The sequence below is a fragment of the Legionella hackeliae genome, from assembly GCF_000953655.1.
Taxonomy (GTDB): Bacteria; Pseudomonadota; Gammaproteobacteria; order Legionellales; family Legionellaceae; genus Tatlockia; species Tatlockia hackeliae.
In genome coordinates this window covers 1,257,403-1,488,088 of record NZ_LN681225.1, presented here as the reverse complement: position 1 = coordinate 1,488,088, position 230,686 = coordinate 1,257,403, and the positions used below count along the sequence as shown (strand labels likewise).

Here is a 230,686-nt window from a genome sequence, read left to right as displayed (position 1 = left end):
GTAGTTTGTATTTCACCAGTTGCTGTCGCTAATCGGCCTAGCTTGGTAACAGTCGCATTATGACGGGCATCTAATTCTTCAGCTTTTTTATCCTGCTGTTCTAATCTCTTATATAATTCAGCATTTTCAGCTTTCAACGCTTCGATTTCATTTTGTCTAGCTTTCAATTGTTCTTGAAGAGCTTGTGAAAGTTTTTGCAATTCCTGCAAAAATTGATTGATCGAGTCTGCTTGTTCAACGTTTTTCGCTGCAATTGTCGCCAATTGCTTTTCTTTTAATTCAACATCCCTTGTTAATTGTTTAACCATTTCTTCTAACTTGGAAATGGATGCCAAACGTACTGAAACTTGTTCAGCTTCGTTATCCAAGGCCTTAAATTTTTCGAGAGTCTGTTGAATACCTTTTTGAATTTTTTCTAATTTGTCACTTAATTCAGTAAGTGGACTAGGTTTATCATTATCTAACTCACTCTCAATTGCCTGATGTATATTCGATAATTTTCTAAGTTCCTCGTAAATATCTTCTAATGCAACTTTAAATTGGAACTTCGAAGAATTAACTATTCTATTGGCATCACTAATAAGACGTTGACAGTATTTTCGATGAATTTCAGATAAGTCATCAAGCTTACTTATCTCCTCCAGAACAGAAATAACGCCAGGAAGTCCGTTACCACTATTAATCAAGGCTTCCAAAGTATCATCATAACAGGAAGGATCTAAAAAATCTGATAAAGGCTTCAGTGTTTTAAATTGCTCGTACTCCTTTTGCTGTAATAAGAGTTCAACGTCTTTATTATTACTAACAAACGAATCACTAGGTGCTCGCAATACTGGAAGCTGTTTTAGATGATAAAAAAGATTAAGCTGCAACTGTTTCGCTTTGTCACTTAGGGGCACTTCTATTACGCTTTTGCCAAATAACCCAATAAACTCGTCTTTGGTAACAGGTATATGTTCTCTGCCTGCCCTTTCATCCATAGTTTTAAGTGCTTTATTAAGAGCAGATATTGTGATGCGAAAATCCAAAACATCGTTATAAAAAGATAGTTGCTCGAGTAGTTCTCCCTTTGATGGCAATACCGGTACTTTTCTTAATTCATTAAATAATTTTTCTTCTTCTTCACCAAGAGGTTCAATATCTTTTCTAAGTAATAAGGCCGCATACATCCAACCAAAAATTGGAGTATCTGGTGTATCTAATACAACACAAGGGATAATCTGTTCAGCTAGACTTATATTTCGTTTTACGCTAGCGATGTTCATAAAATATTCTAAATTACCTTCTTGAAGTAATAAGTAAAATATCGATGAGCTATAGGGCAGAATAGAATGGGGAGGATTAAAAGCTCTAAAATAGCTTTTGTTTCCGAAAAGAAAGCTAGCTAGTAATCGAAGAGGAGTAATCTCCTCCTGCCTTATACTTCCAACTTTAGCTTTGATATGTTTGTATTCCTGAGATTGGACGAGGTACCTCGCGATATCAGGACGATTAACTAGAAATGCAAAATGGACGGGGGTGAGAAGTAATCTATGAGTTGACCAGTAAGGAAACCGTATATTATCAACCGGGTTGCCTTCTTTAAAAGTACTGGCATTGAATTCACTTGCTAATAACGAGGGAGTTTGACTAAGTAGAGTTTTTACGGTGCTCAGATTTCCATCTACAATGGCTTGCAATAATGTTTCTAGCTCAGGCAACAGAGGCATAGTGGGCATAGTTTACCTTTCCAAAGGGGTACACTAGCAAATTTTAATCAATTTGCCTTAAGGTTTTATTAATAGAGGTAGCTTAACATGCGGCAACTTTCTCAGGGGGAAATAACGAAATACATATCGCAATAACGGGGTGTAAGCCTGCAATAATGAAAACTGCGCTCTAAGGACGCGGTTCAGTGGTGATAAAAAAACGTTGCGAGCAACGCGAAGCAATCCAGATATTTAATCAAGTACAGATATGGAATGCTTCACACCGTTCGCAAAGACCCCAAAATTACTACGCTGATTAAGCTTAGCAATAACGCATATCGCGCTTTGCAATAGCAAAGTTGAATAGATGGTAATCTAGATTTCCATTAAATCCTTTTCTTTAGTAGCCAATACTGCATCAATCTCAGCAATATACTTATCAGTTAATTTTTGAATCACTTCACTTGCACGACGCTCATCATCTTCAGAGATTTCCTTCGCTTTTACTAATTCTTTAAGATGATTATTGGCATCACGACGAATATTTCGAATAGCAACCCGTCCTTGTTCGCCTTCACCTCTAACTACTTTAGTCATTTCTTTACGACGTTCTTCGGTTAAAGGGGGCATAGGAACACGAATAGCATTTCCGGCAGTTGCAGGATTTAAGCCCAAATCTGAAGTCAGGATAGCTTTTTCAACAGCAGCAACCATCGACTTTTCCCATGGAGTAACTAACAAAGTACGCGAATCACTCACTGTGACATTCGCCACTTGATTTAGTGGAGTAGAATTGCCGTAATAATCAACATGGACGTGATCCAGGAGACTAGCATGAGCACGACCAGTCCGAATTTTAGTTAAATCATGCTGTAGCGTTTCAACAGATTTTTTCATACGCTTTTCAGCGTCTTGCTTGATATCATTGATCATGGTTTGCTCCTACTATGGTTCCAACCCTTTCACCGAGAACAATTTTCATAAGCGCATTTGGTGCTGCCATATCAAATACCTGAAGAGGCATTCCGTGATCCTGGCACAGACAAATGGCTGTAGAATCCATTACTTCTAAACCTTCTCTTAATACTTGCTTGTAAGTTAAATAATCATAACGAACAGCATCAGGATTTTTAAGAGGGTCTGCTGAATAAATTCCATCAACTTTTGTAGCTTTTAATACTACATCAGCTCCCACTTCGATTGCTCTTAAACAAGCGGCAGAATCGGTAGTAAAGAACGGATTTCCAGTACCTGCTGCAAAAATAACAACATGACCATTACGTAAATGAGTAATAGCTTTACGGCGATGATAGGGGTCTACAATTCCTAAAATTGGAATTGCAGACATGATTCGTGCTGGCAAATCAATGCGCTCTAAGGCATCACGCAAGGCTAAAGCATTCATTACCGTCGCAAGCATACCCATGTGATCACCGGTAACACGACCAAGACCCGCTTGTGATAAAGCTTTACCACGAAATAAATTACCGCCGCCGATGACAATCCCTACTTCAACTCCCATATGGATTAACTCGTCGACTTCTTTAGCCATGCGATCAAGGATTGATGGGTCAATACCAAACTGGGCTTTTCCCATCAACGCTTCACCACTATACTTTAGCAGTATGCGCTTATATTTTAATTGCGATTGATTAGAATTCATCATTAATCACGAACCTGAGCCATTACTTCTTCAACGAAATTATCTTCTTTTTTCTCGATACCTTCACCCACTTCAAAGCGTGTAAAGGACACCACTTCAGCATTTTTCTCTTTCAGCAACTGACCTACTTTCTTGTTAGGATCTTTAACATAAGGTTGCCCTAAGAGGCTGACTTCATCAACAAACTTGTTGATACGGCCTTCAATCATTTTATCAATGATTTCTTGTGGTTTACCGCTTTCACGAGCTTGAGCAGTGAAGATTTCTCGCTCATTCTCAATGGCTTCAGCAGAAACCTGATCGCGGTTAACAACCATAGGACGGCTAGCAGCGATATGCATAGCGATATCTTTTGCAAGCGCTTCGTCACCATTTTTCATATTGACGACAACACCAATACGGCTACCGTGCAGATAATGACCAACAACGCCATCAGAAGATATTCTTTCAAGACGACGTAATTTAATGTTTTCACCAATTTTAGAAACAAGCTCTTGTCTTGCTTGTTCAACTGTTATATTGCTGCCCATTAACGTTTGATTTGATAATTCTTCAACATTCGCAGCTGAAGAAGCCAATGCTGTTTCGCCCGCTTTGGTAGCAAAATTAGTAAAGTTCTCATCACGAGCCACGAAATCAGTTTCACTATTAATTTCAAGTATTACTGCAGAGCGACCATCCGCTGAACGAGCAACGACAATAACACCTTCTGCTGCAACGCGATCAGCTTTTTTGTCTGCCTTTGCTTGGCCTGCTTTACGCATTTCAATAATAGCTTGCTCGATATCACCATTAGTTGCGATCAGGAATTTTTTGCATTCCATCATTCCAGCACCTGTTCGCTCCCTTAACTCCATCACTAATGAAGCACTAATTGACATGTTCCACCCTCCACATAACAAAAAGGGGGTACGTTAATAAATTAACGCCCCCCTCCTTTTTAAAAGTTAATTATTCATCTGCAGTTTTTTCTGCTTCTTTTTTATTTGCAGGAACTTCAACGAATTCAGCATCTGATGCAACGCCACCAACTGTGTTGCCTTGTTTGGCATCAATAATGGCATCAGCTATGCAGCGAACATAGATATCAACTGCACGCATAGAGTCATCGTTACCTGGAATTACGTAATCAATGTTATCTGGGCTATTGTTAGTATCCACAATACCAATAACAGGGATTTTTAAGCGACGAGCTTCTTCTACAGCAATGTGTTCAAAACCAACATCAACTACAAAAAGCGCATCAGGCAAACCGCCCATGTCTTCAATACCGCCCAAGCCGCGCTCAAGTTTTTCCAGTTCGCGAGTGAGCATCAATGCTTCTTTTTTTATCATCAAGCTGAATGCGCCTTTATCACGCATTTCTTTCAATTCTTTCAGACGGAAAATAGATTGACGTACTGTTTTCCAGTTGGTCAACATGCCACCCAACCAACGGTGATCAACATAAGGCATACCACAACGCTTCGCGTGTTCACGGATGCTGTCTTGGGCTGCTCTTTTGGTACCTACAAATAGAATTTTAGCTCTATTGGATGCTAAACGACCGACGTAATTCACTACATCATTCAGCATTGGTAAAGTTTTTTCTAAATTGATAATGTGAATTTTATTTCTTGAACCAAAAATATAATCTCTCATTTTTGGGTTCCAAAAACGGGTTCTATGCCCAAAATGAGCTCCCGCTTCAAGTAATTCACGCATACTAACATTCATAAATATATCTCCAGGGTTAAGCCTCCACGTCTCCCATACGGTACCCACAATGGGACCCCACCGTATGTGACGAAACGTGTGTGTCGTTAAAAAGCGCGGTATTTATACCACACTGGAGCGAAATCATCAACGTTGTTGACTTCAATTCAATATTTTTTATTATATATTATGCTTTCAAGGACAAATTTGAAATCAGCGTCTATAATCGTTGCTGGAAGTCTAATTATAACTTTAACTAAGGATAGTAAAATGAAAAAGATATCGCTAGTTGCTCTAGTATTATCATTCGTTCTGGGACAAACTGCATTTGCGGCTGCTACCAGTGAAAACTCTAACTCTTCTTCTACACCTACATCTTCAATGTCTTCTGACAAATCTTGTTCATGTCCTGAAAAACGTATGCAAGAAATGATGAGTTCTTTGAATCTTAACTCTGATCAGCAAGCAAAAATCAAATCGATCAAAGATCAACTGAAGCAAACTCAACAAGCAAATTGGGATCAAATGAAATCCATACGTACTCAAATGCATGATCTAGTAACCTCTGATACTATGGACAATTCAAAATTAGACAGCTTAGTTAGCCAAAAGAAAGAGCTTATGGCACAAATGATGAAAGCTAAGATTGTCGCTAAGCAACAAATTTACAGTGTTCTTAATGCTGATCAAAAAACACAATTTAAGCAAATGATGAAGCAAATGGAACAAAAACGCATGAATCATCAATGCTAATTTTTTAAGCCCCCTTTCGGGGGCTATCATCATCCTTCTTAAATCACTAGATTCTTAATATCGCCACAATAAGTCAGTATTTAATAAAAAAATTATTTTCCTTTATAATTAATAGAATGCTTGTCATTATATTCGACGAGAAGAATGCTTATGCTACTATTATAATTTTGCGGATTAAACCATGGCTGTGACGATAAAAACTCCTGAAGAAATAGAAAAAATGCGTGTTGCTGGCAAGCTTGCTGCTGACGTGCTTGAAATGATTGGACCCTATGTCAAAGAAGGTGTTACTACTGATGAATTAAATACAATCTGTCATGATTATATTGTTAACGAGCAACAGGCTATCCCTGCACCTTTAAACTATAATGGCTTTCCAAAATCAATTTGCACATCGATTAATCATGTAGTTTGTCATGGCATCCCTAGCAAAAAAGCATTAAAAGACGGTGATATAATCAACATCGATGTCACAGTCATTAAGGATAGCTACCATGGTGATACCAGTAAAATGTTTTTTATCGGCGCACCATCCGTTAAAGCAAAACACGTCGTTCAAATCGCCCACGAATGTTTATTTATTGGCATTAATATGGTGAGACCAGGTGTACGCTTGGGCGACATAGGCCATGCGATACAGCAACATGCAGAAAAAAATCGCTGTTCTGTAGTTCGTGAATACTGCGGGCATGGTATTGGTCGTATTTTTCATGAAGATCCACAAGTTCTTCATTACGGTGTTCCCGGAACTGGCGAGATGTTAAGACCAGGCATGACTTTTACCATCGAACCAATGATTAATATTGGTAAGCACCATACTCGCTTATTACCTGATAACTGGACTGTAGTTACCAAGGATCATAGTCTTTCAGCCCAATGGGAACATACTTTATTGGTGACTGATGATGGGGTTGAAATTTTAACCTTACGCAATGAAGAACAATAAACTTATAGTTAAACAATCAATAAAACAGTTCAAGGATGAACTGTGCAAAGAATTTTATCAAAAAGCCAACATCACTACCATTACCAATAAGTTAGTCAATTTTATTGATGAGGTTTTACTCACTTTATTCCATCAGCACCAATTGGATAAAGATAACAATTTTTGTCTCTTAGCCTTGGGTGGCTATGGCAGGCGAGAATTGCAATTGTATTCAGATATTGACTTGTTACTGCTTCATACAGAAGAAATTTCAAAAGTACAGTCACAACGTGCACAAGCTTTTATACAAGACTGCTGGGACATTGGGTTGGATGTTAGTCATCAAATCACTACCGTTGATGCATGTGCTGAACTTGCCAGTAACGATTTGAGTGTTATTTCAAGCATCCTTGACATGCATTTGATTGCTGGTCGCAGTAATTTAATGGAAGAGTTACTCTACAAAACCCATCCGCTACACATGTGGCCCAGTAATAGCTATTTTTTTGCCAAAAAAAGAGAACAGGACCAACGTTATACGAAATATGGTGAAACGGCATACAATCTTGAACCTAATGTAAAAAATGGTCCCGGAGGATTAAGAGATATTCATATCTTGTTGAACATTTGTAAACGCCATTTTGGTATCAACAAGTTTGCCGAAGTAATTGATAGTGGCTTTATCACTGATAAGGAATATGAAGAGCTCATCTTGTGCCAACATTTCTTATGGAAAGTCCGCTTTGCTTTACATATTTTTGCGGGCAAACAAGAAGAGCGTTTACTGTTCGATCATCAAATCAAATTAGCCAGTTTATTTGGTTTTACAGATCAAGAGCATTCATTAGCCATTGAACAGTTCATGAAAACTTATTTCAAAATCATCAAGCGAATCCGTGAACTTAATGAAATGCTATTACAATGGTTTGCAGAAGCCATTGTTTATCACGAAAAACAACGAATAACTCCTTTAGATAGCTATTTTCAACTCGCTAATGATTACATCGAGGTAAAGAATCCTCAAGTATTCAGACAGCGACCCTTAGCGTTACTTGAGCTATTTTTATGGATAACAAAACGTCCTAATATTGTCGGGGTTCGAGCAAGCACTATTCGTTTAATTCGTGAAAACCTTTATGCATTTAATAATAAATTTCGCTTATCAAACGAAGCGACAACCTGTTTTTTAGCTATCTTTAAAATCGCTGAAGATCCTTATGAATCACTCCATCATATGAATCGATATGGGATTCTGGGTCATTATCTGGATTGTTTTGCTGCGGTTACTGGACAAATGCAATATGATTTATTTCATGTCTATACAGTTGATCAGCACACTCTTTTTGTTATTCGCAATCTCGCTCGCTTCTTAAAGCCTGAGTATGCCGAACAATTTCCTTTAGCCGCGCAATTAATGCCAACCATTAAGCAACGCGAAATTCTATACCTTGCAGCGCTTTTTCACGATATTGCTAAAGGACGAGGTGGCGATCATTCAGAACTGGGTGCTGAAGAAGCGAATCATTTTGCTCTTCGTCATCATTTAAATGATAACGAACGCAAGTTACTGGTGTGGCTGGTTCGAAATCACTTACTGATGTCGCAAACAGCACAACGCCAGGATATTTATGATCCTAAAACAATTGAGCAATTTTGTAATCATCTGCCTCAAGCTGAGTACCTGGATTACCTCTATCTACTAACCGTCGCTGACATTTGCGCGACCAATCAAAAACTTTGGAACACTTGGCGTGATTCTCTATTAAAAGAACTTTATCGGGCAGCCCATTTAGCCCTGCAAGAAAAAGATTTACTTGATGAGACCGCAGTAATTGACTCCCGCAAAGCTAAAGCAATAAAGCTTTTGCTCAAAAACGGTATAAATCAGGAAAGTATTGAAACATTATGGTCTAATTTCAAAAGAAAATATTTTTTACATCAGCCTGCAGAGGTCATAGCGAAGCATACAAAAGCTATTATCAACTGTAAAAAATATCCCTTAGTGCTTATTATGCCCCATCATAGTCAGGGGGGAACGGAAGTTTTTATTTATATGCCTCACCGCGATGAGCGCTTTACAATTACGACCACCGTGTTAAGTAATCATTATGCAACCATTCAAGAAGCAGCTATTTTAACCTGTGATAACAATTTTGATTTAGATACCTACATTATTCTGGATGAGCAACATCAAGCTTTTTTTGATAAAAACCAGATTAATGCGATTCAAAATGCATTAGCAGAACAACTTGCCAATAAAGAAGAATTACCAACAATCATAAAACGCAGAATTTCGCGGACTCAAGCTCATTTTAATTTAAAACCACAAATTAGCTTTAGTGAAGATAGCAGACTCCATCATACCAGTTTATTTTTAATCACAACCGATAGACCAGGTCTGCTTGCTACTATAAGCCGTATCTTTTTCACTCAAAATATTAGTTTGCATAATGCCAAAATTGCTACGTTTGGTGAACGGGTTGAGGATATGTTTTTTATCACCACCAAAGCAGGAAGCCCTCTCAACAAGGAAGAAAAAGAACGACTAAAGCATGCCTTAACGCGCGAACTCTATAATGAAAATTTTTAATCTCGTTTTACTTTAAAAAAATCTGTCAATAACTGAACACAATCGTCCAACATTATTCCCTCATCAATAATCACTTGATGATTCAAAGGATAACCTTGTAATAAATTGTAGACAGACCCTGCAGCACCTGCTTTAAAGTCACGAGCTGCAAAAACAAGTCGCTTTATCCGGGCATGCACAAGAGCCCCAGCGCACATTGCACATGGCTCTAACGTTACATAAAGAGTTGTATTCAAGAGGCGATAATTGTGTAATTGTATCGCTGCATTACGAATAGCGATAAGTTCTGCATGTGCACAGGGATCGTTTCTTTGCAAAACTTGATTAAAGCCACTTCCAATAGGCTGATTATTGTCATCAATCAACACAGCACCAACAGGAACTTCTCCTTGTTCTTTGGCTTTTAGAGCTAATTTGTAAGCCTCAGCCATCCAAAAAGAATCATTTATTCCCATTCAATTGTCGCTGGTGGTTTACCTGAGATATCGTAAGTTACTCGTGATACACCAGCAACTTCATTAATAATACGATTGGAAACGCTTCCTAAGAAATCCCAAGGTAGTTGTGCCCAATGCGCCGTCATAAAATCCACTGTTTCTACAGCACGAAGACAGATTACATAGTCATAACGTCGTCCGTCGCCCATCACGCCAACACTTTTGACTGGCAAAAAAACTGCAAACGCCTGACTAACCTTGTGATAAAGGCCACTCTCTTTTAGTTCCTCAATAAAAATAGCGTCTGCCTGACGTAATATATTGGCATACTCTTTTTTTACTTCCCCAAGGATACGTACCCCTAAACCGGGGCCTGGGAATGGATGGCGATAAACCATTTCATAAGGTAAACCTAATTCAAGACCTATTTTGCGCACCTCGTCTTTAAATAGCTCCCGAATTGGTTCTAAAAGTTTTAAGTTGAGTGTTTCAGGTAGCCCACCGACATTATGATGTGACTTAATGACCATTGAAGCACCATTAGTTTTTGTGGCCGCAGATTCAATCACATCAGGATAAATTGTACCTTGTGCTAACCATTTGACATTCGTCAAACGTTGGGCTTCTTCGTCAAATATTTCGATAAACGTATGACCAATAATTTTTCGCTTTTTCTCAGGGCAATCTATCCCCTTTAACGCATTTAAAAATTTTTCTTCAGCATCCACGGCAATAATTTTTATGCCCAAATGTTCACCGAACATGGTCATCACTTGTTCTTTTTCGTTAAGTCGTAGAAGTCCTGTATCAACAAATACACAAATTAATTGGTCGCCAATAGCCTTATGGAGCAAAGCGGCCACGACTGAAGAATCTACCCCACCAGAAAGCCCGAGAACAACTTGATCATTACCGACTTGTTGTCGAACTGTGCGAATTGCTTCATCAATAATGTTATCCGCTGTCCAATTGATTTCAGCTTGACATATTTCAATGACAAATCGTTGTAAAATTCGTAAACCTTGTAACGTATGGGTTACTTCAGGATGAAATTGCAGACCATACCAGTGCTTTGACTTGTGGGCCATACCAGCAATAGGGGCATTGCGAGTCTCACAAATCACCTCAAAATCAGGAGGCAATTCAGTAACCTTATCGCCATGGCTCATCCATACATCTAATAAGGCGACGCCCTCTTCTGTAGTGCGATCTTCAATATTTTCCAATAAAGGAGTATGACCATGCAGCCTTAGTTCCGCATAACCAAATTCACGAAGATTAGACGATTGTACTTGCCCGCCTAATTGGACAGCCATGGTTTGCATCCCATAGCAAATCCCTAAAATAGGCAATCCTGAAGTGAACAGCCATTCAGGCGCACGAGGATTCGTCTCTAGAGTCACTGTAGAGGGACCGCCAGATAAAATGACCCCACAGGGCATCAATGCTTCAAGTGAGGCTACATCGAGATTATAAGGGTGAATTTCACAATAAACCCCCATTTCCCGTACTCTTCTTGCAATTAACTGTGTATATTGTGAACCGAAATCAAGAATAATGAGGGGCTTTTGTTTAATATTTCTCATAATTAATTGTCATCAATTTGATAATTGGGAGCTTGTTTAGTGATACTTACATCATGGACATGCGATTCTCGCATTCCAGCATTGGTAACTTGAACAAATTTTGCGTTATCGTGGAGCATTTCTATCGTTTTACATCCTGTATATCCCATGCAAGAACGCAAACCACCCATCAATTGATGAATAATAGTCTGCACAGGTCCCTTATAAGGTACTCGACCTTCTATTCCTTCAGGCACTAATTTATCACTACCCTGGCTAGCATCCTGAAAATAGCGATCACTTGAACCTTGTGCTTGTGACATTGCTCCGATTGAGCCCATACCGCGATAGCTTTTGTAAGTTCGTCCTTGGTAGAGTTCAATTTCTCCTGGCGATTCTTCAGTACCCGCAAACATACCGCCTAACATCACTGTATCAGCACCCGCAGCAAGAGCTTTGCAAACATCGCCAGAAAAACGGATACCTCCATCAGCAATGACAGGCACTCGGCCTTTGAGACCACCTGCAACATTAGCAATGGCCGTGATTTGTGGGACACCAACACCCGTTACAATACGTGTAGTACAAATAGACCCTGGGCCAATCCCCACTTTGACAGCATCAGCACCAGCTTCCACTAAATCCAGCGCTGCCTCAGCAGTTGCAATATTACCTCCAATAATCTGAACATCGGGAAAGTGCTTTTTTATCCACGCAACACGTTTAAGTACCCCCTGAGAGTGTCCGTGGGCCGTATCTACTACGAGTACATCAGCTCCAGCTTCGACTAAAGCTTCAACCCGCTCATCAGTTCCTTCACCCACACCAACAGCTGCTCCTACACGTAACTGCTCGGAACTATCTTTACAAGCAAAAGGATTTTCCTTCGCCTTTTGAATATCTTTAACAGTAATTAAGCCTTTTAAATTAAATTTATCGTTAACAACGAGTAACTTTTCAATGCGGTGTTTGTGTAATAGGCTGCGAACTTCTTCTCTGCCAGCCCCTTCTTTTACTGTCACAAGGCGCTCTTTAGGAGTCATCACGGAGCTAACCGGTAAGGAAAGATTGGTCTCAAATCGAATATCTCGACTTGTAACGATCCCAACTAATAACTCTCCCTCAACCACCGGCATACCTGAAAAATTATGCCTTGCCATAACATCAAGCAATTCTTTAACCGTAATATGTGGGGAAACGGAAATAGGATCTTTCACCATGCCGCTTTCAAATTTTTTAACCTTGCGAACTTCTTCTGCCTGAGCAAAAGCACTCATATTTTTATGAATGATACCCATTCCACCTTCTTGAGCTAAAGCGATTGCCAAACGAGCCTCGGTTACCGTATCCATAGCAGCAGAGAGAATAGGAATATTTAAATCGATTGCACGAGTCAGGCGGGTTATCAGGGAAACTTCTTTAGGCAAAACGGTGGAGTGGGCAGGAATCAACAATACATCATCAAAGGTCAATGCTTGTTGGACAATAGAAAGCGACATTACCTCACTCCTAGAAATTTACTTAACCGACCATTATACAAATATTATAGAAAATCGCAAACATTTCGTATAAAAATTAACTATTCACATCTTTTAAAAAGTCTTTTAAAAAAACAGTTAATTCGATTAGCTCGTGATAATTGTTTTTGGATGAAATGTTCAGTAGCAACTGCGTCTTTCGAATCATCCTGCAACCAATACATCAGCGTTGTCAGATAGATTGTTGTCAAACCGCTTTCCTCAACGGCACGGTGCATGTAAGTTGCCGAGCGCTGGGCCGCTTCACGCCACCACTGGACTGTTCTACTAATACGTAATAGCAATAAGCATTGCGTATGGATATGGCCTGGCTCCAGTTGTGAATAAATTATTTCCTTTGCAACTTGCCGATATTTTTGAATATATTGAAACCATGCTACCAAAAGATGAGACAGACGCTCTTCGGACGATAATCTCATCATTCCTTGCTGATTAGTCTGCATTATCATCGCCTTATCCGCTCGCTCAAAGAAAGCATTTACCAAGTCATTCTTTTCACGAAAATTACTCTGAATCTCTGTTAAATCAATATTTAAATGCGAAGCGATATCAAATAATCTTATATTTTCCCAAGAACTCTTTTCAGCAAGATACAGTGCAGCATCAACAATTTTTTCAGCCAATAAATGCGAGGATTCCATGTCCAAATTCCTTTAATTTCTCCATGCTTATAATAACTATATTCTATAAGACTGATTAATTCCGGGTATTTCATAACAATTTAAACGGCAAAGTTACGATTTATTCCGGTAATATTTCTAAGAAAACAGTCTTGTTATCTCATGAATTAGTTTTCATAAAATTTATCGGACTATTCAAAAAATTATATTTTCTTTATGAAAGAGGTTTTTTATTTTTTATAATCTAAATTCATGATGGATAAATGCTGTCTGTTTTTTTTAATTTTAAGCCTCGAAAATATTATTGAGTAAAATTTTGTTTTTTTTATCCAAAACTTGAATAAATAGATTTCCCCTACTACGCTAAAAATGAAACATCATCACCTTTCTGCCTAATAATGAAACTACGTGAATAATATTAATAACTTAGCTACGCAAGGATGCTATCATGAAAAAAATAGTGTTTTTGTTGTTAATTGTCGGTGCATCAGCACTGATTTCTGCGTGTGGTTGCTGTGGTACAAGTTCTTGTGGTGGTTGCGGAAGTTATACTGTAGCTTGCTGCGGCTCCAACGGATGGTATTAAGACTAAGCTTCTTCGAGAAGATTAACTGATAAACCGGATTATGGATACTCATAATCCGGTACTATTCTACCTAAAATAGCCTTTTCTTACTCTTGGAAAAAAAAACCAAAGTGTTGTGCTATTGAGATTAAATCTCCCCATTTTTATTACCCACAAAACTGAAATTGCGAAAGTTAAATTATGAATGAAAAATATAATTTTCTTTAAGCTTGAATTGAATAAACAATAGCGTGTAAACTGGGCTAAAATGTTTAACTTAAGATTACAGGAAGGTTTAACGTTGGCTAAAATTATTGTTGTCACATCAGGTAAGGGTGGTGTGGGCAAAACCACAACTTCAGCAGCAATTTCTTCAGGCTTAGCTATGCGTGGTCACAAGACTGTCGTTATTGATTTTGATATAGGTCTGCGAAATCTTGATATTATCATGGGATGTGAGCGCCGAGTTGTCTATGATTTTATACATGTCATCAATGGCGAAGCTAATTTAAATCAGGCTCTCATTAAGGACAAACGCTTACCTGATCTATGCATCCTGCCTGCATCTCAAACACGCGATAAAGACGCCCTTACACTTGAGGGTGTTGAGAGAATTTTAAATGACTTAGCCAATGAATTTGAATACATCGTCTGTGATTCACCAGCCGGAATTGAGACTGGTGCTTTGATGGCAATGTATTTCGCTGATCATGCTATTGTTGTAACCAATCCTGAAGTTTCTTCGGTACGTGATTCCGACAGAATTTTGGGCATTTTAGCGAGCAAAACAAAGCGCGCTGTTGAAAATCTAGCTCCAGTTCAAGAACATCTGCTATTAACCCGATACGATCCCGATCGAGTTGAAAAAGGCGATATGTTATCTGTAGAAGATGTAAAAGAAATTCTTGCGATTCCTCTAATTGGCGTTATCCCTGAATCTAAGGCAGTACTTAAAGCTTCAAATACGGGAACCCCAGTAACTCTTGATGAAACTAGTGATGCAGGCATTGCTTACCAAGATGCTATAGCTCGATTCTTAGGAGAAAGCCGCCCTATGCGTTTTGTTAGTGCCGAACGCAAAGGCTTATTACGCCGCTTGTTCAGCAAAAACAAGGAGGACATTCCAGCATGAGTCTATTTAGCTATTTAAGAAAACGTAATAGTACAGCCTCGGTTGCAAAAGAACGTTTACAAATTATTATTTCTCACGAGCGTTCTCAACGGAATACTCCGGACTATTTGCCTAAACTTCAAGAAGAGATTTTGGCTGTCATCGCAAAGTACATTCGTATTAGCCGTGATCAAGTGAGTGTTAATCTCGAGCGTTTAGGTGACAGCGCTGTCCTTGAGCTCAATGTCACTATGCCCGATGAGGCTCTTGAAGAAGGTTAAATTGTTACTTCCTTGCTATATAGTATTAATAACACAATTAGCGAGATAGAAAGAGCAATTAAAGGCCTTTTTAAAAGTCTATACGCAGCCTGAGTGATTCCATTGTGAGCCATTACTCTCAAAATACTAAGTTTTTCATGGTATGTTTCTTTGAGCAATTTTCCAGTTGAGTCTTTAAGATGTCCATCAATACTGAATCGATATTCATTATTTGACTCAAAATACTCATCACCATAGTCAACCAGTAATTGTTCCCCTTTTGCGATATTTCTTATCGCGCTATAGGCCACTAATTCAATACCATAAAAAAGGTATCGTTTACTCTTAAGATTTGCACCTAATAACCTGGAATCAGGATTTGATACTCTAGAATCTGCCGGTGCGTGGTTTACAAATCGACCGATATTGCTGTAATAGTGTGCATCGGTCCCCATACCCAGTGCATCTGATCGAGAGTTAAAATAATATCGTTTAATGTCCGGATTATGTTTTTTTATACCCAGATACAAACACACATCTTCATCCTTTTGTATAGCCTCTCTTGCATACACACCGAAACCGATGTAGTGGTTTATATTGCGTAACTCGTATTTGTCAAAAGAATCATTTTTAGTTAGAAGAAGATAACCATGCTTATCAAATTCAAATAGTTGATCCCCATTAACTTCTGCAGGGAGAGTCTCTAAAGAAATTGTTCCTTCAATAATTAATTGGTCTATAAAATGGAATGAGGAATTGGAAGATTGACTGATTAATCCATCAAGCTGATTCGCTGTGATAAAGTTTTTTGCTCTCTTATAATGATCGAGAGAAAAAGGAATTTGATAACTGCTTTTTAATAAAAAAAATTTTGGTGATGGTGTGATAACAAATTGGCAATTTTGAGGATGATTAGCTTGAAGCAATGTGGCATAAATCATTTTCGCCGTATTAAGCATGTCATCGAGATTGTCATAAGTGTAATCATACCGAGTTGTTTTGGACTTAAGCACAGAACAGGTTAATAAAGGATGCCGAAAATCCACTTTCTGCAAACGTGTGAAATTACATTCTTCCTTGTCATCAAGGAGCCAAACTTTTGAGCCAATATCTAAAACTGCCTTTCTACAAGAGGACTGGTTATTTTGATTAGTAAGGGTAATTTTTACCATATTGTCTTAGTGTCCTCTACCTGCCTACTTATCTTATCTGTTTACCTACGTGCCTCGGGTTGTCACTGAGAAACCAACTCATAAAAAAATCCCATTAATACAACTTATTATCTTTAAAATTATGAGGGAGATATCCCAGGGGTTGTCCTATCCAGGAAGATGATGTTGAATTAAGTAGAAATTTTTTTAGTTAAACGTTAGATACTTATAGAAATAACATTTAAATCTAAACCTTCACTGGATGCCTCGGACAAGCCGAGGCACGTAGGCAGTTGAGCAATAGACTTTACTCCGGATGAATGATTAAATTAACTCTGCTTTTAAATCATCACTGGGAGTAATTTCTTTTTTCTTGGCTCCTTTTGTCATAGAAGAATCAGCAGAAGGTCTTCGCAGCTCATCATCGCTAAAATCATCAACAGCAATAATTTCTTGTCGTTTTATTTCAGCATTTCTCATCCGTGAAGCTTCTTCGGTCGTCAATATCTCTTTTTGTTCAGCTTCATTAATAAGTTCAAGTAAGGTTAAGGAATTCAGCTTGCCCTCTTTAACAGCACGGCCTATTTTCTTCTCGAGCTCTTCAACATCACAGATCATATGAAACGTCTCTTCCAAACGACCTAAAGGACAATTAGGAATTGCCTCTCTAAATACAAATCGTGTCAGACGAGTTCTCGTTTCGTTAGGCTGGGTCAGAATCTGGGCCAGTTTGTGATCTAATCTATCTGAAGGATTATGTCGTTGATTGCCAAAAGGCTGTAAAATTATCTTCAATACGATTCGCGCCCAACGAGCTGGGAAATTAGAAATCACATCACGTATCGCTACCTCACACTCGTGGAGTAAATGCTGGCAGCACCAATCAACTAAAGGTAAATCAGCAACTGGCTCACCATCATCATGAAAACGTTTTAAAACAGCAGAAGCCAAATACAAATTGCTAAGAACATCCCCTAAACGAGCAGACATTCTTTCTTTTCGTTTAAGTTCACCCCCTAGTGTTGCCATAGCAAAATCAGATAAAAATGCCAGATTGGCACTATAACGATGAACTAACTGGTAGTAACGTCTAACGTGGCTTTTTGGTGTAAACACAAAATGTGCGTCAGTGATAGCAAAAAGAAGTGATTTAGTGAGATTTGCCAATACAAAACCAGCATGCCCCCAAAAGGCTTCATCAAATGCTTTGAGATCATTTTTGCGAACACTTTCCAGCTCTTTAAATACATAAGGATGGCAACGAATTGCACCTTGTCCATAAATAATCAAACTACGCGTTAAAATATTAGCCCCTTCAACAGTAATACCAATAGGGAGGTTCTGATAACCACGACCAAGGTAATTATTGGGTCCTAAGCAAATGCCTTTACCACCATGAATATCCATGGCATCAATCGCTAATTGACGTCCTCTTTCAGTGGTATGATATTTCAATATTGCGCCCGCTACGGATGGCTTGGCACCTTGATCAATCGCTGCAGCTGCCATTGTCAGCCCGGCATCAATCATGTAGGTACTTCCCGCTATTCGTGCCAAGGGTTCTTCAATACCTTCAAAATTAGCAATCGATGTATTAAATTGTTTGCGTACTCTTGCATAAGCCCCACTCGCCAGAGCAGCTGCTTGTGAACCACCAGTTGCACTTGATGGAAGCGAAATAGCTCGACCAGCACTTAAGCACTCCATGAGCATACGCCATCCGGAGCCAGCCATCGCAGAACCACCAATTAAATAATCCATAGGTACAAAAACATCTTTTCCTTGAGTGGGACCATTTAAGAAACCAGTATTCAAAGGGAAATGACGACGTCCTTTAATCACACCTGGAGTATTAGCAGGAATTAATGCACAAGTAATCCCTACATCGTGTCCTTTGCCCAAAAGATTTTCTGGGTCAAACAGACGAAACGCTAATCCAATTACTGTGGCTACGGGACATAACGTGATATAGCGTTTATTCCAGGTTAAACGTACACCAAGCACTTCCTTACCGTTAAATTCCTGACGGCATACGACTCCTTTGTCTGGAATTGATGCAGCATCAGAGCCGGCATTAGGCCCTGTTAAAGCAAAGCAAGGAACCTCTCTTCCATCAGCCAAACGGGGTAAGTAGTAATCCTTTTGTTCTTTAGTACCGTATTTTAATAACAACTCAGCAGGGCCTAATGAATTTGGTACAGAGACAGTGCTACCGACTGTCACAGAACGTCCATACAGTTTTGCAAGAATCGAAAATTGAGCTGTCGCTGAAAATTCAAGACCACCATACTGCTTAGGAATAATCATTCCCAAAAAACCTTTTTCTTTAATAAATTGCCACATTTCTGGAGGCATATCGGTACGTATGTGAGTAATATCCCAGTCATCGATCATACGGCAGAGTTCATTAACAGGACCGTCAATAAATGCCTGCTCTTCTGCTGTGAGTTTCACCGTAGGTGTTTCAAGAAGATGATTAAAATCAGGGGCGCCACTAAATAAATCCCCTTCCCAACTAACCGTTCCGGCCTCAAGTGCTTCGCGTTCTGTAGAAGACATGGCTGGCATGGTTTTACTAATAGTTCCGAATAATCGGCGCGATAATAAATTTCTACGTAAAGGTTTGATAGAGCCGAATATTAGCGCAGCAAATATTGTCCATACGACAATATGGCCAATAACACCTGGAGAACCATATTTTGTCACTAATAATGCAAATATGGCATAACTAATAGCCCATACAACGAGAGAGGCTTGTTTAGTTAGTAATAAAATAGCCGCGCCTACCACTGCAAGTATGATCAGACTATGCAACACTATTTTCTCCTTTTAGTAAAAATTATTCCGGGATTTTTTGATGAAACGTTTCTTAGAATAGACTTAGAATCTTAAGATTTTCAAGCGATTCAAGGAAAGTTGTCATCCTTTCAGTATAGCATTAAGCACAGTAAAAATTTGGTGTGCTATTTGTTCCGGCATTTCCATTGGAAGCATGTGCGTGCCGCTCATTTTTACACTTGATATATTGTAGTGCTTCTTCATGTAGCGAATATCAAGACGATCTACTACTGTACTTTTATCTCCATATATTAATGTCGCTGGAACCGTTAATTTGCCTTCGTATTCATGCAGGGTATGCGGTATTGTGCGATAGATTAGATATTCTATATGGCGATCAAATTCCAGTATATATCCCTCTTTAGTTTTTCTTAATCCATGCTCAATATAATCCTGTAAACACGCAGGCGCAAATGTTTTAAATAGATCTCGACTTTTAAGATATTCAATAATTTGTTCTTCACTCTGCCAATGCTCTCTCCTACCGCGAGTTCTAAATGCTGGCGTGACTCTATCAATAATTCCTAAAGCTTTCGCGAGGCGCACTATACTTGATTTAAAGCGTCCTAAAAGTGGTGAGTCAATCATCACAACTGCTTTAAATAAAGATGGTTTTTCAATCGCTGCGAGCAAACTTAGAACACCACCTAATGAATGGCCTACCGCAATAACTGGCGTTGTTGATTGTTGCTCTACACTGGCAATTACCTCATCAACAAGGAGATGCCAGTTTTCAGTAACTGGGAATAAGGGATTGTGCCCAATTTTGTCGATGTAGCAATAATCATATTGTGTTTCTAATGCCTGTAATAATTGCAGATAGCAGCGTGAAGGAAATCCATTTCCATGGGCGAAATGGATTAGCTCCCTCACGAAATCACCAGTTTTTGACTTTCACGTTTTAGAGCAATAACCGCAAAACTAAAATAAAACGCTAAAAGGATAATTAGCACCAAACCAAATCCAGGGAAAAGCCAATCAAGTGTCAAACCTACTAGTAGAAAAAATATTTGCGGAGTTGCACTCACTGCCAGTAAACGACAGGTTTGTTTATAGCTAATAGTTATATGAAAAAATAATCGTGCTAGAAATTGCCCCATCAATGAAAATACTAATAGAAAAACTAAATAAATAGCGAAGAAAATTAACGCCACAGTGGGATAAATAATTAATTGGGACACCCATTTTATTTTAGATAAACCGGAAGACTCCACCCAGGTTTTACCATCAAATATCTGATTAATATTTTCATTAAGCGGCTGAACATAGACAGGGTCTTTTTCTTTAGTGGGCTGTTTTGTGAAAAAGAATTGCGGTGAAGGCACCCGGTAAAAAAACTTATCTTTGGTTATTAGGGCGGCCAAATGCGGGAAAGTATTATCAATACTCTTTACTGTACCTGTCGTATCAACAATAGCAACCACTTGTCCTGCTTTATTTTTTATCAGATAAGGCATCGGTTTATCAAATGAAACGATTCCATTTTGAATATAAATCGGAGGCAGTTGTTTGATAGGCTCAACGAGTTGTTGTTCAAAAAAAACACTGAAGTCAGCCACAACTCGCAGAGCAAAAGGAAGTGTGAATATAAACATGACCAATAGCAAATAAAATAGGCCAAATCCTTTCCATCGCTTACCCACATCGACATATAAACGTCGACTAAAGAAAGAGAGTACTATTGCTTGAAAATAATTATAAAAAGGAGTGTCAATTTTTCTTAAGACTTTTTTTCCCTCAGTCATGCCACCCTCCAAGTCGTAATCCAGTTTTTTGATGGAATAGATTAGCTTTATTTACAGTAAGTTCCAAGGCAAACTGATTATCAATAATCTCAATATCGGCAGGAACTCGCACTGAAAATTTGGCTTTACCACAAACAGTAATTGCTTGTATTAGTTTATCAGCACCCATGTCATCAACAAACTCAAGTTTGACAGGTAAAACTGATGATTTATTTTTATCAGAGACTCGCAAATGCTCTGGACGAATTCCAATAACAACCTCAGTACCGCAAGCGATAGACTCTTTTAAAGGCGGTAAAGGAAATTCCAAACCTAACTCCGTTGTAATTTTTTGACTGGTAAGATTAATTTTTGCAGGTAGAAAGTTGATGGGATAATGACCCGTAAAACTGGCAACAAAGAGCGATGCGGGCTGATTATAAAGAGCATGAGGCGTACCAATTTGCTCTACTTTACCACTATTTAATATCAATACTCTTGAGGCCATTGTCATTGCCTCTGTCTGATCATGGGTCACGTATAAACTGGTTGTATTCAACTGTTGATGCAATTTTTTAATTTCATAACGCATTTCCGTACGTAATTTTGCATCAAGGTTTGAAAGGGGTTCATCAAATAGAAACACTGCAGGCGAACGTACAATCGCTCTTCCCATTGCAACGCGCTGCCGCTGTCCTCCTGATAAAGCATTAGGTTTTCGCTCTAAGTAATCCGATAACTGCAACATGGCAGCGACTTCATGCACACGCTGCTGAATCAATTTAGTTTTTACTCCCCGCATCTTAAGACCATAAGCCATGTTATCGAAAACAGTCATATGGGGATAAAGGGCATAGGTTTGAAAAACCATAGCCATATCACGTTTTGCTGGTGGAATTTGATTAACACACTGATTATTAATTAAAATTGTTCCACTTGTTACCATGTCTAACCCGGCAACAAGACGCAACAGAGTTGACTTCCCGCACCCTGAAGGACCAACCACAGCAACGAATTCGCCTTGTTCAATGTTAAGACTAATTCTGTCGAGAATCGGTTGCTGGCCAAAGAGCTTAGTTACATCAATTAAATTGACTGTGGACATTAATGTATTAACCCCTTTTCAAACCAACGTTGCATAATTAGCACAACTAAACAAGGTGGTACCAACGCAATTAAAGCAATTGCCATGATAAAATGCCATTGAGGAATTTGATCAGCCACACCTGCTAAATATCGGATTCCCATGACAATAGTTGCCATACTGCTATCTGTAGTAATGACTAGTGGCCAAAGATACTGATTCCATCCATACACGAAAAGAATAATAAATAATGCCGCAATTTGCGTTTTGGATAAAGGCAACAGAATGTCTCGGAAAAAACGCAGAGGTCCTGCCCCATCAATTTTTGCCGCATCGACGAGTTCTTTCGGAACTGTTTTAAAAAATTGGCGGAACAAAAAAGTGGCTGTAGCAGACGCCATCAATGGAAAACTTAAACCTGCGAAACTATTTAACCATCCAAGAGAGGCAACCACCTGAAAAGTGGGAACGATTCTAATCTCAACGGGTAACATCATTGTTGAAAAAATTAATGCAAAAAAAAGACTCTTTAGAGGAAAATCAAAATAAACCAGTGCAAAAGCAGACAATAAAGCCAAGATTATTTTGCCTCCGGCAATAAGCGTTGCCATCATAAAACTATTGACCAACATTTGCCAAATAGGTTGTCCACCTGTTGCCGCCACTCCCTCAGTCAACACCGTTTTAATATTGTGAAAGAAAGAAGTACCCGGCCATATTGGTAACGGAGATTGCATCATCGCAATGCCTTCATGGCTTGCAGCAACTAATGCTAAATACAAGGGTATAAATAGCAGTAAAACAAAGCCACTTAATAGAAGATGACTTGCTATTCGTTTTAAAATTTTCATTCGTAATGCACCTTTTTTTCAAGGTAGCGAAATTGAACTAAGGTGAGCACAATAACCATTAACATTAGCATAACTGATTGCGCTGATGAACTTCCAGGGTCCAATCCTACAAAACCATCTTTATAAACTTTATAAATTAAGGTTGTAGTACTGCTATTAGGTCCGCCGTTTGTCATAACATCAATGATGCCAAAGGTATCAAAAAATGCGTAGATTAAATTCATGATTAGTAAAAAAAAGCTTGTGGGTGATAACAGCGGAAAAATAATTTGCCAAAATCTCCTCCAGGCTGAAGCGCCATCAATAATTGCCGCATCAATCAAGGAAGTGGGTATCGCTTTAAGTGCTGCAAAGAAAAATAAAAAATTATAACTCAATTGTTGCCAACTTGCTGCTAATATCACAACAAGCAAGGCCTGTTTCGCATTGGTCAGATAATTAAAATGAATACCCAAATGCTGTAATCCATCCGATACCCAACCTATTGTGGGCTGACATAGAAAACGCCACAAGATTGCAGCAATAGCGGGAGCAACAGCATACGGCCAGAGAAATAATGTTTTATAAAATCCCTGACTTTTTTGACGGGCATGTACTAAAGCTGCCAGGAGTAGTCCTAACCCCATCGTTATCAAGGTCACAAAAAATGCAATGATAAAAGTGACATACAAAGCCTGGAGATAACCTGGATCTTTCAATAGATCGATAAAATTAGTTAAACCTGCAAACCGACTGTGTATACCAAAAGCATCACTAAAAAAAAACGCTTGAATAAACGCACTTAGTGCAGGCCAAATAAAGAATAATAAGGTTACTAGCAATTGAGGAAAGACAAGAATTAATGCTAGTTTTTTATATTGCGTATATTTAGCCATTAAACCCATTAAGTAACCGTGTTGTCTGGCAGTATATAACGAACCGTTTTCAATTGGCGAGTTTTATAGACAGAATAATCACTGCTATCTTTCGCATAACAGGAGTAAATTATTCGACTATCACTTGGAAGAAACTTAACGTAAGATATTATGAAATGAACAATTTTTGCTGACAAACTCTATGCGCTGTATTCAAATTGACAACCCTGGACCACAAAGCCATTTAGTGATCAATGAACGCCCTCTTCCTCTCTGTCAAAGAGATGAGATTCTCATCAAAGTAAAAGCAACCGCAATTAATCGTGCAGATTTGTTGCAACGTCAAGGTAAATACTCGCCTCCCCAGGGAGAGTCTGATATTTTAGGATTGGAAGTAGCTGGTGACGTTGTGCAAATAGGTATGGATGTGACACGTTTTAAAGTAGGCGATCGCGTTTATGGGCTTGTTGGGAGTGGTGGTTATGCTGAGTATTGTTGTGTTAATCAACAACTTGCAGAGCACATACCTGCTCATTGGGATTACAGCCTTGCGGCAGCATTACCAGAATCGCTAATGACAGTTCATGCGACTGTTTTCTTATTGGGCCAATTAAAACAAGAACAGACGTTATTGATTCATGCAGCAGGAAGTGGAATAACATCCCTTGCCATTCAAATGGCTAAGTTGCAAGGCGCTAAAGTGTTTAGCACGGCCAGTAGTGAAGAAAAAATTCTTAAAGCAAAAAAAATAGCCTCTATCTCTCTGATTAATTACAAACAAGAGGATTTTGAAAGTGTCCTGGGCGAGCGCTCAGTTGATGTCATCGTTGATTTTATTGGTGGCACCTATTTTCCTAAACATCTGAAACTGTTAAAAACAGAGGGCAAACTTATTCAAATCGCTTGCATGCAGGGATATCAAGCTGAGGCCAATCTCTTGCTTATCATGCAAAAAAGATTACAGATTAATGGCTTTGTTTTACGACCACAATCACTTGCTGAAAAAGCAAATTTGTGGAAATTAGCCCAACATCAATGGGGAACCGCCTTATTGAATCAACATATCATGCCAGTCATTGACTCTGAGTTTGCCTTTGAGGATATTGAACAAGCCCACTTACGAATGCAGAATAATGAACATTTTGGGAAAATTGTAATAAAAGTGTGCTAGATATTATTTTAGTCAGACTTAGTCGGATCCATCGACCCGACTTTTTACGTTTAAACCTACAATTCAAGCTTAGTCGCAGGCTCTTCAACAGGATTGTCACAGCGTTTTACTGGCTGTTTAAATGATCCACATTTACTTGGCACGCCGTCTGTATTTGCAGCAGTAGTACGCCAATTAGGAACTTGATCTAAAACATTCGAATCGCATTGATTTTCAGTTGACCTAAGAACCGGCTCTTGAAATAGAGTAAAAATAAGGCCTATTGTTCCTTGCACACCATTATTAAAATTAAACTCTGTAGGATGAGAGTTTTCTTGGCCATTAACAAAAGTTTTCCATCTGCATATCGTCAAAACTTCATTCATTAAATACTCAATAATCGACATTGTAATTGTTTTGCCAAAACATGCCCTAGCCCCACTACCAAAAGTTGCCAAGGGGTTAAGTTGATCATAATATTTTTTATTTTCCTCGGGATTAAACTCATTCGCAAACGGTCCCCATTCCTGCTCATCGCGGTTAGCTCTCCACGTGGTATAGTGAAGTTTGTCGCCAGCCTTGATGTAAATTTTTTCACCTTTATATTCAATTACGAAATCGTCTAATGCATCTCCTGGTTGGGCATATATTGTTGTGTATAATCGTCCTATTTCTGTAATGTAGGTTTTAAGCTCTTCCCCCGCTAATTTTTTTTGCAGGTATTTCTCACGTATCTTGTCATTACCAAATTCAACAAAAATATGATCCAGATACTTTTTAATATTGTCACCCCCTGCAAAAAGGAGTGATACAATAATTTGCCTCAAGATCTCAGGGGTTGCCTCATTGACATAATTGGCACGCAGATAACCTTGCTTCTCTTTCATAATTCTTTCGATAAAAGGGTCCATGCGCTTATTTGCCTCTTTACGCAAAGCCTCTATATCTGTGTAAGGATTGACCATACCTTTAAAAGCCATGTCAGAGACTATTTCGATTTCTTGAGATAGCTTATTTATCCAGTCATTTTCCCACGTTGCCTCAGGGTAAAAACCTCTTAAAAAGATTTTCAGTGCATAAAAGCGAAAATCAAGATGACAGGGCTCCTTTTGCTTTGATTCTGCAGCAGCACGTATCGTAGAAATTAATTCCTGCGTTTCTTCTCGAATTACATTAATAAATCGTGTTTTATAGTCATTTCCGGCGTATAAACTGTCACTTTTATTGTTTAGGCGAATGGTTAATGCTGCAGTCATTTCCTGAAGAAAAAGTTTATGTACATCACTTTCAGCACTTAAAATCCCCATACCAATTGCATCAAGAACGGAGCTAAACGCTCGGCCACCACTGATCCTAGGTACATCAGGATGCTCTTCATAATAAGAAGGTCTTGTTGTTTCAACACGTGGTATTTTACGAAGCTCTTGCAAAATTACAGGATTTGCAATACCCACCACGCGATCGTAAATTTGTGAACTAGATGGCGACAAAATAGGCTCGATTACAACCTTAGATTGGGTAGGTGGGATTTGGCTGTAGTCGTTATCCAACATTTTATGAAAAGCATTAGGATCTTTTGCTGCACCGTAGTTAACGAGCAGTCGATATAGATTTCCCGTTCCTTTTGCATAATCAACTATTTTTATAACAGGTTGTTTTATAGTCTCTACTAAGTTACCGAAAAATCCCCTTCGGTTAACTGTAATAGTAACTGGATTAGCCTTGTTGCCGTTGGACATATTTTTATCCTTACAAAATTTACGAAACAATCCTCATTAATTACCATTTTCACTCATTAGAAATTGGCAATAAATTTCGTGCACAATTTTCTCACAGAGCGCTCGAACTCAGCAATATTTTTATTTGATTAGGATAAAACAATGTATGTCCGAGCGCTTGATCCAACATAGCAAATGGATGCCTCGTACAAGCCGAGGCACGTTGACGGGGAGAAACATATACTACATGCCTCCGATTGTACCTTAGGTATGCTCTAGATAATAAATGTTCTTATAGTACTGCAACTTATCGTGTTCTGTATTTGTGAGTGCCTTCTACGTGCCTCGGCTTGTCCGAGGCATCCAGGAGATCGGTATACAATCGAACGTTATGATGTCTGGCTAGTTCCCTGATTAGCTACCAACGCACTTCTTTTTAACGTTCGCTGTAGTAGTTGGGTATATATTGGTTTATTACCTGCCAATTGCACGATGGTAGTCGAGGTCAAACAACTCACCATGAGAGGCAAAATTAAAGAATAATTCTGGGTCATTTCTACGACAAGAATAATACCCGTGATTGGTGCTCGGACTGCCGCAGAAAATAAGGCCCCCATACCAGCGACAGCAAACATTCCTGGCTGAATAGTATTATCATGGATCACCAATTGCAGAATATATGCCACCGCCAATCCTAATAAGGTACCCAACGCAAGCATTGGTGCAAAAATTCCTCCGGGCACGCTTGAAGAATAACAAATCATTGTTGTAGCAAATCGAACCAATATTAACAACGTTAGAACCATAAAAGGAGGCGACATAGTCAGAGAGCGCTCAATAATCTCATACCCCCCACCGACCGTTTCGGGAAAGTTTTGCGCTAAAAACCCTACCAATACGCCAATTAGCAATATATAAAGGACTCTTGTTTTAGCAGTTAGTTTGTCTGTGGCCTCTAAAGTTGCCATTAAAATTTTATTAAAAATAAGTCCCACAAAACCAATCAAAATCCCAAAAATAAAAAACAACCAAAGGGATTGTAGACTCGGTAATGAAAAAACTGACATAGGGATTGCAGGTTGCGGACCTATAATGAAATGCAAAGTAACAGTAGCCATCGTGCAACAAATAGCGACTGTCTTGAAATTCGTAAATGAAAAATTAAATTGACGCCGCATTTCCTCCAACACAAAAAGAACGCCAGCCAGGGGAGCATTAAACGCTGAAGCGAGACCCGCAGCAGCACCAGCAGCAATTAAGGCATCACAACGTTTGGTCGGTAGACGCAGTAATTCGCCCAACATCTCCCCTAGATTACCTCCCATTTGGATAGTAGGACCTTCACGCCCTACCACTAATTTAGCGGTGATGGCCAAGACACCACCAATAAACTTCACAGGTAGTAATCGTCTCCAAAAAATAGGACGCTCATGCAAAAGAGTCCCTTCAATTTCCTGCACTCCACTACCTGATGCCTCCGGAGCAAATCCTCTGACTAAACCCCAGGCAATAAAAATCAAGGTTGTTGAAATGGCAATAGACAATAAGGTCCTGGTTACATCAGAATGAGCATAATTCTGCAGGATATAGGCGACTAGCAAATACCCATACTGAATGGCTATCTGAAAAAAAGAACCCACTATTCCTGTCAGAATACCAAGAATAATAGCAATGAAATAAAGTGTTAAAATTTTATTGCGCATTGGCAGCGATCATTCCCATTAGATTATTAATTATTTTTATTCCTGCTTGATTAGGCATAGAAAGAATAGTCTCAGGATGAAATTGCACTGCCTGGATAGGTAATGAGCGATGAGCGATCGCCATAACGATCCCATCTTTAGTAGCAGCAGTTACATCAAGTTCTTCAGGCATTTGCTCTAATCGTGCATAAAGGGAATGATATCGTCCAGCAATAAACGAAGACCCCAATCCAGCGAAAAGACCTGAATTATTTTTAACCTCAATCTCAGATGCCTTTCCATGCATAGGATAACTTAAGACATCAAGCTTACCGCCAAAGTACTCAACAATCCCTTGCAATCCTAAACAAACACCGAATAAAGGTAACTTATTCTTAAGCACGGCATCAATGGTTCTTGCAACTTTAAAATCATCAGGCCTTCCTGGACCTGGTGATAAAAGCACTAAATCAAAATGCCCCTCTTCTAAATAATTAAGAACATACTCATTGCGTACTGTAGTTACTTCAGCCCCTGTCTGGCGTATATAGTTTGCCAAAGTATGAACAAAGGAATCCTGGTGATCCACCAATAGAACTTTCTTACCATGACCATTAAACGATGCTACTGCTGGGGATGCTACTTTAACCTCAGGTTTTTTTAGCATATCCAGAAATGCGGATGCTTTTAATCGTGTTTCTTGTTCCTCAGCTTGTGGCTCTGAATCAAAAAGTAACGTTGCACCAACCCGTATTTCGGCAATTCCTTGCTGGATGCGCATGGTTCGTAAAACAAGCCCTGTATTTAAATTGCCATTAAAACCAAACCATCCTACTGCTCCCGCATACCAGCGTCTGGGAGATTTTTCATGTTTTTCAATAAAGTTCATGGCCCACAATTTGGGAGCCCCAGTCACAGTAACTACCCACATATGCGTCAAAAAAGCATCTACCGCATCAAACCCCTCTCGCAAAACCCCTTCCACATGATCGACTGTATGGATTAATCGAGAATACATTTCAATTTGTCGTCGTCCTAAAACCCGCACACTTCCTGCTTCACAAATTCTCGACTTATCGTTTCTGTCAACATCAGTACACATAGTCAATTCAGATGCTTCTTTTTCTGAATCGAGAAGGAGCTGAATATTATAAGCATCTTCCATCGCATCAGCACCGCGTTTGATGGTGCCGGAAATAGGACATGTTTCTACACGTTTACCTTGTACGCGAACATACATTTCAGGAGACGCTCCCACCAAGTATTCATCGTCTCCTAGATTAATAAAAAACCCATACGGCGAGGGATTGATGCGACGCATACGACTAAACATGGCTGACGGTTGTTCAGGACAATGTGCATAAAATGTCTGACTGGGCACAACTTCAAAAAGATCGCCACAAGCAAAGCGTTCTTTGGCAATTTCGACTAGTTTTGCATACTCCCCAGGCGCATGATCACAATCTTTCGATGGTTTAAATTCCGGCTTATAACCTTTAAATTCACCTTCTCTTGGTAATGCCTGAGTGGATTTACCTTGAAACTGGAAATTATACCGTCGAATAAAAGCCTCTTCTTTACGATGGTTGACGACATAAATCTCATCAGGAAGATATAACACCATTTCTCGCTGTTCAGGCATGCGCGTCTTGCATTGCTCCAGAGTTTCAAATTGAAAAATTAAATCGTAACCAAATGCCCCATAAAACCCAAGATAAGGTTCATCTGATTTGAAGAAAGCTAATAATTTTCGCAGCACAGTAAACACGGAGGGTTGACGACTACGCTCTTCTTCACTAAATATTTTTTGACTGGGTTTAATTTCGATATTACAAGAAACTTGCGATTTTTCAGTGATAGATAACTCTTCACAAATTGATAATGCTGGCAAAATAATTCCAAGAAGCACTTCTCCACGCTTGTTTAAAGCCTGAAGTTGAATAGTTTGTTTTTTACAGATAATTGCTAAAGGAGGATTGTAAAAACCAATATCCCAACAAGTGTAACGGCCTGGATATTCAAAACTTGATGCAAACAACGCCCCTCTTTGGGTATCAAGACGCTCAAGAAGAGGTTCAATAGCATTTTCATAAGCTAAATTATGTTGTTCATACTCAATATAAACTCCACCAGCGGTTTTTACTTGCTCTAGCATAATAGACTCATTGGGAAAACATGTTAACCATTCTACTGTAAAACATAGGCTCTGCAAGGCATGTCTTTATTCTTTTGAACATCTACCGGATAGGCACGTAAAAGGAAAAATTAGAATCAAGTCGGGTCAAGTGGATAATCCAGGACATATCTATGTCTTGTTTGGCTATCTAAATATGAAGCCCTCTACTGTCCGCTTGCCTCAGCTTGTCCGAGACTCCAGGAAAATGCTGATATTTTGCTTTTATCAATTACAAAAAAAATGTATCTTAAAGCCCTATGAAGCTCGTTGTGGAAAAAAAATGGCAATTACCCAAGAAGATTTAGGCTCAATTAAGCAACTTGCCTATTTGGATGATGAAGTTAGTGAGCATACGAAGCTGGCGGAAGAAATTAATGCCATCATGGATTTTGTTGAACAGTTAAAGCAAGTAGATACTACAGGTATTGCTCCCCTTTTCCATCCATTTGATTTGCACCAACGTTTGCGAGATGATGAAGTCAAAGAACCAGATTGCATTCAGCAATTAGCCGCAATAGCGCCAGTTTTTGAAGACAATCTCTATCTCGTACCCAAAGTTATCGATTCCGGACAATAATGTTATGCATCACTGTTCTATAAAAGAATTGGCATACGGTTTACGTCAAGGCGAATTCTCAAGTGTTGAGCTCACTCAACATTTCTTGCATCGTATCGAACAACATAGCAACCTCAATGCATTTATACATGTTAATGAAAACTCTGCTTTAAATTTTGCAGCCCAAGCTGACAAGTTACTACGCGAAGGTCATGCTAAACCGCTGACTGGCATACCCATGGCCCATAAAGATCTTTTTTGTACTCTCGAATTACCGACCACCTGCGGCTCAAAAATGCTGGCTAATTATCAGTCGCCCTATCAAGCGACCATCGTTAAACGCTTGGCAGAAGAAGGTGTTGTTGTTGTGGGTAAAACAAATATGGATGAATTTGCCATGGGTTCTGCCAATGAAAATAGTTATTTTGGCCCCGTGCAAAATCCTTGGGATCTCAGTCGAGTTCCTGGCGGCTCCTCCGGAGGATCTGCTGCTGCCATAGCTGCGAGTCTGATTCCCTTTGCCACAGGTTCTGATACTGGAGGTTCTATTAGACAACCCGCAGCTTTTTGCGGTATTTCGGGTATTAAACCCACTTATGGCCTGATATCAAGATTTGGCATGGTGGCTTTCGCCTCCAGCCTTGATCAAGCCGGACCCTTGGCGCATAGCGCGGAAGATCTAGCCATTATTTTACAAGCAATGGCAGGATTTGATAGTAGGGATTCTACTTCTGTTAACCAACCTTTACCTGATTATTCACAAAGCCTTTCTAAGTCTATAAGGGGATTAAAAATTGGTTTACCTTCTTGTTTTTTTCAGAAAGAGGTTAACGTAGATATTCAGCAGGCAATAAAAACTGCCGTAAAAGTCTTTCAGCAAGAAGGCGCTGAAATTATTGAACTTGACCTGTCACTGCAACCTCTGTGGGTACCCTGCTATTACGTAATCGCCTGTGCTGAAGCATCATCAAATCTGTCTCGCTATGATGGCATACGCTTTGGTCATCGAAGTACCAAAGCATCAACCTTACATGAGCTTATTGTTAATTCACGCAGTGAAGGCTTTGGTGAAGAAGTTAAACGTCGAATTTTAACAGGCACCCACGTGCTTTCATCCGGTTATTTTGATGCTTATTACTTACAAGCTTTGAAAATAAGACGATTAATTCAGCTTGAATTGCAAAATACCTTAAACCAAGTTGATATCATTTTAGGACCCACCACACCAACTTGTGCATTTAAAATTGGTGAAAAAGTGGATGATCCTATACAAAATTACCTAGCTGATGTTTTCACCGTTGCGGTTAATCTGGCAGGATTGCCTGCTCTCTCAATTCCCGCAGGATTTAGCGAAGGCTTGCCTATTGGAATGCAGTTAATCGGTAATTATTTTGAGGAAGCCAAGCTTCTTAATGCAGCCTATTATTTTCAGCAATGCACTGACTGGCACCAAGCCAGACCAACCTATAAAGGGTGATTTTATGGCATGGGATACTGTTATAGGTCTTGAAGTTCACGCACAACTAAAAACCAAATCCAAATTATTTTCTGCAACAGCAACAACGTTTGGTGCTCCTCCTAACTCGCAAACCAGTTTTATTGATGCGGGACTGCCAGGAGTTTTGCCTGTCCTTAATAAGGAAGCCGTTCGTATGGCCATTCAATTTGGTCTAGCGATTCATGCTCAAATTAATAATCACTCTTATTTTGAGCGTAAGAATTATTTTTATCCTGACCTGCCTAAGGGTTATCAAATAAGCCAGTATCAGGCCCCTATTGTTTCCAATGGATATCTACTAATTGACTCAGGTGACAATCCAGAAAAAAAAGTCTCCATCGTTAGAGCTCATCTGGAGGAGGATGCAGGCAAATCATTGCATGACGTTCATACAGATTACAGCGGAATCGATTTAAACCGTGCAGGAACACCTCTACTTGAAATTGTCACAGCACCTTGTCTTTTTTCAGCACAAGAGGCTATTGCCTATTTAAAGAAATTACATCAGCTGGTTCGTTTCTTAGGTATTTGTGATGGCAATATGCAAGAAGGCTCTTTTCGTTGTGATGTCAATATTTCACTTAAACCCCAAGGCACTGAACAACTTGGCATCAGAACCGAACTTAAAAATTTAAATTCCTTTCGATTTATTGAAAAAGCAATTGCTTATGAACAAGCACGCCATCAGGATCTATTAGAAAATGGTCAATTAATTCACCAGGAAACAAGACTATACAATCCTGACACCAACACCACACACCCATTACGAAGCAAAGAAAACGAGAATGACTATCGTTACTTACCGGACCCTGATTTATTACCCATTCACATTGATGACACCGATCTAAAGAAGATTAGAGAATCAATGCCTGTTTTACCTGAAGAAATTAAGCAAATTTATTTAAAAAACAATCTACTGAATCAGGAGGACATTCACTTTATATTAGCCTCTCCTGCAAACTATGATTTCTTTCAGGCTGTGAAAGCAAGTTGCATTGCTGATGACAAGATGATCATTAATTGGCTAAAAGGAACGCATGCAGCTGCACTAAATGAAGCCAATCTTGACTTTGAACACTCCCCTATCTCCGCATCATCTATTGCGGTATTGCTTAATAACCTCTCTAAGCAAACCATTTCGGCCAAAATAGCGAAAGAAATTTTTGCGCGTTTATGGGCTGGTGAAACGAATGTGGATGAAATAATAACCAGAGAAGGTTACGCTCAAGGCGTAGATAAAAATCAACTCGAAGAAATAATTAAAAGGATAATTCAACAGTATCCGCAACAAACAGCAGACTATCGAGCAGGTAAAGATAAACTCCTTGCATTCTTTGTCGGCCAAATCATGAAGGAAACTAAAGGACAGGCAAAGCCTGGAGAGATAAATCATTTATTGAAAAAATATCTCGACCAATAATGGCTAACCTCACTTTGACGCGTGGTTATTATTCGTCTTTGCGAGCTACAGGAAGCATGTATTGGGTTCTACAATGAGCGTCGATATCATTGCTTAACTACATCCCAATGACAGAGATTACATCCCTTTAGAAATGGTGGTCGGGACTCATGGCCCGACCTATCCTGCTAGTATGGTTTTACAATAACAGTTGTACCAATATCAATAAAGTCTTGGCTTAACCATTTAGCCGCACCGGGTAGAACACGGATACATCCATGACTTGCGTTCCAGTTGGGCACTTCGTAGGCCGCATGAATGGAGTAACCTCCATTAAAATGCATACAGTAAGGCATTTTAGCACCACCCCCAGTTTCAATAGGATAAATACTGGAAGTACATTCCGGACCTTTTTTCGAATAAACACGGAAAGTACCGGTCACTGTACGACAGCCCCTACCCGTGTCTTCGCAGAAATCCTTACCACCTGAAGCACTACCGGTTTTAATACGGTTACCTTGAGCATCATACGCTGCCCAAGCAGTTGCTTTCGGGTCAAAAATAAAGACTTTTCTACCCGTTGCAGGTCTTTTCTCAGGGAAGTAACTACTACCTTTATGATCTGACGCCATACTCATAGTATAGTGGGTATAGCCTGCATCATCTACGACCGAATCCCTGCCTACAGACGCACAACCGACCGTCAACACACACAGTGGTCCAATGAGAAGTTGTTTTTTCATTGGTTAACCCTCCCTCTTTTTTTTTATGTTATCGGGTGGGTTGTGAATAAATTTAGCTTTTTTTATAAAATTTTTTAACTATTTGTTTTTTTTATATACTTTGAGTTCGGAAATAAACCCTTTTTTTAGATCAGAAGGAAGCATAGCGACAATTGCTAAAAAAAGTTGTTCATCGGAACATTCAAAGCACCCTCCACGAGGAGGCATTGCATTGAATCCCTCTTCTGTGTGTTGAAATAAGCGCTTTGCTCCTTGGTTAAATCGAATCTTCCAATCCTGTTGTTGACCAATTCGCGGTGCACCAATGGCTATCATCGGCTTTACAGCATGACAATTCGCACAAAAATGGTCCACTATCTGCTCCCCTTCATCGGGCTTACTATGAATTGATTTCAGAAAGTCTTGAGGGTGATGAGTTGCCGCCTGTGTAGGCACGAAAAAAAGACACGCCAATAAAATAACAATCAATCTAGAAATAAAATACATCCTTTCTCCAAATTGGCCTACATTTTGCATGACCACAATGTTTTGATTTAGAGACTACGATAATGAAATGCTTTATGCTAGGTTTTTTACTTTTTTTTACAAACCATGTTTTGCGTGCACAAGACATTGCTCAATCACTTGATCTACTTAAAGAAAAAATTGAAAATCATGTGCTTGCCTCTTTAGCAACCCAAAAAAATAGTAAAATCAGGGTAGAAGTCGACAAAATTGATTCAAGATTGAAATTAAAACCTTGTCAGGACAATCATCTTGAAGTGTTTAATCCTTACCAGATCCCCCTAATACGGGTCAATACCATGGGTATTAAATGTCAAGAGCCAGAAAATAGATGGACATTATTCGTACCTATAAAAATTACTGTTCAAAAACCTGTGCTAGTCGCAAAACATCCTCTCAATAAAGGATCACTAATTAATGAGGAGGATTTGGAAATTCAAGAAATAGATATTAGTCAATTAAAACAAGGCTATTTTGATAAAACTGAAACCGTTGTAAATCAAGCCTGTAAAACAAATATTGCTCAAGGTAGCGTCATTACTCCCCAACTTTTACAAGCAGAATCCTTAGTCCATAAAGGAGAACAAGTCGCTATTCAAGCGATAACTGACAACTTTAGTGTAAGTATGGAAGGCATTGCCATGAATGAGGGTGCTGCAGGTGATGTTATTCGCGTCAAAAATCTTTCCTCCAAGAAGATTATTGAAGCGCAAGTTAGTGCTAGAGGACAAGTTAGAGTTTCTCTTTAAGAGGATGACTTCAATTTTAAAGTGTGATATAGATAAAAAAGACTGAAATTATTCTAAAGATTTCATCAACAGGAGCCGATAACAATTATGAGCGCAATTGAGAGCAATGTTATGGTAAATTCAATTAATGACTCTAATCCGTACAAAATACTAGACACTGAGAGTCGACTACAACGCACTCAACCTGCTAGTACTAAAGATTCTCATCAGGATGAGAGTAATCAGGTTAATTTAAGTTCTGCTTCTCAGCAGCTAACCCTACTAAAAGAATTTATTCTAAATGCCCCAGAAGTTGATGAAGAGCGCATCGAACAGATTAAAGACGAACTTGCCAATGGTCGTTATCAAATCAATAGCAAGCAAATTGCCGCTAACATGTTTCGCGACATTGAGCTAGCGTAAAAATTTTTACGGCAAAATAATATAAAGGATTTATGAATGACCGATGCCAAACCAGCGACTCTAATCCACATTTTAGAGCAAGAAATAAATTTTATTGAAAAACTGATTACCCTGCTTACTGAAGAAAAAAATGCGTTGATAGCACGTCAATTTGAAATGCTTGAATCCTTCGCGACTCAAAAACAAGAACTGTCTAATCAGCTGGAACAAACGACAAAACAGCGAGTAGATTTATTAGGACTAGACTTGCAAACGAAGCCTGCCAAGAAGGCATTGGAGGATTTTTTAATGCATTGTTCTATTCAAGAAACTGAGAAGATCAACAGTTTAAACAAAATACTAGCTGAAAAATTGATTCTTTGCCGAGAGTTAAATACGGTTAATGGACAAGTAATCACTAGTAATATTAATACCCGTCAGGAAATTATTAATGCGCTTACAGGACAATCGGCAGAGAGTACAGCTAGTATTTACACAGCAACTGGCAACTTAAAAATATCGAATGATCCGAACAGCCACCAAAAAGCATAACTAAAGAACAAATAATTTTTTTTTTGAGAACCATAGGCAATTATTGACCAAAAATACTATTTATGTGACCATGCTCTGATCATCAAAAAGGCAGAGTATCTATGTCAAAAAATACACTTTTCAACTTCATTGATTTGCTTTTCTCAGCGAACCTACCAATACCTCAATGCAAACAAGTAGAATTGGATCGCAATAAAGAGGATAGCAAATATTATCGTCTCGAATTAGACCATAATCAACCCGTAATCCTAGGTAAGGGGATTGAAAAATACACCTTAACTCAGCACCATATCAGTATTTATGAAACTGAAAACAGTAGTAATCCCCAGTTAAGCCAATATCATTACACCGCTTATTTTTCTGATGCTAACGGCAAAAATTTTCGTCTTCATGTGTACTTTAATGCAAATGACGAACTCACAATGAAAGCGGTTTTTTCCAGAGAAGATAAAGAAGGCTTCACACCAATTGAGGCAGAAAAACTTGAGAGCGAATTTATTAATTTAGCTACAACAAATGTACAACCCATAATAGCTGAACTACGAAAAAGACATTGTGAAAAAATTAAAGAATTAGAAGAACGCTACTCTAAGCTTCAACAAGAAGCAGCAATGCTCTTTCAAAAGAAAGATGAAAACAAGAAAGCATATCTTGACAAATTAAATAGCCTTTGTGACACGTTGGAATATTTAATTCCTTTAGTTAAACATGGCAACTATAAGAGTATTTTACGCTTCTATTTAAGTCTTAAAAGATCAATTGATTCTGCACCAGCAGAGATCGAATCCCTTAGGGATACAAGTATTGACGAGCAATCCACAGACCTATTGTCATCGACAACAGAACATGAGAGTGAAGAAACAAAAACTGAGAGGACTCAAGACAATGATACAGCGTCTGAAAATACGAATGTGCTTACTACCCATCAAATTCGCAAAGTAAAAAAACAGCATGGTGCCCACGAAACACTAAATAAACTAAACTCCCAGCTCTCATCATTGAAAGAACTAGATAGAGTTTCACAAGCTAATGGCATCGAAGAGCTCCTTTTAAATATTGAAAATTTTTCTTTAAAATACGAACAAAATACAGATTTCGATTTAACAATAATTTCAGAACTGCAAAACTTACATTTGCAGGTGCGGTCACTGGGAGAAAAAATTCTGCCCGCACTACTTTTGGAAAACCAGCTAGACCTAGCCCAAAAATTAGTTTCCTGGCACCATTTACTTGATGAAAAATACATTCTTCTTGCACTCCAAAAAGGGAACAGTGCGCTTTTAGACTTTGTTTTAACTTATGGTGATTTTAATCTTAACTACCCCATTACCTTTAAAGGTCAAAAATATTCCTCACCCGTTCATTTTTGTTTTGAAAGACATGATAAACAATTTCCAATGACTGATTGTTTATCAGTTCTATTAAAACATGGCGCTTCAGTTTGTGTACCTGATAACAAGACAGGATTGCCTCTAGCCTATTTTGTGATGTCTGCTACAGATCATCCTTTTAAACAGGCGTTTTTAGCAAATAGAGATAGGACACTTGATTCAATTCAATTTTTAAAAGAGTATCGCCTTTTGCTCAAAAATTATTTAAATCAAACTCTTTTAAAACCAATAAATGAAAGCATTAGTGATGAAATTGATTATTGTAGCTCCCGCATATCCGCTTTAGGACTACCTGTGTTAAATACTCCCAGCACAAGAATTTTGCAGAAAAAAGCAGATGACTTTGTTGAAAAGCACCTTAGTCATGCAATAAAACGACTAAGTACTGACGCTGAAATAAAGCTTTTAATCGAGCACCTCGATGAAGCCAACAGAGAATTGTTAAAGCTCACAGGAACAAGTAGCTACCGACACGCACAAATTCGAACGGGTCAAACAATTGTTTCTCTTGAAAAAATCATCAAAAGTTTAGATATTAAATTTGACGATATTGATATGCTAAAAAAAGCCACGGTTCAAATGCTGGAAGGCTCATTAGAACTTGTCAACAAAAGAATTCAGTACCATTATAAAGAACAGGAACTTCGGGGTATACGCTCAAAAAATGGACAAATAAGCAGAACACAAAAAAAGCAGGCACAAAAACTAGACAAGCTTCGTCAAGAAATTAGTGAGCTTGAAAAAAAATATGACTTGGGACAACGAGTAAAGTCATTAAGCAAATTACAAGGAATGAAGGAGCAATTTGAAAATATAACTCAAATGCATCAAGAGTTTTTCAAAAATATTAATAATATAACGTCTCTTTTATCCTCTTTACAGGAAAATCTGCAGGAGATGGAGAAAGTTGATCTAAAGAGCGAAAACGAAGATTCACTCAGCCAAGAAGGAACTCTCACATCCACCAAAAAACTTTCTGAACTAATCACAAAGTTTTCTACAGTTTTTAATTTTCAGAATAGCATCACGAATCCATCAACTAAAGAAAATACTTCTTCAACACAGATAAGAAGCGATTTTTAACGCAATTGCAATAAGCTATGTAGCCTCTGTCTTATGAAGGAAAGCAGGAGCTACATAGATTGACGCACTTGAATTTATCTAATCTAACGTGCTTGCATACGTAATGCTCCATCAAGACGAATAATTTCACCATTGATAAAAGTATTTTCAATAATATGCAGCACTAACGCAGAAAACTCCTCAGGTTTTCCCAGTCGTCTGGGGAAAGTCACTGTTGCCGCCAAACTGTCTTGCACGTCTTTAGGCATGTTTAATAACATGGGTGTTGCTATGAGTCCGGGGGCCACTGTATTTACGCGAATAGCAAATTGCGCCAATTCACGGGCAGCGGGCAGGGTCATGGCAACAACTCCTCCTTTTGACGCACTATAGGCCATTTGCCCAATTTGTCCTTCAAAAGCAGCAATTGATGCAGTATTGATAATAACGCCTCGCTCTTGTGATTTGCTTTCCACTTCCAAATGAGTCATCGCTTCAGCAACCACACGCATCACGTTAAAAGTGCCAATTAAGTTAACATCAATCACCCGCTTAAAATCAGATAATGGCATGGCGCCTTCTTTGCCAACCATGCGTTTGGCAGGAGCAATACCAGCGCAATTAATGCAAATTCTAGGTCGGCCAATTTTAGCAATCGTTTGCTGCATAGCTTGTTCTACATCCTTTTCAGAGCTCACATCACAGCTTAACGCCAAGGCAATATTCTCAGGTTGATTGTCAATTTGTTTATCCCAAACCACAACCTTGGCTCCATGCTCACTTAGCAATTGCGCACATGCCCTTCCCATTCCAGAGGCTCCACCAGTGATAATAGCGATTTGATTATCCAGATTCATTGACTACTCCTTTTAATAGCTACATTAAGTAGGCTTTACTCAATGCTTTAAATTCAGCTGTCCCGGCCTGTCCTACCCATTCAAAAAATACCATTTCAGCGGTGATCAATTGAATGCCTGCCTGTTTCATCCGTTTAAGCCCATACTTATAATCTATTTCTGAGCGACTGCTGACAGCATCAACAACCACAAACACGCTATAGCCAGCCTCCTGTAAATCAATTGCTGTTTGTAAAACACAAACATGAGTTTCGATGCCTATCAGAACCATTTGTTTCTTTTCTACAGATTCAAGATTTTTCTTAAAAGACGGCTCACGAAAGCAAGAAAAATGGACTTTTTCGCTACATTGACAGTGTGAAACTAAGGATTTTAAAGGTTCGATTGTTCCTCCCAAACCTTTTGGGTACTGTTCGCTGACTAATAAAGGTACTTTCAATTCGGTTGCCAAACGTATCAACCAGGCACATCTGTCTAATAATCTTGCAGGCTCTTTAACGTGAGGGGTCAATTTTTCCTGAACATCGATAAGCAACAAACAAGACTGCTCTCTCTTCAATAACATCCCTTTCTCCAAAATCAAAAACATCATCTCAACCTAAATGATTCCTACTGTCAAATTATATTGACAGTTAAGAGAGCGATCGTTACAATGTGTTAATGTTCTACTACGTTAATACGTTACCATGAAATCACATCCACACAAACAACATTCAATTCATCAACTTATGCATGCGATTAGTCTGATTAAAAATAAAGATGAGGCGCTGGATTTTTTTACTGACCTATGTACACCTGCAGAGATTGAAGCCATGGCCGATCGCTGGGAAGTTGTCCCTTTACTACGTAAAAATATCCCCTATCGGACTATCCATGAACAAACTGGAGTCAGTGTAACAACAATTACACGCGTCGCACGCTGCCTCACGCTAGGTAGTGGTGGTTATCAATTAATTGCAGAACGATTGGAGCAGTCGTGAAAAAACGCTTACGTTTGGCTTTACAGAAAAAAGGCCGTTTAGCAGAAGAATCACTCACTTTATTAAAACGCTGTGGTTTAATATTTAGACTTAAAGAAAATGCTTTACTAACCCATGTTGAAAATTTTCCTATAGATTTACTGTTTGTTCGTGATGATGACATTCCTACCTTAATTTTCGATCAACTTTGTGATGGAGGAATCGTTGGCGAAAATGTCTTGTTTGAGGCAGCGCTTGCTGCTGATGGACGTTATGACGTTGTTTTGCCTCTTGGCAGTTGCCGTTGTCGCCTATCCATAGCAGTTCCCGAAGCATTTGAATACGAGGGACCTGGAAGTCTTGAAGGAAAACGAATAGCCACCAGCTATCCTCACCTGCTCAATCAGTATCTGGAAGAACACAAAATTTGTGCAGAAAATCTTGTCCTGTCAGGGTCGGTAGAAGTAGCTCCCCGAATGGGCATGGCAGATGTTATCTGTGATTTAGTGTCGAGCGGGCAAACATTGGAAGACAATAAACTAATTGAGGTCGACACGATTCTAGCCAGTCAAGCGACTTTTATACGAACTACCCTTTCTCCCGAACCACCTATCCAAGAGTTGTTTATGACTCTTAAACGTCGCATTCAAGCTGTACAACAAGCTATGGAGCGGAAATACATTCTTTTCCACGCGCCCAAATTTGCATTGGAACGGATTTGTGAACAACTACCAGGCGCAGAATCACCCACGATTTTGCCTTTACCCGCAAGTCCTGACAAGGTAGCCGTTCATGTTGTATCGAGTGAAGGTGTATTTTGGAATACCCTTGAAACAATTCAAGCCTTAGGCGCAAGTTCAATTTTAGTCTTGCCCATTGAAAAAATGTTGGAGTGATGTGCATGTTAACTAGTTATTTCTGGGAAAATATTTCAATTGACGAACAAAAAAAAGTCTTGGCAAGACCTAAACAAAATAAAACGTTCCAAAAGCAAGTAGCCGAGATTATTGCAACTGTACAAACCGAGGGGGATGCAGCTTTATATGCTTTAACCCGTGCCTTTGATGGCATTGATTTGCCCTCACTACAGGTTCCCTCTGAACTTATTTGTAATGCTAAAATTAATGCTTCTGCATTGGATGCTCTTTCGATGGCGATAACAATAATTACCGCGTATCACCAAAGCCTGCTGCCAGAATTCAAATCATTCAATACTATTGAAGGAGTGACTATTGAACGGGTTTATCGCCCTATTACTAAAGTCGGATTATATGTGCCAGGCGGAAATAAGACACCACTAGTATCTTCACTTCTCATGCAGGCTATTCCTGCCAAGGTAGCTGGTTGTCCAATTAAAATTTTATGCACACCGCCTAATCCTAACGGACAACTTGATCCTCACCTATTGGTCGCAGCTCGGCTTTGTCAAATAGAAACTATTTATCAAATTGGCGGTGCGCAAGCGATTGCGGCAATGGCCTATGGCACAGAGTCAATAACCAAAGTTGATAAACTATTTGGACCAGGAAATAGTTTTGTTACTGAAGCTAAAAGTCAGGTGGCAAGCGACCCTCTTGGTGCTGCAATTGATATGCCTGCAGGTCCCTCAGAGGTGATGATTGCAGCAGATGAAAAAGCAAATCCTCTCTTTGTTGCAGCGGATCTACTTGCCCAAGCCGAACACGGTGTAGATTCACAAGTTCTTTTAATTTGCGAAAGCGAGGAATTCGCTAATCAGGTTAAGAAAGCCATTACTGAACAACTTGCGACTTTATCCAGAAAAGCAATTATTGAGCAAGCTTTAGACCATAGTAGAATTTTGATATGTCGAGATCCTTTTGAGCAAATCACTATTATCAATAATTATGCACCAGAACATTTAATTCTTAATCGAATTGATGCGACATCCTGGTTGCCTCATATCCAGGCAGCAGGCACTATTTTCTTAGGACCATGGGCTGCGGAAACACTTGGTGATTATGCGACAGGCAGTAATCATGTGTTACCTACTAACGGCTATGCAAGAAATCATAGCGGACTTAGCACTATGGATTTTTTGAAAACATTAAGTGTGCAGCATATCAATCCTCAGGGACTAATGAATTTAAGCAATACAGCACAGACTTTAGCGTTCATTGAAGGATTAGATGCTCATGCGAATGCCATTAAACTTCGTATGGAAGTTTTGGAAGGCTGTGAATAATCAATAAAAATGGAGAATTTAGACATGTCTGTTTTAGATTTAATACGTCCTGATTTACGGGATATCAAACCTTATATACCGACTGGCGATGAATTAGGCGTACGTTTACATGCCAATGAACTCCCGTGGTCGCCTATAACCTTTAATCAGATACCTTTAAACCACTACCCTAAAGCATTACAACAGCAACAAGTGCAAGAACTTATGGCTGACTATTTCACCGTAAAATCCCAGGAACTTGTACTAACACGTGGTAGTGACGATGGCATTGATTTAATCATGCGTCTATTTTTGCGTGCTGGAACAGACAGCATTTTACAATGTCCCCCTACCTTCCCAATGTATGCCTTTTATGCACGACTACAACAAGCTCAGGTACTTAACTGTCCGTTAGAAAGTGAGAATAATTTTCAACTTTCAACAGAAAAACTTATCGATACATGGCAACCTAATTGTAAGTTAATCATGGTATGTCGACCCAATAATCCCACAGGAAGCATGCTTGGGCTGCAGAAAATAGCCGGTTTATGTGATTACTTCACGAATAAGGCAGTCATTGTGGTTGATGAAGCTTATATTGATTTTTCGGAAACAGAAAGTGCAGCTACCCTGCTTTCTTCTTTTGATAATTTAATCATTCTTCGCACGCTGTCAAAAGCATGTGGATTAGCAGGCCTTCGTCTTGGTGCTGTCATCGCACAACCCCAGCTTATACAAGCCATACGAAATTCAATGCCTCCCTATACACTTTCAAGTGCCGTAATAGCCTTGGCAAAAAACGCTTTAGCAAATAAAGAATGGTTTGCCACCAATATTCAATATATTTTAAATGCACGCAAATCGCTGATTACAAAACTTCAACAATCGCCCTGGATAGAAACCATTTATCCAAGTCATACCAACTTCATTTTAGTCGCCAGTTCGCATGCGCAATCTTTAAGTGAGTGGTTTGCAAAACATGATATTGCCGTACGCCATTTTGCCCATCGCCCTTTGGAGCACATGATGAGAATTACTGTGGGTGATGAGAGACAAAATGAACGATTGCTAGACACCTTAAATTCATTTAAGCCCTAACAGGAAAAAGTAATGCAAAAAGTTTTATTTATTGATAGAGATGGTACCTTGGTTGAAGAACCTGATGATTTTCAGGTTGATGATCTGGCAAAAATTAAGTTGTGCAAACATGTAATCCCTAATTTACTGGCTTTAAATAAGGCAGGTTTTAGATTGGTTATGGTAAGCAATCAAGATGGCTTAGGTACTGATAGCTTTCCGCAAGAAACTTTCCAACGTTGTCATAAATATATACTTCATTTGTTTGCATCGCAGGGTATTTATTTTAGCGATATCTTTATTTGCCCTCATCGATCCATGGATAATTGTCTATGCCGTAAACCAAAAGCAGGACTATTACTTGATTTTTTAAAGGATACACTCATTGATCGTAACAATTGCTGGGTTATTGGCGACAGAGACACAGATAGACAACTTGCAGACAATATAGGGGTCTCTTTTCTGCCTGTGAACAATGAACACGGGTGGGACAAAATAGCACAAACTATATTAAGTCAGAAACGTTCAGGTTTGATTCGTCGCATCACGAAAGAAACAGAAATCGAAGTCAAGCTGACACTCGACAATAATGCCTGTACAAAAATCGATACCCCCATTGGTTTTTTTAGTCATATGTTAGAGCAAATTGCCAAGCATGGTGGTTTTGGTTTAGAGATACAGGCCAAGGGTGACACTCAAGTTGATGAACATCATCTTATTGAAGATACAGCTTTAGCCTTAGGTGAAACCTTTAAACAGGCTTTAGGTGATAAATGGGGAATCGCCCGCTACGGTTTTACCTTGCCAATGGACGAAGCATTAGCCACGATCGCCCTTGATCTTTGCGGTCGTAGTTATTGCGTTTTTGAAGGTAATTTTACGCGTGAATTTGTAGGTGATATGCCCACGGAAATGGTCCCGCATTTCTTTCAGTCTCTTGCCAGTGCTCTTGGGGCGACAATTCATGTCACAGTTAACGGTAAAAATCATCATCACATGATTGAAGCCTGCTTTAAAGCTTTAGGACGCGCCCTACGTCAAGCGTGCGCACAATGTGATGGGGATCTACCGTCAACCAAGGGGATATTATGATTGCTGTAATTGATGTAACCGGAAATAACTTAACGTCACTAACCAATGCAATTAAGCAACTAGGTTATCCCTATATTCTTACTCACGATAGTACTCAAATCAAAGAAGCGAGTCATGTTATTTTGCCTGGCGTGGGTGCCGCCGCGACAGCAATGGCAGCGTTAAAACACCATCAATTGATCGATACCTTACTTAAGCTGTCACAACCCTTATTAGGAATTTGTCTTGGCATGCAATTACTCATGGATTACAGTGAAGAAGAAAACATTTCTTGTTTAAAACGCATTCCTGGCTGTGTCAAACGCTTAACACCTAATGAAAATCATCCAGTTCCCCATATGGGTTGGAATCAATTAATTTGGAAAAAAAACTCCCCCCTCGCTCAGGGATTATCAGCTAAAGATTATGTTTATTTTGTTCATAGCTATGCTCTGCTGGATGCAGAAAACGCAGTAGCTCGTTGTCAATATAATCAGGAATTCACAGCCATCGTTCAGTATCAAAATGTATACGGCATGCAATTTCATCCTGAAAAATCAGCAACAGTGGGCTTAACACTACTCAATAATTTTCTACAGTTGGAGAGTCTATGCTAATCATTCCAGCCATCGATTTAAAAGAAGGTCAATGTGTGCGATTACGACAAGGGCAATTTAATCTGGTTTCAATTTACCAAGACTCACCTGCTTTACTTGCTCAACGTTATGCCGCTGAGGGAGCTTCACGGTTACATATTGTCGATCTGGACGGTGCTCAAGTCGGACAGATTCAACAACTTCCATTAATCCAAACCATGAAAATACCAAATATGTCTATCCAACTCGGTGGTGGTATTCGTAGTCTTGCGAGCGCTAAGGCCTGTCTTGATGCTGGCATTAACAAACTTGTCATAAGCAGCATTGCAGTAACAAATCCTGACTTAACATCACAAATCATTAAACAGGCAAACGCTGAGAGCATTGTTTTGGCATTGGATGTCAATATTCAACAAGGAGTTCCAAGACCGGCAATTCACGGTTGGCAAACTACTACTCAAAACAATTTGTGGCAAATTGTTAGTTATTATCAATTATTGGGAATTCGTGAAATTTTATGCACGGACATTGCCCAGGATGGAATGATGTCTGGACCTAATTTCAAGCTCTACGAAGAAGCAATCAGACGTTTCCCAAACATTGCCTGGCAAGCTTCAGGAGGTATACGTCACGAAGATGATTTAAATCTACTTAGCTCACTTGGTGTTTCAGGGGCGATTCTCGGCCGTATGCTTTATGAAACCGATTTTGATTTGGGCCGTTATTTAAAGGAGAGTGCGGATGTTAGCTAAACGTATCATTCCTTGTCTTGATGTACGCGATAATCAAGTCGTTAAAGGTATTCAATTTCGTAATCACCGTGTTATTGGCGATATCTTAAGCCTTGCCAACATCTATTCTCAGGAAGGTGCAGACGAGTTAGTTTTTTATGATATTACCGCAAGCAGCGATGGACGCTCTGTCTCAAGGGAGTGGATCAATCAAGTAGCTACTAAAATCAATATTCCATTTACGGTAGCCGGTGGAATCCGTAATGTCGATACAGCGAAAGCAATTTTGCACGCAGGTGCTGATAAATTGTCGCTCAATAGCCCCGCTCTTGAAACACCTGATTTAATTAATCAATTAAGTCGTATTTTTGGGAGCCAGTGCGTCGTCATAGGCATTGATAGCCAATGGATTGATAATGACTTTTATGTCTATAAATACACTGGCGATGAAACTAAAAGTAAAAATTCTCAACGAAAAACATTGGACTGGGTTAAAGAAGTTCAAGACAGAGGTGCAGGAGAAATTGTCCTTAACTGCATGCAGGCTGATGGGGTGCGAAATGGTTACGACCTTGAGCAACTACAGCTTATCCGCTCCATTACCAAGGTTCCTTTGATTGCCTCGGGAGGAGCAGGAAAATTGAATGATTTTGTTGAGGTATTTCAGCAGGCCAATGTTGATGGAGCATTAGCTGCAAGTGTTTTCCATGACAAAATTGTAAGTATCAATGAAGTCAAATGTGCCCTTGCAGAAAACAAGATAGAGGTAAGGTTATGAACCTGCAACTTAATGATTTAAATTGGAAAAAAATGGATGGGCTTTTACCAGCAATCATTCAAGATAATCGAACCGGCAAAGTACTTATGCTTGGATATATGAATGAAGAAGCATTAGCTATCACTTTAGAAACAAAACAAGTTACTTTTTTTAGTCGCAGCAAACAACGATTATGGCGCAAAGGTGAAACCTCACATAACACCATGCAAGTCGATTTTATTGCCGCAGACTGTGATGGCGATAGCTTGTTGGTACAAGTAACTCCTGCAGGTCCTGCATGTCACTTAGGGTTAGCCAGCTGTTTTCAACCTATCGAATCACAATTTAATTTCTTACATGAGCTCATCCAATTGATAGCTCAACGCTCAAAAAATAGTAATCCCAGTAGTTATACGACCCAATTATTAACCTCAGGGGTTGCCCGTTGCGCACAAAAAGTTGGTGAAGAAGCCGTTGAAACTGTAATTGCAGCGGTGGGAAATCAACAGGAAGAACTCATTAGTGAGGCTTCTGATTTATTATTTCATTTATTAGTCTTACTCCAAGCGTGTGAAATTAGTTTTTATGATTTGATCACATGCTTACAACAACGTCATCGCAAATAGCATTTACGTGCCTTCTATTACTATGGCCCTCTTTTTCAGGGGCCTACGTGCCTCGGGTTGTCCTAGGTATCCAAGAAGTAGAATGAGAAAACCAAGGCGTAGCAAAAACGTTATTCCAATTAAGAATATCTCTCCCCCCAAAATTTCGTTTTCAATATAAGCTCTATTTGATTAAAGTTTGACCACTTAGGCAACTGGAGTTACAAATGCAAGAGAAAACTGAATTGAAGCGTGAAGCAATCCCTACTTTATTCCATCGTGTTTGGGCAGGTGGGCAAATTCAAACCGACGATCTTAAGTCTATCATCAATTTGTCAAGAGCAAGTCGCTCTTCAGGTTTTAAAACCATCCTATGGACTGACGATGAAAAGCATATTCAAAAAGAGTTTGATCAGATGATTCTCAACGAAGGTAGTGGTGATATCCATGCCTCTCTTAAAAGCCTTAATGTCGAAGTACGAAATATTCATACCTTGCTTGAAAAATTAAAAACCAACCCTATTTTTTCTAGCAAGGAAACCAACGACTTAATTATCAACATACTACGAGAGGCGATTGGTCATCGAAATTTAGCCTCCGTCAGCGATTTGATACGCTATTGTGTTCTCTATTACGAAGGCGGTTATTATCTTGATACCGATCTGCGGCCTATTATTACTAGCGATACAAAATTTCAGGCAGATACCCCAGTACTCGGTTTTATTGGAAATTTTCATCCACAATTGACTGCTTATCAAACCTTTTTAAAAAGTATGGGTTTACCCTATAAAAAAGAATATACGATGTATGGTAATAACGATGTTTTAGGAGTAATTCCGCAACATCCTATTTTACGCGTAGCAATTAAAAAAATCCTAGCGGCTTACACTAAACTTGATTTAGAGCCAATATTCCTAAAAGAGTTAAGCGTTGGAAAAATTGAAAAAACAAATAAGCTTAAATTAAACTTGTTTGAAAAGGAGTTTATAAATGCATTATCCGATGAAAAAAATAAAGTGCTTAAAGCCAAATTTATTAATTCGATATTGGATATCAGTTTTAATTTGCGCTTGTTAAACAATACTAAAGCACAAACACCAGCACAGCAAGATGCTATTAATCAGAAGAAAGTAGCACTCATAAAATCCTCAGAACAACTGATTCAAGAAACCAGTAGCGCACTAAGTTTAGAGCTTAAAAAATATTCAGTTGGAACTTCTACGAATATATTTACCGCTCTCTTTAAAAGAAAAGAAAAACAAACAGTGGTAACAAAAGCAAATGAATTAATCCTCACATATATTAATTTAGAAATTCAACAACATCAGGAACAATACGGTTTGGGATATGAAAAAGCCACCGAAATGGATGCAAAACGATACCCCAGAGCAGGAACGAACGATAAATACAATAAAAGACTTGCTCATACTGTAAAAGCATCAATTTACTCAGTTTATGATGCAATCACTGAATTTCTATATTATAACGACAAAAAAGATAGCTCTGTTTTTAATGCCGAGGAAATGAAACGATTTCCTAGCGAGACATTCACAGCCTCTAATTTTTTAGAAAATGCTCGAACTATCTCTGTCGCAGCTTCCGTTGACGATTGGACTGTAACAACTATGGCAGGATGTCAGATTGAAATGAATTGCGCAGGTTCGTGGGTAAAAGGACAAGGGAAAAAAGTTTCCTTCGATGACAGTGTATTACCATCCAGGACAAAACATTCCTTTTTTGATGTATCAGTTAGCAAAGCAGCAGCAACAAATAGCCTAGTTGACGCAGCAGTGACAACCGGGTTTACCTTCTAAACACAGAATGTTTGCTTAAACAACTATCAAGACTACGTCTCGCTTATCCCATTTTGTTCATGCCCATAATTTTATAAGTAGGCATGAACAAAATGCTTTCATTCTCTGACTGTATTCCAATTAAGAATATCATTCTCCCAAAGTTTCGTTTTCAAAATAAATACCATTTGATTAATATTTATACATACACAGTGATCGGAGTTATCTATGAAAGAGCATACTGAATTTAAATTAGAACCTATTCCTTCTTTATTCCACTATGTTTGGGTAGGTGGACAAATTCAAGCAGATGATCTTAAGTCTATCATTAATTTGTCAAGAGCAAGTCGTTCATCAGGGTTTAAAACTATTCTATGGACGGACGATGAAAAACATATTCAAAAAGGATTTGATGAGATGACTCTCGAAGAAGGTAGTGGCGATATTCATGCCTCTCTTAAAAGTTTTAATGTCGAAGTGCGAAATATTCATACCTTGCTTGAAAACTTAAAAAACAAACCTATCTTTTCTAACAAAGAAACCAATGACTTAATTATCAACATACTACGAGAGGCGATCGGCCATCGAAATTTAGCCTCCGTCAGCGATTTGATACGTTATTGTGCTCTTTATTATGAAGGTGGTTATTACCTAGATACTGATTTGCGACCTAATATTACCAAGGATACAAAATTTAAGGCCGATACCCCTGAACTCGGTTTTGTGGGAAAATTTTCTGCAGTTTTAGATTACTATCAAGCTCTTTTACGAAGGCTAGGTGAACCTTATAAACAAATTTATGAGGTTGCAGGAAATAACGATGCTCTTGGTGTAATTCCACAGCATCCTATTTTACGCACAACAATTCAAAAAGCCTTAGCCACTTATGCCAAGTTCGATTCAGAACTAACACTCTTCACTGACTTCGACTTTAGTGTTGACAAGATTGAAGCAAACAATTTCACTTTAAGTGCATTTGATAAAGATTTCCTAAACACATTATCCGAGGAAAAAAATAAAGCACTTGCGGCCAAGTTTATGAATTCAATATTGGATATTAGTTTTAATTTGCGCTTGTTAAACAACCCCAAAGCACAAATACCAGCCCAGCAAGATGCTATAAATCAGAAGAAAGCAGCTCTCATAAAATCCTCAGAGCAGCTGATTCAAGAAACCAGTCGTGCACTAGGCTTAGACCCTAAAAACTATTCAGTTGCAGCCTCTAAGAATATCTTTGTAGCTCTCTTTCAAAAGTTAGTGGCATGGATAAATAATGTAACTGTGTTAACAAAATCAAATGAAATGCTTCTCAAGCATATTAATTTGACAGTCAAACAACATCAAAAACAATATGGGTTTGGATATGAAAAATCCACCCAGATGGACGCAAAACGATACCCTTTTCAGGTAGGGTCAGTCGATAAAAGCAACAAAAGAAGACCTCTTACAATAAGGGCAGCAATTTACTCGCTTTGCGATGCAATCGCTGAGTTTCTAACCTATAACGACAGAAAAGATAGCTCGTCTCTTACTGCTGAAGAAATGACAAAATTCCCTGTTGAAAAACTCACTGCCTCCAACCTCAAAGAGAACGTTTGTAAACTGTCGTCTTTAGCAGATAATATGGAAATAACCCTGGCTGGATGCCCAATAGCGTTTCATTATGCAAATTCATGGATAAGGAGTAGAGAAAAGAAACACGTTTCATACGATGATAGTGAATTACCATCCAAGACAAAACATGCATTTTTTAATGCAACTGTCAATAAAGTATCTAAAGAAGAAGTTAGAGAGAAGACAGAACAAACACAGGAAGTCACTCTAACATCAACAGTGGGAGCATAGCCACAGGCAAAGGATGGTTTTATCAGGAACTTTTTGATAAAGGCCATCTATGCTACTATGGTTCAGTTATTACACCCTAATAAATAACATGCCATCCAGTAATCAGACACTTACTACCACTATCAGCAATTTACCGTTTGAGGTAATTTGTTATTTAGCGTTTAATTTTCTTGATTTTAAAACAGCTTTTTATTTTATTAACTGGGAAATTTCAAACCGCCGACCTCCTGGAGCGGATAAAAAATCCAACATCAGTCTTTTCTATCAGAATTATCATTTGAAAGAACTTTTTTTCAAGAACATGTCTCATATCACCATTCATGCCAATGAAAACTCAAGTATCTATCTCTCTAATCAGAATGAAATCTATGTGTGGGGACGATACCTACACTCTTCAAAAAACTTCAATCCACGAAAACTTTCTTTACCGCCTAATACTGTTAACAATTTTTCAGTCTTTGGCACTATTCCTATTGTTAAAATTGCTGTAAGTGATCACCACATTCTGCTATTGAGCCTTACTGGAAAAGTTTATCTATGCGAAGTCAACTCAGAGACAGAATTATCTTCAATGAACACAGGCGATTTTACGCCACAGCGTATAAAAATACCTTTGGATAAAAAAATTACTGATGTGGCTTTGTGCAGCACCCACGCTTTATGCTTAACATCTGAAGGTAATGTTTATAAATGGGAAATACCTGCTCATCCCAAAAAGACAGAACCATCGTTTGAATTGATGGAAAAAATTAAACACGAAGTGATTACCAATATTTATGTACGCCCTTATCACTCCATGTGTATAACAGATAAAGGGGCAGTCTATAGCTTCGGCTACAATCCTAACGCAAAGTCAATGTCTCCCCTTACGATACAACCACCCCCCATCTTATTAATGCCTTAAGTCATACAAAAATTGTCTCGATAGCTTTAGGTGTCTGGCATACTCTTTTCTTAACAGATAAAGGGCAAGTGTACGGGTGCGGAGCAAATACAAAGGGAGAGCTAGGTCACAGAATAAAAATAAAAGAAATTGGTGTAAAACCTGTCTTACTTACTGCTGTAGGACATTTGCCGATTGCGAAAATTGCAGCGGGTGATGGCTTCTCCATTTTCCAAACAACAAAAGGTAAACTCTATACCATGGGTTTTAATTATCAGGAACAATTGGGCATCGACAGAAAAAAAACTAAAGGTTTGTTAATTAAATCACCGACCTTAGTGATTTCATTGCAAGAGGAGACTATCGTCGATATCACGGCTGGTAATCATCATACGCTCTGTCTATCGGATAAAGGAACTCTCTACAGTTTTGGAGGCAATAAGAAAGGTCAATTAGGCTATAAAGTGAAAGAAGCATGGCCGCAAGAAATACATTTTACAGAGCCTGCAAGAGCTGAGCAGGCTCAAGAGCAGAAACAGAAGCCTCTTTGAATACCTAGAAGTTCTTTGTGTAGATTCAACCAAACCTATAGCGTAAACCAATCGTTCCTTCATTGGAATTTAAATCGCTATGATAATTACCCTTAGGATTGTTGAAGGTAATTAGCATATGATTAATCCCATCATTGCTATCATCGTAAAAATTATGCGCATACTGAAATTGCACAGCCCAATGATCATTCATGGCGATATCCAATCCTGCACCTAATTGGCCGATGGTTTGTGAATCACTTGAGCTGACATTTTGCAATAACATAGTGCCACTATTGTATATGCCACCGGAAATAAAACTAACGTTGCGCTTAATCCTTACCATTTCCCAGCCGCCAAGACCATAAACCAACCAATTATTGTGGACAACCCCTAATTTTAATCGGCCACCATAGGCATTATTTTGCTTCACACGCCAATAAATATTACTATTTGACCACTCAAATGAAGGCTTTGCAAATTCGGCAATGGCTTCTGCAGCAATATAAAGGGGACTATTAAATTGATACCCATAGCCCAAGTAAACTGTACCTAAAAAATGATTATCACTTTCGGAGGCGCTGAGATTGTAACGATAGGCTGTAGCAACTTTAGAGGGATCAAAAACCATGCTTTGATCAGTATCAAAATTAATTAAGCCTAATCCACCCCCTAAATAAAAACCACTAAAATAGTCGCCTGAATTATTGGCGTGAAGCACCATACTTAAAAAGGACGCGCCAATAAAAAAACACAGCTTTTTCATATTTTATATCCTTATTTTCTTAAGCCATTAGTGGAGCTTCGCCTACAAGACAAGTCACCCCTACTCGACTAAAAGCATTGATAACATCCTGATGAGGATAACCGCGGTTATAAGCTGCTTGAATAACGCCACAAGCAGCATAGTCAAAGGTCGAGGCAGGAATCCAGTAATGCATATTGGCATCAAACATGATGCGAAACGCTTTCTCTACTGTCCAACCAGGTGTTGTACTTAACAAATAGAATGCTTTATTAAAAACACCACTTGAATAATGAACATCCATGCCACGGACAAAATTCGCAGCATTTCCAATGGAATGACCATCCAGTGGAGGATTATTCATGTAACGAGATGCTTTTTTAATTTTGCTAATATCTAAACCAATAGTCCAATCTTTGCCATTCCAAATCCAGGGATAACGTTTTCTCAAATAACTTTTAAGAGCAAACTCTCCCATGTCCGAAAACGATTCATTGATTCCACCCGATTGATTCTCGTAAATTAAATTAGAAAAATAACCCGTCACCAAATGAGCAAATTCATGCCCAGATGTCCCTATATCACTATAAGGAGCATTCTCTGAACTGCCATTACCAAACGTTAATTGCTGTGGGCCTGCAACTCCTGATTCACGCATACAAGATGTTGAGCAAGCTTCTGCATTATCAAAATCATCTAAATGTACATACACTCGAATAGGTAAGTTGGAACCTATGGGAGCGCTAGATCCATATTGCACTCGATACATATCAAATGTTTGCTGAATAAAATAAGTAACGTCGTTGATAGGCGACAATCCATCATTAACAGGAGCAAATCCACCATCATTTAAATTTAGATAGTTAGGCGATGAACAAGCATAGCTAAAGGGTAATAATTGATATTTTTGAGCATTCGCATAGGAAATAGGTAACGTAAAGGGCAAATTTGGTTGTGCTTGATTTTCCAAACTAACCACCTGGAACAAAGGATTATTAATCGTACAAGTTCCTGTTCTGTAAACTACATTCAATTTTCCTAATGCATTTAAGCCAGCAAAATAAGTTCCAAACTGATAACGTCCAGGTCGATAGGATAAATTACTAAAAGTTACTCCACCCTGTCCTTGTCCTATTTCAGCCTTTTCATGACCATTCCAGAACCGCAAAGTTTTACCCGTATTGGCATTAATGATGAAATGTGGGAATGAACGTCCTTCTTGGGTTTCAGCCCAATAAGAAATTAAATATGCTAGTACTGCTTTGCTTGATTTAGATTTCAAATAAACAATTTTTTTGATAACTGGTTCTTTATTGCCAGGGATCTTTGAAAATGCAATTTGTTTAGCGTCTTCGGCTGAGAGCTTAGTATCAAGCGTTTTAATATCCTCTTCGATATGGGCTATAACTTGTCCTGTTAGCGTTATTGAGTTATTCCCTAAGTGATAAATCAACTGAGCACCCCATACAGGTACTCCCAGAAAATATTGGTCATATCGCACATGGCTTATTTGATTGTCATCGACGCGCCCCTGCACAAAACGCAATGTATTTTTTGCATGATTCACTGTATTTTGCGGCAACCGTAGCGTGGGCGGTGCATTCTCATTGAGAACCCCAAATTGGGAAAGAAATGATGGCTCCTCCCCTTTTTTTACCCATAATACTTCAAGTGTTGCAGCTTGAAGTGAAAGAGCCCATACTAAGCATGCTGTTACCTTCAAGCCAAATGATAGACTCATCCGTTGAAACGTCATCTGAAAAAACTCCTTTTTATCGTTGCATTCGATTAAAAATCCTTTTTCATCATGCTAAAAGAGCTACTACTGTTCAAGAGTTATTTTGAAGCGAATACCTCACATTTTTCAAACGATTGCCAATAGGACGGCAGTCAAATAATTACCTTCAGGAAAAGCAGGCAGTGTAGGATGACAACTTGCAGGGCCGAAGATACCGAGAACACGCGCATTTTTACCAACCGCTGCAGCTTGACTGGTTACTAATGCAGAAAACTCCTCTGTCGATAATGCTGAAGAGCAATTACAAGTCAACAGCAATGTCCCTGAACGCATGGCTTTGAATACTTCACGATGTAAAAATCGGTAATAATTTTTTGCTCGCTGCAAATGTTGTTGCGAAGGAACTAATTTGGGTGGATCAAGGATAACTACATCATAATCGCCAGCACATCCCAAGTAATCCCGAGCATCTGCTTCGATGAAATCAATTGTTTTAATATGGTTTAGTTCAGCGTTTTGTCTGGCTTGTAAAATTGCTTGCCCTGAGCTATCTATCGCAGTGACTTTGCTGGCCCCTGCTTTTGCGGCATGAAGTGCAAATCCACCTGTGTAACAATAAAGATCGAGAACTCTTTTTCCCTTGGACAAAGCAGCGATACGCTTATGATTGTCACGTTGATCAAGAAATAAGCCTGTTTTTTGCGCTTGAGAGAAATCGATCTGATAAATGACGCCTTCTTCTAATACCTGGGTATTAGAAGACGTTGTTTCTTCACTCGTCTGTTTCCAACCATCTTGAGCAAGTGGTTTGGTTTGTGCCAACCAAATAACTTCGCCAGGTAATTGTTCACTGATGCACTTTGAAATAATCTCTTTATTGGCTTCGACCCAATAGGCTGAACTGGCTACTACCGTCATTTGGTTGAAGCGGTCAATCGTGAGCCCCGACAATCCATCGGCTTCACTGTTTAATAAACGATAAGCATTAGTATGTTCATTGGGAAGATTTAATTGTTTTCGAATGGCTAACGCCTGCGCTAATCGGTATTTAATGATTGAGGTTAATGACGTGGTGTCTATTTTTTCCCCATTTAAGGCTAATACTCGAACCCGATACAGTGAATGCTCATTATAAACCCCCGCCCCTAATAGCTCTCCTTCTGCACTAAACACATCGACTAATTGGCCGGTAATCAATTTGCCATTTGTTTTGGCAATAGCTTTTGGAAAAATCCAGGGATGTCCTCTTTTTATAGCGTTTTGCTTTGCTTTATTTAAATAAATCGCACTCGTCATAAACTATTTCCCAAATGCTAAAAGTCGGCTAATCTACACTACTGTCCTTCGAAGCTGCAAGGTGATTTCGGAATGTTTAAGAATTTTATAAAGTTATCCACTACTAGTCTATTAGCTTTTTGCTGTTTTTCCTCCAGTTTGACTTGGGCTGGCGGTCCATGGTTTACAGGCCCCTTATTAGCCCCAGCAGGTCATACGATTCCCCGTGGACACACTAACCTTGAGGTTTATGGTTTCTATACTGATAACGAAGGCATATATACACGACACTGGAAACTTATTCATACACCTCGCAGTGAAAGTATTGTGGGTAACCCCATCTTTAGCCATGGTTTAACTGACAAGCTGGATATCCAATATGGTATTCCCTATGTTTACAATAAAAACCAAGGAGCGAGTGCTCAAGGCCTGGGAGACACTTCTGTCGCCTTAGGCTATCAATTGCTTGAACAAAAAGGTTCATCCTGGAGACCTGATTTACGCGTGACAGTACAAGAAATTATTCCTACCGGAAAATTTGAAACTTTAAACCCATTAAATAACGGTGCAGATGCAACCGGTTTGGGTAGTTATCAAACAGGTATTGCTTTTAATTTTCAACACTTACGACAAATTGGCGAAACACATTATCTACGTACACGCTTAAGTTTAAACTATCTTCATGCCTACGATGTTGATATTGAAGGGGCGAGCAGTTTTGGTGGAACAACTCAAACGCTGGGGACGATTAATCCTGGCTCATTGTTCACTGCTGATTTGGCTGCTGAATTTACGCTAACCCAAAACTGGGTTGCTGTCATGGAAGGTTATTATGCATCTCGTGCCGCGACCAGATTCAGAGGTTTTATCGGTAATGATGCACAAGGAAATCCTGCGAGTATTGGCCACGGAGATATCGAAGAAATAACCTTGTCTCCTGCTATTGAATACAATTTTTCGCCCAATATTGGCATCATCGCAGGCCCCTGGTTTACAGTATCAGGCCGAGAGACCACAAAATTTATTTCTTATGTTGCAGCGATAAACGCTTATTGGTAAATGATAATCACTGTCCTCGGCCTTCTATTGCCGAGGATTTGAGTTTCCTAAATTGCTTTGTATCAGCAACAATAGTTTAGTTTTGTAGAAAAAAAACATACGTTATGTTTAACTAACACAATGTATAGATTGCTTTTGAGTTTCTCCTATGAAACCAATAAATTTAGAAGTCTATCTGAAACAAATCAAAGTAAATCAAAAAGCGTTGTCAACTTTATCTGCAACAGAGAAGCGGGCCTACCTATGGGAGGTCTACTCCTGCCACATTATGCGATATCCTTACACTAATTTTGAATTAAGAAAAATCGCCAGCCAACATCCCATTCAACGACGACCATTATCTTTTTTTAGCTATGAAAATTTATTATCTCCAAAACAGGGGGGGTATTGTTTTCAATCTGCTGCTTTGCTTGCAGATGCTTTATCGCAATTAGGCTATGAGGTTTCCTTTTGTGAAGCCCGAATCCTTTTAGGAGCAGAAGTTAATGCCAAGGAGATATTAGAACTACCTCCCACACATTTGGTTTTAGTTGTCACCATTGAAAACAAAAAATTTCTTTTAGACCCTGGTTTAGGATCATCTGCTCCAAGATATCCCATTCTTATAACAGGTTCTGATGAGATTATTCAGCAAGATGGCGATCAATTTAAACTTCATTTCACTCAAAATTTATACATTCTCGAACGAAAATCAAGCCAAGGTTGGTTTCGATTAACCCAATCTGATTTAGTACCACTAGATCAAAAGAAGGCTCAATTTAACTTGCTTAAGCTAGCTTTTCATCCAAATGACATTCCCATTCGTGATTTAAAAACTGTTGTAGGAATAATTACTAAAAGTGGTCGTAAATCATTAATTTGGGATATTCATTCGAATGAACTTAAATATACTGAACAAGACGGTGATAAACACCAACAAGAAATATTAAGTAGCTTCGAGGAAGGATATAATAAACTCGTTAAAGAATTTAACATTCACCATATTTCAGCAGAAATGCTAGAAGTCTGTTGCTCGAAAATACATCAACCATCACCTATTGAACCCTGGACAGTTGATTTTCCTCTTGATGAATCTGAGTTGGAACGAATGGAATTGAATTTAAGCGTTTAGCTCTGAGTAAATTTAGCTGGATGCCTCGGACAAGCCGAGGCAGGTAGGCTATTGAGCCTCAAACTAGCCAATGGAAACTTATTGCATTTCGTTTTGGATTCCTTCGCGTTGCTCGCAAAGACAGCTAATAACTTACTCATTCTACCTTCACGTATCTTTGTGGCTCCCCGTACCCTTGTATCTCCTCACACCCTTAATTCCTGCTCACTCCTGTGCCTCCTCACAGCCCTAGGCCCCCTCCCTTATGCCCCTCCCTTATGCCCCTCCCTTATGCCCCTCCCTTATGCCCCTCCCTTATGCTCCTCCCTTGTGTCTCCTCCCTTATGTCTCCTCCCTTATGTCTCCTCACTTGTGTCTTCTCCGTTGTGTCCCCTTCCTTGTGTCCCCTTCCTTGTGTCTCCTCCCTTATGTCTCCTCCCTTATGTCTCCTCACTTGTGTCTTCTCCGTTGTGTCCCCTTCCTTGTGTCCCCTTCCTTGTGTCTCCTTCCTTATGTCTCCTTCCTTATGTCTCCTTCCTTGTGTCTCCTTCCTTGTGTCTCCTTCCTTGTGTCTCCTTCCTTGTGTCTCCTTCCTTGTGTCTCCTTCCTTGTGTCTCCTTCCTTGTGTCTCCTTCCTTGTGTCTCCTTCCTTGTGTCTCCTTCCTTGTGTCTCCTTCCTTGTGTCTCCTTCCTTGTGTCTCCTTCCTTGTGTCTCCTTCCTTGTGTCTCCTTCCTTGTGTCTCCTTCCTTGTGTCTCCTTCCTTGTGTCTCCTTCCTTGTGTCTCCTTCCTTGTGTCTCCTTCCTTGTGTCTCCTTTCTTGTGTCCTCACACCTTGCGTCTCCTCACGTCTTGCGTCTTGCATCTCCTCACGTCTTGCGTCTCCCATGGCCTACCTGCCTCGGCTTGTCCGAGGCATCCAGAAAGTGCTTCATCAACTGCAAAAATTTTACTCATAGACCACCTGCATTTCCCCAAATAATCCCCTAACAATTGGTAATTTTAAGAATCGCTCCATCTTCAGAAACATGCTAGCATCAGCATTTTTAGAATGAGGAAGTAGCATGTGGTTTAATAATGTACTTGTTTACCAGTATGAATTTAAAGACTCCGTGGATTTGACAGCAGCATTAGCAGAAGACACGCTAAAACCTTGTCCTGCACATGCCCGATTTATTTATGGCTGGTTACCCGCCTATAAGGATGAACTTATTCAAGAGGTGGCTGGTTGCTCTCTTATCTGTCTAGGAAAAGAGGAAAGAATTCTACCTCGCGGTGTTATTAAACGCTTACTGGCAGAGCGTATACAAGCACTAGAAACGCAACAGCAACGCACCATTAAACGGGCTGAACGTTCACAGCTTGCTGAAGACTTGGAGTTTGAATTATTACCCAAATCATTTTGCGTACAAAAACAATTATTCGCTTTATTAGATACAACGACCAATCGTTTAATTGTAAATACCGCCAGCAATAATCAAGCGGCCCAACTCACTTCACTGTTGAGAAAATCAGTCCCTGGTATACATATTGAACCTCTGGCATCCCAGGAAAATTTAGCCATGCGCTTTGCGCAGTGGATTAGCGATCCTGCTCTTTTACCCCCGAATTTTCAGTTAGCCTCTGATTGTTTATTGTTTTCTCTGGATGATGAAAAAAAACGGGTAAATTGCAAAGGCTACGAATTACCTGCAGAAGAAATTTTAACGTTGCTCTCTCAAGGATTAGCAGCTGCTGAAATCTCATTAATTTGGAATGAACGCATTCAATTTACTTTGACGCATGATTTAACCTTCAAAAGGCTAAAAAGTCTTGATTATTTGATTGATGAATTTGAAGAAATACATCAGTTAGAGGAAGAGTATCAACAACGAGATGCAGCATTGACATTATTAAATGGTGAACTCAAAGCTTTAATTAATGAAGTGTTGTCTGGATTAAATATGCCCGTTCCAGAAAAAACCACGCAAGAAAAAACAATATCAGAAGAAGAAGCCTGCCCAGTTTAATGGGCAAGCTTCTTTTTGCTTAAGCTACAATGTTTGGAGGCTGCTTATGGTAAGTTGCCATGTAAACTGCCAATGCATCATCAGCAGCTTTCTTAAGTCCAAGCGCTTTATTTGAATAATAAATTATTGCTAAAGCCTCTTGTGCATTGGGAGCTTGCGGATAGTTTTTAACTAAATAACTTGCACGCTCAGCCGCCGCAACATACATTTTTCGCTTGTAGTAGTATTTAGAAGTATTCAACTCACGCTGAGCAAACATATTTCTTAAATAAATCATACGCTGCAATGCATTTGCCTTGTAATGACTATCGGGGAATTTTTGCACCAAGGTCGCAAAATCTGAATAAGCCTGAGTTTGAGTACCAGGATCCCGCCAAGACTCATCCACAGGTAATTTATTAGAGAATGCGCCACGGGGCTGTTGGAAATTCGCAAGTCCTTTCATGTAATAAGCATAATCAACACTTTTAGAGCGAGGATAAAGATGAATGAAACGCTCTGCAGTAGCAGCCGCAGACGGGAAATCATCTTTTTTATAGTAAGCATAAATCAAATCCAATTGCGCTTTTTCAGCATAATCGCTAAAAGGATACATTGATTCCATTGCTTCAAGACGTTTTGTTGCACTTTCATACTGCCCTTTAGCAATTGCTTTATCCGCCTCAGTCAATAATTGTTTGGCTGTCATTCCCTGGTAGGGATTATAATCATCATCGTCTTTCTTCCACCATTTTGAACAGGCGGTTAAAGATAATAATAAACTAATGAGAAGCAGCGCTTGAATTCGTTTCATATAAACACCTATAGTCATGAACGCTATCGTTGAGCCTTCATCAATCTCATGTTTTACCTTAATAGTTACTGCCAAACTTCTGAACCACTGATGGCATGTAAACCAATCAAGAATTACATCATTTTTAATTGAGAACAGCTTAATTGTAAACGGGCACATTATACCCATCCTTCATGATTTTGCGAACTTAAAACAATAAAATGATTATTAAAAGATTAATTTAAAAATTATTTGCATTGCAGACACGGTTGATATATATTTCGCCCTATCGGAGAGGTGGCTGAGCGGTCGAAAGCGGCGGTCTTGAAAACCGTTGAAGGGCAACCTTCCCAGGGTTCGAATCCCTGCCTCTCCGCCAAGTCTAAAGCCCTTGTCTTTCATATTTCTTCAATCTTAAACACTTGTTTATAATAAAAGTGATTTCCTTTTTAATAGGTACTACAGCAAAAAATCGCAATCTCAAAAAAAATAAAGAAAATAATTCAGATTGAGGAATTAGATAAGGCTTCTGGTGGTCTTTATGAACCCGATCCGAGTAAGCAGATAAAAAAATAAGTCGAGCTTATTGATAATTGGTCTAGTTTTTACAACCTCTTTACTGCATGCCTTATTCCCCCTTTTTATACCTTGTTTATTCGCAGTATCCAATATTTGAGAGAGAAGATTTGTGCTTGATTCACTATCTTTCTGGATGTCTCGGACAAGCCGAGTCACTTAGGCATGAGATGAATTCGTGAGCATGAGATAAACTCGTAAACGTGGGTAATGAGTGATTTATAACTTGTATTTGCGAGCAGTGCGAAGCAATTCAAAATGATCTTCAAATAAGCTTACATCTCCAGTCCAATTCGCTTATATCCTACGTACTTCGGCTTGTCCGAAGCATCCAGTGAATGTTCAAAGCCAATCCTATGCTAATGACTTATCCAGAAAAATTTACTCCTGTTGCAGTTTCTGGATGCCTCGGACAAGCCGAGACACTTAGGCATGAGATGGGTTCGTGAACATGAGATAAACTCGTAAACGTGGGTAATAAGTGATTTATAACTTGTCTTTGCGAGCAGTGCGAAGCAATTCAAAATGATCTTCAAATAAGCTTACATCTCCAGTCCAATTCGCTTATATCCTACGTGCTTCGGCTTGTCCGAAGCATCCAGTGAATGTTCAAAGCCAATCCTATGCTAATGACTTATCCAGAAAAATTTACTCCTGTGCAGTTTCTGGATGCCTCGGACAAGCCGAGGCACGTAGGCATGAGATAACACGCGAGCATGAGATTGGCTCACGAGCATGAGATAACACGCGAGCATGAGATTGTCACACGAGCATGAAGATAGGCTCGTAAGGGTGGTGTAATTAGTGATTTATACTTGTCACACAATCTCTTTAACCACTTTATCAATGGCCATCAAGCTTTCCAGCAAAGGCTTCATTTTATCGAGTGGCCAACTATTTGGGCCATCACTTAATGCCTCATCAGGATTAGGATGTGTCTCCATAAAAATGCCAGAAATGCCTGCAGCAACAGCTGCTCTTGCCAGGACAGGAACAAACTCTCTTTGTCCTCCAGAAACCCCGTTATTTCCACCTGGCAACTGCACGGAATGAGTCGCATCATAAACTACAGGACAATTTGTATCGCGCATTATTTGCAAAGAGCGCATATCGGATACTAAATTGTTATAGCCGAAGCTCACCCCTCTTTCACAGACCATGATCTGATCATTACCACTGGCTTTTGCCTTAGCAACAACATGTTTCATTTCCCAGGGTGAAAGAAATTGTCCCTTTTTAATGTTGACTGGTTTATTCATTGCAGACACTTTTTGAATAAAATTAGTCTGACGGCATAAAAAAGCGGGGGTTTGTAACACATCAACAACACTGGCTACTTCAAACAGAGGTGTGTCTTCATGCACATCGGTTAATACCGGCACGCCAATCTGTTCTTTCACCTTTTCTAAAATCATCAAACCTTTTTCAAAACCTGGACCTCGATAACTGTTGAGTGATGAGCGGTTTGCCTTATCAAAAGAAGATTTATAGATAAAAGGCAACTTCAATTGAGCACACAATTCTTTAAGATAGCCTGCCGTCTCTAGAGCCAGTGACTCACTTTCAATGACACAGGGGCCTGCTATTAAAAACAAAGGAGCTGAGATTCCTACTTCAAAACCACATAACTTCATACTGTCTCCTTTTGTTGATGATTTTTACGCGCTGCAAGTACGAATTGCTCAAATAATGGGTGTCCATCACGTGGGGTTGACGTGAATTCAGGATGAAATTGGCAAGCAACAAACCATGGATGATCTTCAAGTTCAATCATCTCAACTAGACTACCATCTGCTGAATGCCCTGAGATAACCAGCCCATGTTGCACTAAAGAATCTACGAACTGATTATTAACTTCATAACGATGCCGGTGTCGCTCAATAATTTGCGGTCTTTTATACACTTTATAAGCCAGAGAGTTTGTATCTAAATGACAAGATTGTGCACCTAAGCGCATTGTGCCGCCTAAATCCGAATTTTCATCACGTAGATTAATTTTACCGTCTGCTTCCATCCACTCACTGATAAGACCAATGACGGGATAAGGTGTAGTTTTATCAAATTCAGTCGAATTAGCACCTTTAAGTCCCGCTACATTTCGCGCAAACTCAATCACAGCTGTTTGCATACCTAAACAAATACCAAGGAAAGGAACTTTCTGCTCACGAGCATGTTGTATGGCTTGAATTTTACCTTCAATACCCCGCTCGCCAAACCCGCCAGGAATTAATAGTGCATCCACTGTAGAGAGAATTTCCACGCCATGTTTTTCGATAAGCTCAGCATCTATATATACAATTTCAACTTTCGTCTGTGTATGAATACCCGCATGAATTAACGCTTCGTTGATAGATTTGTAAGCGTCATTCAATTCTGTGTACTTACCTACCATACCTACCTTTACAGTCATTGTCTGAATTTTTTGGTCAGCAACTACCTTCTGCCATTCAGTCAAATCTGCAGGTCTTACATCTAAACCTAACTTCTTAACAACGATTTCATCCAAACCTTGTTCATGCAGAATCATTGGAATTTGATAAATACTTTCTGCGTCTTGTAAGGAAATAACTCCTTCTTTTTCAACGTTTGTGAACAAAGCAATCTTCGCTCTATCATTCATAGACAGTGGCTTTTCCGAACGACAAATTAAAACATCGGGTTGTATACCGATTGATCGTAATTCTTTTACAGAGTGTTGCGTAGGCTTTGTCTTGGTTTCTCCTGATGTTGGAATATAAGGGACTAACGTTAAATGAATAAACAAAGCCCGCTGTGCACCTAATTCAATACGCATCTGCCGAATAGCTTCCAGGAAAGGAAGAGACTCAATATCTCCAACAGTGCCACCGATCTCAATCATTGCAACATCAAAATTATCAGCGCCTTGTTTAATGGAGCGTTTAATTTCATTGGTAATATGAGGAATAACTTGTACAGTTCCTCCGAGATAATCGCCACGGCGCTCTTTTTTGATAACCGTTTCATAGATTTTTCCGGAGGTAAAATTATTACGTTTCGTCATTGTAGTACGCACAAAACGCTCATAATGACCTAAGTCGAGATCAGTTTCTGCACCATCCTGGGTTACAAAGACTTCGCCATGTTGAAAAGGGCTCATTGTTCCTGGATCAACATTAATATAAGGATCGAGTTTAATTAAAGTAACGCTTAAACCACGTGCTTCAAGAATCGCTGCGAGAGAGGCAGAGGCTATACCCTTCCCAAGAGAAGAAACTACCCCACCGGTGATGAAAATATAATTTGTCATGATGACCCCGTTCGGAATGCTACACACCCATAAAAGGCGGAACAATAATTTTGCATATAAACGGGGTTTTATTTTAACAAAAGACGAGCAGAATTAATATATTATTTCCATAAAGATTTAGTTTTTTATTTATATTGTGCAAATTTACACCAATAGAACATCCAGTTTTCATTCTATTCTTCGATCACAATTTATAAAGTTGCTCTAATTGTTGCCTTATTTGATACATTTCAATAGCACAATCAGCAGCATCACGTCCCTTATGCCCATGACTACCACCGAGTCTATCCCAAGCTTGTTCTTCATTTTCGGTAGTTAGTATGCCAAAAATAACAGGAATATTATGATCAAGAGCAACGCGCTGACAGCCATTGCTAACTTGCTCACACACATAATCATAATGACTGGTATCGCCTCTGATTACAGCGCCTTGAGCAATAATAACTTTAACGTCTCCACTTAAAGCCACTTGCTTGACAATTAGAGGGATCTCAACAGCCCCTGGAACCTCAATTACTGTAATATCCTGAGACGTAAACCCACGTTCTTTTAAACGCTCAATTGCTCCTTTTTGCAATTCTTGTGTCACAGCGTCATTAAAACGACTTACTACAATGGCAATAGGAAACGAATGTACAACTTCATTGGGACTAACTTTAATGTGCTTCATTGCTTACCTCTAATCAATAGCTAACAAATGTCCTAACTTCTGCTTTTTTGTTTTCAGATACGCACTGTTTTCACTGGTAGGATGTACTGTTAATGGAACACGCTCAGTGATTGTGATCCCATATTTTTCAATGGACTCTACTTTTTTGGGATTATTCGTTAATAATCGAGCTGCTTCTACCCCAAAGTGCTTTAAAATTTGAAAAGCTACAGCATACTCACGGCTATCTGCTGGAAAGCCAAGTTTAATGTTTGCCTCGACAGTATCATAACCTTGTTCCTGTAGAGCGTAAGCTTTTAATTTATTCGCAAGCCCAATACCACGTCCTTCTTGACGCATATAAATCAAGATACCCCCTTCTTTTGCTATTAAGTGCAGAGACTGTTTTAACTGTGCACCACAGTCACATTTGCAGGAGCCAAAAACATCCCCAGTGATACATTCAGAATGAATACGCACTAAAGGGACTTGATTTGGGATTTTAGGCGCTTTAACTAAAGCGAAGTGTTCACATTTATCAAGTGAATTTTCAAAGGCAGTCATTGAAAAATCGCCATAATCATTTAGAGGCAATCTGGTTGTTGCAATCCCTTCAACTAATTTTTCATGACGAATGCGATACTCAATTAGGTCTTTTATCGTAACCATAGGAATATCATGTTCTTTTGAAAAACGTGCTAAATCATCGCGGCGACTCATCGTACCATCGTCATTAATGATTTCACAGATAACAGCAGCAGGAGTAAGGCCCGCAAGAATAGCTAAATCGACACTCCCTTCTGTTTGTCCTGCTCTCTCCAGAACCCCACGCGGCTTGGCACATAATGGGAATACATGTCCTGGAGAAATTAAATCCTGAGGATTCGATGTGGGATCAATGGCAACTCGAATAGTGTGGGCTCTGTCTTTCGCTGAAATGCCTGTTGAAACACCATGTGCTGCTTCAATTGAAACAGTAAACGCTGTGCCATAAGGGGAGCGATTATTAGTTGCCATAGAAGGCAACTGTAATTTACTGATGAGAGCTTGCGCCATTGGTAAGCAAATAAGCCCTCGTCCAAATCGGGCCATGAAATTAATGGCTTCTGGTGTGACATGCTCAGCCGCGATTACCAGATCACCTTCATTTTCCCGGTTTTCATCATCCATCAAAATGATCATGCGACCGTCTTTTAATGTTTCAATTGCCTGCTCAATGGTTGCGAAAGGACTTGTCATACTTCAACCTCTTTTTTCAATTGCCCCGCAATCTTGAGCTGGTGTGCTACGATCCGAGTCAAATAATCAAATTCTACATTTAATCGCTGCCCAGTTTTTAATTGGCCAAACGTTGTTTTTGCTAGCGTATGAGGTACTAGCATCAGCTCGATGCCATCTTCTACAACAGTATTAATGGTAAGACTAACACCATCTAACGTGATGCTGCCCTTGGGCAAAAGGTACATGCTAGCACAAACTGCAAAATCCCCTATTGTTATTTTTAGAAACTCACCGATTGGTTCTATTGTTTTCAGAGCAGCCGTTGTATCAACATGACCACTGACATAATGGCCTCCAAAACGAGCAGAAGCCGACATAGCACGCTCCAGATTAACCCAATCTCCCACCTGTAATTGCTCCAAAGTCGTTAGGGCCAATGTTTCTGGAGACACATCAAAAGCCAGATAAGCTTCTTCTTGCTCAGGTATTAGAGTTAAACACACACCATTTACCGCAATACTCTCCCCAATCTGCAAATTTGCAAAAGAAGATTTAATAAGAAGGCGATTTGCCACTTCATTTTGTATGTTGGCGATAACTTCACCACATTCTTCAATTAATCCTGTGAACATGAATTCTCCTGCCAATCAAGACATGCGATGACATTGTCAGCCTTCACCTGCCATGAAACAGTTCTCTCTTTGGTGAATATAGCACCATGAAATGCCGACGTAGTATTTTCACCTAATACAGTTGGAACAAGATATAAATAAGTTCTTTGCACTAAATTTTCTTGATGAAGCGCTGAAAATAAAATCCCTCCTGCTTCGACCCACACATCATGAAAACCTAATTGGCCAAGATGACTTAGCACACTAGACAAATCAAGCTGTTCATTTTTAGCAGGTATTGCGTGGTAGCTACAATTTTGCAGAGGCTCTTTTACAGAGTAATGTTCGTGATAATAAATATGACAATGTTTTGCAGTTTTAAAGACGTTTTCTTTACCTGTAAGTCTTAAGTGGCTATCAAGAACGGCCACTGTTTTGCTAATCACTTGATGGTTTAAACGTACGTTAAGCAGCGGATTATCATTAAGAATCGTGTTTGCTGTCGTAAGAATTATATCGGAGTATAAACGTTTTTGATGAGTAAATTCACTACAGCACGCATTGGATAGTTGGCAACGAGCACCATTTACCCCTGCAATCTTGCCATCGAGTGATTGTGCAATTTTTGCGGTAACCCATGGCTTCTTTGTTGCTGTCCAGTAACAATAGCTTTGGTAAAAATGATGGACTTCCTCTAGCGGGAAATGGATCACTTTAATACCTGCTTTCTGTAAAAGTTCTGGTGTATTGTTGGCAGCTACCACAGGATTAGGGTCAGCAAACGCATACACGACCTGCGAAATCTTGTGGTGAATAATGGCAGCAACACAGGGAGGCGTTCTACCCCAGTGATTACAGGGTTCTAAAGTCACATAGAGTGTGACATCACTTAAACCCTTTGGTATTTGCTCCAATACTAACTGTTCCGCATGAGGGTTTCCAGCCCCCGGATGCCAAGCACGGGCGATAATCTCCCCGTTGTGCACTGCAACTGCACCAACGCTTGGGTTTGGCGCACAAGTACCCCGTCCGAGCCAGGCTTGTTCGAGGGCAGCCAGCATAAAGTAGTTGTGCATAGTAAAATCAATAATTAAAAATCAGGTTATGTTAACAAATTATTCAATTTTTGAGTAGTCCAAGATTGTAATGTCTTTCACATTTACGTTCTTTAATTAGCAAGTCTAATTAAGGATTGCTGAACCTTGTTGTTTCTATGATATACTAACCAATCATTGTGTATTAAAGTATCAATACCAAGCGCCTTTTTAACCTCAGAATAGGCAATCTTATGAATCTATTGCACTGTTTTAAACGATCCGTTTTAAAGCGCTGTATGTCTTTTATAGCCTCTATCCTGCTGTTACAAAGCCTTTCCATTCATGTTTATGCCCTCTCTCCATACTCAACACGAGAACTTGATGAATTGGAAAAGGAGTTTATTCAACTGATAAACCAATCGGATAGCATTGAGCGTAACCCTTTGGCTAATCAGTATATTAATCATTTAGGAAAAAAGCTTGCTCATTTTGCACATATCCCGACTCCTTATTTTTTTATAGTAAAATCCAATGAAATCAACGCGTTTGCAGGTCCCGGGGGCTACATTGGTATTAATACTCAATTGATTTTAGCCACGAAAAATGAGAGTGAGCTGGCTGCCGTAATGGCGCACGAAATTGCTCACGTACGCCTGCATCATCTTTATCAAATGATTCAGCATGAAAAACAAATGCGCATTCCAATGTTGGCTTCGATGCTAGCATCTATCGCTCTTGGTGTAGTCAATCCAACATTAGGAAGTGGCGCCATGATGGCTTCTTTAGGCGGCTTTGCCCAAGACAATATTAATTTCACAAGAGCCAATGAAAAAGAGGCTGACCGCATTGGAATTGATATGCTGATTAAAGCAGGATTTGATCCTCGCGGCATGGCCAGTTTCTTTAAAAAAATGCAAGAAACTTCACGTTATTACTACACCGCAAATGTTCCAGCCATTTTAAGAACCCACCCCATGGATGAGGATCGAATTGCGGAAGCAGAAAACCGTAGCGAACGTATAGCAATAAAAAATGCTTCAGACTCGCTGGATTATCGTCTTTTTAAAGAGTTAGTTCGTGTCTCTGTCGCTAGTAATAATAAGCAATTATTGGATTATTACCATTATGAGTGCCATAAGAAAAATAGTGGTGCAGCTTGTCAATATGGCAATGTATTAGCGCTTCTGAATATCAATCAATTTCAACAAGCCGAAACTCACTTAACGCCCCTATTGCATCAGGATCCTGACAATCTTTTTTATCAAATTGCAATGGCCCAATCTGAAACAGGAAATAAGCAATTTGAGGCAGCGCTTAAAAGATTAAGTGATTTACAAGCCAACTATCCTGAAAACTATGCAGCACTCATGGCTAATGCTCAGGGTTTATTATCAGCAGGTAAAACAGAACAAGCAGCCAGTGTTTTATTAAAAGGCTCAAGAGTGTTTAAACAGGATTTACCCTTATGCGAAGCGCTCGCTCAAGCTCAAGCTGCTTCTCATCGTAAAGATTATGCCTATTTTACAGAAGCTCGTTGTCAACTTTTACAAGGTCGCAAAAGAGATGCTATGCGCCAATTGAAACAGGCGAAATTACTTGCGAAGAAAGATCAGTACCTGCAAGCACGAATTTCAGCCATGATGGAAGAAGTTAAGTTTCTATCTGAAGATTAAAATTTGTAGAGAACAGATTGTAATTGACCATCTACTGGATGCCTCGGACAAGCCGAGGCACGTAGAAAAAGGCCCTCAGGAAACCACCTAGGCTCTCGCCTTGTCCAAAGCCAACATTGGGACTATGGCGGGTGGAAAAAATATCTGAGACCCCAGCCTAGGTCCCTCGGCTTGTCTAAATCCAACATTGGGACCATGGCAGGTGGAAAAAATCTCTGAGACCCCAGCCTAGGTCCCTCGGTTTGTCTAAATCCAACATTGGGACCATGGCAGGTGGAAAAAATCTCTGAGACCCCAGCCTACGTGCCTCGGCTTGTCCGAGGCATCCAGAAATGCTAAGTTAAACACAGATTTTTCGTATAAATTGTTCCATACAAATTTCTTTGCCCTCTATACGCGAACCTACATTCTTAAATTTGAACCCCAAACCACCCGCCTGTATCACCACCAGCCCAACATTCTATATTCTTGCAACTTGAAATTTTCTCTGAGCACAGCTGTTTAAACTGACTCATTGCACTGATATCTTGATTAGCAAAACCGTCAGGTTGACAGATTCGTCCTTGATACTGACCTTTTACACGAACTTGTCCCAAGACATAAATAGTTGGAGAAACAGGATAAACGCCCTTGGTATGCGAATAACAAGCAATGTAACAGCCTGGTGCACTTGTGTAGCTATTGTCGGTGGGTAAAGATGCCGGTGTTGTACCTGGGTATGGGTGATTCACTACCCCGTAATTATTCATAATATACACTGGAAATGGTGAAGGTAATAATTGCTCATTGGGATTAACACTGGTAACTGGAACTTCCGTTAGGTTATTTGACGAAGCAAAAGAAATCATAGAAAAGCACATCAAAATAGGTACAATAATCTTCATGATTTGCTCCATTTAAAAAGTGCTTTTTTATTATAGCTCTTTTAAATCGATGAAATTTTAATCTAACTTGTAAATTCTGTTACTATACTCGACTTTAAACTATGAAATCGCTCATGCTTACTAAAACCGAGCTTATCATCGAGAACACTAAAAAATGGCTTAATTCATTTGTTATTGAACTTAACTTATGCCCTTTTGCCAGAAAAGAAGTGAAACGAAAAAGTTTACGATTTGTTGTGAGTAATGCCCTGACTAGTGAAAGTGCGCTCAATGACTGCATTTCCGAAATTCAATTGCTCGATCAAAATCCAGCAGTTGAGACCACTTTGTTAATTTTTTCTTCTTTCCTGGACGACTTCTTTGATTATCTTGATTTTGTAGATTTGTGCGAAAACACAATGCATATAAAAGGTTATGAGGGCATTTACCAAGTAGCCAGTTTTCATCCCCATTATAGCTTTGCTAATGAGGGTGTGAATGATGTCTCAAATTATACTAACCGCTCTCCTTATCCGATGGTCCATTTACTGCGTGAGAAAAGCCTCGATGAGGCTATAAAACGTTATGGGGATACAAAGGATATTCCTCAAAAAAATATCGAGACTTTGCGCAAGCTTGGATTAGAGAATGTTAAGGAAATTTTAAAGCAATGTAGTCTTTAGACAATCTGCAAATAATCACTCAACGAATAAGGAATTTCAATGGGGAAAACTGTAAAAAAACACTTTGAATGGGTAGTAACTCGTTTAAAAGATAACTCCTGGAATAAATGGGATGTATCAAAATTTATTTCAGAAAAATCGCAATATATGCATTGTAATTATCGCCTACAGCACAGTCATTCTATTCATGACTTTTGTTATGAGCTAAATAAAATACTGGATAAGCATTTATATCCGAACGATTTCATGTTTAAGCTCCTCATTAAAGAATTTGGCAAAGTCAATTTGCAATATGCTCTTCAATTAAACCAAATCGCCATCGATCATAATTTAGATACTCCGTACACCTATTTTTCCATTCTGGGGTTGATTCTAAGAAAGCCCATTCCTGATACAAATTTAGCCATGGAACTTTATAATCAAGCTAAAGAACGAAACAAACTCAGTGCTTTTGTTTTTGCTAGAACTTGTGAAATTCTTAGCAAAAGTTCTTATCCAGATGGACAATTAGTTGTGCGCTTGTTTAATGAAGCTGAGGACCTAAACATGGCTGATTGCTATATATTTAGCTCCACACTTCTTGCCGTGAGTAGAACATCTGAACCCCAAACTGAGGTAATTATAGATCTGCTTACCAAAGCTGAATATTATGGGTGGGATAACGATATTAATTGCTGTTGTGCCTTAAATGGAATTGCTCGCAGTAACAAGCCTGATTTACCCTACATGATGAGAATCTTAGAGAAACTACAAAGTCGGGAAGAAGACTGCTCATTGGCTTATATATCTATCATTGATGCCCTTGTAAAGCAGAAACAATTAAAAGAAGCGGAAACCTTATTTACAACGGCTGTCAACGACGGTTCATTAAAATTTCCAACAGCACGTAAGCGAGGTGGACAATGGATTGTCAATTTACATGGTTACTCTTATGGAACCGCGTATATTGGTTTAAGTAAACTTTTAACCGAATTTCCATCCCATAGATTATCTATTATTTGTGGTCAAAACTCACATCTAAAATTATATAAAAATAATGCAGAGTCTGTAGTACGACTAGCAGTAATAAGAGCTCTTTCAGAAAAAGAACGTGCCTACACCCCTCGAAAAGGAAATATTGGTATATTTGATATTGAACCACTTAAAGCACGCGTACAGTATTCAATTCAGCCTAAAAAAACTTATCCTAAACGATTTTTTGTAAAAATTGATTCTACCAAGTCTGTAAAGCAAACAGAATCAGAGACGTGTAAGTTGAGCGGTTTGATTCAACAACTCTAATATTGTCGAAGCATGAGAGCTCGACCAATTCAAGGTATTTATTTTACTTTAATTTCTGGAAGCATTTTTTCAATTTTAGAAACTTCTTGAGCTGTTTTAGGCGCAAAAAAAGCGTAGCGGCCGGTAAATGCCTCATTAACAACCAAAGCTGCTCCATAAAAGATCCCAAGACCCAAAATTCCTAAAACAACATTACCAAGAATTTGCATAAAAAGACCTCCTTCCTTTCGATGTTTTTCTAAAGGAGAGCGATGTTTTTTAATCGCTTCAAGACTGTCTTTACTAAATGATTCATACGCTTCTTTACGATCATCACTTACAATAAAGGTGGTGAATGCTCGGTGAAGACTCGAATGTAAATCCCTCGCAGCATCAGCTGCCAATGAATAATCTAGAGATTGTTTTCTTTTATCATTAAGCTCTTTTGCTTTTGTTTCCAATTGCTTAAGCTGACTATAAAATGCTCGAAGCTCTTCATTGTCTAAAAGTGTGGGGTCAATGTCATCCTTCATACTTGAAGATGAAACATCAGCTGCCTCTTGTATTTGCGGCTCGAGAGGATCTGGAAATAACAATGGATCATACTGCCCGTTATTTGAATTTTCACGAATGCTTGCGACAGCTTCAGTAGAATCAGTTTTCCTCATCGTGCTTGACCTTAATTCTTGGGCAGCAACATCTGAAGCTACAGGCAGAGTATTCCCAGTCTCCTGTGCATTAACAGTAGTGCCTTCAAGAGCATGCTGCTCCTCTTTTTTTGAGAGCAATCTTTCCAAAAAAGCAGGGACTTTTTGGACTAATGCTTGCAAAGGATTTGCACCAAGATTATATGCAGGTATGATGGCTTCAAGTAAAAAACTGTCCTCGTAAAGTCCTTTTTGTCCACTTAGCCACTTATCACGATTTTTAGTATAAGACTCATGTTGTGATTTGTAATGTTGTAATAGCTCACTGCTTTTATGAGTAGCCAATAACCAATAATGAGCGGCACCCGCATCAATCGCTAACTCAAAAATGGGGTTCTCACGATCACAAACTACGTTTGAACCATCAAGGCGACTATAAATAGCGTAGGGTATCTCCATGCCAGAGTCGAAATCGGCATAATTCATTTTTGTACCGGCTTGACTTAATTTACTACAATATTTTTGATACCCTATTTTGATCCAATACTCTTTAATAAACTCCTCATCTTTGTCGATAAGATCCTGACAAAAAAAATCCTGATTGCTAGAATAAATAATATTTTCTTCTTCACTTTGTTCTCTAAAAGACTTCTCGAAATACACCTCAGTCAATAGGTTACAGTTCAACAATTTTTGGACATCACTTACTAGAGCCACTAGACTTTCTTCTACTTTTAAAATCTTGAGTTTTGATCCTACTGTTTGAAGTAAAGTACTAACCTCACCCAGGATATTTTGTGATTCTTCTAAGGAATTTTCAGGTGGTTGGTTCGTATATTCTTTAAGGATTTGAATAGACTTTAAAATTAATATAATGGTCTTAGAAAGAGTTTCATTCGCCTCTTTAGCTTCCTCTATTGTTTCCAGCATCTCACTTAGCGTGTTGCAATAGTTTAATGCCCCTTCGAGGTTAATTCGAGCACGATTAGAGGGCGCTTTTGCATCCTGGTACAAGGCTTCCTTGTAATCTTTTACAATTCGCAAAAAAGTTATAATACGAAGATCATGGTCAGACTGTGGTTTTCCTGTGAAGTGAAAGCGAGCATCACGACTTCTTTCATTTCGAAATAATTGTGCAAAAAACCAACTACGTAACAAAACCCCCAAAATTAATGTCTTTTCAAACAGATACTTTTCTGAAGCTGCAGTAAGTTCGGCGCGTGGAATTTCATTTTTTAAGTGACATTTTAACTCTTTAATCTCAGGAGCATCGAACTCATTTGTATCAAATAAATCTTTGGGGAAAGCCTCATTGTTGCCTAATAAATGCAATGCATAGGCATGAAAAAAGCAATTATCAAGTGCTGGTGATACATCAATACCATTACCAATACGCTGCTTCCTTTCATCTAATAACAATTCTGCAGCTTTCTCTGAACTTAGCATTACTTTTCTCAAAAAAGACCTATACATCAATCATAACAAGCTATCATTAACTAAACATTAAATTTTATTAACTCTTAGACATCTTGATAACAAATAAATTCAATTGCTAATAATGTGCCCGATTACTACTAAGTATTGACTAAACTAGAGAATGTCAATATTATGACTTAATGGTAATATTTTTTACTTGAGAAGTATAATATGTCCAGTGTAAATAAATTTTCATTCGTCGCCCTCTTTCTTACTCTCCTCCTCCGCTGAGGCGGATATTCATTTAATTAAAAAAGTCACTTGCCCCTTCTAAATTAAATTGAGATTTAGCGGGTATCTTTAATTTGTTAATGAAGTCATGATTATGAATAAATCAATCACTCGAGTAGCAGCCTGGGGAATCTGGATAATTGCTTCCCTGTTTTATGCCTATCAATACATTTTAAGAGTAATGCCCAATATTATGCTCGACAATTTTGTCCAGCAGTTTCATATTGATACAGCCGTTTTTGGCCAATTTTCAGGAGTTTATTATATTGGATATTCCTTAATGCACCTGCCCATCGGCATCATGCTTGACCGATTTGGGCCCAGAAAAGTAATGACGAGCTGTATTCTATTAACCGTCATTGGATTATTACCCATTATTTTTGCCGAACATTGGGTCTATCCCCTGATTGGCCGCGCCCTGATTGGAATGGGTTCTTCGGCAGCCATCTTAGGTACTTTCAAGATTATCCGCATGGGTTTTAAAGAGGAATATTTTACGCGCATGTTAAGCTTTGCGGTGACCATTGGCTTAATTGGTGCTATTTATGGAGGCGGACCAGTAAGTTATTTGACAGCAACATTAGGCTATAAGACTGTCGTAGAAATTTTTGCCTTTTTTGGCATTTTGCTAGCGGCCCTAACCTATTTTATCGTTCCTGAAATTGATAAGCCTTCCTATACCTCAAGTATATTGGCAGACGTTAAGCAGGTTATTACAAACCGTCAAATTATTGCCTTATGTTTATTGGCAGGATTAATGGTGGGCCCTTTAGAAGGCTTTGCCGATGTCTGGGGTTCTGCTTTTATTAGACAGGTTTATGGATATAACCGCTCTCTCGCTAGTTACTTACCGTCTATGATCTTTATTGGAATGTGTTTTGGTGCCCCTGTTCTTAGTTATATTGCAGAAAAATCCCGTAACTATTTGGCAGTGATTATTGGAGCTGGCTTTTTAATGATGATGATTTTTGTCGCATTAATTTCGCAGCAAATGAATAGAGAAACCATGGCTTTAGGCTTTATAGTGGTCGGCGTATGCTCAGCCTATCAAATTTTAGCGATTTATAAAGCCTCAACTTATGTGCCAGAACAAATGGCAGGGATAACAACGGCCATTGCTAATATGATTATTATGAGTTTTGGTTATGCATTCCATACCACCATTGGTGTAATAATCAATAGTTTCGGCGGAATTAATGTTTCTTCAGCGTTTATTTATGGCCTAGGTGTAATACCCATCACGTTGAGTATTGCAGTGATTGGATTTTTCATTCTTTTTTATCAGGAGCGTGGAAAAATACTTCCTGTATCATCAACCTGTTAAGAATATTGTTCAGCAAAGGGACAAAGCAGCCTTTTGCTTTGTCCCCACAGAGATCCTATCAAGAAATGCTAAGCCCTGATACAAAATTATCAACCGCTTTCTTCTCTTCTTTTGATGAATTAAATAAGCCATAAGCCGCGAGACCACCACTAAAGAGTCCCAAGCTTGCGCTCGCAGCAACGGTAGCCTTGGCAAATGCAGCACCACCAACGATACCCGTGAAGAATGCACCAGGTCCGGACCATACACCCGCAGCAAATCCAATTCCAAAACCAATTGCTCCAACAATTACAGTAACTAAAGCAACTGCAGCCAGTATTAACACACTATTTAGAATATGGGGGTGTTTCCCTTCTAAAATTTGATGGCAATTTTGGCTAAATGCTTGAATTGCTTGGGCCTGCCCTGAAGTGTCCTCTTGCGCCAATTTAGTTTGTAAGCTATTGATTTCTGCAGATATGGCATTAAATTTCTTGTAAGGCAAATTTCGGATTGCGCCTTTTAAATTTACTACCGCCATTTGCCAGGGTGAGAAATTAGCATCGAAAAACTCTTCGTCCTCTGCCGCCTCTGAGGCAGCTTCTTGCTCAAGCGCATTTAAAGATAGAACAAATTTACTAATATCATCTTGATTTGAAATAGCGAAAGCTTTCTTCGTATATACCTTCTCACCAGATAACGTCTCTCTTATATCGCAAAGCTTTTCTTGGGGGTTCCCCTTGTAGTCCTTGTCTGGGATACCCACCAAAACTACATCAGAGAAATTGCTGTCCCTTTTAAACAATTGGATTTGGGCAATTATCTCCTGATAATTCACATCCGCTTCTGATAATTCAAGGCAGAAAAAACCTACCTGGTCCGGACAAAAAATATTCCACATACATTTAAAACGTGGATCGGGATTCATAAAAGTTATTGAGAGGCCCTGTACCGTTGTAGTATATACTGCGCGTTCGTCGAAATTTACAACGCCAGGTTGAATATTGAAGTGATTTTGTATTGAATGGATGAGTTTAGTCCCAGCCTTTTCTGAACCAAAAAAAATAACAGCCATAATTTCCCTGAACCATTAATGAAATCGGATTATACTTTTTTAAGCTTAAGAGAAGATTAATTGATCTAATTTTAGCTGGAACAAAAAGATTGGTTTTATTCTGAACCACGGATTATTATACTTTATAAGCACTTCCCAGGTTCAATATTGATGAAAACTCTATTTCATTTGGCATTCCCAGTGCATGATTTCACGTTGGCAAAAACTTTTTATCATGACCAATTGGGGTTCAAGTTAGGTCGAGAGTCAGAGCGTGCCTTAATTTTTCAGTTTGGTGCCGGACAAATTGTCGCCCATAAAGTTGAGAACATTCTCCCTGAGCAAAAAGGAATTTATCCTCGCCATTTTGGCTTAATTTTTCTTGAAAAAATGGAATTTGATCAATTTATTGCACGGATTAACGCGAAAAAAATAACTTATGAAATAGCCCCTAAAGTACGTTTCGCGGATACAAAAATTGAACATCATTCCTTTTTCTTAAAAGATCCTAGCAATAATTTACTTGAGTTTAAGTACTATACGCATCATTCTGCCATCTTTGATGAAATTAACTATAAACAAGTTGGCGAAACGAGCAGGATTTGACAAATGACAAGGTAAAAACTAAGCTCTTATTGTGCACTGCAACATAAAAAGGAGGGCATCATGCATCAGGATTATATGGAAAACTGGAAAGATACTTTTAATCAACTTCAAAAACCATTTCGAGAAATGATGGAGTTGAACGTTAAAACGTTACAGAAGATGTCTTATGTTAAACCTGAGGAGCTTTCTCGCATTAAAAAACCAGAAGATATTCTCGAAAAAAATGTTCATGTTTTTATTCAAAATGGCCATAAAGCGTTAGATTATATGCAACAAGCGTTTGGCATTTTTGAAAAACATTTATTAACTGCGGCAAGAGATATCAACGAGAAACGTCATGGAAATCGATATTATCACTCATAAACGCTGTCATTATTGGCTAAAACGGGCTTTAAAGCCCGTTTCTTTTTGAGGCTAGCCTTTTATTGTACAAGTAGTCGGTCCATTATCTAACTGAAGCTGATTTCCACCAGAATCTGTCATAAATTGTCCTTCATAGCTGTTCTTGTGTTTCTTATCTTGAGCTGAAATAAAAATACGTAATCGGGATGAATCCTCCTCATCCATCGCAATAAGCAGCAGATTTCCCTCTCTCATACTAAACACACTAGTTTTCAAAGGATATGAAAAATCCACACTCGGTAATTCTCCTGCTTTTTGCGGCATTACGAATGAAATAGATTCTTTTAAACCCTGCAGGGAACAAACAATCCTCTTTTGTTCTGCATGGGTGAGTGTTATTTGAAGAAAAAAGAAGAGTAATATTTTTAAAATTTTCATTGGCATCCCTGCTAATTTTTAGTAATCCAGCCTACAAATCCATCGGTTTGAATGCAAGTTATGAAAATTTATTAACTAAGTATCACATAAATTACTCAAAGTGAACTATATTTAAATACTAGGGATATAATAATAATTTTAACTGAATACAATCAAGGAGATATCATGAAGAAAAAGCTGCTATTGATTTTAGCAGTCACTTCGACTTGTTTCTCTCTATCTACACCTTCCCTCTTACCACTAAAAGAGCCAAGTCAACAGTATAAGTCGGTGGTAGATGTATTCCACTCTATAGTTAATAATCAATACCACTATCCCAGGATGACTGCAGTTCCCTTAAGTGGCATACGTGAAATGCTGCATAAAGAGGCCCCTACTTTAAGCCTTGCCGTCATTAATAAAGTACTCACTTCTATAAAATGTACCGATGAATATAATGTTTATCACAATAACATTTTGACAGTTATTGATTATTCCTTACCTTCCAGTGAGAAGCGTTTGTGGGTTTTTGATTTAGATAAGAGGAAATTACTGTTCCACACTTACGTCTCCCATGGAATCCGCTCAGGAAGTTTGGTAACCAATTATTTTTCAAATAAACATGACAGTAAAGCAAGTAGTATTGGTGTCTACCTTACCGAAAACACTTACTATGGTCGAGATGGCTTGTCTTTGGTATTAAATGGCTTGGATAAAGGGTTTAATGACAATGCAACCAGTCGCTCGGTTGTGATGCATGGCGGATGGTATGTCGATGAGAATTTCATTAAAAAATATGGTAGAGCTGGCCGCAGCTGGGGCTGCCCTGCCTTGCCTCTTAATCTTAGCAAAGACATCATCAATACCATTAAAGATAAATCATTGTTTGTCATCTATTACCCCAATGACAACTGGTTTGGGCAATCGAAATATTTAAATTGTGATAGATATTCGGCAACTGTCGCCGATCAGACAATTGGAGATAACTTCCCTGTTGAAAATGACATGCGTGATGACATTCTCTTTGCCGACATGAATAAAAATAAATACCGCGAAGAAAGTGATCCTATTGTGGTCATGACTGCAGATAACTATGAACGCATTTTCCGTATGCCTCCACCTGTTAGTCGCATGTTAAGACGACAAATTGATAATGTGGAATACATTGCTTTGAGTGAACCAGAGTTTAGAAATATCATGATTCTTAATAATCAAGGAGTCGAGCACCAAAATATTTGGGACAATGTAACCTTTGTGGTACCCGATGTGCGAATGCAGCGAGGTTATTATATAACCCAAATGAAAATTGTCCCTTTGGGTAAAATAAAAGACGTTAAATTTGATATTGATAGCGTCAACCATCCTCAGCAAACTAAAATTTACTCAGTTCAGTTGGAGGATAAAGTTATTCAGTTAAAGTCAACGAATCAGTTTATTCGTTGGTTGGGGTTATAAGCTGCTGACAGAAACTGACAGGGAGTCTCTGGTATCCTTTGAATTTAGACATTGAATTAGAGACTCCTATGATTTTTTTAAAACCTCAATTAATCAAAATCGAAGGCTTTATCGTCAGCGGCATTCATGTTCGTACAAAAAATAGTGATGAGCTTAATCCCAAAACAGCGAAACTACCTCAACTTTGGCAGCGCTTTCATACAGAAAATATTGCAAATGTAGTGCAAAACGATCCTGATTCACAGCAATTTGGGGTATATTCTGATTATGAGTCGGATGTTTCAGGAGCTTATACATTAACTGCTGGTGTCAAAACGGATAACGTCACTCGAATACCAGGGTGCACTTCAATTTATATAGAACCTGGAAATTATCTTCTTTTTCAAAATCACGGTTCAATGCCACAAGCTATCATCGAATTATGGCAAGGAATATGGCGTTACTTTTCCTTTGAGTCTCGATTTGTACGACGCTACCTCACAGATTTTGAAGTTTATAAAAACTCTGAGGAATGTGCTGTTTATATAGGAGTTGTCGAATAGCCTAGACAATCGAGTTTAAATTCTCAATTTCCAGGGCTAAAGCAAATTGGCTAGCACAGGCTTCTAGTAATTGAATTTTTTCTGGAGAATCCAGATCTTCTCCCTTGGGCGATTGTAATCTTAAAACACCGACTACCTTCCTTATCCCTGGTAGAGGAAGATAAAGTGCTTCTGCAGTTGGAAAAGTATCAGTGCCCAAGCCTGCCCTTTGCCCTAATTCGTAAACCCATTGAATAATCTCTGACTCCTCGGCATCCAATATTGGTCTGAGTCCTTTTTTGGCATGGGCTATTAGACGTTTATTTTGGGGCAAAAAAACCGCTACCTCACTATTGAAAATTTTAGAAATATAATTAATACCGATGTTCAATAACTTATTTTTTCCACGGGTGTTCGATAATTGTTTACTTAGTTCATATAACGCCGAAGTTTGGCGTGCGTGAAGACGTGCAGCAGCCATTTGTCGCCGAGTAATAATGATTAGCTGGCTGATTACTTGGGTCACAATAAGCATCACTAGTAAAGTAAAGGAATAATTGAGGTTCGGAATGGAAAATGTGTATAAAGGGGGCGAGAAGAAATAATCATAGGCAAAAATACTTAAGACAGATCCCAAAATGGAAGGTCCAACGCGCCCAAATAATGCAATCCCAGTTACCCCTAACAGATAAACCATGATTAAATTGCTGGCACTTAATACAGGATAAAGTAAATAATTAATCATCGTTGTCAAAGTAACGATAACAAGGGAGGCAAGATAAATTACCCATGGAGAGCGCTTTTTATATTTCTTTTCTTGTTTTTTTACCTGACGATCCCCAGTCATAATATAAACATCAATTTCTTCACTATAGCGCAGAATTTCGTCGGCCAAACTACGCAAGAATAAATCACGCCAACGGGTTCGAATATGCTTCCATATCATGATTTGCGTAATATTTTGATCATGGGCAAAATCAAGTACTGTTTTTACAACATTAAAGCCAGTCAAAATTCGCGTTTCAGCACCTAACTGCTTAGCTAAACGTAAATTTTCCACAGCCTTTTGACGTTTTTCCTCTGATTGAGATCCATAAGGAATATCCACATAAATTGCAATCCACGGAGCTTGCAGATTTCGTGCAGTACGCTTGGCCGCTCGAATTAATGTTAGTGAAGAGATACCTGGCCCAACACAAACCAGTATTTTTTCCTTAGTTGGCCATATTTTTCGAATACCTAGACCTTGCCGGTATAAAAGAACCTGTGCACTAACGCATTTTGCCGCTGTTCGTAATGCTAATTCGCGCAAAGCACTTAAATTTCCTTTACGAAAAAATGATTCTGTCGCTAATTTCGCCTGTGCCGGAAAATATACTTTCCCATCCTGCAAACGTTTTAACAATTCTTCTGGAGGCAAATCAACAAGTTCGATGGTATCCGCTATCTCAATAATAGAATCAGGTATCGTTTCTTTAATGGGTGCATGAACGATTTGCGAGACATCATCATTTAAGCTCTCAATATGTTGTACATTTAACGTGGTATAAACATCAATCCCTCTATCTAGAAGTTCTTTGATATCTTGCCAACGTTTTTTATGACGTGAACCCGGGACATTGGTGTGCGCCATTTCATCAACCAATATCAATCCGGGGTAACGTTTTAAAGCACCATCCAAATCAAATTCAGACAGTTGCTTGCCATGATAATCAATTGTTTTTTTAGGTAACACGTTAAAATGGGTTAATAAAGAATTAATTTCCTGGCGACCATGGGATTCGGCAATACCAACTACAACATCTAAACCTTTATTTAATAGTTCAAGTGCATCATGCAGCATTTCATGAGTTTTACCCACACCCGGTGCTGCACCCAAATAAATTTTCAATTTACCATGTTTTTGTTGACGCTCTTCTTCTTGCACACTATGCAATAAAGCATCCGGATTAGGACGCCGCTCTACCATGAGCACTCCTTATTTATCCAACGCTAGATTCAGCTCCAGTACATTAATCCTTGGCTCCCCTAAAACAAGCATAGTACGATTCTTCACTAAACGATTAATCAATGCCTCAATGTCCGTTTCAGACTTATTCCGCGCTCTGGCCACACGGGGTACCTGATATAATGCAGCAAGAAGACTAATCTCTGGATCTAATCCACTTCCAGAAGCCGTGACCAGGTCAACAGGAATTAAACGCTCATTTGTGGGATCGTTTTCGTGCAAACGGGCAACACGCGCGTTTACAGCATTAAAAAAAGCAGGATTGGAGGGGCCTAGATTCGAACCCGATGAATTCAGAGCATTGTAAGGGTAAGGCATGGTGGCAGAAGGACGCCCCCAAAAGTATTGAGGAGCCTCAAACAACTGCCCAATTAATAGCGATCCTACCACCTTATTCTCTTGCTTTATCAGGCTGCCATTTGCCTTCCAGGGGAAGAATAATTGAGCAATACCTGTCACTGCCAGTGGATAAATCACTCCTGTCACAAGCGTGAGAATAATTAAGAGAATAGCCGCCGATTTTAATTGCTTAAAAGCTTCATTAAACATTTACCCTATCCTGTTAGGCCAAGCATTACTAAAAGTATGTCTATTATTTTAATACCGAGAAAGGGAACGACTAATCCTCCCACGCCATAAATCAATACGTTGCTTCGCAATAATCTTGCAGCTGAAACATGTCGATATCGAACACCGCGTAATGCCAGTGGTATAAGAAAAATAATAATGAGCGCATTAAAGATAACCGCTGACAATACTGCACTGTCCGGGGTTTTAAGATGCATGATATTCAATGCATCTAATGCGGGGTACGTCGTTGCAAATGCAGCGGGTAAAATTGCAAAATATTTTGCCACATCGTTTGCCATACTGAAGGTTGTAAGCGCCCCTCTTGTCATTAACAATTGCTTGCCAATTTCAACCACTTCAATCAATTTAGTGGGATTAGAATCTAAATCAACTAAATTACCCGCCTCTTTCGCTGCTTGAGTTCCTGTGTTCATGGCCACAGCAACATCGGCCTGTGCCAATGCCGGAGCATCGTTAGTGCCATCACCAGCCATTGCCACTAAATGTCCTTCTTTCTGTAGTCGACGTATTAATTTTAATTTATCTTCGGGGGTCGCATTAGCGAGGAAATCATCAACACCGGCCTCACCTGCGATAGCTGTTGCCGTAAGCGGATTATCACCCGTTACCATAATTGTCTTAATTCCCATGCGTCTTAATTGGGCAAATCTCTCACGTATCCCTCCTTTAATAATATCTTTAAGATGGATAACACCTAACACTTTCGCCCCCTCAGCAACGATAAGTGCAGTCCCTCCCTTACGTGAAATATTTTCCACATTACGGACTAGATTTTCTGAAAAACGGCCGCCCAATTGTGTAACGTATTGCTCCACCGCTTCGGCTGCCCCTTTTCGAATCTGACGGTTTGATAAATTAACCCCGCTCATCCGCGTTTGAGCTGTAAACGGGACAAACGTAGCCCCTAATTTTAAGATGTCTCTACCTCGCAACCCGTATTTCTCTTTTGCCAAAATTACAATACTTCTTCCCTCCGGCGTTTCATCTGCTAGTGAGGCCAACTGAGCTGCATCAGCCAAAGTTTCCACAGATACACCATCTTCAGGAATAAATTCTGTAGCCTGGCGATTTCCTAATGTAATGGTCCCTGTTTTATCCAAAAGTAATACGTCTATATCTCCAGCCGCTTCTACTGCTCGGCCGGATAAGGCGATAACATTGGCTTGAATCATCCTATCCATACCGGCAATGCCAATTGCAGAGAGCAATCCACCAATGCTAGTAGGCGCCAGACAAACAAAAAGTGCCACAAGCACTGTAATCGTCACTATTTTGCCACTGCCCGCCGCTGTCACGCTATAAATTGAAAAAGGTAATAACGTTGCACAAACGAGAAGAAATATTAGCGTTAGTGCTGCTAATAAAATAGTAAGTGCCAGTTCGTTTGGCGTTTTTTGTCGTTTTGCACCTTCAACTAGAGAGATCATCTTGTCTAAAAAAGTCTCACCTGGATTTGAGGTAATACGTACCACTAACCAGTCAGAAATAACCTGTGTTCCTCCGGTTACTGCACTGCGATCACCCCCGCTTTCTCGAATAACTGGGGCACTTTCGCCTGTTACGGCACTCTCATTCACAGAAGCAACACCATCAATTACTTCACCATCATTAGGAATAAGGTCTCCTGCCTCAACCAAAACCACATCACCGATACGCAAATGAGTTGATGGAATTATTGTTACCTTAGCTTCTCGTGAAGGTTTTGCTAATTTTTTTGCCTGGATATCCCGTCGAGCTTTTCGTAAAGCCTCTGCCTGGGCTTTGCCCCGACCCTCAGCCATTGCTTCAGCAAAATTTGCAAACAATAAGGTAAACCAAAGCCATAGGGTAATTGCCAAAATAAAATTCGACGGTGCCTCTCCCGGCCCTGCCAACGATTGAATGAAAAGAAAGGTCGTGAGTATCGCACCAATATAAACCGTAAACATGACTGGATTTCGTAATTGATGAAACGGTGATAGTTTTAAAAAAGCAGCATAAATTGCAGCTGTTATTATTTTAAGGCTCCAGACCGATCGCTTTTTAGTGACCATGGTTGCTCCATAGCATCAGATGCTCCACAATCGGCCCTAAAGAAAGAGCAGGGAGAAAAGATAAAGCCCCTACTATTAACGTAACTCCTATCAGTAACAAAATAAACAATGGTGTATGTGTTGCTAATGTCCCTGAAGTCACTGATATTCGTTTTTTACGCGCCAAAGAGCCAGCAATGGCAATAACAGGAATAGCGACCCAAAATCGACCTATTAGCATGCTTATGCCACCTACAATGGTATAGAATGGCGTATTTGCATTTAATCCTGCAAAAGCACTGCCGTTATTATTTGCCATTGATGTAAACGCATAAAGGATTTCTGTAAAACCATGCGCATCTGGATTGGCAATTGATTTAACACCCATTGGTGTAACCACACCAATAGCAGTAGTAATCAGAACCAGTATAGGCATCAGCAGGACAACAAACGATGCCATTTTCATTTCATAGGGCTCTATTTTTTTACCTAAATACTCAGGGGTTCGACCCACCATTAATCCGGCAACAAATACTGTAATAATAACTATCATTAGCATACCGTATAATCCGGAACCCACACCACCAAAGATTATTTCACCCAATTGCATCATCCAGACAGTAATCAATCCACCCAAAGGGGTAAAGGAATCATGCATTGCATTAACAGAACCATTTGATGCCGCAGTGGTTGCGGTCGCCCAGAGGGCAGAGCTTACAATGCCGTTGCGTATTTCTTTTCCTTCCATGTTTCCCGCAGGGTAAAGATTGTCTCCCGCGGTAGAATCAATCCCTAAGCTTGCAAAAGCAGGATTGCCCTGCTGTTCAGCAATAATTGCAATACTGGCACAAGGAATGAAAATTAGTGTCATGGCAATTAATATTGCCCACCCTTGTCTTTTATCATTTACCATCAAACCAAAGGTGTAACAAAGGGCGGCAGGAATTAATAATATGGCGAGCATTTCCAAAAAATTGGTTAGTGGGGTTGGGTTTTCAAAAGGATGCGCGGAGTTTGTATTAAAAAAACCTCCCCCGTTTGTTCCTAATTGCTTAATTGCAATTTGCGAGGCAACAGGGCCCATGGGTATCATTTGTTCTGTCAGCTGAACAATTTCATTTCTAGGCTTGCCTTGCTCATCAAGAATGGTTTTACCCAAATTATCAGTGACTGGTTTTGAATAATTTACTGCCTGTATAAGATTAACTTTTTCATAAGGCTTGAAGTTTTGAATAACGCCTTGAGAGGTTAGGATGACGGCAAATACGAATGAAAGAGGCAAAAGAATATACAAAACTCCTCTCACAGTATCGACCCAAAAATTTCCTAACCCTGTCTCTTCATGCTTTGCAATACCTCGAATTAAAGCCATTAGCAATGACATACCGGTTGCAGCAGAGATAAAATTTTGTACAGTCAACGCAAGCATTTGGGTAAAATAACTCATCGTTCCTTCACCGCTATAAGCCTGCCAGTTTGTATTGGTTGCAAAGCTTGCAGCCGTATTAAAGGCCAACTCTGGTGAAAGTCCAGGAAATTTTTGTTCATTCAATGGAAAATAAAACTGTAGACGTTGGATCAAATAAGCAACAAGCAAACCTAGCAAATTAAAAAAGAGCATCGTGAATAGATACTGTTTCCAATTCATTTGCTCTGCACAGTTTATACCGCATAATCGGTAGATTCCTCGCTCTAAGAAGCCCCCAAGTCTATTCAGGCCACAAGGTTTATCTTCATAAACTCGAGCCATATACCAACCTAGCGGTTTAACAAGTAAAAGAAGAATTACAAGATAAAGTGCCACTTGAAGAATACTTATTTCTAGCATAAGAATCCGTTTCCACTCGCTAAAACAGTTCAGGTTTAAATAAAACAATCAATAAATAGATAAGTAAGGCAAATGTGATGACTCCACCGATGACATAAAATCCCAATTGTTTACTCCTTAAACAAGGAATCGAAGAATTTGATCAGAATAAAGGATAAGCTAAAAAAAACTAATACGATAATGATTGATAGAATATCCATATCATTCAGATTCCAAGTATAATATTCAATCCTATCATAGAGTAATATTAAACAAAAATATGATTTTTATAATTGAACCTACCCAGTAAAATAGTCTATATTTTGTCCCCCGAATCATGCTACTGGCGATTAAAAAATTTCCTTAGACTATTATGAACACTTTAAAAGACATCCATATTCGTGAGCTTGTTCAAGATGATGCCGATAAATTTTTAGTAGTGATGCAAAAAAGTCAGTCATTCCATTTCCCTTACATCACTGCCCCTCAAACCAGGGAAGAATTTGAATATTATTTTCAGAAATCACAGCTTCCTGATCAACGATGTTATCTAGCGATTAATAGTTCACAAACGATTATTGGCGTATTTAACATTAGTGGTATTGTTCGAGGAGTATTTCAAAGTGCTTATCTTGGTTATTTTGCGAATGTTCAGTTTGCAAGCCAAGGAGCAATGAGTCAGGCGCTTAAATTAGTTTTAAAAGAAATCTTTCTTGAATTGAAGCTGCACCGTATTGAAGCAAATATTCAGCCTACCAATAAATCCTCTATTCGTTTGATAACAAAAAATGGTTTCCTTAAGGAAGGCTTCTCGCCTCGCTATTTAAAAATTAATGGCCAATGGTGCGACCATCTTCGTTTTGCTTTATTGTATGAAGATTGGTTGGCTAATCAATACGACTAGACATCAAAAGAAAAAAATCCCTAGTCAAGACTGTTTTTTTCTTTTTTATTTGGATAACATAGTTTTCTATTCTCTCATTGTCCCTTCCCACATCCTGTGGATATTTTTTAGTAATTAGCTTGCTTAGTTTTCTTTTTTGTGTTTTTTTTCGTAGAATATTCGTTGTAAAACATGGGAATAACCTTATTTTTCTTGCATCATCTATAAAAAAAATTATCCACATTTTCTGTGGATAACCTTGTGTATACTCTATCTAAGTGATTGTTCTAACGGCACTTAGTAAGTTGCGCAGTGATTTTACACAAAACTGCATTTATGAAACATTATATTTTGGGTACTTAGACTGTAACCAAAGTAATATAAATCCAATAACAGGCAGGATAACATCGCTCCAAAAAATTCCTCCTGCGTTACCTGGTGCAAAATTATGGGCGGTTATCATTTGATAAATGTGTCCGCCAGCAGCTCCCCATAAAAACATAGCAGGTGCAATCACTGTAGCAGCACGAAAACCAAGCTTACTCCAAAAACTAATAATTCCAATGACTGCAAACCCCAAACTGGCAAAACCAACTTCAAGTTGGAACGGACTTTGTGCCCATCCAATATATTGTGCAGTAAAATCACCAAAAAATACGTGCATTATAAAGTTATAGAAATAACTAATGCCGATATTAAATAAGAGAAAATAGGAAAAAAATATTTCAATAACCTCAGCCTTGCTTAAAGGTTTGGCTTTAAATAACAACACGAATACCGCAACTATCATGCTCAAAATAAATAGAGTCCAGGTAAAATTACTCAAAGCTAAAGTAATAATTTCTTGCATCATCTCTCCTTCCATTATTTCACAATCAAGGTTTATTATTTGACTTTCTATTTTACATTAACACAAGGTTATACTTGGTAACGCACTTTTTGCAGAATTAGATGAACTCTCAACAGTGAATAAACGATAAATGTCGTTAGAAGGTAACTTATTCTCCTCTCCCTCTCTCGATTTTTGATAATTTTCATAGAGTCGGTAACTCAAATAGGAGAAGGTCAAAGCACATGCAATAGGCCAGGAAATAGCTGCAGCTGTAATGATGAATGCGGTGGCAGTCGTATTAAAAATTAGTGTTTTCCAGAATAATTTATAGGATTCAGCACATCGGTAATTCAATGCATTGAGCATTTCATAATGATGCTCATTCGCTAAAAACTTTCCATTCGTGATTTCACGTTGAACCGCAATACTGGACTGTTTATATTTTTTGTACTCAGAAGCTGTATTATAAAGAGCATTACCAAGCATACTCAAACCCGCCAAAATACCTAAAGCAAACGGGCCAAAAAAGACAAAAGTTGAACCAAAAGCACCTATGAATAAAGTAGCAGCGACAATATTAAATTTGTAATAAGCACATTGGGCTTCCCACTCATCATTGACAATATCAATCTGCCGGTTGATGACTGCTAACTCCAGTGATGAAACTACTTCGTTCTTTTGTCGCATCAAATCATTGACGCGGTTTATATAATCTCTCCGTTCAACGGACCATCGGACAATAAATAATGCTAAATCAAATGTTAAAAACGCTAAATTAATTTGTGCGATAACCAAAGAAGACAACTGAAAAACTCGATTGTAGTTACTTAATAAGTTAACCGTACCCCAAACCATATCATTAGCCATCGAATACCCACGTTTTTCCATTTCCTGGATCAGTACTTTTTGGCTTGACAGCTCCTTATTCAAAGCAGCTTTTACGACGTGCTTTATCATGACCGTTAAATTAATCATGAAGCGCAAGGTATACAGAGCGACACTGGACACACGCAAAATTCGTTGAGGTTTATCAAGTAATCTAACAAAATCCTGCAAATTATAAGGTGATCCTATCTTTTCATTTATTGCTTCCATGAAGGCCGCAAATCCATTTTCTTGCAGATAAATAATAAGGTAACTTGCAAGAGTTCGACTGTAATTCCAATAGGAGCGATTAGTGATTAAAAAAGAGGCGTCTTCACGTAATTTTGCTGAGCTCATCACTACAGTTGCAAAATTCGAAGCCCCTTTCCTTACTTTAGACAATACTGTTAGCGGTTTAGTTTCTTCAGAGGTTGTCTCTTTAATGAACCTCTCAATTTCGTTTTTCTTTTCTAATAATGCATGTAAATCGTCTTCAACATAGTCCAGTTTATAATAATCAATCATCAAATTACATAAGCAACTGATATAGGCAACAATTTCACCTTCCTTTTTCAAGGCATGCTTATTGGCAATAAATAATTGATATAATGATGAAAACTCTGCTTTAAGTTGATTTAAATTAAAATCAGTCTCTTTAAAGGAAAGCTTAGCCGATTGGTTTGCTGACGAACTAAAAAAATTGTGTTTTATGCGGTTAATCTCGGCCATTTTAGAGTTCTACTATAGAGAGGTCATTTCCCTGCCTCATTCTATAACATGCGAACTTTTAAACCAAATTATATTAAGATCAACTAATAAGCTCAAACTGTTCGCTTTTGAGCAAAAGTGCTCATCTCAAACCATTCAAGGGGGACTTGCCAGTCAATTTCCTTAGCCAGCATTAGATCCACATTAAAAAGTATGACGATGTGTATGTGTATCGACATGTCCGTGATGGTTATCCTGTGTTGTACTATTATGGCCATGATGAGTGTGAGGTACTTGGTTTGGTTGCACAGGGACAATCACTGTGTTGTTATGGCCATGATGATTATTAGATTCCTGTAGGCCAGGAACGGGGGTAAACACAGTGCCTGTATAGCCATGGTATTGTCTAGGTTGGCCAGAGTTTTTATACATATTTTTCATCCTTAGTAGTTTAAAACCACCCTCACTATACCTTAATACTTCTCCTGGTTAAAAGAGAGAGAACGGACTTAAACAAGCAAACCTTATTTTTGCTCAATATTTACGCGCAATTTAAAAATAAAATTCTATACTTAGTAAGACATATCAATGATACAAGGAGATGTCATGAAGACACGTTCTATATCCTTTTCAAAATTATCAGGCCCATTGGCATTCGGCGCTCTTTTATTCATTGGACTATTTTATTCTTCTACAACAAATGCTGCTCAAGGATGTGGATTTGGTTACCACATGACCATGAATGGGCGATGTGTTCCGAACAATCCTGGACCAGGAGCTATACCTGCCCCCGGACGTCCGGACTGCTGGTATAATTATAAAGGTCAATTGCGTTGCTGGAGATAACAATTTCATCTTGGCGTCACACTGGCTGACGCCAGGATTACCCAACTTACTTCTAATTACTTATTTATCACTGTAACCATACTAACTCAGGGATAGAACTATGGAAACTTTACATTCAGTGGATGCTGCCAAGAAAAATGGGCTTTTTACCCCTATAAAAAAACTACTGTGCGGTGATGTTCCCCTGTGGGTTAGTTTTTGGATATTTGGCGTATTGGTTATCACATTATTCAATATTGGATTCTACTTTATAATCATTAATATGATAAATATTATTAATAAGGTAGGCACTTCTCCCGTTTACGCCATTATTGTTTTGACAACGCTTTACACTATTTTGATCTGGATAGCGATATGGAACAGCGCCTCTAAATACAAAGGAACAAAAATTTTAGCCATTTTCGCCAAAGTGGTTGTTATTTTTAGCGTATTAATCACTTTATTATTTTTATACCTTAACTCAAGCTTTAACGCACGTGGCACCACACAACAGATAAATACAATAGTGATGCTACTCAATAAAAATTTACCTGCAAAAATAGACAATCATACTGTGCTGTATAAAGTGGGTTCAGATAAAAGTAAATTATTATATTATTTCGAGCTTGTTAATTTCGATGAAAATCAAAAAAGCAATATCTTAAATAACCAAGAAGAAGCCTCCAACATGTTGGAAACGTCAATCAAAGCCAAGGTTTGCAAAAGTAGTGAATTGCAGCGATTTTCCAACCAAAACATTGAACTCGTTTATGATTATATTCTAGATGGACGCCAGTTATTTTCAATTCCTATCAATGAGAAGATTTGTAATCAAAACTAATGTGAGTAAACGCATAATTCTTGGGGAAAATAGCAATCCACTATAATTAAGACAAGTGGATTGCGTTTATAATTATCCAGCTCGTTCAAATCGGACAACTACATCGGCACTCATACCAGGCCCCACAGATAAAGTCCCTTTGGCATCACCTGCATTTCTTGAAAAATTACCTGCCAAGCTTCCATATTGGGTTTTGATGGTTACAACACCATTAGTGCAAGAGCCAGTTAATTCCTCATAAGCATGCTTAGGGCACAACGACGTCCCTGAATCTTTGTCCGCAGATACTTCAATTTTAAAATGCCCTGCACCATCAAGGGCACTAATTATTCCTGATCCATGATATTTGCATTCGCCAATCAACCAGTTATTTGCTTTTCCTCTGCCCGTCCAATGTCCTGGCACATCTGCACATACTGAGGATGAATTCGAATGAAAAATAAAATCTGCATGCGACACCGAGGCAAAGAGACCTGCGGCTATAAATCCTAATAAACGTCGTTTCATTTTTATCCTTAAATAGAAAGTGAGTAATCTTAATAGCACGCGGTAGTTCGCTTGCACTAAAATTCGAAGTTGATTATTACCCTATAACCTAGTGATTGCAATTAGAAAAAAGAGAGAAAATTTTTCATTGGATTCCACCTTTTTCTGGATATCTCGCACAAGATCAGAAATCTCTTCATAATTTGAAATCATAAAAAATTTATATGATCAAAGAGCTTATAGTATCCTGCCCCACGTGCCTCGGCTTGTCCGAGGCATCCAGTAAATCTTAAATCAGTGTTTAATGAAAATATGAATATTGTTTGCGACTTACATGAAGAGTTCACCTGGCTCAGCATTTTTCTGGATGCCTCGGACAAGCCGAGGCACCTAGATAAAAGTCGACGCAGGTAGATATAAAGCCGAGGAACAGACTGCATCGGCACTAAGTTATAAAACTCAAAAAAAAAGATTGACTCTATTCATTAACCGCACGAATATTGATGCTCCAAAATATTAGCATTCCGGGAGAAATGAATGGGCATTAAAGACACCATAAAGGATAACTACAGCTTTATCTTAAAATGTATGGCTACGATAACTGCACAGGCAATCATTACTGCGGGAATTATTGCAACATTAGCTGCAAAATCAACAGTCGTATCCGCACCCTTTCTTTTTGCGGCAGCTTCAACTACTGCTTTGGGGGCCACAGCTGTTGTAGCCTCACCACTTTTACCAATCGCAGCTATGCTACTATTGATGGGAGGAGTTGGTCTTCTATCGTTGTACTTTAATAGTTGCTGTGGTGGTGCACCAAGACATCATTATCATTCGAGAAGTAACTGGACATCATTGAACCTATTTTCTCCTCCAGTCGTGGATGTGTACTCTACTGTACCTACCGTCCCAGTGGTTATTAAATATCCCGATGTCTATCCACATCACCATCACAATAGCAACCACCACGGTCATACTGGATATAACATTTGAACCCACCTTTTTAAACTACATAATGCATAAGTAATACACATATAGGTTGGAACATTAACCCAGCCTATATAATGTCTTTTTGATAGCTCATCAAAGCAATGTTACATTCACCGATGAGGAACTAATGATTTTAAGAATAGTGACTTGGATTAGAGATTGGTGAATTAACGTCAATCAAATATTAGGTAACGTTCTCCATCGCTTGCTTTCACAATTTTCCCCTGTTGACAGGTAGCTATTAAACCCTTTGTGTAACGAAATTTCTATTGACTCGCAGTTACTTAAGTTTCACATAAGCTAACTTTGTTATGATTAGCTCACTACGTTGATTAATGGGAAAAAAATGCATTATTCAAGCAGTTGCAACACTAAAATAGAACAACAGAAATCATTCTGTATTAAATTTAAAGCTTAATTCGCTTCTATATTAATGGGAGCATTGTTGGGAGCATGACGTGCAATTTAAATTTAACTCACATCACGACAACCGACATGATTTTATATTTACCACTAAGTATTCAAAATATTCTCTTTTTTTATTATGCTGCTGCCCAACCATTTTGGAAGTGGCAGTCTAATTACAAGACATTGTTTTGACATGAGGAGCATCCTGTGCCAGCTGATAATAAAAATCTTGCATCTTTATTGGAGAATTTGATCGCTTCTCATGAAAATGAGATAAATTACACACCAGTTGAGATTGAGCTAGACCCTCAATCGGTTAAAAAAGAAGATATCGCCACCCTTTTACAATTTGTTCAAGAAAAACGCAAGCGACTCTTCATTTTTAGGCTGGCTAACGATGAATTTAATAGCAATCTCCTCGCTTTAACCGCACGTCGCTCTTTACTCAAGTACACCGCTGAAACATTATTAAACACCACGTCAGAACCAAAGATCAATCCATTAAAAGAAGCATTGAATAGCTCTTCATCTACAATCCGTGCCAACATTCAAATTCAAAAGAGTATTCATCTTCCTAAACACACTGGCGCAGTCAGCAGACCTAAAAGTGAACTTGTTGAGCAAATTAAAACTGAAATTCAGACAGTAGTTCCTGCAAAATTCCCTGAACTTCCGGCGCTTGAGCAACAACTGTCCGCGTTAGGTATAGAGAACGTAGAAGAAACAGCAGCGCAAATAATCAAAGAGCATCTCCATGCGTTTACAGACGGCATCATTCCAGGGAATTTAATTCAAGGGTTTTATATTGACAAAAATGTGCTCTGTTTCACCCACACACCACGAAGACTACCTTCTGCCTTAGCTCCTGCGCTGCATAAGCCCGCTCTATTGGCCCTACCCACTGTTGAACAGGCACGTCAGCTTTTACCCGAGGTAACTGAAACACTCTTTAAACAGCTGCTAAACAATAGCGATCATGCAATACAAAAACAGGCATTGATCACGGCAATACCCGCTCAAGCCAGAGACATATCTAATCTTCTCAGTTCAATCCAACAGGCTGAAGTAGAGTTTATTGTACCTGTTTTGGCAAAACTATTTGTTTTAGGCGGCGAAGCACATACCAAGTTATTTATAAAAATTCTGAATAATTGCTTAAGTAAAGGTATCAGTATTGAATTCCTTAAAGATCCTGTCGCTCAAGATGCATTTTTAAATCCACGCGGCATTAAAAACCTGCAAAAACTTTTACAGTTGCCTAAAGAACAAAGAGAATGGTGGAATAAGCTTGCGATTGGCCACCTTAAAAATCCTCATCACCACTTTGACTTTAATAATTTTTTCGAGGCTTATACGCAAATTTTCCTACCTCGAATTACAGAAAAAAATCTTTTGTTACCTTATCCCTGTCCCATTGAACATAATGGTCATCTCTTAATTACTTTAAATCGCGTCCTTGATGTTATTGAACGCGCACAAAATCCACAAGAACAATGCGCATCACTGCATGGTCTTAACTGGGGGCCTACAGGGGCGCATTATGCGATGACTCAGGCTCCAAAGCCTCAACGCTTTAAGCAAGTTGCTGCATGCATGCAACTTAAAGATGCTCAAGACGTAGAAGTTGATCCCGAGAAAATCTTAGCCCATCTGAGCGGTAATTCAGAAGACTTGAAGCTCTGGTTGTTTCGATATATGGGGCCACATTGGAAAGAGACGGTTCGATTAACAGATATCCGAGCTCGTTTTGCAGAAATTGAAAATCTAGATGCCTCCTGGACTGCATTACAAAAAAACCAATTCATGTTTATTCTGACCTGTACTTTCTCGCAAGAGGAAAATCTTGTTGCAGAACATTGGCAGAAAACATTGAAAAACTGCAGCAATCTATTACAGCCTTTTAGCGAAACGGAACGAAATAATGTACTAGAGGCTCTGGTTCATTGCTTTCGCTTCAAGCCTAATCCCTCGCTTCTACAAATACAAACTCTGCTATCTCAAATCGCTGAATTGAAAGTTTTATTCCCGGAAAAAAACTTTAACAATGAAATCATTATTCCTTTGGTATCTTGTTTAGAAAATGAAGGTCTTGAATTAATCAATAGATTGAAAGATCGCATTGAAAAAACAACGGAAGAAGCTAATAGAAATACAGCTTTTCTCACTGCTATAGCCTCTTTCACAACCTTATTGCAAAAAAATCGTGAAAACTTAGCACCTGATATTATCAGTTTACTTGCAGCCCTCAATGAGCCTGATTTAACTCAAGATAGCATTGAGATGCTAGAAAACTCGATCAATGTCTTAAAAACCAAAAAAGATATCACCTATTGTAATGCCCTTATAAATCTCTTAGGTCAAATCAATATTTCTAAATCCCAACCATTGCCCAACGGAGAACAAATCCGGACGTTTATCGATACTCTTGCAAATTCAAATTCGATTATCCCTGCAGAGCAAGATACGTTAGATAAACAAGAAAAATGGCTAAACAACTATATTATTGAGCAAAATTTGTTACCTGGCTGTGTCTTTGGTAAAGGGGATATTTCAAAACTTGATGATCTTATCGTAGACGCCCTGACTGACGCCGTGAAAAAAAGAAGCAGTGTACTTCGCGTTGACTCATTGAAAAATGCCTTACTGGAACATCTTAAATCGCCGATTATCCCTAAAGCATTAAAAGATCAGCTTGATGGAGGATTATTACCCTTCCTTGATGCCCTAACCGACCTTATTAACCTGCTTCAAACACCGAATCCCAAATTTACCGACATTATCGATAAATTTAGCTATTTTGAAGAAAAAAAGCCAAATCTTCTAAATTCTACTTATAGTGTTTCCATCTTGGGACAATCTAAAGGGGAATATATTTTAAGTTTTATTCTTACGGGAAAAAGAAAAAGCACAGATAATTTAACAGGTGCAGTATTTGCTAAAGCGTTAAGCACACTTCATAACACCATTGCCGGTGAAATTCATAGCTTTTTTAATGATGATAAAAATAAAAACATTGTAGCCGATTTGGATGCGCAAACCTGCCTCAACTGGTTTGCCAGATTCAATGACACCCATTCGCTGACCTTCTTGTTCAAAGAAGAGTTAGTGCAGAAAAAAGTTCTACCCGCTCTTAAAAAGACGTTACAACAATTAAATACGCAAGATTCCGAGTTTGAAAATAGTATATTGGAAACTGCAGCAACGCTTGCTGAAGATCAACCCTCTGATCAATCGTTGCAGAATTATAAAGCAACAATTGAAACAATTGTTAGTTATCTCAATTTTCTTATTGATGTTAAAGATAAAGCTTCTGAACAATTTTATACTATCTATAAAAAACTACAGACCTCCCCCCTTACTCGTCTAAATTACAGTCAAAAACAGACATTGGTTAACACCCTTCTTAAAGCTGAACCTAATCTTTTTGGTCTTTATCTTAGGACTGCTATTCAAGCATTAGAAGAAAATCCTGCTGCAGACACTGCTGCTATTGATCGTGCATTAAATGGCTTAGAAACTCTTTTTGAACTCACTAATCTTGAAGCAGACACACGAACTTTATTTTTTAAAATGAGCATGGGCCATAACTTAAAAAGCCCCAGTCCCTTTCCCCTAGCGACACTCAATGAGTTAACAAAATCTAATCTTGAGGAAGAAACAAAATCTCTAATCCTAAGGCAAATCATTCAAATTCTAAGTCGGATGACTGAAAATGATTCTCAAGATTTAGTGCAAGGTTTAATTGTTCACACACAATCTTTCCTGACAAAAAATCCTACGCATGCTTCACTTTGTATTTCTTTACTAAAGCGCATTTCTTTAGATAATCTCAGCCGAGACTTAAGTTCCTATTCAAATATTCTTAATCAATTAGCATTACTTAAAGAGGAAAACAGAGAGAGTCTTATTGTCATCCTAGAGGGCCTTGCCAGCAGCAAAAAAGATGACACTGTAAACTTACCAACTTTGCTCGATATTGCGAATGGTCTGGGGCGGCGATCTGCCAGTGACATCCGCGAGGTTATGCAATTATTTGCAACCCCGCCCTATCCGATTGCACAAACCTTAAACGCGGCTCTAGTAACGCATGGTTCTGAAAAACTTCGAGCCTACTGTTTAAGCTTTGACACCAACCCGTTTGCAAAAACAGGAGAAACTCGTCCTCTTGCTGAACATTTTGCAACAGACAGAGTTGAAGATGCATTATTGAGTTTACAAGATTTATTGCATGGTGTTGATTTGCCTCCGGCACTCAAGTTGCAGCTTGCAAGCCAGCTAAACTATATAGAAACCTTAGGCTATACAGACCCCTTAAACCCATACGACTATAGTCAACCTAAAAAATTAACCGCTAGCTCTCGTCAACAATTGCAAGAGCGAGCCTCTACCCTCCTAAATCAGTTGCGTTTAAAAGAGGTTCCTGATGAGAACATTGCAATAGTCCAAATGGAGCTTTTAGCCTATTTGCGAGAAATTTATTTTCGTACAACCGGTTTATTCCCTAACACCACTCAAATGCTTATGCTATTGCTTTCCTTGCAGTCTCCTTACGCTAATTTACTGATGCGTATTAATACTGGAGAAGGCAAAAGCTTAATTACACCAATCCTTGCAGTCTTACAATGGACACAAGGTGGTACCGTGGATACATGTACAGCAAACGGTACCTTGTTACTTAGAGATTATGAAAACAGTTGTGAACCATTTTTTAAATTTTTAGGTATTAAATCCGCACTAATTCACGCAAATAGCCAACCAAAAGAGTACCGACTAGGTGGTATTAACTGCTCAACTTTAGAAGACATGGCTCTTTTCCGCTTGGCAGCGAAGGAAACTCAACAAGAAGCATTCACTCAAAATGGTGAGCCCATACATCTTGTCCTGGATGAGTGTGATGACGCATTACTCGATCAAACCACCCTTTATAAGTTGGTTGCCGAGAATACTCAATATGAAGCTAAAGATATCCATGCACAGTGGATTTATCAACTTGCTTATCAATTTATTCATTTACCAACATTTCGTAACACAGACCCAGCCAGAGGAAAAGTTTGGGATGAAGAAGAAGATGTAGAACAATTTAGACTTTTTATCAACAAAGAAATTATCGAAAAATTTAATGGCGATGCCGAAAAGCAAAATTTTATGTTGGCAACGAGTAATGCGCAACTCAAACAATGGATTAACGCCAGTTGTAAAGCTGAGAAGCTCATTGAAGACAGACATTTTCTCATACGACCCATTAAAGAAAAAGATGAAACAGGTAATGAAATCACCAAACGATTTGTCTGTATACCGCTTGTGCGTAGCAATCCCAAAGGTGGCTGTATTTTTACTGATGGGGTTCAACAAGCAATGCAAGCCCGCTTGATTGCAGAACATCCAGATAAAGCTCGCTATGTTGTCATTGATGGTGACCCTTTTGTGCTTGCAAGCCAATCTGCTCGTGGTTTAGTTGGCTTTTATCAGGAAACAGGTGGTCGTCTTGTTGGTATATCAGGTACTCCGGGTGATCCAATTGAACTGCTCTATTTAGCAACACAACTTGGTACGCAAGCAATTAGTGTAGCACCTTACGCAGGCGATCATCGTAAAAAACATCCTCCAATCTTCACCTTCTCTCGTGACGAAACGCTTCGTGCTATGCATAAAGCAATAGATGGAATTAAACGTCCTGTTAAAAAACCTCGACTGGAATTCGACTCAGATATTCCCATCCAAACCCTGGAGGAAAGAGAAGCATTTATTCTACAGACCAAGGATGCTCTTGATAAATGGAGTCAGACGCAAACACAACCTATTCTTATCGTTTGTGATGATTTTAATGAAGCCCAAACTATTGGGAAAAGTTTTGATGCTTATCGTCGAGAGGGCTTTAAAATTCAAATTGTCACCGGAAAGGAAAGTCCAGAAGAGTTAGACCGTATTATTAAACAAGCCGGTAAAGCCAATACGATAACCATTGGTACTGCGATGTTAGCAAGAGGTATCGACATCAATCCTGGCAATCACCCTGAGGGTCTTTTTGTTATTCAAACTTGTAAAGACAGTAAGCGAAGAACCACACAAATTGCCGGACGTGCAGCGCGCAATGGCAAACCTGGTCAATGGCTTCCTGTTTATGAACTACCAGCTCCAAAATCCTGGTTTACCAAACTTATGTATTTCCTTTTTCCAAGCATCCGTCAGCTAAGGGGGGAACAAGCTATTGAAAAATTCCAGGAAGATATTCAATTACAAGACACTCTGGATAGACTTTACACACAAGGAGTCGACAGAGCTCAACAAATATTAATGCAACAAGTTTCCGCCTGGGAAAGTTGTCTCTTAGAACTTTATCCAACCGACCCTAATTTAAAGCATGAACTCTATCAATGGCGTCAGCTTCTTATAAGCGAACTTACAAACGCACAAGAAACCAGCTTAAAAGAAGATACCGTAGAAGCAAGTATTGCCCACTTTCAAAATTCCTTATGTAAAATTTGGGAAAATGTCAAGGAAGAAAAGTGGGTAGCAAAAGCGCAACATGCTGAAACAATTACAGCAAAACAACAATTAAGACTGACTTATTTAAAACAGTTAGATCTCGCAAAAGAACTTCAAATTCAAAGAGCGTTACAAGAAAAAAGCTTACCATTCAAGGAGTCTGCAACTGGTTTGATGCAACAAAATTTACAAGCAGTTATTGTTGATAAGGCGGGAGCCGTCCTGGAGTATACCAAGCCTACAGATACCGAAAAGAAAGATTTGGAATTGGCTCAAAGTAAACAGCTCCTTCCTCACCTCATTGGGGAACTATGTGCTGTTTATCCTGAAGCGGTCAGTAAACTTAATGCAACCAATAAAGCTCACTCCCCTTCTATTTTCCCAGCATTTCTAGTCTCTCTTGCTGAGAAAGTGATTAAGCAGAAAAATAAAGTTTTGCGAATTGAAGATACGAAACAGATCACGCAATCAACGATTGAATTCTTTCAAAAGAAATTGAATCAAGCCGATGCACCTGTAATTCAAGAATTACTGAAAAAAATTAAACCCTTACTTCTTGCACATAGCCATTCATTGGCATCCATGCCGTTGATCGACAAATTTAAGACACAAGGTTTAATTCTTACCTTTACGAAACTCTATAATCAAGCCGTTCTTGAACCTGATGAACATTTGGAAGCGCTAAAAACACAATATAGCGATGACATCATGAAAATGCTTGCCGAGCATCTTATTAATGAATTTGACTGGGTAAAACGTTCACCTCAACCCTGGCATGCTCGCCTAGAGTGGGATATAGCCAAAGAGGCCGCTGAAACTATTTACTCACTGGCACAGAATGTCCATAGAACACCACGAGACCCAAACACTATTCAAGCGCTTTATATTGCTTTACAACAACAGCGTACAAAATTACAGGATAAATACCTTTTTTCTCTGAGACATAGGAATCCTAACGAAGTGGTTAATACCGCATTGACTGCGATTGAGTCCCTGGTGTTTGCACCCCATTGCGATCGAGAGTTTCAAAAAAATCATCATGATGCTGTGCTATCGGCTTACCATTTAGGTCGGTTCAATACATGCCTTACAGACCTCTCAAAACAATTTGAGGGCGATACAGTTTGGGAGCTTCTTAAAACGACTCTTGATGCAACCAATCGAGGGGGTAATCAGGTTCACCTCATCGAAGAATTGTATGAGACAGTTGAACGCTTTAGATCATATCCAGATTATAAACCTTATAGAATTGCACTCGGCACCTTAAGACGCCAGCTCGCCTATTCCATTAAAGCGTTGAATAAAACCAACGGAATAAAACAAGATACCCAGGATAGTTTATTGACTCACAAAGCGTCTGAATTTGCTGCTTTATTCCATGTCAAAGCGGAACACGTGCGTATTCAAAGTGGACATGACGGAACTCAATCCTTCATTGAAGTTCAAATCGAAGGTTCTGACTTACATGAAGGTTTTAGTGGCTATCAACCCACACCATTAACTCGTCTCGAGAAAGAAAGAGCCCAACTCTATGAAGACAGAGAAAAGTTTAACGCGAATAAGGAAGCTCTTATTAATTTAACAGATAGGAAAATTGTTGAAATACTTCCTGTCGCTAAACGCCCTGAGTTTGACAAACTCTTTCAATTAAAAGAGTTGCTAAACACCAGTTGGAGTAACAATTTAAACAATCCCATTTTTAGCGATCTGCCTGCACAATCTCAAGAAATACTGGGCTGCATTCAACAACTTAAAAATTGGGATGGGGATACATCACTTCAATTAGTTAAGACTGAAAGTATTTTAGGTAAAAAATCTCCTGAACTTTTTGATAACCAGCTCGAAAAACATCTTCACTTAAAGCAAGAACTTGAACAAATCCTGAAGAGAAAAAATTCGACTCAAGTTCTGAGGGATCAGAAAGAAGAGGATATTAAAAAAGAACTAGAAAATCAGAAAAAAATAAATGACCAATTAACTGATGCTGGGTTTGGAGAGACAATCAGCTTATCCTTTCAAGCAGGCCGTATCAAACTACAGATTTTTAATCTGCAAAAGCAACTTTTTGAATTAGAACGTGATTTTAAAACGATTGTTCAAGAAGAAACACTGCAGCTCAGAGCTTTAAGGCAGTCAAGTCTAGTATGCCAATCCCAAGCAAATACAGTGATAACTAGCTTAGAAGAGAAAGCAAAAGATAGTTTAAGAAGCTACTTACAGAAGACAAGTGCTGCATTAGTGACTGCCTATGATCAAGAGCTTGATCAAATAGATGCTACCATTAAACAAATCAATGACTTGGAAAACAAAAAATCACGTTATCAAACACGTCGCTTTGCAAATTCACGCGAATTGTTGCGATATGAAGCAAGTTTAAAACAGGAAGAAGCAAGCATTCCTAAAAATGCTTCCGCAGAGACAGAACAACAAACAGCTCTAACACGATTCTTTTGGCAAACCGTTGAAAAAACATCAACTCAACTAGAAGAGCTAGTATTAAGACTACGTTGATAACCCCCAGCTGTGTTAGCTCTGCTAATACGGCTGCATTTCTAGGATCAATTGTTTTTACTCACGTTAGCAAACTCGTCGAAATACCTTGTAAAAAATATTTTCGATGATTTACAAATTTTCGAAAATAATGAATACTCACTCCATTCCAGGTTCAAAAGAAAGAGACATGACTTTACGTAAACAAACGAAATCTACCTGTGTATTGGATCAAGTTCGTTTGGATATCCTAACAGGCGTTTTTTCTCCTGGCGAAAGATTATCTATGGATGTTTTGAAAAAAAAATATAAGGTTGGCTACAGCCCTTTAAGAGAAGCTCTATGTCGTTTGACCGTGATTGGTTTTGTGAATTTTGAAGATCAATGCGGATTTTACGTTGCAAAACTGTCTCTAGAAGAATTATTTGATCTTTATAAAATCAGAGCTCACATAGAAACACTCGCGCTAACACTCTCCGTCAAACATGGAGATGATTATTGGGAAGCCAATGTCTTGGCTTGTTGGCATCGATATGCAAAATTTCTCAAACAAATTAACGAAAAGCCTTTAGAGCTCACTGCTTGGAATGAGTTTGAGAAGGAGTTTAGTTTTTCTATAACCAGTGCTTGTAAATCGGCGTGGTTACTTCGCATGCAAAGAATGCTTTACGATAATTCTTCACGTTATCGTTATCTATGTATGGCAAATAACGTTACCAATGAAAAGACTATTCTTGATTATCACGAGCAATGTAATCAACTAGTGAAAGCAGTCTTGTCTAGAAATATTGACTTGGCTATCCAGCTTTTAAATGCAAGTTGGGATTCTTCATTGAATATGATGGCAAAGAAATTAAGTGAGATGTTAATAGCTTAATAAGTCTAATTCAAGAACCAGAGCAAAAGGAATTTAGTGATGATTAAAAAGGAATATTTATTGCTGCCATCTGTACCCACCCCCAATGGCCCGCTGCATTTAGGGCATATAGGAGGTCCTTACTTAAGTGCTGATATTTTAAGTCGATATTTACGCACTCAAGGCCATTCTGCATTATTGCTTTGCGGAACAGATAGCTTTGAATCCTATGTGACAGCTCAAGCTGAAAAAGAAAACAAACCTCCGCAAACAATTTGTGACTTCTATCATCCTGCTATCGAAAATGATCTCCAGGCAATGGATATTCAAGTCGATTATTTTTTAAATCCGCTTAATGAGCAATGGTTCCCTCGTTATAAAAAATGGCATGAAAAAATCCTCCATCAATTAATGACGCGAGGTTTTACACAACTGATAACTGAGCAATTTGCGTGGAATGAACAACACCAAAGATATTTAGTCGGATGCTGGTTAGAAGGATTTTGTCCGGTTTGTAACATTGAGACAGAAAGTTATTTTTGTGAAGAATGTGGCGCTCATTATAGACCTGAGGAGGCATACCCCAAGTCCATTTCTAATAAAAAGGACGTTACCAATTTGTTTTTAAAACTTCCTTTCTTAAAAACAATTAACTTACCCGGAGTGAGCGCTACTCTTAATCAAAAATTCCTGGACTATTTAAATCAACAAAATGGCTTATTCAGATTAACAACAAATGCCGATTGGGGCTTACCCTACAATAACTCTTCCACTTTATTCAGTTATGGATTTATATTTTGTTATTTTTTATTGTTTGGTGAGTTGGCAGGGGAATTAACAGGTAAAGGAAAGAACGCATTTGCCGCTGATTCAGATATTACCACTATTGCCAGTTTTGGGCATGACAATTTCTTACCTTTTTTAAGCAGTACTCTTGGAATTAGTGCTGCCTGTGAGGGATACAAACCATTTGATTATTACTTGGTTAATTATTTCTATGCATTAGATGGCAATAAGTTTTCTACAAGCCGTCGTCATGCCATTTGGGTTGGAGAAGTAATCCATAATAAGAGGCTATCAAGCGATGTGATTCGTGCGTATTTAGCATCCATCAATGTTCGAGAGAAAACAGGAAACTTCAATTCCGCCGAATTCAATCATTATTATTCTTATTCTCTTGAGTGGATCAAGACCTATGTCTTTGATACTTTGCCTTTGTTTTCGTCAAGCAAACCGGCTGAATGCCCAGCTGATATCAAGAGCAAATTACTTCTATTTTTGGCTCGTCAGGAAAGTGCTTTAAATCCACATCAGTTTTCTCCTCACATCGCCATAAACTCATTGTCTGAATGGTTACAAGTTGGCCATGAACTCAAATCACACCCCAGTTACTTTTGGTGGTTACAAACTTTAGCCTTATTTATTTATCCCTTTATGCCACGTTTAGGTGGCGAACTTTGGCAAATTTTAGGGTATCAAGGAATTCCCCTTAAAGAACAATTATTTACACCGTCAAATGGCTTGTATCAGCAAGTGATGCCATTTAAAAAAAATTATCTGAGCAGGGAGTATAACGATGCTTTACCATTTAGCTGAGGATGTTTTTGATTTACTAGGTGTTGGCATAGGTCCATTTAATTTAAGTTTGGCAGCACTTTTAACTCCGACTAAAGAAATTAAAAGTAGTTTTTTTGATCAAAACAAATCATTTATTTGGCATCCAGGAATGTTACTTCCAGATGCTGAACTACAAGTCAGTTTTTTATATGATTTGGTAACATTAGTTGACCCCACTAACCCCTATTCATTTATTAGTTATCTTGCAAAAAATAAACGTTTATACCGATTTCTTAATGCGCAATTTAAACAAGTCCCACGAGGGGAATTTAGCGAGTACTTAAGTTGGGTAAGTCGTTCCCTACCAAATTTATTCTTTGAAGAAAAAATAGAAGATATTACATTTAATAACTCGCTATTCACAATAACAACTACACAAAGAAAAACCTATTCGCGAAATTTAGTACTTGGTAGCGGTTTAAAAGCGAAAATTCCGTCTTGTGGACAAAATCTTTTGGGTCAAGATGTCTTTCACAGTAAAGACTTTTTGTTAAATTTAAAGCATTGGCATGGTAAAAAAATTGTCGTTTTAGGAGGAGGACAAAGCGGCGCTGAGATAGTACATTATTTGCTGTCGCATAGCTCGCAATTTCCTGAAAAATTATTCTGGATAACGAAACGAAATCAATTTTCCGCGCTTGATGACTCTACTTTTTCTAATGAGTTCTTTACGCCTCAATATGCCGATTATTTTTTTAGTCTTGATGAGAAACAAAAAGCAATTCGCTTACATCAACAAATTCTAGCTAGCGATGGGATTTCTTTGCCTCTTCTAGATAAAATTTATCAAAAACTTTATAAGCTCGAATTCATAGAAGATAAAGGTCATTTTTTTAGACTCATTATTAACCATCAACTCATTAAGCTCGCCCGAGAATCCAATCATTACCATCTTGTCTTATCAGAATGTGAGGGAAATAATAAACAAATAATCAACGCCGATATTGTTATTTTTTGCACAGGTTATGAATGGGAATTTCCTGATTACCTTTCCTCATTAGCCAATAGAATCCCCTTAAAAAATGGCCAATTTTATATGCATTCTGATTTTTCAATTCAATGGGATGGTCCTAAAAAAAATCGAATTTATGCACAGAATGCCAGCCGTCAGCAGTATGGTATTGCTGAGCCTAATTTAACGCTGATGGCATGGCGCAGTGCAAAAATAATTAACAGCTTGTGCAATGCCCCAATCTATCAATTAGATGCTGAAAACACTGCACTTGATCTGCAAACTCAGGGAGGATTTAAATATGCTCTTAATGAATGGTAAATTAAACTTGGCTACAAAAGAAAAACTCAGCCATGGTGTTGAGTTGTGTGAAATTCACCTCGATGAAAACGTGCCATTTAGAGGCAGTTATTTTGCAGTTCAACCGGGTTGTCAAACACCCTTGGATGCTCATCAAGAAAAAGAAATTTGGATTATTTTAAAAGGCACGGGCATTCTCCATTGTGACAACAGAATTATTCCTGTCAATGAAAACGATATCCTCTATTTTAAGGCCCATTCAACACACCAGATATGTAACTCCGGCGCAAACAATTTACTCGTTTGTTCTATTTACTGGTGAAGGCAACAAACCCTGCAATTAAGTGCTTCCCCGTCTATTATTTAAGGACAACAGTTGCTGTAATAAAAGGGATTTTATGAAACGAATTGTTATTGTTGGTTGTGGCTTTGCTGGACCATGGACGGCATTAGGTGCAGCAAAAACTAGCCATGATTTACAAAAAGAAAGTGAACTGGAGATTGTGGTTATCAATCGGTCTCCCTTTCATGGTATTCGAGTTCGGTACTACGAAGAGGATTTATCGTCCACTCGCATCCCCCTGGATGACTTGCTGAAACCTGTTAATGTAAGCTATATCGTTGGTGAAGTTACAATCTATCCTTTTACAAACTACACAATCATCAAAAACTTTAGACTATGACCGACTCGTACTGGCTGCTGGAAGTCAAGTTTATTACCCATCGGTACCAGGACTTAACGAATATGCATTTAATATCGATAGTTTCGATGCCGCAACGAAACTTGCCGACCATCTTAAAAATATTTCGCATGACCTCTCACCTGGATGCCAAACTGTTGTGGTTGTAGGCGGTGGCTTTACAGGACTAGAAATTGCTTGCGAATTACCTGCGCGTTTACAGCGACTAATGCAACAAGCTTGGGTTCAAAATCAACAACCCGAAGTGATTATTGTTGATCACCATGCCATTGGTAGCACTTTGGGCACAAATCCTCAGCCGGCCATCAATAAAACTCTTCTGGAATTAGGAATTAAAACATACACTCAAACAGACATTGCCTCCATTCAACAAGAGTCTGTTACCTTGGATTCAGGAGAAATTATTCCTACAAATACAGTCATTTGGACCACCGGAATGCGGGCGAATCCCCTAACAAGTTTATTTCAATTGGAAAAAGATCATTTGAACCGTATCGTGGTCGACTCTTTTTTACGTATTCCTGGTGCTGAAAATTGTTTCGCCGCCGGTGATGTAGCATCAGCCCTGGTTGATACAACTAATTCCTCCGTTATGTCTTGTCAGCATGCAAGACCACAGGGGTGATTTGTAGGTTACAATGCTGTTGCTGATTTATTCGGTAAGCCATTAATCGCTTATCATCAGGAAAATTATGTCACCATATTAGATCTAGGCCCAAACAATGCACTCTACATGGAAGGTTGGGAACGCATCGTGGTCAGCGAAGGAGCAGGTGCAAAAAAAGACAAAATATCTGATTAATCATCAAAGAATTTACCCTCCACTAACAAAGAAACCCGAAGATCTCTTTGCAATGGCAACCCCTATCCTCCAGGCAGCCCCGGAGAAATATTCCGGTTAAAAATTTGAGTGCTGTAATCTATCCGTTATTTATTAAGGTATGATTGTTAACTTGACCATTTTACTGGATCCCTCGGACAAGCCGAGGCACGTAGGACAGGAGCTAGCGCGTAGAGGTTGGAGCTAGGCACGCAGACAAAAGGTAAGCTGTGTCTTCTTACGTGCCTAACTCCATCCCTACAAACCCCGACGTGCCTCGACTTGTCCGAGGCATCCAGTAAAATGAGCAAATTAATATATATATATCCATAAACAACTAATGATATTCTTGATATTGAGTCCAAAACTCGATAACTAGGAAGAAAAATGAAATCATTTTACGTCTATATCATAGCAAGTAAACGTAATGGCACCTTATACACCGGTTCAACATCTGATCTAATTAAGCGTATTTGGGAACATAAAAATCAGGTAATACCAGGATTTACAGCCAAATATAATGTACATATGTTGGTCTATTACGAAATGCATGAAACCTATGTCGAGGCTGCTTGCCGTGAGAAACGCTTTAAAAATTGGCCTAGACAATGGAAATTAAATTTGATCGAAAAAATGAATCCTGCCTGGGACGATTTATATGAAATGATTTGTTCTTAGGAAGATCTGGATGCCTCGGACAAGCCGAGGCACGTAGGTAGAAAGGTACGGTTTTTCCCAGCTAGCCCAACCTTACGTACCTTGCTTCAACCTTACGTACCTTGCTTCAACCTTACGCACCTTGCTCTAACCTCTACGTACCTAGCTCCTTTCCTACGTGCCTAGCTCCTTTCCTACGTGCCTCGGCTTGTCCGAGGCATCCAGCCTTTCGTTATATTTTGTTAAAGCTAGGCTCAGCTATTCCTTTAAAGGGAGTTTTTACTGCAAATAAGCTACCTGATAAAGGATAATTTTTTAACATACCATCATCCAACCCCATGCGTGCAGAGGTAATGTATAAGGTGGAGAGAGACGAATCACCAAAAGCTATGCTGGTGGGCCGAGGTATGGGCAATTCAATTGTCATTACCTTCTTTCCGGTTATATCATAGCGATTAACGCAATAACCATCCCACATTGCAAGCCATATAAAACCCTCTTCATCGACTGTTAAACCATCGGGTAAACCTTCTTCAGCAGGAATTTCGATAAAATTTTCTCGATTGCTAATTTCACCTGTTTGCAAATTAAAATGATAGCGATACATTGTATGAGCCATCGAATCTACGAAATACATAAATTTATTATCAGGACTAAATCCAATTCCATTCGATAGGATAAAACCCAAATCCATCGGTTTAAAGGCTAAATCCGCAGTTAATTGAAAGAGAATCCCAACGGGAGATTGCCAATCTTTTGCTGCAGTCCCAGACCAAAATCGGCCCCAACGATCGCATTTTCCATCATTAAAAATGACTGCTTGCTCTGCATAAGGATTGGCAATAGGTTCTAAATGACCCGTGTTAAAGTCTAAAAAGGCATACCCTTGCTCTGCAGTAATTAATAAAACCCCAGGCAAATATAAGGCTATACTTGTAACAATTTGATTTAGAACAACAAATTTATCTTTTTTTGTTCGCGGATTAAAACAGTGTACGGCAGGTTGCATGCAGTCTAACCAATATAAAACACCCTCTTCCTTTGACCATAAAGGACTTTCACCAAGAATAGCCTGGGAGGAATAAATTACACGGGGCTTTAAATTATTCATAATAACCAACCTAACATAGCTCAAATTGTAGTCCTACAAATAATTCAAGCTATCAGATAAGAATTAAAAAATATTAGTCAGGGTTTCAACCCCTTTTGTTGCATTGCCGGCAGTGTAAGAATGAGCACCGCTTCCTGCAAGTTTTCCTTGGTCTACAATTAGATATTCTTCGCGAATAGGTGTTTTTGCGAAATAAGCCTCCAGTATTTCTCGAACACCTGCAGCATATCGAGCCTGCGCAGAAAGTGATGTTCCAGAAATATGGGGTGTCATACCATGATGAGGCATATGTCGCCAAGGATGATCTTTGGGAGCTGGCTGAGGAAACCACACATCTCCAGCATAACCCGCTAATTGACCGGTTTCTAATGCCTTGACAACAGCATCACGATCACAAATTTTCCCACGCGCCGTATTAATGAGATAAGTACCTTTTTTCATGCTATGAATAAGGTTTTCATTAAAAAGATTTTCTGTCTCAGGATGTAGTGGACAGCATAAACATACAACATCGCATTGCGAGACCATAAACTCTACTGAATGATGATAAGTGGCATTCAGCTCATGTTCCATGGCTGCAGACAAACGATGTCTATCGGTATAATGCATTTTCACGTCAAAAGGTTTCAAACGCTTCATCGTTGCCATCCCTATTCGGCCTGCCCCAACGATTCCTACGCTCATACCTTCAACATCATAAGATCTTGAAACACAATCAGCAATATTCCATCCATCATGAACAACCCATTGATAAGAAGGGATATAGTTACGAACCAAGGTTAAAACCAGCATTACATTATGCTCAGCCACACTAATGCTATTGCAATAGGTCACTTCGGCAACAGTGATACCCTTCGACATCGCTGCTTGCAAATCGACGTGATCTGAGCCAATCCCAGCTGTGATTGCCAATTTCAAACGTTTCGCTTTAGCCATACGCTCTTCTGTGAGATAAGCAGGCCAAAATGGTTGTGAAATCACAATTTCGGCATCCATCAACTCTTGTTCAAAACATGAGTTTAACCCATCTTTGTCGGATGTAACGATAAGCGTATGTCCTTGCTGCTCTAAAAAACGGCGAAGCCCTAATTCACCCGAGACAGAACCCAATAAATGTCCAGGCGTGAAGTCAATGGCTTTAGGGGTGGGTAAGGTCTGACCATTGGGATAAAAATTAATTTTTGGAAGAGAATCTCTTGCATAAGAGGTTGGGTAACCATCCACGGGATCCTCATAAAGCACACAAAGTACTTTTGCCATACACTGTCCTTGTAATGACTGAATAAAAGGATCCCCAGATTACAATAAGAAAATTTATTAATAAAGTTTTAAGACAAGTCTTTCTTTAATCAGGACTCGGTGCATCCGGCCTCTTTCCAGGCTTTTCTCACTAGCTTTAGTAGTACCTGGCAGCAACCTTTCCCCCAATTTTCCCAACTCATCTATCTCCTTACATAAAGTTCAGAGGGGGCTAATTTAAGTCTAGTGCATACAGCTATTTTTGACTGTTAAGATTAAGTAATAAGCAGATGAGGATTAATAGGGATAAATAACCAAAGTGTGAGATAAGTCCGGATATGACCTGGCTAATCCGGACCAGGATGATTTATTACAAAATCAGAGTTTCTGCCTGTGAGAAATTATTTGTAAGCGATTTGGATTCTGAATTCTCAAGGATACCGCCAAATAGTGTGTCAGAACTGCTACCAGGTTTGGCCGTTTGCTCAAGCTCAATTAACCGCTTGAGTTCTGCCTGAAATGCTCCTTCGGAATCCAATAGCTTTTGTTCTTTTTCGGTCGGTAAAAATTTCGGGTCAACTGCACGAATTTCACGCATATTACGTAACTTACCCATATAATCCAGTCCCATACCAACAATAAAGTCTTTGCTAGACAACTCAAATAACGGGAATTCAGGTTTGTAGTCCTTTTCCCTTTTTTGTACTTTGTCTACTAAAACGATTAAAGAAATTTCTTCAGGTCCAAATGTTTTTAACAATTCTCTAACTTTGAGATAAGTTTTCCCTGTATCACATACATCATCAACTATAAATACAATACGTCCACCCAAGTGAATTTTTGGCATCGAGCCAATTATTAACTCACCAGAGCTCATTTTATTTCCATAGCTACTTGCTTGCATGGTCGTGTAATCATATTCATAACCACGTTCAATCAACGCATTTTGTAAAAGGCTTGCGAAAGGCAGTGCACCATCCATTAAACTAATTAAGACAGGGTTTGAATTGGGATATTTTTGAATAAGCTTTTCAGCAAACATCTCTGTACGCTTTTTGATAGTAGCCTCTGTAAGAGCATCTCCTCTTCCATCAAAGTGATCTTCATCAATCTCTCTAACTGGGGGGGCATTTTCCCATATTCTTTTTGCTACCGTACTTTTTAATTCCCGAATTTCCCGCAAGCTCTTAAGAATCTCTGCTTTCACAATACACCTCATGTGTTGAAATTAAAATTTGCGAGCGGATTGTCGTGTAGGTGAAGAAAAAAAGCAAGTGGAGCTAATGAAGCGCAATACGTTGAATAATTTTATAATTCTTATTAGTTATTTCGATCTCATAGAGTACTGATTTCAATTTTTTAGCGTAATAATTCAACAACTACGGTTTCCTCTAAATAGTGGGTATCATCAAGTAATTCTTTATTATCTGGATAAAAATAAACAGCAACTGCAATTACCCAGGGAGAGTAGTTATGCTTTTTTTCGGCTAGAATTTTTTGAGCGATAACTTCATCAGTTTCTTTGAAATGAGCTGTTTTTTCATTAACGAGTAAGGATTTTTCAAAAACAGAGGTTATTTTATTTAACTTTTGCTTTTGCAATAAAAATTCAATGTTTTCAATCAAGTATAGATAATAATCACTTTGCTTCTGCTCCACTATACGCAATAAATCATAAATATTATGAATAGGATTAATGAAGTGTAAGTAGCAAATAATTAATGTTAGCTCCTTGAATTTTTCATTATTTAATGCGGAAATTAAATGAGAATTGCTGCAAGAATTTGTTAATTCAAGAATATTTCCAAGCTTATCTGAACGTTCCATAATCATATTACGAATGATCTTTTTATTTTGACTGGAAAAGTTTATTCTAATTAAAAATGGAACAATAATATCATGGTACTTATTGTTTTCATGAAAGATATCAATCAAATATTCTTTAGATTTTCTAGATTTGGATTTAGTTAATATATGAATAAGAACGGATAAATTAATACCATCAATTGACTTAATTTCATGCAACCAATAGTCACTATAGTTTGCCAAACATTCTCTAACATTATTTGCATATTTATTCTTCTTCAATTGCGAAAAAAGATAAGGCAGAAAATCAGGGGATTTAAGTGACTTAATCGCATTAATGAGATGATTTCTAACACGAGCGTTTTTGGTATTTAAGAGGGGCATTATACTGGAAACAATTTCCTTATTGAGTGGGCTAGCCCCTAGTTTAGCAATCAAATTTAAACCCTCTACTTTATCATCGTGAGACGAGGAAAGTAATTTATTAGGAATTAAATTAATACATACACGAACAACCGCTAGATCCTTATTATCTAAGCCCCCACTGATACAAGAGGTTAATAAATCACTCCGGTTATAACTTTTACAATAATGAAGACAATTTAAAAAATCATTTTTATTGAGCTTTGAGAGCAACATAGCTGCCCTACACTGTAGGGCGTCATCATCACTGCGCTTAAATAACGATCGGCCATGGTAGAGATACTCTTCCCATGAGTTTTCCCGAGCCTTGTCCATAATAAACAAAACAATATTTCCAGGAGGATTCTTTTCTAGTAAATCCAGAAAATACTTTCGGGAAAAATCACGATTTAATTGATAAATGTACTGCACGGAAAAAAAAGAATCTTTCTTATTAAATACTTCAATTTTCTCTTTAATAGTACGCTCAATCATTTTATCGTTTATTACAAATGATGACTTTTCATTAAAAAGAGAGTATTTAACCAACATCTTGTAAACATAAGAATAATACTTTTTATTGGCCTCTATAATAAATTTCACCCAAACAACTGACAGAATACCCAATGTTATCGATAGCAATTTAAAAATATGCTCATGAGGAATCATGAAATAAAATAAAATAAAAAACCCAACGAACAACTGTCCCATTGGCGCAAAAAATCCTTTCGCTTTTGCATGAACTTTCAAACGCTTTTCTGGATTAACAACTTGCATCATTGCAAAATAATAAGGTTCATAAGTAGATAATTTTATCCCTTCAAAAAGAACGATATACAAACACAGGAAATAGAGGTAATCATGAGAGGGATCAATAAAGAAGAACATCAACATGCTCATAAAAATAAAAATCGGCAGTATTAATAATATATTTTTCAATCCTAATTTTTTTTCTATCTTTGCACTTAATATTACTTTAAACAGCAAGGCTAACAACCGACCAAAAAACAATAATCCACCTAGAAACTGGGCAAAATTATCAGTATATTTATTACTTACCTTAACCTCACCTAAAAAGAAAAACTCGCTTAAACCCACCCCCATTGCACAAAAAAAGCCTAATCTGCAAATAGAAGATATTAACTTTTTCTCTTCTGCCGCTATCGTGTTTTCCCTACGATGATCTTTTTGTAAAATATGATGTTCATGGAACACTATTTTTTCATGATTGCTCTTAAGCATTAATCGAAGAAAAATGTTAGCTATAACAAAAGAGATCATACTAAATAGAAGCAATGATTCTAACGCGATAACACCAGCCAGTAATCCCGCAAGAGCATATCCCACTAACTTGGAAATTAAATCACCACTACTCATTAATGGAAACAGTCGCTTACTTTCTCTGACATTGAAGGTTTGTGAAGCCACCCCCCAAAAACTCATATTATTCGAAAAATAGATGATATAATAACTCGCAAAAACAGCGATTATTATTGAATCGTAATGATAGTGCAAAGCAAAGTAAAAAAGACCGAGACTGACTGCTGAGAACGACAAGACAATATAATAAGTATTACCAACACCAAATTGATGTTCAATATTTTTATAAAAATAATTTGCAGTAATAACTAAAAAACTTGCAGCAATAAAAACAATATATAAATTAAAAACAGACACTTCGTGGATAAATATAGCACTAATAGCAATGAAAAATATTGATAATGCCACCCCCGAAAAGAATTGAATAACGGTCATGAATGCGACCACCTTAAATTCATAATCCTCTACTTCAAATAAATTCAATCTTTTTTTAACTTTCATAAGGATCAATTTCACGGTTCATTGTATTACATAAACTTTTTTTTAACTGAGAAATCAGCTTATTTTGCTTCATTAATCGGGTACACAGTGTTTGAATAATTCCCTTCAGGATTGACACATCTGTCTCAAGTAACTCATAAAATTGCCACTGATTAAGTTTCAGTAAAACGCTATCTTCAATGGCCGTTGCAGATGCCGTTCTACTTTCACTTGAAAGTAGCGACATTTCTCCGAAAAAATCCTCTGCTGTCAGGCGGGCTAACTCATTTTCTTCATCATGAATACTAATTAATCCTTCTTTTATAAGATATAAATTATTTCCTTTATCTCCTTTGTGAAAAATTTCATGACCTTTGTTAACAAACTCCTCTTTAATCACCTCAGCTATACTTACTAACCGCTCCTCTGAGAGGTCAGCAAATAAATCAACCGATTTTAAAAGAAAAACCTTTTCTATAATCAGCATGATAGGTGCTATCCCAATTAAATATCAAAAACTTGTCCTTGACTAATAAAGCCTAGAAATCCATCTTCTTTGGCATGTGGTAAAGCAATATTTGAATAACCGTACAACCACATTTTTTGTTTTATTTCGCTGTCTAATGTTCGTAATTCCTCATAGCGAGCATGTTGTCCACTATTGTTGCCGATTTCACAATCTTGAAAAATAATATTGGCTTGCCGATAAATTTTTGATAAATGCTCCGGAGAAAATCGCGAATCAGTAGTTATGAAAATTTTATTTGTTTCAGTATGAATATATAACCCATAGCTTGGAACATATTGCCCGTTATCTAACATATGAAAAGTTTTAATTAACTCCAATTGATTACCATCAAAAATAAAGCGGTGGTCTAGAATTTTTTTAACATTAAAATAGGTATCAAGTTGTGCTTGCTTATCCTCTAATGAAGACATTCCTGCTGACAATGCATTCTGCCAAAGTTTCGTGATGAGATCCTGGCTAATATATAGTGTTACACGACGGTTTTCTTGAAAAAATGTAGAAAATCCAAGCCATTCGAGTCCTCCAATGTGGTCAGAATGCAAATGGCTGATATAAACGGCATCAATGCTGTTATGTGAGTATCCTTGGGCATAAAGAGAATGGCGAATATCTGTTCCACAATCAATTAGCAATCTATTGCCATTATTGCCCTCAATGAGCATATTCGCTTGAAAGGTATCTTTACCAACTGCCATAAAGGAAAAAACCCCCAAAAATAATAACTTCATTCATTATCCTTTTCAGAGTGTAAAGTGCACTCAAGCAACACATTTATATGAGTATAGGCTGGTAAATAATAAATAGTGAAATTGAGGCTTTATTTTTTCCACTGATAAACTTTTTGTCCGTCAATGACATCCGTTGTTTCATTAAAACCCTGACTATTTTTAAGAGGTTCGATTGCTGATGCCGCAATATTTATCGTATTGGGCTTAGCATATTTTTGCATATGCCCGGCAATGTCGATAATTCGATCACTTACTTGTTCGAGCGGCGTTTCATCATCCAGATAAACAAATCCCGTATTAATTCCACAGCGAATTTGGAAATCTCGTTTAATCATCTTGTCTTCTTTATTAAATTTTTCCAATTTTTTAAATAAACTGGATGCGGTACTCACCGCATCATCCACCGTACGAAAACAACTCATGATACCATCCGGTGTCATAGCAAATTTTACAACACCATGTTCTTGTAAACTTTCGTTGACCAATTCGTTATAGCGTTCAAATGCTAAAGCGACAATATATTTATCCTCATCTTGTTTCATGCCCGTGGAATCTACAACATCAATTGATAAAAATGCTAATTGTTGCCCCATTTCATCTAATTTTGATTTTAGGGTCGCAAATTGTTTCAGTATTTTTTTTCTATCACTTGGTTGTTGAATCGACAGGCCCTCCCAGGCTGTAACTTTTTCATTTTCACCGGAATTTATTCCTTCTATTTTCATCTTTATGGAGTCAGGAATTTCAACCGGGCTATTTTTCTTATTAGAATATTTTTTTCTTCGCAATTTCTCCTCGATTACAAAAATTTGACTCGCTATAATTTGTAATATGACAGCCAAAATTAATGATGAAAAATCGACATTCTTATAGCGATAAGGTATCAGCTTTATCATTTCATTTTTTACTGGGTATACTGTTTTTTTTACGCCATTATTTAACTTATTTAAGGCAGGATATCTTTCTATATTGGTTATAAATTGTGCGACAAATGAAATCAGTAGTAATACAATTATCAGATTTTTAATCCATCTTAACGCTATTAAAAAATATAACCCTAGTTTTATTAAGGACATTTCATCACCCACTTTCTAGCTTTAGGCAAACTGTACTTTGACAAAGTTATAATAGAGTTTATGAACTTTTCTACAAATTCGCCAAGTCTACCAACCCGGCTGTATATGCTTGTGAATGAATTATAGTTGACATTAGCATTTTTAATGCCTCAATCCGGCTACCTAAAACAATACTATTGCTCTTAACGTCCCGGCTTTTGCTGGACTTAATTGGGAACTTTGTCCAGGATTAGGAATATAAGAGAATGCTGGTTCAAGATAGACGAATTTGAGTAGTTGTGCCTGATAATAAACTTGAAACATTAATTCTCTTTTTCGATTCGTGATCCGCTGATTTAACCACGCTAAAGAGAGTCCTGCCCCCAGAGAATCTCCTTCTCTATTAGCCACTAACCCAAATGCAGTTAAGCCTGCACCAATGGATTGTTTCATTGCCAACACACTAGAATCGCTAATTCCATATTGGTAAAACCCTGAAATACCACTTGTACCTCGCCCCGGATGTCTATACCACAGTCGTTGAGAACCAAATAAATATGCTCCCGTCGAACCTCGTTCGGCCAATCTTCCCTGCTGAATAAGCCCAGTTTGATGCCACAATCCAATTCCAACAGTTCCTGGTTTGTTATCTTGACCTAAAAGCCAAGCGCCTCCCGTTTCTCCTACTTGAAAGTAATTGCCATTGAATGTTGGGCCCGATAGTCCTGTTTGTTTTCCATGCGCCAAATTTCCATCGTAAATACCATAAGAGGCATACCAGGATTTAGTCGGGGTAAAGGTTGCTGTAAGACCATAAGCAGTATTGGTATACCCCGGCATTAGACCTGTTACTGCCGGATTAATAAAAACTGGGGTATAAATCAAGCTTGTTACAGCATAAATATTGGGATCAGCGCGACTTAACTGGACCGGTTTTACGACTTTGTTAAAATCCAAAGTGGTAATGGTTTTACTGAGTCGAAGAAAGAAAGCATCGTCAAATAAGGCTTGTCTATACCAAAGCGCATAGAGCTCTGAGCGATTATAAGGGGGAACATCAGGTAATGAGTTGTATCCTTGTATTACCCCCGCTTGACCATTTGTATTTTGTGCATTTTGTTGCAGAAATTGAGCGCTGAAAAGCCCTCCTTTCGATCCATTGAAACGCTCCATATCAATGGTTAAATCCAAAATTCCTGCACTAATTGAAGTGGATTTTTTGGCTTCTTCTATTCCACCTCCGAATAGGCGGTTAGTATCTCCAATCCAGGCACCTTGAACTGAGATACCATGATTGAGGATACTCAAAAAGCGAATAAGACCATTCTTAACAGCTCCTCCTTAGACTCAAATTCCTTAACGATGCTGTCACAAAAAGGGCAAACTCAACTCACCCCTCCTACTCATGGAAGATATTTTAGGATCGTAGTAGGGTCAACCAACAAACAGGCACCTGACCTGCTCACAAATTGGGTAGATATTGTTCTTAACAAAACCTATCTTATAAACCAAGACCAACTCGTACCAGCAATACTCATGTCAGGAGCAGGTTGTTGAAATTCTATGGGTCGACTGGATGCCTCGGACAAGCCGAGGCACGTAGGCAACTGTCATGAACAGATACTACCTATTGAACTTTTAAATGCTCTGGAAGAAAGCCTCCTGCCTGCATTTCCCACATTTTGGTATAGTGACCATTTAACTTAATCAATTGCTCCTGCGTTGCATCTTCAATAATCTGTCCATTATCAAACACTAAAATTCTATCCATTTCGGAAAGTGTAGATAGTCGATGAGCAATAACGATAGTGGTTTTTCCCTGCATCAAATTATGTAAAGCATCTTGGATATATTTTTCAGTCACAGAATCAAGTGCCGAGGTTGCCTCATCTAAAATGAGGATTGGCGCATTTTTTAATATCGCGCGGGCAATAGCAATCCGTTGACGTTGCCCCCCAGATAATTTTATCCCACGTTCCCCTACCATTGATTGGTACCCGTCATTGAGTTGGCTTATAAACTCATGACAATGCGCTTTTTTTGATGCTTCAATCACTTCTTCATCGCTAGCGTTTGATGAGCCATAACGTATGTTTTCCATTAATGTACGGTGAAACAAAGAAATATCCTGAGGAATTAGGGCAATATTTTGGCGCAGAGATTCTTGAGTCACTTTATTAATCGGTTGGTTATCAATCGTAATAGTGCCTGATTCAACATCGTATAGCCTCAACATTAGGTTCACGAAAGTACTTTTTCCACTTCCCGAAAATCCTACCAATCCTACTTTTTGTCCAGGATGAATAAGAATCGTCTTATTTTTAAATAATCGCGCTCCTTCCTCATAATGAAAACTCACCTCTTTAAATTGAATTTCTCCTTGAGTTATCACCAGAGGTTTTGCATCGTCAGCGTCAGTAATATCATGAGAAGCATTGATAATAGACAGCGCCTGTCTACATTTACCCACCTGCTCTGAGAAGGAAACGAATTGTCCTGCTATAAACCAAAGATTCCATAAAATGCTGATAGATAACGTAATAATAAAACTGAAATCGCCTACAGTAACCAAATCCTGACTATACATTCTCCCTAACATCCAGAGATTGACCCCAAGCAGGACAACAATGCTTAAATCCCACCACATTCGCATATGAATAATCTTGGCTTGCATTTTCCTGTCTTTTTGGACTGCATCAACAATGGATTTATTGATAAATTCATTTTCAAAACGATGACTTGCAAACAGTCGAACATTAACAATATTACTGATGCTATCGACCATTCTTCCCACCAAAGAACTACGTGCTTCGGCAAAAACATGAGAAAGATTTTCTATAGGTCTTAAAAATAAAAACGTGATGAGCAAAAACGTAGCAACCCAAGCCAATAAAGTAAAAGCAAACAAAGGATGAATAAACAACAACGTGCCAATTGCAATGATAAGTCCCAGTGATTGGGCGTAAACATCATCAACGATAGTAAGGATATCAATAATACCACCCTGCATATCCACAATTTTATTAATCAAACTTCCTGCAAAATTATTTTGGAAATAATGATGAGAATGCAGATTTAAGTAGGCAAACATCTTGGACATAACATCCTGCCTAAGACCAGGAAACAATTTAAGTTTGACCCAGTCTAATAGACGCATATCAAGACATAATCCTATCCAAAGCGCTACGTACAGAAAAATATAGGGTTTCATTATCGCAAAAGCAGATAATTTATCTCCCTGTGAATTAACTGCCTCATCAATAATCACTTTGAGGAGATAGGGAAGCAGAGTATTGGTAATTGCCCAAAACAGTGCTACGAAGGCAAAAATGGTCAGATAAAATTTATAAGGTTTGAGAAGACTTACAATAAATTGTGTTACAGATTGATGCTTTTTGTTTGTCATACCCAAACCAACACGTTTAAACGGTTTGTATTATATAACTAAGCTCGTGAGGTTTGTAGTAGAGTTGTTGAGACAACTGATTCTTCAGAAGGCTATGAACAATGGATGCCTCGGACAAGCCGAGGCACGTAGAGAAAAAACTTTCGGCTCGCTACCTCCCGTGTTCGAAGACACTAGAGAGCAAACCTATCGCACTACGTCCCTCGTGTCCAAGGCACGTAGAGAAAACCTATCGGCTCGCTACCTCTCGTGTCCGAAGACACTAGAGAGCAAACCTATCGCACTACGCCCCTCGTGTCCAAGGCACGTAGAGAAAACTTATCGGCTCGCTCCTCTCGTGTCCGAAGACACTAAAGAGCAAACCTATCGCACTACGCCCCTCGTGTCCAAGGCACGTAGAGAAAACCTATCCGCTCGCTCCTCTCGTGTCCGAAGACACTAGAGAGCAAACCTATCGCACTACGCCCCTCGTGTCCAAGGCACGTAGAGAAAACCTATCCGCTCGCTACCTCTCGTGTCCGAAGACACTAGAGAGCAAACCTATCGCACTACGCCCCTCGTGTCCAAGGCACGTAGAGAAAACCTATCCGCTCGCTACCTCTCGTGTCCGAAGACACTAGAGAGCAAACCTATCGCACTACGCCCCTCGTGTCCAAGGCACGTAGAGAAAACCTATCCGCTCGCTACCTCTCGTGTCCGAAGACACTAGAGAGCAAACCTATCGCACTACGCCCCTCGTGTCCGAGGCACTAGAGAGCAACCTATACGCCCTACGCCCCCTCATGTCCGATGCACTAGAGAGCAATCTATACGCCCTTACGCCCCCTCATGTCCGATGCACTAGAGAGCAACCTATACGCCCTTACGCCCATCATGTCCGATGCACTAGAGAGCAACCTATACGCCTTATGCCCATCATGTCCGATGCACGAAGAGAACCCTGTCTCGCCCTACGTGCCTCGGCTTGTCCGAGGCATCCAGCATGTGGCCACTGTCTTGAGCAGAAATTACTCTCCTATTGGGAGTTTTACAGACTTATTTTTTACTATCACCTGACAACCAACCAGGCAGTCTGCTGAATCTCCCCTGATGCTGTGTCCCACCAGAAGAATTTTTTAGGTCTTCTTTTTTCAATTTCGTTTTTGCGTTATTTTTTGAAGCGGTTTTTGAGGTTTTTTTCATGATGTTGTCCTAGAGCAAAAAACACCTTTTAAGTGTAGAACAAAATTGAACAATTGTCTGAGAGTCGAGCGTGTTTCAAATTTTTAATGGATTTTGAAATTCCCATTACTACCGCAATCGAAATTTAATAGAATCTCTACAGCTAACCGCCCCATGGTTTCCTGGGGATGAAAATCCATTGACGCAGCAAAGCCTAAATCATTATCATACGAGGTCCATGCCTTCTCTTGTTTCAGCATGGGCTCAACCCGTTTAATAATGGCGTTCATTGCTATATCATCTATTGCTGTGAACTTTTGTTTTTGGCTTGACTGCATCTCTAATAATGTCTTATGAAGAGCATATTTTAGGACATACTCAGCATATCCCACTCCTTCGTTTAATCTATCCAGATGAATCAGTTGAGTTTTGTTATAGAGATGCGAAAACGCATAATCATCAGAGCTGAAGGAATCAATGATAGTATCTTGTTCGAGTTTATTAACATATTCGCATCTGAAAAAGAGAAAAATTGGCTTTTTAACGTCCGATTGCAAGCTAATTTTAAAAGCACCTTGAAAAATTGCGGGGTTATCCCACACCGCAACCAGTATCAAAGTTTCAATATTAATGGACCTAGTTTCCTTCATAATTAAATTATTCCTAAATACATTTTACCCTCCTGATAGGGCCATTATGGCTATTTTTCAGTCAAATTTTGAGTAAATTATACATACTATAACTATTAGTTACTCGACGAGGGAATATTATGCCTTCACTAAAAGCCCAACAACTAATTAAAAACATTGAGAATAAAAAAGATAGAATTAGCATGCTTAGTGATCCGTCGATGGGGGCTGCAAAAAATAAAATTACACAAGAAATCAATACTTATCTGGAAGAATTACGGGGCAAGCTAGATAAAGCTTCCTCAGATGGCACTGCTAATGAAGAAAAAGAAGAGCGAATAATGCGCTCCCTGTGGGTATTAGATAAAACACTAACGAGCTTAAATCTTCTAAATTCCTGTTTATCAACCATGTATAGTGCTAGTGAATTTTTCATGAGAGACAGTGCACTATATCCCCGTGAACTTAGTGGTAAAAAATCGGATGTGGATGTAATTGGTAAATTAGGAGTAAATGTTATAAATACCGCAAAACAGTTTAATAACTTACTTGAGGATGAATCCAGATCCTTACCTTCCAAGTTATGGATTATGCTAAAAGCCTATTCCAACGCCGTAATATCAGGAATAAAGGGAGTTGTTGAAGGCGTTAAAGAGGGCTTTGATGAGGGCAAAGGACTAATGGATACAGCAAGCAACATGTTTCAAAAATCCATTACTCGTGGTTGGGAAAAATTCTTCGAAGGTTGGGGAAATTCTTACGAAAAATACCTCAAAGAAGAGCCTCCCAAACAAAGCGCCCAACAAGACACTGGATTTAATCCAACCACTGATGTGGAGTTAGACGATCGTAGTCCTAATTTGAATCTATAACCCGTATTGCCTCAACGTAATACGGGTTTATCTATAATTACTTACGTCTATTAGGAAGTATCCAACCTTCTTCTTGTTGTTTTTCTTGTAGAAGATTATTTAAAAATTTTGTGGTATTTCTGATTTTTTCCTTTTCGTCGCCAAAATATTTTTGTGTCAGTTTTGCAATACCCGCTTTCAAATTGCTACCAGGATCAATTCCCAATTTTTCAATTTTTACATGTCGGAATAGAGAATGCGCTCCTACCCCTTTCGTTTGTGAGTAAGCCTCTTTTAAGGCGGTCAATACGAAAATATCAGTCTCCGCTTCTTCTTCTGGTGTCTGGGTGTCAGGAAAAGGAGGACTACCAACTTCCTTTAATCGTCCTGACAGGCGTTCTTGAAGACTATGAGCAACCCCTTTATTTGGACTGTCAGGGTCTTCATCAATTGACTTAACGATAACTGCCAATTCATCAATCAATGCTTTTAAAGTATGATTTTTCATGTTAACTCCTTTTAAAGACATACTTTTAAACTATAGAACAAGCGGTCAATTTTGACCGCTTGCCGAGCATTAATAGATAGACTATTTACATCTGGATAACTTTTTTCCCTAAGGGCTGGCTGTATATCCTTCCTTGACTTCGTTGTTGTTATTGCCTTTACGAGCAAAAAAGCCTCCTTGCGAAACCTTGGTCTCAACATTTTCGGTTTTGACATTATCATAGGACTCCAAAGCCGAATCCTTTTCTAAAGTATCCGGAGCATTCTCTTTGTCCAAACCTATTTTTTTCAGGAATGATATACCAAACTTATTTTTTCTAAGGATTTGCTCCAATGTTGTAGGGTCTTTTGCTGAGAGAGGATTAAATAAAAATTTATCAGAAAATTTAATATCAGGATTCAAAGTAACCAGGCTATCTAAAAACTGACATCCAAATACATCAGAAGCCAGTGAAAACAGAGGCGTGCTAGACAACATAGAAGGCGAAATGTCATGAGAAAATAATAAATAGGCCCCCATTATGTCTTGAGCTATTTGTGGATTTAAACTTAGTAATTTGTTTAATACTCGAATCCCCGCTGAGGATAGTGATAACAGATATAAAGGTGACAAGTAGACTTTTTTACCAGGAGCTGCCGGTTGAATATGAGTTAGAAATTGCCCGGTTAAATCTTTAGCTAAGGCGGGATTAGCACTAAATAACCGCTCTAAAGTCTCATGCCCCGCATCGCGACAAAGGAGAGAAAAAGGGGCTACGCCACTACTTCCATTTTCATAAACATTATAAAGCTCTTCACTTGTCACAGACATCGCTAATTCAGGACACATCTTTAGCAACCTGGGAAGACCTTTACCACCAGTTAAGCCCAAAAGAGGTGAGCACACTTTCTTTTTCGTTAAAGAATTTTTTAAAGATAAATTTTCTGGGGTAATTGCTTTAAATAATGCTGGATTCGCCCGAAATATTAGTTCCAGCAATTGATGGCCATCACCATCTACACAATTTGCAAGAAGAGCAAAGGGAGTTCTTGACACATCCTGCTCCGGCTTTTGAGGATTTCTTCGAAACAACATCTCAGCACTGATAGATTTAAGCAATTCCGGGTTTAACTCTAACAATTCACATAAAAACTTCCTACCTGGCTGGTTTTCTGATAAATAAACGAATGAGGTGATGCTAGTTGTTAGAGTTACCTCATCAGCATAAATACCAGGTTGAATCAATTTTAAGAATTTCGCAGGCATATTCTTAAATAACTCGGGATTTATTCTCAACAGAGTAGATAAAAGTTTAGCGCCCTCTGCTGACATAGCTAACCAGGAAAATACAGAACTATTTTTTAACTCAGGTGTGTTCTTTGGAATATTGAACAGTGCTTCTGCTGGTAACTTTTTACCAAGTTCAGGATTAAATTTAATCAATGCTGATAAAAACTGCCTTCCAGCAGCATAAAGTGCCAAATTATATAACGTGGATTTGTCAAAACCAGTTGGAATCATTAATAACATGCGTGGATCCATGTTATCCGCCAGTCTAGGATTTACATGAAGTAACTTATTCAGGAAACGGCAACCTTGGGAGTTATGCGAAAAATAGTACAAAAGAGTAAAATTGCTTGATAAGGATTGTGTAAGGAGCTCAGCAGTTAATCTGGAAGAAATAGTCTGAAGATACTGAATACACAGTTCAGTAAAGACATTAACATCCACATCAAAGTTCATCGCTAACTGCATAAATAAGCAAAGTCCTTTGGCGTTTGGCTCGTCAAATAAATAAGTTTGAGCATTTTTATGTGCGAAAAGCGCAAGTAAATTTGTCGGGCTTGGATTTTTAAGCAAACCGGCAATATATTTTCGCGTAGCTTCTTTCTTTGATGCTTTATTGTTAGGTTTGGATGCTTCTTGCTTGCTCTCAATTTTAGAAAATTTCTCAACTGATTTTGAGGATTGATTCCCCTCTTTCGAATCAGTTGATTGAGTAATTTTTTTCTCTGGAGTTAAGGTTTGTACAGTAGCTGGAGAGTTATCATCGTTCTCATAGCTTGCTTTCTTTTGCTCACTTTTTTGCGAATCACGAATACGCCGTTCAATCGAAGCCAGATCCATCTTCAAATGGAATTGCATGAGTTCTCTAGCTACATCAAATCGTTTTTCTGCCAAATGATGTTCAATCGCTTTTTCCCAAAGTTTGCTTTCTTCTTCGAGTGTGAGCTTTACAGTAGAAAACATGATTTGATTAAGAGGTAATACACCAAGCAAGAACTCTCCAAAACGAAGCGCACGCTTGTCGGTTTCATAGATACAAACTGCATTTTGTGACCGAGTGATGGAAACATATAACGCATTCAGAGCGTTGAGCTCCTGTAAAGTTACATCGAATGATTTCTGTGTTTGCCACTTTTGATAAAGCGACCAGAGATAAGGATTTTGTGTAATGGGCTTCCATAAAATAACAATGTTAAAATCAAGTCCTATAGCCTGAGACGAACTAAGAATATTATTTGTCCCTAAACTTTTAATAATACGCTCTCGCTCCCCTTGGGACAGCAATTCAGTAAGAACGACAGTACTTGCGGATTTACCATGCTGACTTAACTCCTCCAATACAGAATCATTAAGCCAGGTCACTACTCCTCCATCAGGTTGAGCAGATTGAATATGAGAGTAAAGACGACGATTCCCACTATCCAATTGATGTTTTTTATTCATCAAATGTTCTGCAACAGCAATAATTTTCGGGGGGCAGCGCCAGGTCCGTGACAAGGCATGTGCGTTATATGATCCATAATGTTTTTGTAACAACATTTTTATACAATTATGGATGAATGGTGAGCTTAAAAGACACTGCTCGGTATCAAGACAAATAGCAATTCGTTTATCTTTGGCATAGGTAATAAAATCCAGTAAAGCAACCGGTGGCAAATTTTGAGCTTCATCACAAAAAACGTTGTTAAAGCGGGGTGTCTTCAATGGATCTAATCTGGTCACCATTGGGTCGAATAATTTATTCGTTTCCAAATCGTTTTGCCATAATTGAAGAAAGCTGATTAATGCTTTCTTTTTAGAAGGGTTGTCCGAGTAATACGATTGTCGGCTGGCTAATTTTTGATAATCATCAACACCCAGAGCAGCAATTAAGCTAAGCTCATAATGTACTTCATGAGGTAACTCCGTCTTTAATTTTGATTTTTTCAAGAATTGAGAAAATTCGTCCTCACTGACCTGTTTTCGATCGGGGTATTGGGCTTGAAGTAATTGACTCCAGGTAGAAAATTGGACCGTAGGTCTTGTTTCAAGAGGGGATTGTTGATAATCATTTTTAAGCGTTTTAAGCAAACTTTCCGATTGAGATATAAATAAAGTGGTTCCTGCCTGAATTTCACTGTCATGATTACTGTCCATTGCACGAATCATTAAATTGTACAGGAGTACTGTTTTCCCTGCTCCGGGCACACCAGCTAATAATAAAGGGGTTTTTTGTTGAATCGCTTGCTGCTGAGCGTCATCTAATACTAGTGTCATCTGATTGTAACTAACACTAGGTAGCATAGTAATATTTTCTATTTTCTCTTTTGGGGCAGAGGAATTTTTATTGCTATTTTCCTCTAAGGGCTGCACCCCAATGACTGTTTCACCCTTCAATTGATGTTTAATTTTATTGTACTTATGGTCATCTAAAATATACAAAATCAGAAGTGTTTTTTCTCCCTGATAGGAAGTATAGGTATAAACCAAGCGTTGTTTTCTATCTGTTTTAGCGCGAAACACATCTTCATTTTGATAAGAGATACCCTTTAACTTCTTTACTTTTGGATAACCTAGTTCTTGCGCCATAATCTGGGCTATAGTACCGGAATGTTGTGTGATTATTTCTGAGTCGATGCGATTTTGATCATAAAGAATTTGGTATTTCAAGGGAGCTCACCTTATAAATTAGATATTCATGTTGCTCAACTAAAACGCACATTGTAACAATACAAGACACCCCCTCACAACATTTTGACTAAATTGTGATTTTATAGCGAGGTGATAAGATTTAGTTCTTCTTAACTACATTTCCACTGTATGATTTATTCTTCTCACTTCCGGAATTGTATTGTCCTCTCTATGATTCGCATGTTTACTCCAGAATATTGCTTTAGCAAGGCTTCTATAAGAGAAAATTTCGGCATCAGTGAAAAACACATTTTTACTGCGGTACCTGGATATAGAAGGCGCTTGACCGGAAGAATAGTTTTTCATTGCATCATTTTCCCCAAGAAGGTCCAACTTAATACCTTTCCTGGCTTCATTTTTGTGCACACCATATAAATATAATTTCACGTGACCAATTGAATCGGGAAATCTGAACCCTCTGTCCGGCTCCATAAATACTTCATCCATTTGCGGCGAGTCTAAACCGAGTGTTCTTGCGACACGAGGCAGATGGAAAGCACTTGAAACTATAGCCACATGTTCATGGTGATGATGTTCAAGATAATCACGAAACGATTGAGCTTGCGCTATTGTATTTTGACCTTGCGCCTTTTTTCTGGGGTTATAAAGCGCCGAAATAGTAAATAATCTTGCAGGATAATAAGGAAGCGGTTCTTTGCCGAGTTGTTTCTGTAATTCAGGATCTCTAAGTGCTCTCTTTAGATCTTCATTATGAATTGCTCTGCCATTATAAAAAATGGGAATGACATAATCCTTCTCAGTTAACTCTTCAGGATTTTTACCGGCCCGAAGAGCACAAACCTGAATCGCAAGCTCGATACCCAGTTTCATTCTATGAATGTCATCAACAAGATCGAACTCGTCTTCATTTCTTTTACTCATTTGCACAAGCTCAATATCCGCGATCCGGCTTAAAACAGTTGTTCTGGCAGCGAGTACATAAACTAAATCAATTTCGGGGATTGGGGTGGGATTTTGTGTGAGTGCACTTTTCTTCAAATCATCTGTAAAGATATTTTCTTCACTAAAAACCTCTTTGAATTCCATGCCAAAAAATAATTGAGTACTAGCGGTGTTTTTTTGGGACATACCACTTGGAGAATCAGGTCCAAACAATGATTGAAGGCTATTCGTAATCTGAGGCATAGGATGTTGTGAAAAAATAAAATTGCCAGGAATATAGCATTAAGCTATGCACAAACGTACCCCCGGTTGCCGCTTTGCGTCAACCAGGCTACTTAAGCTTATTGGCTACTTTACATTACCCTTGATACACGGATCGTTTTGCGCAAATTTATCGATTAAGAGACGTGTCGCAGAGGCAACAACATCTTCTCTTTTCACTGCTTTTTTATCATCACTCGTGTAATAAACTGCAACTACGATCGGAGCACATTTGGGAGGCCAAATTATTCCAATATCATTGGTAGTCCCATAAAAACTACCCGTGCCTGTTTTATCGCCAACAACCCAACCTTTTGGGACACCCGCCCTAATACGGAAATCACCTGTGGTGGTCGCTTTTAACCAGGATAAGAGTTGCTGCCGTTGAGGTTCAGCCAAGACGTTGGTAAATGCAAGCTTTTGTAAACTTTTTGCCATGGCTTTCGGAGTAGAACTATCTTTTAAATTGCCTTTTCCACCAGAGAGTGCTTCTTTGGGCCAATCATTATCTTGTCGAAATGAGGTGTCATTAATGGAACGAGCAAAGACATTCATTTGTTCCACTCCCCCCATCTTTTTAACAAGGAGATTCATTGCGGTATTATCACTATAGCTAATCGAAGCTGCACACAATTCAGCAACGGTCATCCCAGTGGCAAGATGTTTTTCTGTGATTGGATTCCAATTTGTTAAATCATTCTTTGTATAACTTATCTTTTGCGATAAGAGAGAGCTATCATTCATGCTTTGATTAAGAATAGTGGCAACTCCCATTACTTTTGAGGTACAACCCGTAGGAAAGCGTTCATTGGCACGATATTGCAAATGGGCATTATTTGCCGTATTAATCGCATAAACACCAATTCTCCCTCCGGAGGAAGCTTCAAGTTCCGCTAATTTTTTCTTAAGCGGTTCTGACTGAGCATTGACTTGCATTGTTAGAAAAGAACCTGCAACCACTATCAATGACAGCCATTTAACCCGGGAAATTTTCATAGTAATTCTCTTATCCTCTTGTAAATATGTATCAAACCTTTACCAATATAACTACTCATTGCGCAGCATTTTATCAGAGTTTATTGCCGATTTCCCCTTATATACCACAAAACCAATTAAGCAAACGATAAGCTAGCTTTGCTAAAATAGTATATGCAACATGTTTTTGAGGAAATGTTATGCCTAGTCAACCACGCCAAGATAAATGGTCTGAAATAAAAGCGCAATTTGATAAAAACGAACGATTGGAAACCGAAGCGGACCCCTCTCCTGTAGATACTGCAGCCGAAATTAAACGACACATTCTTAATAACCTAGGTCCTGTCGATACGGTGGAAGAAGTGGATGCTCAACGCAATAATCAAGGTCCCAAAGATACCAAAATTGAAACAGTAGAGCGTAATGAAGAGTTAGATCCTACCGCACCCAGACCAGGTGGCTAGCAACTCACTCAATGTTCGACAATTATCAAACAGGTTGGGATCATCTGACCCAACCAACATATCAATGACAAATTTAAAGTTCAAAGTATTATTTTAAACTTAAGACATTTTGTAAAGTAGCTTTATGGATAGCTTGCAGTAAAGTCTCTGTGGTACTGTGGCTTTTAAATCCTGATGCAAAAAAATAAAATCCAGTTCCGCGATTTATCATTAAACTATGATTTTTATTTTCAAGTATCTGACCCACACGCTGACCTATCATATCGTCCGATAATGACTTGAATTCTTCAAATAAACATTTCAGTTCATTCGCTTTAATTCTTGCCTTAACGTCCTTACTTGTTTCTAACTCACTTATATAATTCTCGAGGTCTGTAAGAGCGTCCATTAAATTTGGATGTCGAGGCATTGTTTCAGTTTCTGGTGAAAAAGAGCTCTCTCTATGAATAACCGCTTGTGGTAGATCGGCAAAAACATCATGCTCTACGTTATTGTCATAAGGTAGTTTATAAACCGTGATAAAACTAACCTCACCTTGTGCTTGAAGTGCCTGGTGAAGTAAATGCTTTGTTAAAAAATTGACGGCATTTTCACGACTATTAAATTTTACTAAACCGTAATTATTTTCATAATATTCAACCCCATTACCCACCATTCTAAGTGCTGTGGAGTGAAAGCCTGAAGTATTCACAAGAAAATTAAAATTGAGGGTGCTTTTTTCATCCAACTGCTTCAGGGCATCCCAAATTGCATTACGAATCTTTATCTCTTGTCTTACAGCGAAATACCAACCTACCCGTCTAAACAAAATGTCAGCAAAGCTCCAGTTATCTTTAAAGGTTGTATAGAGTTTTTTGTCAGAAGCTACCGATAAACTGTCCAATACGCCCATAGAAGCCAATCTTCCGTAACGATGACTATGTCCCCAGCAATATCCATTAAAATCAGACCCTTTAAATGGATCGTTTGATTGATCAAAAGGAATAAAATGAGTGGCATATTTTTTTGCTAGATTAGCATAATGCGTATGGGCATTTTGATGGTAATGCAGTTTTTGTTGGTTTGCCGTTTTTTTGATGTTTTTTAGGACAGTTTCAATTTCTGATATTGCATGATCCGCGTTATTTTTTGGTAGAGATTGAAGTATTGTTTCTATCCCTGTAACTACTTTTGTAAGCTGCAGCAGATCATATTCTTTTCGTAATTCAGAAATCGATTTTTCTACAGGAGCCTGTTTTAAATACGCAATAAAATTAGGATTATTAGCGTCTTTTTCCAACGCTTTTAATGACTTTTTCAATTGTACAGCAAAATCTTTATCGTTAAGCTTTTTGATTAATTTGTAACAGTCAGAGTAGTGCATAGCATCAGAATAAAAAAAAGATTTATATATCATAACAAACTAAAATTAATGAATGCTTAACTTAAAGTAGGTTCGGCAAGGAAGCCAACCTACGTCAATAATATTTTTCAGGTATTATTTCAATCATCTTCATGCCATAACTCCCCTGAACCAAATTGCTCTGTTGGTGCATCTTTAAATTTGGGCAAAGGATCATCAAAATTAACTATTCTATTCACATACCAGATATGTCTAACAGGTTTAAAGGATTCTGGTATTGAGCCTATAAAATAAAAATTATTTACATTAATACCTATACCTTCCTGCATATTAGGATCCAGTGAAATACCATAAATAAGACTGTGGCATGATTTACAAAGCAGGAGTTTTGCATGGTTTTTAATAATTGCATCAAGATTATCAATCCCTGCTATTATCTTGAAACTTGCTAGTAAATATCCTGCTGTCCACGAATAACCTTGCTTATCACTTTCACGTTTTGATTGCGACGCTACCTCACGGCATTTGTTGCAATGACAATATTGAGTAAAAAACGGAGCGCTATCACAATAAAATTTCACTGCCCCGCAATAGCATCCACCTGAATATTTAGACATATCTTTTCAATTGAACTCCATAAATATATCTAGCATAGCCTTAATCCTCATCCAGATTTAAAAAATACCGAGTTTATTTAAGTTCGCCAGTTCGTTTGAGAATATTTTTTTTTAACTAAGTCACACAGATCTCGAGTTGTTGTCGCAATTGTTGCTCCCGTGATGCTCATATAATCTTTAGTATACTTAGCCTGGTTGACGCGCTTGCGACAACCGGGTTTTCCTCTTGAAAACTAATCTCATCTAAATTACATTCCCCCCTACCAACCAAGAAAAAGGAAGACAGTTGGTCCAATATCGCGGGAATTTTATCCTGGAGGAACCTTTTTTTTCACAGTCACATTGAAAGATCGTAACTCATCTATTCTTATTGAGAATATTAACTGTTTAACAACTGCCTTTCGATCCGTACGAAACCAAATTCCATTTAAAACCATCGCCCTGGTCGTTCTACCCGATCATCTCCACACCCTATGGGAATTACCAAAGAATGACTCCAACTACTCTTTACGATGGCGATTGATTAAAACTTATTTTTCCAAGAGTCTGATAAACTCCGGAGTTCTTCTCTCAAAAAATAAACGTGGGGAATATTCATTGTGGCAAAGAAGATTTTGGGAGCATCGTATCCGTAATGAAGTCGATTTAACAACGCATATTAATTACATCCACTACAATCCCGTTAAACATAAGTTAGTTAACCTTGCGAGTGATTGGCAATATTCGAGTATTCATCGTTATATCCGACAAGGGATAATTTCGGAGAACTGGGGTGGGATAAGAGATTTGAGGGGAAATTTTGGGGAAGAATATTGAGTTGAAAACCCGGTTGCCGCAAGCGTCAACCAGGCTACCTCACTGTGGTATCAAGATGATCTATTTTCTATCAGAGTTCAACTCTAAGCGCATGTAATGAAGTTTATCGCTTATAATTTTTCCGTTTAGAAACTTTTTGTAAAATTCAAGAGCCTCCACATTATTAGAAAGCACAACCCCCTCAATTCGACCACAATTTTCTTGTATGGCTATTTCTTCTAGTCTCTTCATTAATAAGGCTGCTCCTCTTTTTCGACGGTATTGCTTCGCCACAAAGAGATCATTTAAATACATGTTTGCTTTTGAGTTTACAGTAAAATTTCGATAATCAATGGAAAAATTAGCAAATCCGGCTTTTTTTCCATCAATGATTAAGATTAAAAAAGTAGCCAAGGGCTTTTCTCCAAAAATAGTCGTTTTAAATTCGTGCTTAGAATATTTAAAACGATATAATACCCCTTGTTCTTTTAAATCCTCAGTTAAAGTTTCATAAATAAAATCAAAATCATCTTCAACCGCAAAGCGCACTTCTTTTTTCATATGGCCTCATTTTATGAAGTAAAAATTAAATACGGAAGCCCTCGGTTTTCTGTCATTGCTTCCATTACCTTTTTTAACAGTATGCGTAGCCTGGTTGGCGCTTGCGACAACCGGGTTTTCCTCTTGAAAACTAATCTCATCTAAATTACATTCCCTCCTATCAACCAAGAAAAAGGAATACCATTGGTCCAATATCGTCGGGAATTTTATCCTGGAGGAACCTTTTTTTTCACAGTCACATTGAAGGATCGTAACTCATCTATTCTTATTGAGCATATTAACTGTTTAACAACTGCCTTTCGATCCGTACGAAACCAAATTCCATTTAAAACCATCGCCCTGGTCGTTCTACCCGATCATCTCCACACCCTATGGGAATTACCAAAGAATGACTCCAACTACTCTTTACGATGGCGATTGATTAAAACTTATTTTTCCAAGAGTCTGATAAACTCCGGAGTTCTTCTCTCAAAAAATAAACGTGGGGAATATTCATTGTGGCAAAGAAGATTTTGGGAGCATCGTATCCGTAATGAAGTCGATTTAACAACGCATATTAATTACATCCACTACAATCCCGTGAAACATAAGTTAGTTAACCTTGCGAGTGATTGGCAATATTCGAGTATTCATCGTTATATCCGACAAGGGATAATTTCGGAGAACTGGGGTGGGATAAGAGATTTGAGGGGGAATTTTGGGGAAGAATATTGAGTTGAAAACCCGGTTGCCGCAAGCGTCAACCAGGCTACGTTGCTAGCAATGGTGTTTAAATTAATGAATCCGACCAAAAGCGATGGATAAAAATGAGAGGTTTTAAACTAATAACGCTTGTTGTTAATAACGTTAAATTTGAAGATGGAGTACAGGTTGTCAAACAATCAGACAGGAAGGCCGCTTAATGTCGTACACCACTTTTGACAATAACTCAAGCTGCGATTTGAGATCGAGAAAATCGTTTGTTCTTACTTTACATAATACCATCATGGCAGCCAAATCGAGCGTGCCCCAATGATCTCGCCAAGCCACGCAACGCTCCCCCTTCCCTTTATATATAGCAAAATCAACCGCTCACTTAGAATCAACACTAAACCAATTTGCAACCTTGTTAGTAGACCAAATATAAAATTGCTTCGATGATTTTGGCTGGTAGATAAACTTAGGTACAGGATAAAACGGTTCATCAGAGCAGTACTCATGAACAACATGCATAGGCAAAAGGTTTTGAGCAGCCCCTACACCCTCTCTCCATTGTATATCAATGACATCGCTATTTTTAACCTCTGGAGCGTTGATTAAATCCTCGTGTGTTTGCAGCTCTTTGATGAGGGTATTTTTGAAATCAAAATGCTGTTCAGTGATTGTTTTCCCATTCAGCTTATAACTGACTCCGTCTGTGTTCACTTTGTTGTACTGAGCAATCAAACGAGCGAATACCTTTCTGCCTTCTTCATTCTGTGGAATGCACGCAATCATTGCTGCCCACATGTGTTTATCCAGGGCCCACAGCGCATATTCAAAAGCGCTGATATTCTCAAATTCGCGCCCAGAACAATCCGTAACGACGCCTCTTTTAAAAAATAAACTCATGTCCTTCTCTAACATTGCTTTAACGGCATCATGTTCCCCGCGTGTCACATGATGCAATAATTTACGAACATCAATCACCGGTTTAAATAAAGCCAAATGATATTTTGATGTCTGAGCGAAGTTTACTAAATCACGGTTTGATAAATTTTGAGCGGTTTCAATTTTAAGTTCTTGTAGTAATTCATTAAACTTCTCGAATTTGGATTGCATACTTTCAACTTAATTCCATTTACTTGGGATAATTTAAAAAATGAATTATACGGGAATTAATTGAAAAAATTAGAGCCATTTGACTTAAAATTAAACATTTAAAGATGGTGCTCAGAAATATTCTTACATTAATGCGGGGTCACACTTCTTCAAGCCAACTTTGTTCAGTTTCTCTTGCAGCTTGATTCAATTCTCTCTCTTGCTCAAATACCTCTAAATCGTCTTCTGTTATCAATCTTACCATCGTAACTTCCTGTTTAACTATATTGCCCTATCAAACTTCGACACATATTCGACACGCAAATAGAGTTCTCTTTTATTTTTCTATAACCCATTGATTTACAATGCCGTTGCGCGGAATCGAACCGCGGACCTATTGATTACGAATCAAGTGCTCTACCGACTGAGCTACAACGGCGATAGTTTATTATTATACCCAGAGATGGTTGGGGCGCAAGATTCTCAAGAAGCTTGCGCTGGCTTTTGGGTTAAGACAACGCCTAGTGTCCAATCGCTGTTTTGATTGGCAGCCATTAGGTTGATTTCTTGTTGGGGTTGTAAGCCGTAACCGTCTACTATTAGCGCGTAGTAATACGCTGGGAATAAGCAGTAGCCGTAGAGGTAGTCGTTGTTGGGATATTGGTTAACAAGGATTTGCCAATCTTGGTGGCATACTTGTGTGTTGGCTTGTTCCAGTAAATCCTGGCTGCTAAATTGATTTTCAAGTTGGAATGGCTTGCTGCGAGTGAGTTCAGCGAGACCTCCAATGACGAACCAGTTATTTACAGGATTTGCTGTCATCACAGGTTGGACCACATGATTAACTCGGTGTACGGAATTCATTAAAGAAGCGACATCACTCTCGCAGGAGTAAGCATCGCCTGATGCGGGCTGCCCTGTTGGAAGTTCATAGTTGTTGGCGAAACAGACTGATTCGTCGAGAAACTGGTGTGTCACTTCAGTTTGACCCAGGCCTAAAAAACTATGAACAAAAATAGTCAGATGACGACCGTAAAGGTCAATTTGCTGCAAGTCTTGTGAATTAATCCCGTCTGTTTTTTCCACAGGGAAAATAATTTGTACCGAAGCTCCCCCCATATCCATTACGCCGGATAAGTCTTGATCAGTCGCTTCCAACGATCCGCGTTGATAATTTACCGCTAACCAACCAAAAATACCCTCTTCCGTGCCGGTAATGGTTTTAGCATTTTTTAGTTGCCAGCTTGATTGGTTTGCAAACCATTGTTGCAACAAACCATACAGTTGTTGTTGCTTTGGTTTTGGCAGTAAACGCATACCTGCTGTCGAATAGAAATAGATGGGTAAATTGTTTTCCGGCGCACCAGACAATAATGTCGTCAAATAAGCATCGATGGTTGGACTATTAGGCTCGATAGTTGCGAAACCGGGTTTAATCCGCTTAGACCACACTTCGTTAATATTGATTGGGCTTTGAGTACTGTCTAAATCATAAGAATAAATATGCACACGAGAACCCGTGCTACCAGCATCAACAACAGCCACACATTGATGTTGTTGGCAATTATACTCTGCAGCGAAAACGTTAGCAGTGAAACAAATGGCAAACAACGAAACCCACAGAGCAACTATTCGCATGCAACTCAACTTAACAGTAAAAGTGGGCCTCATGGTACATTATGTATATTTTATTGTCAATGAGAATTGAATGAGAACAATTTTTACCCACTCTTAATGGGTTTATAACAAAATGGTTCAACCCTGTCTTTTTTTACGAACAACTGTACAGTGACCATGCCACACTCCGCCGTATTAAATACGTTAATCTTTTGCCGCTCAAAGGTTTTCAGGGTTTGCCCATGGGGAAAATGGTAACGATTGTCAAAACCTGCTGAAATAATCGCAAACTTTGGTGCAATTTGCTGGATAAATTGTAACGATGACGATGTTTTACTGCCATGATGAGGTACCACAACAACGGTTGAGGCAAGTTGTTCTTTGTAGGCTTTTACCAAAAAATCCTCCGCCAGGCGCTCAATATCTCCAGTGAGTAAAATGCGACCTTTCTTATTTTTAACTTGTAATACACAAGAATTATTATTCTTATTTTTAAACCGCTTATTAATTGCTAAAAACTTAAAGGAAACCCCATCCCATTGCCAAGAAGGATAATGGTGGCAATTTTTTCCGCGATGATAAAAAGAAACCTCATTCACTAAAAGTTCATCAACAAGATAAGTGGACTCAAGAGACTCCAAGCCACCACGATGATCGAGATCAGGATGACTAATTATTACCTTGTCAATCCTTTTAACGCCAAGCGTTTTAAGAAAGGGAATGATTGCCAATTTGGCCATATCCCCACCCTGATAAAACTTAATCCCCGTATCATAAACCAGCCTGTGATTTGCGGTTTGTACCAGGACTGCCAATCCCTGTCCCACATCAAGAATATTGATTTCGGCATCCCCTTTTTTCACTTTGGAAAAACCGGGCCAAAGCGCTGTTATACTCAAGACAATCATGGCAGGAAATAATGCCCTTAATGGTAGAAATAACCCCAACATCATCACAAGCATTAACGCTAAAGGGGATAAAATATCGTTAAAAGAAAAACTTAAATTAACTTGCGAAAACGAATCCACCCATCGCAGAAAATAAAGTAATCCTTCAATCGCCCAATGTACAGGCAGGAGTATCCAGGAGTTATCCCAACACTGTACCAAAAATAAACTAATAAGCGCCAAAGGCACAATAATAAACCCAACCATTGGTATTGCTAACAAATTGGCAAAAAATCCATTAATTGCCCCATAGGAAAACCAAAATAAGGTCAAAGGCATCAAACCAAAAAGACAGATAAGTTGTAAGCCAATGCTTTTTTTTAAACCTGACATTGTTAAGCGCTGACTTCCTAGAAGTAAACTCGCGACTGCTAAGAAAGATAAATAGAATCCGGGCAATAAAACATCATGGGGCTCAAATAACAACACTCCCAATAAACCATAACGCCAGGCTTGCCAGGTGGTAAAACGATAATTTAAAAAATTTTTAACCAGCAGAAAAAAACAAGCAATTAAGGAGCGTTGTGCAGGAGCCGCAAATCCTGCCAAAAGCGCATAAACCAGGGCCATTAACAAACCCAGAATGCTTGCAGGCTGTGCTGCAGGATAATAAAGGCATAACCGGCTACTTCGAGTCCAAAGCCAACGCATTAGTGCAAAACTTAATCCAGCTACTAACCCAATATGCGCCCCTGAAATCACCATCAAATGCGTGGTTCCTGTTCGTCGAAAAAGATCCCATTGCTTTTTGTCGATATGGCTTGTTAAGCCCAGCGTTAATGCTTCAACAATACCCAAACTGTCTTCATTGGGTAATAATTTAACCACGCTTGAAGCAAGTTGTTCGCGGATACTTAACAGAGTTTGTGAATGAAGACGATTAAGAAGTTTGGCGCGATGCGGTTTAATATAGCCAGTCCACTCCAAATGACGTGCATTTAACCAACTCACATAATCAAAACTTCCTGGATTTCCCAAGTTTACTGGTTTTTTTAATTTTGCTTCAAAATCCCAAAAGTCTCCGACATTGAAGGATGGACAATGATTATAACAAGCGAGTAATACGGTGGATTGCGCTGCGTTTCCATTAAAACGGCTAACTCTAAATTGAAATTGGGATTTGAAATCCGTTGTGTTAGGAATGGATACAATCTCTCCTTCCAACCTAGCTTTTGGAATAACACGAGTGTTGTTTGGCATAGCCAAATCCGCTATCCACCATTGATGAACAGTAGCCCACAATAGAGCGGCAAGAAACCAAATAAGAAATGACCAACGTGGGGAGAGAATACAGGCAAAAATTACCAATAAAAGGGCATATACTGACTTTGAATAAAAGTAAGCCGTCCCTGCAAAAAAACAGAGAATTTCCATATTTCCATTGGACTTGCAAAAAGGGCTTACTGTATAGGAATCCATTCCCACCTACAAGTCCATTTAACTAGGCGTAGCAGCCTTATGTATGTTTTGCAACAAAGTCTCGGTAGTGCTGTGGCTTTTGAAACCTGACTTGAAGAAATAAAAACCTGTCCCACGATTAACCATAAGACTATGATCTTTATTCTGCAGAATAGCCCCCACCCTCTCCTGTATTGCACCAGCAGAAATCAGCTCGTTCAATTCTTTTGCTAAGAAATCCAACTCATTCGCTTTGATTTTTGCCTTAATATCAGAGGATTTCTTTAAAGAAGTGGCATAATTTTCTAAAGCATCAATCGCTTCACTAACATTGGGCTGCACAGGTGGTTTTTCGTCCTCTGCTTTACTCACTACAGGCACTGGAATTCTAGACTTGTCTAAATCAGAAACAATCTGATGGCCGTGATTATTGGTATAAGGCAGCTTATAAGTCTCAATAACACTGATTTCTTCCTTGGCAGTGGTAGAAATATGCGTCAAGTGGGCAGTAATAAAACTTACTGCTTTTTCACGATTCTGGAATCTTACCAAACCGTAGTTATGATCATAAAACTCAACACCTTCGTTAACCATTCTTATAGCCATAGAGTGACTGTTTGTCCCCATAGTAATAGTCATATCAAGAATTGCTTTATCATCAAGAGCTTTTAACGATTTCCAAATAGCATTTCGTACTTTTACCTCTTCATCGACTGAATAGCGACCTACACGTCTGAAGAAGATATCCGCCAAAGAGTGGCTGGATTGAGCGAAGGTATGGATTCTTTTATTAGATGCGGTAGTTAAACTGTCTAACTCTGTTCGAGATGCTAAGTCAGCATAGTGTTGGCTGTGCCCCCAACCATAATCCACAGGGGTGGGACCTTTGAAAGGATCACTTAGATGATTAAACGGAAGATAATGTGTTGCATACTTCTGTGCAAGATCAGAATAATGGGTGTAATTTACTAACTCTTCATAGTTCTTAGTTCGCTGTTTGATTGCTTCTTTGATGTGAAGCAAAACAGTTTTAATTTCATGCTCATTCTCAGCAAAATACGTGTCCAGTATAGTTCTAATTCCTTTTTTAACCGCTTGAAGCCTAGCAAGGTCATACTCTCTGCGGAGTACTAAAAGGCTTTTTGTCGATTTATCGTCTTTTACGAACTCTGTAAATGTGGGCGAGTTAGCTAATTTTTCTACCGTCTCCAGTTCTCTTTGAAGCTTTTCTGCGAAAACTTTGTCTTTAAGTTTTTTAACTAATTCAAAACAATCTGAGTAATGCATAATTTCACCAACTTGTTAAAAGTTGAACATTATGCCACTTTCATTTACTTTTGGAAATATTTTTTTCAAAAAAGACAATTTTTAACCTTTAGCAAAAAACCTTAATCACTGAAAAATTTAGTTAAAAACTAGCAATATCAAACAGATTCCAATAGGATAAGTTAATCTGCGGTGAAAAGGATATCTCCATGCTCATTTCAGCTTTAAACGAAAGTAACAGCGATACTCGTGTCGCAATTACCCCCAATGCCGTCAAACATTATGTAAAAATGGGTTTTGATGTCACCATCGAATCCAATGCTGGACTTGCCTCTGGTTTTAGTGATGCAGCTTATCAGGAAGCAGGTGCTACAGTGGTAAATGACAGAAAAACCCTCCTGAGCACTGCCAATATTGTAGTTTGTGTCAACGAACCTAAACCTCAGGAATTAACTGGCATCGAAGCAAACACACTGGTTATAGGACATGTGGATAATGAGCCTGCTGGCAATTTACTACCCTGGGGCTGTAAAGAAAAAGTCAGCATTTTTTCAATGAATTTCATTCCTCGGATAAGTCGTGCTCAAAGCATGGACAGTTTATCGTCTCAAGCAAACCTGGCTGGTTATCGTGCAGTACTTGAAGCCGTGTCTCATTTTAAACGCGCGATTCCAATGATGATGACTGCTGCAGGAATGATTCATCCAGCAAAAATATTAATTCTTGGCGCGGGTGTGGCAGGCTTGCAAGCCATAGCCACGGCAAAACGCCTGGGCGCTGTGGTTTATGCCTTTGATGTGCGTCGGGCAGCCAAAGAACAAGTGGAAAGTTTAGGCGCTGAGTTTATTGAGGTCAGTGCTGAGCATGATGCTGAAACCAGCGGTGGCTATGCCGGTGAAACGAGTGAGGAATATAAACGCTTACAGGCTGAGCTTATTGATCAATACGCCAGACAAAGTGACATCACTGTCTCAACCGCATTAATCCCTGGGAGACCAGCCCCTGTATTACTGACCAAAAACACCGTTGAACAAATGAAACCTGGATCAGTAATTGTTGATTTAGCAACAGCCCGTGGTGGCAATTGCGAATTAAGTGAAAAAGATAAAATTACTAAGCATGGTGAGGTGACTATTGTTGGTTATAGCAATATGGCAGGACTTGTCCCGGCAACAGCCAGCGAGCTTTATGCAAATAATGTAGTCAATTTAATTCGTCTAATTGTCCCCTCTGCTACAGAGCTTTCTTTTAATGCAGAAGATGAGATTATTAAACAAGCCATGCTTTGTCACGACGGCCGTCACATGCCCTTTAAGGAAACACAATATGCCTGATACTAATACTCTAGGTAATCCCTATATTGCCATTTTAACGATTTTTGTTCTGGCCTGTTTTGTTGGCTATTATGTGGTTTGGAAAGTAACTCCAGCCCTACATACACCGCTCATGTCAGTGACGAATGCCATTTCCAGTATTATCATTTTGGGTGCATTGATTGCTGCTGGAGCACAATTTACAGGAACGATTACCTTTTTGGGAGGGTTAGGAATTTTTATAACCGCCATTAATATTTTTGGTGGGTTCGTTGTTACCCAACGCATGTTACGCATGTATAAGAAATAGTGTTGATGAGATACGCACTAAGATTGCAACACTATTGTTTAGGATATTGTCTATAAGGATGAGCGTATGACTTCTTGGTTTCCGTTTCTTTATCTGATTGCTGCGATATGTTTTATTCTTGCGCTTAAAGGTTTAGCAAGCCCTTCTACTTCCCGTCGAGGTAACTTATTGGGAATTTTAGGGATGGCTATTGCCATTGGCTCAACGTTGATGATGCCCTCAGTGCATCATCATTGGCTACTAGTGGGTTTAATTGTCGCAGGAGGACTGGTTGGAACAATCATTGCCCTTACAATTCATATGACTGCCATTCCACAATTAGTTGCCGGCTTCCACTCCTTAGTCGGTCTTGCAGCAGTCCTTGTGGCTTTCTGCGCCTACTTGGCTCCGGCTTCATTTCATATCGGCACACCTGGTGACATTCACTTAACAAGTCTTATTGAAATGAGTCTCGGACTCATCATTGGGGCCATCACCTTCTCAGGTTCTGTGATTGCCTTTTTAAAATTACAAGGGATTATGTCTGGGCAACCCGTTCGTTATCCCGGGCAAAAAGTAGGAAACCTGGTAATCGGTTTGGCAATCCTTGGACTGCTTATCTATTTCGTCATGAGTCAAGCACTCCCTATTTTCATAGCGATAGCTCTCCTGTCATTCCTGATTGGTTTTTTATTAATTATTCCCATTGGCGGTGCGGACATGCCCGTGGTTATTTCAATGTTAAACTCTTATTCAGGATGGGCAGCGGCAGGTATTGGATTTACTTTAAGTAACCACTTGCTCGTTATCACGGGGGCTTTAGTAGGCGCCAGCGGGGCTATCTTGAGTTACATTATGTGCGTGGGAATGAATCGCTCAATTATTAACGTCATTTTTGGAGGAATAAAAAGCTCTGACTCCAGTGAAAGTGCAGTCCATCGCGATAATCAGCAAATTCATCAAGCCAACGGTGAGGATGCAGCATTCCTTTTAAGCAACGCAAAAGATGTCATTATTGTTCCTGGTTATGGTATGGCAGTTGCTCACGCACAGCACGCTGTTAAAGAATTAGTAGATGCCCTGGAGAAGCGCGATATTCATGTTCGCTTTGCCATTCATCCGGTTGCCGGTCGTATGCCTGGCCATATGAACGTACTTTTGGCTGAAGCGAATATTCCCTATGACAGAGTATTCGAACAAAGTGAAATCAATCGCGATTTTGCTACAGCCGATGTGGCTTTTGTTGTCGGCGCGAATGATATAACGAATCCCGCAGCCAAAACCGATCCGGGTTCACCGATTTATGGTATGCCAATTTTAGAGGTAGAAAAGGCAAAAACTGTCTTATTCGTCAAACGCAGCCTTTCACCGGGTTATGCTGGTGTTGAGAATGATCTGTTCTTCCGCGATAACACTTATATGCTTTTTGGTGATGCGAAATCAATGACTGAATCGATTGCCAAGGCGTTAGAAGCAGTATAACTGAGTCGTTAAATTAAAAACCGGATGACCTCATCTGGTTTTAATTTTTAAATACGCCGCAGGACTTAAAAGTGTCTCCATGCTTCTATCAGTAAATTAGATAATATGCCTCTCGTTGCTATGACCTCAAAATAAAGGTATCTTAATTGCTTTTATTTAGGAGAGTCTTATGTTAAGAAAGCTTGGTTATAGCATATTTTGCGCGGGCGCCCTATTCAGCGCGAATGCGTTGGCTATCACTCACAATCTTGCCTTGGGAATTAGCCTTGAGTATGAATTGGCTCCCAGCAAACCTGAAGAATTTGTAAATACCTGGTTTTGGTCAATTACCTCAACCTGTACCATCCGTACAAAAGATTCTAGCGATGCCATCTTCATTGAAGCATTAAAGAAAACAGGGAAAATTAATAATACTAATATGGCTCAGGGCGATACCTTGTCTATTGAAGTTCATAATGGCGATAAAATAACCATTACCGCTGACTCAGGTAGCAAAGTACGATTAACTAATAAGGGACAAAATACCGTTTTTGCAGACTGCACAACCTAACATAGTAGTTGCCTTAGTACGAAACAGTATTTTTATAGCCATCCTCCCGCAGTGACACTATTTTCCACGCGACACTATCTTCCATGAGTATACACCTCACGCTTTATATTACGTCCCGCGGCTTGTCCGCGGGATCTTGGTTTTATTTCAAATTGTCTGGATCCCGCGGACAAGCCGCGGGACGTAGTATAAAGAGAAAACACACGACACGGGACTTCATATAATGGAGTGCACATATAATGGGAGGAATACACACATACGGGACTAATATAAGCGAGAATACGCGAGATACGGGACTACGTATAAAGGGAGGATGCATGGTGTCAGAATATAGTTTAAAGAGGACGCAGGACGAAAGAATGTATAGAAGAGAAACAGGCCGTCTCTCTCAATTTCTCATCAAATGCGGCCAGTTTATGCTTTATTTTTGCGAGTAAACGCGAAGCAATCCATTACAATTTCGAAACAGGCTTCGATATGGATTGCTTCATTGTCGCAATGACAGGATTCATTGGCAAACGAAAAAATTGTATCTACAATGACGCGATTGTATTCACAATTACCCGTCATACCCTATTAATGCTCTCGAGTCGCCGCAAAATGTATTTTCGGATAACGCTCTTGGGCCATCGTTAAATTAACCCGGGTAGGCGCGAGGTACATCAATGAGTCGCTGCCATCTAAAGCCAGGTAATCATAGGCTTTGGTACGAAATTCACTCATTGCTTTATCATCATCTGAATAAACCCAACGCGCGCAACTCACGTTTACTGTTTCGTAAACGCAGTCCACTTTATATTCGTGTTTTAAACGATGAGCGACCACATCAAACTGTAATACTCCGACCGCGCCCAAAATCAATTGGTTACTATTTAAAGGACGAAACACTTGTGTTGCACCCTCCTCTGATAACTCAATAAGCCCCTTTAACAAGGCTTTGCTTTTTAATGGATCTTTAAGGCGTACCAAGCGAAAAAGCTCTGGTGCGAAATTAGGAATACCGGTGAATTTTAAATTTTCACCCTGAGTAAAAGTATCACCTATACGGATAGTGCCATGGTTATGCAAACCAATAATATCACCCGCCATAGCCATTTCTGCATGCGCCCGATCGCCGGCCATGAAGGTGAGTGCATTAGCAATTTGTACGTCTTTGCCAATGCGTAAATGAGCTAATTTCATGCCTTTTTTAAACGTACCTGAACAAATGCGTAAAAATGCAATTCTATCTCGATGCTTAGGATCCATATTCGCTTGAATTTTAAAGACGAATCCGCTGAATGCCTCTTCTTCTGGATTAACGCGTCTTTCAACCGTAGCTCTTGCCATTGGACCTGGTGCATATTCGGCAAAGTCATCTAGCAATTCTTTGATTCCAAAATTGTTGATAGCAGAACCAAAATAGACGGGCGTCAATTTTCCTGACAAATAATCATCAAGATTAAATTCATGCGAAGCACCTTTAACCAATTCAATTTCATCCCTCAACTCCGCGGCCATATCTCCCAGTAACTCATCAAGCTGTGGGTTATCAAGCCCTTTTATTGCCTGAGCTTCCTGTTTCTGGGCGTTTTTTCCAGCTTGATATAGATAGACCGTATCTTCATATAAATGGTAAATCCCTTTAAAACGTTTCCCCATACCCACGGGCCACGTCACAGGCGCACATTGGATACCAAGAACCGTTTCTACCTCATCAAGCAAACTAATAGGTTCTCGCCCTTCACGGTCTAATTTGTTAATAAACGTCATAATCGGTGTATCTCTTAACCGACAAACTTCCATCAACTTAACCGTTCGCTCCTCAACCCCTTTCGCAACGTCAATGACCATTAATGCGGAATCGACTGCCGTCAAGGTCCGATAGGTATCTTCAGAGAAATCTTCGTGTCCTGGGGTATCCAACAAGTTCATCACATGATTATTATGAATAAACTGCATTACAGAAGTTGTGATGGAAATTCCCCGTTCTTTTTCCATTTCCATCCAGTCAGAAGTCGCATGCCTATCAGCCTTTCGTCCTTTCACTGTACCGGCAAGCTGAATAGCACCGCCAAATAACAGTAACTTTTCGGTAACCGTGGTTTTACCCGCGTCGGGGTGAGAAATGATGGCGAAGGTCCGCCGTTTAGAGAAATCCTGGTAAAAATCAGTCATAAAAACCTACTAATGCACAAAGTAAGCTGCATTTTAAGTGAAACAATAAAACAGATAATTTTACTACGGAATATAGATGCTAGAAATAGATTTATGAAGAAATTTGAAATTGAGATGATAGCCATGGCCACCATCTCCGTAAAACAAAACTGTCAATTATTTCTTGCCAGGCGAATAGTGCTCTTGAATCGTTTTAGCAAACTCGTCTACCGCAGTCACCTCTTTAGACGGCCTAAACATACCCCAGGCTGTTAAACCACCTGCTACTAATCCAGAGGAAACGCAAGCCCCCGCTGTTGCCAATGCGGCCGCCTCACCTGCCGCCAAACCAGTAAAGAAGGCACCAGGGCCAGACCAAATACCTGCAGCAAAACCAATTGAAAATCCTACAATACCGGCCAAGAGAGTCACAATGATTGCAGCGGCAAAACCAAGAAGAGCTTTCATAACATTAGGATGTTCACCTTGCAAAGTCTTGTGACTAGTTTGAACAAAGCTATTAATCAGTCCTTCAATGGTTCGGCTAGACAATTTTTCATTGTTTAATCTCCCCTCAAGATGTTTTAATTTTTTTTCTATTATTTGTTTTTTCTCTTCCGGCAAATCTTTTAACGCTGTTAATAATTTTTTCTTTGCCTCAATAAAAATCGAATCTTCTGATGTCTCTCTTTTTATTGCGTTGTCAGCTTCTTTTACAGAGGGATCATCAGTCTTAAGGGATGATTTAACTGCTTTTTCACTTACGTCACTTTGCTCTGTTAAGTCTTCTTTTTTTGCTAATGACGGGATTAGAATACGCTGTAGCTCTTCAATCTCTAAAGTTTTGTGGTCAATTGTTACGCCCAAATCTCTAAGATCATTCTCTAAATTCTTGAGTGTTTCTAAAGGGTTTTTACATTGGTCAGCATGGGTACCCACTAAGACTACTTTTCCATTAGGATTTTGCGATCGGTATAAATCTAGTTCCTTTTTAACTTTTTGTTGATCGTCTTCATCAAGTATTGTACTTAAATCTGCACAATAAAGAATAAATGCCTGATCTTTATATAGACTGCGTCGAGTATTAGGGAAGTCATCTTTACCAGTAGGATCCGTTACTACCAGGGTGATACCTTCAGATTCATGCCTCAAAGTTTGAATCCCTTTTGTAGGCAATAGTGGCTGCGTTACCTTTTTCTGGATTAAACCCATTGCAATCTGTGTTTTACCAGCACCGGTCTTACCCAACATCATCACTTTTAAGAGACTCATTTTCAAATCCTAAATAAAATTTGAGGTCTATTTTACAATAATTTTCTTAAGAATTTCTTAGGAGTTAATTCCGCGCATAAAGGACGCGGAATGTAGATTATTAAATTCTGCTAGAAGGCGCTGTACACTCTTCGCAACCATCTGCAATAGCTTTAACAATGCTGGCGATAGGACGAGTACCTAGACTTAAAATACTTAAAATTGGGTTGATAACTGCTGAAAAGAGTGCAGAAATTGCATATAAAAAGTGATCTTTTGCTTCTGATAGCTCACCTCGCGTCCTTAAGTCAAAGAAACTTTCGGTGCTTTGTTGATTATGAGACCAACGATAAGCAGCTTTTACCAGTGAAAGAACCAAATTGGTAACATCAATTAATATATCAAGCAAAAATACTGGCGCTAAAACAATATCAATCACTGGATTTAAAAGATAAGAGAAGAAATCCGAATCTTTTCTATTGATATATTTGGTTCCTCGTGTTGATTGAATAGGTTTAAACACGGTAAAAAAACGATTGCGAGTTGATACGAATACGTCATCTTCTGCAAAAATAGGTTTTATAATTTTTGCCATAAGGGCTCCAGGTTATGTACTCAAAGTCGCCTATTGTACAAATCTTTTTAACCCTGGCAAGCATTTCTTACGCACAAAACAGGCATAAAGAAATCAAATCGAGTAAGATAAATAATTTAAAATTGATAAATTTTGAAGGGAAATTTATAGAAAAAGGTTTGAGCAAGAATGCTCAAACCCCAAAATTATTGTTTTGAGTAGCCAACAACATAGTTATCATCGTGATTCTCAGCAGAAGAAGCACACTTTTCACAAGCATTACTAATACCTTGTATGGCACTGGCAAAAGGACGAGTTACCAAGCTAATTACGCTAAAAATTGGATTAATTACTTCAACAAAGGAAGCAACGGCTTCGAGAAAGTAATCTAGTGATTGCTCTAGGTCTCGCTTAGTGGAATTAGGTAAGAGTTTATGATTGACAGTTTGTTCGGACGCCCAGTCTCTGCCAGCTTTTAATAGTGTAATTAAGGCATTCATTAAATGAATAGCTGTATCTAATAATAATGCTGGTATAACCAATGTATCCACTACTGGACTTAAAAAATAAGCTGCGACATCAGATTCTTTGCGTTTCGTTTCTTGAACAGGTTGAAACATTGTTAAAAAATGTTGCTTAGTACTTTTGAATATATCTTCTTCACGTGACCAAATAGGTTTAATAACTTTAGTCATAATGACTCCATAGAATAATGAGTATTCAAAGGCGACTCTAATAGCCAACCTTTTACCCACTAAAATTAAAGGTTTGGAGATTATAATTATGTTTCCTTAAGAAAATATTAAACAATTATTACCGGTAGGGTTTACCATAACCCGGATGCTTGCTAAAGGAACCATCCAGACTACTGGATGCCTCGGACAAGCCGAGGCACGTAGACAGACACAGGTAAGCGTTTTTATTCAGTAATAAAAATTAACTGCTCATGGCATTCAAAATAATCCGCGACTTGTGCCGGCGTTATTTTGTCCAAACTTGGGGGTTGCCAATGCGGTGATTTGTCTTTATCAACTAACAAGGCCCTCACCCCTTCATAAAAATCCGGTTCACGCATGAACTGGGTGACGATGCAGTAATCTTTTGCTAAACATTCTGTTATCGACATTGTTTTGGCCTTTTGAATTTGTGCCAAGGTGACTTTAAGACTTAAAGGAGCTTTATGATGGAGATTATTAAAAATGGTTGTTGTCCACTCATCTTTTTCTTCTTCTAACGCCGCAAGTATTTCTTCCATGGTTTGTTTCGAGAAACAACGCTTAATCACGTCTTGATGCTCTGTAATCGCTGCTTTTTCGGGATTGGCGGCGAATTTTTTTAAACAATCATCCACTTTTTCATGGGGATTGATTGACAAGTCCGTATCCCTTAAACTTTTTACAACTTCATGTATTTGGTTAGCAGGAATAATTTGCTTAATTAAACCGATAGCAAGAGCATCTTGAGCTTGCAAGCGGTTCCCCGTTAATCCCAAATAGATTCCAGTTGCATCAGGACAGCGAGCGAGCAGATAACTGGCTCCGATATCAGGGAAAAAGCCAATTGTTGTTTCAGGCATAGCAAACACAAAATTTTCTGTGGCAACAGGATGGGAACCATGAAGAGAAATGCCTACACCACCTCCCATAGTAATACCATCCATCAAAGCAATGTACGGTTTCTTAAAATGATGGATATATTGGTTAAGACGATACTCATGCCAAAAAAACTGCATCTGCTCAGGATTTTGATTCAAACCTGCCTCATATAACCATCGTACATCACCGCCTGCGCAAAAGGCCTTCCCTTCTCCTTGAACAACAACAGCATGAACCTCTGAATCTTTTTCCCAGACTAATAACTGTTGTTGCAACGCTTTAATCATATCCAGGGTCAATGCATTTAGCGCCTGAGGGCGGCTTAGCATTACCAAGCCTAAATGTCCCTCACGAGCAAAGACAATATCAGTCATCCCTACTCCCCTTTGAATGCAGCCCGGCGTTTAGCTAAAAATGCCGCAACCCCTTCCTGCTTGTCAGCGGTCGCACATACTTTGGAAAAATGTACAGCCTCCAGGTGCAAAGCATCCGTTAATGATAAATCATAACCGTGATCAATCACCTCCATAACACTGGCCACTGCCAAAGGCGCCATGGATAAAATCGTATTCAAAATCTGTTTACCTTGCTCAAGTAAGGCTTCAGGAGCAACGACCTCGCTCACTAGCCCCCAATTGAATGCTGTTTCTGCATTAATAAAGCGACCCGTCAGGCATAACTCCATTGCACGGCCTTTTCCAATTAAACGCGCCAAACGTTGCGTGCCACCGTAACCCGGGATAACACCAAGTTTTACTTCAGGTTGACCAAATTGAGCAGTAGTAGAAGCAATTCGAATGGTTGCTGAAATAGCGAGCTCGCATCCACCACCAAAGGCAAAACCATTGATTGCGGCCAGTGAAGGTTTTCCTAGCGTTTCCAATTGTCTAAATACATCCTGACCTTCACAAGCAAACTGATAACCAGTTTGTACATTACATTCCGCCAGACGAGAAATATCAGCACCCGCGCAAAAGGCTTTACCTGCCCCTGTTAGAAGAATAGCTTTCACTTTTTTGTCGTCTTTGACTGACGAGAAGATTTCACTTAATGCACGTAGCACTTCTGTACTGAGTGCATTTAATTTTTCTGGGCGGTTGAGAGTCAGCGTTAAAATCCCATTATTATCTAACTCTTTTTCAATTAAATTCATGCCACAAAACTCCTGTTATTTATTATTATTTTTAAAATCCATCGATTAGCAGTTATTCAATCAAATAGTCCTCATCAAGCGTTGCTTTAGCAATAATTTCCCGCATAATTTCGTTCGTGCCCTCAAGGATTTGATGCACTCGCAAATCTCGGAAAATTCGCTCAATTTGATAATCATGAAGATAACCGTATCCACCGTGCAACTGCATCGCCTTATCGCTAATGCGAAAAGCCACATCTGTTGCCAATCGTTTAGCCATCGCACAATACATTGGGGCGTGTGGATCATTTTTATCTAAAGCATCGGCAGCACGATACACCATTAATCTGGCAGCTTCAAAATCCGTAAGCATATCTGCAAAATAAAAACGCAGAGCTTGCATTTGAGTTAGCGACTTCCCGAACTGTTTTCGCTCATGCAAATATTGCTTTGTTAAGCGCAAACAAGCCGTTGCTCCTCCTAAAGAACATGCAGCGATATTGACACGTCCTCCATTTAAAGCATTTAAGGCAATTTTAAAACCCATACCCTCATCGCCAACTCGATTCGACACCGGGATGCGGCAATTTTCAAAATAGACCATACAAGTAGGTTGATTTCTCCAACCTAATTTTCTTTCTAATTTACCAAAGCTTAAGCCAGGAGTGTCTTTTTCAATGAGGATTGAGGTTATGCCATGATGAGTATCATCACCTGTCCTCACCATGCATAAATAAACATCGCTGACACTACCACCTGAAATAAATGCCTTGGCACCATTTAGAATGTAATAATCACCGTCCTTGACTGCTCTGGTTTTTAACGAAGCAGCATCGGATCCAGCCTCAGGCTCAGTTAAGCAATAACTAGCCAAAACTTCCATGGAGGTTAAACGAGGTCCCCAACTACTGCGTAAGGGTTCTTGAGCATAACGGTCAATTAACGAAGTAACCATATTATGAATAGAAAGATAGGCACTGGTACTTACACAACCACTGGCAAGTTGTTCAAAAATAATCGCAGCATCAAGCCGTTTCAAATTTGCACCACCAATATCTTCAGCAGAAACCATACCCGCCATACCAAGAGTTGCGGCCTCTCGTAGAACATCCACAGGAAAATCATAATTCTCATCCCAGGCAGCTGCATTAGGTGCTAATTTATTGCGCGCAAATTCAGCAGCCATATCCCGAAATGCAAGATGCTCTTCACTGAATTTAAAATCCATAACTGTCCTTATTAATTGGGTTTACCCACCTACCTAGTGTAAACCATAACACAAATTTCGCCTGGCAAACGAGTCTCTTTATTATTACCAGTCAGATAATGTTCGCTAACAAAAATCTTAACCAATGCACAAATACTATTTACGGTGCTCTAATAAAGAATGCTATTATTGCCAATTTTTCGCGTCCGTAAAATAAAAAAATAAAAAACCAGTATGGAAACCTCAGGACAAGTCGAACTCTATCGTGCCCAGGCACTTCAGGTACTAAAAGAATTTTTTGGCTTTGATGCCTTTCGTCATCCCCAAGAAGAAATTATTCACGACCTTATTCAAGGCAAAGATCTGCTGGTACTCATGCCCACAGGCGGAGGTAAATCACTTTGCTACCAGATTCCAGCCCTGGTACGCGCGGGTGTCGCAATCGTTGTGTCACCTTTAATTGCTCTGATGGAAGATCAGGTTGCTGCACTGAAATTACAAGGAATTCGTGCTGCTTATTATAATTCATCCTTGAGCAGTGAGGAGGCAAGACAAGTTCTGGCTCAACTTCATACAAACGAACTTGATCTCCTCTATATCGCCCCGGAACGCCTGATGAGCTCTTCATTTTTAGAGCGCCTTCAAGAATGTTCGCTCGCTTTGTTTGCTATCGATGAAGCCCATTGTATTTCGCAATGGGGACACGATTTTCGCCCTGAGTATGCGACATTAGGTTTATTAAAAACTCATTTTCCAGACGTACCTGTCATTGCATTAACCGCCACCGCTGATCAACAAACACGGCAGGATATTATCAGGAAGCTCAATTATAATCCCAAACCATTTATTGCCTCTTTTAATCGACCCAACATTCATTACACCGTAGTGAGTAAGAATAATCCTATAAAACAACTGCAGAATTTTTTGCAAACACAAAATCAGCAGTCAGGAATAGTTTATTGTGGTACCCGCAATGAGGTCGAACGCGTTGCACGAAAGTTACAAGAACTTGGTATAAAAGCGAGGGCTTACCATGCGGGTCTTAGTTACAATGAACGACGCGAGGTGCAAAGCTTATTTCGTTATGATCGCATTGATATTGTGGTCGCCACTATCGCATTTGGCATGGGAATAGATAAACCCAATGTACGCTTTGTCGTTCATTATGATCTACCCAAAAATATTGAAAGTTACTATCAAGAGACCGGTCGCGCCGGACGCGATGGATTAGCTGCATCCGCAGTGTTGCTTTTTGATCCTGCCGATAGTGGACGACTACGTGGCTTTATTGCGACAACTCCCAGTGAAGCCCAGCAACGTATAGAAATTAGCAAACTCAATCATATGCTGGCATTTGCTCAAGCCACGCATTGTCGTCGCCAAATTTTACTTCGCTATTTTGACGAGTCTTCTGAACATGCCTGTCAGTATTGTGATGTCTGTGACAATCCACCTCAAACGGTTGATGCCACAGAAGATGCACAAAAATTACTTTCATGCATATATCGGCTGAGACAAAACTATGGGATGACTTATACCATCGACGTTCTTCGTGGGAGTGCTGCGGAAAAAATTCAACAGGCAGGCCATGATCAATTAAGTACCTTTGGCATAGGTAAGGACAAATCAGCAAATTACTGGAAACATTTAGCCTGGCAACTCATTCACCGTGATTATTGTTATCAGGATGTTGGTAATTACAATGTGCTTCGCTTAACCAAAAAAGCAGTGGCTGTCTTAAAAAATGAGGAACAGGTTTCATTGGCTCTACCCCAAGTTGATTTGGTCTCCAAAAGCACAAAATCCAAACAACGTGAGACGCTTTCTACAGCCAACAATCCCCTCTTTGAAGTATTACGTACATTGCGACGGAAATTAGCTGACGAAGAAAACAAACCACCCTTTATGATTTTTAGCGATACTACTTTGCATCAAATGGTCAGAGACAAACCTCAAAGCCTCAATGATTTATTAAATATTTCCGGTGTGGGCCAACACAAGTTAAACCATTATGGATGGCATTTTCTTAAAGCTTTGAGAGAACATCGAGATCTGGTGGAGCAGGATTAGTAAATTGAAACCCGGTTGCCGCGTTGCGTCAACCAGGCTACCACTGAAGAATGTTAAATTAATGCGCGTGACATCCAACTTTCACATGTACTTGATAATATTTACTTTTAGAGCCCTCGATATAGCCACGGGTATGCATGACTTCATACCAGTCTAATTTTCCGTGTGCTTTAGCAGCTTGTGCGACAGCGTTGTTAATAGCTTCTTCAATGCTATCTTCGGATGTACCCACTAATTCAATAACTTGATATACGCGATTACTCATTTCTACTCCTTGAAATAGTTTAAATTCCTTCTCAACTTTAGTTTGCAGATTTAGTCTAGACGAATTCTAACTATTTAACACATAAATTTCTGAATAGGTAGTCATTTAATAATATATTCATTGCCCTATGCCACTTAATTGAATAGTCTGACCTAATTTTAATTGAACCGGTATTCCTAAAGGCACTGGAAAGTTGATGAACCCATGTCCGATGCCAGAGATCTGAATTACGGGGACATCACACACAGCAGCAAAACGCTCCAACACAGGCTGAATTAATGAGGTACCATTGGGTTCCAGGCCACCCAGGAAATCACCGAACAAAATTGCTGCTGCCTCTTTAAATACTTTGGCTTGAGAGAGGTGATTTAGCATACGGTCAACACGATAGCCACGCTCACCAATTTCTTCCAACAAAATAATTTTACCAGCGCCCTCAATTTGCCAATTTGTGCCAATGCTTGTCTGCACAAGTGATAAATTGCCACCAGTTATAGTGGTTTCAAGACAACTCCGTTTCATAGCATGTGCATTGAGTGGTTTACCCTGAAAATTGGCCTTTTCTCTATGAAACAACAAAGATTTAAACGCTGCAATCGACTCTTCTGAAAATTTATCAATAGCTAATGCGCCGTGAATTGTCGGCCATTGCCATTGGCGCTCAAAATACAACAGCAATGCGGTGATATCGCTCATGCCAATAAAAATTTTAGGTGAAGACGGCTGATTGAGTTTAGTAAGTTCAGGAATCAAACGCATGGAACCGTAACCACCGCGAGCACAGATAACCGCTTTAGTCTCTGGATTTTCCAAAGCTCTTTTTAATGAAGCAAAACGGATAGCATCGTGGTTCGCACAGAGTAGATCATCACCTAAAATGGCATCATCGATGTAACAATTTAAACCCCAGGAAACCAGGAGCTCTTTCAACTCGGCTAAATGTTTCTCTGTACAGCGCGAAGCAGGAGCAATAATTTCAACACTATCGCCAGCGTTCAAGACAGGAAGCTTTTGCATGAATTTTTTCCAATCTACAATAGTTACTCGGAGGCAATTAACACCATATCACTCGGGGAATGCAGCATTCCTCCCGTATAGTTTCTATTACCGGCAGCAAAATATTTATCAATCTTATCGACAGTCACGTTACCAAGACACGCCAATAATCCAGTTTCCTGAGGATTACAATAGTAATTGGCATAATCATAGAGTTTGCTGAACAACAAATTTGAACTTAGCTCTGAGAAATGAAACACTTCATAATTTGACAGTTGCCAACGTTCATCCTTATTAGCCAAATAAAATGTTTTTATAGAAGGTTCATTTCCATGAGAGGTTGACAGTCCGGGAACAAAATAGACACCGGCAATGGTATTTTGCGAACTATCTTTTATAACCCTTAATTCCTCAGTATGTGTATGAGATGCTAATAAACCAACAATGGTTTTCTGGTAACGATTGATAAGTTTCAGAAATGCAGTTTGCTCTTTAGACAACCAAAAATTCGAATGATCCACCATATTATTTCCAGGTGGAATATGCATGCTCAGTAAGACAGTTTCCTGTTGAGCAGCCGCTATTTTTAATTGACTCTCAAGCCAGGTTAATTGATTAAGGGCATCATGCTGTGTCGTTTTACGGTTTGGTGAAAACTGCACAGTGTTTAATGAAATTAAACGCAGTTGAGGTTTGAGATAAGCAGAATAATAACCATAGCTCACTTCTTCATTAATAAGGCAAGGATAACTATCACTTTTTTGGCATGCCACACCGGTTGATAAAAAGCCATTGATCCAGCCTGCATATTTGGCAATGTCATAAGGCGTTTTGTAGTCACGAGTATCGTCTTTAAAAGGGCCATAGTTAGATTTAAGAGAATCATTGTTACCAAAGGTGTAAAAGATAGGTGTATTGGGAAAAGTATCTTTTAACATTCTAAACACAACTACTTCACTTTCAGCAGCACTTTCAGAGGTGGAGCGAGTATGCCCAACTATATCTCCTAAAATAAGAATAAATTCAGGCGGCGCTACCGTGCCATTTTTTATATTATTATCAATTTCACTGATAAGTCTTTCAAAGGTGGCATAATCCAAATCGTTATTCCCATTATATTTTGATGGTGTAATATCCATCGGACGTGTTGATGCCAGATCAAGATGAATATCTGAGAGGACTAAAAAATTATTTTCTTGATGAACGGCATCTGCTTGTGATACTAAAGGGAAGAGCAATGTCATCAGTGAGAATAGCAATCTCATAAACCGCAAAAATTTCATAAACACCTACATCATTTGTTGTTGTGCTTTAGCAATTGCACGACGAATCATTTGAGCTTCCTGAGACTGCTCTGGAGCTAGTTTTAGCAAGTGTTGCCAATAATTAATTGCTTGTTGATAATCATGCCCACTATAAGCATCCATGGCTAACATCGCTAATGCATCAGGTTGATCTGGATTGGTTTCTAGCAACTCTTTAAATAAATTTCTGATCATATCATTGAATGTTTGCTGATTAATTTGCCAAAGCACCTGCGCGTAGTTAACCGTTGTCGCTTCATCACGGGGATTAAGTTCATGAGCTTTCTTAAATGCATCCTGTGCCTCCCCCCATTGCTCCTGACTTGAATATAATCGACCCAGTAAATACCATCCTCGGGCACTATTTGGTTTAGCTTCAAGACGTGCCTTTAATTTTTCAATGATTTGAGAGGGACTTTTTACAGTTTGTAGTACGGCTTGAATTTTTTTCTGCTTTTCCTGCCGCAACAAAAACTCATTCCACTCTTTCATCGCGCCCCAGTAAAAATAGCCTGCACCCAGTGCAGAAATTAACAGAGGTAGCAAGACTAGAAATAGCTTTTTTGACTGACGCAATGGATAGTAGATGACTGGAAGAGCCAGCAAAACCAATAGAGAAAGAGAGAGTAATAAATACCATTTAATCATTTGTGCTTCGCTTCAAACAAGTTCGCCAAAAAATAATAAAACCTGCGAATAGAAATAAAGCAGGTCCAAACCATAATAATGCAGTTAAAGTTTTTACGGGGGGTTTAAACAAAATAAAATCACCGTAGCGCGCAGTTAAATAATCGATAATTTCACTATCCGCCTTCCCCTCTTTAACTAAATTGTAAACTTGATCGCGTAGATCTTTAGCAAGGCTAGCATTTGAATCTGCCAAATCCTGATTTTGACAAACAAGGCAACGTAGCTCTTTAAGTAAATGAGAGAATTGGGCCTCTTTTTTCGCATTTTCCAAGGGATACAGCGTATTATTGGCAAAACAGGCTGTTGCCAATAATAAAGTCATCAGTAACAGGCAAGTTTTAAGAGGTATCATGCTTCTTCCTGTAATAATTTCATCCGCGGCAAAAACTCTGTCTTCCAACTCTTCTCATCCAAAATACCTACATGTCGAAAACGGATTACTCCGTTCTTATCAATTAAAAAAGTTTCAGGAGCACCATACACCCCCAAATCAATTGCGACAGTCCCTTCATGATCTTCGCCGATTGCCCGATAAGGATTACCCCACTCTTTTAGCCATTGCGTAGCATTCTTAGTGTCATCTTTGTAATTTAAGCCGTAGATAGGTACACCCTCTCGATAGAGCTGCATTAAAAAGACTTGCTCGTCAATACAGGCAGAACACCAACTCGCCCACACATTTAATAAAGACACCTGGCCTTGTAAAATTTGCGGGCTAAATAATTGCTCACTTCCCAACATTGTCAATTGAAACGCGGGAAGTGATTGACCGATTTTTGCAGAAGGGAGTGTTTGTGGCTCTAAAGATAAGCCCCGCCAAAGAAAAACCACTAATAAAACAAATGCAAATAGAGGAGCCAAGCGCCAAAGTTTCATGCCAGTACCTCCTCAGTGACCTCGTTAGAACGACGCTTCTGATAATAACGTCTATCACTTAGAGCTATTAGCCCTCCTGTGAGAATCATAAACCCACCGCCCCATATCCAACGAATGAAAGGCTTGTAATATAAACGTACCGACCATGCCTTTTCTCCCAAAGGCTCACCTAAAGCCACGTAAATATCACGAAAGGGATTAACATCGATTGCTGATTCTGTCATAGCCATTTGGCCCACGTTGTAAATACGTTTTTCAGGATAGATAATGGCTATTTTATTAGTATGCCTAATTTCAAAACGGGCTTGAGCACCATGATAATTTGGGCCTTTCAGGGATGACTCATCCATAAACTGAATTTCATAACCGGCCAGTTGCGCTGTATCCCCAGGCGCCATTCTCACATCGTCTTGTACACCATAATTGCATGAAATACTAATGCCGATAACGGCCACGGCTACACCACAATGGGCAACGACCATTCCCCAAAAGCCTTGAGTTAAATTTAAAATACCACGCTGTTTGTGGCGCACCAGAATCAATTTTCCCGTGCCGAACAGCACCCACAGAGCAAGCATTAATCCAAGAAGCGCGGAAAGATTTATCACGGAGGTTAACACCCATAAAAGACCTACAGCAACAAGCATACTGGCGACTAAAAGTCCGAGCATCAAAGGAATTAATTTTCGACCGTTGTGTTGCTGCCAATTTAAATTTACCCCTATTCCCATCAACAGTAATAAAGGAACCATCATCGGGTTAAAAACAGCATTAAAATAAGGGGCACCTACGGATAATTTGCCAAGCCCTAATCCATCAATGAGTAAGGGATATACGGTTCCCATTAACACTGTTAACATTATGGCCACCAGAAAAACATTGTTTAACAGCAGTGCACTTTCTCGAGACAGAGGGGAAGGACGCGTTTTGTTGTGTAACGTTTGTGCCCGAATGGCGAATAATACCAATGAACCACCAATAACCAACAATAAAAAACAAAGAATATACAATCCTCGTTCGGGGTCGACAGCAAAAGCATGGACCGAAGTAAGCACCCCCGAGCGGACTAAAAATGTGCCTATCAAACTTAGCGAAAACGCAGTAATGGCTAATAATAAAGTCCAGGCTTTGAATTGCTGCCTCTGCTCACTCACTGCCAACGAATGCAGCAATGCAGTACCAACAAGCCATGGCATGAATGATGCGTTTTCAACAGGATCCCAAAACCACCAGCCGCCCCAGCCTAACTCACGATAAGCCCACCAACTACCTAAGGTAATTCCCGCCGTTAAACAGCACCAGGCTGCTAAAGTCCAGGGACGAGTCCATTTGGCCCAGGAGGCCTCCACTCTTCCCACCCAAAGTGCCGCTATTGCAAAAGCAAATGCGACTGAAAATCCGACATAGCCCATATAAAGCATCGGTGGATGGAATAAAAAACCAGGATCTTGTAGTAAAGGATTAAGATCTCGACCTTGTGTATTTAATAACTGGAATTGGCGAGTAAACGGATTGGATGTCGTCAATAAAAAGAGTAGAAAGCCGATACTGACCCAACCAAGGACTACCAATACTCTAGCTCGCATTGCTTTATCCAAGGTTGAACTGAAGAAACTGACAGCAAGCATCCACAAACTTAATATAACCACCCACAAGAGCATCGATCCCTCATGACCACCCCATACTGCACATAGTTTATAAAACCAGGGCAAAGAGACACTGGAGTTGGTCAGGACATACACCACACTAAAATCATTTCGTAAAAAACAAAGCGCAAGACAAAAAAAAGCAAGGGCTACAAAAATAAACTGACCACAGGCATAAATAGGCGCTGCCTTTATCCAATCATTCTTGTTATGCCATAGCCCTAAAGCAGGAATAATTGCCAGCAATATCGCAAACAACAACCCTAATATTAATGAGAATAAACCAATTTCAGCTATCATCCGCTTTTCTTTTCTCCTGATTTAGCCGCTTTGGCCAAGGCATCTTTTACCTCAGGCGGCATATAATTCGCGTCGTGCTTTGCGAGCACTTCGGTGGCTTTAAAATGGTGGTTATTGGTTAATGTGCCCATAGCAACAATCCCCTGCCCTTCACGAAATAAATCAGGCAAAATACCGCGATAGTTAACAGTGATAGCTTGTTTAAAATCAGTCAATTGAAACACAACAGTTAGGTCTTTTTCATTTCGCTGTATGCTATTTTTTACCACCATTCCGCCTAAGCGAATCCGATGCTCCTTCGGAGCTTCACCATTGACCGCCTGAGTTGGGGTATAAAACAGGCTGATATTTTGTCTTAAGGTATATAAAACAAGTGCCGTAACCACACCAAGTACTGAGAGGATAAATAACAACAGAAAAATTTTACGCTGGCGAGCTGGATTCATGATAATTGTCTCTTAAACCACTGCTGCAAACGCTTCATTGTTCGAGCACGCTGCAATCGTATACCAAAAGCCTGTCCAACCAATACAATTACCGCCAAACTATAAGCAGGCCATACATAGGCAGAATATCCCCCCATGGACCACCATTGTATAACCTGATTCATAATTCCCCATTCTCCATCAAACTTTGTACCCATTGCTGCCTGCGCTCACGCAGCAATAACTCATTACGGGCCTTATGCAAGATAACCCACAGACAATAAAAAGAGAAACCTAGCAGCGTCAACAGTAAGGGATAGAGCATCGGTGCAGCAATTTTAGGTTTTGCAAAAACAGATAAAGTAGACCCTTGATGGAGTGTGTTCCACCAATAGACTGAATAATGAATGATTGGTAAATCAATTAAACCTACTAAAGTAAGAATTGCCGCAATTTTGTCACCCTGCTCTTTGTCTTGAAATGAGCTTTTTGTCGCTAAAATAGCAATATACAAAAAAAGCAGGATCAGTTCCGACGTTAAACGCGCATCCCAAACCCACCAGGTACCCCACATGGGTTTTCCCCAAATACTTCCAGTGACTAAAGCAAGAAAAGCCATAGATGCCCCGACCTGGGCTGCAAGCCCTAAAATCAAGCCCGCCATTTTTATACGCCAAACGAGTAAGAGCACCGCAAGAAATCCCATCCACCCATATAAAGCCATGGATAAAAATGCGCTGGGCACATGAATGTAAATAATACGAAAGGCATCCCCTTGCTGATAATCAGAAGGGGCAAAAATCAATCCCCAAATTATGCCGAGGGCTAGACATATCAAAGCACTTATACCAAACCAAACCAGCCAGGGCCTGGTACGTTGGTAAAATGCTTTAGGCGAAGCCAGTTGGTATAAAAATTTCCACATAGGAGATATTTGAATCAGAAAAAAACAAGAATTTTACCATGCATTAATCAGCAAGGCTAATGCGAATGATGGCAGCAATAGCAAAGGGCAAAAAGGTCGCGGCTGATAAAGAAATTGCAGCTAAAAACGCTAAATAACCTTGGGCTGAAAACCCTTGCATAACAGCCGACAAAGAGCCGCTTCCAAAAATCATCACAGGCACTGTTAATGGCAGTAAAACCAACGCCATTAACACCCCTTTGCCTGCACTGAAGGAAGCTGCAAGTCCACATAAAAAAAGAATAGCGGGAGTTCCCAAGACGAGACTTACCATTAAAATTAACGTTTCCATCCCTGATAAATTAAATAATAGCGCCAATAATGGGCAAAAAATCAACATGGGTATTAAATTAATAACCCAATGAACCAACAGCTTTGCACTAATAATCAAGCTCAATGGGTATCCTGAAATTAACCATTGCTCCACAACACCATCTTCATAATCTTGTTGAAAAAGATTAACGGAAGACAGCAACATGGCCAATAACATGGCAATCCATACAACACCAGGCGCAATCGTACGCATGGTGGAGGACTCAGGCGGCATGGTTAACGGGAAAAAAACTGTGACCATTAGAAAAAATATCGATGCATGTAATAAAAGACGTGGTTCTCGAAGATGCAACAGCAACTCTCGATGAAGTTGGCGTTTAAATAAAATAGCCAGATTAATCATGGTTACTCCGAAGCCTCATAAACCATACTCCAGATAATCAGCACGGCAAGGTAAATTTTGATGGGACGTAAGCACAATTAGGCCACCTCGAGCAAGATGATTTTCAATAGAAGTCATTAAGAAATCGATGGCATCCTTATCCAACGCAACTAGAGGCTCATCTAACAACCACAATCGAGCATTGGTCATTGCTAAACGCAATAGGCCAATTCGTCGTCGCTGTCCGGCCGATAAATGCCCACAAATTTCTTGATCTAGTCCCTTTAAACCAAACTGTTGGAGCAAGTGCTTAAAATCAACGTCTTGTCGCCCCCAGTGCATATCAAAAAAACAGTTTTCTTTGACCGTTAATAGCGGGTTTATGCCTGTTCTATGTCCTACAAAACATAGTTTCTGCTGATAAGTGCCAAGATTTTCTGTTATTGATTGCCCATCAAAATAGATATCCCCTTCCAAAGGATATAAAAGCCCTGCCAGCAATCGTAACAATGTCGTTTTTCCCGCCCCATTATTACCCCGCAAATGCAATAATTGCCCTGCTTTTAATAAAAAGGTTACCTGATTAAGCAAAGGCTTATCCTGGTAGTCAAAGCAAAGCGAGCGGACTTCGAGCATAAGAAATAGATTCGATTAAAACAGGCAGACTATCTAGAATTAGCCGTTCTGGCAAGAGGCATTCTCCGAAAAGAACTTGCACCTACTTACTGTCACAGGGATAATCATTTACTTTATTAAATAAAGAAAGGTGGATGATGGAATTTCTGTCTGAATATGGTTTGTTTTTGTTAAAAGCTTTAACCGTTGTTATTGCCATACTACTTGTTGTAGCAGGTATTGCCGCGATAAATCGAAAATCTAAACATAAATTGGAAATAACCTCGCTTAATAAACAGTATGAAGAAACAAAGCAGCGAATGTTTCATGATATAAAAGGTAAGAAACCTGAAAAAAAGAAAAAGAAAAAAGGGAAGGAAGAGAAAGCGTCATTATACGTTCTTGATTTTCACGGTGATATCAAAGCAAGTGAAGCAGAACCTCTGCGAGAAGCAATTACCGCTGTTCTTGCTGTTGCTGAACCTAAAGATGAAATAGTTGTACGCCTTGAAAGTCCAGGAGGGGCTGTGAATGGCTATGGTCTTGCTGCATCTCAATTACAACGTATACGTGATAAAAATATCCCTTTAACAGTGTGTATCGACAAAATGGCTGCAAGTGGAGGTTACCTGATGGCCTGTGTAGCTAACACAATTATTGCAGCTCCCTTTGCAATTATTGGCTCTATTGGAGTTGTTGCACAATTACCTAATTTTCATCGCTGGTTAAAGAAAAATAATATCGATATCGAACTTTTAACAGCCGGTGAATATAAGCGTACACTGACTATTTTGGGAGAAAATACCGACAAAGGACGGCAAAAATTTCAGGAAGATTTAGAAAAAATTCATCAAGCTTTCAGAAATTATGTCCTCGAAAATCGTCCGCAATTGGATATTGATAAAGTAGCCACTGGTGAACATTGGTTAGCGAGTGATGCGTTTGAATTAAAGTTAGTGGATAAATTAAAAACAAGTGATGATTATCTGACAGAAAAAATGGCTCATTTTAATGTCTTCAAAATTAGTGTGCATGGTAAAAAATCACTCGCAGAAAAGTTACTTAAACCTGTGACAAAAATTCTTCATCCCTGGGCTTAAACTCATGTATATATCCTGAGTGTTACGTAAACACTCAGGAATCATCCAATTATCTTGATATCAGTGGTGCTGCTAACCCCACAAATATCACCATTCCATCCCCACCAGGATTGGTTGTAAAATCATTTAACGCATTAGGTTTCCAGTTGTTGGCACACCAAACATTACCTGCTTGATCAGCAATCGCATGAGTGAGACGCATAAGCGGATTAAAGCTAGGTGGACCATTTACACCATAAAGTGGAGTACCATCGTAAAGCAGTACTTGTTGACCTCCTGTAGGCAGTGTATAACCAGTTGAAGGTGTAATTGGATCTCCAGTTCTTAACCCTCGTGGACATTGAGTGGGTCGGCTTCCACAAAGGTTTGAAATTGCAAAATTGGCCCGTTGCCCCTCCGGACCAAAATTTGCTACCCAAACGTTATCGTCACCATCGACAGTAACCCCCCAAGGGTCAGAAATGCCGCCGCCTCGAAAAGCACGTACTAAATTTCCATTAGCACTAATTCTGTAAACTGTCGAATCCAATGTGGAAGCAACCCATGCATTTCCTAAGGAATCTACTGTAATTCCTTTTAGCGATGCACCTACAGCGACACTAAATTGCAAAACAATTTGATTACCGGAAATAACGTATTTACTCACCGTCGCAGAGGTCGAATTAGAAACCCAGGCTGCCCCGTCTCTGTCGATAGCGATATCAAAGGGGCCGCTGTTTGCTGGCTCCTGATAATAAAATGCAGAATTAGGATCGCCATTTGGAAATACCACCACTCTGTCATTCCCATAGCTCGCAATCCATATATTGTTGTTTTGATCGTTGATGGTACCTTGAGCTCTATATATAAAAGTGGTATAACCATTTGGTCCTGAAATAGGAATTCCTGTTGAGGAAAATTGAGAAACACTGCCTGCAACTGGCAGGCAACCCGCACAATTTCCCCAGCCAAAATTACCAACCCATACTGAGTTGTTATTATCAATCGTAATTCCAAACGCTGTTCCTAAAAGGCCTCCACCAAAGATAGGCGATGTTGGAGTATTGCCAATGCCATCTGCGGGTTGTCCATTAGGCTTTAAAGCAATAATACAATTTGTTGAAAAAGGAGTGCCTTGAATAACATTATTGGTTATCCAGCCATAACCTCTCGCATCAAATGCTGTCTTTGCAGGTCCTGCAAATGGGCAACTCGAACTCCCTGAATTATTAAACTTAACCGCCAACGTCCAGGCATCAGGATGCTGTCTGGGTAGCAAATACGGTTGATATAACTTTAATTTATTGGTAAGCAAAAAAATGGCTGCAACATTGTTTGCTGGATTATGAGCGATACTTAGCAACGCTTCCAGCGTATTGGGTGGCAATCTGCCCTCAGCACGTGTTGCTGCGAATAAAGCTGCGCATGCTCCAGGATGATTTTGTACACAAGGTGCAATTAGGTTGGATAGAGAGTTAATTGAACGCATTGCGTTGGTTTGATCAGCATTAGGTGATGACCTAATTACTGATGATAAAGTCCCTGTTGTCGGCGAAACCAGATTATTGTTCATGCCAGCTGCAATTCTTAAACCTAAGGGTCTACCAAAAATTTGACCATCATTAAAAAACTGGGCCATGGAATAGGCTGCTGCAACTGTGGTCAGCTCATTGATAACAATGCGTGAGGGAATTCTTTCACCCAAGATACTCGCCAGAACAATATGATTATTTTTACGAGCAACTGCATAGTAAATTGTATAGGGTGGACCACTTGCAGAAAGCGCCATAAAAAACTGCCCAGCACTGTTCGTTTTTGCAGTTCCAACAACTGCCGCATGTGTTAATCTAACCCCATAAACTATCACATCTGCCCCATCAATGGGGAAAGTAGTCGCAGTACCGCCTGATTGCACAATCCCGCTTAAGTCTGCATTAACGGCAGTTACATTAAGAGGTAAATTAGTACCTGCACAGGCAGGAACATTAGGACTACACACAAAAAGGTGGTTATGGGGGTCTGGATCAGAGGCATTCACTCGACCAGAAATAATGAGTTCAAGTGTGCAACTTTGTCCTGGATTCAACGTAAAACTTGAGAGACAAGTATCAGGATAGGTCCCTCCTGACTTAACTTGGTGAACAAGAGGAGGCAAGTATTTTACAAAACCACCGGGCAATACTCTTCTCGTGATATTAGTCACAGTATAAAATGCTCTTACCGTCTCGCCACGAACAATTTTTGTCGGCAATGTTGTACCCGCTTTGGGCACAATAGTGTATGGAACTGCATAGCTCATTTGACTAATGGCAACTGAAGCGAGTAACAACAATAGCGATAATAACCAATTATTCTTTATCATTCCTTTGTCCTAAATAACAAGATAAGTCAATTGCAACATCACTTGATGCGCATAAAGATGAGATTGTTTTAATGTATTTGCGAAGGGAATAACGTCAATGACTCCATAGCCTAAATCTGCTCGTCCTAAATCTGCAAAACGATAGCCTAGTCCCAAACGCCAATTTTTTCGTAGATCAACATCAAGTCCTGCACCAACGCTATAACTGAAGCTGACATTTTGATGATCTGTAAATTGAGGTGTAAACGTTAGAAAAGGAGGAACTGCTGGGTTGTAATCATAGGCTTCACTAAACGCAGCCCCCAAACCTAAAAGCACATAGGGATGAAAACTCTTATTCATCGTTGAAAGCAACTTTCCTTCAACCAAGAGTTGACGGCTTCTTATTTTGTAATTATAACTAAATGTATCGGATGAAATTTCATCAATGCCTTCAGTTAAGTTCCCCTTAGAAGAAAAATCACCAGGAATATAAAGTCCTAACCCCAGTTGCAAAAGCCATTTGGGGCATAGAGATACTTCTTCGCCAATAAAAACGCCACCTAATATTTTATCTGAGTATGAGTTGCCCGCTTGATAGCGATATTCAGTAAAATCCCCATCCATTGTTAGAGTTTGTGTTTTACCTGTTTTGGCCGCAACAACTCCGGCTGAAATGGTGACAAGTGGACGAATATAGTGGGGCTTACTGTTTGGACCAACAGTTCCAGCCATGGCATTTCCAGCAATAAATATGAAAGTGAGGTAAGACCGTGTAACGAATAGAACATCTCTTCTTTTTTGTGGCGGGTACATCTTTTCTCCTTCATCCTTAAAACCGAAAAGCCGTCCAGTATAATATGGATAACTATCTATGGCGAGTTTAGCGGAACCATTTATTTTCATTTAATACTGATTGCAACTCGAACCTCTATTGGATGCGTCAGACAAGCCGAGGCACCTAGGCGCAGGTGTTTTCTTCCACAAACCTTTTATCTTTGCAAGCGCGCGAAGTAATCCAGTTTTGAGGTTAAATAAAGAATCGATTTGCTTTGTGGGTCTCGCAAAAGAGAGAACTTTATTTTATAAAATCAGAGATAGCTTTTCTCTTTTCTTCCTTATATAGTGAATTAACTTTCTCCAAGTAATTGCTTATTACTTTTTAGTCTAAGGACAGGCTATGTTTGTATGGGCTCTTATTTTTTTAGTCATTTGCATTATCTCAGGACTATTTAGTTTTAAAGCAAATCCATCCACATCTACCTACATAGCAAAGCTTATCTTTTATCTTTCATTAATGCTTTTTTTGGGATTTTTATTTAGTTCAATTATTAATTTGGCCCCGCCTCGAGTTCGTACTGGTTCACTGCCTATTTAGGATGATAATAAATGGAGAAACGCCCCGATTCTGTATCTTGAAGCTACCTCCTTAATTAAATCCTCAGAAAAAATACGCCAGACGTAAAACAACCGAGTAGAGAAAAGGAAAATAACTGTCTGAAGGGGTTAATTGAGCTTCACCATACCCTGCGGTGTAATTGCCTCCTAACTCCCCCATCCAGTGCTCAGTTAATTGATAATTAATTCCTGCACCAAATGCAGGGCTTACACGCCAGTCATCCACCAACATATCATCGCGATGGACACCTGCGACACCTACACTTGAGTATGCTCTAATCTTTGTGTTAGGAATAACAAGCATAATCTTTGCTTTTAAATCGACAGTTTCAGTCTTTGTTTTAAATGACAGTCTATTATCATTTAGAAAACTAAAAAGACTCATTGAATCAAAGGAGACTGTTGCATCAGGATAATCCAGATAACTTAACTCAATGGCAAAAAAAGGATTAAATTCATATCCTGTGAAGGCACCCCATACACCACCACCCTCTCTAACTTTGATAGGTGTTGACATGCTCAAGGCTAAATTTTGGTTTTCTTCCGTTGGTACCAGACCTTCCCATGTGGTTGCGCCATATCCACCCATAGCACCAACATAGAAATGCTGTCTGCGATTAGTTTTTTCATTGGAGTGAGCAAAACTACTTACCGATACAAAGAACAGCAAGCCCCATAAAACTAATTTTTTTGTAATCACGTCCTATACATCCTTAAAACGGTTGTGGCCATCATCGAGATAGCCACTATTGACAACCAGGTTTATTGACAAGCTTTTTTTGTGGAGCTGCAGAATCTACGACGAGAATCTACACCACCATGAAGATAACAATTCCAGTTATCCATACAATCTTCAGTAGTTGTATAACGTTGATGCTCGCATGCCTTACGTAATGAGCCAAAGTAACTTATCATGCGTGCATAAAGCGTATTCATATCTTCACACATTGCTCTAGGCAATCCAGATGACGTGCAATAACAAACAGCCGCTCTTTCGAATGACGGACAAAAATTCACGTCATTGGTAGGTAACGCATTTGGACAACCAGCAAAAGCAGAAACAGCGAAACAGCCTGATAAAATAGCGGCCAAAAATACTCTCATCATCCTTGATCCTTGTTTTTTAGAAGTTCTAGGAAACTTTATCAGAAACTAAAACCGCTGAAAATAAAAAATAAACTTTATTGCGTAGAGCAGCATTCTCGCATCACCCGTATAACCTCATTCGCAATTAATGCTCTAAATGCAGGTTGCAAATTAGCAGAGATAATTAAATGTGGTGCATTTGAACCCACCATTCGCAAAAAGCAAACATCTAACAAGTTGTTTATTTTCAGCAAATCGTAGTGATAATCTCTAATCTTTCGGGTTTCAAAACCAAATATATTGCTGTTGTTTCGCTTGTGAGAATTGCCTAGAAAACTGTGCTGCACATTCATGTTCACCAGAAAATTATTTTTCTTATCGGCACCAAGTCGTCCACATAAATTAAGAATGCGACGATCTAATTTAACCGAGCGGAAAATTGTAGTATAAAGCCAAACGACCCCTTTGATCACATAATTTTTTATGAAAGGAGGTTTTTGTCGAAATGTACTAATGTTCGCAAGTTTGATTAAATCAGAACACTGTTGGTAAGGATGAGTAGTAATCACTGACTCATGCACCTGTTGTAAAAGGGATGTCAAATTAGAACTCTTATTGATGCGCAGTTTAATAGGCTCAAGCCTTAAAAAACCACCAAAAGTACTGTCATAATCTGGATTATCTCGAGTGGATTTTACGCGATTCACATACACTGCCTCAGGAATATCTTGATTATTTTTGCTGATATTCAACAGAGCCATCATCAATGCAGCACACAAACCATCAAAAACACTGGTGTGTTGATGCTTACAAAATACATGAAAACTATTCAAAGTTTCTTCAGGTATCTCCCTGTATGTAGAATAGGAAAATTGATAATTTTGTGGACTATGTACCACTTGTTCTGTTGGAAAGGCAAATAAGGCAGCGTCTTTAAGATAATCATCCCAAAACTTTAAATCTCGATTTATATGTTGCTGCATGTAAGTTTGTTCTTCCAGGAGGTAATTTCTGAATGCTATATCTTTTTTTACAGTTTTATGCCCTTTTATTGCTGAATTATAAAAAGACGATAAATCCGACAATAAAATTTCCGGAGACAGATCATCCGAGATCATATGAGGCAAACAAAGTTGTAGTTCTGTAAGGTTATTTTTTAAATAAAATAAGCGAACAACTATTGGGTATTTATTTTTTGGCCATGAATTATATTCAATTAATTCCTGAATAGAACTCTCTAAAATTTGCTCACTATTTTTCTCAGAAAATGACTCAAGGTTTTTTTCAATCACTTGAAAGCCAATTTTTTTCTGTAGACATTGTAAGGGTTGCAGCTTGGAGACGCTATAAGAAAAGACATCATGTTTTTTAAAGACCGCTTCGAAAGCCCTATTTAATTTATCGATGTTAAGACGTCCTTCAAAACGCTTTCTGGCAAAAATGTTTAAACGTTTTGCTTTAGGCTCAAATGTATCGGCCAACCATAGTAATAGTTGAAAGTTACTCAAAGGAAATTGGGTTGCATTTAAAAAGGCTTTATTGATAACGCGTCTTTTTCCTTTCTTCTTTGCTTTTTTTATTAAAGACGCTAAATGGGCAATCGTCGGTTGTGAATAAAAATCATAGAGCTTCACGTCTTTGCCCAATTTATGGTTTACGGTTGAAATGATTCTTGCCGCCGCTAAAGAGTGTCCTCCTAACTCAAAAAAATCATCTTTTAAGCCTATTGGTTTTATCTCTAGTTCTTCCGACCAAATTTGTGCAAGATTTTTTTCTAAGTGGGTCTTGGGCGCGATGTAATATTGGCTCGCTGTAAATTGAGGAATAGGCAATGCTGCTCTGTCTAACTTCTCATTGGCATTTAATGGAAATGAATCCATTCTGACAAAACTTGATGGCACCATGTAATCGGGCAAATGACGTAGCAAATGCTGACGTAACTCCGTACTGTCTAATTCAACCTTACTATCATTTAAAATATAGTAAGCAACTAAACGTGTTTCTTTTTGTTCTTCGTTGGCAGCAAGCACAACAGCTTCTTTTATAGCCGAATGTCCAATTAAACAAATTTCGATTTCACCAGGCTCAACACGAAAACCACGTATTTTTAACTGATGATCAATCCGTCCTAAGCATTCAATTTCTCCCTGTATTAACCTGCGGCACAAGTCGCCTGTTTTATAGAGCTTTGCATCAATATCTGGATTGAAAGGATGTTGAATAAAATATTGTCGGGTTAAATCAGGATTATTTAAGTAGCCTCTCGCCAGGCAGCTTCCACCAAGATATAACTCCCCTGTTTCACCTTCACCAACTGGCATTCGATTTTCATCAAGAATGTAGGATTGAATATGTGGCGCGACATGACCAATTGGAACGTTGGCACCTAATCTATGAATATTTTTTCGGTCAATTTTATATAAGCACACCGCCACACTTGTCTCGGTGGGGCCATATTCATTATATAAAATATGATCAGGATAAAGAGCTAGCCAAGCTGAACAATCACTGGAAAATAAACTCTCTCCTGCCAACATAATTTTCTTCAAATAAGGCAAGTCAATATGCTTGTTTTTGACCTCATAGATCAACACTCTAAAATAACTGGGTGTTAGTTTAATAAAATTAACCTCATGAGTGTTTAGATATTTTAAATATTGTCTAGGGTCTTTTTTAATTTTGTCTGCACAAATTACTAATGTTAATCCCAACATCAGGGGAATAATTGACGTCGTTAAGGCGAAATCAAAAGCATGATTGGAAGAGAAATCTATACGTTCACCCGGCTGACAATCACAATACTCAGCAAACCATAACGAGTAATCAACTACACCTCGATGTTCGACAACCACACCTTTGGGTGTGCCTGTGGAGCCTGAAGTATAAATAATGTACGCTAAATTTCTTGCGTTTACATTTGAGCGCGGATTTTTTGTTGATTGTTTTTTGATTTCATCTTCTTTGTCCATCAAAACAACATCGCCTTGATAGCGAGAAAATCTCTTCTTAAATTTATCAATTGTGATTAAAAATTGCGTTCCGCCCTCTTTTAAAATAAGTAGTAGCCGTTCTTCAGGATGTGAGGAATCTAAGGGAATATAAGCTCCACCCGCTTTCAAAATACCAAGTATCACAATTAAAAGGTCAATTGAGCGCTCCATACACACTGCCACTTGTGTGTCTGGCTTTACCGCCATCTGTTGTAAATAATGAGCCAGCTGATTCGCTTTTTGATTTAATTGCTCATAGCTTATGGTTTGTTCACCAAAAATAACGGCAAGTTGCTGCGGGGTATGTTTGGCTTGCTCTTCGAATAATCCATGAAGTGTTTTTGCATCGTGTTTAACTTCTGTTTCCAGAAATTCATTTAATTGTTCTGAGTTTTCCATCTCAATTTATCGTCCTTTATAAACGTGTTAATGGATTACGACTAATTTTATTGTATCAATTATTAATTACAGTCTGGGCAAAAGTCTATCCATCCATTTTGGCAAATACCAATTCCAGGATTGAAGCAGAGCCATTGTTGAGGGAACTAGCAGTGTGCGAATCAAAAATGCATCTACAAAAATAGCCACTGCGATTCCAAGTCCAAATGCTTTTACCATTAACACATCAGCAACTAAAAAGGAACCACAGATCACAATTACAATTAAAGCAGCACTGGTAATAATGCGACTACTTTTCTCAATTCCAAAAACAATGCTGTTATTATTAGCACCATTTTCTTCATAACATTCTTTTATGCGCGTTAATAAAAACACTTCGTAATCCATGGAAAAACCAAATAAAGCACAAAAAATAATGACCAATAAACTGATATCTAACATACCTTGAGGTTCAAAATTAAGCCATTGCGACAAATATCCTTCCTGAAAAACTAATACCAATGCCCCATAGCAGGCACAAAGGCTCAGTAAATTCATTAAAATCGCTTTAATAGGCAGAAATAAGGAGCGCAGTAAAATAAGTAAGATTAGATAGGTAAACACAATAATCCACAGTAAAGCGAAAGGAAGAATATGTGAAATACTTTCTAAAACTTCCTTGTTGATAACGGGTGTACCGGTTAATTCAACCTTCATTCCATCGTTTAATTTCAGATCCCTTAAATCTGCAATTAGATTCTGGGTTTCTGGTGAATTGATTTGATATTTACTAATAATGCTCATTACTGTAAATGAGTAACTGGTGGTTGTTGCAAGCAATTGTTTTAAGCTTTTGCTTCTGGAATCTTTATTGTCATTATAAAGGGTATAATATTGCTTTTTAGTCAGATCTGAATCCGTAGTGACAACGCTATTTATCTTGTCAACAGAGGGATTTTTTTTCAATTTTTTCGCTAAATCAAATAAATTGTTAATGTTTGTCTTTGATAAAATTGAACCATGTGATGTTTGAATTACCAGTAAAATAGGATTGAGTGTTTCTATATTAAATTTTTTAGCATACATATCAAAAAAGCGACGATGCTCAGATTTTTCCGGCAAAATTCGATGATCAGATACGCCAAATATCGCCGATAAAAAGGGGTAACCAAGCATCAATAAAAACAGCAGAACGGGGAAGAAAAATAATAAAGGGCGTTTGACAATTTTTGTTGCCAACCAATGCCAAAAGTTGAATCTTTTTTTATCCTTATGAAAACGCACTGAGAGAAAATTAATCCGTTTCCCAAGCACCGATAAAATGGCTGGCAATAAAATAATCGCAGTAAGAACTGCTATTGATACGGCCACCCCTCCACCCATTGCCACTGAAAACAAAATATTAATGGGAAAAAGAAATAAAGCACTCAAACTAACAAGAACCGCCAATCCGCTAAAAAAAACAGCCTTTCCTGCCGTTTCCGTAGTAATTGCTATAGCGTCACTGACACTAACACCATTGTGCAATTCATCACGAAAACGACTCATGATAAATAACGAATAATCCAAACTTAAACAAAGTCCCAATAACAATGCGATGTTGAGTGTAAACACAGACAGCGTATAGAGATGGCCTATGAAAAAAAGCAGGGTCAAAATAATTAATGCCCCCCCACCTCCTAATAAAATAGGCAATAAAGCTGCTATAAGCGATCCAAAGACAAAAATTAAAGTAATAAGCGCTACGGGAGCTGCCACAAGATCGGCACGATAAAGGTCAGTTTGGGTCTGTTTATTCACATCTTTAACAAAAACAGCCTCGCCCCCAAGTTCTACCGTCATATTCGCAGGCTTTTTTATCGCGTTTTCAAATTGAGTTAATAACCTGTCTTTAAGCGGTTCACTACTCTTTAAAATGACAACGACATAAGCTGTATGTTTATCTTTAGACGAGATTTGGCTTTTATTATCATTAGGCATCAGGATTTCATGCTCAATGGGGAAATCTTTTAAATCTGATAAGGACTGTTTTATTTTCTTGATAAATTGAGGATTGCTAGCCAGCAGCTTGGGACTTCTATACATAATCAAAAATTTATTTGATGTATTATATTTCAATTTCTTATTGATATATTCCTCGGCCTTAGCACTTGGAGAATGTTCATCAATGAAGCCTGTGGTTTTAAAAGGGCTTATAACATCAGGAAGAAATGGAATAGACGCCAAGATAACAAGTATCCAGAATAGAATGATAAACCACCGAAATGGATAGATGATTTTCCCTAGTTTATAAAAAAAATGACCTTGCATTTTTATCCCTAATCAATCTTATTCACTACGGGTTAAAATTCTCAAATCATTTCAAAGACTAAAATTTGTTATTTCTCAATTAAATGTAGTCATAAAAGGGATTTTTTGCATACTTCAGTGTAAATGCAGTGCAGCTACACTCACGGAATCTCATTGAAAATCACCTTGGATTGTTTCGAACTACTCGTAAAAATACTGATTATGGTCGCAAAGAATCAAGTTTGGATTACTTTTTGCTTGTATATTAGGTTAACTAGAATCAGGGACGAGTTAAACATGGATAATTTCAGTATAGAAGAACGATTCCCAACTATTATTCGCTGGAAAAGTACAAACTCCAAGCATTGGCAGGAACAACTTTCCGAACATAAAGCCCAATTTAGAGAATACTTATTACAGCATGGTGCTTTGCTTTTCCGCGATTTCCCATTATCAACAGCAGAACATTTCTCTGACTTTATTAAAGAAATAAACTTAGGACAGTTTGTTGATTATGTTGGCGGTGATAGTCCACGCGATAAAGTGATTGATGGTGTTTATACTTCAACAGAAGCCCCTCCGAATATCTATATCCCTCTACATCAAGAGCTTTCCTATTTGACCACCTATCCAGCGCATATTTATTTTTATTGCCAAATTGAACCTGCTTTCCAGGGTGAAACAGTGATTGCTGATGCGAGGAAAATATATAAAGCACTAGACCCTAATGTAGTACAACGTTTCAAGGATAAAGGAATCACTTATATTTCTCATTATTATCAGCAAAGCGCAGTCATGACATTGATTAACCGTTTAGCACGTTCACATAAATCGTGGATGGATGTTTTTGAAACTAATAACAAAGAACTTGTAGAAGAGTTTTGTCAGACCAATGGAATTCACTGCCAGTGGCTTCCGAATAACTGGATTGAAATCAAACACAACGGACCTACCGTGCTACAGCATCCCATCACCAATGAAACAGTATGGTTTAATCAGGCTCATCTTTATGACTTCAGTCCTAAACTTTTAGGAATGGTAAAATTTCTGGCTGTCAATTTGGTCTATTTTCGTCGTTTAACTCGATTACATGAAGTAACCTTTGCTGATAACAGTGCAATTCCACGAGACGATCTGGCCCATATTTTGGATATGTTACAAGAAAACACTGTTTCCTTCCCTTGGAAACAAGGAGATGTCATGGTTTTGGATAATATTTTAACCTTGCATGGCAGAGCTACTTTTAAAGGAAAGCGGCGAATATTGACTGCACTAACCAATTAAGCATTCACGGGCAATGCCAAACAATCTATCTCATTGTTGAGATAGTTGTTTTGTATTGTTTTTAAACTGCTCCCATTGTGCCTTAACGTCATCCTCCTTCCAGGATTTTATTTGATTGAAGAAAGTAGTCCATTGTTTATCCAGAAGATGCTTTCGGTCAGAATTAGTCCCTCGGTAATCTAAATATCGTTGCTGCAACCACCATTTAGTTTGCCGTTCCTGTTTCCCTGATTCAATCGCTGCTAAATCACGTGATTCTTTCGCTTTTTCATGCGTAAAAATACGATTACGATGCTCCATCGGATCAGTATTAGTGTCTGTGTTGTAGTCATCTCCCTGCTCCAAATCTTCGGTGCAGTAGATTTCATAAACCACCCCAAATTGACCATTACGGGCGATACGCCCAGATTTTTGCAAGGTTACGCGACCAGAACCAGGTTTCGCTAAGATACCCACATTCACATCATTAAAGTTAGTACCACGACTACCTGCTGCTGTTGTTAAGGTAATCATCTTAGGTTCTTTGGCGCGCACTTTTACAGTTGACTCAGGAGGACGAAATTTTTGCCCAGCAGACTGGTCGTCTTGAGTATCGTCTAAAATTTGCAAGTGTTTTGTTGATATGCCGTGCTCAGTAAGATAATCAAACAATGCATCGCATTCATTAATAGTATTTAAGAAAATAATACAAGACTGATTGTTCTCTTGAATCGTTTGCACCGCGTCTAATAAGGTTTCGTTGTGTGTCTCCCGAGATTCTGTATAAATAGGTGGAAATCGATAGGCCCTGTTGTATTCAGGTAGCGTTAAAATATTCTCCCCTATTGTTTTTGTTTTAAGAGGCCAATTCGCCTTACCATCCAGAGGTCTAATCGCAGGCGGCATAATCACACTTATTTCGGAACCAATAGTATGTTCTATTTTTCCTTTTACAGAGTTATCCCCCAGCGTGGCTGATAAACCACTGCGGGATTTGTAGTGCTCCTGAAGATAAAGGGCAACATCCGCTTCTGCTAAAACTTTTGACTCCCCAGGGATCTCGACAGTGGCATCGTATTGTTTTTCCCAGGCGGCAACGCATTGATGAACACCGGCCCCCCAGCGTGAAATTTCATCGACATGTCCAGTTGTGTCTTTATGCACAATACGCACAACTTTTCTAGGAATAGTAATCGCCTTAGGCTTCTGCTCGATGACCAGATCATTCTCTTCAACGACATAATGTGTTTTTTTAATCAATTGCATCGCCGAAATTGCAGCACTTATGTAATAGTCTAAATCTTCTTCACATGCGCTTATTTTCTTATAAAATTCATTATTAACTAGCTGAGTACCTAGCATGTTTTTAATAAAGCGACGTTGCGATGTCTTGTCTACTAGTTCTGTTTTCTGAGGTAAATCTTTACGCACAAGAGTATTTAAAGTCATTAAGAACTTTTCAAAATCATCACTTGCCCTCCCGCTTCCTTGGGAAATTTGCATCGTGGTGTTGGCATTAATATCAATAACAACATTATCAATTTCATCAATAATGGCATCACTTGCACGTCGATGTCCTGGCAGATTTTTTTCATCAGAAAATTGAGCAAGTAAATCGTTAATCACTGCTGTTGCTGCATCCATATACAAAATATCAGCATCTAAAATTGCCGCACTTTTATCACCTTTTTTTGCTACTTTAATCCCTAAATAATTAGCTATTTTTTTAATCTCTGCACTAGCTTCCAAAGCCAATGATTCATTATGTGTTAATACATCAATCTTCTTGCCTGCTAATACTTTTAAAATGGCACTGAATTGAATAATAAGCGTCTTACCCTCACTGGTATCTATTTGTAACAAACTATTCTTTTTTGTGGCAATCAAAATAGCTATTAACTGTTCTAACCTCAGCCATTCTCCTTGCGGAGGATTTGTTGTTGATTCTGCACAAGTTAAACGACAATGAGTTTCTCGAAGCAGACAAAGTTGATCTTCAAAGCTAAGTTTACGGGCATTCTTTAAACTAGCTTCAAGCTCATTTGCTGATTTGTCTGCATAGTCACGCGCTAGCTCATTCATTCGCTGCAAAATCGGCCGTAACTCGATAACGAGGTCTATTGGTAGATTTAATTTTTTAAAGAGCGTCTCGATGTGCTCTTTCTCATATTGGTCTTTTACTTCAAAACCAACTAATTTCTGATTACCAAATGCTTCAAAACTATTTTTTTCCTGAGAGAAGTCTTCTTGGGAGTGTGAGGCTAATTTCATAGGAAGTGATAAAGCATACTGTATGAGTTCATCTGCATTTTTTAATAAGTTCGAATGCATCAGCTCAAAATACTCGCTATCATTATAAAACGAATTTTCCCAGCAAGTGATTGGTGTTTGTGTTAATTTTTCCCATTTTTCAATAGCTTCTTTCAAATAATTGGGATCGACATGATAGGCAATAAACCGTAAATAGATCGCTCGAAAATAAGCTTGAGGAGATACCCTTTCTGAAGCTGAAGAACCATACTTAAGTTGTTCGAATTCCTCTTTAGAAATAATTGCGGGCATATTGGCAGGATAACGGTCACTGCCCACCAGCATAGACTCATGGACAAAGCTATAACCTTCTTTTAATAAAGACTTGGATTCTTCAAAATCTCTTGGTAGTGCCGCGACATATTTTGCTTGCAGTTGTTGAACAGCAATGTTCTTCTTTCCACCTGATAAACTGATGCAATCGAGCATATGCTTAAGATGAATAAAACCTCCCAGACTGCTTAATCCCGCAGAACCACTATCACAGGCAGGAACATCAATGCCAAGACTTTCAAAATAATCAAAAAAATACAATAATCCCTTACTGATTTCAGCAAAATTATGGTGATGATCCAGACCATACTCTATATGTCCGAGCCAGCGAAATGCATTATCATCAAATTTCCCAAATCGTCTTAGAGCATCTTGCTGAGTCTCACTAAAAAATTCCTGGCCATTTCTTAAATCTTTTAAATAATGAAGTATAAACCTTTGCAAATAAGATTCTTTAGTGCGGACTAAGTATTTATATTCATCCTTTTGATCACTTAACTCGAGAGAAATACCTAAAGCCTTATAACTCTCGACATCTTCTTCTCTGATTAAACTAGACAGATCATGAGCTTTTATTTTTGAAAATTTTTCCAGAATATCAATAAATTCACCCAGAAAATGCTTAAGTTGATTGGTTTTATCCTCATGAAACGGAGCAGAGTGAATATTTTCAGCGATTAGTTTTAACGCACGAAAGGCATAAGCACTGGTTTTATAAAGACCTTGAGTATTTCTATGGGTATTGCTTGACTTGTCTAATTGCTCCAAAAATTCTAATTGTCGCGGTTTAAGTTGAATGCCACACTCCTCAAAGGTTTTTAATAAATCGAGTTTTGTCACCGAACACGATTGATTTTCCTCCTTAGAATGAAATTCCGAACTCGGATTGTAAGTATCTAATCGTACAGCGGCATCCTGAACTGTCATCAACTGATATTCACGATATTTTTCATGATATTTCAAGGTAAAAATTTTGCCAGAACTGTCTTTCTCCAAGAAAAAACCTAGAGGGAGAGTATCCAAATCCAACCTATAATCATCTGTTCTTATATGACCTTTTGCTGCCAGTAACCTTTGCAGTGCAGCATCACTGATCAATAACTGATGCGAGTTGTTGTGGTAAGCCTCAAAACTTTTACCACGTCGCCATATCTGAAAACAACGTTTATTTAATGCGTGAACCCATTTTACAGAAGCCTCATAATTCAATGCTTCCAAGCGACTTATTGCAGCACTTACCTCACTAATTGCGGACTCATCGACCCATTTTTGTGCATCTTGTAAACGCTGCAAATCAGCCATGATATTTTTATCAATTTTTTGTTCTTGTTCTACTTGATGCTGATGTTGATGAAATTGATCAACCTGATGATGGAGTGACAATTGATTGAGCCATTGTTGCATATGGGTGGGTATTGGAGATTCAATCTTTTGGGGCTCTACTTTTGATTTACTTTCAGGCTTTATCATCCGCTTAAAAATAAGCTGAGGTGAATCTAGCAGTCTCGCGACGGTATATTTCTCACGAATTGAAGGCGTATCCTTATACCCTGACGTTGGCTCATTTGCTAAAACCCGAGCGGGGTGCTCTTGATAATCGGGTTCTATCCCCTCATTCTCTTTTAACTTTAAAAATAAATGTTGTTCGTCCAAATCATCACTGGTAAAACTCCACTGTAAATTGATTTTATCCAGCAGCCAGCTAATAAGGCGATGATACCAACGTAGTTCGAAAGAGACTGGTAAAGCAGTATTTTCAAACTTTTTCCTATATACCCATATCTCAAAAAGACTTTTATAATACGCTTGTGACTCGCACAAATATTTTGAATGATAATTTCTACCACCAAGAATTTTTTGATACCACTTAGGATTTCGTGCAGCCTCTAGTCGTGCATTCGATTGTACTACACTATAGGCGACTAGCGATTCCCCGTTTGCGAATTGATATTTCCAGCAATTGGGATTAAAGGGGTGTCGATTCGCAATAGCAAGCCAACGTCTTAAGGATGTTTTCTCGGTCTCATCATTTAATAAAGCTGATTTAATTTGGCCTTCAATTATTTTTCGAAGGAAATAACCCACCATTCCTTTAACCATTATCCGTATACCTATTCACTAAATGGGTGACATTTTATAACTTACAGCGTCAAATTGAAATGAAATTTGCCATAGCGAACATTTAAAAAACACTCATAAAATATTTCATTGCTAATTAATAGGTCATTTTGCTACACTAATGGCCTTTTAATACCCTTCACTAATGAGGTGATTATGCGACCACTTGAAAATGTTATTTATAATCAAAAAAATATTGACAAATGGGAGAGTGAAATACCTCACTTAGAAAAGGAAATTATTCAAGAACAAAAAAAAATAGCTATAGAAAGGGAATCATTAGCTCCCTTACAGCAGCAACTAACCACTCTAGATCTTAAGATAGGCTCTTTAAATACACTAATTCTTAGTCAACAACTCGCAAACATTAGTCATCACCACCATTCCCATCATCACAATCACCATCATCATGGTCATGATCACCATCGTTACGATGTCGTTGATTTTATGAGTGACTCTATATCTAGGATGACCCTCGTGCAATTGCAGAGTGAATTAAGCATAAAGACTTTAGAGCGCGACAGTCTAGACCGTCAAATGGAACCCCACAGAAAAGCTATTGCCAATTCTGAGCGTAGAATTCGCGACAACGAGGCTAATATTCAGTGGAGATATACCCATATCCCTTTAGCGAAAAAATTCCTGGAGCGTTTAAATAACAATCCAGCCGATTTAGTTAACTCTCTTCACCAAAAACTTCTGAATGACTTTCGTCAATATGAAGATCATCATCCTGCAGGTCTCTCACCTCGCGTTCGCTTCTGCTTGCTAAACATTGAAGAAAAGCTGAAAGAATTATATACCGCTCCGGCATTGTCCTATCTTCGCTTTGGATTTGAGGAGCAACAACGTCATCAAATTAATTATCTTCGTTTATGTGGTTTTATTCTAGACATGTATCGTCAGGTAAAAGCTGAAGGGCAAAGTGAGGAGTTTACTGACTTACTTATAGGACTTGTTAATGACCTTCATATCGGAGAGTCTGATGATTTACCTGATTTGTTAGCGACAGGGGTCACAGCACAAAGCTATTTTCAAGCAGCCAAAGGTCCCAATAAGTTTTTATGTGATTTAAATGATGAACAATTAGTACAATATGAAGCAACGATCTTTAGGGATAAATACACTTTATTATCCAATAATTCTCTTTTCGGCCGAAATAGTGTTCAACTCTCCATGGCAAAAGCGATGAGCTTAATCGCTGATGAGATTAATGGAAAAATTCTAAAAAATGAGCCAGTCGACTATCATTTCTACACCGCTGTAACAAATGATTTTCTGCAAATTTTTACCCCTCAATCGGAAAAAGCTATCAAGCATCTAGGAGTACTGGCTGAACACGCCTCAGGCGCTCCTTCATTAGGCAAACAAATTGGTGGTGCTTTACTAGTGGTTATTGGTTTGACCATTTTAACTGCGAGTATTGTAGGCCTTGCTGCTACTTTTGGGGGCAGCTCATTTTTTAGTGCTTACGGTATCGGTTTAGGTCTTAGCATGCTGCAATTCCAAGTAGCTTTCGGTACTCTTTTTACAGCAACAACCTTTGCTGGTAGTGGTTTAACATTTTTTGGCGGGCGAGTTTATAAACAAGGCACACAACAAGGTCTGTCTAAAGAATTGGCACATCTACAGGAAGAGTGTCAAAAACCCAATCCTTTAGACTATAGCCAAGTGACCCCTTCAGCTCCCCCTCTATATCCGAGCTATGCGAACTAAGGTAATCATCGATACTCCATTTTGGATTACTCAAAGCGTTAAAGTCGAGTATACTTAATACAAAGACTAAGCTGATTAACCAATATGGAGTAAATCATGGGCGACTTTAAATCAAAGCTTCCTGATTTTAAGGAAATTACCTCAATCGCGAATAAGCTTTTTAAAGACGTGAGTAAAAGCGTTTCAGAAATCATTACCGATTATAAAAAGAAACGCGAGCAACCAGAAACAGGTGATGTCGTTAGCTCAACTGATAAAAAAGCGAAAAAAGAGGAAGAAGTAGTTGTCGCAAGCGCTAAAAAGACGTCTAAAGCTGGCGAAGAAGAAGTGGCTACCGTTGCAACTGCAGTTAAAAGCAAAACAGCAAAACCTAAAGCTACATCACCTGAAACAGAAAAACCTAAGCAAACCGAGTAAATTGGTAAAGCTTAAGCACGTTCAGGTCGAGTAAGGCCATATTTACGCATTTTTTCGACTAGTGTGGTTCGTCGCATGTTTAAATAGTTTGCAGCATGGGCCACAACCCAATCTGATTCGTTGAGAGCTTGGCTTATCAGTGCAAGCTCCGTCTTTACCAGATGCTCTTTCAAATCAATACCATCACTGGTAATTGCCTCTGGACTTAACAGTTCTAATAACGTTTCGCGCTCACTGCTTAATACTCCCTGCGTCAGTCTACTACCCCTTCTAAAGCGTCGGGGCAGATCGCTCAAATCAACAATACCATTCGGGAATAAGATAGATAATCGCTCCACAAGGTTGGCCAATTCTCGGACATTTCCAGGCCAATTATAACGACTCAAGGCTTCAAGAGCTGCAGGCATCAAGCGAATTCCAGGCCGATTTTCCCCTTCAATGCGTGAAATAAGTTCGTTAAGCAGTAGGGGAAGGTCTTCTCGTCTTTCTCGTAGAGGAGGCATATCAATAGGAAATACATTTAAACGATAAAACAAATCCTCACGAAACTTCCCCTCTCCAATAGCCGTTTCAAGATTGCGATGAGTAGCTGCAATAATTCTGACATTAACATCGATACTTTTATTACTTCCAACTCGTTCAAAACAGCGCTCTTGTAACACACGCAATAATTTAACTTGCATTGCCAGAGGCATATCTCCTATTTCATCCAGAAATAAAGTACCCCCATTCGCTAATTCAAAACGCCCCTGGCGGGAAGTAATTGCTCCAGTGAATGCCCCTTTCTCATGTCCAAAGAGTTCACTTTCTAATAATTCAGCAGGAATTGCCCCACAGTTAATCGGGATAAATGGCTTATTATGGCGTGATGAAAAAGCATGAATATTTCGAGCGACAACTTCCTTACCTGTTCCTGATTCACCCAGTATCAATACACTGGCTTCAGTATCCGCAACCTGAGCAATTAATTTACGAACTTGACGTATAGACTCACTGTTTCCGACCAGGCTGCGAAATAAGGGCGTCCTTTTTTGATTATTTAATTCGGCCAGAGCAGTTTCATTGGCGATTTGACATTTATGAAGGGCCTCAAGCATTTGAGCATAGGTAAAGGGGAAGAAAAGGTTAGCCATTACATTAGACACTGGATATTCAGCTTCAGAAGTCGGTGAATCAATAAGAATAATGGGAAGTTGTGTCACTCGATTTCTAAATTCGCTTAAAAACTCAAGCGTTTCCTCATAGGATTCCTGAAAACCAATTAAAACAGCATGAGCACGCTTGTAGGAAAGATTTCTCCAGCTTGTATAGTTTGCAAGAATGCAGGTTTCACTTACAAAATTTAAAATCGTGTTTAGCTTATGAGAACGTTCATTGTCATTATCAATAATGATAATAGTTTCACTTTGGCTCATAGCTATCCCTACCCGACTTATCTAAATTGAGTATTAGTTACTAACCGTTAGCCTGTCAAATAAATGACGACCTTTTTTCTTCGCGTCAGAAATCCTTAATATTCACATGCCCTAGCGGTAACAATCAATATGTTCAAAAGCGTTACATGCTATTCCAAAACATAGCTTTTGGTTCCCTATTGCTTTAGTAGCCGCAATGTGTTTTTGAATGGTGTATCGGCGGACATCCAAATATCCCATACGACGACAGAAGGAAAAAGCAGCTTTGCGGCCACAGCCATGCTGTCCGTCATAGCACCAATCTATGCGATAATTGTTAAAACGAGGATAAACATAGCGTCTTAAGCGATAATGATATGCTCTTGGGGGCTTGTGGGACATATTTGCTACACAACGAATTGTTTTAAAACCGTTGCAGCGCCAACCCTTGCATTTAGCATTACAGAATAGATAGTTAGTTAAACCGACGTTATTATCAATGATTTGTTGATCAGCATAAGCATAACCCATCAGTCTACAATAACGTGTTGCCAAGGCCATACCGCATTCTTTGCCATCAAAACTACAGTAATTTAAACGTTGCCCATGATACTTAGGCATCCAAAAATTTCTATAGAAGTTATCACTACGGGCAGCCATGCCGGTATTCAGCAGTAACAAACAGGCAAGTACACTAGCAATGATTCGTGCAAAAAAAATCATTATTACAATCCATTAGCAACATTTATGACATGTTAGCTTATGCCTGACAGCAAAAAAAGAGGCAAATAAAGCTTTGATGATTTTTTATCGAGATTACGCCCTTTTAAATGAAGGCTTCTATGGGTATTTATTATCCAATACAAAAGTTATATAAGCTCAACGTAATAAAATATTAAAATCCTTAAAACACAATACAGGCCTGTTTTGTAGAGGATTTAAATATATTTGCCAAAACAGTTGAACAGCCCAATATATGTACTAAACTTGTACAATAATACTTTCTTTTATTAAAGTAGGATTTGAAGGGAGAAACACCAATACAGTACGGATAGAAATATTAATGGTGTACTGGAGATTATGATGGCTTCTCAATATGTTCTTTTCCTTCAAAAATTGGCCTCACTTAATTATAAATTACCCCTTACCCCTTTACTAAAGGCCTCAACAACTGTTCAAAATATAGCTCGGAAATTTGGTATCGATCTTACTCCTGATACTGCAGCAATCACAGGTAAGCTAGTCCAACATCAAGTGTTGTCCGCCAATTTGAAAAATATAGACTTTGATAACGATTCCGGCTTTACATTTCAGTGGCAAGCTAATGGCCAAAATATAGCAAAAGCGACGCAACAAACCTATAAACTAACACAAGCAGATGTCGGCAAACTTATTTCCTTAAAAGTAACCTACACCGATATTACAGGTCAAAAAGTCACACTGGTTGCAAAAACGGGTGTACCAGTTATCAATGTTAACGATGCCCCCACTGGATTAGTTGTTATTCAGGGGCAACTTCAGGAAGATAGTGTTTTAACGGCAAACACCAGTGGTTTGGCCGATGCCGATGGATTAGGAAAGTTTAGCTATCAATGGCTAGCCAATGGTGTTGCAATCACGGGAGCTAATCAAGCCAACTATGTATTAAAACAAGCTGATGTAGGAAAAGCCATTACCGTTGCTGTCAATTATACCGACGGTTTTGGAGCAGCAGAAAAGGTAGCGTCAAAAGCAACTGCAGTGGTGGCTAATCTCAATGATGACCCAGTTGGCAATGTACTTATTGATGGCAATGCGCAAGAAAATGAGGTGCTTACTGCTCGAGCTGATTTGAGCGACGCCGATGGCGTAGGCTCTTATAGTTATCAATGGTTTGCTGATGGCATAGCAATTACTGGAGCAACAGCAAGACAATACACGTTAGACCAGGCCTCTGTAGGAAAAGAAATCACAGTTAAAGTAAGTTATGTCGACAGATATGGTACCACAGAAGGCAAGGCATCCACTGCCACCGCAACTGTAGCCAATGTGAATGATGCAGCTACTGGTACTGTAAGTATTACAGGTGTTGCTCAAGAAGGAGAAATTCTAACAGCATCTGCCGCAGTTACCGATCAAGATGGTGTGGGCACTTATACTTACAAATGGTATGCCGATGGCGTGGAAATTTCTGGTGCTAATGGTAGTCAATACACGTTGGATCAGATTAATGTCGGGAAAGAAATTTCGGTAAAAGTAACTTATGTTGATAATTATGGAGCAACTGAAAGCTTAGATTCCGCAACCACTACTGCTGTAACAAACATTAATGATGCCCCTACTGGAATTGTAACAATTGATGGAGCTATTCAGGAAGGCGAAGAATTAACAGCGAATACCGGTGCGATAGCTGATAGAGATGGTGTTGGTACTTACAGGTATCAATGGTATGTTGATGATATTGCTATTGGTGGAGCTACAGCAGAAAAATATACTTTGAAACAAGGCGATGTTGGTAAAGCCGTGACTGTAAAAGTGTCCTATTTGGATGCTTATGGTACAGAAGAAGATCTTAACTCTAATTCAACTGGAGCTGTCGCTAATGTAAATGACACTCCAAGTGGTGCTGTTATGATTAGTGGAGCTCTCCAGGAAAACGCCACTTTAACAGCAGGTGTTGATTTGACTGATACAGATGGTTTAGGAGCGTATAGCTTTCAATGGTATGCGGATGGAGTTGCTATTGATGGTGCGACAGGCATAGATTATGTCTTAAGCCAAGCCAATGTTGGTAAAAATATTTCTGTAGGGGTCAGTTATGTGGATGCCTATGGTGCCGCAGAAAGTGTTTACTCCTCCTATACAGATGCAGTCTCCAATGTCAATAACAATCCCACTGGGAGTGTTGGCATAGCAGGCTATTTATTAGAATCAGCAACTGTTTCTGCCGACACTTCGACCTTGGCAGACAATGACGGTCTAGGCTCTTATAGTTATCAATGGTATGCAGATGGAGTTGCTATTGATTCTGCTGTTAGCGCGAATTATAGCTTATCAGCTGCTGATGTTGGCAAAGCCCTCTCCGTTCAAATCACTTATATCGATTTGTATGGCACTACAGAGACTGTTACTTCCAGTGTCTCAAGCGCTGTAGCACCTGTAACAGAAGTTACTCTCTTGCAATCAGCAACAATAGACGTAATAGACCCTGCACTTAATATTAATGATACTCAGCAAAGTTCATACATCAACTCCGTAGTTGCTTCTACCGAAAATGACACAGTAACCGTTGTAGATGTATTAAATGGTTTACAAATCAGTTTAGGCAATAACGGGGATAATACCGACGTAGATATCCTTGATCTAAGCTCTCTTGGACAGGCGGCTTCATTTAATGCCAGTGGTGTATTAACTTCCAATGCTAAGACATTAACCGTCACGGGTGTCGAAAAGTTTATCGGCAGTTCTTATGGAGACTCTTTAGAAGGCAACAGCCAGAATAATACCATTCAAGGTGGCGCAGGAAATGACACAATAATTGGCGGTGACGGTAATGACACACTAGCCGGTGGTGAGGGGGATGATACGCTCACCGGTGGTAATGGTAATGATGTCTTTGCTTTTGGGGAAAACGCCGGTAATGATAGCATCACTGATTTTGATTACTATACCGATCAACTCGACTTTGGCAGCTTAACTCCAGTCCTTGAAGTTGCAGATAACAACACGACTTATCGTTTTGATGAAGAAAACTCAGTTACTCTAATTGGGTTTAATATAAATGATTACGTTTCATCATAAGGGCGGCAGCATTCTGAATTTAGTTCGCAATACCTATAGTGTCTTTGCGAGCAACCTGAAGCAATCTATCCCGGAAGCTCAATTTACCCCCCCCCCCCGAAAATAGATAACAACAAATCAATGTATTAATTTTTTTACCATTTATTTAGAACATTGTTTATTGTTGAACTATAGTTATTACATATTGCTTTCTGTGAAATTCGATGGCTAAGAAACCCACCAATAATTTGCTAAAAGAGATCTTTCTAGCAAGCCGTTCTGCCTACCTTTACGTTGGTTTCTTCAGTCTCTTTATTAATTTATTGATGCTCACAATTCCTCTTTACATGATGCAAATTTTCGATCGTGTTCTCGCCAGTCACAGCTATGAAACCTTAATCTACCTTACATTAATTGCAATTCTCGCCTTACTTGTCTTGAGTCTTTTAGATGTCGTACGTACTAATATTCTTATCCATATCAGTACCTGGTTTGACAGAAAAGTCTCCCCTATTGCGCTTGCTCTAAGCCCTGATCAGCTTTTACAAGGAAATCCTTATCCAGAACAAGTGTTACGCGATGTCAGTACTATGCGTTCGTTTTTAGGAGGCAGTGCCATGTTTACTTTTTTTGACGCCCCCTGGATTCCTATTTACCTTATTGTTATTTTTATGCTAAATCCCATTCTTGGTCTCATTTCCACCATAGGAGCCATTCTTTTATTTGCTTGCGCGCTCGCCAATGAGTATGCGACAAAAAAAACCATGGAAAATGCAAATAACATGGCAATTAGTAACAATAACGATACAACAGCAACATTGAGAAACTCTGAAGTTATTCAAGCAATGGGGATGCTTTATCCTTTAATTAATAATTGGTACACCAATAACGAAAAAGTTCTTTTGTTTCAAACCCGCTCAAGCAAGGTATCAGGCTATATTTTATCGTGTAGTAAGTTCCTGCGTTTTTGTTTACAAATTTTAATTCTTGGTGTGGGTGCTTATTACGTTTTAACCAATCAAATCACCTCTGGGATGATGATCGCAGGCTCTATTATGATGGCCCGTGCACTAGCTCCTGTCGAGCAAGCCATTGGTGCCTGGAAGCAATTTCAAGGTTTTAAACAAGCACGAAGCCGTCTTGAACCTCATTTTATGTTTATCTCTGGAAGAAAGGCAGGGCTTAAGTTACCGAAACCTAAAGGCATTCTTTCTTTAGAGAATCTTTTTTACTCTCCACCTAATATGCAGAAATTAATTATTTCTGGTATTACTCATAAAATTCAAGCAGGTGAAATGGTTGCCTTAATTGGTGCATCAGCCGCGGGTAAATCCACATTAGCTCGACTAATCGTGGGTGTCTTAAAACCAAATACTGGCACAGTGCGTCTTGATGGTGCAGATGTCTATCAGTGGGAACGAGATGATTTTGGCCAATACATAGGCTATTTACCACAAGACATTGAATTATTTGCAGGAACTGTCAAAGACAATATTGCACGCATGAGCGAAGTCAATGATGCCGAAGTAGTCAAAGCAGCGCAGCTGGCAGGTTGCCATGAAATGATTTTACGCCTCCCGGAAGGCTACAATACCGTGATTCGCCGAGATAGCTTTAACCTTTCAGGAGGACAGCGTCAGCGTATTGCATTAGCTCGCACGCTCTATAAAGAGCCCAAACTAGTCATACTTGATGAGCCTAACTCCAACCTCGATAACGAAGGTGAAATTGCTTTACTTAAAACATTGCAAGTACTAAAAGAAAATGGGGTCACCGTCATTATCATTGCCCATCGTCCGAGTATTATTCGCCATGTGGACACTATCATTGTGCTTAATGAAGGTAAAATTCAATTCTCAGGGCCCAGGGAACAAATTTTAGCGAAACTGCATGAATTTGCCAAAAATCCTAAACTGCAAGAAGGTAAAGGTATTGGCAATGGATGAACTATTTAAAAAACTTCCGCCAACCACGGATAAACCCGTCATTAGAAATGCCATCATAGCAGGCTCAACGCTTCTTATTGTGTTTGTGGGTGGTTTTTTTCTATGGTCATTGCTCTTTCCACTGGATTCAGCAGCCGTTGCCGAAGGTAAGTTTGTTGTTCAGTTTGAGCATAAAACGGTTCAACACATGGAAGGCGGCATCATTGAAAAAATCTTTATTAATGAAGGTTCAGTAGTCAAAGCCAATACACCGCTTATTAAACTCCAGGACACCCAGGCCAAAACCTCTCTACAACTATTACAAGTTCAAATGTGGGAGGGTCTTGCAGCTGAAGCTCGCATATATTCTGAACTAAATAACGATCCCAAAGTTGTCTTTCCTAATGAATTATTAAAACAGAAAAATAATCCCGACGTACAAAAAATTATAAATGGCCAAGAACGATTATTTACAGCGGGAGTGAATACTTATGAAGGCCAAACAAAAGTGCTAAATCAACGAATCGATCAATTGCATAAAGAAATTTCCAGCTTGCAAGCGCAGGTACAGTCTGAAACAGAACAAATCAAACTCATTGATGAAGAAATTGAAGCTGTCGCTTATTTGGAAGCAAAGAAACTTATTGACCGCCCTCGCTTACTCGCTTTAAAACGAGAAGAAGCCAGGCTTAATGGTAATCGTGGTGAACACTTAGGTTTAATTGCAAAGGCCCATCAAGCGATTGGTGAAACTAAATCACAAATGTATACCCTAATGGAAACACGCCGTAAAGATTTGTTAGAGGAATTACGTACAACTCAACAAAAATTAGCAGACGTGCTAGAAAAATCAAAAGCAGCTGAAGACGTTCTACGCAGAACTCTCATTGTGGCTCCGTCGGCCGGAACGGTAATTGGCCTTAAAAAACATACCGTGGGTGGTGTTATTACTCCAGGGCAAGAGGTATTAGATATTATCCCTTCTGGGGACCAGTTGATTATTGAGGCAGAAATAAATCCCATTGATATTAATATTGTCAGACCTGGCTTAAAAGCCAAGGTTCATTTGACGGCTTATAAACAGAGAAATACTCCAACTCTGGAAGGAACTGTATTAAGTATTTCTGCAGATATTTTTGAAGATGAAGCCACAAAAAAGAAATTTTATAAGGCTCGAATCACCTTGGATAAAAATGAATTGGCTCGCTTTCCACAAATTCAGTTATACCCCGGAATGCCTGTTCAAGTCATGATTATTACGGAAAAAAGGACCGCTTTTGATTATTTAATAACCCCGCTAGAAGACAGCTTTAGACAAGCTTTTCATGAAGAGTAATAATGGTTATGTCAATAGACTTGACTAGCCCCACATATGTACTAAAATTGTACAATTACCGTTTCTTATCTCGCGAGTACAATAGGGAGTATCGCCTAAGGAAAACAGCAGGCGTCATAAGTGTTTTATTGGCAATTGTTGCAGGAGATTGGCGATGAACCTTTTGTATATCTTAAAATTAAAACTTATTGAAACCCTCACGGCCGTGGCGGCAAAATTATCAGGTACCGCTAAAGCAAAACTCCTTGATGTTATTGAAAAATTAGCCGAAAAATTTGGGATAGATCTTGATCCTGACAGTGTGTCGATTAGTGGTGAGGCGGTGCAGAATCAAACATTAACCGCTGATTTAAGCAATGTTGATTTTGATGATGGTTCCGGTTTTATTTTTCAATGGCAAGCAGATGGTCAAAATATTCTTAATGCAACTCAACAAAGTTACACCCTGGGCCAGGATGATGTAGGCAAACAAATTGGTTTGGTTCTTACATATAGAGATGAGAACGGAAATACAGTATCTCTTAATGCCGACACTACGGTTGAAGTCGCCAACGTGAATGATGTGGTGACGGGTAATGTTGTGATTGAGGGCGTAGCCGAACAGGGACAAACGTTAACTGCAAATACTGAACAACTAGCTGACTTGGACGGATTAGGTGCTTTCTCTTATCAGTGGTTTGCAGATGGTGTTGCCATAGCTGGCGCTATTGCTGCGAATTACACATTAAACCAGGGCGATGTAGGTAAGGCAATTACTGTCGCTGTTAACTATACGGATGGCTTTGGTGCACACGAAGCTGTCACGGCAGGCGCAACGGCTGCGGTAGCCAACGTCAATGATGGTCCACTTGGTCAAGTTGTTATCGAAGGCCTGGCACAAGAAGACCAAACGCTAGTGGCCAACACAAGTGATATAACCGATGCAGATGGACTCGGTGATTTTAGTTATCAATGGCTAGCTGATGGTGTTGCAATCTCAGGTGCCAATGCAGCCAGCTATACATTGACTCAAGGCGATGTAGGTAAAGCCATCACGGTTCAAATTAATTACACGGACCAATTCAATACTGCTGAACAGCTTGTTTCTGCAGCAACCACGGCCGTTGCCAATGTCAACGATGCACCTGAAGGTGCTGTAGTAATCGTGGGTACGGCGCAGGAAAATGAAACGCTAACAGCAAATACAGAGGCTATTGCCGATGCAGATGGTTTAGGTCAACTAAACTATCAATGGTTAGCTGATGGCGTTGCTATTGACGGAGCTAATGCAGCCAATTATACATTGACGGCTGGTGATATAGGCAAAGCAATAACGGTACAAGTTAGTTATGCTGACCAGTACAACACCAATGAAACACTGAGCTCAGCGCCCACCGCTGTAGTAACCGCTGATGTTGATCTCTACATTCCTGATCAAACAGTAATTCAACTGACTGGTACAGGGATTGTCGCTGATAATACCCAACAAACTGGAACTATCGAAACGATACAAACAGGTCAAGCAAGCGATCTTTTAGTGGTCAATACTATAATTGATGGTTTGCAAATCGATTTAGGCGAAAACGGTGCAAATACTGATAATGACATTGTCGATATCTCTAATATCCGTGGCACAACTTATACTGCAAGTACGGGGACACTTGCTGATGGGAACGGCAATAGCCTCTCTATCGCCAATGCTGAAGCGATCCGTCTCGATACTGAATCAACAACCGTGGTACTCGATCAGGGTGGGGATTACAACTTTATTTTTGCGGCAAACTCCAATAATTATACCAATAATGATCCTACGACTATAAAAATGATAGAGGGAACAGGTGCAACCAATGTAGGACTCTTCTTTGAAGAATATCCCGCCGGCGCAACACCCACTCTTAGTGGTATTCAAAAGGTCACCATGGATATGGAATTTAATAGTGGTGGTCCCAACATTGATAATGTGGCTACAGTTGATTTTGCTCAAGGAACTTATGCTTTCAATGCTACAGCAATTGAATACGGACTCATTGCAGCCCTAATCGCTACAGCAATTCTTGGACAAATTAATACTGCTGAATTAAACACCCTTTTGGCCAATCTATCAAATCAGCTATCTAATGAAACCACCAGACCTAGCGAAAGTGCGCATTTATTTACAGGAGAAGTTAGAGTTGACCTAACAAATTCAGACGTAAATCCCGTTACAGATGATGTTACTGTGGCGGTTACAGGATTACGCGATAATACGGTGGAGATCCAAAGTGATACTTCAACTTCAGAATATCGCCCCTGGATGATTGTTGACAACGAAACTAACACTCGCGGAGTTGCTGATTTAACCGCTGTTAGAGCTCGTGAAATCGATACTGACCCTGAGCAACCCCCTCCTGAACCTCAACTTGTTCAAATCCAAGCAACATGGGATGGTGCTGCAAATAATGGAGACGGACTAACTACAGTAAACTCTGTAGACTCTGCCGGAGTCACTACTTCCAATACGCATGCCTTTTATGGATTTAGTGAATTACAGCTCTCTGAAGCAAATGATAAATTGTCCGTAAAATCACTTAATACTGCTCTTGATAATTCAGTAAGTTTGGGAGAAAAGGCTGATGGGTCTGATTATGACACCTTGGATTTGAGTGCACTTAGTTCGGGCGCTACTTATTCTGCCCTCACAGAGCTTTTAACCACTGACGGCAAACAATTAACAGTAACAGGTGTAGAAGAAGTAATAGGTACTGCTTCAAATGATATATTGATAGGCAATAGTGGGAACGACACCTTTAAAAGCGGTGCCGGTAATGACGAGTTAAATGGTGGCGCGGGGGATGATACATTAGTAGGCGGTGCCGGAAATGATACCTTAAGTGGAGGTGTCGGAAATGATACGTTCGTCTTTACTGCTGGTTCCGGTAATGATGTTATTCTCGATTTTTCATACGGAGATTCATTGCAATTTGAAGGTGCAGCCGACTACTTTATTAATGAAGCGAACGGACAATACACTACTATGCTCCAGTTCGGTGACGGTAGCACAATTACTCTCTTAGGCGTAAACATTGAGGATTATATTTTATCCTAAGATTTAGAAGACAAAAGGCGCTTTCATTAATGAGAGCGCCTTTTTATTTGCCTTTAATAACTTAAATTTACGTTTTCTGCCCCTAACAACTCCCCTAAAGTCATTAGTAAACTATCACTTGGAACCACACGCCACTGCGTGCCTAAATTAAGAGCCGCTCTTGCACTATTTCCTAAGTAACGAACCTGAACCACACATTCACCCGTGTTGGTTTTGAGTATTGATTGCAGTGTCGGTAAGATCCCTTGCTCTTTAGCTGATAAATCGATGGTAATGCATTTGGCAAATCGCGTACGGGCTTCATCAATACTATATAGCTGACTAGCTGTCATCTTTATGCCCCCACTATATTCATCCGGGGCAATTTCACCTTCAACAATCAACATTTCACCAACCTGAACATTGGTCTGCTGTACCTCATAAACTTCGGAAAAAACCACCACATCCATCTTATTACTGGAATCCTCTATTCCAATGATCGTCAGTTTCTTCCCACGTTTGGTCATTACTCGTCGTAATGAAATGACTAAACCACAAATACACGCTTTTTTGGCAGTACTTGGATTTAATCGGGCAATAGGCGTGACAAACGTTTTAAACTCTTGAGTATATTGATTTGCAGGATGTCCAGTTAAATACAAGCCTAGCGTTTCCTTTTCGCCATTTAAACGCATCATATCTGGCCAAGGTTTAGATTCGACATAATCTTCCTGATTGACCGCTTCTTCAAGCATCGAAAACAAATCCGTCTGACCACTATTTTGATTTTGATGTGTTTTATCCGCCAGTTTTAATGCCTTATCAAGCGATGCGAAGAGTACCGCACGCTCCACATTCCAACAATCCATAGCTCCACTCTTAATTAATGCCTCTAAAACTCGACGATTGACTTTGCGCAAGTCCATTCGTTGGCAGAAACTAAATAAACCTGCATAGGATCCACCACCCTCTCGTTCTTCAACAATACAATTAATAGCTGTCTCACCGACTCCTTTGATAGCACCCAAACCATAAAGAATGGTTTTATCATCGGCAACAGTAAATTGATAGTGAGATTGATTAATTGCCGGCGGCAACACCTTAAGCTTCATTTGTACGCATTCGTCGATAAAGGTGACCACTTTATCGGTATTATCCATATCGGAAGACATGACAGCCGCCATAAAGGCAGCGGGGTAATGTGCTTTCAACCATGCTGTTTGGTAAGCAACCAACGCATAGGCAGCAGAGTGAGATTTATTGAATCCATAGCCCGCAAATTTTTCCATTAAGTCGAAAATATAGGTGGCTGTCTCTTCAGCAACACCACGCGCAGTGGCACCTTCAGTAAAAATCTCACGTTGTTTTGCCATCTCTTCTGGTTTTTTCTTACCCATAGCACGACGTAAAAGATCTGCTCCACCGAGTGTATAATTCGCCAATACCTGAGCAATTTGCATAACCTGCTCCTGGTACAAGATAACACCATAGGTTGGCTTTAAAATCGGCTCCAAATCCGGATGTGGGTATTCAACTTTGGCACGGCCATGCTTACGATCAATGAAGTCATCCACCATCCCTGATTGTAAAGGGCCGGGTCTGAAAAGTGCTACAAGCGCGATAATATCCTCGAAACAATCCGGTTGAAGCCGATGAATTAATTCCTTCATTCCTCGGGATTCCAGCTGGAAAACCGCTGTTGTCTGGCAAGCCATTAGCAAATCAAATGTTTTTTTATCATCTGTGGGAATAAGTGAGATATCGATAGGTGTCTCACCCTGAGCGACACGTTGTTTGTTAACAATCGCTAATGCCCAATCAATAATTGTTAGGGTCCGTAACCCCAAAAAGTCGAATTTAACAAGTCCTGCCGCTTCCACATCATCCTTATCAAATTGACTGACAATTTGTGTGGAGCCTTGTTCACAATAAATCGCTGTAAAATCGGTGAGTTTAGAGGGTGCAATGACCACTCCCCCAGCATGCTTACCTGCATTCCGTGTTATCCCCTCAAGTTTTAATGCTAAATCAATCAATTCTTTAACATCTTCTTCATCGTCATAACGTCGTTTTAATTCCTCCTCATCCTCGAGGGCTTTGTTTAATGTCATTCCTATTTCAAAAGGAATTAATTTAGCTATCTTGTCCACAAAACCATAGGGGTGCCCAAGGACACGCCCCACATCCCGCACCACCGCTTTAGCTGCCATAGTACCGAAGGTGATAATTTGTGACACGCTTTGACGGCCGTATTTTTCAGCAACATATTCAATAACCCTATCCCGTCCTTCCATGCAAAAATCGATATCAAAATCAGGCATGGAAACACGTTCCGGGTTTAGGAAACGCTCAAAGAGTAACTCATACAACAAGGGATCCAAGTCGGTAATTTTTAGCGCATAAGCCACCAGTGAGCCCGCACCAGAGCCCCGTCCAGGCCCGACAGGGACACCATTTTTTTTTGCCCACTGTATAAAATCGGCCACAATCAGGAAGTATCCGGGGAATCCCATGCTGTTGATTACATCAAGCTCTATCTGTAAGCGCTTATCGTAGGGCTCACGCAAAAGTTCGATTGCATCGGGTGTTTTGTCACGAAAAATTTGTTGAAGGCGTTCTTCTAAACCTTTCTTTGACAAATCCGATAAATAATTTTCCACCGTTGAGCCTGCCGGAATTGGAAAATTGGGCAAATAATTGTTGCCTAAATCCAGTTTGACCGTGCAGCGTTTGGCAATTTCAACTGTATTTTCCAAGGCTTGAGGCAAATCTTTAAACAAAGCCACCATTTCGTCGGCCGAGCGCAGATATTGCTGGGCACTATATAGTTGCTGTCGTCTTGGATCAGCTAAGGTGTACCCTTCATGGATGCAAACCCGTGCTTCATGAGCCTCATAATCTTCTTTTTGCAGGAAACGCACGTCGTTGGTTGCCACCAGAGGCAAATTCAGCTCTTCTGCCAAACGCACTACGCGCTCATTATATTCTGTTTCATACGTTCGCCCCGTTCTCTGTATTTCCAAATAAAAACGGTTGGGGAATAGCTTCATGAAAGATTGGGCCAAAGCGTATGCACCTGATTCATCCTCGGCAAGCAATGCTTTACCTATCGCTCCAAATCGTCCCCCTGATAAGGCAATGAGCCCTTCTGCATGCTCCTCAATCCAGGGATATTGGATTCTTGGCTGGCCTTGGTATTGCCCCTCCTGATAGGCTTTAGACACCAGGCATGTTAAATTTCGATACCCTATCTCATTTTGACACAATAAAATAAGCGAACTGATTTGTTCTGGAGTTCCGGGTTGATGACAGGGTAAATCACTCCCCAAAATAGGTTTAATACCTGCGTCCAATGCTGCTTTAAACACTTTAACTGCTGCAAATAAATTGCAGTGATCCGTAACAGCAATTGTATTCATACCTTTGTTGGCCAAGGATTTCATAAGCGGTTTTATACGCACTAATCCATCAACCATAGAAAATTCGGTATGTACCCGCAAATGAACAAAACGCGATTTCATAGAGTAAAAAGAGAAGGAGTGATGAAGTGAACTCTACCGAACTCAGTTGTTGAGAGCAAGCATTGTGTTTTATATCCTTAAATTAGTGTCTTGCAAGCCACCGTATAACTGCTAAATACTTATTATTAACCCCTAATTTTTTATTGGCATTTTGCAAATGAAAATTGACTGTTCGTTGTGAAACGCCTAACAAAGACGCTATTGCATCAAGGCGCATATTTTCAGCTGTTAACTGTATACATTGTTGTTCACGTCTTGTTAGCTTCACCGCAGAAACTGCATCTTGTAATAAAAATTGTCGAAGATGATGAAAATAGCATTGGATAATAGCAAGCCAACCATATTGTTTCTGTTCCCAATGGTGTAATCCTGCTTCATTTATCCGCTGATGCAACACTAAAACAATAAAATCACCTTGTGGCCCATGAAGTGGAATACACAAGCCCTGATGAATTCCAAATTCTTTAGATTCCTGACGCATCCGCTGTTCACGCGTATTTTTTGCATTGGCAAGCTGGCAATCTAGATCCCAAAACGTGGGCAGTAAACCTTGCTCAAGGGATTCCAGTGTTCTATCAATGTCCGCATAGTTTTCACCGAGGTAATGCTCATGCCAGGCGCGAAGAGGAGCGCTTACCCAATCATAAATAAGCTTGTTGCCTGTTTTTGTGTGCTGTTTGTAATAGGTTAAAGCGATACTTGTAATACCTTCACGTGAAAAATAATTAATTAAGAGTTGCTTTAAGTGTTCAATAGAACTCGCAGACGCCATTTTTGTGCATATTTCATACATTTATTTGCCTGTAACCTGTCAGTAAAGACAGGTTTTTGAGTTGAAGCTGTCTTGTTATTATACATAAAATTTAATTTATATTCACCGGAGAATTTACCGTGCTAAGACCAATCGTAGTTTTCTCATTGTTATCTGGGACGCTTTCAGCGGCAACAATTACTAATGCTGTTGACGGCGTAGGGCCAAATGGATCTGTTAAACCTTACCTTTGCGTACAAAATCAATCAGGACAAGTCACATTAAAACTTGCTTCAGGTCAATCAGGTGACGCCAACAAAGCCTCAGGAAATGAGTATTACGTGGGAGCAACTTTACGCTTTGGTGGCTGCGATCTCTCAAATACTTACCTAGGCTATGTAGGCTTTAATCTCAGTAATTCTGGTAATAATTCCATCGCCTCGTATTCCCCTCCCGAAGATGTTCACATTGTTTATAACAAACCCGCTATTGATAGCCAAGGTCGAGTAACAGGTTCAATTAATTACACAGCGATTGCAACAAACTCGCAATTGACACAAGCCCAAACCCCGAATTTTTGGCAATTTGCGGGGTTTAATTTATCAGGTCTTGAGTTTAGTAAAGTGATAGACCCCGTAGTCATCCCTAATCTTTCAATAGAAGACAGCAGTGGTCGCTATTCTGATTTAAAAGAAACAGAAGAATGGATTTCTATGGGCATGAACACCACTCGCGTACCCATTAGTTGGAGCTATTTACAATTGGATGGACCAGGGAAAGGACGTTTAAATCTTGCCTATTACAACAATTATATTCGTCCTCTTCTGCAATCCCTTACACAGGCTAAAGTCCATACCATTATTGATTTGCATGCTTACATGCGTTATTCAAAATTTGGCGAGCAATACTCAGGGTGTGGACAATCAGGCCCTTGTCCTGATGGTACCCTGGTTTTAGATGATAACGCTTACAAATCCGTATGGGGACAGTTAGTGACACTGATTCAAAATGATCCGGCAATTAATAAAAGTTACATTTTACTGGATCTTATGAATGAACCCGTGGGTGTCCCTGATGATAAAGTATTTGCGATTCAAGCGTCGTTAATAAAGCTTCTACGTGACCAAAAATTTGATGGATATATCATGGTAGAGGGAAATGGCTGGTCAGGTCTTCATTCCTGGGAAAATTACCAATGGACAGGAATAAATGGCCAAACTTATAGCAATGCAACGTTATTTACTCGTGATAATTTTGCAAAGGCAGGGATTACAGATTTATCGAAAATATTAATTAATGTTCATCAATATCTTGATAACGATTTCAGTGGAACCCACGATAATTGCTTACAAGATTTAACCACAACGGGCCAGAGTGGATTTAATCTCGATGCATTTGTTAATTATTTACAACAAAATCGTCTAAAAGCTATCGTAACAGAATTTGGTACTGGGAGAGATGCAAAAAGCTGTACAGCTCCCTTAAGGCAATTTATGCAATATTTGCAAGATAACTCTGCGAAAGGAAAAGACTACGGTTTTGTCGGCTGGACAATTTGGTCAACAGGACATGGATGGGGTGATTACAATTTACGAGTAAAACCCAACTCTTATCAAGCGAATGTTCTTAAAGAATTCCTGTAGCATTTGAATGTAGGTCGGATAGGCCCGACCTACATTTCTGCGGTGTGCACATCACACATAAGACTGTATCACAATCTAAGTTAAGTACGAATTGCGATTTCATCAACTCCTTTGTTTCAGGCTAGAGGAGATGAGCTACATTTTCCCCCAACTCATATTGCCTTAATTTTGACCATATATAATAAGATTTATACATAAACACCCACTTATTTTTATGCTAAAACTTATCAAATTAATGACCAGTCTAGGATACGAAAATATTACGGAAAAAGGCATCTGCGCAGGTATAACTTCTATGTGGATTCAGGCTTGGTTAAGTGGAAAGGAAGAGGAAGCAAAATTTATTGCTCGTTTGAAAAAATTATTAGATGAAAAAATTTTTAACACTGTGTTAATCAATAACATTAACGAGGTTCAAGATAAATTAAAATCAGGGATTTCGCCTGAAAAGCTGACTAACGAAGAATATGAAACTTTGGAAATTATTGCCTTCCTGGACGGTATCCAACTTTATCAAAGACCTTCAAAGTACAAAAGCTTTCTGTTCGACAAAAATTTAAGTCAAATTGATATAGTGTCTATATCTAAAGTGATAGCCTCAAATCGACTTGAGAAACTGGGAAATATTCAAAAAATCTTTAGTGAACCAGTTGTTTGTAATGAAACTGAATTACTCACTTATATTAACAATCTTCGTCATATTATTGCCAATGAGCACGATAGGGTTGCTCTTTCAATAAGCAGCGGACAACATCGTTTCGGTTTAAGATATGATACTGAATCCGAACAATGGATTATGGTTGACCAATCCATTGTCGGGCAAAATATTGAGGCTTTAACATTTTCTTCCAGTGAATTAATACCCTTCATAAAAGGTGTTTTTGCCACTCATGAAAATATCATTTTTAATGTCGATATTTTTTCAGCAACCAATAATCTCCCCTCGTCTTTACTTATCGAACAACTGGAGCAATTTAGAAATCAACATTTCAATGAATTTGATGAAGAAAAGGCAACCAGAGAAACCTCCTATACAAAAATGACAATCGCTCATATCGCAGCACTCTATGGTCATTGTGACTACCTACAAAAATACCTTGATTTTAAATTACCTCTTACCCAGTGCACGAATGAAAAACTTACCCCTGCCCATTTTGCGGCAAAAGGAAATCAACTAGAGGCTATGGACATTCTCTTACAATCGCCTATCGATATAAACGCCATAGCTAAGGACCAATCAACCCCTGCTTCAATAGCTACCGAAGATGGATTTTTTGAAATGTTGCGCAAACTCATTGACAATGGGGCTACTAATTTCCATGCGCCTGAAGATAAGTCAATCCTTGATCTTGCACTCGAAAATGACAGGAAAGAAATGCTTCTCATCATACTTGCAGCAATGCCTCCACAAGATTTAACTAAAACTCAAATAAAAAAAATACACAAACACAGACAAGAGTTGCTTGTGCACTGTGTGACATTTGCAGCGACATTAACAGCGGATGCCCAAGCTCGCTATTTAGAGGATATTCGAGATAGTAATAATGCTTTAGGATTTATTTTTAACCACCATCAACCCACGAAAAATCCAATTAAATTTTTTCAAAAATTCTCGAAAACAAAGGAGATGGTGGAATTAGCTAAAAATTTTGAATCAATGTTGTTAAAACCGAGGTTACCTCTCTAAACCGCTTGAAGCAGTCATATTATCAAGCTCCTCAACATCCAGGCTTAACTGGTGAGTAGCAATATGATCAGCCAGGCTACTCATACAACCGCTATCTGAATACTGACGTCTACCATTTGCAACAACGCCCATACTCTCATGAAAAAGTACGAATGATTGAGGTCGTTCCTCAATCCTTTTAATTATCTCATCAATCAGATTGGTTAATTCATTATATTCATCTTTTATATTATTTAATCCCTGGATGACGCTTTGCTCCAGTAACCCAGGATTTTTTGAGTATTGAACACGTTGGAAAATAGAGCGCCCGGCATGCTCGAAATTTCTGGTCCCTGTCTTGCCATGTTGAAAGCGCTTGGCTTGAACTGTATTTAGAACATCTACAATAGGATTTAAAAACTCTTGTCGATAAGCATGAAACTCTTGCTGGCCATGATTTTTAATCAACAAATCCAACTTGTCATTACACGTTTTTACCGCCTCTTCTATCGCCGTTGTTAATTTCACATCTGTCACATTTTTTCGCAAAAAATCACTCTTGTACCACAATTCATACCATTTTTCTTGACGCTGACCGCTTGAATTAAGGTATTGAAAACCTGCTTTAAACACTTTAACAACGTCTTCCACTGAAGGCATAACAACTCCTCTTTGATAATAAAAAATGACGCTATCTTACCCGAAATAAAATCTTTATGCCGCGATTATTTGCTGTAAAATTACTCTTTATGTATAAACTATTAATCTCTTTGTAATCTAAGCTTTCAAGTTTGATGGGGATCAAAGGCATCTCTTACTGCATCAGCAAAGAGATTACTGGCTAAAACTAAAATAAACATTAAGATAAATGCCGACATCATCGGCCACCATACGATAGGCTCTCGTGCTAACTCCAAACGTGCGCCATTAATCATATTGCCCCAGCTTATGGTCATTGGCGAAACGCCCACCCCCACGTAGGAAAGCACCGCTTCCGCCAAAACAAGAAAACTAAAATCCAATACCAGAGTAATAAGTACAATGTGCATTACATTGGGTAATAAATGCTTTCGAATGATAGTAAAGGAATTACTACCCAAAGCACGTGCGGCAGTTACGTAATCAATTTCTCTTAATTTAAGGGTTTCAGCTCGCAATAGCCGGCATAAACTCGTCCAACTGGTTACACCAAGAATTAGACACAAGGCAAATAAACGCGCGTCAGCGCTTTTAGCCAAGGTCGCGAACTCTTGCGGGTGGTTCGCAATGTAGGTTTGCATGGATAGAACAGAGGCAGTAATTAATAGTACTCCCGGTATAGAACTCAGGGTGGTATAAACATATTGGATAACATCATCTATTAAACCACCAAAATAACCTGCGGCAATCCCAAATAATAAAGCTAAAGGTAACATAAAAAGCGTCGTTAATATTCCAATGACCAGCCCTGTCCGAATGCTCTTTACGGTATAATAAAAGATGTCTTGCCCAATTTTACCTGTTCCTAATAAATGAAAATCACGAGATATCCAATAACTGGCAAACATGATAAACAAACAAACAAAGCTGGTTAATAAAACACTAAAACCCGATTTGCTGGGCAAAACAGTGATTTTTTTAGTCGAAAACCAGGGTATTACTATCATGAGCAGCCACAGTAGCCCCCCGAGATAAGTAGACATGAGAAACGCTTTAACCAATGTTTGCAAAATTGTATGATGCTTATCTTGAGAAGTTTTAATACGCTGAGACACATAGTTCAAACGCGGATATATCTGCTCTACCTTATTATTAACCAGCACCGTTTCTATGCTATAAAGATTTAAGGCTAATGGTGCTGAATAAGTTTTTTCATACACATTCCCTAAAGGGGCTAATATTCTATCTAGCAACGAATCATTTTGCTCTAAAGAAGCATTGGCATTCTCCGAACTTACTGCGTTTAAGTGAATTGAATCTAAGACACCTAATGTTAAAAAGAATAACAGAACCACGCCCGCACTCATTGCCAAGGGCTTTTTACCAATACGTTTAAATGCAACTCGGATATGCTTTTTGCGCAGACTGAAAAGAGTTATTAATGCGCTGATTAGCAATACACTAAGGAAACACTTATCAGTCCATAATAATTCCATCTAACTAAACCTCACACGTGGATCAACTAAAGTGTAAGAAATATCGGTCAAAATTAAACCGACGATATAAAGGATTGAGCCCAGAAAAACCATGGCTCGAACAATTGCAAAATCTTGTTGTTGAATGGCATCAATAATGTAGCTTCCAAGTCCAGGAACACCAAAAAATGATTCTAAAACTAAACTTCCCATAAACAATGAGGGAATTAAAACGACAATACCTGTAAGAATCGGTAGCATTGCATTTTTAAGGACATGACGAAAGAGTACGGTGACCTCAGATAAACCCTTCGCTCTCGCAGTTTTGACATAATCTCGATTCATTTCCTCTAAAAATAAACTACGATACCAACGAGAACCAGCCCCAATTCCTGCAATCACTGCAACAAGGACAGGCAATATTATAAATTTAATACTATCTAAACCACCGTCATAACCAGAAATAGGGACAAGACGCAACAGTTTACCAAAGAGGTATTGTCCTCCAATGATATAAAATAGACTGGAAATGGACATTAAAATAATACATACCACTACCCCACTGATATCAAGATAAGTCGTACGGAAAAAGGCCATCAGCATTGCAAAAATAATATCGGCCATCATACCAAGAATAAGAATAGGAAAAGCGATTGCAAGGCTTGGCCACATTCTGTGAGAAATGTCATAGCTAATATCTCTCCCAGCATCGGAGACTCCAAAATCAAAGGCAAACAATTTGAGTGATTTCTGAAAAAAAAGCGTCTGCGTTATTGTAGTTACCCCAGATTTTTCAGCATTAAAAAATAACGGCAGATCATAGCCGTGTTGCACTTTCCATTGTTGCACCGCTTCAGGCTTAACATGTTTTTCCCCGAGCTGCATACGCGCCATATCATCGGGTGAATTCACCATAAAAAACAAAGCAAACGTGATGATATTAATGCCTAATAATATAGGAATTGCATACAGCAGGCGCCGTAATAAATATTGAATCATGATTTTACTCTCGGAGCACTTCGCCGTTCTTTTTGATAATAGGCAAGCAGTAAGGGCAATAATACTAGCATACCTATTAAAAACAGGAGACCAAGTGGCCAAAACACCGGTTTATTCCACAACTGGCGTAACTTGTTACGTAACTCAACATCAATTCCTAAATATTTTAAACCACCCACACTTATCGTATTTGGCTTGGTAGGTGAAACCCATTGCTGACTTAGTGTTAAGGTTTTAGTATTCATTCCCCATGCCCAAGGTGCATCATGCCTCACGATTTCAACCATACTGTCAATTATTTTTTGCCGTTCTAAATCATTACTGCGGTTTTTCATCAACTCAAATAAACGATCAAAACGTGGATTTGCATAATTGGCTGCATTTTCGCCATTATGCTTCACTTTACCATTTGCTCCATAAAGCATGAAAAGAAAATTTTCAGGATCGGGATAATCAGCATTCCAGCCCCAGCTGAAAATTTGGGCGTTTCCAGTGCGCATCTTATCTTGAAACCTATTGTATTGAGTGGCCCGAATATTTAAATCAATACCAATACTGGCAAATTGCTTACGCATCCAATCAAGCATGGATTTATCGTCAGGTCCCCCGGTAATGGGTACATCATAATTTAAAATAAGCGCTTGTTTTGTGCTTGGATCAATACCGTTAGGATATCCGGCCTGTCGCATAAGTCGTCTGGCATCCTCTATGGGCCGACGTTTTGGTGCATTATTATACCAACGATATACATAAGGATTGATTCCATCTTTACCTTCTTTGAAACCAAAAATTCCAGGTGGAATAGGACCTTGTGCTGCTTTGCCGCGGCCATTAAAAAAAATAGCGATACTCTCATCAAAATTAACAGCAATAGAGATAGCTAAACGTAATTTGCGCGCCCTTTCGCTCCTACCTCCTACCACAGGATCTAACATATTAAAACCTAGATAAAAAATACTAGGATCAATAGTTTGGACCAAACGTATTTTTTTCTTTTGCATACTTGGGGTTAATGTGGGAATACCTGCATCGTTAATCTGAATCGCCTGATCAAAACTGTCAGTACTAATACCAGACTGATCATAGTAACCTTGCAAAAATTTATTCCATCGAGGAATTGATTCTTTCTCAAGGGTAAAAACAGCCTGATTAATTAAAGGAAGCCTCTGACCAGCATGTTGCGTATACCCTGCTTTTTCGTCCTCGATTGAACCATTTTCGGGGAAAAAATCCTCACGGAAATTGGGATTTTTATTGAGAACCATACGACGATTTGGATTGTTCTCAGTTAACATAAAAGGCCCTGTTCCCACTGGATACCAATCAAAACTTAAGTTTTTATCGTCCATACCAGGTTGAGAGTAAAATTCATCAACTTCCCATGGTACGGGAGCAAAAAAAGGCATCGCTAACCAAAACATAAATTGTGGATATTGATTCTTTATCGTAATTTCAAAGGTATAATTATCAATCTTACGAAGGCCGGTCATGGGGTATTTATTTAAATCAATAAATCCATGCTGTCGAGGTAAGCTTTTCCCAAAATCAAGAAATCCTTCAATATGCTCACTCATCAAGCCAAAGATAGGTGAATTTACCGCAGGACTTGCCAATCGTTTAATTTGATACATATAGTCATCTACCGTTAACTCACGCGTTCCCGTATGTTTAAAATCAGATAGCTTACTAATATCATTGTCATCCAAATAATCTTCATCTAAATTGAGATACAAATAGCGACCTTCCTTATTTTTAGCAAATGCAGGATGCGGTTGAAAATAAAGCCCAGGTTTAATGTGGATGGTATACACAGAAAAGGCTGGGTCTCCAACCTTTGGATTAAGAAGGGGTCGGCGGTTTTTATCGAGGTAACGCAGCTCCGGCATGCGTGTTGCAATTAAAGGGACTAGAATATACGGTCTTGTAAAATAATCATACTGCAATAATGGCTCATAAATTTGTGCAATGAACTGATACTCATTACTCGAATAGGACTTCGCTGGGTCAAGCGTTTTTGGTTGTTCTGCAAAGGATGAATAATAAATTTTTTCTGAGGCATCATCATCGGGATAAGGATTATTAAAAATCCAACTGCTCGCCCAAGAAATGCTCGTACTTAGCAGTAAAACAAATAGAATATTCAACCTGCCGAGTACGACCAAAGCAAATCCCTAAAAAAAATTAATTATTCAAATTATTATAATGTTAGCACGCTTCTATTTAGTCAAGTCAGCAGGACAAGAAACTCTTCTTCATTCAACACACGAACGCCAAATTCAAGCGCTTTATCCAGTTTAGATCCAGCCTCACTTCCTGCAATCACATAATCTGTTTTCTTCGACACACTCCCTGATACTTTAGCGCCAAGAGCAAGCAAACGAGCTTTAGCATCTTCACGTCCCATACTGGTTAAAGTTCCCGTAAGAACCAGGGTTTTACCAAAAAATGGATGTTGCTCATCAAGTTGCTTACGCTCTTCCTGAGGCCAATGCACACCATAGGCTATTAATTTATTAATGACGTCAACATTGTGGGCCTGGGCAAAGAAATGCACCACATGATAGGCACACACAGGGCCAATATCTTTTAATTCCATGAGCTGCTCTACAGAAGCAGTTTTTAACGAAACAATATCAGGAAATTCTGCTGCCAAAACTCGAGCACTAACCTCACCTACTTCCCGAATACCCAGCGCATACAGAAAACGCGAGAAAGTTGTTTCCTTACTTTTTTCAATGGATGAGAGTAAATTTTCAGTCGATTTTTTACCCATACGTGGCAAATTAGCTAAAGTTTCAAAATCCAAATTGTATAGATCTGAGATATCCTTTACTAACTTTTCTTCAACAAGTAATTCAATGATACCAGCACCCAAACCATCAATTGCCATCGCCCTTCTTGAAGCAAAATGCCAAAGCATGCGTTTTAGTTGTGCACTACAAAATAGCCCACCTGTACAACGCGCAACAGCCTCGCCTTCTTCACGGATAACATCAGCACCACAGACAGGACAATCTGTAGGCAAATGAATAGCATGCGTTTCTGCAGGACGCTTTTCCATGACTACAGAAACTACCTCAGGAATCACATCCCCAGCCCGACGCACCACCACTGTATCACCGAGACGAATATCTTTGCGCTCAATTTCATCCATATTATGCAAGGTCGCATTACTCACGGTAACCCCTGCCACACTAACTGGTTTTAAGCGGGCAACAGGTGTTAACGCACCTGTACGACCTACCTGAAAATCCACGGCAAGTAATTCTGTGATTTCTTCACTGGCGGGAAATTTGTGGGCACAAGCAAAACGTGGTGCTCGTGCGACATAACCTAGTTCACGTTGCAATTCGATACTATCAATTTTATAAACCACGCCATCGATTTCATAGGGCAAATCCATGCGACGCTTTAATATAGCATTGTAATAGTCAAGACAACCTTGCAAACCCGTGGCTTTTTGAACCTCATTCGACACCCTAAATCCCCATTGCTTAAGCAACTGCAGCTGGGCTAACTGGCTATTTGGTAATTCAAAATCCTCACAAGCACCAATACCATAATAATAAATTGCCAACGGACGAGATGCTGTAATTGCTGGATTTAATTGGCGTAAGCTTCCAGCAGCAGCATTTCGAGGGTTCGCGAATGTTTTTTCGCCACTGAGTCGAGCTTTCTCATTGTAGGCTTCAAAGCCCGCTTTGGGCATATAAACTTCTCCGCGAATTTCAATCAGTTGTGGTGGTTTATCAGAGAGAATTTTTAGCGGTACAGCAGCAATTGTTTTGATATTGTTAGTTATGTTTTCGCCCACTGCACCATCACCTCGGGTGGCTGCATACGCTAAAAGGCCCTCTTTGTAGGTTAAATTAACTGCCAAGCCGTCAAGTTTTGGTTCGCAGGTAAACGTCAGGCTATCCTCAAGTCGCTCCAACTTGTCTGCAACGCGCTTCATAAATGCTTGCAACTCTTCAGTAGTAAACACGTTTGCCAGGGACAACATCGGTTTTACATGCACCACTTCGTCGAAGGCACCTGAAGGACTAACGCCTACGCGTTGAGTGGGTGAGTCTGATGTAATATATTGAGGATACTCATTTTCTAGAGCCTGCAATCTTTTAAAGCAACGATCGTACTCAATATCAGGTACCAAGGGGGTATCGAGTACATAGTAATGATAATCATATAGACGAATCTGCTCACGCAGTTCATTAAGTTGTTTTAAAACACTATCTTGACTCATTAATCGAGTCCTCTGAAGAAAAGAAGAAGTTTAGCATTTTCCTATTAATTTCAAATCCTAAATTTACTCGTCTTGCCGGTAAAAATTTTTTTTAAACGCATACTTCTCTTTCCCCTCTTGCTGTGTGAAGTGAGGGTATGTTATAGATATCGCTTGGGTTTTAGACAAGGACATAACAAATGGACTTACAACGTTTTCTTGCCTGCCTTTTTTTATTTATATGCGCTTCATTTAACTACTCCTCTTCTTTTGCAGAAAATATAGGTATTGCTTTTGTACATGGTACAAATGACCACCGGACAGATGCTGATGGAGGGTATTGGAAGCGGGACTTTATTGATGCAGTGGCTGATGGTTTACCTAACCCTGAAAATAATATTGTGCTGGCTTGTGATTTTAGCCATTACATGTGGCATGAGGCTGCTGCAGGCTGCGTTGCCGATCAGCTACTGGATTTTATTAAAAACAAACAAATTACTAAGTTAATTGTTTATACTCACTCAAACGGCGCTAATGTCATCCGCTGGATTTTATCAAACCCCAGCTATGATGCACGTTATGCCAGCGTAACAAAAACAATCAGCCAAATTATCGCACTTGCCCCATCAAGCGGTGGCACACCATTAGCTGATGCTGTTATCGATGGTCACAGTTTTGAATCAAAAGTAGGTTGGTTGTTGGGTTATCAGAATGATTCCGTCAAGCAACAGCGTATTGGCGATATGGCGCTTTATAATGCTGACATATTATTCGGTACCATGGGCCGCCCCTCTCTACCCGTACCTTTTCGAGTCGTTATTGGCACCAATGTAACCGCATCCCCTATCTCAAAAGCTAGCTATTGCAATGGTTATTTACTCAATACAGGCTTGAAGCTTACGCAATTTTATCTAGATGACTGCTCAGATGGCTTTTTAAATTGTCGCTCTCAAACCATTGCAGGAAAGATCTGGTTCTATGATTGGCAAAAAACAATAAACCAAACTCCGTTAAGTCATAATCAGAGTAGGCACTCTTGTTTTGGTTTTGAGAAAATCATTCGCAGAGACTTAATTGCACAAGGAGCGTTGCAATGAAATCACGTCATATAATTTTTTTAGTAACTACTGCCTGGTTTACACAATCATTGGCAGTTACCCTACCTACACAGCAAATTATTTCCTATGAATGTGCGCAGTGCGAAAATCTATCTCACGATGATCTTAACTCCAGCTGGGCAACCGACGACGAGCCGTTGAACGATGATGTGATGCACCAGCAAACAAGTCGCCAATATCAAATTAAAGCAACAGCGCAACAATTAAATGCAGGTATTGCCATTCACACCCAGGCACCGGGTGCAATCATCCATATCACGAAAGCACAATCTGACTCGAAAACTAATCCGGACTTCTTTATTAAAACCAGGCAAGCCAAATTGAGTATGTTAGAAGCCTCGAGTTTATTTGCACAAAAAGATGCGCTTAAAGATACTGCATTTGCTGGCCAACTGGTAGCATTGCAATTAAAACCGGAATTAGGCTCTGGGAAATTCATTCTGGGAAGCAATACGCATCTAACTGGGGATGACGGTCAATTTATTATTCATGTTTACGACAAGTATGCTCCGACTTATTTAAGTGTAGAAACAGACAAAGGTCGTTACCACTATGGTGATAAATTAAAAGTTACCATTCGCTTAAGCGATGATGAATTGAATTATCCAATTGATGAGATTAATGCGTCGTTAATTAACCCCAACGGTGAAATTACCAACTTAACCCTGGAACAAGTTTCAGACAACCTTTATCAGACACAGATTGATCTGCAATCTGATAAGAATTCTCAAGGCGAAAATTGGTATATTGCTGTTGAAACAACCTCTCTCGTAGAGGAAGAAACTATTATTCGTCAAGCTCATACGGCGTTTTCTTATGTGATTCCTTCAGCAGCTATTAGCAAAATAAAGCCAATAGACAACAAACCTCTGGCTTTTTCTGCGAAAATTAATGTTGCGACAGGTAGTCGTTATGCCCTAGAAGCTGTTCTTTTCGGTAGTGATTCTGAGGGTAAACTTCATCCAATTAATGCAGTACAATCTGCATCATGGTTAGCCCCCGGTAAGCATGTCATTAATTTTTCATTTGATTCTCAACAAAAAACTAATTATAAAGCACCTTATTATCTTGGCTATCTTCATTTGATTGACTTTGGTCAGTTGAAACCTGTTTATGAATACAATACGCCAATTGAATTAACAACCTTGGGATAGTATGGCTTTTCTTGCTTCTTTTTCTCTCATTGAGGGCATCGCTTCTGCGCTTGCCCTTCAACTTTTTTTGGTCCTTTGGTTAATCTGGCGTCAAGCAAAGCAACGGGCATTTTCCGAAATGCAGACTGAAAAAGTACAGCAGTTATTTACTAACCAACTTCATCAAATACACCTTGATCTACAACAAGCCTATCAGGCAAGTCAGCATCTCGTTCATGAGAAAATTATTCAAGGACAATTGGCAAGTCAACAGCTAATTGGTGAAACAGTTCAACGTCAAATGACTGATGTGCGTGAGCAAATGAATCATAGCTTCAAACAACACGCGACGTCCTTAACCTCTCATTTACAATCACTGACTGAAGAAATTCGTAACCATCTACATAGTCTAACTCAGCAGGTTAATCACAAATTAACGGAAGGCTTTGAAAAAACATCATCAACGTTCACGGACGTGGTTAGACGCTTGACTATTATTGATGAAGCCCAAAAAAAAATTACCGAATTATCGACTCATGTCGTGAGTTTACAGGATGTTTTAGTCGATAAACGAGCTCGTGGTGCCTTTGGGGAAGTGCAATTAGCTACTTTGATTGCCAATGTTTTACCAAACACACATTACCGAATGCAATACACTCTAAGCAATCAAAAAAGAGCCGATTGTATTTTATTTTTACCTGACCCGACTGGCAATGTAGTAATTGATGCGAAATTTCCATTGGAAACCTATCAAAAATTGATGAATACTGACAATGCCTCAATCGAAAGAAAATCATTACAACAACAATTTCGTCAAGATTTACAAAAACACATTAAAGATATTGCCGAAAAATATATTATTCCCAATGAAACGGCTGATGGCGCAGTGATGTTTATTCCAGCAGAGGCTATTTTTGCAGAGATTCATGCCAACTACCCAGAAATTGTTAGTCTTTCTCAGCGCTTGAAGGTATGGTTGGTTTCACCAAGCACCTTAATGGCCGTGTTAACCACTGCTAAAGCCGTATTAAAAGACGATGAAACTCGCAAGCATGTTCACATTATTCAAAAACATTTGCATGCCCTTGCCGATGATTTCCAACGGTTTGAAAAACGCATGGACAAATTATCCAAACATATTGATCTAGCTCATCAAGATGTCTCTGAGGTCAACACGTCTGCTAAAAAGATTACACAGCGCTTCCAGAAGATTGAATCGGTCGATTTGGATCTGCAAGAATTAGCCTCTGCCGTTCCTTCACTGGAAGAAAGTTAACATTATCTGAGCCGCTATATTTCTAGGGGAATGTCATTTCATAATAAGCAGGTTCAGCTGCAACATAATGGCCTGACTCTGCTTTTAAATCGATATTCAAAGACTGACACTCTTTTTCTGAGTTACAAAAAGTCACTCGTAATCCACATAAATTAGGTTTTAATTCGCTCGCAGGCAAAACAGCACAGAGACCATTTTTAGTTTTTACAACATCGGGGTCTTTAACCGATAAAAATGGGATGTACTTCTCACAATCGTTACTGATTTCAACGGTAGACGAATAAAGTCCAGAGTTGTCCGTGTTAATTTTAATAACAGCAATTAAACCACTCCCTTTTTCGTAAAGCTTTTCAAGTGCCAGTTCACACAAATCCTGGGCATTCAGACTCGCTGAAATAATTCCTAAGAAGCAAAAGCTCAAGTACCGGCTAACTCCTGGCAACCTTATTCCCTCCTTTACTTCTTCAAAACAATAACTTTATCATTAGGTAAGCTAAATGTTCTACAATAACCATCAAGAACCTAATAATTAGGAATATAGACATGAAACAATTATCTCAACGCCCCCAAAGACTATATCGTTCACGTCGCGATAAAATGATTGCCGGTGTATGCGGCGGTTTAGCGGCCTATTTTAGTATGGATCCTACCGTAATGAGATTAATTTTTATTATTCTTCTTTTATTGGGTGGCTCTGCAATTTTAGTTTATCTCATTATGTGGCTTGTAGTTCCTCTAGAGCCTGCCAAGGAGTAAGACATAGAAAGATTTCGGTTGGTTGGATCTTCTCTGGATGCCTCGGCCAAGCCGAGGCAGGTAGGCGAGAGTGCTCATCGCATCTCGCTTCTACATCACAGTGTTTGGCTCATACATTATGCTCTGGCTCATACATTATGCTGTGGCTCATCATCACAGCTCGGGCTAAATCTACGTGCCTCGGCTTGTCCGGGGCATCCAGTCAACCCAGCGAACTTACCGCAGCAAATGAGCGAAGGCTTCTTTTTGTTGTTAGCTATGTTATTCTAATCAAAATAAAATCGTTGGAATAAGTTATGCGGTTATTGTGTAGTTTACTCATTACTATAGCATGTTTGCTTACATCTTTTTCGATGTTTGCAAAAGTAAAAGTTATATGCCCTAGTAACTCAAATACTTTTATACCCGAATGCGACAAAAAGAGCTGTTGCGGCAGCATGGGGGGTATTAGTTATTGCGACACATCCGCTGGCCGTTATGTTTGTAGTAATGGTTACTATTCATCATGCTACTGTACTCGACATGCAGTAATGGATTTACAAAAACTTCAAGGCTGCTGCCTGTGGCAAGGAGGCGTTTTGACCGTCGATGATGCAACTGGTGTAGTGGTTTGTAACAATGGTGGAGTCTCAGAAGTCTGTAGTCTGCAATCACCATCGCAACAAGTTTCTATCTGGTAAAGAATTATATTAATACCAGTAGCCCTAGTAGTGGTCTGGACAACTAGCGTACCAGGCCGCATAATTGTACTTTTTATATCCAGAGTCATGATACCTCTTATAGAAATAAAACAACTTTATAAGTCCTATAATTCGGCAACCATACTTGATAACATTACGTTATCGGTTTTTAATGGTGAGTTTTTAACCTTGTTAGGCCCTTCTGGCTGTGGCAAGACTACTCTTTTGCGATTAATCTCTGGATTTGAACAGCCCTCTGCAGGCTACATCTATATCAATGGACAATGCGTAAACTCATTACCTCCTCAAAAAAGAGATGTACACACAGTGTTTCAGAGTTATGCACTCTTCCCGCATCTATCTGTTTATGAAAACGTTGCTTTCGCTTTACGGTGTAAAGGTATTAATGAGCAAGAAATTACGGAGCGAGTCCAAGAATCATTGCGTCTTGTACAACTTGAGTCATTTGCGGCTCGAAATATTAAGCAATTAAGTGGTGGGCAACAGCAACGCGTGGCTATTGCTCGAGCAATTATTAATCGTCCGCAAGTATTATTACTGGATGAACCTTTAAGCTCTTTAGATTATCGTTTACGCAAAGATATGCAATCTGAGCTAAAGCAACTCCAAAAAACACTCAACATGACGTTTATCTTTGTTACACACGATCAAGAAGAAGCTCTATCTATGTCTGACAGAATAGTAATTTTTAATCATGGTCATATTGAGCAGATAGGCACCCCGCGAGAAGTCTATGAGACGCCCAAAAATCTCCAGGTGGCTCAGTTTATTGGTGAAGCCAATATTTTTGATATTGAGGTTCTTGAAGCGACTGAACAGACCTTGTTGACAGAGATTGAATGTACTCCCTTGCATTGTAAGAACACCAATAACTATCAACCCGGGGACAAACTGCATTTGATTGTCCGACCTGAGGATATTCGGGTTTGGAGTTTGTCTGAGGTAGTAGATACGAATGACATGATACCCGGTAAAATCATCGATATTATTTATAAAGGCTCTACCGTTGATTTAAAAGTCGAATTAGCTTCAGGTAAGGTTATCAATGCCTCTGAATTTTTCGATGAAGATGACGATAAGTTAGAATACGCCCCTAATGAAACGGTCTGGGTACATTGGCTTACCGGATGGGAAGTTTTGCTCCCTCGATCCCAATATTAACTCCTTGTGCCCATTCGATAGTGAGCAAACGATGAAAAATTTGTTGTCAAAAAAAATAATTATGAACCGCTTGGTCGAGACAACCTCATGAAAGCTCGCTCGGTATCTATTTATTTTATCTACATCTGGCTTATTGTTTTTTGCCTTATCCCCCTAAGCATGGTGTTACTAGCAAGCTTTCTATCGCGTGACAGTGGTCATCTGGTTACTCTGCCTTTTACTTTGAATAATTATGAAGCTCTACTTAACCCAACGTTTGTGAAAATTTTTTTTCGCTCACTCTTTATAGCCTTATTGACGACTGGAGGGTGCTTACTTTTGGCCTATCCTTTTAGTTACTTATTGGTTAAATCCAGGCATCAATCGTTGCTATTATTGCTCATAATTATTCCATTTTGGACGAGTTCTCTAGTACGAACTTATTCTCTAATTGCCATTCTTAAAGCAAAAGGAGTACTAAATACTCTGTTGTTAAATCTACACCTAATCGACAGTCCACTTTCCTTACTCTATTCTAATTTTGCTGTCATTAGTGGCTTAATTTATAATCTTTTCCCATTTATGGTATTGCCAATCTTTACCAATATGGAGCGCTTTGACTTTCGATTAATTGAAGCCGCAAAAGATTTGGGAGCCAGTAAAAGGGATATCTTTTTCCGTGTCTTTTTGCCTAATACGGCAAGTGGTATTGCTGCGGGCTGTTTATTGGTGTTATTACCCGCAATGACATTATTTTATATTCCTAATGTACTTGGCGGTGCTCGCTCTATTTTGTTGGGAAATCTGATACAGGATCAATTTCTTGTTTTAGGAAATTGGCCTCAAGGTGCTGCGACCAGTATGATTCTAACCGCTTTATTATTGTTGCTGCTAATTATTTTTCGGCGTCAAAATAAGGAGGATTTGCGTTGAAAGTATTTTCGCAAAAACTTTTTATTCTCCTTATCTACCTTATGCTCTACTTGCCTATTTTGGTTTTGGTAGTTTACTCAGTCAATAATGCTAAATTCTCCTTGCAGTGGCATGGATTTTCAATGCGTTGGTATTACGAACTTTTCCATGATAGAGGATTATGGACGTCTTTCCTTCACTCCGTTATTTTAGGACTAACCGCTTCGACGATAGCTACAACAATCGGATTACTAACTTGCGTCAACTTATTTCTATTTCGTAGCCGTCATCGCCGTTTCTTGCACGTCATGCTGCTCTTGTTAATCATCATCCCTGATCTCGTACTAGGAGTAGCATTACTCATATTCTTTAACACCAGCGACATACCATTAGGTTTCTTTAGTTTGTTGATTGCCCACATTACGTTCTGCATTCCTTTTGTTGTTTTGACAATTAACAGCCGAATCCATACTTTGGATCCTAATATCTATTTTAGTGCTCTCGATTTAGGTGCCACACGATTTATTGCATTAACTAAAATTTTATTACCTTTATTGTGGCCCGCAGTCTTAAGTGCGTTTTTGCTTTGTTTTACCCTCTCTTTTGACGATGTAATTATTAGCTATTTTGTCGCTGGTCCTGATTTTAATATTTTACCCTTAACAATTTATTCTCTAGTAAGAGCAGGCGTCACACCTGAATTGAATGCACTATGTACCATTACTATTTTGTTATCGATGGTTATGGTAATTATCTCACATCTCTTGTCAGGTAAATCACCATGAGTTATCGCTATCTTTTACTGACTTTACTTCTTTCAACCACCTCACTTTGGGCACAGCGGGTAGTGAACGTTTATGTCTGGGGAGGTGAAATTCCCAAGAAGGTCATTCAACAATTTGAGCATGAAACAGGGATTACAGTTAATTTCTCGACCTATGACAGTAATGAAACTATGTTTGCCAAATTAAAAGCTAGTGGCAAAAGCATTTATGATGTGATTTTACCATCCGCCTATTTTGTAGAGCGTATGCAAAAACAAGGCATGTTAACCCGTCTGGATCAGAAAAAATTACCCAATTTGAGTAATATTTCTGAAAATTTTACCCAAAATGATTATGATAGAGGAAATCACTATAGTGTTCCTATCATTTGGGGAGCTACTGGCATTTTCTACAACCAGAACTCTGTAATCCAACCCCCAAGGGCTTGGAAAGAGCTTTGGCAAAGCCGCTGGCGAAGACAATTAATGCTATTGGATGACTCCCGTGAAATCTTTGCTATTGCCTTAATGAGTTTAGGTTTTGATCCCAACGATACTAATCCGGAACACATTAAAGACGCTTTCCATCATTTGTTGAAGTTAGTACCAAACATTAAATTGTTTGCTAGTGACAGCATTCAGGCAATTATGATTGATGAAGATGCTATCGCAGGCTCATCCTGGAATGGTGATGCATTCAAGGCTCACGCCGAAAATAATAAAATTGGATTTAACTACCCGCAAGAGGGTTTTGTAATTTGGGTAGATTGTCTTGCTATCCCATCAAATCCACCTCATCAAGAAGAGGCCTATCAATTTATCAATTTTATATTACGACCGGATATTGGGATGAAGATAGCTCTGATGGAAGGTCATGCTATAACCAATAGTAAAAGCAAAGCACTTTTACCAACAGCAATCAGGCAAAACCCCATTGTTTATCCATCAAATGAAATCTTAAATCGAGGACACTTTCAGCGCGATGTGGGTGAACAAACCTTAGCTCTTTACAATATGTACTGGCAGCAATTGAAGTTAGCGTTTTAGTAATCTGAACACTAAGTCTATGCTCCAAAACCCACTTTGTTTGAAGGAAAATCTTTTTTATTGTGGGGTTCGACAGAAGGCTGCTGGAAAAATGCATTTTTTGCCTTATCGTATGCATGATACCCCCCCATAACCATTCCCGTACCTAGTGTAACTCGAGTAGTGTCGACTGCCGTTGTTTTAAGAGCCTCGCGTAGAACATGAAGTGCCGCCTTACTAAAAAAAGATATCATATCCACATTCCTGAATAATTAATGCAATCCATTAAATTGTTAGGAAATTCTAAACGAATCATTAAAGAATGCAAAGAGACACTAATTCTAGTGTTAATTAACTTTCTGCTACGATGGGTTTTAAAAATATTAAAATTAGAGCAAGTAAGAGTTAATTTTGTTGGGTCAATCGATCCAACTTAAACATTAAATCGATCTCAAAAATTCAACCAACACTAAAGTTGATGCCTCAACTGGATGCCTCGGACAAGCCGAGGCACGTCGAAAGAAGAGCATACTCATGCAAGTGCAAAGAAGTGGAATTGAAATGATGAGGTGGGAGCATACGGATTATTTTACTTACCCCTACCTGCCTCGGCCGAGATACCTAGAAAAAAGAGCATACTCATGCAAGTGCAAAGAAGTGGAATTGAAATGATGAGTTGGGAGTATACGGATTATTTTACTTACCCCTACCTGCCTCGGCCGAGATACCTAGAAAGAAGAGCATACTCATGCAAGTGCAAAGAAGTGGAATTGAAATGATGAGGTGGGAGTATACGGATTATTTTACTTACCCCTACCTGCCTCGGCCGAGATACCTAGAAAGAAGAGCATACTCATGCAAGTGCAAAGAAGTGGAATTGAAATGATGAGGTGGGAGTATACGGGTTATTTTACTTACCCCTACCTGCCTCGGCCGAGATACCTAGAAAGAAGAGCATACTCATGCAAGTGCAAAGAAGTGGAATTGAAATGATGAGGTGGGAGTATACGGGTTATTTTACTTACCCCTACCTGCCTCGGCCGAGATACCTAGAAAAAAGAGCATACTCATGCAAGTGCAAAGAAGTGGAATTGAAATGATGAGGTGGGAATATACGGGTTATTTTACTTACCCCTACCTGCCTCGGCCGAGATACCTAGAAAGAAGAGCATACTCATGCAAGTGTAAAGAAGTGGAATTGAAATGATGAGGTTGGAATATACGGGTTATTTTACTTAACCCCTACCTGCCTCGGCCGAGATACCTAGAAAGAAGAGCATACTCATGCAAGTGCAAAGAAGTGAAATTGAAATGATGAGGTGGGAGTATACGGATTATTTTACTTAGTCCCCTACGTGCCTCGGCTTGTCCGAGGCATCCAGAGAGGTGCTGAATCGAGCCCTAGGTTGTGACTCAATAAATCAAATTTCCTGGTGCTTGCAACCAGGAAATCACTGTGTTATAGGCCTTTGGAGACTCGGTCTGCAATTTCATCAGTATCAGGCTTTTCTTTACTTTTAGGCCAAATTTTTCTTAAAGGTTCAATACCCAATGCGTGATCCAAGCCAAAAATAATACTGAAAGTTAGAGCGCTTTGAGGACTTCTTATCAAAAACTCCTTGAATAAGGTAAATCTTATGCAATCCAGAATTACGCCTCGACCACCCGTTTTTACCTGAGCTTGCATCTGACGAAACATCGTATATGGTGATACTGTTAACAAACGTCCATTCTCCATTTTTGACGCCAATATCTTTCTATCAGCATAAGAATTAGGCACTGTAGTTAATGCTGTTGCAATGACACCAGCAGTTGCACCGCCACATAATTTATTATAAAACTCATCTTCGAATTTGTAGAAAGAACTGATGTAATCCCCAACAAAACCTAGAGCTGCAAAATTAATAAATCCTGAAGCCGTACGGGATCCCCAGTTAGCCCAGGTTAATTTCACATAATTGGTAAAAGACCAGTTAAAATTTGCATTAGTAATAATATTTGCACTTTCTAATTTTGACTTATTCCCCAAGCCGTTGCTGATTAATAAATCTGCCTGAGAGAAAAGAAATGTCCCTAACCAGCGTTGACGAATCGGTAATTCTGCTTCTAGTTGTTCTTCCGTGACCTCCCGATTAGCCTGCTTTGCGCTTACGGCCACGGCACCTCGTTTTTGCCCCGCTAAAGCGTAGGGAAAGAAACCACGATACAACCCTCTGAATAGTCCATTCTTTAATGACGAAGTAGCACCAGATTGAAGTTGAAAATGAGTTAATGTCGCTTGAAATGGTTGAGTTAACGCAGAGACTGAAAAAGAGATAAGTGCAGTTTTAAAAGTCACATTCGCCAACATATAAGCTGGGCTATTATAGATATTGTTGTTATTAGCATCAGTAGTCTTATCTATCTCTCTACGTTCTTGCATTAATTATCCCCAATAAAAATTTTACTCAGGGTAACTAATTTTTCTTAAGAGAATATTAATAAAGGACAAATATTGTAAATGATGACCAACTTTGTAAGGACTTTGATATTCTCCACGTAAAAGGAGAGTTTCAATGCCCTAACATTAGATGAGAATAATACTAGTTTTACACGCATACTGAGGATAAGTAGACACAATAACTCGATAAATGTCGGCATTGAGCTCTCCAATAGCATCACCGATATCGGTATTCTTTTTGCATTAGGTATAAATATAGAAACAGCTATCCCTGAAACCCCCTCTCGTTTTCCTGGGCTTACCAGATAATTATCAATTAGTGCCTGAATTTTTCTATCGACAGTTACATTTAAACGTTCTGTTGCTTGGCTCCAAAGGTATAACCCTGAATTAAAAGCAACGAACAAAGTATAAAATGTTCTATTGAGGAGTTCTTCGTTATCCTTAAATCAATGCTGTCCATTGAAGACGAATCTGATGTGTGTACAAATGTGGCAAACTTAGTTTACTAGTTAACATTAAGGGTTTACTTTTGATGTTATAAAGGTAGATAAAATTATTAAACTCAGGTAAACCATACTGCCAAACATGACCATCGATTTTTATTTGCGTTTCACCATAAGCGGCGATTCCTAACTGGTAGAAATATTGTGAATTGATAGCATGCTCAAACCCCAAAGCAAATCCAAGGTTACCCGCCAGCTTGTACGAATTTTCGCTTGTATAATAATTACCAAAGGGGCGGTAGTAACTCTAACGATTGCGCCCTATCGGTATCTATCCACTCAACACCCAAACTGGTTGTTACAAACGGTCGGTAACTGATTAGCGCCTCGATAGCTCACATAGAACCAGCAAATGCAGAAGCATATTGCCAGGTTTGCCACTAATAAAGAAATCGTTTTAACATAAGTCCTTCTAAATACCACTTTCAGCTTCTTTTGATTTAATTTCCATAATAAGGGATTAGGACTAACTCAACGCTGACTCATTGGTCTTTCTGTTTGCTCATCTCAAGCTGTTCACCAAAACAAAGCGCCATAAACAATAAGAAGAAATAACCAGAGCCTGAATAAAGAAGTAAGGAATCTGATAAATTACCTATCAAAAATGGTATAAACATGGCAAACGCAATAATTCTTGTTTTGTCCAGGCGTAAACTGGCGCGAAATATACTATAGAAAAAGAAAATCAACGCAGCAATTCCCAGCAACCCAAATTCAGCAGCAGTTAGCCAATATTGGCTATGTGGTTCTATTAATTTCCAACTCCAAAATGGGACAGGTTTTTCTTGTTCGAAATAATAGGTAAAACTTCCAGTACCATTACCTAACATAGGATGGCGGTTGAATAATTGGTGTGCATAATCATGAAATTGTAGACGTAATCCGATATCCGTATCTTTCTGATTATTTTGGTAGCTCTGAAGTTGCTGAGCAATTGCATCGACACGCTCTTTCATCACTGGACTTGCAAAATAGCTGGTTACAAATACTGCAAAAACCAAGCAAACTCCGGCTATAGCTTGTCGCCATGTACAAAGCTGCAACATCAAAATTGCCATTAGCAGCAAATAAATGACATATCCAGTTCGGCCTCCACTCACAAAAAGAACCTGGTAACTAAACATTAGTGCAAGCAAACCATACCCTAAACGTGTATAACCTTGCTGTCTATAGGCAAACAACCAGGATAAATAAGCAGCAAAAGCAACCATAAAACCCGTCATAATATGATTACGAAACACATGATCTGGATTAAAATTAAACGATTGCAAAAAACCATGGAATTTTAAAATTGATAAGAAGCAAGTGATGACGATAGCCAATAAGAAAGTATGTAAACTTAATTGTCTTGTTTTAGCATTCTGAAATCCAGCAACTAAAACGGGGAAATAAAGCAATTTACTATATTTTTCAATCATGAATTTCTTATCGCCAAAGCTTGCGGGACTCCAGAAGCAAGCAACTATTGCCACAAGAAAAAGCAATATTGCAGCTTTTCCCCAATCACTGGAAAAAAGTGCTAATGCATCTTTACGCAAAGTTGGCGTGAATAATATTGCTATTAAAGAAAGGCTTAGAAAAACACTTTTAGCCGTAGAGCTCATAGGCAAGGCTAATAATGTAGCTCCTAATAAAATCGAAACCCATCTTTGCATGGGAAATCTTTGAGAAAAGCTAATTGATGTATCCATTCTTAATTGTCTCGTACTATGGTGGGTAATTTATCAACTTTTGAATCGCGATAAAGTTGTTTAATACCGCGATAGAAAGTGCCCTGTGCATTAAGAACAGCAAATAAAAAACCGGCTTTGCCATCCAAAAATCCTCGTTGTAGAAAATAACAACGGAAAAACATCCATGTCGTGCCCAGCAGGATTTTTGCAAAATTTGGTGGATTTTTTTGCTCTATACGAATCTTTGCACTATACGATGAGTATTTATTTACTTTATATAAAGCATGACTCACATCTTGAAATGAATGATGCTGGATTGCTAATTTCAGGCGAGCTATTCGTGCTGCAGACGGTAATAGGACTTTTTCATGAACGATATCATCACTATAGCGAGCACCTACCCTCTTGAAGAGGCGAATATGCCGTTTGGGACTGGAGGAAAAACGTAAGAGCTTTCCATAAAAATACATACAAATTGGGATTCGATAAGCATCCGCCGCGTCATTGTTAATGACCTGTCTAATCATTGCTTGCAATTGACTATCCACTGATTCATCGGCATCAAGATTTAATATCCAATCACCAGTAGCATGAGCCAACGCTCGCTGTTTTTGAACACCGTAACCTTGCCAATCCGTACAATAGACATGGTCCGTAAATTCTTTGGCAATAGCAACGGTGTTGTCCGTGCTACCCGAATCAAGAACAATAATTTCATCCGCCCATTGCACTGACTCTAAGCAACGTCTAATGTTTGCTTCTTCATCCTTGGCAATAATGATGACACTCAGCATGTAATAACCAATTTGATATTATTTCGCTATTTTAACCCAGAACAAACATAATTGTCAGCTTTAACTAATTGCTTGGTAATAGATGGTGGCATGCTAATCACGCACAGAAACTTCGCGCTTGTAGGATATTAAAAAAAATGCGCCATAATGGCGCATTTTTTAAGTTTATTATTTAGAAAACACCTTCGCGATGATCATGGCTGTCGAAATGTAATTTCCCGTCTTTTACTTTCAAGGTCACATGTCCGCCATTCGCTAATTTACCGAAAAGTAGCTCGTCAGCAAGGGGTTTTTTGACATTTTCCTGGATTAATCGTGCCATAGGACGAGCTCCCATTGCCTTGTCATAACCATGTTCAATTAACCAATCACGTGCTGCCTGATCAACTTTAAAGGTCACTCCCTTATTACTCAACTGTTCATCAAGCTCCATGATAAATTTATCGACAACTAAGCCAATGGTTGCTGTGTCCAAAGGTGCAAAATTAATAATTGCATCCAATCTGTTTCTGAACTCCGGACTAAATTGACGTCTTAGAACTTCCAAGCCATCATTGCTGTTATCCTGAAGTGAAAATCCGATAGAGTTCCTGCTAATTTCACTAGCTCCGGCATTTGATGTCATCACCAAAACTACATGTCTGAAATCAGCTTGACGACCATTCGTGTCAGTTAATGTACCGTGGTCCATTATTTGCAATAGTAGATTAAATACATCTGGATGTGCTTTTTCTATCTCATCCAATAACAACACTGCATGTGGGTTTTTAGTCACAGCCTCGGTCAGTAAACCACCTTGATCATAGCCAACATAGCCAGGAGGCGCACCAATTAAGCGAGACACTGTATGTTTTTCCATATATTCAGACATGTCAAAACGTAACAGTTCAATACCTAATACATTGGCAAGTTGTTTGGTAACTTCTGTTTTACCTACCCCTGTAGGACCTGCAAATAGGAAGCAACCCACAGGCTTTTGCGGTTCCCGCAAACCAGAACGAGCCAATTTAATTGCTGAAGCAAGTGCTGTGATTGCATCGTCTTGCCCATAAACCAACAATTTTAAATCACGCTCAAGATTACGTAGCGTGTCTTTGTCTCTTGCTGACACTTTTTTAACAGGGATACGGGCGATTTTAGCAACAACACTTTCAATTTCAGTGACACTAATAATTTTCTTACGTTTATTAGCAGTCAATAGATTTTGATAAGCGCCAGCCTCATCAACCACATCAATCGCCTTATCAGGTAAGAAGCGATCGTTAATATATTTTGCCGACAGCTCTGCCGCCGCTTTGAGTGCTGGAATAGAGAATTTAACACCATGATGCTCTTCCAAACGACCTTTTAACCCTTTAAGGATTTCGAAAGTTTCATCGATACTTGGTTCTGTAATATCAATCTTTTGGAAGCGTCTGGCAAGCGCTCTATCCTTCTCAAAAATACCACGATATTCTTGATAAGTTGTGGAGCCTATGCATTTTAATTCACCATTAGCCAATAATGGTTTAATCAGGTTTGAAGCATCCATAACGCCACCTGACGCAGCGCCAGCTCCAATAATTGTATGGATTTCATCAATAAAGAGAACGGCTCCATCTTGTTGAGAAAGTTGTTTTAAAACAGCTTTTAATCGTTTTTCAAAATCACCACGGTATTTGGTACCCGCTAGCAATGCGCCTAAATCCAGTGAGTAAACGACACAATTATGAATCGCCTCGGGCACTTCGCCATCTACGATACGACGGGCTAACCCTTCAGCAATGGCTGTTTTACCAACTCCTGCTTCACCGACAAGTAAAGGGTTATTTTTTCGACGACGGCATAGAACTTGGATTGTACGTTGAATTTCTTCATGGCGACCAATTAATGGATCGATTTTTCCAAGTCGAGCACGCTTGTTAAGATTCATGCAATAGCTTTCTAAAGGTGATTCATTAACCTCATTGCCAAGTGTTTCTTCATCCATAGAGTTCATGTTCTCTGTCATATCGTTGTGGTACTTGGAAACACCATGAGAGATGTAATTAATCACATCCAGACGCGTAATATTTTCACGACGTAAAAAATAAACGGCCTGACTTTCTTGTTCACTGAAGATAGCGGCTAACACATTTGCTCCGGTCACTTCAGTTTTACCTGCTGATTGCACATGAAATACAGCACGTTGTAAAACACGTTGGAACCCTAGTGTAGGTTGAGTTTCTCTATCTAGCTCATCTTCGGGAATCCTAGGGGTAGTTTCATCAATAAATTCAATTAAGTCCCGACGCAAAGCATCAATATTTGCATCGCAAGCCTGTAACACATTTCCTGCTGCTGGGTTATCAAGTAGCGATAATAATAAATGCTCAACAGTCATGAATTCATGACGCTTCTCCTTCGCTTCCTTAAAGGCTAGATTTAAGGTGAATTCAAGTTCTTTGTTTAACATTGTCGTTGCTCCTCTCTCCAGCCACCAACATTCATTCTGGTTCCATGGTACATAACAGGGGGTGCTGATTGCTTCTGGCATGGTCGTTAACCAAAGCTACCTTTGTTTCTGCTATGTCCCTAGTAAAAACACCACATACGCCCTTCCCAACAATATGAACCTGTAACATCACCTGCGTTGCTACCTCTTCATTTAAATGGAAAAACCGCTTTAAAACTTCTACTACAAACTCCATGGGTGTGTAATCGTCATTAAGTAAGATCACTTTATATTTTCTAGGCTGTTTAATCTCCGGTTGAACTTCTGACTCAGCCGTCTTGCGTTCAATTATTTCCTCTAAAGACCATCCACTCATAACATACACCCTTTATTAATTTTATAGACTTCTAAAGCACTTTTGGCCAGTAAAAATTGATTTAATTCTCTAAAAAATTAAACCTTGCGACAATCAATAACAGCTTGACTAGATTGCATTCAGATTGGCTTCCACAACTGGTTCTTAATTCACCAGTACTCTTTGTCTAAAAATTGAGTTGCAACGAAATTTTTTTTATTACTACAATCGTTAGTCCTTTAAGGACGTATTCTGTTCGATTGGTCGTTAAAAAGCATCTTGCTAGTAATGAGCTAATTAGTTATCTTCAGTCAATTGCACAAATTAAAATGCTCTGATGATTGAATCATCAGAGCGAAATTCACCTTAGCAGCTACTTACATATGCTTAATCATTTCTTCCGCAAAGCCAGAACTACTAACACAAGTCGCCCCGTCCATTAAACGTTCGAAATCATAAGTTACAGTTTTTGCTTCAATAGCACCTTCCATCCCTTTAATGATATAGTCAGCGGCTTCCATCCAACCCATATGACGTAACATCATTTCTGCTGATAAAATAAGCGAACCTGGATTCACTTTATTCTGTCCAGCATATTTTGGTGCAGTACCGTGCGTTGCTTCAAATACCGCCACTTTGTCACCAATGTTGGCACCAGGAGCAATACCAATTCCACCAACTTGAGCAGCAAGTGCGTCAGAAATATAATCACCATTTAAATTGAGCGTCGCTATAACACTGTAATCTTCAGGACGCAGTAAAATTTGTTGTAAAAAGGCATCCGCAATGACGTCTTTCACAATAATCATTTTACCGGTTTTTGGATTAGTCAATTGCATCCATGGACCGCCCTGGTATTCTGTCGCGCCAAAATTTTCACGAGCAACCTGATATCCCCAGTCCTTAAAAGCACCTTCGGTAAACTTCATGATATTTCCCTTATGTACTAAGGTGACTGAATCGCGGTTATTGTCAATAGCATACTGAATAGCAGCTTTTACCAGTCGTGTGGTTCCCTCTTTAGAAACAGGCTTAATGCCTATGCCGCAATGCTCAGGGAAACGAATTTTCTTCACACCCATTTCTTTTTGCAGGAAATTAATCACTTTCTTGGCATCGGCAGTATCTGCTTGCCACTCAATACCAGCATAGATATCTTCTGAATTCTCACGGAAAATAACCATATCTGTTTTCCATGGTTCTTTTACAGGACTTGGAGTGCCAGTAAAGTAACGAACTGGACGTAAACAAGTATAAAGATCGAGATCTTGACGAATAGCGACATTTAACGAACGAATACCACCACCCACTGGGGTAGTAAGAGGACCTTTGATAGCCACGACATACTTTTTCAATGCCTCTATTGTTTCTTTAGGTAGCCACTGATCAGCACCATAAACCTTTGTTGCTTTCTCTCCTGCATACACTTCCATCCACGAAATCTTTCTTTTATCGCCATAGGCTTTTGATACTGCTGCATCCACTACATGAATCATTGGTGGAGTTACATCAACGCCGATGCCATCTCCTTCAATAAAAGGAATAACTGGGAAATTAGGAACTTTCAAAGACAAGTCAGCAGCAACTGTAATCGCTTCTCCTTGCGCAGGAACATGAATTTTTTCGAATGTCATAGGCAACTCCGTCAATTTAAAGTGAGTTATCATAGCATGCGAAAACCCTTTGTCCCAAATGCGTTTCACTGCATAATAAGCTTTTTTAAATTAGATATAAAACTCGTGAGCGATATTTTATTATTCAACAAACCATTTGGTGTCTTAAGTCAATTTACAGGTGAAGAAAGCGATAGGACATTAGCCGATTATATAAAATTACCCAATTTTTATGCGGCGGGACGTTTAGATAAAAATAGCGAAGGTTTACTTTTATTGAGTAGCGATGGCCAATTACAACATCGACTTACTGATCCTAAATTTAATAAAGAAAAATATTATTGGGTACAGGTTGAAGGCACTCCTCAAGAAAAAGATTTTATACCAATTAGGCAAGGATTAACCATTAGAGGGGTACGTTATCTACCCGCCAAGGTTCACATCATAGAAGAGCCAAACTTATGGCAACGAGATCCCCCTATCCGTTTTCGAAAAGCCATTCCAACTTGTTGGTTAGAAATTATTTTACGCGAAGGTAAAAATCATCAAATTCGCAAAATGACAGCCGCCATAGGCTTTCCGACCTTAAGACTTGTCCGTCATCGTATTGCAAACTGGTCGTTAGGTAATCTTCAACCAGGCGAATATGAATTCAAGACTATAGATATCGGAGATTTAAATCGCATGTAGATTGCATTACAATTTGCAACTTAATCATTTCCTAAAACTCAATACCAGTTCAAATCGTCTATTAAACAGTAGCTGGCACGGAGCTCGTTTTCAATTAGATGAGGAGGACTCTTTCTTGATTCCTATGCTTTAAAATCTCATTAATTTTACCAGAATCAATCCTCCCTAAAGTCATTTTAGATTATTCCCGAGAAGATCTGTTTGTTCAATTTCAAATCACAAAGACTGCTATACTGAGAACAAGGGTATCAATGGAATGTCATCATGAAAGACAAGAGCGAAGGCGACAAAAAAATTCAAGGATCCGAAGAATCAACCCCTAATGTGGCGGAAAGTGTCGGTGCTGCTGCGGCAGCGGCGTCAGTTGGATTGGCAGTTCCTAATGTAGTAGGAAGTGCAGGTGCAGCAGCTGCGGCGGCTGCAGTCGAACCCGCTCCTTTAGTTGTCATGCAAGTACGTGATTTATCGGCTGAAGCTATGCGCCTATTAATGCTACGAGATGAAAATGGCTATCTTGATGCAATGTATGCTCTGGCTGCTGCCTGTGCTGATTTGATTAATAATCATGGACGACAGGCAAGTGAAGTGATTAATATCATTGAAGGAAGTATGCATGAAGCCTATGAGCCCAATTTACAGCGAGTAGTAGGTCAAATTGGATATCATCAAGCTGAAAGAGCCCAGATTGATATGAATACCATGTTTGGTATGGCTCAAGATGACCGATTAATTGCCCGTATAGATGCTTTACAACGAACCAGAAAGACACCTTTGGCTGATCTTATTGAGGGCGTGGTTACTGACACTATGGTACGAGCCAATCGAGATTATGGCGCTGCATTAGATATAGATC

Annotated in this window: 195 protein-coding genes, 2 tRNA genes and 2 pseudogenes (2 of these 199 running past the window's edge); 84 read left to right on the top strand and 115 right to left on the bottom strand. The window is 39.1% G+C overall.

The annotated features are described in order from the left end of the window. From LHA_RS06705 to rpsB, 5 genes are all read right to left on the bottom strand, one after another. Positions 1–1,718: the 5' portion of a coiled-coil domain-containing protein gene (locus LHA_RS06705; RefSeq protein ID WP_045105859.1), read on the bottom strand. It extends 523 nt beyond the left edge of the window; 1,718 of the gene's 2,241 nt are visible here — the first part of the coding sequence; its start codon is at positions 1,716–1,718; its stop codon lies beyond the left edge, outside the window. A 345-nt stretch (positions 1,719–2,063) separates the two neighbouring features. Further along, on the bottom strand, positions 2,064–2,621 hold the full coding sequence (gene frr, locus LHA_RS06700) for a ribosome recycling factor (protein ID WP_045105858.1): 558 nt from the start codon (positions 2,619–2,621) through the stop codon (positions 2,064–2,066). Then, positions 2,611–3,354: a UMP kinase gene (pyrH, locus tag LHA_RS06695; RefSeq protein ID WP_045105857.1), complete on the bottom strand. Its 744-nt coding sequence runs from the start codon at positions 3,352–3,354 to the stop codon at positions 2,611–2,613. Before pyrH ends, frr begins: the two co-directional genes overlap by 11 nt. Beyond that, positions 3,354–4,232 carry a translation elongation factor Ts gene (tsf, locus tag LHA_RS06690; protein WP_045105856.1) on the bottom strand — a complete coding sequence of 293 codons (879 nt, stop codon included), beginning with the start codon at positions 4,230–4,232 and terminating at the stop codon, positions 3,354–3,356. Before tsf ends, pyrH begins: the two co-directional genes overlap by 1 nt. Before the next feature lie 70 nt (positions 4,233–4,302). Further along, complete coding sequence (rpsB, locus tag LHA_RS06685; protein ID WP_045105855.1) at positions 4,303–5,067, bottom strand: 30S ribosomal protein S2; 765 nt, start codon at positions 5,065–5,067, stop codon at positions 4,303–4,305. A gap of 249 nt (positions 5,068–5,316) precedes the next feature. On the opposite strand from rpsB, the gene LHA_RS06680 reads away from it, so the two are divergent. The 3 genes from LHA_RS06680 (at position 5,317) to glnD (ending at position 9,314) form a co-directional block, all read left to right on the top strand. Further along, on the top strand, positions 5,317–5,799 hold the full coding sequence (locus tag LHA_RS06680) for a Spy/CpxP family protein refolding chaperone (RefSeq protein WP_052673620.1): 483 nt from the start codon (positions 5,317–5,319) through the stop codon (positions 5,797–5,799). Between the two features lie 181 nt (positions 5,800–5,980). Beyond that, positions 5,981–6,745, top strand: coding sequence for a type I methionyl aminopeptidase (map, locus tag LHA_RS06675; RefSeq protein ID WP_045105854.1), 765 nt, complete (start codon positions 5,981–5,983; stop codon positions 6,743–6,745). Continuing rightward, on the top strand, positions 6,732–9,314 hold the full coding sequence (gene glnD, locus LHA_RS06670; RefSeq protein WP_045105853.1) for a [protein-PII] uridylyltransferase: 2,583 nt from the start codon (positions 6,732–6,734) through the stop codon (positions 9,312–9,314). Before map ends, glnD begins: the two co-directional genes overlap by 14 nt. On the opposite strand, the gene tadA is transcribed toward glnD, so the two are convergent. From tadA to LHA_RS06650, 4 genes are all read right to left on the bottom strand, one after another. Continuing rightward, complete coding sequence (tadA, locus tag LHA_RS06665) at positions 9,311–9,769, bottom strand: tRNA adenosine(34) deaminase TadA (protein WP_173425951.1); 459 nt, start codon at positions 9,767–9,769, stop codon at positions 9,311–9,313. The genes glnD and tadA overlap by 4 nt on opposite strands. Further along, complete coding sequence (gene guaA, locus LHA_RS06660; protein WP_045105852.1) at positions 9,760–11,337, bottom strand: glutamine-hydrolyzing GMP synthase; 1,578 nt, start codon at positions 11,335–11,337, stop codon at positions 9,760–9,762. Before guaA ends, tadA begins: the two co-directional genes overlap by 10 nt. Positions 11,338–11,339: 2 nt before the next feature. Beyond that, entirely contained in the window at positions 11,340–12,815 is a 1,476-nt protein-coding gene (guaB, locus tag LHA_RS06655; protein WP_045105851.1) for an IMP dehydrogenase, read from the bottom strand. Between the two features lie 80 nt (positions 12,816–12,895). After that, the gene (locus LHA_RS06650) at positions 12,896–13,495 is read right to left on the bottom strand and encodes a ubiquinone biosynthesis protein COQ9 (RefSeq protein WP_045105850.1); all 600 of its coding nucleotides are present in this window, start codon (positions 13,493–13,495) and stop codon (positions 12,896–12,898) included. A 427-nt stretch (positions 13,496–13,922) separates the two neighbouring features. Between LHA_RS06650 and LHA_RS17050 the strand changes: the two genes are divergently transcribed. The 3 genes from LHA_RS17050 to minE all read left to right on the top strand — a co-directional run bounded on the left by LHA_RS17050 (position 13,923) and on the right by minE (position 15,431). Beyond that, positions 13,923–14,060 (top strand): hypothetical protein, encoded by a 138-nt coding sequence (locus tag LHA_RS17050; RefSeq protein WP_172480797.1) that lies wholly within the window; start codon positions 13,923–13,925, stop codon positions 14,058–14,060. A 280-nt stretch (positions 14,061–14,340) separates the two neighbouring features. Then, positions 14,341–15,171, top strand: coding sequence for a septum site-determining protein MinD (gene minD / locus LHA_RS06645; protein WP_045107437.1), 831 nt, complete (start codon positions 14,341–14,343; stop codon positions 15,169–15,171). Beyond that, a complete protein-coding gene (gene minE, locus LHA_RS06640; protein ID WP_045105849.1) occupies positions 15,168–15,431 on the top strand; it encodes a cell division topological specificity factor MinE in 264 nt (87 codons plus the stop codon). Before minD ends, minE begins: the two co-directional genes overlap by 4 nt. Here minE and LHA_RS06635 read toward each other — a convergent pair. From LHA_RS06635 to ugpA, 7 genes are all read right to left on the bottom strand, one after another. After that, a complete protein-coding gene (locus tag LHA_RS06635) occupies positions 15,428–16,582 on the bottom strand; it encodes an SET domain-containing protein-lysine N-methyltransferase (protein WP_045105848.1) in 1,155 nt (384 codons plus the stop codon). The genes minE and LHA_RS06635 overlap by 4 nt on opposite strands. A 303-nt stretch (positions 16,583–16,885) precedes the next feature. Continuing rightward, positions 16,886–19,378: an acyl-CoA dehydrogenase gene (locus LHA_RS06630; protein WP_045105847.1), complete on the bottom strand. Its 2,493-nt coding sequence runs from the start codon at positions 19,376–19,378 to the stop codon at positions 16,886–16,888. Positions 19,379–19,480: 102 nt separating this feature from the next. Beyond that, positions 19,481–20,272: an alpha/beta fold hydrolase gene (locus LHA_RS06625; RefSeq protein ID WP_045105846.1), complete on the bottom strand. Its 792-nt coding sequence runs from the start codon at positions 20,270–20,272 to the stop codon at positions 19,481–19,483. Further along, entirely contained in the window at positions 20,269–21,144 is an 876-nt protein-coding gene (locus LHA_RS06620) for a DUF1189 family protein (protein ID WP_045105845.1), read from the bottom strand. Before LHA_RS06620 ends, LHA_RS06625 begins: the two co-directional genes overlap by 4 nt. Then, positions 21,137–22,228, bottom strand: coding sequence for an ABC transporter ATP-binding protein (locus LHA_RS06615; RefSeq protein ID WP_045105844.1), 1,092 nt, complete (start codon positions 22,226–22,228; stop codon positions 21,137–21,139). The genes LHA_RS06620 and LHA_RS06615 overlap by 8 nt, the downstream gene beginning before the upstream one ends. Beyond that, a complete protein-coding gene (gene ugpE / locus LHA_RS06610) occupies positions 22,228–23,058 on the bottom strand; it encodes a sn-glycerol-3-phosphate ABC transporter permease UgpE (RefSeq protein ID WP_045105843.1) in 831 nt (276 codons plus the stop codon). The genes LHA_RS06615 and ugpE overlap by 1 nt, the downstream gene beginning before the upstream one ends. Continuing rightward, positions 23,055–23,933, bottom strand: a complete 879-nt coding sequence (ugpA, locus tag LHA_RS06605) for a sn-glycerol-3-phosphate ABC transporter permease UgpA (protein WP_045105842.1) — start codon at positions 23,931–23,933, stop codon at positions 23,055–23,057. The genes ugpE and ugpA overlap by 4 nt, the downstream gene beginning before the upstream one ends. Before the next feature lie 181 nt (positions 23,934–24,114). Between ugpA and LHA_RS06600 the strand changes: the two genes are divergently transcribed. After that, a complete protein-coding gene (locus LHA_RS06600) occupies positions 24,115–25,083 on the top strand; it encodes an NAD(P)H-quinone oxidoreductase (RefSeq protein WP_045105841.1) in 969 nt (322 codons plus the stop codon). A gap of 56 nt (positions 25,084–25,139) precedes the next feature. Here LHA_RS06600 and LHA_RS06595 read toward each other — a convergent pair whose 3' ends face one another. The 3 genes from LHA_RS06595 to LHA_RS06585 form a co-directional block, all read right to left on the bottom strand. Continuing rightward, complete coding sequence (locus tag LHA_RS06595) at positions 25,140–26,801, bottom strand: cytochrome P450 (RefSeq protein ID WP_045105840.1); 1,662 nt, start codon at positions 26,799–26,801, stop codon at positions 25,140–25,142. A gap of 368 nt (positions 26,802–27,169) precedes the next feature. Then, entirely contained in the window at positions 27,170–28,483 is a 1,314-nt protein-coding gene (gene clcA, locus LHA_RS06590; RefSeq protein ID WP_045105839.1) for a H(+)/Cl(-) exchange transporter ClcA, read from the bottom strand. After that, positions 28,473–30,617, bottom strand: a complete 2,145-nt coding sequence (locus LHA_RS06585; protein ID WP_045105838.1) for an anthranilate synthase component I — start codon at positions 30,615–30,617, stop codon at positions 28,473–28,475. The genes clcA and LHA_RS06585 overlap by 11 nt, the downstream gene beginning before the upstream one ends. A 130-nt stretch (positions 30,618–30,747) precedes the next feature. On the opposite strand from LHA_RS06585, the gene gatC reads away from it, so the two are divergent. The 3 genes from gatC to gatB are packed head-to-tail and all read left to right on the top strand — an operon-like array spanning position 30,748 to position 34,112. Then, a complete protein-coding gene (gene gatC, locus LHA_RS17555; RefSeq protein WP_331709229.1) occupies positions 30,748–31,215 on the top strand; it encodes an Asp-tRNA(Asn)/Glu-tRNA(Gln) amidotransferase subunit GatC in 468 nt (155 codons plus the stop codon). 4 nt (positions 31,216–31,219) lie between these two features. Next, positions 31,220–32,671, top strand: coding sequence for an Asp-tRNA(Asn)/Glu-tRNA(Gln) amidotransferase subunit GatA (gatA, locus tag LHA_RS06575; RefSeq protein ID WP_045105837.1), 1,452 nt, complete (start codon positions 31,220–31,222; stop codon positions 32,669–32,671). Positions 32,672–32,675: 4 nt separating this feature from the next. Then, complete coding sequence (gatB, locus tag LHA_RS06570; protein ID WP_045105836.1) at positions 32,676–34,112, top strand: Asp-tRNA(Asn)/Glu-tRNA(Gln) amidotransferase subunit GatB; 1,437 nt, start codon at positions 32,676–32,678, stop codon at positions 34,110–34,112. Positions 34,113–34,279: 167 nt separating this feature from the next. Here the strand turns inward: gatB and LHA_RS06565 are convergent, their stop codons facing one another. Next, positions 34,280–34,834, bottom strand: coding sequence for a L,D-transpeptidase (locus LHA_RS06565; protein WP_045105835.1), 555 nt, complete (start codon positions 34,832–34,834; stop codon positions 34,280–34,282). Positions 34,835–34,912: 78 nt separating this feature from the next. Then, positions 34,913–35,320: a c-type cytochrome gene (locus LHA_RS06560; RefSeq protein WP_045105834.1), complete on the bottom strand. Its 408-nt coding sequence runs from the start codon at positions 35,318–35,320 to the stop codon at positions 34,913–34,915. A 74-nt stretch (positions 35,321–35,394) separates the two neighbouring features. Here LHA_RS06560 and flgA point away from each other — a divergent pair, with 74 nt between their 5' ends. From flgA to LHA_RS06540, 4 genes are all read left to right on the top strand, one after another. Continuing rightward, positions 35,395–36,087, top strand: coding sequence for a flagellar basal body P-ring formation chaperone FlgA (gene flgA / locus LHA_RS06555; RefSeq protein ID WP_231861990.1), 693 nt, complete (start codon positions 35,395–35,397; stop codon positions 36,085–36,087). An 87-nt stretch (positions 36,088–36,174) separates the two neighbouring features. After that, a complete protein-coding gene (flgM, locus tag LHA_RS15995) occupies positions 36,175–36,489 on the top strand; it encodes a flagellar biosynthesis anti-sigma factor FlgM (protein WP_052673619.1) in 315 nt (104 codons plus the stop codon). A 36-nt stretch (positions 36,490–36,525) separates the two neighbouring features. Further along, positions 36,526–37,020, top strand: coding sequence for a flagella synthesis protein FlgN (locus tag LHA_RS06545; RefSeq protein WP_045105832.1), 495 nt, complete (start codon positions 36,526–36,528; stop codon positions 37,018–37,020). A 101-nt stretch (positions 37,021–37,121) separates the two neighbouring features. Beyond that, positions 37,122–39,494 (top strand): hypothetical protein, encoded by a 2,373-nt coding sequence (locus tag LHA_RS06540; protein WP_045105831.1) that lies wholly within the window; start codon positions 37,122–37,124, stop codon positions 39,492–39,494. Positions 39,495–39,577: 83 nt separating this feature from the next. On the opposite strand, the gene LHA_RS06535 is transcribed toward LHA_RS06540, so the two are convergent. Both LHA_RS06535 and LHA_RS06530 read right to left on the bottom strand, forming a co-directional pair. Further along, positions 39,578–40,330: an SDR family NAD(P)-dependent oxidoreductase gene (locus LHA_RS06535; RefSeq protein WP_045105830.1), complete on the bottom strand. Its 753-nt coding sequence runs from the start codon at positions 40,328–40,330 to the stop codon at positions 39,578–39,580. A gap of 19 nt (positions 40,331–40,349) precedes the next feature. Continuing rightward, positions 40,350–40,895 (bottom strand): hydrolase, encoded by a 546-nt coding sequence (locus tag LHA_RS06530; protein ID WP_045105829.1) that lies wholly within the window; start codon positions 40,893–40,895, stop codon positions 40,350–40,352. A 121-nt stretch (positions 40,896–41,016) separates the two neighbouring features. Here LHA_RS06530 and LHA_RS06525 point away from each other — a divergent pair, with 121 nt between their 5' ends. From LHA_RS06525 to LHA_RS06465, 13 genes are all read left to right on the top strand, one after another. After that, positions 41,017–41,310: a YerC/YecD family TrpR-related protein gene (locus tag LHA_RS06525; RefSeq protein ID WP_045105828.1), complete on the top strand. Its 294-nt coding sequence runs from the start codon at positions 41,017–41,019 to the stop codon at positions 41,308–41,310. Further along, the gene (gene hisG / locus LHA_RS06520) at positions 41,307–42,185 is read left to right on the top strand and encodes an ATP phosphoribosyltransferase (RefSeq protein ID WP_045105827.1); all 879 of its coding nucleotides are present in this window, start codon (positions 41,307–41,309) and stop codon (positions 42,183–42,185) included. The genes LHA_RS06525 and hisG overlap by 4 nt, the downstream gene beginning before the upstream one ends. Positions 42,186–42,190: 5 nt before the next feature. Then, positions 42,191–43,492, top strand: a complete 1,302-nt coding sequence (gene hisD, locus LHA_RS06515; protein ID WP_045105826.1) for a histidinol dehydrogenase — start codon at positions 42,191–42,193, stop codon at positions 43,490–43,492. A 24-nt stretch (positions 43,493–43,516) separates the two neighbouring features. Then, positions 43,517–44,569: a histidinol-phosphate transaminase gene (hisC, locus tag LHA_RS06510; protein WP_045105825.1), complete on the top strand. Its 1,053-nt coding sequence runs from the start codon at positions 43,517–43,519 to the stop codon at positions 44,567–44,569. A 12-nt stretch (positions 44,570–44,581) separates the two neighbouring features. Then, a complete protein-coding gene (gene hisB / locus LHA_RS06505; RefSeq protein WP_045105824.1) occupies positions 44,582–45,640 on the top strand; it encodes a bifunctional histidinol-phosphatase/imidazoleglycerol-phosphate dehydratase HisB in 1,059 nt (352 codons plus the stop codon). Next, positions 45,637–46,236: an imidazole glycerol phosphate synthase subunit HisH gene (hisH, locus tag LHA_RS06500; RefSeq protein ID WP_045105823.1), complete on the top strand. Its 600-nt coding sequence runs from the start codon at positions 45,637–45,639 to the stop codon at positions 46,234–46,236. Before hisB ends, hisH begins: the two co-directional genes overlap by 4 nt. After that, positions 46,230–46,967, top strand: a complete 738-nt coding sequence (gene hisA / locus LHA_RS06495) for a 1-(5-phosphoribosyl)-5-[(5-phosphoribosylamino)methylideneamino]imidazole-4-carboxamide isomerase (protein WP_045105822.1) — start codon at positions 46,230–46,232, stop codon at positions 46,965–46,967. The genes hisH and hisA overlap by 7 nt, the downstream gene beginning before the upstream one ends. Beyond that, the gene (gene hisF, locus LHA_RS06490) at positions 46,957–47,724 is read left to right on the top strand and encodes an imidazole glycerol phosphate synthase subunit HisF (RefSeq protein WP_045105821.1); all 768 of its coding nucleotides are present in this window, start codon (positions 46,957–46,959) and stop codon (positions 47,722–47,724) included. The genes hisA and hisF overlap by 11 nt, the downstream gene beginning before the upstream one ends. Next, the gene (gene hisIE, locus LHA_RS06485; RefSeq protein ID WP_172480796.1) at positions 47,721–48,329 is read left to right on the top strand and encodes a bifunctional phosphoribosyl-AMP cyclohydrolase/phosphoribosyl-ATP diphosphatase HisIE; all 609 of its coding nucleotides are present in this window, start codon (positions 47,721–47,723) and stop codon (positions 48,327–48,329) included. The genes hisF and hisIE overlap by 4 nt, the downstream gene beginning before the upstream one ends. A 206-nt stretch (positions 48,330–48,535) precedes the next feature. After that, entirely contained in the window at positions 48,536–50,122 is a 1,587-nt protein-coding gene (locus LHA_RS06480) for a glycosyltransferase (RefSeq protein WP_045105819.1), read from the top strand. Positions 50,123–50,329: 207 nt separating this feature from the next. After that, complete coding sequence (locus tag LHA_RS06475) at positions 50,330–51,946, top strand: glycosyltransferase (RefSeq protein WP_045105818.1); 1,617 nt, start codon at positions 50,330–50,332, stop codon at positions 51,944–51,946. 49 nt (positions 51,947–51,995) lie between these two features. Continuing rightward, the gene (locus LHA_RS06470) at positions 51,996–52,850 is read left to right on the top strand and encodes an RCC1 domain-containing protein (protein WP_045105817.1); all 855 of its coding nucleotides are present in this window, start codon (positions 51,996–51,998) and stop codon (positions 52,848–52,850) included. Further along, positions 52,838–53,380 carry an RCC1 domain-containing protein gene (locus LHA_RS06465; RefSeq protein ID WP_331709234.1) on the top strand — a complete coding sequence of 181 codons (543 nt, stop codon included), beginning with the start codon at positions 52,838–52,840 and terminating at the stop codon, positions 53,378–53,380. The genes LHA_RS06470 and LHA_RS06465 overlap by 13 nt, the downstream gene beginning before the upstream one ends. Positions 53,381–53,405: 25 nt before the next feature. Here LHA_RS06465 and LHA_RS06460 read toward each other — a convergent pair whose 3' ends face one another. The 3 genes from LHA_RS06460 to LHA_RS06450 all read right to left on the bottom strand — a co-directional run bounded on the left by LHA_RS06460 (position 53,406) and on the right by LHA_RS06450 (position 57,138). Then, on the bottom strand, positions 53,406–54,125 hold the full coding sequence (locus LHA_RS06460; protein ID WP_045105815.1) for an outer membrane protein: 720 nt from the start codon (positions 54,123–54,125) through the stop codon (positions 53,406–53,408). Positions 54,126–54,144: 19 nt separating this feature from the next. Beyond that, positions 54,145–55,860, bottom strand: a complete 1,716-nt coding sequence (locus LHA_RS06455) for a M4 family metallopeptidase (RefSeq protein ID WP_082060308.1) — start codon at positions 55,858–55,860, stop codon at positions 54,145–54,147. Positions 55,861–55,968: 108 nt separating this feature from the next. Beyond that, on the bottom strand, positions 55,969–57,138 hold the full coding sequence (locus LHA_RS06450; protein ID WP_045105814.1) for a class I SAM-dependent rRNA methyltransferase: 1,170 nt from the start codon (positions 57,136–57,138) through the stop codon (positions 55,969–55,971). 72 nt (positions 57,139–57,210) lie between these two features. On the opposite strand from LHA_RS06450, the gene LHA_RS06445 reads away from it, so the two are divergent. Together LHA_RS06445 and LHA_RS06440 are read left to right on the top strand one after the other, a co-directional pair. Next, positions 57,211–58,176 carry a transporter family protein gene (locus tag LHA_RS06445; RefSeq protein ID WP_052673617.1) on the top strand — a complete coding sequence of 322 codons (966 nt, stop codon included), beginning with the start codon at positions 57,211–57,213 and terminating at the stop codon, positions 58,174–58,176. Positions 58,177–58,324: 148 nt separating this feature from the next. After that, the gene (locus tag LHA_RS06440; protein ID WP_045105813.1) at positions 58,325–59,287 is read left to right on the top strand and encodes an arylamine N-acetyltransferase; all 963 of its coding nucleotides are present in this window, start codon (positions 58,325–58,327) and stop codon (positions 59,285–59,287) included. 503 nt (positions 59,288–59,790) lie between these two features. On the opposite strand, the gene LHA_RS06435 is transcribed toward LHA_RS06440, so the two are convergent. Continuing rightward, positions 59,791–60,153, bottom strand: coding sequence for a hypothetical protein (locus LHA_RS06435; protein WP_045105812.1), 363 nt, complete (start codon positions 60,151–60,153; stop codon positions 59,791–59,793). Positions 60,154–60,328: 175 nt separating this feature from the next. Between LHA_RS06435 and LHA_RS06430 the strand changes: the two genes are divergently transcribed. Beyond that, positions 60,329–61,273: a recombination-associated protein RdgC gene (locus tag LHA_RS06430; RefSeq protein WP_045105811.1), complete on the top strand. Its 945-nt coding sequence runs from the start codon at positions 60,329–60,331 to the stop codon at positions 61,271–61,273. A 19-nt stretch (positions 61,274–61,292) separates the two neighbouring features. Here the strand turns inward: LHA_RS06430 and LHA_RS06425 are convergent, their stop codons facing one another. Beyond that, complete coding sequence (locus LHA_RS06425) at positions 61,293–62,066, bottom strand: outer membrane protein assembly factor BamD (RefSeq protein WP_045107432.1); 774 nt, start codon at positions 62,064–62,066, stop codon at positions 61,293–61,295. 270 nt (positions 62,067–62,336) lie between these two features. Between LHA_RS06425 and LHA_RS06420 the strand changes: the two genes are divergently transcribed. After that, positions 62,337–62,424 (top strand) — tRNA-Ser (locus tag LHA_RS06420). Between the two features lie 1,015 nt (positions 62,425–63,439). Here the strand turns inward: LHA_RS06420 and kdsA are convergent. The 6 genes from kdsA to ribD all read right to left on the bottom strand — a co-directional run bounded on the left by kdsA (position 63,440) and on the right by ribD (position 69,446). Then, positions 63,440–64,255 carry a 3-deoxy-8-phosphooctulonate synthase gene (kdsA, locus tag LHA_RS06415; protein WP_045105810.1) on the bottom strand — a complete coding sequence of 272 codons (816 nt, stop codon included), beginning with the start codon at positions 64,253–64,255 and terminating at the stop codon, positions 63,440–63,442. Next, a complete protein-coding gene (locus tag LHA_RS06410) occupies positions 64,252–65,889 on the bottom strand; it encodes a CTP synthase (protein WP_045105809.1) in 1,638 nt (545 codons plus the stop codon). Before LHA_RS06410 ends, kdsA begins: the two co-directional genes overlap by 4 nt. A 184-nt stretch (positions 65,890–66,073) precedes the next feature. Next, positions 66,074–66,559, bottom strand: coding sequence for a 6,7-dimethyl-8-ribityllumazine synthase (ribH, locus tag LHA_RS06405; protein ID WP_045105808.1), 486 nt, complete (start codon positions 66,557–66,559; stop codon positions 66,074–66,076). A 9-nt stretch (positions 66,560–66,568) separates the two neighbouring features. Further along, the gene (locus LHA_RS06400; protein ID WP_045105807.1) at positions 66,569–67,777 is read right to left on the bottom strand and encodes a bifunctional 3,4-dihydroxy-2-butanone-4-phosphate synthase/GTP cyclohydrolase II; all 1,209 of its coding nucleotides are present in this window, start codon (positions 67,775–67,777) and stop codon (positions 66,569–66,571) included. Continuing rightward, positions 67,774–68,391 carry a riboflavin synthase gene (locus LHA_RS06395; RefSeq protein WP_045105806.1) on the bottom strand — a complete coding sequence of 206 codons (618 nt, stop codon included), beginning with the start codon at positions 68,389–68,391 and terminating at the stop codon, positions 67,774–67,776. The genes LHA_RS06400 and LHA_RS06395 overlap by 4 nt, the downstream gene beginning before the upstream one ends. Then, complete coding sequence (ribD, locus tag LHA_RS06390) at positions 68,376–69,446, bottom strand: bifunctional diaminohydroxyphosphoribosylaminopyrimidine deaminase/5-amino-6-(5-phosphoribosylamino)uracil reductase RibD (protein ID WP_045105805.1); 1,071 nt, start codon at positions 69,444–69,446, stop codon at positions 68,376–68,378. The genes LHA_RS06395 and ribD overlap by 16 nt, the downstream gene beginning before the upstream one ends. 257 nt (positions 69,447–69,703) lie before the next feature. Here ribD and LHA_RS06385 point away from each other — a divergent pair, with 257 nt between their 5' ends. Further along, positions 69,704–71,080, top strand: a complete 1,377-nt coding sequence (locus LHA_RS06385; RefSeq protein WP_045105804.1) for a M48 family metalloprotease — start codon at positions 69,704–69,706, stop codon at positions 71,078–71,080. Between the two features lie 410 nt (positions 71,081–71,490). On the opposite strand, the gene LHA_RS06380 is transcribed toward LHA_RS06385, so the two are convergent. Next, positions 71,491–71,964 (bottom strand): hypothetical protein, encoded by a 474-nt coding sequence (locus LHA_RS06380; RefSeq protein ID WP_045105803.1) that lies wholly within the window; start codon positions 71,962–71,964, stop codon positions 71,491–71,493. Positions 71,965–72,077: 113 nt separating this feature from the next. Here LHA_RS06380 and LHA_RS06375 point away from each other — a divergent pair, with 113 nt between their 5' ends. Together LHA_RS06375 and LHA_RS06370 are read left to right on the top strand one after the other, a co-directional pair. Beyond that, positions 72,078–72,626, top strand: a complete 549-nt coding sequence (locus tag LHA_RS06375) for a DUF1415 domain-containing protein (protein WP_045105802.1) — start codon at positions 72,078–72,080, stop codon at positions 72,624–72,626. A 39-nt stretch (positions 72,627–72,665) separates the two neighbouring features. Next, positions 72,666–73,907 (top strand): tetratricopeptide repeat protein, encoded by a 1,242-nt coding sequence (locus tag LHA_RS06370; protein ID WP_045105801.1) that lies wholly within the window; start codon positions 72,666–72,668, stop codon positions 73,905–73,907. A gap of 38 nt (positions 73,908–73,945) precedes the next feature. On the opposite strand, the gene LHA_RS06365 is transcribed toward LHA_RS06370, so the two are convergent. Then, positions 73,946–75,979 carry a hypothetical protein gene (locus tag LHA_RS06365; RefSeq protein ID WP_045105800.1) on the bottom strand — a complete coding sequence of 678 codons (2,034 nt, stop codon included), beginning with the start codon at positions 75,977–75,979 and terminating at the stop codon, positions 73,946–73,948. Positions 75,980–76,334: 355 nt separating this feature from the next. Between LHA_RS06365 and LHA_RS06360 the strand changes: the two genes are divergently transcribed. Continuing rightward, the gene (locus tag LHA_RS06360; RefSeq protein ID WP_045105799.1) at positions 76,335–77,564 is read left to right on the top strand and encodes an MFS transporter; all 1,230 of its coding nucleotides are present in this window, start codon (positions 76,335–76,337) and stop codon (positions 77,562–77,564) included. 58 nt (positions 77,565–77,622) lie between these two features. Here the strand turns inward: LHA_RS06360 and LHA_RS06355 are convergent, their stop codons facing one another. Next, positions 77,623–78,618, bottom strand: coding sequence for a hypothetical protein (locus LHA_RS06355; RefSeq protein ID WP_045105798.1), 996 nt, complete (start codon positions 78,616–78,618; stop codon positions 77,623–77,625). A gap of 150 nt (positions 78,619–78,768) precedes the next feature. Between LHA_RS06355 and LHA_RS06350 the strand changes: the two genes are divergently transcribed. After that, positions 78,769–79,203 carry a VOC family protein gene (locus LHA_RS06350; RefSeq protein WP_045105797.1) on the top strand — a complete coding sequence of 145 codons (435 nt, stop codon included), beginning with the start codon at positions 78,769–78,771 and terminating at the stop codon, positions 79,201–79,203. Between the two features lie 60 nt (positions 79,204–79,263). Next, positions 79,264–79,566: a hypothetical protein gene (locus LHA_RS06345; RefSeq protein ID WP_045105796.1), complete on the top strand. Its 303-nt coding sequence runs from the start codon at positions 79,264–79,266 to the stop codon at positions 79,564–79,566. Between the two features lie 51 nt (positions 79,567–79,617). Here LHA_RS06345 and LHA_RS06340 read toward each other — a convergent pair whose 3' ends face one another. Continuing rightward, entirely contained in the window at positions 79,618–79,983 is a 366-nt protein-coding gene (locus LHA_RS06340; RefSeq protein WP_102046636.1) for a hypothetical protein, read from the bottom strand. A 165-nt stretch (positions 79,984–80,148) separates the two neighbouring features. Here LHA_RS06340 and LHA_RS06335 point away from each other — a divergent pair, with 165 nt between their 5' ends. Together LHA_RS06335 and LHA_RS06330 are read left to right on the top strand one after the other, a co-directional pair. Continuing rightward, entirely contained in the window at positions 80,149–81,417 is a 1,269-nt protein-coding gene (locus LHA_RS06335) for a murein L,D-transpeptidase catalytic domain family protein (RefSeq protein WP_045105794.1), read from the top strand. A 68-nt stretch (positions 81,418–81,485) separates the two neighbouring features. Then, positions 81,486–81,959 carry a GyrI-like domain-containing protein gene (locus LHA_RS06330; protein WP_045105793.1) on the top strand — a complete coding sequence of 158 codons (474 nt, stop codon included), beginning with the start codon at positions 81,486–81,488 and terminating at the stop codon, positions 81,957–81,959. Position 81,960: 1 nt separating this feature from the next. On the opposite strand, the gene LHA_RS06325 is transcribed toward LHA_RS06330, so the two are convergent. Genes LHA_RS06325 through kdpF form a run of 5 tightly spaced genes read right to left on the bottom strand, consistent with a single transcriptional unit; the run spans position 81,961 to position 88,483 of the window. After that, complete coding sequence (locus LHA_RS06325; protein WP_045105792.1) at positions 81,961–83,907, bottom strand: DUF4118 domain-containing protein; 1,947 nt, start codon at positions 83,905–83,907, stop codon at positions 81,961–81,963. A gap of 9 nt (positions 83,908–83,916) precedes the next feature. After that, positions 83,917–84,495: a potassium-transporting ATPase subunit KdpC gene (gene kdpC, locus LHA_RS06320; RefSeq protein WP_045105791.1), complete on the bottom strand. Its 579-nt coding sequence runs from the start codon at positions 84,493–84,495 to the stop codon at positions 83,917–83,919. 5 nt (positions 84,496–84,500) lie between these two features. After that, the gene (gene kdpB / locus LHA_RS06315; protein WP_045105790.1) at positions 84,501–86,570 is read right to left on the bottom strand and encodes a potassium-transporting ATPase subunit KdpB; all 2,070 of its coding nucleotides are present in this window, start codon (positions 86,568–86,570) and stop codon (positions 84,501–84,503) included. Further along, positions 86,560–88,377, bottom strand: coding sequence for a potassium-transporting ATPase subunit KdpA (gene kdpA / locus LHA_RS06310; RefSeq protein ID WP_045105789.1), 1,818 nt, complete (start codon positions 88,375–88,377; stop codon positions 86,560–86,562). Before kdpA ends, kdpB begins: the two co-directional genes overlap by 11 nt. Before the next feature lie 19 nt (positions 88,378–88,396). Next, positions 88,397–88,483 carry a K(+)-transporting ATPase subunit F gene (gene kdpF / locus LHA_RS17645; RefSeq protein ID WP_065238326.1) on the bottom strand — a complete coding sequence of 29 codons (87 nt, stop codon included), beginning with the start codon at positions 88,481–88,483 and terminating at the stop codon, positions 88,397–88,399. 246 nt (positions 88,484–88,729) lie between these two features. On the opposite strand from kdpF, the gene LHA_RS06305 reads away from it, so the two are divergent. Further along, positions 88,730–89,260: a GNAT family N-acetyltransferase gene (locus LHA_RS06305; RefSeq protein WP_045105788.1), complete on the top strand. Its 531-nt coding sequence runs from the start codon at positions 88,730–88,732 to the stop codon at positions 89,258–89,260. 313 nt (positions 89,261–89,573) lie between these two features. On the opposite strand, the gene LHA_RS06295 is transcribed toward LHA_RS06305, so the two are convergent. From LHA_RS06295 to LHA_RS06285, 3 genes are all read right to left on the bottom strand, one after another. Continuing rightward, complete coding sequence (locus LHA_RS06295; protein WP_045105786.1) at positions 89,574–90,089, bottom strand: DUF6790 family protein; 516 nt, start codon at positions 90,087–90,089, stop codon at positions 89,574–89,576. A 57-nt stretch (positions 90,090–90,146) separates the two neighbouring features. Then, positions 90,147–91,664 (bottom strand): hypothetical protein, encoded by a 1,518-nt coding sequence (locus LHA_RS06290; protein ID WP_045105785.1) that lies wholly within the window; start codon positions 91,662–91,664, stop codon positions 90,147–90,149. 183 nt (positions 91,665–91,847) lie between these two features. Continuing rightward, entirely contained in the window at positions 91,848–92,075 is a 228-nt protein-coding gene (locus LHA_RS06285; protein WP_045105784.1) for a hypothetical protein, read from the bottom strand. Between the two features lie 174 nt (positions 92,076–92,249). On the opposite strand from LHA_RS06285, the gene LHA_RS06280 reads away from it, so the two are divergent. Together LHA_RS06280 and LHA_RS06275 are read left to right on the top strand one after the other, a co-directional pair. Beyond that, positions 92,250–92,489 (top strand): GCG_CRPN prefix-to-repeats domain-containing protein, encoded by a 240-nt coding sequence (locus tag LHA_RS06280; protein WP_045105783.1) that lies wholly within the window; start codon positions 92,250–92,252, stop codon positions 92,487–92,489. A 100-nt stretch (positions 92,490–92,589) separates the two neighbouring features. Beyond that, positions 92,590–93,309, top strand: a complete 720-nt coding sequence (locus LHA_RS06275) for a hypothetical protein (RefSeq protein ID WP_045105782.1) — start codon at positions 92,590–92,592, stop codon at positions 93,307–93,309. 72 nt (positions 93,310–93,381) lie between these two features. Here LHA_RS06275 and LHA_RS06270 read toward each other — a convergent pair whose 3' ends face one another. Further along, positions 93,382–93,816 carry a hypothetical protein gene (locus LHA_RS06270; protein ID WP_045105781.1) on the bottom strand — a complete coding sequence of 145 codons (435 nt, stop codon included), beginning with the start codon at positions 93,814–93,816 and terminating at the stop codon, positions 93,382–93,384. A gap of 516 nt (positions 93,817–94,332) precedes the next feature. On the opposite strand from LHA_RS06270, the gene LHA_RS15990 reads away from it, so the two are divergent. The 9 genes from LHA_RS15990 (at position 94,333) to LHA_RS06230 (ending at position 110,093) form a co-directional block, all read left to right on the top strand. Continuing rightward, on the top strand, positions 94,333–94,788 hold the full coding sequence (locus tag LHA_RS15990) for a hypothetical protein (RefSeq protein ID WP_052673616.1): 456 nt from the start codon (positions 94,333–94,335) through the stop codon (positions 94,786–94,788). Between the two features lie 612 nt (positions 94,789–95,400). After that, positions 95,401–104,190: a helicase-related protein gene (locus tag LHA_RS06260; RefSeq protein ID WP_052673615.1), complete on the top strand. Its 8,790-nt coding sequence runs from the start codon at positions 95,401–95,403 to the stop codon at positions 104,188–104,190. Positions 104,191–104,320: 130 nt separating this feature from the next. Next, positions 104,321–105,046, top strand: coding sequence for an FCD domain-containing protein (locus LHA_RS06255; protein ID WP_231861989.1), 726 nt, complete (start codon positions 104,321–104,323; stop codon positions 105,044–105,046). Between the two features lie 39 nt (positions 105,047–105,085). Further along, complete coding sequence (locus tag LHA_RS06250; RefSeq protein WP_052673614.1) at positions 105,086–106,621, top strand: methionine--tRNA ligase; 1,536 nt, start codon at positions 105,086–105,088, stop codon at positions 106,619–106,621. Beyond that, positions 106,602–107,915, top strand: coding sequence for a lysine N(6)-hydroxylase/L-ornithine N(5)-oxygenase family protein (locus tag LHA_RS06245; protein ID WP_045105779.1), 1,314 nt, complete (start codon positions 106,602–106,604; stop codon positions 107,913–107,915). Before LHA_RS06250 ends, LHA_RS06245 begins: the two co-directional genes overlap by 20 nt. Then, entirely contained in the window at positions 107,905–108,216 is a 312-nt protein-coding gene (locus LHA_RS06240) for a cupin domain-containing protein (protein WP_158644244.1), read from the top strand. Before LHA_RS06245 ends, LHA_RS06240 begins: the two co-directional genes overlap by 11 nt. A 76-nt stretch (positions 108,217–108,292) precedes the next feature. Beyond that, on the top strand, positions 108,293–108,577 hold the full coding sequence (locus LHA_RS16525; protein ID WP_052673612.1) for a hypothetical protein: 285 nt from the start codon (positions 108,293–108,295) through the stop codon (positions 108,575–108,577). After that, the gene (locus tag LHA_RS16520; RefSeq protein ID WP_158644243.1) at positions 108,519–109,220 is read left to right on the top strand and encodes an NAD(P)/FAD-dependent oxidoreductase; all 702 of its coding nucleotides are present in this window, start codon (positions 108,519–108,521) and stop codon (positions 109,218–109,220) included. Before LHA_RS16525 ends, LHA_RS16520 begins: the two co-directional genes overlap by 59 nt. Positions 109,221–109,802: 582 nt before the next feature. Further along, positions 109,803–110,093, top strand: coding sequence for a GIY-YIG nuclease family protein (locus tag LHA_RS06230; RefSeq protein ID WP_045105778.1), 291 nt, complete (start codon positions 109,803–109,805; stop codon positions 110,091–110,093). A 211-nt stretch (positions 110,094–110,304) separates the two neighbouring features. On the opposite strand, the gene LHA_RS06225 is transcribed toward LHA_RS06230, so the two are convergent. The 8 genes from LHA_RS06225 to LHA_RS06190 all read right to left on the bottom strand — a co-directional run bounded on the left by LHA_RS06225 (position 110,305) and on the right by LHA_RS06190 (position 120,050). Then, positions 110,305–111,183 (bottom strand): SMP-30/gluconolactonase/LRE family protein, encoded by an 879-nt coding sequence (locus LHA_RS06225; RefSeq protein ID WP_045105777.1) that lies wholly within the window; start codon positions 111,181–111,183, stop codon positions 110,305–110,307. Positions 111,184–111,246: 63 nt separating this feature from the next. Next, positions 111,247–112,443 (bottom strand): NAD-dependent formate dehydrogenase, encoded by a 1,197-nt coding sequence (locus LHA_RS06220; protein ID WP_045105776.1) that lies wholly within the window; start codon positions 112,441–112,443, stop codon positions 111,247–111,249. Positions 112,444–112,792: 349 nt separating this feature from the next. Next, positions 112,793–113,629, bottom strand: a complete 837-nt coding sequence (locus tag LHA_RS06215) for a phosphoribosyltransferase (protein ID WP_045105775.1) — start codon at positions 113,627–113,629, stop codon at positions 112,793–112,795. A 152-nt stretch (positions 113,630–113,781) separates the two neighbouring features. Next, positions 113,782–116,385 carry an MFS transporter gene (locus LHA_RS06210; RefSeq protein WP_231861988.1) on the bottom strand — a complete coding sequence of 868 codons (2,604 nt, stop codon included), beginning with the start codon at positions 116,383–116,385 and terminating at the stop codon, positions 113,782–113,784. A gap of 55 nt (positions 116,386–116,440) precedes the next feature. Further along, positions 116,441–116,917 carry a cyclic nucleotide-binding domain-containing protein gene (locus LHA_RS06205; RefSeq protein ID WP_045105773.1) on the bottom strand — a complete coding sequence of 159 codons (477 nt, stop codon included), beginning with the start codon at positions 116,915–116,917 and terminating at the stop codon, positions 116,441–116,443. A 17-nt stretch (positions 116,918–116,934) separates the two neighbouring features. Continuing rightward, positions 116,935–117,687, bottom strand: coding sequence for an MBL fold metallo-hydrolase (locus LHA_RS06200; RefSeq protein ID WP_045105772.1), 753 nt, complete (start codon positions 117,685–117,687; stop codon positions 116,935–116,937). Positions 117,688–117,776: 89 nt separating this feature from the next. Continuing rightward, positions 117,777–118,775: an adenylate/guanylate cyclase domain-containing protein gene (locus LHA_RS15970; RefSeq protein WP_052673609.1), complete on the bottom strand. Its 999-nt coding sequence runs from the start codon at positions 118,773–118,775 to the stop codon at positions 117,777–117,779. Positions 118,776–118,925: 150 nt separating this feature from the next. Next, a complete protein-coding gene (locus LHA_RS06190) occupies positions 118,926–120,050 on the bottom strand; it encodes a carbohydrate porin (RefSeq protein ID WP_231861987.1) in 1,125 nt (374 codons plus the stop codon). Here LHA_RS06190 and LHA_RS06185 point away from each other — a divergent pair. Beyond that, complete coding sequence (locus LHA_RS06185) at positions 120,033–120,299, top strand: hypothetical protein (protein ID WP_231861986.1); 267 nt, start codon at positions 120,033–120,035, stop codon at positions 120,297–120,299. The two genes, LHA_RS06190 and LHA_RS06185, sit on opposite strands and share 18 nt — an antisense overlap. A gap of 70 nt (positions 120,300–120,369) precedes the next feature. Here the strand turns inward: LHA_RS06185 and LHA_RS06180 are convergent, their stop codons facing one another. From LHA_RS06180 to LHA_RS06175, 3 genes are all read right to left on the bottom strand, one after another. Next, entirely contained in the window at positions 120,370–122,148 is a 1,779-nt protein-coding gene (locus tag LHA_RS06180; protein ID WP_045105771.1) for an ABC transporter ATP-binding protein, read from the bottom strand. Positions 122,149–123,183: 1,035 nt separating this feature from the next. Then, on the bottom strand, positions 123,184–123,330 hold the full coding sequence (locus LHA_RS16900; protein WP_156413538.1) for a hypothetical protein: 147 nt from the start codon (positions 123,328–123,330) through the stop codon (positions 123,184–123,186). Between the two features lie 83 nt (positions 123,331–123,413). Next, positions 123,414–123,959, bottom strand: a complete 546-nt coding sequence (locus LHA_RS06175) for a hypothetical protein (protein ID WP_045105770.1) — start codon at positions 123,957–123,959, stop codon at positions 123,414–123,416. Between the two features lie 119 nt (positions 123,960–124,078). Here LHA_RS06175 and LHA_RS06170 point away from each other — a divergent pair, with 119 nt between their 5' ends. Continuing rightward, on the top strand, positions 124,079–124,810 hold the full coding sequence (locus tag LHA_RS06170) for a hypothetical protein (protein ID WP_045105769.1): 732 nt from the start codon (positions 124,079–124,081) through the stop codon (positions 124,808–124,810). Positions 124,811–124,847: 37 nt separating this feature from the next. Here the strand turns inward: LHA_RS06170 and LHA_RS06165 are convergent, their stop codons facing one another. The 4 genes from LHA_RS06165 to bla all read right to left on the bottom strand — a co-directional run bounded on the left by LHA_RS06165 (position 124,848) and on the right by bla (position 131,393). Then, positions 124,848–125,297, bottom strand: coding sequence for a hypothetical protein (locus tag LHA_RS06165; RefSeq protein ID WP_045105768.1), 450 nt, complete (start codon positions 125,295–125,297; stop codon positions 124,848–124,850). Between the two features lie 108 nt (positions 125,298–125,405). Beyond that, positions 125,406–129,212: a DNA/RNA helicase domain-containing protein gene (locus tag LHA_RS06160; protein WP_045105767.1), complete on the bottom strand. Its 3,807-nt coding sequence runs from the start codon at positions 129,210–129,212 to the stop codon at positions 125,406–125,408. 135 nt (positions 129,213–129,347) lie between these two features. Then, on the bottom strand, positions 129,348–130,379 hold the full coding sequence (locus LHA_RS06155) for a YdcF family protein (RefSeq protein WP_045105766.1): 1,032 nt from the start codon (positions 130,377–130,379) through the stop codon (positions 129,348–129,350). Positions 130,380–130,484: 105 nt separating this feature from the next. Further along, positions 130,485–131,393 (bottom strand): class A beta-lactamase, encoded by a 909-nt coding sequence (gene bla, locus LHA_RS06150; protein ID WP_045105765.1) that lies wholly within the window; start codon positions 131,391–131,393, stop codon positions 130,485–130,487. Positions 131,394–131,572: 179 nt separating this feature from the next. Between bla and LHA_RS06145 the strand changes: the two genes are divergently transcribed. Further along, entirely contained in the window at positions 131,573–131,836 is a 264-nt protein-coding gene (locus tag LHA_RS06145) for a hypothetical protein (RefSeq protein ID WP_045105764.1), read from the top strand. 88 nt (positions 131,837–131,924) lie between these two features. Here the strand turns inward: LHA_RS06145 and LHA_RS06140 are convergent, their stop codons facing one another. Together LHA_RS06140 and LHA_RS06135 are read right to left on the bottom strand one after the other, a co-directional pair. Continuing rightward, positions 131,925–133,232, bottom strand: a complete 1,308-nt coding sequence (locus LHA_RS06140; protein WP_045105763.1) for a hypothetical protein — start codon at positions 133,230–133,232, stop codon at positions 131,925–131,927. Positions 133,233–133,318: 86 nt separating this feature from the next. Continuing rightward, positions 133,319–133,795, bottom strand: a complete 477-nt coding sequence (locus tag LHA_RS06135; protein WP_045105762.1) for a GFA family protein — start codon at positions 133,793–133,795, stop codon at positions 133,319–133,321. A gap of 342 nt (positions 133,796–134,137) precedes the next feature. Between LHA_RS06135 and LHA_RS16510 the strand changes: the two genes are divergently transcribed. Further along, positions 134,138–134,611, top strand: a complete 474-nt coding sequence (locus tag LHA_RS16510; protein ID WP_197541150.1) for an REP-associated tyrosine transposase — start codon at positions 134,138–134,140, stop codon at positions 134,609–134,611. A 60-nt stretch (positions 134,612–134,671) separates the two neighbouring features. Here LHA_RS16510 and LHA_RS06130 read toward each other — a convergent pair whose 3' ends face one another. Beyond that, positions 134,672–135,151 (bottom strand): GNAT family N-acetyltransferase, encoded by a 480-nt coding sequence (locus LHA_RS06130; protein WP_045105761.1) that lies wholly within the window; start codon positions 135,149–135,151, stop codon positions 134,672–134,674. A 183-nt stretch (positions 135,152–135,334) separates the two neighbouring features. Between LHA_RS06130 and LHA_RS06125 the strand changes: the two genes are divergently transcribed. Both LHA_RS06125 and LHA_RS17290 read left to right on the top strand, forming a co-directional pair. After that, on the top strand, positions 135,335–135,865 hold the full coding sequence (locus LHA_RS06125) for an REP-associated tyrosine transposase (RefSeq protein WP_045105760.1): 531 nt from the start codon (positions 135,335–135,337) through the stop codon (positions 135,863–135,865). Positions 135,866–135,892: 27 nt separating this feature from the next. Then, positions 135,893–136,053 (top strand): annotated as a pseudogene (locus tag LHA_RS17290) (IS256 family transposase); the annotation flags it as partial. Here LHA_RS17290 and LHA_RS06120 read toward each other — a convergent pair. From LHA_RS06120 to LHA_RS06100, 5 genes and pseudogenes are all read right to left on the bottom strand, one after another. Further along, a pseudogene (locus tag LHA_RS06120) lies at positions 136,025–136,951 on the bottom strand (F-box protein). The pseudogenes LHA_RS17290 and LHA_RS06120 sit on opposite strands and share 29 nt — an antisense overlap. Positions 136,952–137,296: 345 nt before the next feature. Next, positions 137,297–137,369: transfer RNA gene (locus LHA_RS06115), tRNA-Thr, on the bottom strand. A 44-nt stretch (positions 137,370–137,413) separates the two neighbouring features. Beyond that, entirely contained in the window at positions 137,414–138,568 is a 1,155-nt protein-coding gene (locus LHA_RS06110; RefSeq protein ID WP_045105759.1) for an acetate and sugar kinases/Hsc70/actin family protein, read from the bottom strand. A gap of 83 nt (positions 138,569–138,651) precedes the next feature. Further along, entirely contained in the window at positions 138,652–140,868 is a 2,217-nt protein-coding gene (locus LHA_RS06105) for a DNA internalization-related competence protein ComEC/Rec2 (protein WP_045105758.1), read from the bottom strand. Positions 140,869–140,931: 63 nt separating this feature from the next. Beyond that, the gene (locus LHA_RS06100) at positions 140,932–142,179 is read right to left on the bottom strand and encodes a YopT-type cysteine protease domain-containing protein (RefSeq protein WP_045105757.1); all 1,248 of its coding nucleotides are present in this window, start codon (positions 142,177–142,179) and stop codon (positions 140,932–140,934) included. A 188-nt stretch (positions 142,180–142,367) separates the two neighbouring features. On the opposite strand from LHA_RS06100, the gene LHA_RS06095 reads away from it, so the two are divergent. The 4 genes from LHA_RS06095 to LHA_RS06080 all read left to right on the top strand — a co-directional run bounded on the left by LHA_RS06095 (position 142,368) and on the right by LHA_RS06080 (position 145,792). Then, complete coding sequence (locus LHA_RS06095) at positions 142,368–143,492, top strand: Re/Si-specific NAD(P)(+) transhydrogenase subunit alpha (protein WP_045105756.1); 1,125 nt, start codon at positions 142,368–142,370, stop codon at positions 143,490–143,492. Next, positions 143,485–143,781, top strand: a complete 297-nt coding sequence (locus LHA_RS06090) for a proton-translocating transhydrogenase family protein (RefSeq protein WP_045105755.1) — start codon at positions 143,485–143,487, stop codon at positions 143,779–143,781. The genes LHA_RS06095 and LHA_RS06090 overlap by 8 nt, the downstream gene beginning before the upstream one ends. A gap of 66 nt (positions 143,782–143,847) precedes the next feature. Continuing rightward, positions 143,848–145,242: an NAD(P)(+) transhydrogenase (Re/Si-specific) subunit beta gene (locus tag LHA_RS06085; RefSeq protein WP_045105754.1), complete on the top strand. Its 1,395-nt coding sequence runs from the start codon at positions 143,848–143,850 to the stop codon at positions 145,240–145,242. 169 nt (positions 145,243–145,411) lie between these two features. Further along, a complete protein-coding gene (locus tag LHA_RS06080) occupies positions 145,412–145,792 on the top strand; it encodes a hypothetical protein (protein WP_045105753.1) in 381 nt (126 codons plus the stop codon). A gap of 414 nt (positions 145,793–146,206) precedes the next feature. On the opposite strand, the gene LHA_RS17285 is transcribed toward LHA_RS06080, so the two are convergent. The 8 genes from LHA_RS17285 to LHA_RS06040 all read right to left on the bottom strand — a co-directional run bounded on the left by LHA_RS17285 (position 146,207) and on the right by LHA_RS06040 (position 153,708). Further along, a complete protein-coding gene (locus LHA_RS17285; RefSeq protein ID WP_162262809.1) occupies positions 146,207–146,362 on the bottom strand; it encodes a hypothetical protein in 156 nt (51 codons plus the stop codon). 6 nt (positions 146,363–146,368) lie between these two features. Beyond that, positions 146,369–147,949 (bottom strand): peptide chain release factor 3, encoded by a 1,581-nt coding sequence (locus tag LHA_RS06075; RefSeq protein ID WP_045105752.1) that lies wholly within the window; start codon positions 147,947–147,949, stop codon positions 146,369–146,371. 156 nt (positions 147,950–148,105) lie between these two features. Further along, positions 148,106–149,200, bottom strand: a complete 1,095-nt coding sequence (locus LHA_RS06070) for a Rab family GTPase (protein WP_045105751.1) — start codon at positions 149,198–149,200, stop codon at positions 148,106–148,108. Positions 149,201–149,300: 100 nt separating this feature from the next. Beyond that, the gene (locus tag LHA_RS06065; protein ID WP_045105750.1) at positions 149,301–149,774 is read right to left on the bottom strand and encodes a hypothetical protein; all 474 of its coding nucleotides are present in this window, start codon (positions 149,772–149,774) and stop codon (positions 149,301–149,303) included. A 185-nt stretch (positions 149,775–149,959) separates the two neighbouring features. After that, on the bottom strand, positions 149,960–150,448 hold the full coding sequence (locus LHA_RS06055) for a hypothetical protein (RefSeq protein WP_045105748.1): 489 nt from the start codon (positions 150,446–150,448) through the stop codon (positions 149,960–149,962). A gap of 224 nt (positions 150,449–150,672) precedes the next feature. Then, positions 150,673–151,722, bottom strand: coding sequence for an enoyl-CoA hydratase/isomerase family protein (locus tag LHA_RS06050; protein WP_045105747.1), 1,050 nt, complete (start codon positions 151,720–151,722; stop codon positions 150,673–150,675). 2 nt (positions 151,723–151,724) lie between these two features. Then, entirely contained in the window at positions 151,725–152,501 is a 777-nt protein-coding gene (locus tag LHA_RS06045) for an enoyl-CoA hydratase/isomerase family protein (protein ID WP_045105746.1), read from the bottom strand. A gap of 52 nt (positions 152,502–152,553) precedes the next feature. Beyond that, complete coding sequence (locus tag LHA_RS06040; RefSeq protein WP_045105745.1) at positions 152,554–153,708, bottom strand: acyl-CoA dehydrogenase family protein; 1,155 nt, start codon at positions 153,706–153,708, stop codon at positions 152,554–152,556. Between the two features lie 213 nt (positions 153,709–153,921). Here LHA_RS06040 and recQ point away from each other — a divergent pair, with 213 nt between their 5' ends. Continuing rightward, positions 153,922–155,757, top strand: a complete 1,836-nt coding sequence (gene recQ, locus LHA_RS06035) for a DNA helicase RecQ (RefSeq protein WP_045105744.1) — start codon at positions 153,922–153,924, stop codon at positions 155,755–155,757. Positions 155,758–155,815: 58 nt separating this feature from the next. On the opposite strand, the gene LHA_RS06030 is transcribed toward recQ, so the two are convergent. The 12 genes from LHA_RS06030 to ccmA all read right to left on the bottom strand — a co-directional run bounded on the left by LHA_RS06030 (position 155,816) and on the right by ccmA (position 164,514). Beyond that, entirely contained in the window at positions 155,816–156,022 is a 207-nt protein-coding gene (locus LHA_RS06030; RefSeq protein ID WP_045105743.1) for a dodecin, read from the bottom strand. 117 nt (positions 156,023–156,139) lie between these two features. Continuing rightward, positions 156,140–157,039 carry a S66 peptidase family protein gene (locus LHA_RS06025; RefSeq protein ID WP_045105742.1) on the bottom strand — a complete coding sequence of 300 codons (900 nt, stop codon included), beginning with the start codon at positions 157,037–157,039 and terminating at the stop codon, positions 156,140–156,142. Between the two features lie 23 nt (positions 157,040–157,062). Further along, positions 157,063–158,283 (bottom strand): metallophosphoesterase, encoded by a 1,221-nt coding sequence (locus tag LHA_RS06020; protein ID WP_231861985.1) that lies wholly within the window; start codon positions 158,281–158,283, stop codon positions 157,063–157,065. Between the two features lie 24 nt (positions 158,284–158,307). Continuing rightward, positions 158,308–158,970, bottom strand: a complete 663-nt coding sequence (locus LHA_RS06015; protein ID WP_045105740.1) for a tetratricopeptide repeat protein — start codon at positions 158,968–158,970, stop codon at positions 158,308–158,310. Next, positions 158,963–159,334, bottom strand: coding sequence for a cytochrome c-type biogenesis protein (locus LHA_RS06010; protein WP_045107424.1), 372 nt, complete (start codon positions 159,332–159,334; stop codon positions 158,963–158,965). Before LHA_RS06010 ends, LHA_RS06015 begins: the two co-directional genes overlap by 8 nt. Positions 159,335–159,360: 26 nt before the next feature. Then, positions 159,361–159,888 (bottom strand): DsbE family thiol:disulfide interchange protein, encoded by a 528-nt coding sequence (locus tag LHA_RS06005; RefSeq protein WP_045105739.1) that lies wholly within the window; start codon positions 159,886–159,888, stop codon positions 159,361–159,363. Then, positions 159,885–161,834 (bottom strand): heme lyase CcmF/NrfE family subunit, encoded by a 1,950-nt coding sequence (locus tag LHA_RS06000; protein WP_045105738.1) that lies wholly within the window; start codon positions 161,832–161,834, stop codon positions 159,885–159,887. Before LHA_RS06000 ends, LHA_RS06005 begins: the two co-directional genes overlap by 4 nt. Then, positions 161,831–162,280: a cytochrome c maturation protein CcmE gene (gene ccmE / locus LHA_RS05995; protein WP_045105737.1), complete on the bottom strand. Its 450-nt coding sequence runs from the start codon at positions 162,278–162,280 to the stop codon at positions 161,831–161,833. The genes LHA_RS06000 and ccmE overlap by 4 nt, the downstream gene beginning before the upstream one ends. Then, complete coding sequence (gene ccmD, locus LHA_RS05990; protein WP_045105736.1) at positions 162,277–162,444, bottom strand: heme exporter protein CcmD; 168 nt, start codon at positions 162,442–162,444, stop codon at positions 162,277–162,279. The genes ccmE and ccmD overlap by 4 nt, the downstream gene beginning before the upstream one ends. Continuing rightward, positions 162,441–163,184, bottom strand: a complete 744-nt coding sequence (gene ccmC / locus LHA_RS05985) for a heme ABC transporter permease CcmC (RefSeq protein WP_045105735.1) — start codon at positions 163,182–163,184, stop codon at positions 162,441–162,443. The genes ccmD and ccmC overlap by 4 nt, the downstream gene beginning before the upstream one ends. 43 nt (positions 163,185–163,227) lie before the next feature. Further along, positions 163,228–163,899 carry a heme exporter protein CcmB gene (gene ccmB, locus LHA_RS05980; protein WP_045105734.1) on the bottom strand — a complete coding sequence of 224 codons (672 nt, stop codon included), beginning with the start codon at positions 163,897–163,899 and terminating at the stop codon, positions 163,228–163,230. A 15-nt stretch (positions 163,900–163,914) separates the two neighbouring features. After that, positions 163,915–164,514, bottom strand: a complete 600-nt coding sequence (ccmA, locus tag LHA_RS05975; RefSeq protein ID WP_045105733.1) for a cytochrome c biogenesis heme-transporting ATPase CcmA — start codon at positions 164,512–164,514, stop codon at positions 163,915–163,917. A 137-nt stretch (positions 164,515–164,651) separates the two neighbouring features. On the opposite strand from ccmA, the gene sohB reads away from it, so the two are divergent. Next, entirely contained in the window at positions 164,652–165,593 is a 942-nt protein-coding gene (gene sohB / locus LHA_RS05970) for a protease SohB (RefSeq protein WP_045107423.1), read from the top strand. Between the two features lie 49 nt (positions 165,594–165,642). On the opposite strand, the gene LHA_RS05965 is transcribed toward sohB, so the two are convergent. After that, complete coding sequence (locus LHA_RS05965) at positions 165,643–167,934, bottom strand: Vgb family protein (protein WP_045105732.1); 2,292 nt, start codon at positions 167,932–167,934, stop codon at positions 165,643–165,645. A gap of 9 nt (positions 167,935–167,943) precedes the next feature. After that, positions 167,944–168,729, bottom strand: a complete 786-nt coding sequence (locus LHA_RS05960) for an outer membrane protein (RefSeq protein ID WP_052673608.1) — start codon at positions 168,727–168,729, stop codon at positions 167,944–167,946. A 364-nt stretch (positions 168,730–169,093) separates the two neighbouring features. Here LHA_RS05960 and LHA_RS05955 point away from each other — a divergent pair, with 364 nt between their 5' ends. After that, entirely contained in the window at positions 169,094–169,291 is a 198-nt protein-coding gene (locus tag LHA_RS05955) for a DUF1328 domain-containing protein (RefSeq protein WP_045105731.1), read from the top strand. A 63-nt stretch (positions 169,292–169,354) separates the two neighbouring features. On the opposite strand, the gene LHA_RS05950 is transcribed toward LHA_RS05955, so the two are convergent. The 4 genes from LHA_RS05950 to LHA_RS05935 form a co-directional block, all read right to left on the bottom strand. Further along, positions 169,355–170,011: an outer membrane beta-barrel protein gene (locus tag LHA_RS05950; RefSeq protein WP_052673607.1), complete on the bottom strand. Its 657-nt coding sequence runs from the start codon at positions 170,009–170,011 to the stop codon at positions 169,355–169,357. A 62-nt stretch (positions 170,012–170,073) separates the two neighbouring features. After that, entirely contained in the window at positions 170,074–170,418 is a 345-nt protein-coding gene (locus tag LHA_RS05945; RefSeq protein ID WP_045105730.1) for a hypothetical protein, read from the bottom strand. Between the two features lie 74 nt (positions 170,419–170,492). Then, positions 170,493–173,786, bottom strand: a complete 3,294-nt coding sequence (locus tag LHA_RS05940) for an amino acid adenylation domain-containing protein (RefSeq protein WP_052673606.1) — start codon at positions 173,784–173,786, stop codon at positions 170,493–170,495. A gap of 66 nt (positions 173,787–173,852) precedes the next feature. After that, positions 173,853–176,075, bottom strand: coding sequence for an MMPL family transporter (locus LHA_RS05935; protein WP_045105729.1), 2,223 nt, complete (start codon positions 176,073–176,075; stop codon positions 173,853–173,855). A gap of 276 nt (positions 176,076–176,351) precedes the next feature. On the opposite strand from LHA_RS05935, the gene LHA_RS05930 reads away from it, so the two are divergent. Beyond that, positions 176,352–177,338, top strand: coding sequence for a TauD/TfdA family dioxygenase (locus tag LHA_RS05930; RefSeq protein ID WP_052673605.1), 987 nt, complete (start codon positions 176,352–176,354; stop codon positions 177,336–177,338). 30 nt (positions 177,339–177,368) lie between these two features. Here the strand turns inward: LHA_RS05930 and LHA_RS05925 are convergent, their stop codons facing one another. Beyond that, positions 177,369–181,988 (bottom strand): helicase-related protein, encoded by a 4,620-nt coding sequence (locus tag LHA_RS05925; RefSeq protein WP_158644242.1) that lies wholly within the window; start codon positions 181,986–181,988, stop codon positions 177,369–177,371. Positions 181,989–182,174: 186 nt separating this feature from the next. On the opposite strand from LHA_RS05925, the gene LHA_RS05920 reads away from it, so the two are divergent. Next, positions 182,175–183,734, top strand: a complete 1,560-nt coding sequence (locus tag LHA_RS05920; protein ID WP_045105727.1) for a hypothetical protein — start codon at positions 182,175–182,177, stop codon at positions 183,732–183,734. Between the two features lie 96 nt (positions 183,735–183,830). Further along, positions 183,831–184,151, top strand: a complete 321-nt coding sequence (locus LHA_RS17105; RefSeq protein ID WP_045105726.1) for a hypothetical protein — start codon at positions 183,831–183,833, stop codon at positions 184,149–184,151. A gap of 11 nt (positions 184,152–184,162) precedes the next feature. On the opposite strand, the gene LHA_RS05910 is transcribed toward LHA_RS17105, so the two are convergent. Further along, on the bottom strand, positions 184,163–185,566 hold the full coding sequence (locus tag LHA_RS05910; protein WP_045105725.1) for a sigma-54 dependent transcriptional regulator: 1,404 nt from the start codon (positions 185,564–185,566) through the stop codon (positions 184,163–184,165). 111 nt (positions 185,567–185,677) lie between these two features. Beyond that, positions 185,678–186,268: a hypothetical protein gene (locus tag LHA_RS05905; protein WP_052673604.1), complete on the bottom strand. Its 591-nt coding sequence runs from the start codon at positions 186,266–186,268 to the stop codon at positions 185,678–185,680. Between the two features lie 360 nt (positions 186,269–186,628). Here LHA_RS05905 and LHA_RS17495 point away from each other — a divergent pair, with 360 nt between their 5' ends. The 4 genes from LHA_RS17495 to LHA_RS05885 all read left to right on the top strand — a co-directional run bounded on the left by LHA_RS17495 (position 186,629) and on the right by LHA_RS05885 (position 195,629). After that, entirely contained in the window at positions 186,629–189,325 is a 2,697-nt protein-coding gene (locus LHA_RS17495) for a hypothetical protein (RefSeq protein ID WP_045105724.1), read from the top strand. A gap of 203 nt (positions 189,326–189,528) precedes the next feature. After that, entirely contained in the window at positions 189,529–191,250 is a 1,722-nt protein-coding gene (locus tag LHA_RS05895; RefSeq protein WP_045105723.1) for a type I secretion system permease/ATPase, read from the top strand. Beyond that, positions 191,243–192,565 carry an HlyD family type I secretion periplasmic adaptor subunit gene (locus tag LHA_RS05890; RefSeq protein WP_052673603.1) on the top strand — a complete coding sequence of 441 codons (1,323 nt, stop codon included), beginning with the start codon at positions 191,243–191,245 and terminating at the stop codon, positions 192,563–192,565. The genes LHA_RS05895 and LHA_RS05890 overlap by 8 nt, the downstream gene beginning before the upstream one ends. Positions 192,566–192,719: 154 nt before the next feature. Next, on the top strand, positions 192,720–195,629 hold the full coding sequence (locus LHA_RS05885) for a beta strand repeat-containing protein (protein WP_045105722.1): 2,910 nt from the start codon (positions 192,720–192,722) through the stop codon (positions 195,627–195,629). A gap of 53 nt (positions 195,630–195,682) precedes the next feature. On the opposite strand, the gene dnaE is transcribed toward LHA_RS05885, so the two are convergent. Then, a complete protein-coding gene (dnaE, locus tag LHA_RS05880) occupies positions 195,683–199,129 on the bottom strand; it encodes a DNA polymerase III subunit alpha (protein WP_045105721.1) in 3,447 nt (1,148 codons plus the stop codon). Between the two features lie 82 nt (positions 199,130–199,211). Beyond that, positions 199,212–199,922, bottom strand: coding sequence for a helix-turn-helix transcriptional regulator (locus tag LHA_RS05875; protein ID WP_052673602.1), 711 nt, complete (start codon positions 199,920–199,922; stop codon positions 199,212–199,214). Positions 199,923–200,020: 98 nt separating this feature from the next. On the opposite strand from LHA_RS05875, the gene LHA_RS05870 reads away from it, so the two are divergent. Both LHA_RS05870 and LHA_RS05865 read left to right on the top strand, forming a co-directional pair. Next, on the top strand, positions 200,021–201,523 hold the full coding sequence (locus LHA_RS05870; RefSeq protein ID WP_045105720.1) for a glycoside hydrolase family 5 protein: 1,503 nt from the start codon (positions 200,021–200,023) through the stop codon (positions 201,521–201,523). 295 nt (positions 201,524–201,818) lie between these two features. Next, positions 201,819–203,210 carry an ankyrin repeat domain-containing protein gene (locus LHA_RS05865; RefSeq protein ID WP_156413577.1) on the top strand — a complete coding sequence of 464 codons (1,392 nt, stop codon included), beginning with the start codon at positions 201,819–201,821 and terminating at the stop codon, positions 203,208–203,210. Here LHA_RS05865 and LHA_RS05860 read toward each other — a convergent pair. From LHA_RS05860 to ligA, 5 genes are all read right to left on the bottom strand, one after another. Then, positions 203,199–203,849 (bottom strand): hypothetical protein, encoded by a 651-nt coding sequence (locus LHA_RS05860; RefSeq protein WP_045105718.1) that lies wholly within the window; start codon positions 203,847–203,849, stop codon positions 203,199–203,201. The genes LHA_RS05865 and LHA_RS05860 overlap by 12 nt on opposite strands. Before the next feature lie 125 nt (positions 203,850–203,974). Further along, positions 203,975–205,324 carry an ABC transporter permease gene (locus tag LHA_RS05855; RefSeq protein ID WP_045105717.1) on the bottom strand — a complete coding sequence of 450 codons (1,350 nt, stop codon included), beginning with the start codon at positions 205,322–205,324 and terminating at the stop codon, positions 203,975–203,977. Beyond that, the gene (locus LHA_RS05850; RefSeq protein WP_045105716.1) at positions 205,325–206,302 is read right to left on the bottom strand and encodes an ABC transporter permease; all 978 of its coding nucleotides are present in this window, start codon (positions 206,300–206,302) and stop codon (positions 205,325–205,327) included. After that, a complete protein-coding gene (locus LHA_RS05845; RefSeq protein WP_370447941.1) occupies positions 206,299–208,188 on the bottom strand; it encodes an ABC transporter substrate-binding protein in 1,890 nt (629 codons plus the stop codon). Before LHA_RS05845 ends, LHA_RS05850 begins: the two co-directional genes overlap by 4 nt. A 338-nt stretch (positions 208,189–208,526) precedes the next feature. Continuing rightward, positions 208,527–210,545, bottom strand: a complete 2,019-nt coding sequence (ligA, locus tag LHA_RS05840; RefSeq protein WP_045105714.1) for an NAD-dependent DNA ligase LigA — start codon at positions 210,543–210,545, stop codon at positions 208,527–208,529. Between the two features lie 179 nt (positions 210,546–210,724). On the opposite strand from ligA, the gene LHA_RS05835 reads away from it, so the two are divergent. Genes LHA_RS05835 through LHA_RS05825 form a run of 3 tightly spaced genes read left to right on the top strand, consistent with a single transcriptional unit; the run spans position 210,725 to position 214,051 of the window. Further along, positions 210,725–211,621: a hypothetical protein gene (locus LHA_RS05835; protein ID WP_045105713.1), complete on the top strand. Its 897-nt coding sequence runs from the start codon at positions 210,725–210,727 to the stop codon at positions 211,619–211,621. Further along, the gene (locus LHA_RS05830; protein ID WP_045105712.1) at positions 211,618–212,796 is read left to right on the top strand and encodes a DUF4785 domain-containing protein; all 1,179 of its coding nucleotides are present in this window, start codon (positions 211,618–211,620) and stop codon (positions 212,794–212,796) included. The genes LHA_RS05835 and LHA_RS05830 overlap by 4 nt, the downstream gene beginning before the upstream one ends. Position 212,797: 1 nt before the next feature. After that, positions 212,798–214,051 (top strand): DNA recombination protein RmuC, encoded by a 1,254-nt coding sequence (locus LHA_RS05825; protein WP_045105711.1) that lies wholly within the window; start codon positions 212,798–212,800, stop codon positions 214,049–214,051. 22 nt (positions 214,052–214,073) lie between these two features. On the opposite strand, the gene LHA_RS05820 is transcribed toward LHA_RS05825, so the two are convergent. Further along, positions 214,074–214,472, bottom strand: a complete 399-nt coding sequence (locus LHA_RS05820; protein WP_045105710.1) for a hypothetical protein — start codon at positions 214,470–214,472, stop codon at positions 214,074–214,076. Between the two features lie 122 nt (positions 214,473–214,594). Here LHA_RS05820 and LHA_RS05815 point away from each other — a divergent pair, with 122 nt between their 5' ends. The 6 genes from LHA_RS05815 (at position 214,595) to LHA_RS05790 (ending at position 219,370) form a co-directional block, all read left to right on the top strand. Next, on the top strand, positions 214,595–214,807 hold the full coding sequence (locus LHA_RS05815; RefSeq protein WP_045105709.1) for a PspC domain-containing protein: 213 nt from the start codon (positions 214,595–214,597) through the stop codon (positions 214,805–214,807). 437 nt (positions 214,808–215,244) lie between these two features. Continuing rightward, a complete protein-coding gene (locus tag LHA_RS17275; RefSeq protein ID WP_174901052.1) occupies positions 215,245–215,487 on the top strand; it encodes a neurogenic locus notch in 243 nt (80 codons plus the stop codon). Positions 215,488–215,574: 87 nt separating this feature from the next. Further along, complete coding sequence (gene potA / locus LHA_RS05805) at positions 215,575–216,669, top strand: spermidine/putrescine ABC transporter ATP-binding protein PotA (RefSeq protein WP_045105707.1); 1,095 nt, start codon at positions 215,575–215,577, stop codon at positions 216,667–216,669. A gap of 87 nt (positions 216,670–216,756) precedes the next feature. Further along, entirely contained in the window at positions 216,757–217,581 is an 825-nt protein-coding gene (locus tag LHA_RS05800) for an ABC transporter permease (RefSeq protein WP_045105706.1), read from the top strand. Positions 217,582–217,622: 41 nt separating this feature from the next. After that, the gene (locus LHA_RS05795; protein ID WP_370447940.1) at positions 217,623–218,345 is read left to right on the top strand and encodes an ABC transporter permease subunit; all 723 of its coding nucleotides are present in this window, start codon (positions 217,623–217,625) and stop codon (positions 218,343–218,345) included. Further along, the gene (locus LHA_RS05790) at positions 218,342–219,370 is read left to right on the top strand and encodes an ABC transporter substrate-binding protein (RefSeq protein ID WP_045105704.1); all 1,029 of its coding nucleotides are present in this window, start codon (positions 218,342–218,344) and stop codon (positions 219,368–219,370) included. The genes LHA_RS05795 and LHA_RS05790 overlap by 4 nt, the downstream gene beginning before the upstream one ends. 17 nt (positions 219,371–219,387) lie before the next feature. Here LHA_RS05790 and LHA_RS05785 read toward each other — a convergent pair whose 3' ends face one another. The 8 genes from LHA_RS05785 to icd all read right to left on the bottom strand — a co-directional run bounded on the left by LHA_RS05785 (position 219,388) and on the right by icd (position 229,164). After that, on the bottom strand, positions 219,388–219,603 hold the full coding sequence (locus LHA_RS05785) for a hypothetical protein (RefSeq protein WP_045105703.1): 216 nt from the start codon (positions 219,601–219,603) through the stop codon (positions 219,388–219,390). 1,205 nt (positions 219,604–220,808) lie between these two features. Beyond that, on the bottom strand, positions 220,809–221,771 hold the full coding sequence (locus LHA_RS05780; RefSeq protein WP_045105702.1) for a hypothetical protein: 963 nt from the start codon (positions 221,769–221,771) through the stop codon (positions 220,809–220,811). 462 nt (positions 221,772–222,233) lie between these two features. After that, positions 222,234–222,467: a hypothetical protein gene (locus LHA_RS05775; protein WP_045105701.1), complete on the bottom strand. Its 234-nt coding sequence runs from the start codon at positions 222,465–222,467 to the stop codon at positions 222,234–222,236. A gap of 310 nt (positions 222,468–222,777) precedes the next feature. Further along, a complete protein-coding gene (locus LHA_RS05770; protein ID WP_045105700.1) occupies positions 222,778–223,950 on the bottom strand; it encodes an O-antigen ligase family protein in 1,173 nt (390 codons plus the stop codon). Between the two features lie 38 nt (positions 223,951–223,988). Next, positions 223,989–224,762: a glycosyltransferase family 2 protein gene (locus tag LHA_RS05765; RefSeq protein WP_045105699.1), complete on the bottom strand. Its 774-nt coding sequence runs from the start codon at positions 224,760–224,762 to the stop codon at positions 223,989–223,991. 172 nt (positions 224,763–224,934) lie between these two features. After that, a complete protein-coding gene (gene clpA / locus LHA_RS05760) occupies positions 224,935–227,196 on the bottom strand; it encodes an ATP-dependent Clp protease ATP-binding subunit ClpA (RefSeq protein WP_045105698.1) in 2,262 nt (753 codons plus the stop codon). Positions 227,197–227,227: 31 nt separating this feature from the next. Then, positions 227,228–227,551, bottom strand: a complete 324-nt coding sequence (clpS, locus tag LHA_RS05755; protein WP_045105697.1) for an ATP-dependent Clp protease adapter ClpS — start codon at positions 227,549–227,551, stop codon at positions 227,228–227,230. Between the two features lie 356 nt (positions 227,552–227,907). Next, positions 227,908–229,164, bottom strand: a complete 1,257-nt coding sequence (icd, locus tag LHA_RS05750; protein ID WP_045105696.1) for an NADP-dependent isocitrate dehydrogenase — start codon at positions 229,162–229,164, stop codon at positions 227,908–227,910. 105 nt (positions 229,165–229,269) lie between these two features. Here icd and LHA_RS05745 point away from each other — a divergent pair, with 105 nt between their 5' ends. Both LHA_RS05745 and LHA_RS05740 read left to right on the top strand, forming a co-directional pair. Further along, complete coding sequence (locus LHA_RS05745; RefSeq protein WP_045107415.1) at positions 229,270–229,833, top strand: pseudouridine synthase; 564 nt, start codon at positions 229,270–229,272, stop codon at positions 229,831–229,833. 264 nt (positions 229,834–230,097) lie between these two features. Continuing rightward, positions 230,098–230,686: the 5' portion of a hypothetical protein gene (locus tag LHA_RS05740; protein ID WP_045105695.1), read on the top strand. 23 nt of this gene lie beyond the right edge of the window; only the first 589 of its 612 coding nucleotides appear in the window; the start codon lies at positions 230,098–230,100; its stop codon lies off the right edge, out of view.

Coding starts and splice junctions, on each gene's coding strand:
- LHA_RS06425 (WP_045107432.1), bottom strand. CDS start 62,066: ATGAAACGAATTCAAGCGCTGCTTCTCATTAGTTTATTATTATCTTTA.
- LHA_RS15990 (WP_052673616.1), top strand. CDS start 94,333: ATGGGCATTAAAGACACCATAAAGGATAACTACAGCTTTATCTTAAAA.
- ugpA (WP_045105842.1), bottom strand. CDS start 23,933: ATGGCTAAATATACGCAATATAAAAAACTAGCATTAATTCTTGTCTTT.
- dnaE (WP_045105721.1), bottom strand. CDS start 199,129: ATGAAATCGCGTTTTGTTCATTTGCGGGTACATACCGAATTTTCTATG.
- LHA_RS06345 (WP_045105796.1), top strand. CDS start 79,264: ATGCATCAGGATTATATGGAAAACTGGAAAGATACTTTTAATCAACTT.
- LHA_RS06595 (WP_045105840.1), bottom strand. CDS start 26,801: ATGTCCAACGGCAACAAGGCTAATCCAGTTACTATTACAGTTAACCGA.
- clcA (WP_045105839.1), bottom strand. CDS start 28,483: ATGCGCAATAAAATTTTAACACTTTATTTCATTGCTATTATTCTTGGT.
- LHA_RS06565 (WP_045105835.1), bottom strand. CDS start 34,834: ATGAAAAAACAACTTCTCATTGGACCACTGTGTGTGTTGACGGTCGGT.
- ligA (WP_045105714.1), bottom strand. CDS start 210,545: ATGAGTCAAGATAGTGTTTTAAAACAACTTAATGAACTGCGTGAGCAG.
- LHA_RS06375 (WP_045105802.1), top strand. CDS start 72,078: ATGCTTACTAAAACCGAGCTTATCATCGAGAACACTAAAAAATGGCTT.
- LHA_RS06295 (WP_045105786.1), bottom strand. CDS start 90,089: ATGCAAGAAATTATTACTTTAGCTTTGAGTAATTTTACCTGGACTCTA.
- LHA_RS06400 (WP_045105807.1), bottom strand. CDS start 67,777: ATGACAAGTCCTTTCGCAACCATTGAGCAGGCAATTGAAACATTAAAA.
- LHA_RS16900 (WP_156413538.1), bottom strand. CDS start 123,330: ATGAAAAAAACCTCAAAAACCGCTTCAAAAAATAACGCAAAAACGAAA.
- ccmC (WP_045105735.1), bottom strand. CDS start 163,184: ATGTGGAAATTTTTATACCAACTGGCTTCGCCTAAAGCATTTTACCAA.
- LHA_RS05765 (WP_045105699.1), bottom strand. CDS start 224,762: ATGCTGAGTGTCATCATTATTGCCAAGGATGAAGAAGCAAACATTAGA.
- LHA_RS05965 (WP_045105732.1), bottom strand. CDS start 167,934: ATGATAAAGAATAATTGGTTATTATCGCTATTGTTGTTACTCGCTTCA.
- LHA_RS06070 (WP_045105751.1), bottom strand. CDS start 149,200: ATGAGTCTCTTAAAAGTGATGATGTTGGGTAAGACCGGTGCTGGTAAA.
- frr (WP_045105858.1), bottom strand. CDS start 2,621: ATGATCAATGATATCAAGCAAGACGCTGAAAAGCGTATGAAAAAATCT.
- LHA_RS06210 (WP_231861988.1), bottom strand. CDS start 116,385: ATGACCGTTATTCAATTCTTTTCGGGGGTGGCATTATCAATATTTTTC.
- LHA_RS06225 (WP_045105777.1), bottom strand. CDS start 111,183: ATGAATAATTTAAAGCCCCGTGTAATTTATTCCTCCCAGGCTATTCTT.
- LHA_RS05955 (WP_045105731.1), top strand. CDS start 169,094: ATGTTTGTATGGGCTCTTATTTTTTTAGTCATTTGCATTATCTCAGGA.
- LHA_RS05855 (WP_045105717.1), bottom strand. CDS start 205,324: ATGGAATTATTATGGACTGATAAGTGTTTCCTTAGTGTATTGCTAATC.
- LHA_RS06055 (WP_045105748.1), bottom strand. CDS start 150,448: ATGACTAAAGTTATTAAACCTATTTGGTCACGTGAAGAAGATATATTC.
- LHA_RS06455 (WP_082060308.1), bottom strand. CDS start 55,860: ATGACGTTTCAACGGATGAGTCTATCATTTGGCTTGAAGGTAACAGCA.
- LHA_RS06250 (WP_052673614.1), top strand. CDS start 105,086: ATGATTAAAAAGGAATATTTATTGCTGCCATCTGTACCCACCCCCAAT.
- LHA_RS06355 (WP_045105798.1), bottom strand. CDS start 78,618: ATGGCTGTTATTTTTTTTGGTTCAGAAAAGGCTGGGACTAAACTCATC.
- LHA_RS06370 (WP_045105801.1), top strand. CDS start 72,666: ATGGGGAAAACTGTAAAAAAACACTTTGAATGGGTAGTAACTCGTTTA.
- LHA_RS06560 (WP_045105834.1), bottom strand. CDS start 35,320: ATGTATTTTATTTCTAGATTGATTGTTATTTTATTGGCGTGTCTTTTT.
- LHA_RS05865 (WP_156413577.1), top strand. CDS start 201,819: ATGTGGATTCAGGCTTGGTTAAGTGGAAAGGAAGAGGAAGCAAAATTT.
- LHA_RS06435 (WP_045105812.1), bottom strand. CDS start 60,153: ATGGGAGACGCAAGACGTGAGGAGATGCAAGACGCAAGACGTGAGGAG.
- LHA_RS06065 (WP_045105750.1), bottom strand. CDS start 149,774: ATGGCAAAAATTATAAAACCTATTTTTGCAGAAGATGACGTATTCGTA.
- LHA_RS05905 (WP_052673604.1), bottom strand. CDS start 186,268: ATGATTTTTTTTGCACGAATCATTGCTAGTGTACTTGCCTGTTTGTTA.
- LHA_RS06110 (WP_045105759.1), bottom strand. CDS start 138,568: ATGCGAATAGTTGCTCTGTGGGTTTCGTTGTTTGCCATTTGTTTCACT.
- hisB (WP_045105824.1), top strand. CDS start 44,582: ATGCAAAAAGTTTTATTTATTGATAGAGATGGTACCTTGGTTGAAGAA.
- LHA_RS17050 (WP_172480797.1), top strand. CDS start 13,923: ATGAAAAAAATAGTGTTTTTGTTGTTAATTGTCGGTGCATCAGCACTG.
- LHA_RS06360 (WP_045105799.1), top strand. CDS start 76,335: ATGAATAAATCAATCACTCGAGTAGCAGCCTGGGGAATCTGGATAATT.
- ccmE (WP_045105737.1), bottom strand. CDS start 162,280: ATGAATCCAGCTCGCCAGCGTAAAATTTTTCTGTTGTTATTTATCCTC.
- hisF (WP_045105821.1), top strand. CDS start 46,957: ATGTTAGCTAAACGTATCATTCCTTGTCTTGATGTACGCGATAATCAA.
- tadA (WP_173425951.1), bottom strand. CDS start 9,769: ATGGGAATAAATGATTCTTTTTGGATGGCTGAGGCTTACAAATTAGCT.
- bla (WP_045105765.1), bottom strand. CDS start 131,393: ATGAAAATTTCCCGGGTTAAATGGCTGTCATTGATAGTGGTTGCAGGT.
- LHA_RS06620 (WP_045105845.1), bottom strand. CDS start 21,144: ATGACTGAGGGAAAAAAAGTCTTAAGAAAAATTGACACTCCTTTTTAT.
- LHA_RS06135 (WP_045105762.1), bottom strand. CDS start 133,795: ATGTCTAAATATTCAGGTGGATGCTATTGCGGGGCAGTGAAATTTTAT.
- LHA_RS06445 (WP_052673617.1), top strand. CDS start 57,211: ATGTTTAAGAATTTTATAAAGTTATCCACTACTAGTCTATTAGCTTTT.
- LHA_RS06450 (WP_045105814.1), bottom strand. CDS start 57,138: ATGACGAGTGCGATTTATTTAAATAAAGCAAAGCAAAACGCTATAAAA.
- LHA_RS05850 (WP_045105716.1), bottom strand. CDS start 206,302: ATGATTCAATATTTATTACGGCGCCTGCTGTATGCAATTCCTATATTA.
- LHA_RS06255 (WP_231861989.1), top strand. CDS start 104,321: ATGAATACTCACTCCATTCCAGGTTCAAAAGAAAGAGACATGACTTTA.
- LHA_RS06165 (WP_045105768.1), bottom strand. CDS start 125,297: ATGAAAAATCATACTTTAAAAGCATTGATTGATGAATTGGCAGTTATC.
- icd (WP_045105696.1), bottom strand. CDS start 229,164: ATGACATTCGAAAAAATTCATGTTCCTGCGCAAGGAGAAGCGATTACA.
- LHA_RS05835 (WP_045105713.1), top strand. CDS start 210,725: ATGGACTTACAACGTTTTCTTGCCTGCCTTTTTTTATTTATATGCGCT.
- ugpE (WP_045105843.1), bottom strand. CDS start 23,058: ATGAAAATTTTAAAACGAATAGCAAGTCATCTTCTATTAAGTGGCTTT.
- LHA_RS06095 (WP_045105756.1), top strand. CDS start 142,368: ATGCTCATTTCAGCTTTAAACGAAAGTAACAGCGATACTCGTGTCGCA.
- LHA_RS06080 (WP_045105753.1), top strand. CDS start 145,412: ATGTTAAGAAAGCTTGGTTATAGCATATTTTGCGCGGGCGCCCTATTC.
- flgM (WP_052673619.1), top strand. CDS start 36,175: ATGAGCGCAATTGAGAGCAATGTTATGGTAAATTCAATTAATGACTCT.
- LHA_RS06305 (WP_045105788.1), top strand. CDS start 88,730: ATGAACACTTTAAAAGACATCCATATTCGTGAGCTTGTTCAAGATGAT.
- LHA_RS06105 (WP_045105758.1), bottom strand. CDS start 140,868: ATGGAAATTCTCTGTTTTTTTGCAGGGACGGCTTACTTTTATTCAAAG.
- pyrH (WP_045105857.1), bottom strand. CDS start 3,354: ATGATGAATTCTAATCAATCGCAATTAAAATATAAGCGCATACTGCTA.
- LHA_RS06545 (WP_045105832.1), top strand. CDS start 36,526: ATGACCGATGCCAAACCAGCGACTCTAATCCACATTTTAGAGCAAGAA.
- LHA_RS05795 (WP_370447940.1), top strand. CDS start 217,623: ATGCTCTACTTGCCTATTTTGGTTTTGGTAGTTTACTCAGTCAATAAT.
- LHA_RS05910 (WP_045105725.1), bottom strand. CDS start 185,566: ATGAGCCAAAGTGAAACTATTATCATTATTGATAATGACAATGAACGT.
- LHA_RS17495 (WP_045105724.1), top strand. CDS start 186,629: ATGGCTTCTCAATATGTTCTTTTCCTTCAAAAATTGGCCTCACTTAAT.
- LHA_RS06285 (WP_045105784.1), bottom strand. CDS start 92,075: ATGTATAAAAACTCTGGCCAACCTAGACAATACCATGGCTATACAGGC.
- LHA_RS06615 (WP_045105844.1), bottom strand. CDS start 22,228: ATGTCCACAGTCAATTTAATTGATGTAACTAAGCTCTTTGGCCAGCAA.
- LHA_RS06020 (WP_231861985.1), bottom strand. CDS start 158,283: ATGAGATTGCTATTCTCACTGATGACATTGCTCTTCCCTTTAGTATCA.
- LHA_RS05860 (WP_045105718.1), bottom strand. CDS start 203,849: ATGCCTTCAGTGGAAGACGTTGTTAAAGTGTTTAAAGCAGGTTTTCAA.
- LHA_RS06050 (WP_045105747.1), bottom strand. CDS start 151,722: ATGACTGATATTGTCTTTGCTCGTGAGGGACATTTAGGCTTGGTAATG.
- LHA_RS17105 (WP_045105726.1), top strand. CDS start 183,831: ATGGGCGACTTTAAATCAAAGCTTCCTGATTTTAAGGAAATTACCTCA.
- LHA_RS06005 (WP_045105739.1), bottom strand. CDS start 159,888: ATGAAACTTTGGCGCTTGGCTCCTCTATTTGCATTTGTTTTATTAGTG.
- LHA_RS17285 (WP_162262809.1), bottom strand. CDS start 146,362: ATGACGGGTAATTGTGAATACAATCGCGTCATTGTAGATACAATTTTT.
- LHA_RS06535 (WP_045105830.1), bottom strand. CDS start 40,330: ATGAATCTGGATAATCAAATCGCTATTATCACTGGTGGAGCCTCTGGA.
- LHA_RS06650 (WP_045105850.1), bottom strand. CDS start 13,495: ATGGAATCCTCGCATTTATTGGCTGAAAAAATTGTTGATGCTGCACTG.
- LHA_RS06270 (WP_045105781.1), bottom strand. CDS start 93,816: ATGAAACGACGTTTATTAGGATTTATAGCCGCAGGTCTCTTTGCCTCG.
- guaB (WP_045105851.1), bottom strand. CDS start 12,815: ATGTCGCTTTCTATTGTCCAACAAGCATTGACCTTTGATGATGTATTG.
- LHA_RS06155 (WP_045105766.1), bottom strand. CDS start 130,379: ATGCCTCAGATTACGAATAGCCTTCAATCATTGTTTGGACCTGATTCT.
- guaA (WP_045105852.1), bottom strand. CDS start 11,337: ATGAGAAATATTAAACAAAAGCCCCTCATTATTCTTGATTTCGGTTCA.
- LHA_RS06040 (WP_045105745.1), bottom strand. CDS start 153,708: ATGGATTTTAAATTCAGTGAAGAGCATCTTGCATTTCGGGATATGGCT.
- rpsB (WP_045105855.1), bottom strand. CDS start 5,067: ATGAATGTTAGTATGCGTGAATTACTTGAAGCGGGAGCTCATTTTGGG.
- LHA_RS05845 (WP_370447941.1), bottom strand. CDS start 208,188: ATGCCGGAGCTGCGTTACCTCGATAAAAACCGCCGACCCCTTCTTAAT.
- hisD (WP_045105826.1), top strand. CDS start 42,191: ATGTTAACTAGTTATTTCTGGGAAAATATTTCAATTGACGAACAAAAA.
- LHA_RS06385 (WP_045105804.1), top strand. CDS start 69,704: ATGTCTTTTATAGCCTCTATCCTGCTGTTACAAAGCCTTTCCATTCAT.
- LHA_RS06290 (WP_045105785.1), bottom strand. CDS start 91,664: ATGGCCGAGATTAACCGCATAAAACACAATTTTTTTAGTTCGTCAGCA.
- LHA_RS06090 (WP_045105755.1), top strand. CDS start 143,485: ATGCCTGATACTAATACTCTAGGTAATCCCTATATTGCCATTTTAACG.
- LHA_RS06075 (WP_045105752.1), bottom strand. CDS start 147,949: ATGACTGATTTTTACCAGGATTTCTCTAAACGGCGGACCTTCGCCATC.
- LHA_RS06100 (WP_045105757.1), bottom strand. CDS start 142,179: ATGCATTACTCAGATTGTTTTGAATTAGTTAAAAAACTTAAAGACAAA.
- LHA_RS06340 (WP_102046636.1), bottom strand. CDS start 79,983: ATGAAAATTTTAAAAATATTACTCTTCTTTTTTCTTCAAATAACACTC.
- LHA_RS06180 (WP_045105771.1), bottom strand. CDS start 122,148: ATGACAAACAAAAAGCATCAATCTGTAACACAATTTATTGTAAGTCTT.
- LHA_RS06175 (WP_045105770.1), bottom strand. CDS start 123,959: ATGAAGGAAACTAGGTCCATTAATATTGAAACTTTGATACTGGTTGCG.
- LHA_RS06600 (WP_045105841.1), top strand. CDS start 24,115: ATGCGCTGTATTCAAATTGACAACCCTGGACCACAAAGCCATTTAGTG.
- LHA_RS05935 (WP_045105729.1), bottom strand. CDS start 176,075: ATGCAAGGTCATTTTTTTTATAAACTAGGGAAAATCATCTATCCATTT.
- gatA (WP_045105837.1), top strand. CDS start 31,220: ATGCATCACTGTTCTATAAAAGAATTGGCATACGGTTTACGTCAAGGC.
- sohB (WP_045107423.1), top strand. CDS start 164,652: ATGGAATTTCTGTCTGAATATGGTTTGTTTTTGTTAAAAGCTTTAACC.
- LHA_RS06680 (WP_052673620.1), top strand. CDS start 5,317: ATGAAAAAGATATCGCTAGTTGCTCTAGTATTATCATTCGTTCTGGGA.
- LHA_RS06205 (WP_045105773.1), bottom strand. CDS start 116,917: ATGCTGATTATAGAAAAGGTTTTTCTTTTAAAATCGGTTGATTTATTT.
- LHA_RS06530 (WP_045105829.1), bottom strand. CDS start 40,895: ATGTTATTGAAGAGAGAGCAGTCTTGTTTGTTGCTTATCGATGTTCAG.
- LHA_RS05830 (WP_045105712.1), top strand. CDS start 211,618: ATGAAATCACGTCATATAATTTTTTTAGTAACTACTGCCTGGTTTACA.
- hisC (WP_045105825.1), top strand. CDS start 43,517: ATGTCTGTTTTAGATTTAATACGTCCTGATTTACGGGATATCAAACCT.
- LHA_RS05770 (WP_045105700.1), bottom strand. CDS start 223,950: ATGCAAAGATGGGTTTCGATTTTATTAGGAGCTACATTATTAGCCTTG.
- LHA_RS06470 (WP_045105817.1), top strand. CDS start 51,996: ATGCTACTATGGTTCAGTTATTACACCCTAATAAATAACATGCCATCC.
- LHA_RS06440 (WP_045105813.1), top strand. CDS start 58,325: ATGAAACCAATAAATTTAGAAGTCTATCTGAAACAAATCAAAGTAAAT.
- LHA_RS06585 (WP_045105838.1), bottom strand. CDS start 30,617: ATGCTAGAGCAAGTAAAAACCGCTGGTGGAGTTTATATTGAGTATGAA.
- LHA_RS05930 (WP_052673605.1), top strand. CDS start 176,352: ATGGATAATTTCAGTATAGAAGAACGATTCCCAACTATTATTCGCTGG.
- ribD (WP_045105805.1), bottom strand. CDS start 69,446: ATGCACAACTACTTTATGCTGGCTGCCCTCGAACAAGCCTGGCTCGGA.
- clpA (WP_045105698.1), bottom strand. CDS start 227,196: ATGTTAAACAAAGAACTTGAATTCACCTTAAATCTAGCCTTTAAGGAA.
- LHA_RS06460 (WP_045105815.1), bottom strand. CDS start 54,125: ATGAAAAAGCTGTGTTTTTTTATTGGCGCGTCCTTTTTAAGTATGGTG.
- gatB (WP_045105836.1), top strand. CDS start 32,676: ATGGCATGGGATACTGTTATAGGTCTTGAAGTTCACGCACAACTAAAA.
- LHA_RS05895 (WP_045105723.1), top strand. CDS start 189,529: ATGGCTAAGAAACCCACCAATAATTTGCTAAAAGAGATCTTTCTAGCA.
- LHA_RS06635 (WP_045105848.1), bottom strand. CDS start 16,582: ATGGTAAAAATTACCCTTACTAATCAAAATAACCAGTCCTCTTGTAGA.
- LHA_RS06010 (WP_045107424.1), bottom strand. CDS start 159,334: ATGACTTTATTATTGGCAACAGCCTGTTTTGCCAATAATACGCTGTAT.
- tsf (WP_045105856.1), bottom strand. CDS start 4,232: ATGTCAATTAGTGCTTCATTAGTGATGGAGTTAAGGGAGCGAACAGGT.
- LHA_RS06230 (WP_045105778.1), top strand. CDS start 109,803: ATGAAATCATTTTACGTCTATATCATAGCAAGTAAACGTAATGGCACC.
- LHA_RS05800 (WP_045105706.1), top strand. CDS start 216,757: ATGAAAGCTCGCTCGGTATCTATTTATTTTATCTACATCTGGCTTATT.
- LHA_RS06145 (WP_045105764.1), top strand. CDS start 131,573: ATGCCTAGTCAACCACGCCAAGATAAATGGTCTGAAATAAAAGCGCAA.
- LHA_RS06085 (WP_045105754.1), top strand. CDS start 143,848: ATGACTTCTTGGTTTCCGTTTCTTTATCTGATTGCTGCGATATGTTTT.
- LHA_RS05925 (WP_158644242.1), bottom strand. CDS start 181,988: ATGGTGGGTTATTTCCTTCGAAAAATAATTGAAGGCCAAATTAAATCA.
- LHA_RS06130 (WP_045105761.1), bottom strand. CDS start 135,151: ATGAAAAAAGAAGTGCGCTTTGCGGTTGAAGATGATTTTGATTTTATT.
- LHA_RS06245 (WP_045105779.1), top strand. CDS start 106,602: ATGCTTTACCATTTAGCTGAGGATGTTTTTGATTTACTAGGTGTTGGC.
- LHA_RS05825 (WP_045105711.1), top strand. CDS start 212,798: ATGGCTTTTCTTGCTTCTTTTTCTCTCATTGAGGGCATCGCTTCTGCG.
- LHA_RS05960 (WP_052673608.1), bottom strand. CDS start 168,729: ATGTACCCGCCACAAAAAAGAAGAGATGTTCTATTCGTTACACGGTCT.
- LHA_RS06410 (WP_045105809.1), bottom strand. CDS start 65,889: ATGACAAATTATATTTTCATCACCGGTGGGGTAGTTTCTTCTCTTGGG.
- hisIE (WP_172480796.1), top strand. CDS start 47,721: ATGAACCTGCAACTTAATGATTTAAATTGGAAAAAAATGGATGGGCTT.
- LHA_RS17275 (WP_174901052.1), top strand. CDS start 215,245: ATGGGGGGTATTAGTTATTGCGACACATCCGCTGGCCGTTATGTTTGT.
- LHA_RS06325 (WP_045105792.1), bottom strand. CDS start 83,907: ATGGTAGAGCGGCGTCCTAATCCGGATGCTTTATTGCATAGTGTGCAA.
- LHA_RS05945 (WP_045105730.1), bottom strand. CDS start 170,418: ATGATGAGAGTATTTTTGGCCGCTATTTTATCAGGCTGTTTCGCTGTT.
- kdpC (WP_045105791.1), bottom strand. CDS start 84,495: ATGTTTAATGAAGCTTTTAAGCAATTAAAATCGGCGGCTATTCTCTTA.
- LHA_RS05790 (WP_045105704.1), top strand. CDS start 218,342: ATGAGTTATCGCTATCTTTTACTGACTTTACTTCTTTCAACCACCTCA.
- LHA_RS06240 (WP_158644244.1), top strand. CDS start 107,905: ATGAATGGTAAATTAAACTTGGCTACAAAAGAAAAACTCAGCCATGGT.
- LHA_RS06365 (WP_045105800.1), bottom strand. CDS start 75,979: ATGCTAAGTTCAGAGAAAGCTGCAGAATTGTTATTAGATGAAAGGAAG.
- kdsA (WP_045105810.1), bottom strand. CDS start 64,255: ATGAAGTTATGTGGTTTTGAAGTAGGAATCTCAGCTCCTTTGTTTTTA.
- hisH (WP_045105823.1), top strand. CDS start 45,637: ATGATTGCTGTAATTGATGTAACCGGAAATAACTTAACGTCACTAACC.
- LHA_RS06045 (WP_045105746.1), bottom strand. CDS start 152,501: ATGAATTTAATTGAAAAAGAGTTAGATAATAATGGGATTTTAACGCTG.
- LHA_RS06185 (WP_231861986.1), top strand. CDS start 120,033: ATGATTGAGGATACTCAAAAAGCGAATAAGACCATTCTTAACAGCTCC.
- LHA_RS06015 (WP_045105740.1), bottom strand. CDS start 158,970: ATGATTAAATGGTATTTATTACTCTCTCTTTCTCTATTGGTTTTGCTG.
- LHA_RS06395 (WP_045105806.1), bottom strand. CDS start 68,391: ATGTTCACAGGATTAATTGAAGAATGTGGTGAAGTTATCGCCAACATA.
- ccmB (WP_045105734.1), bottom strand. CDS start 163,899: ATGATTAATCTGGCTATTTTATTTAAACGCCAACTTCATCGAGAGTTG.
- flgA (WP_231861990.1), top strand. CDS start 35,395: ATGCTAGGTTTTTTACTTTTTTTTACAAACCATGTTTTGCGTGCACAA.
- hisA (WP_045105822.1), top strand. CDS start 46,230: ATGCTAATCATTCCAGCCATCGATTTAAAAGAAGGTCAATGTGTGCGA.
- LHA_RS06000 (WP_045105738.1), bottom strand. CDS start 161,834: ATGATAGCTGAAATTGGTTTATTCTCATTAATATTAGGGTTGTTGTTT.
- LHA_RS05890 (WP_052673603.1), top strand. CDS start 191,243: ATGGATGAACTATTTAAAAAACTTCCGCCAACCACGGATAAACCCGTC.
- LHA_RS06430 (WP_045105811.1), top strand. CDS start 60,329: ATGTGGTTTAATAATGTACTTGTTTACCAGTATGAATTTAAAGACTCC.
- kdpB (WP_045105790.1), bottom strand. CDS start 86,570: ATGGTCACTAAAAAGCGATCGGTCTGGAGCCTTAAAATAATAACAGCT.
- ccmA (WP_045105733.1), bottom strand. CDS start 164,514: ATGCTCGAAGTCCGCTCGCTTTGCTTTGACTACCAGGATAAGCCTTTG.
- LHA_RS06335 (WP_045105794.1), top strand. CDS start 80,149: ATGAAGAAAAAGCTGCTATTGATTTTAGCAGTCACTTCGACTTGTTTC.
- LHA_RS06380 (WP_045105803.1), bottom strand. CDS start 71,964: ATGAAGATTATTGTACCTATTTTGATGTGCTTTTCTATGATTTCTTTT.
- LHA_RS06280 (WP_045105783.1), top strand. CDS start 92,250: ATGAAGACACGTTCTATATCCTTTTCAAAATTATCAGGCCCATTGGCA.
- LHA_RS06140 (WP_045105763.1), bottom strand. CDS start 133,232: ATGATATATAAATCTTTTTTTTATTCTGATGCTATGCACTACTCTGAC.
- ccmD (WP_045105736.1), bottom strand. CDS start 162,444: ATGAATCAGGTTATACAATGGTGGTCCATGGGGGGATATTCTGCCTAT.
- LHA_RS06170 (WP_045105769.1), top strand. CDS start 124,079: ATGCCTTCACTAAAAGCCCAACAACTAATTAAAAACATTGAGAATAAA.
- glnD (WP_045105853.1), top strand. CDS start 6,732: ATGAAGAACAATAAACTTATAGTTAAACAATCAATAAAACAGTTCAAG.
- recQ (WP_045105744.1), top strand. CDS start 153,922: ATGGAAACCTCAGGACAAGTCGAACTCTATCGTGCCCAGGCACTTCAG.
- LHA_RS05780 (WP_045105702.1), bottom strand. CDS start 221,771: ATGCAAGAACGTAGAGAGATAGATAAGACTACTGATGCTAATAACAAC.
- LHA_RS06330 (WP_045105793.1), top strand. CDS start 81,486: ATGATTTTTTTAAAACCTCAATTAATCAAAATCGAAGGCTTTATCGTC.
- LHA_RS05815 (WP_045105709.1), top strand. CDS start 214,595: ATGAAACAATTATCTCAACGCCCCCAAAGACTATATCGTTCACGTCGC.
- LHA_RS06275 (WP_045105782.1), top strand. CDS start 92,590: ATGGAAACTTTACATTCAGTGGATGCTGCCAAGAAAAATGGGCTTTTT.
- LHA_RS06525 (WP_045105828.1), top strand. CDS start 41,017: ATGAAATCACATCCACACAAACAACATTCAATTCATCAACTTATGCAT.
- LHA_RS05920 (WP_045105727.1), top strand. CDS start 182,175: ATGCGACCACTTGAAAATGTTATTTATAATCAAAAAAATATTGACAAA.
- LHA_RS06030 (WP_045105743.1), bottom strand. CDS start 156,022: ATGAGTAATCGCGTATATCAAGTTATTGAATTAGTGGGTACATCCGAA.
- LHA_RS06480 (WP_045105819.1), top strand. CDS start 48,536: ATGCAAGAGAAAACTGAATTGAAGCGTGAAGCAATCCCTACTTTATTC.
- LHA_RS05885 (WP_045105722.1), top strand. CDS start 192,720: ATGAACCTTTTGTATATCTTAAAATTAAAACTTATTGAAACCCTCACG.
- LHA_RS06200 (WP_045105772.1), bottom strand. CDS start 117,687: ATGAAGTTATTATTTTTGGGGGTTTTTTCCTTTATGGCAGTTGGTAAA.
- minE (WP_045105849.1), top strand. CDS start 15,168: ATGAGTCTATTTAGCTATTTAAGAAAACGTAATAGTACAGCCTCGGTT.
- potA (WP_045105707.1), top strand. CDS start 215,575: ATGATACCTCTTATAGAAATAAAACAACTTTATAAGTCCTATAATTCG.
- map (WP_045105854.1), top strand. CDS start 5,981: ATGGCTGTGACGATAAAAACTCCTGAAGAAATAGAAAAAATGCGTGTT.
- LHA_RS05875 (WP_052673602.1), bottom strand. CDS start 199,922: ATGTATGAAATATGCACAAAAATGGCGTCTGCGAGTTCTATTGAACAC.
- LHA_RS06025 (WP_045105742.1), bottom strand. CDS start 157,039: ATGCAAAAGCTTCCTGTCTTGAACGCTGGCGATAGTGTTGAAATTATT.
- kdpA (WP_045105789.1), bottom strand. CDS start 88,377: ATGCTAGAAATAAGTATTCTTCAAGTGGCACTTTATCTTGTAATTCTT.
- LHA_RS16525 (WP_052673612.1), top strand. CDS start 108,293: ATGAAACGAATTGTTATTGTTGGTTGTGGCTTTGCTGGACCATGGACG.
- LHA_RS05940 (WP_052673606.1), bottom strand. CDS start 173,786: ATGGAAAACTCAGAACAATTAAATGAATTTCTGGAAACAGAAGTTAAA.
- ribH (WP_045105808.1), bottom strand. CDS start 66,559: ATGAAGCACATTAAAGTTAGTCCCAATGAAGTTGTACATTCGTTTCCT.
- LHA_RS06540 (WP_045105831.1), top strand. CDS start 37,122: ATGTCAAAAAATACACTTTTCAACTTCATTGATTTGCTTTTCTCAGCG.
- LHA_RS06350 (WP_045105797.1), top strand. CDS start 78,769: ATGAAAACTCTATTTCATTTGGCATTCCCAGTGCATGATTTCACGTTG.
- clpS (WP_045105697.1), bottom strand. CDS start 227,551: ATGAGTGGATGGTCTTTAGAGGAAATAATTGAACGCAAGACGGCTGAG.
- LHA_RS05785 (WP_045105703.1), bottom strand. CDS start 219,603: ATGATATCTTTTTTTAGTAAGGCGGCACTTCATGTTCTACGCGAGGCT.
- LHA_RS06475 (WP_045105818.1), top strand. CDS start 50,330: ATGAAAGAGCATACTGAATTTAAATTAGAACCTATTCCTTCTTTATTC.
- LHA_RS06220 (WP_045105776.1), bottom strand. CDS start 112,443: ATGGCAAAAGTACTTTGTGTGCTTTATGAGGATCCCGTGGATGGTTAC.